Genomic DNA, 216,377 nt, shown 5'->3' with positions numbered 1-216,377 from the left:
TTCGGCAACTATGAATCGGAAGCCAAGCGCCTGATCGCCGAAGGTCTGGCGCTGCCCGCCTACGAGATGGTGCTCAAGGCCGGCCACACGTTCAACATGCTTGACGCTCGCGGCGCCATTTCGGTGACCGAGCGTGCGGCCTACATCGGCCGAATCCGCAACCTGTCGCGGGCTGTGGCGCAGGCGTATCACGAATCACGCGAGGCACTCGGATTCCCGATGCTCGCCCGCAGTCAGAGCTTCGCCGGGGGGGGCGCATGATGTCGAACCACGCCCATCTGCTGGTCGAACTGGTTACTGAAGAACTGCCGCCGAAGGCGCTGCCGCGTCTGGGCGAGGCTTTTTCCAACGGCATCGTCGCGGGCTTGCGTGCGCGTGGTCTGGCGCCGGACGACGGTGATGTCCGCGGGTTTGCCGCGCCACGCCGCTTGGCAGTGCTGGTGCGCGACGTGAGTAGCGAAGCTGCCGCGCAGGAAGTCACCGAAAAGATCATGCCGGTACAGGTCGCGCTGGATGCCGACGGCAAGCCGACGCAGGCGCTGCTCAAGAAGCTCGCCGCACGCGGCATCGGTGAGGAGGCCATTGCTGGCTTTGAACGCCGCATGGATGGCAAGGCCGAGGCGCTGTTCTATACCCGCACCGAAGCAGGTGCTGCGCTTGACGCGGTGCTGGCCGAGATTGTCGGCGAGGCCGTGCGCGCGCTGCCGATTCCGAAGCTCATGCGCTGGGGCGCGTCCGAAGTGCAGTTTGTCCGTCCGGTGCATCGCCTACTGATGCTGCACGGCGAGCGTGTTGTGCCGGGTAGTGTGCTTGGGCTGGATTCCGGGCGCACGACCATGGGCCATCGTTTCATGAGTCGCGGTGCGATCGATATCGCCAATGCCGAAGCATGGGAACCGACGCTACTGGCCGAAGGCAAGGTCGTGCCGCACTTTGGCGAGCGGCGTGCCGAGATTGAGCGGCAGTTGCAGGACGCGGCCGAGCGCGAGAAGGCCTCGCTGGGCGAATACGCTGACCTGCTCGACGAGGTGAGCGCGCTGGTCGAGCATCCGAGCGTATATGTCGGCGAATTCGAGGCCGAATTCCTCGCCGTGCCGCAGGAATGCCTGATCCTGACGATGCGCGCGAACCAGAAGTATTTCCCGCTGTTCGACCGCAATGGCAAGTTGCTCAACCGTTTCCTGATCGTGTCGAACATGCGCGTGGCCGACCCGGCCAACATCGTTGCCGGCAATCAGCGTGTGGTTCGCCCGCGCCTGGCCGATGCGCGTTTCTTCCTCGATCAGGATCGCCGCAACACGCTGGAAAGTCGTCTGCCGCGCCTTGGTCCGGTGGTGTATCACAACAAGCTTGGTAGCCAGCTCGAGCGCGTTGCGCGTCTCGAGCGTCTGGCCGGCCGCATCGCGGCGCGCCTGAATGCCGATGCTGACGCCGCTTCACGCGCAGCGCGGCTCGCCAAGGCGGATCTGGTCACCGACATGGTCGGCGAGTTTCCCGAATTGCAGGGCTTCATGGGCCGTTACTACGCGCTCGCCGATGGCGAGACGCAAGTTGTCGCTGACGCCATTGCTGCGCACTACCAGCCGCGTTTTGCGGGTGACGCGCTGCCCACCGGCAACATCGCCTGCGCGGTGTCGCTGGCCGACAAGCTCGATTCGCTGGTGGGTTTCTTCGGCATCGGGCAAGTGCCGACCGGCGACCGTGACCCCTACGGACTGCGTCGTGCTTCGCTCGGTGTGCTGCGGATCGTCATGGAGTCGCCGTTGCCGCTCGATCTGGCTGATCTGATCGGCGAAGCAGCCGCCGGCTTTACGCCGGGTCTGCTGAGTGAAGAAGGTTTCCGCGACACGCTGCTGGACTTCATGTTCGAGCGACTGCGTAATCAGTTGCGCGACGCGGGCCACACGGCCGATGCCGTGGACGCGGTACTGGCCTTGCGCCCGACACGTGTGGATCGCGTGCCGGCCAAGCTCGACGCGGTGCGCGAATTTCTCGCACTGCCCGAGGCCGAAGCACTGGCCGCAGCCAACAAGCGCATCGTCAACATCCTGAAGAAGAGCGGTGCGGCGGCCGTCGAGCCCGATGTCGCGCTGCTGCAGGATGAGGCCGAGAAGGTGCTGTTTCACGCCGTCGTCGATATCGCGCCGCTGGTGCGCTCACACGTCGACAATGAAAACTACACTGAGGCCTTGCGTGCCTTGGCCGGCCTGCGTGGCGCAGTTGATAGCTTCTTCGACAACGTCATGGTCAATGCCGAAGAGCCGCTGACGCGTCAGAACCGCCTTGCGCTGCTCGGCACGCTGGCCGGGCTGATGAATCGCGTTGCCGACCTGTCACGCCTGTCGGCGCAGTAAACGAGGCCACGGATGAAGCTCATCATTCTCGATCGCGACGGCGTCATCAACCATGACTCCGACCTGTTCATCAAATCGCCTGACGAATGGAAGCCGATTCCGGGTTCGCTGGAATCGATTGCCCGGCTCAACCAGTACGGGTGGCGTGTGGTGGTGGCCTCAAATCAGTCCGGCGTGGGGCGTGGCCTGTTTGGCATGGATACGCTCAATGCCATCCACGACAAGATGGTCAAGAGCCTTGCTCAGTTCGGTGGCCGGCTGGACGCGATCTTTTTCTGTCCGCATGCGGCCGACTCGACCTGCAAGTGCCGCAAGCCAAAGCCGGGTATGTACCGTGACATCGGCGAGCGTTTCAATTTTGATCTGGCAGCGGTACCGGTGGTCGGAGATAGTCTGCGCGACCTTGAGGCCGCGGCCGCGGTCGGCGCCGTCCCCTATCTGGTGCTGACCGGCAAGGGCGGCCGTACGCTGGATGAGGGCGGTCTGCCTGCCGGTACGCGAATCTTTCCCGACCTTGCAGCGGTAGCGGCAGAACTGGTGGCCGAAAAATGAACGCGCTGCGCTCCTTCATCTTTGCACTCGGCCTGGTCGTGACGATTCCGCCCTATGCCCTTTTCTCGTTCCTGACCTTTCCGTTCCGGCCGATCACGCGGTATCGCATCATCAGTTCGTGGACGCTGATCGGCCTGTGGATGGCGCGACATTTTCTCGGCATCCGTTACCGGGTCCTGGGGCTGGAAAACCTGCCGGCCGAGCCCGTGGTGATTCTTTCCAAGCATCAGTCGGCTTGGGAAACGTTGGCATTCCAGAAGATCTTTCCACCGATCAGTTTCGTGCTCAAGCGCGAGTTGCTGCGTATTCCCTTCTTTGGCTGGGGGCTGGCGCAGATGCCGTTCGTCGCCATTGACCGTGCGGCGGGCAAGGATGCGCTCGCGCAAGTGGTGGAGCGGGGCGGTGCACGAATGCGCGACGGCTTCTGTGTGGTGGTATTCCCTGAGGGTACGCGCGTGCCGCTGGGGCGCTCGGCGCGCTACAAGATCGGCGGTGCCTGGCTGGCCACGCACGTTGGCTCCAAGGTCGTGCCGGTGGCACACAACGCGGGCGAGTTCTGGCCGAAGAATGCGCTGGTCAAGCGCCCCGGCGAGATTACGGTAAGCATCGGGCCAGCCATCGAAGCCCAGGGGCGCACGCCGGACCAAGTCAATGCTGAGGCCGAGGCGTGGATCGAATCTGAAATGCGGCGGCTGTTTCCGCATCACTACATCGACGTGTCCGCCGGAAAGTAGCGGCATTCCCCAGAAACGAAAACGCCAGCCCTCGGGCTGGCGTTTTTGCTTGGCATCGCGTCTGAGCTTTTCAGCTCCGAGCGCGTCTCTCAGGCGGCGGCTTTCTTGGCAGCAGCCGGCGCTTTGCTTGCGGTGCCAACGGCCTTGACCGTGGCATCGGTGGCTGCGCTGAGATTGGCTTCGGCCAGCTCGGTAACCTGCTTGGCAACCTTGTTGACGCTGTCGTAGGCACTGTTGGCGGCGGCCATGGCGGACTTCATCGCAGCAAAAGCTACATCGGAACCAGCCGGAGCAGATTCGGCGGCCTTGTCGATGATGCCGGTAAAGGCCTTGTTGACTTCGCCAACCTGACTCTCGAACAGCTTGGTCAGTTGTTCCTGATTGCTGCTGGCGAGCTCATACACGCTACGGTTGTAGGACACGGCTTTCTCAAGCATCGGCTTGCCCAGCGAGGCCTGCAGGGTGAGTAGCTCCTGCGGATCCTTGACGCCCATCAGGCTGCGGGTGCTGGCAATGCTGTCCTCGATCATGGCGCGGGCAGTGCTCAGGTTGAGAGCCGCGAGCTTCTCGGCGTTGGCGAACGCGCTGTTCGCGATGCTCACGAAGGCTTCAAGATTGGCCTTGTTGGCTGCGGCGATTTGTTCCGGAGTCGCAAACATGGAGTTCTCCTTGACTTGATTGAATTGGGTGCTGCGGTGCAGCATGGTTCCCAGTATAAGGGCCCCGAACCCGATGTCAAGAGAAAAATATTGCGGTGCACAAATTGTTGGCGCGAACCCGGTGTCTGGTTATTAAAGTGTTGATAATTCTGATTAAAGACTAGCCTTCAGGGCGTCGTGGCGAGCTCGGGTATGTGCGCTGGAAGAGTTGCTGCTGCTTGTGCACAGGCGAGACGCGGGCGTCTCGGATCCCCTTGCTGTCCGCGTCAGCGATGTTTGAAGTCGGGCGTGCGCTTGTCGAGAAAGGCCGACATGCCTTCCTTCTGGTCGTCGAGGCCGAAGGCGGCGTGGAAGCTGCGTCGTTCGAAAAGCAGGCCTTCGTTGAGTGGAGTCTCGAAGGCTCGATTGACGGATTCCTTGATCATCATCAGCGTCGGCATCGAATACCCGGAGAGTGTGTCGGCGATTGCGAAGGCCTCGTCGAGTACGCGATCGTCGGCTACCAGCCGTGATACCAGCCCGGCCCGCTCGGCCTCTGCCGCGTCCATGAAGCGCGCTGTCAGACACAGATCCATGGCCTTTGCCTTGCCGACCGCCCGCGGCAGTCGTTGCGTTCCCCCCGCGCCGGGCGGGATGCCGAGGCGCACCTCGGGTTGTCCGAACCTGGCGGATTCTCCGGCCACGATGATGTCGCACATCATCGCAATCTCGCAGCCTCCACCAAGCGCATAACCACGGACGGCGGCAATGACGGGCTTGCGGAAGGTCTTGAGGCGTTCCCAGTTGCGGGTGATGTAGTCGCCGCGGTAGGCGTCCATCCACGAAAAACCGGCCATTGCCGCGATGTCTGCGCCAGCAGCGAAGGCCTTTTCGGAACCGCTGAGGATGACTGTCGAGATGCCGTCGTCGGCTTCGAACTGTTCGAGGGCGAGGCTGAGTTCGTCGACGAGGGTGTCGTTGAGCGCGTTGAGGGCTTCGGGGCGATTCAGTTCAACGAGGCCGGTACGGCCTCGCTGCTCAACGCGAATGCAGGTCCAGACCACTGACGTGGAGTCAGGGCGTGCCGGCAGCCTTGGGCTGAATGGTCATTCGGATGCGTGACTCGTCCTGCTTGCTGCCTTTCGGCGGCAGGCGAAATGCCGTGTAGTTCTCGGTGAGTGCGTCGTATTCGATGACGTCGCCGGTGAGGATGTCCTGGCCGGCCTGAATGCGGGCGCGCCCGAACAGTTTGGCCGTCTCGTTGCGACTGTCGTACTCGATACGCTCGGCTTGGCCGTCGATGAACTCTTGCGAGGCTTCGCGCTTCTGACGGAAGGTCGCGAGCTTGGCGGCGGTGCCAGTGGCTACACCAGTCTGAAACCCGTCGGCACCCTGCATCACCACCAGCTTGTTGCCGCGCATGACCAGGGTTCCCTGAGTCAGTACGACATTGCCTTCAAAAGTATGGGTGCGGCTGCGCTCATCGACTGCGACCTTGTCCGCCTCAATGTTGATGGGGCGTTCCCGGTCGGCGCGTTCGGCCAAGGCGCTGAACGACGATGCCGTGAGTACGCAACAGAAAATCAGCGGAAGGAATGGCTTTGTCATGGTCTAGTCCGTCTTGAGCTGGGCATTTGGAAGCGCGTTGCGCCAACGAGATCCAGGGTGCCGGCGAGGTTGTCGGCACGCATGCCATCGCCGTAAGCGGTGATGTTACCGTTTTTGAGCACCACGGGTGAGTCGGTTGAGGCCTTCTGTGCATCAGGCCACACCGAGAGCGTTTCACTTTCGATGATGAGGTCGGCGCTGTCGGGCGTCTTGCGTCGCACGACAACGTCGCCGCGCAGTTCCACAACGCTGCCGTCCGGACCACTTTCGCCGCGAGCGGCCATTGCGGAAGTTTCACCTCGCTCGCTGTGGTAGCGCAGATGAGGGCGCTCCATGTCCGTGATGTCGGAGGCGGGGTAGTGGGTGAGCCGGTCTGCATCAAGCTGGTATGACAGCGTGCCGTCAGTGTCAAAGCGGGCGACCCGGACGTTTTCGCCAATGAAGTCGGGGTGCGTGCGGTCGAGCTGCTGAGCAACTTCAGGCGTGCGCGTCACGCGCTCAAGCCAGATTGTGCCGGCAGCCAGCAAGGCCAGTGCGATAACGGGATAGATGCGGTCAGTGTTCATCTTGGGGCGTCAGCGCAGGTAGGCATTGAGCATGGCGTCGAGCTTGCCCTGCGCCTGCAGCAGCAGATCGCAGACCTCGCGAACCGCGCCATGGCCGGCTCGCCTGGTGCCGACGAAATGCACATGCTGCTTGACGAAGTCATGTCCGTCCAGCGGCGTGGCGGAAAATCCGCAAAAGCGCAGGAGCGGCAGGTCGACGACGTCGTCGCCCATATACCCAGCCTGCGAAGGGGAGAGTCCGCGTTCGTCGAGCAGCTTCTGCATGCACTCGCGTTTGTCGCCGACCGCCATGTGCAGCGTGGTGATGCCGAGGTTGGCGGCGCGCAGTTCAAGCGCACGCGAGGATCTGCCGCTGATGATCGCGACTGCGATGCCGGCGTCCATCAGCATGCGCAAACCGTGTCCGTCGAGGCTGGAGAAGGTCTTGATCTCGTCCCCGCCAGGGGTGAAGTAGAGGCTTCCGTCAGTCATGACGCCGTCAACGTCGAAGCCCATCAGGCGCACTCCGGCGGCGTTTTTCAGAGTGCCCATCAGATCACCCTCGCTCGCATGAGGTCATGCGTGTTCAGCGCACCGGCAAGCCGCGCATTCTCGTCAGCAACCAATAACTGGCTGATCCGTAGCCGCTCCATGGTCTCGGCTGCTTCGACCGCTAAGGCCTCGGGCCGGATGCAATGCGGGTTGCGGGTCATGACTTCGCCGATCGACGCGCTGCGGATGTCTGCACCGCGCTCGAGTGTGCGGCGCAGATCGCCGTCGGTGAAGATGCCGGCGATCTGCCCGGACGGGGCGATGACCGCCGTCATGCCGAGTCCGCCGCGGGTCATTGCCAGCAGAGCGTCCAGTACAGGGGCTTCGGGCGATACCTGCGGTACGTCAACGCTAAGGCGCATGACGTCGCGGACGTGCGTCAGCAAGCGGCGACCGAGCGAGCCCCCGGGGTGGGCGCTGGCGAAATCGGTGGCGCTGAAGCCGCGCGCGTCCAGCAAGGCAACAGCCAGTGCGTCACCCAGCGCGAGCGCGGCGGTGGTGCTGGCGGTTGGTGCGAGGTTGAGCGGGCAGGCTTCCTCCGCAACCGCGGCGTCGAGATGCACGTCAGCCTCGCGCGCCAGCGGGGAGTCGGCAGCGCCGGTGATGGCCAGGAGACTGGCGCCGCGCCGCTTGACCTGCGGAACAATGGTCAGGATTTCTTCGCTGCTGCCCGAGTTCGAGAGCGCGATGACGACGTCGTCGGGGGTGATCATGCCCAGATCGCCGTGGGCGGCCTCGGCGGCATGGACAAAGTAAGCAGGGGTTCCAGTGCTGGCGAGCGTCGCGGCGAGTTTGCGCCCGATATGACCGGATTTGCCGATGCCCGTAACGATCACGCGCCCGTTGCGCGAGAGGATCAACTCGACTGCACGCTCGAAGTCGCCATCAATGCGATCTATCAGCGCCGCGACAGCTTCCGCTTCGATGCGCAGTACGCGCTTTGCCATGTCGCTTGCGCTGCTCATTTTTCGGCTTCCGATTTGTCGGGTTTGCGGGCGCATGAGTATATCAGACGACTGCTACAGATTAGCCGTGATAGCCGTTCGTGGCTTGGTTCGAGAGCGGTTTGAAGGCGCGCTGCTTGTTGTGCCGATGAGACGGTTTGGGCGCCCGTGTGTGATAGATTCGCAGCCCGTGCCTAACCTCCAGGGCCAGTCCCTTGACCCGCATTCACGAATCTCCTCTCGTCGAGCTTCAGGACGTCCGCTTTGCCTATGGCGAGCGCGAAATCCTGAAGGGCGTCAACTTGTCCGTTCCGCGGGGCAAGGTGATTGCGATCATGGGTGGAAGCGGTTGCGGCAAGACCACACTGTTGCGCTTGATCGGCGGTCAGTTGCGCGCCAGCTCAGGAGTCGTGACGGTCGATGGTGAAGACCTCGGACGAGTGGGGCGCGAGCGCATGTACGAATTGCGTCGGCGCATGGGCATGCTGTTCCAGTTCGGTGCCTTGTTCACGGACATGTCAGTGTTCGAGAACGTGGCTTTTCCGTTGCGGGAGCACACCGATCTGCCGGATGAGCTCGTCGAACTGCTGGTGATGATGAAGCTCAATGCCGTCGGCCTGCGCGGGGCTGCAAAGCTGTCGCCCGCAGAGCTGTCGGGCGGCATGGCGCGGCGCGTGGCTCTGGCCCGGGCGATTGCGCTGGATCCGATGCTGATCATGTATGACGAGCCGTTTGCGGGCCTGGACCCGATCTCGCTCGGCATCATCGGTCAGCTTATTCGCAAGCTCAATGACGCGCTGGGTGCCAGCACCGTGATGGTTACGCACGACGTGCATGAATCGCTGACGATTGTGGATTACGTCTATTTCGTGTCCGACGGAAAAATTGTCGCGGAGGGCGCTCCGGACGAAATTCGTAACTCGAAGGATCCTTTCGTGCATCAGTTCGTGCACGCCGAGGCCGATGGCCCGGTGCCTTTCCATATGGCCGCTCCGCCTATCCGTGAGGCCCTGCTGGGCGGGAGGGCTGCATGAGCGGCCCGGTCGCAATGGTGCGGCGGATCGGAAATCTGGTTATCGAGGGCGTATGGCGCGTGGGGTTCGCAGCGCGCTTCTTCATGCTGGTGCTGTTGTATTCAGGGCAGTCCTTGCGCAGAGTGCACCTGACCATCCGCGAGGTCTATTTCAGCGGTGTGCTGTCGTTGTTGATCATCGTTGTGTCGGGCCTCTTCGTCGGGCTGGTGCTCGGGTTGCAGGGTTACGAGACGCTGCAGCGTTTCGGTTCCGGCGATGCGGTTGGCGTGCTTGTGGCGCTTTCTCTGACGCGTGAGCTTGGGCCTGTCATGGCCGCTTTGTTGTTTGCCAGCCGTGCTGGTTCGGCCGTGACGGCTGAAGTCGGGCTGATGAAGACCACCGAGCAACTCAAGGCCATGGACATGATGGCCGTCAACCCGATTGCACGCGTCGTGGCACCGCGGTTCTGGGGTGGGGTGATTGCAATGCCGATACTGGCGGCGATCTTCACCTCGATGGGAATTTTGGGAGGCTGGTTGATCGGTGTCGTAGTGATCGGCGTGGATTCCGGCGCATTCTGGTCGCAGATGCAGAGTTCGGTGGATTTTCGCTACGACATCCTCAACGGCATGATCAAGAGTTTCGTGTTCGGCATTGCAGTCTCGCTGATTGCGGTGTTTGAGGGATTTGATTGCCAGCCGACGGCAGAGGGTATTTCGCGTGCGATCACACGCACCGTCGTCAGCTCGGCGCTGGCTATTCTTGCAATCGACTTTGTACTGACTTCATTCATGTTCCGGGGAACCTCATGAGCCGCACCACGCTTGACCTCTGGGTCGGGATCTTCGTTGTCATCGGTATCGGTGCGCTGTTTTTTCTCGCGCTGCGCGTCGGTAATGTGTCGAGTGTGAATCTCGCCGATGCCTATACCGTTCAGGCCGAATTCGACAACATTGGCGGGCTCAAGGTGCGCGCGCCGATCAAGAGCGCGGGCGTCGTTGTCGGGCGGGTGGATGCGATCCGCTTTGACATCAATACCTATCGGGCCGTAGTCGAAATGAACATTGCACCGGAATTCGAGTTTCCGCGCGATACGATTGCCTCGATCCTGACGTCGGGTCTGCTGGGCGAGCAATACGTCGGGCTCGATGCCGGCGGCGATGTCGAGAACCTTGTAGACGGTGACAAACTGCAGATCACGCAGTCTGCCATCGTGCTGGAGAAGCTGATCGGGCAGTTTCTGTTCGATCGGGCAGGCGCTGCGAAGGAATAACAGGCTGCTCACCGGGTGCCCGCGTCGGGTGGTGTGGCGGGTCTGAACACAAATGAAGAACGACAGAGAAACCATCATGGCCAAACAATCCTTTACCCGCGCCTTCGTGCTGCTGCTGGCATTCGCGATGCTCGTGATGACCGGGTGTGCGTCGAATCCGCGCAACCCCGACGATCCCCTTGAGGGCTACAACCGGGCGATGTTCAGCTTCAACGAAGGCGTAGACAAAGCCGTCGTAAAGCCGCTCGCCCAGGGCTACGAGAAGGCGGTGCCGCAGCTCGTCCGTACCGGCATCGGCAACGTTTTCAGCAACCTCGGCGACGTATGGGTCGGCATCAACAACCTGCTGCAAGGCAAGGCTGGTGACGGCATGTCCGACCTCATGCGATTTGCGGTCAACTCCACTTTCGGCATTCTCGGCATCTTTGATGTCGCGAGCGAGATGGGGCTGCCCAAACACAATGAGGATCTGGGACAGACTCTGGCCGTCTGGGGTGTTGGCGAAGGGGCCTACTTCGTGGTTCCGTTCCTCGGGCCGAGAACGGTGCGTGACGCTGTAGTGCTGCCGGTCGACATGCGCGGCAACGGGCTGGTGCAGCTTGACCACGTACCGACGCGCAACACGGTTCTCGCGACGCGCGTGGTGCACACGCGCTCGACGTTCCTCAAGACCGACCGTACGTTGGAGGATCAACTCGACAAGTACGCCTTCGTGCGCGACGCCTATCTGCAGGCCCGCCGTTACCAGGTGCATGACGGCAATCCGCCGATCGAGTACGAGAACTTCGACGTCAAGGAAAAGTCTTCAATTACGCCGTTTTATGAGACCTACCCGGATGCGCTGGCGTTGGCTGCTGTCGGCCGGATGGAATTTGTCGATCATTCCGCGGTCGACCGCCATTCGGAAGTCGCGATCACGAGGTGAGCGTCATGAAGAACCTGATTTTGGCTGTATGCCTGTCAGCCGCATCGGCGCTGACCGTAGCTGCGCCCCCCGCGGACAAGCCGGACGAACTCGTCAAGGCCTTGACCGAAGACGTGCTGGAGATTCTGCGGGGTGATGACAAGCTCAAGAAGGGCGACGCCAGCAGGGCAGTGGAGAGCATCGAGAAGCTCGTGTTGCCGCATTTCGATCTGCGCCGCATGACCATGCTCGCCGTGGGCCGCGACTGGCGCAACGCAAGTGCCGCTCAGCAGCAGCGCCTGGTTGATTCCTTTTATGAAATGCTGGTGCGTACCTATTCGAACGCGCTGACCGAGTATCGCAACCAAACCGTGAGCTTTCGTCCGCTGCGGATGAATCCGGGCGATCGCACGGTGCGTGTGCAGACCGAAGTGCATCAGCCGGGCGGGCAGCCGATTCCGGTTGATTACATGCTGGAGCAGGATGGCAAGGTCTGGAAAGTGTTTGACGTGGTGGTTGCCGGCGTCAGTCTGGTCACGAACTATCGTGGCACGTTCGCCCAGGAGATCCGGGCAGGCGGTATCGACGGCCTGATTCGTGCGCTCGAGACGCGCGGAAGCGAGATCGCAAAGGCCGCGGAAGGCAAGTCCTGATGAGTGACACGCAGCCGCGCGTGCTCAAGCCGGCGGGCGCGCTCACTATGGATACTGCTGCGGAGCACGTCGCCGAGGGGCGCTCCATGGCAACGGACGGCGACCTGGTCGTTGACCTGTCCGAGGTCAGCGCATTTGATTCGGCCGCGCTGGCGCTGCTGCTTGACTGGATGCGCACGTGCTCCGCTCAGGGGGGCAAGGTGAGCTTTCAGTCGATTCCCCAAGGGCTTGTCAGTCTTGCTCAGGTGTATGGCGTCGACGACCTGTTGTCGCCGGACGAGGTTGCCGGGAACGCCTGATGTCGGTTTCAGCACTCAGCATCGAGGAGGTCACCAAGCAGTACGGTGACCTCCATGCACTTTCCGGCGTCAGTCTCGAAGTCGCCCAAGGCGAGTTCTTCGGCCTGCTCGGCCCCAATGGCGCTGGCAAGACCACACTGATTTCGGCCTTGGCCGGTTTGGTGCGGCCCACCTCGGGTCGGCTTTCGGTGATGGGGCACGACGTGGTGCGCGATTATCGCAATGCGCGCATGCAGCTTGGCGTGGTGCCTCAGGAGCTGGTGTTCGACCCGTTCTTCTCGGTGCGCGAGCTATTGCGTATCCAGTCGGGCTATTTCGGCATTGCCGGCAACGACGACTGGATTGACGAGATCCTCGAAAAGCTCGATTTGTTGCCAAAGGCCGAGGCCAACATGCGCTCGCTGTCGGGCGGCATGAAGCGACGTGTGCTGGTGGCGCAGGCCTTGGTGCATCGGCCGCCGGTGATCGTGCTTGACGAGCCTACTGCCGGCGTCGACGTGGAGTTGCGGCACGGATTGTGGCAGTTCATCCGCAAGCTCAACCGCGACGGCCACACCATTGTGCTGACTACCCATTACCTGGAAGAGGCCGAAGCCTTGTGCGGACGTATCGCCATGCTCAAGGCCGGGCGGGTGGTCGCACTCGACCGCACCCGCGCGCTGCTCGAACGGTTTGCCACGCACAGCCTGAGCGTGCGTATGCGCAATCCGGCTGTGGGGGTGTCGCTGGGCGGAGTGGCGGCGGAGGATGGTTGGGTGCGTTTCGGTTTCGATACCTATGCCGATGTTGAGCCACTGCTCGCGCGCATGCGTCAATACGACGCGGGGGTCGAGGAGTTGCGTCTCGGCGAGCCCGATCTGGAAGACGTCTTCGTGGAGGTGATGAGCCGTGCCTGAGTTTGCGCCGCTTCCCCGCACCTCTCGCTGGATCGGCTTTCGCACGCTGTTCTACAAGGAAGTGCTGCGCTTCTGGAAAGTGGCTTTCCAGACCGTGGCTGCGCCGGTGCTGTCCGCTGTGATGTTCCTGCTGATCTTCTCGCACGTGCTTGACCGCCACGTCACGGTATACGGCGATATCGGCTACACCACCTTTCTGGTGCCCGGCCTGGTCATGATGTCGCTGCTGCAGAACGCGTTCGCGAATACCTCATCGTCACTGATCCAGAGCAAGATCACCGGCAACATCGTGTTCGTGTTGTTGCCGCCGATTTCATACCTTGAGTTCTATTGCGCCTATGTCGGCGCAGCGACGCTGCGCGGCGTGTTTGTCGGCGCCGGGGTGTGGGCGGCATCGTTGCCGTTTGTTGATCTGCCGATCACGCATCCGCTGTGGGTCCTGTCGTTCGCGCTGGCCGGCGGCGCGATCCTCGGTTCATTTGGCGTGATTGCCGGCATCGTTGCCGAGAAATTCGATCAGCTGGCAGCATTTCAAAACTTTCTGATCATGCCGCTGACGATGCTTTCCGGCGTATTCTATTCAATCCATTCGCTGCCCCCCCTTTGGCAGGACGTCTCGCACGCGAATCCGTTTTTCTTCATGATTGACGGATTCCGCTACGGATTTTTCGGTCAGTCCGACGTCTCCCCGTGGTTGAGTCTTGCCGTCGTCGGAACCTGCCTGGGTGGGCTGGCCATACTGACTCTCGCGCTGCTGGCGCGAGGCTACAAACTGCGCAACTGAGTGCAATAGAGGAAAGCTGAAGATGTTTCAGGCATCAGAAATCGAGCGTTTGATCGCCGAAGGGCTGGACTGTGAGTTCATTGAAGTGAAGGGGGACGACGGCGTGCATTTCAGCGCCATCGTGGTCAGCCCGATGTTCGAGGGCTCGTCCCTGCCCGATCAGCACCGCATGGTCAAAGGCACGCTCGGCGATCGCCTCGACACCGGCGAGATTCACGCACTGGGTCTGAAGACCTATACGCCCGCGCGCTGGGCCACGGTGCGTTCGTCACTCGGGTACTGAGATTCGATGGACAAACTTCGGATACAGGGCGGGGTCCGGCTCAGCGGTGAAATCGCGATTTCGGGAGCCAAGAACGCGGCCTTGCCGATTCTGTGCGCGGCCCTGCTGACGCGAGAGCCGCTGGTATTGCACAACGTTCCGCAGCTCAACGATATCGACACCTTGTTGCGGCTGCTGGGCAGCATGGGCGTGAAGTCGTCGCGCGAGGCGGACACGGTAACGCTGGATGCTTCCCAGATCACCGAACCAGTTGCGCCTTACGAGATGGTCAAGACCATGCGTGCGTCCATTCTGGTGCTTGGACCGTTGGTGGCTCGCTGTGGCGAGGCGCGCGTGTCTCTGCCCGGAGGGTGCGCCATTGGCGCTCGGCCGGTTGATCAGCACATTCGTGGTCTGCAGGCTATGGGCGCCGAGGTCACGGTCGAGCACGGCTACGTACATGCCGTGGCTGCACGCCTGAAAGGGGTGCGCCTCGTGACCGACATGGTCACCGTCACCGGCACTGCCAACCTCATGATGGCGGCCACGCTGGCCGACGGTGAGACGGTCATCGAGAACGCCGCGCGAGAGCCCGAGATCGTTGATCTGGCGAATTGCCTGACCGCAATGGGGGCGCGTATTCGTGGTGCCGGCACCGACGTCATCCACGTGCAAGGTGTCCAGCGTCTGCAAGGCGCAACGCACCGTGTGATGCCTGACCGCATCGAGACGGGCACTTACCTCTGCGCGATCGCTGCAAGCGGTGGGGAAGGGCGGCTGACGCGCACATCCTCCGCTTATCTGGATGCGGTGGTGGACAAGCTGACCGAGGCCGGCTGCACCATCACGACCGAAGCCGACGCGATTCGCCTGCGCGCGCCGCGTCGCCTGAAGTCGGTGGGTTTGCGCACTGCGCCGTTCCCGGCGTTCCCGACCGACATGCAGGCGCAGTTCATGGCGATCAACACGATTGCCGAGGGCTCGGCAGTGATTCGCGAGACCATTTTCGAAAACCGTTTCATGCACGCGGTGGAACTGCAGCGTCTGGGTGCCGACATCGCCATCGACGGCAATACTGCCGTCGTGCGTGGCGTGCCCAAGCTTGAAGGTGCGACCGTCATGGCTACCGACCTGCGCGCTTCAGCCAGCCTGGTCATTGCCGGCCTGGTGGCCGAGGACGAGACGACGATCGAGCGCATCTATCACCTCGATCGCGGCTACGAGCGCCTTGAGGAAAAGCTCGCGGCGCTCGGCGCGAAGGCGTGCCGCGTCAGTTGATCAGGCGGTTTCCGCAGCAGGCTGCGAGACCACCTCGATGACTTCGAGATGCACCTCATGGCCCTCGACGGTCGGCCAGTCAATGATCTGACCCGTCGACAACCCCAGCAGCGCGCTGCCGGCCGGCGTGAATACCGATATGCCGGCGTCCCCGTGGCTGCGGTCACCCGGCCATACCAGCGTCAATTCGCGTTGGCGGCCAGAAGGTTGTTCGCGGATTCGGAAGCGACTGTTCATGGTCACCACATCCGCCGGCATTTCGGCCGGTTCGCGAATTTCGGCCCGATCAAGCTCCGCGCGCAGACCGTCCAGGTCCGCGCGGTTGCGCGCGGCAGGCGTGGCGAGCAGGCCCTCCAGTCGGTCGAGGTCGTGCGAGGAAACGATGATTTCGGGCTTCATGTCCAGACTTCCGTGAATCAGAGTCAAAAAAAGGAAATGGCTGATTCGCGCCCGGGCGCGGCTCAGCCATTTGACTGCAGGCTAACACTTCGCCTGACGGGTTACAATCCTGCCCTTGACGACCGACCGAGGCTTCATCCGTGTCCAGCATCACCATCGCTCTGTCCAAAGGGCGGATCTTCGAAGAAACCCTGCCGTTGCTTGCAGCCGCGGGTATCGTGCCGACCGACAATCCGGAAACTTCACGCAAGCTCATCATCGGCACGACTCGGGCCGAGGTGCGGCTGCTTATCGTGCGCGCCACCGATGCGCCGACCTACGTTCAACACGGTGCGGCTGATCTGGGCATCGTCGGCAAGGACGTGCTGCTGGAGCATGGCGGGGAAGGGCTCTATCAGCCGCTGGACCTTGAGATCGCGCGTTGCCGCTTGAGCGTTGCTACACGCGACGGCTTTGACTATGCAAGCGCGTCGCGTCCCGGCGGTCGGATCCGCGTTGCGACCAAGTACATCGAGAGTGCCAAGGCGCACTTCGCCGAGAAGGGCGTGCACGTCGACCTGATCAAGCTATATGGCTCGATGGAGTTGGCGCCGCTGGTCGGGCTGGCCGACGCCATCGTCGACCTCGTATCCACCGGCGGCACCTTGCGTGCCAATGGGCTGGCCGAGGTCGAACATATCCGTGACATCAGCTCGCGTCTGGTGGTGAATCAGGCCTCGCTGAAGCTCAAACATGATCTTATCCAGCCGATGTTGGAAGCCTTCTCCGGTGCTATCGGCAAGAGGGACGCCGCATGACCATCCGCCGCATGGATGCCCGTGAGCCGGGCTTTCTCGCCGATCTTGACGCCTTGCTGGCTTTCGAAGGCGGCGCCGACGCGCGCATCAACGACGCAGTCAGCGAGATCCTGTCCGCTGTGCGCAGCACGGGTGACGCCGCGGTCATCGAGTACACGCGCCGCTTCGACCGGCTTGACGTGTCGGGCATGGCGCAGCTTGAACTGCCGCATGCGGAGTTGAAGGCCGCGCTTGACGGCCTGCCGGCCGAACAGCGTGAAGCCTTGCGTGAGGCGGCTGATCGTGTGCGCCGCTATCACGAACGTCAGACTGCCGAATCGTGGAATTACACCGAGGAAGACGGAACGCGGCTGGGCCAGAAGGTGACGCCGCTTGATCGTGTCGGGCTGTATGTGCCGGGCGGGCGCGCGTCCTATCCGAGCTCCGTACTGATGAATGCGATTCCGGCCAAGGTCGCCGGCGTCAAGGAACTCATCATGGTGGTGCCGACGCCGGGCGGTGAAAAGAACCCGCTGGTGCTCGCTGCTGCGGCAATTACCGGCGTTGACCGCGTGTTCACGATCGGCGGCGCCCAGGCCGTGGCTGCGCTGGCCTACGGCACACAGACCCTGCCGCAGGTCGACAAGATCGTCGGTCCCGGCAACGCCTATGTGGCTGAAGCCAAGCGGCGTGTATTCGGTACGGTCGGCATCGACATGGTGGCCGGGCCGTCCGAGGTGCTGATCATTTCCGACGGCAGCGGCAACCCGGACTGGGTGGCAATGGACCTGTTTGCGCAGGCCGAGCACGACGAACTGGCGCAATCCATCCTGTTGTGCACCGATGCGGATTTTATCGAAGCGGTCGCTGCCAGCATCGAGCGCCTGCTGCCAACCATGCCGCGGCGCGAGACCATCGCGACCTCGCTGAAGAACCGCGGTGCGCTGATCCATGTCGATTCGCTGGAGCAGGCCTGCGCGATCGCCAACCGTATCGCGCCGGAGCACCTTGAGCTGTCGCTGGAGAACGCCGCCGAGTGGGTGGATCACATCCGCCATGCCGGTGCGATCTTCGTGGGCCACTGGTCGGTGGAAGCGCTGGGCGACTACTGCGCTGGCCCCAACCACGTGCTGCCGACCATGCGGAGCGCACGCTTTTCGTCGCCGCTGGGCGTGTATGACTTCCAGAAGCGCACCAGCATCATCGAGATTTCGGAAGCGGGCGCGCAGAAGTTGGGCCGGGTGGCTTCCATTCTTGCGCACGGTGAGGGGCTGCAGGCTCACGCTCGTTCGGCCGAAATGCGCTTGAAGTAAGCGTACGCAAGCAAGCAAAAGGGGCGCCTGTCAGGCGCCCCTTTTGCTTTTCAGTGCAGACGCCTCAGGTGGCCAGGATTTCCTTCAGCGCCGATGTCAGTGCTGCGCACTGCTGGTCCGTGCCGATGGTGATGCGCAGGTACTGTTCGATGCGCGGTTTTGTGAAGTGCCGAACCAGGATGGCGCGTTCGCGCAAAGCTTTCGCCAGCTGTGCAGCGTCGTGTTCCGGATGGCGGGCGAACACGAAGTTGGTGGCGGACGGGATGATCTCGAAGCCCAGCGCTTCCATGTCCTTTGCGAGCCGTTCGCGGCTGGCAACCACCTTGTCGCAGGTGTCGACGAAATACGCTTCATCTTCGACCGAGGCAATTGCGCCGGCCAGCGCGAGCCGGTCAAGCGGGTAGGAGTTGAAGCAGTTCTTGACCCGCTCCAGAGCCTCGATCAGATCGACGTGCCCAATGGCGTAGCCGACCCGCAGGCCGGCCAATGCGCGCGATTTCGAGAAGGTCTGTACAACCAGCAGATTGGAGAAGCGATCGACCAGTGTCACCGCGCTCTCGCCGCCGAAATCGACATAGGCTTCGTCCACGACCACCACGCACTGCGGGTTGGCTGCGACGATGCGCTCGACTTCGGGCAGGGCCAGGTAGCGGCCCGTAGGGGCATTCGGGTTGGCGAAAATGATCGCGCCGGCGCGTGCCTTCTCGCGCGGCAGGTAGTCATCCGGTCGGATGCGGTAGTTGTCGTCGAGCGCGATCGTTTCGTAATCGATGCCGTACAGGCCGCAGTAAACGGGGTAGAAACTGTAGGTGATGTCCGGCATCCAAAGCGCACGCTCATGCTTGAGGAGCCCCTGGAATGCATGAGCCAATACCTCGTCGGAACCGTTGCCGACGAAAATCTGTTCGGGCCTTACGCCGAAACGCTTTGCCAGCGCTTCGCACAGGCCGTGGCCGCGCGGGTCCGGATACAGGCGCAGGGCGTCGTCGGCGGCCGCGCGGATGGCGTCCACAGCCTTTGGCGACGGGCCGTAGGGGCTTTCGTTGGTGTTGAGCTTGATCAGGTTGTCGACGCGCGGTTGCTCGCCGGGGACGTAGGGGTCGAGTCCGTGAACGACGGGGCTCCAGTAGCGGCTCATCGTGCTTCCAATTGTGCGTGGTGCGGCGGTTTTGGCATGTTGCGGATGCTGCGACGGCTTGCTGCCGGACAGCGTCGCGATGGTATCATGGCGCGTCCATGGCCCTGCCATGGCGACCCATTCACTACCCCGAACGGACACACATGCGGCAGGCAGAAGTCACCCGCGATACGCTCGAAACCCGCATCACCGTCAAAATCGATCTGGACGGTAGCGGCAAGGGCCAATTTGCGACCGGCGTTCCTTTTCTCGATCACATGCTCGATCAGATCGCGCGTCACGGCGCGATCGACCTCGACGTGCGCGCCGAGGGCGATACGTATATCGACGACCACCACACGGTCGAAGATGTCGGCATCACGCTGGGCCAGGCTTTTGCCAAGGTGCTTGGCGACAAGAAGGGCATTCGTCGTTACGGTCATTCCTATGTGCCGCTCGATGAGGCGCTGTCGCGCGTGGTCGTTGATTTCTCGGGCCGTCCGGGGCTGCACTATTTCGTCGATTACACCCGCGCCCGCATCGGCAACTTCGACGTGGATCTGGCGCGCGAGTTCTTTCAGGGCTTCGTCAACCACGCCGCCGTCACGCTGCACATCGACAATCTGCGCGGTGACAACGCTCACCATCAGTGCGAGACCATCTTCAAAGCCTTCGGCCGTGCCTTGCGCATGGCCGCAGAGCGCGACGAGCGCACGGCCGGCAGCGTGCCTTCGACCAAGGGTGCGCTCTGACCGCACCCGTTTATCCCGTTTCGAGCAGCGAGTGACATAGTGATGACGGATATCGCCATCATCGATTACGGCATGGGCAATCTGCGTTCGGTGGCGAAGGCCGTAGAACATGTCGCGCCCGGCGAGCGCATTGTCGTGACCTCCGATCCGCGCGAAATCGCGGCGGCTTCCCGCGTGATTTTCCCCGGCCAAGGCGCCATGCCCGACTGCATGCGTGAGCTGGAGGGGCGCGGAGCGCGTGAGGCCGTCATTGCGGCTGCGGCCAACAAGCCCTTTCTTGGTATTTGCATCGGCGAGCAGATGCTGTTCGAGCGCAGCGAGGAGGGTGATGTGCCGGGCTTGGCCATCCTGCCCGGCGAGGTCGTGCGCTTTCCCGAAGCGGCGAGCATGAAGACGGCCGACGGCGGTCACCTCAAGGTGCCCCACATGGGCTGGAACGAAGTCATGCAGCTCGATCCGGCGCATCCGCTGTGGGCGGATATCGACGATGGCGAGCGTTTTTATTTCGTGCACAGCTATTACGTCGCCCCGAGCGATCCCGCCGTGCGGGCTGCGGAAACCACCTACGGTCTGCGGTTTACCAGCGCGGTGGGGCGGGATAATATTTTTGCAGTTCAGTTCCACCCTGAGAAGAGCGCGCAAGCCGGTCTGCAACTGCTCTCAAACTTCGTCCGCTGGAATCCCTGAGCGCGGACGCCACCGAATCACCTTTTCGAATCAAGATTCCAAATGCTGCTGATCCCCGCCATCGACCTCAAGGACGGCCACTGTGTGCGCCTCAAGCAGGGAGAAATGGACGACGCTACCGTGTTCTCCGAAGATCCGGCCGCCATGGCGCGCCACTGGGTTGATCTTGGAGCGCGACGTCTGCACCTTGTCGACCTGAACGGTGCCTTTGCCGGCAAGCCGAAGAACGAAGCGGCCATCCGGGCCATCGTCGAGGAGGTCGGCGACGATCTTCCGGTGCAGCTCGGTGGCGGCATCCGTGATCTGGATACCATCGAGGCTTACCTCGACAGCGGTATCCGCTACGTCATCATCGGCACGGCTGCGGTCAAGAACCCGGGTTTCCTGCACGACGCCTGCACGGCCTTTCCGGGCCATGTGATCGTCGGGCTGGACGCCAAGGATGGCAAGGTCGCCACCGATGGCTGGTCCAAGATCACCGGCCACGACGTCGTTGATCTGGCCAAGAAGTACGAGGACTACGGTGTCGAGGGTGTGATCTACACCGACATCGGCCGCGACGGCATGCTTTCGGGCGTCAATATCGAGGCGACCGTGCGGCTTGCGCAGGCGCTGCGCATCCCGGTTATCGCCAGTGGCGGCATTACGGACCTGTCCGATATCGACCGTCTGTGTGCGGTGGAGGACGAGGGGGTAATGGGCGCCATCACCGGCCGCGCGATCTACGAAGGCACGCTGGATTTTGCTGTTGCGCAGGCGCGCGCCGACGAGCTCAACGGCACGGACGCCTGATGCTCGCCAAACGCATCATCCCCTGCCTCGACGTCAATGCCGGTCGAGTCGTCAAAGGTGTGAATTTCCTTGAGTTGCGTGACGCCGGTGATCCGATCGAGATCGCACGTCGCTACGACGAGCAGGGTGCGGACGAGCTGACCTTCCTCGACATCACAGCCAGTTCCGATGCGCGCGACATCATCCTGCACGTGGTCGAAGAGGTCGCCAACCAGGTCTTCATCCCGCTCACGGTCGGAGGTGGCGTGCGCTGTGTCGATGACGTGCGTCGCCTGCTCAACGCAGGCGCCGACAAGGTCAGCATGAACACGGCGGCCGTGAATAATCCGCAACTCGTTGCAGATGCCTCGGGCAAGGTTGGCAGCCAGTGCATCGTCGTTGCCATTGATGCCAAGGCGGTTGCGCCGGGTGTATGGCATGTGTTTACCCACGGCGGACGAAACGATACGGGCCTGGATGCGGTCGAATGGGCCAAGAAGGTGGTTGCGCTGGGCGCGGGCGAAATCCTGCTGACCAGCATGGATCGCGACGGAACCAAGTCCGGCTTCGATCTGGAACTGACCCGCGCGGTCTCCGATGCCGTGTCGGTGCCGGTGATTGCCAGTGGTGGTGTGGGCAATCTTGATCATCTGGCCGATGGTGTATCGATCGGCCATGCCGATGCAGTGTTGGCGGCGAGCATCTTCCATTTCGGCCAGCATACGGTGCGCGAGGCCAAGGAGCTGATGCAGGCGCGTGGCATCGAGGTGAGGCTGTGAGCGAAGCGTGGCTCGACGAAGTGCAGTGGGATGAAAACGGCTTGGTGCCGGTGATCGCGCAGGAGGCGTCGTCGGGCGACGTGCTGATGTTCGCGTGGATGAACCGCGAGGCTTTGGCGCGCACGGCCGAGCTGGGCGAAGCGGTGTATTGGTCGCGTTCGCGCAACAGGCTGTGGCACAAGGGTGAGGAGTCCGGTCACACGCAGCGCGTGCTCGACATGCGTATCGACTGCGACAACGATGTGGTGCTGCTCAAGGTCGAACAGGCTGGCGGTATTGCGTGTCACACCGGTCGTCACAGCTGCTTTTTTCAGCGCCGTATGGGCGAGGGACGCTGGGAGGCGGTCGAGCCGGTGATCAAGTCACCGAAGGACATCTACAAATGATCGATCTCGAAGTCTTACGCCGAGTCTCGGCAACGCTTCAGGCACGCAAGGACGCCAGCCCCGATTCTTCCTATGTGTCCAGCCTGTACGCCAAGGGCAATGATGCGATCTGCAAGAAGGTTGCGGAAGAAGGCGCTGAGACGATCATGGCCGCCAAAGACGGTGATCGCTTGCATCTCGTGCACGAGGTCGCCGATCTGTGGTTTCATTCGTTGGTGTTGCTGACATATCACGGGCTCAGCGTGGATGACGTCGTGGCCGAGTTCCGGCGTCGCGAGGGCATCTCCGGCATCGACGAGAAGAATTCCCGCAACAAGGCATGAGGACGACAGCGTGAGTGACTGCATTTTTTGCAAGATCGTCGCGGGGCAGATCCCGGCAAAGAAGTTGTACGAGGACGAAGACTGCATCGCGTTTCACGACATCAATCCGGCTGCGCCGGTGCATTTTCTCGTGATCCCGAAACTGCACATCCCGACGATGCTCGACGTCGGGTCAGAGCACGTGGCGGTGATGGGCAAGATCATGACTGTCGCGGCGCAGCTTGCCCGCGAACAGGAATTGAACGACGGTTTCCGCACGATCATCAACGCGGGAAAGGTCGGCAGGCAGGAGGTGTATCATCTCCACGTCCATATACTTGGTGGTCCGGACGTGTTGCCGGCCATGTTGAAGCATTGAGGAGAGCGTAATGGGTTCTTTCAGCATCTGGCACTGGCTGGTCGTTCTGGTCATCGTGCTGCTGGTTTTCGGCACCAAGAAATTGCGTAACGTCGGCTCCGACCTTGGTGGCGCCGTGAAGGGCTTCAAGGACGGCATGAAGGAGTCCGAAGCGTCGGCAGACGACAGCAAGCAGAACCGCATCGCCGACGTCGATACGCTCGACGCCGAAGTCAAGGAAAAGTCCGACAAGGTCAATTCCTGAGCGTCCGCACGTGATGCATCGCGCCTTCGCGCGGTGCATTGCGCGCCCGTAGCACTTACCGGTTTCGCGGATTCCAGCCCATGTTTGACTTCGGTTTTTCCGAGATGGTCCTTGTTGCGGTCGTGGCCCTCATCGTGGTCGGGCCGCAGCGTCTTCCCAAGGTCGCGCGCACTGCCGGCCATCTGCTTGGCAGGCTGCAACGTTACGTCGCGGAAGTGAAGTCCGATGTCTCGCGTGAGATGCAGCTCGACGAGCTGAAGAAGCTGCAGCAGCAGGTCCAGGATCAGGCACGCGAACTCGAGACTACGGTGCGCAAGCAGGCCGACGGCATCGAATCGAGCGTGCGCGAAACCGCAAGCGACATCGAGCACAGCGTCGATCCGGTCGAGCCCGGGTCGCCGCCGATGAACCCGCCTTCACTTGCGCCGGTGAGCGACGCGCAGGTGCAGATCCCCGAAACCGCGCCTGTGCGCGCGGAGAATGAACCGCAACTCGAACTCGGTCTGGGTGGTGACGCCCGGACGGAGCCGAAGCGCCCGACCGAATCGGGGTCCTGAGTACCGTGGAAGAAACCTTCATCTCGCACCTGATCGAGCTGCGCGACCGTCTGTTGCGCGCCGTGATCGCCATGCTCGTCATCTTTTTGGCGATGATGCCGTGGGCCAGCGACATCTACGACATCCTCGCCTTGCCGATGATGAACACGCTGCCCGAAGGCACCAACATGATCGCCACCGGCGTGGTCACGCCGTTCTTCGTGCCGATCAAGGTGACCTTGCTGGCAGCGTTTCTGGTGGCGCTGCCCTATGTGCTGCATCAGGCCTGGGCCTTCATCGCGCCGGGGCTGTACTCGCACGAAAAGCGCGTTGGTCTGCCGCTGGTCGTCGGGACCACGCTGCTGTTCATCGCGGGCATGGCGTTTTGCTACTTCTTTGTGTTCCAGACCGTTTTCAAGTTCATCTACGAGTTCGCGCCCAAAAGCATCATGGTGGCGCCGGATATCGAGCAGTACCTGTCCTTTGTGATGACGCTCTTCATTGCCTTCGGCCTGACCTTTGAGGTGCCGGTGGCGGTGATTCTGCTGGCCAAGGTAGGTGTGGTCGACGTGCAGAAGTTGCGCGAGGCGCGCCCTTACGTGATTGTCGGCGCCTTTGTAATTGCGGCGGTCATTACTCCGCCGGACGTCATCTCGCAGTTCATGCTGGCCGTACCGATGATCACGCTCTACGAGGTCGGCATCCTGATGGTGCGGATGATGGCCAAGCCCAAGCGTGAAGAGGACAGCGACACCGACGCCGCTTACGTCGCCCCTGACGAAGCTGACCTCGATCGCGAACTCGACGGTATCGAGCAGTCCGAGCGCAAGTGAGCCTGGCCTGCTGCGCGCGGCGCTTTTAGCGGCGCGCGCTGTGCTGCGGGGTCGGCCGTCGTCCGATCTCGATGCCCAGTTCCACTTCCTTGCGTTCCCGCCAGAGATTCACGCGCACGCGCTGCCCCGGCTGCATCGCCGAAACGGTGTCCAGCACTTCGCGCGCGGTCCGGATCGGCTGGCCTTCAACCTGTATCAGCACGTCTCCCGGCAGCAGCCCGCTGCGTTCGGCTGGGCCGCCCTGCAGAATGCCGGCGATCAGTGCCCCGCCGGCCGACGGCAGGCCGAAGGAGTCAGCCAATTCGGCGCTTACCTCCTGAATCTCGACGCCGATCCAGCCACGCGTCACCTGCCCGTCGGCCACGATCTGACGGAACACGTCGAGCGCAAGCGAAGCCGGGATCGCGAAGCCGATGCCGAGTGAGCCCCCCGAGTTGGAATAGATCGCGGTGTTGATGCCGATCAGTCGGCCCTGGTTGTCGACCAGAGCGCCGCCGGAGTTGCCTGGATTGATCGCTGCGTCCGTCTGGATGTAGTTCTCGAAAGTGTTGATGCCCAGCGTAGAGCGGCCCAGACCCGAGATGATCCCCATGGTTACCGTCTGGCCGACGCCGAAGGGGTTGCCTATGGCCAGCACGGTATCGCCGACACGCAGGGTTTCGTTGGGCGCAAAGGTGATCGGCCGCAGTTCGCCGGCGCCCTGAATACGCAGTACGGCAAGGTCCGATTCCGGGTCACGCCCGACGACTTCTGCCGGAAACTTCCGTCCGTCATTCAGTGCGACCTCGATCTGATCGGCGGACTCGATGACGTGGTTGTTGGTCAGGATGAAACCGTCCGGGCTGACAATTACGCCTGACCCCAGTCCGGAGGCTTCTTCATTTGGAGACATGTCCGGCGGTGTGCCGAAGAAGCGCTGAAACAAGGGGTCGTCGAGCAGCGGATGGCGCGGTGTAGGCACGGCGCTGCGAGTGAAGACATGCACGACAGCGGGCATCGAGCGGGTTGCAGCGTCGGCATAGGAAGAGGCTGCCAACTCCGAAGTCTGCGCTTCAGGGCCGTACAGCGCTTCTCGCACGGTGACTACCGTGGCGTGTGCGGAGACGGGCGCAAGCCAGTCCGGTCGAAGCGTACTCAGCACGAACAGGGCGGCCACGGCGACGGTGACAGCCTGAGCGAAGATCAACCAGAGACGATGCATGCAGCGGGTCCGCGATGGTTGCAGGGGCGTCAGTCTATGAGGCTTGCGGCCCTCCGGTATCATCGTCGGAGGTGGATTGCTGCCGCGGAGGAAGAATGCGACTGAACGAACTGCGGGAATATGTGGATGGATTGCTCGATACGTCGAGCTTCAAGGATTATTGCCCAAACGGATTGCAAGTGGAAGGACGCGCGGAGGTGGCTTCCGTGCTGTGCGGCGTCACCGCCAGTCAGGCTTTGTTGGATGCTGCGGTGACAGGCGGCTACGACGCCGTCTTCGTGCACCACGGCTATTTCTGGCGCGGCGAGGACGGTTGCGTGACTGGCATACGCAAGCAACGTCTGGCGACACTGCTGCGCAACGACATCAGCCTTTTTGCGTATCACCTGCCGCTGGACGCCCATGCCGAGTTGGGCAACAACGCGCAGCTGGCTGCGGTTGCGGGCTGGACGCCCGGCTCTGCGCGGTTCGGAGAGCAGCGGTTGGGCTGGACCGGAACGCCGAAGGGTGAGGGCACGGCCTTTGATGTTGCGGCTGACCTTGCTGCAGCGCTCGGGCGTGAAGCGCAATTGGTTGGCGACGGCTCGCGCGAAGTACGTCGGGTCGCGTGGTGCACCGGCGCTGCGCAGGGCTATTTCGAGCAGGCCATCTCGGCAGGGGCGGATGTCTTCGTATCCGGCGAGATATCCGAGCCGACCGTGCATCTCGCGCGCGAATCTGGCGTGCCCTACATAGCCGCCGGCCATCACGCCACAGAGCGTTACGGCATCCGCGCGTTGGGTGAGTATCTGCAACGCGAACTGGGGCTCAGAGCGGACTTCGTGGATATCGACAATCCGGTGTGAGCTGGTGCCGGTCTGATGGTGCACCGCGCAAACTCGTATACGGGATTTCCACAAGGCAACAACAAGTTATACTGCGCGGTTCTTGGCATCAGTGTTCCCGACCGGGGGGCATGCGCGAGATCGGGTTGGCCCATCAGGCGAATCCCCTGGAGGGTGTCGGCACCAGACAGACATCGTCCGCCAAACATTCAAAAATTTGAATCGTCCCATCAACTGTTCGCGGCCCGGCAGAGGCCGCAACTTCGATCGAAGGGCAACCATGAAAATTCATGAGTACCAGGCAAAAGAAGTTCTGAGGAAGTTCGGTATCGTCACGCCGAAAGGCGTTCCGTGTTTCTCCGTCGATGAAGCCGTGAAAGCTGCCGAGCAGCTTGGCGGCAAGATCTGGGTCGTCAAGGCTCAGATCCACGCCGGCGGGCGCGGCAAGGGCGGTGGCGTCAAGCTCGCCAAGTCACTCGACGAAGTGCGCAGCCACGCGGATTCCATTCTCGGCATGCAGCTCGTCACGCACCAGACCGGCCCCGAAGGCCAGAAGGTTCGTCGTCTGATGGTCGAGGAAGGTGCCGACATCCAGCACGAATACTACGTTGCAGCGCTGACCGACCGCGCCTCGCAGAAGGTTGTCCTGATGGCCTCTTCCGAGGGCGGCATGGACATTGAGGAAGTGGCCGAGAAGACCCCGGAAAAGATCATCAAGGTCTTCGTTGATCCGTTGCAGGGCCTGACCGAAGCGCAAGCCGGCGAACTCGCCGACGGCATCGGCATGCCGGCGGAAGCCCGTGCCAACGCCATCGATGCGTTCAAGAAGCTGTACACCTGCTACATGGACACCGATGCTTCGCTGGCCGAGATCAACCCGCTGATCCGCGAGGGCAACGGCACGGTCAAGGCGCTCGATGCCAAGTTCGACTTCGACTCCAACGCGCTGTTCCGTCACGAAGACATCGTGGCCTACCGCGACACCGACGAGGAAGACGAGCAGGAAATCGAAGCCTCCAAGTACGACCTGGCCTACATCAGCCTCGATGGCGACATCGGCTGCATGGTGAACGGCGCCGGTCTGGCCATGGCCACCATGGACACCATCAAGCTGTTCGGCGGCGAGCCGGCCAACTTCCTGGACGTTGGCGGTGGCGCGACCACCGAGAAGGTCACGGCGGCCTTCACCATCATGCTCAAGAACCCGAAGGTCAAGGGCATCCTGGTGAACATCTTCGGCGGCATCATGCGCTGCGACACCATCGCCAATGGCGTGGTTACCGCCGCGCGCGAGGTCAAACTCAGCGTGCCGCTGGTCGTGCGCATGAAGGGCACGAACGAAGAACTCGGCAAGAAGATCCTGGCTGAATCCGGCCTGCCGATCATCACGGCCGACACCATGGCTGACGCCGCCACCCAGATCGTTGCTGCGGTCAAGTAAGGGAGACCCCGAATGTCGATTCTCATCAACAAGGACACCAAGGTCATCACTCAGGGCATGACCGGCAAGACCGGTCAGTTCCACACCGAGAAGTGCATCGAGTACGCGAACGGCAAGAATTGCTTTGTTGCCGGCGTGAACCCGAAGAAAGCCGGTGAGTCGCTGATGGATGTGCCCATTTTCGCTACCGTGGTCGACGCCAAGTCCGCCACCGGCGCTACTGCCTCGGTGATCTACGTGCCGCCGGCAGGCGCTGCGGCCGCCATCGAAGAAGCCGTCGACGCTGACCTCGATCTGGTGATCTGCATTACCGAAGGCATCCCGGTGCGCGACATGCTGCAACTGCGCAACAAGATGCGCGCCAAGGAAGCCGCCGGTGGCAAGCGTACGCTGCTGATCGGGCCGAACTGCTCTGGCGTCATCACGCCGGAAGAGCTCAAGATCGGCATCATGCCGGGCCACATCCACAAGAAGGGCCGCATCGGTGTCGTGTCGCGTTCGGGCACGCTGACCTATGAATCCGCGTCGCAGCTGTCCGACGTCGGTCTGGGCCAGTCCACCGTGGTCAACATCGGTGGTGACCCGATCAACGGTCTCAAGCACATCGACGTCATGCAGATGTTCAACGACGACCCCGAAACCGACGCCGTCATCATGATCGGCGAGATCGGTGGTCCGGACGAGGCGACTGCAGCCCGTTGGTGCAAGGACAACATGAAGAAGCCGGTGGTTGGCTTCATCGCCGGTGTTACCGCACCCGCAGGCAAGCGCATGGGCCACGCTGGCGCGCTGATCTCGGGCGGCGAAGACACCGCCGACGCCAAGCTGGCAATCATGGAAGAGTCCGGCTTCAAGATCACGCGTGATCCGTCCGTCATGGGCAAGCTGCTGAAGTCGCTGCTGTAAGCTTCAAGCGTCCAGCATCGAAAGCGCCGGCCTCGTCCGGCGCTTTTTTTGTTTACGGCCGGGTTGCCGGTCGCGACGCCGATGCGGATAGAATTCCCTCCATGAAATACTTCACGCTTTCTGCGCGAATCCGATGACCATCGTTCCGCGACTCATCCTCAGCATGGACGGCCTTGTACTGCGCGAGATGGTGCTCGATCGTGAGCGCATCAACATCGGCCGCAAGGGCACCAACGAGATCCAGATCGAGGATCTCGCCATCAGTGGTGAGCACGCCCGCATCACCACCATTCTTGGCGATTCCTTCCTTGAGGACCTCGACAGCACCAACGGAACGAACGTGAATGGCAAACCTGTCACACGCAGGGCGCTGTCGGACGGTGACGTGATTGATCTGGGCAAGTATCGTCTGAAATTCATTGCTGCCAAGATGTCGCAGGACGAAGATGCGAAGCGCTTGCGCGCCTCCGCGGTGGTTCCGCTCGGTGAGCGGGAAGCTCCGCCGAAGCCGCCTCCGGAGAAGCCGCGCAATGCCGTGGTGAAGGTGGTCAGCGGCCCGCATGCCGGGCGCGAAGTGTCGCTGTCGAAGCCGCGCACCATGCTCGGCAGCCCGGGTGGGCAAGTGGTCGCGATCGTTCGCAAGCCCGAGGGTTTCTGTCTGGTTGCCGTGGAAGGAGAGCGCCCGGCCGTCAACGGCGAGGTGATTCGCGAGGAAGGGCTCGAACTCATCGACAAGGCTGTGTTCGAGTTGTCAGGGGTACGGATGGAGTTCGAGCTTCGCGACTAGGGTTTCCCGTTCGCGAAGCGACGGGCCGGAGAGATCATGAAACTGGAGGTGCTCGGTTGCAGTGGCGGGATCGGTGGCGATGCACGCCGCACCACGTCGTTTCTGATTGACGACGATATCCTGCTCGATTGCGGCACCGGTGTTGGTGATCTGTCGCTGGATGCGCTTGCGCGTATCGATCACGTATTTCTGACTCACGCGCATTTCGACCACGTTGCCTTCCTGCCCCTGCTGGCGGATTCGGTTTCCGAACTGCGCCGTTCCCCGATTATCGTGCACGGCCTCGCAGGCACCCTGGAGGCTTTGAGAACGCACGTCTTCAACGGAACGATGTGGCCTGATTTCACTGCCTTGCCACGTCACGCTCCCGTCTTGACTCTGCGAGAGGTGGCTGTGGGGGCGTGCATCAGCATCGGCGCGCGGCGCCTGACGGCATTGCCTGCCTTCCATAGCGTGCCCGCCCTGGCCTGGTGTCTGGACAGCGGAGGCGGCAGGTTGGTGTTCAGCGGCGACACGCGGTTTGAATATGGCTTCGTCGCTGCACTCAACGCGCTGGGGCCGGTGAATCACCTGCTGGTTGAAACCGCGTTTGCCGACGAACAGCATCAGCTTGCACGTGACTCCAGTCACTTGTGTCCGCAGTCGCTGCGACGCCTGCTGGATGCGGTCGAAGGGAATCCGCAGGTACACGTTAGCCATCTCAAGCCGGGGCTCGAATCGCGCATTGCGGGGCAGATCGACGTCGGCGCCGGGCGTTTGCGGCCAAAGGTCCTGCAGCGTGGAGACGTGCTGGAGTTCTGAGTCGGGTCGGGCGAGGGATGCGGTAGAATCGCGGCTCTCCAGGGAACCGAGGAATTCACAGATGTTCCGCATCGCACCCAGCCTTCTTTCCGCCGATTTCGCGCGTCTGGGCGAAGAGGTCCGCGACGTCGTCGCATCCGGCGCCGACTGGATTCACTTCGACGTGATGGACAACCACTACGTGCCGAATCTCACCATCGGCCCGCTGGTGTGTGAGGCCATTCGTCCGCATACCACCGCGCCGATCGACGTGCATCTGATGGTTCGCCCGGTCGATCGCATCATTCCGGATTTCGCCAAGGCGGGCGCCAACGTCATCACCTTTCATCCGGAAGCGTCTGATCACGTTGACCGCAGCCTCGCACTGATCCGCGACCACGGCTGCCAGGCCGGCCTGGTCTTCAATCCGGCCACGCCGCTGCACTATCTCGACCACGTCATGGACCGCGTCGACATCGTGCTGCTGATGAGCGTGAACCCCGGCTTCGGCGGGCAGAAATTCATCCCCGGAACGCTCGCCAAACTGCGCGAAACACGAGCGCGGCTCGATGCCTACGAGCGCGAGAGCGGCCGGCGCATCCTGCTGGAAGTCGATGGCGGCGTGAAGACCGACAACATCGCCGAGATTGCCCGGGCCGGGGCCGATACCTTCGTTGCCGGATCAGCCGTGTTCGGCGCCGCATCGGCGGCCGATCCGAACCGCTACGACAGCGTGATCTCAGGGCTGCGTGCCGAACTGGCCAAGGCCTGATGAGCGGGGTGAAGTTCGCTGTCGATGCCGTGCTGTTCGATCTCGACGGCACGCTGGTCGATTCGCTGCCGGACATCGCGAATTCGGCCAATCGCATGCTGGCCGAACTCGATCGCCCGCAGCGCGACATTGCCCAGATCCGCCGTTTCGTCGGCAAGGGCATCCCCAACCTGGTGACGCGCTGCATGACCGAAGGCGCACAGGCTAATCAGGCCGAGATCGAGGCCGCAATTGCGGTGTTTCGTCGCCACTACGCCGGCCTCAACGGTCAGCACGCTGTCGTGTATCCGGCCGTGCACGACACGCTCACGCAGATGCGCGCGATGGGGCTGAAGCTCGCCTGCGTCACCAACAAGGCCGAAGCCTTCACGCTGCCGCTGCTCGACAAGCTCGATCTCACGCGCTATTTCGATGCTGTGGTGAGCGGCGATACGCTGCCGGTGAAGAAGCCCGATCCGGCCATGCTGCGGCATGCCTGTGAGCTGCTCGGCGCGCAGCACGCGCTGATGGTTGGCGACTCCGTCAACGACGCCGCCGCGGCACGCGCGGCAGGCCTGCCAGTGCTGCTCGTAACCTATGGCTATAGCGAGGGAGTGCCGGTGGACACCATTGAATGCGATGGGCTACTATCGAGCGCATCCGACGCGCTTGCCCGCATCCAGCGCGCATAGCGGCGGATTTCCGATCACATATCGATTCTTACATCGTGACTCTCAGCCAACGGGATCTTTACGGGAATGACGTGCTCCGCGCGACCGGCAACGGCAGCCGGTGGTGCTGGCGCTGGCCTGCCGGCCACTGAACTGACGCGTCTTCTGCGGGCCCGCGCCCGCCACCCCGTACCCGTACCAACGTGCTTGTGGAGTCCCCATGCTTGAGCAGGAATTCAACCGTCTCGCCACCGAGGGTTACAACCGTATCCCGGTCACGCTCGAGACCTTCGCCGACCTCGACACGCCGCTGTCGATCTACCTGAAACTGGCCAACGCGCCGCGCACCTATCTGCTCGAGTCCGTGCAGGGCGGTGAGCGTTTCGGCCGCTATTCCATCATCGGCCTGGCGGCCAATACACGCATCGAAGTGCGCGAGAACGCCGTCAAGGTGATCGACGGCGAGACCGTCGTCGAGGCCGTAGAGAGCCGCGATCCGCTGGCCTTCATCGCTGATTTCATGACTGCCATCCGGGTGCCGCCGCGCGACGGTCTGCCGCGTTTTGCGGGCGGGCTGGTGGGCTGTTTCGGCTACGACACGGTGCGCTACATCGAGCCGCGCCTGGGCCCCAGCCGCGCGCCGGATGCGCTTGGCACACCCGACATCGTGCTGCTGTTGTCCGAGGAAATCGCCATCGTCGACAATCTCTCCGGCAAGCTCACGCTGGTCGTGTATGCCGATCCGTCGGTGGAGGGGGCCTACGCCGCCGCGCAGACCCGGCTGGCGCAACTCGTCGTGCGCTTGCGTGAACCGGCCGCGATTCCGGCCGACGTGCGCGGGGAGTCTACGCCGGCGGTTTCGAGCTTTGGCGAAGAAGGCTTCAAGGATGCCGTGCGTCGCGCCAAGCAGTACATCGTCGATGGCGACATCATGCAGGTCGTGCTGTCGCAGCGCATGAGCAAGCCTTTTGCGGCCAGCCCGCTGGCGCTGTACCGCGCGATCCGCTCGCTCAATCCGTCGCCCTACATGTTCTATTTCGACTTTGGCGATTTTCACGTCGTTGGCGCATCGCCCGAGATTCTGGTGCGGCTCGACGACGAGACCGGTGATCGTCGTGTCACCGTGCGTCCCATCGCCGGCACGCGCAAGCGCGGCGTCACGCCCGAGCAGGATCTGGCGCTGGAGCGCGAGCTTCTGGCCGACCAGAAGGAACTCGCCGAGCACCTGCAGTTGCTCGACCTGGGCCGCAACGACGCGGGCCGTGTGGCCGAGATCGGCACGGTCAAGGTCACCGAGAGTTTCACCATCGAGCGCTATTCGCACGTAATGCACATCGTCTCCAACGTCGAAGGCCGTCTGCGCAAGGGTCTGGATGCCATGGCGGTGCTGCGCGCCACCTTTCCGGCTGGCACGGTGTCCGGCGCGCCCAAGGTGCGCGCGATGGAGATCATCGACGAGATGGAGCCGGTCAAGCGCGGCATCTATTCCGGCTCCGTCGGCTATCTCGGTTTTCACGGTGAGATGGACATCGCCATCGCAATCCGTACGGCAGTGGTCAAGGACGGCAACATTCACGTGCAGGCCGGTGCCGGCATCGTTGCCGATTCGGATCCTGATGCCGAATGGCAAGAAACGCAGAGCAAGGCGCGAGCCATGCTCCGGGCGGCCGAAATGGCCGAGGCGGGACTCGACACGCGGACGGACTGAGCATGGTCGAACCGGCACAGCGCAGACGCAAGGGCGCCTCCTTTGAACCGGAGGTGAACGACGATACCCACGTCTTTTACCGCAACCCGTTCAGCTATTACCCGACCGTGGTGCGCGGGGATGGCGCCTACCTGTTCGACGAGCATGGCAAGCGCTATCTCGACGCTTGTGGCGGCGCCGTGGTGTCGTCGCTCGGCCATTCCGTGCCGGAAGTGGTCGCGGCGATGAAGGCGCAGCTCGACCAGGTCGAGTTCGCCCACACCAGCCAGTTCACCAACCCTGCGCAGGAAGAGCTTGCCAAGATGCTCACCGACCGCGCGCCGGGCGGGCTGAACCACGCCTATTTCGTGTCGGGCGGCTCGGAGGCGGTCGAGTCGGCGATGAAGCTCGCGCGCGCCTATTGGGTGCAGATGGGCCGGCCCGACAAGTGGATGGTGATCGGCCGCGACCAGAGCTACCACGGCAACACGCTGGGTGCGCTGGCGGCTGGTGGCAACCGCTGGAGAAGGGCGATCTACGAGCCCATGCTGTTCAAGGCGCCGCGTGTCGCCCCGTGTTTCTGCTACCGCTGCCCGTTCGACAAGCAGCCCGAATCCTGTGGCATCGAGTGCGCCGAAGATCTCGAACGCGCCATCCTCGAAGCCGGCCCCGAGAAGGTTGCGGCCTTCATCGCCGAGCCTATCGTCGGCGCCACCGCCGGCGCGCTGGTGCCGCATCCGGACTACTTTCGCCGGGTGCGCGAGATCTGCGACAAATACGACGTGCTGTTCATCGCCGACGAGGTGATGACCGGCCTCGGGCGTTGCGGCTCGTGGTACGCCATTCGTCAGTTCGGCGTGGTGCCGGACATGTTGTGTCTGGCCAAGGGGCTGGCTGCCGGCTTTGTGCCGATCGGCGCGACACTGGTGCACGACCGCATCGTTGATACCTTCAGCAGCCGCCGCCACATCTTCCAGCACGGCCATACCTACATGGGCCACCCCCTGGCGGCTGCGGCTGGTGTTGCGGTGATCAAGTACATCGATGAGAACAAGTTGATTGAGCGCAGCCGCCGCCTTGGCGAGGAGCTGCTCGAACGCTTGCGCGAGGCGCTGGGCGAGCACCCGAACGTCGGCGACATACGCGGGCGCGGGCTGTTTGTCGGCATCGAGTTCGTCGCTGACCGGGACAGCAGAACGCCGTTCGAGCCCGAACTGGCCTTCCACCGCGTGCTGCGCGAAACCGCTTTCCGCAAGGGGCTGGTGATCTACCCGATGGGCGGCACCATCGACGGCCGGCGCGGCGACCACACGCTGATCGCGCCGCCGTTTGTCATTACCCGCGCCCAGCTCGGCCGCCTAGTCGAACTGCTGGTGCAGTCCATTGACGCCACCGTGGCGCAGCTCGTACCGAAGGTGGGCGCATGAACATGCCGGTCTCGATCACCGTCGCGCCCAACGGTGCGCGGCGCGGCAAGGTCGACCACCATGCCATTCCGCTGACGCCGGCCGAGATTGCCGCCGAGGCGCGCGCTTGCCGCGAGGCCGGGGCCGCGATTCTCCATCTGCATGTGAGGGGCGCGGACGCCCGCCACAGCCTGGATGTGGGCCTGTACCGCGAGGCCACCGCCGCCGTGCGCGAGGTCTGCGACCTGGTGATCCAGCCCACGACTGAGCGCGTCGGCGTGTTCGCGCCGGCCGACATGATGCGGGTGGGATGCGAACTCGCGCCCGAGATGATGTCGGTGAACCTCTCCGAATTGCTCGGTGAGGGTTCTGAAACGGAAAGCGCAGCCGCGCGAGACTTCCTCGACGAATTGCATGCACTCGGCACCGTTCCGCAGTACATCGTCTACAACCACGCCGAGCTGGCCACCTTGCGCGACTGGCACACGCGTGGCTGGCTGCCTCAGGCGCAGCCGTTTTTGCTACTGGTGCTGGGCCGTTACAGCGGCAGCGTCAGCCGCCCGGCCGACATCCTGGCGTACCTGCCCGAGCTGCCCGCGAGCTGGCCCTGGGGCCTGTGCGCCTTCGGCCCGCCCGAGCTGGCCTGCAATGTGCAGGCTGCGCTAGCCGGCGGGCATTGCCGTGTCGGCTTCGAGAACAACATCGTTTCCGCGCACGGCCAGCCGCTCTCGGACAACGCCGAACAAGTCGGGCGTTTGGCGGGGGTGCTCGATACCCTCGGCGTCGCCGTCGCCACGCCGGACGAAGTCCGGCGCGCTTTCGGCTGCGTCGTTTGAGCAAGTTGCATGTGCACATCGTGACCGAAGCGGAGGGCCCGCTGCCACGCCGGAGCCTGCTGGGGCATTGGGCGCGAGCCTGGGTGGAGAGTGGCGTACGCGTGACCATCGGCCCAACGGCTCAGCTTGAGGCCGACATAGGCATCATGCATGTCGATCTGACCAACGTGCCGCTCGAATGCATCCCGCTCAACCCGCAGGGCAGGCCGCTGCTCAACGAGAACGTGCGGGATATCTCCAAAAGGCGTATCAGCAACAACCTGCTCACGCCCGAGTGCGACCACGGTGGCCCCGTGATCGTCAAGACGGATGCGAACTGTTTCGGCTCCCGCGAGTTTTCCCAGCTGTCGCGCTTCGATTCACGCCGCACGCGCCGCAAGCTGGCGAAGTACCTGCCGTGGCAGTACATGCGCGAGCTGCCGAGTGGCACCTATCCTGTGCTCGACAGCCTGAGCGCGGTGCCGGCCTGGGTATGGGCGCGCGGCGATCTGGTGGTCGAGCGGTTTATGCCCGAGATTGAGGAAGGGAACTACATCCTCCGCTCGTGGCTGTTTTTCGGCGACCAGGACTACGTCGTGAAGATGCGGGGTTCCAAGCCTGTGGTGAAGGCCGGCAATGTGATGGGTCATGAGGTTCTTGCTGAAGTGCCGCAATCCTTGCGCGATCTGCGAAGCACGATGGACATGGACCTGGGCAAATTTGATTACGTCGAAGTGGATGGCCGTGCGGTGCTGATCGACGCCAACAAAACCCCGACTGTGGCCAGCAAGGCTCCGGGGCCGCGTTTGATGGCTATTGGCGATGCCTTTCGGAGCTACCTTCGGTGAGCGCGCGAAAACTCTCCCACCTGGCACCGTGCATGACGCTGTCTGCCATCTTCCCGGCGCGTACTGCGCTGTGCCTGAAGGCTGAGACAAGCACCATGCGGTGGGTGGATGGTTTTGACGATCGCCGTATCGATTCGGTGTCCGGTTCGGTCCTTTCCATCCGTGGGGCAGCGCCGGTGATCTGTCATGAGAATGCGGTTACGCCGGAAATTCGGCGGATGCAGCTTCTGGCTGGAATCGATCCGCAGGGTGACTTGCTGACGTATCGCACGGCGGATGAAGCGGTGGTTCGTGCGCGCGAGTTGGCGCTCGGGGGCTATCGCTTGGCTTACACCTATCCCCCGTCGAGGGTGATTCTGGAGCGCTGTGATCCGGTAGTGCCCGTCTCGCTGTACGACTGGCTGAACGACAAGAGCAACATCAACGCGCTCTGTCATCCGGATTGCTTGCCGCCACACGTCCATCTCACCCCCGAGCGCGCGGACGAGTTGATCGACGTGCTGCCCGGACAAAGCGTATTCGTAAAGTTGTGTCACCCAGGGGTTGGCGGGGGCGGGGCGGATGTCTTCCATTGCCCCGATGAGCCTGCGCGCCTTCGTCTTAGAGGGTGGCTAGATTCGCGCCCTGATGGCTGGAGCGGGCTGAGGGTCGAACAAGAGATTGATTTGCGCGCGTGCTGGTGCCTGAATATCGCAGTGACCTCGAGCACCGAGCATTACCTTGGCGCTGCCACGCAACTTTTTTCCGAGCCGGCCAAACAGTCCGGAAGCCTCATCGACCCGGCGAGCCAGCCTGGCAGCGAAGCTTGTGAAGTGGCTATGAACATTGCCCGAGCTGCTCGCAGACTGGGGTTTGTGGGCGTATGTGGTCTGGATGTCGGTGAAACGCAGGACGGCAAGCCTTACGTGTTCGACCTGAATTTTCGCTTGGCAGCAAGCACCGAACAGGTGATGTTCCACGGCAGCGCTACAGCGCGGATCGGGGCGCGAGTCTCGCAGTCGTGGCGTGCCATATTGCCGTCTCCGCTGGGCCCTGTGCTGCAGCGCCTGGAGGGGCTGATTGCTATCGGCTGCTTCATTCCGTTCAGAATGTATGACCGGACCGAGGCCGACGGCGATGTCAGCCGTGTCGCCGGAATCCTCTTGGGAAACGACGTCGATCAAGTTGCGGAGCAGGCGGACGCGTTGACGACGGCGATCAGCGATTTGGTCTGAAGCCGGGGATTTCAGTCGGCGTCACCAGTGAACTCGGCGACAATATCGACTGCGGCACGCTCGCTCGGGCGCGGGCTCGCAGTCAAGACTTCATCGTCCTTGACCGCCAGAAAGTGCGGTTATCGGATGAGAGCTAGGGCGGCGAATGCCAGTAAATTGAAGGAGTACGACCAGCATGTTGCTGATGATCGACAACTACGACAGCTTCACCTACAACCTCGTGCAGTACTTCGGCGAGCTCGGTGCCGATGTGCGCGTGTTTCGCAATGACGAGATTGATTTGACCGGCATTGCGCAGCTCGCACCCGATCAGCTCGTGATCTCGCCGGGGCCGTGTTCGCCGGCCGAAGCCGGCATTTCAGTGGCGGCGATTCGCGAGTTCGCGGGCAAAATTCCGTTGCTCGGCGTGTGCTTGGGGCACCAAGGCATCGGCGCGGCGTTTGGCGGGAAGATCGTGCATGCCAAGAAGCTCATGCACGGCAAGACGTCGCCGGTGCATCACAACAATGTTGGCGTATTCCGAGGCTTGCCCAACCCGCTGACCTGCACGCGCTATCACTCGCTGGCGATCGAGCGCGAGAGCCTGCCTGACTGCCTGGAGATCACGGCCTGGACCGACGACGGCGAGATCATGGGCGTGCGTCATAAGACGCTGGCGGTGGAAGGCGTGCAGTTCCACCCCGAATCGATCCTGACCGAGGGCGGTCACGGACTGCTCAAGAATTTTCTGGACGAACACGTCCCGGCCTGATTGTTTGAAGGACTGAAACCATGACGATCACCGCGCAGGAAGCCCTGCAACGCACCATCGATCACCGCGAGATCTTCTTTGACGAGATGCTGTCTCTGATGCGCCAGATCATGGCCGGGGAGATTTCCCCGGTGATGAGCGCCGCCATCCTGACCGGCCTGCGCGTCAAGAAGGAAACCATCGGCGAGATCACCGCTGCGGCCACCGTGATGCGCGAGATGTCGACCAAGGTCGTCGTGCCGCCGCCGCACGATCACTTCCTCGACGTGGTCGGCACCGGCGGAGACGGCTCGCAGACTTTCAATGTCTCGACTGCCACCATCTTCGTCGCCGCTGCAGCCGGTGCGCGTGTCGCCAAGCATGGCGGGCGCAGCGTGTCGTCCAAGTCCGGCGCGGCAGATGTGCTCGAGGCGCTGGGCGCCAATCTGGCGCTGTCGCCGGAGCAGGTCGCGGCCTGCGTGGAGGAGCTTGGCGTGGGCTTCATGTTCGCGCCAAACCACCACAGCGCGATGAAGAATGTCGCGCCGGTGCGCCGCGAAATGGGCGTGCGCACCATCTTCAATATCCTCGGTCCGCTGACCAATCCGGCCGGCGCGCCGAACACGCTGATGGGCGTGTTCCATGTTGATCTGGTCGGCATCCAGGTGCGCGTGATGCAGCGTCTGGGCGCCAATCACGTGCTGGTCGTGCATGGTCTGGACGGCATGGATGAGGTCAGCCTCGGTGCTTCCACCCGTGTCGGCGAGCTGAAGAACGGCGAGGTGACCGAGTACGAGATCCATCCCGAGGATTTCGGCCTGGCGATGGCCGGCACGCGCAACCTGCAGGTCGCTGACGCCGATGCTTCGCGAGAGATGTTGCTTGGCGCGCTGGAGAACCGCGCAGGCCCGGCGCGCGAGATCGTCGTCTTCAATGCCGGTGTCGCGCTGTACACGGCCAACCTCGTGCCCGACATCGGCGCCGGCATTGCGCGTGCACGTGAAGTGCTGGCCAGCGGCGCGGCACGTGCCAAGCTCGACGCCTTCGTGCGTTTCACCCAATCCTGCAAGGCCTCCGCATGAGCGACATCCTCGAACGCATCCTGTCAGTCAAACGCGAGGAGGTCGCCCACGGCAAAACCAGCATCTCCTTGGCGCAGCAGCGCAGTCTGGCCGAGGTCGCAGCATCGGTACGCGGATTCGTGGCGGCGATGCGCGCGAAGCTTGCCGCAGGCGATTCGGCAGTGATCGCCGAGATCAAGAAGGCCAGCCCCTCCAAGGGCGTGATCCGCGCCAATTTCCGCCCGGCCGAAATCGCCGCGTCCTACGAAGCGGCCGGCGCCGCATGCCTGTCGGTACTGACCGACCGCGACTTCTTCCAGGGGGCGCCGGAGTATCTGCAGGCGGCTCGCGCGGCTTGCGCCTTGCCGGTGTTGCGCAAGGATTTTCTCGTCGACGTGTGGCAGGTGTACGAGGCACGCGCGATGGGCGCGGACGCCATCCTGCTCATCGCGGCCGCGCTGAGCCTGGCCGAAATGCAGGAGTTCGAAGGCGTTGCGCACGAGCTGGGCATGGGCGTGCTGGTTGAAGTGCACAACGCTGCGGAACTCGAACAGGCCTTGCAGCTGTCTACTCCCCTCATGGGCATCAACAACCGCAACCTGCGCACCTTCGACGTGAGTCTCGCCACTACCCTCGATCTGCTTGACCGCATCCCGGACGACCGCATCGTCGTTACCGAATCCGGCATTCTTGCGCCGGCTGACGTGGCACACATGCGTTCACATGATGTGCATGCCTTTCTCGTGGGCGAAGCCTTCATGCGCGCGCCCGATCCCGGCGCGGCGCTGCGTGGGCTATTCGGCCGGGGAGAATGACGGCGGAAGAGAACACCAAGAGTACTGGTGGCCTGCGACGCATTCTTCTGGCGACGCTTGCCACCGTAGTCGTTCTGCCTCTGCTGTTTTCAAGCTGGCTGCTGGCGACAGAAGCCGGAGCGCGCTTGGCGTTCGATGCGGCGCGACGCTTGAGTGGCGTCAGCGTGGTCGCCGAGGGCGTGTCCGGGCGGCTTCTCGGGCCGCTGACGGTCGATTCGCTCTACGTCTCAACCACTGATCTGCGTATCGAGGCTGCTTCGCTCGAGCTCGACTGGCGTCTGCTGAGCTTGCTCGGCGGCCGTCTGCACGTCGACCAGCTCAAGCTCGACACCCTTCGCGTCGCAACGCGGCCGTCTGCTGACGAGCCCGCCAGCCCACCGCAGATGCCACAGATTTCTCTGCCCTTTGTCGTCGATGCCGAAGTGACGGTGGGGCGTGTTCTGATCGAAAGCTGGGGTGAGGACGGCAGCGCACCGCTGGCCTTTTCCGACATCAGCGCGAGGCTTTCCGGAGACGATGGCGTTCAAAGGGTCGACGCGCTGCAGCTGACTTCGCCGTGGGGCGAGGCCACGCTGCGCGGCAGCCTCGACACCGGCGTGTTTCCGCATGGCGTAACGGCCGACGGCACCGCGCGGGCCGTGCTCGACGGCCGTGAATTCATCCTGTCGTATGGCGTGACGGGCGACCTCGAACGGCTCGAGTTGCGTGCGGATGCTGCGGGTGAAAGCCTTGCCGGTGACCTTCAAGCGCAGATCGCCCCGTTTGAGGCCTTGCCCCTGCTCGGCACTCGTCTGGCCTTGCAGGGGTTCGACCCGGCGGCCTTCGTGCCGGGCGCGCCGTCGGCAATGCTGGCCATCGACGCCTTGCTGGCGAACGTCGCCGACGGGGTGCTGGAAGGCGAACTCGCGTTGCGCAACGAGCAGCCGATGCGGGTGGACGAAGGCGGTCTGCCGTTCGAATCGCTGAGCACACGGGTGCGCGCGTCGTTGCAACAAGTCTCCTTGAGCAATGTGGACGTGGGCTTGGTTGGCAGCGGTCGCCTGTCGGGTGAGGCCGAGCTTCGTTCGCCCGCCGAACTGCAACCGCTGTCCGGCTCCGCCACCCTGGTCGCATCGGACATCAACCCTGCGCGCCTGCACAGCCTGGCGCCGCAAGGTGACGTGGGCGCGGATGTGCAGGTGGCCTTCACCGACCCGGATCGCCTACAACTGAAGTTCAAGTTTGCTGAAAGCCGCCTGTTTGATATAGCGCTGGGCGGGGAAGGCCACCTGCGCGTCGAGGGCACGCGGGTGCCCGAAGCCGATCTGCGTCTGACGCTTGGCGCCAGCAAGTTGAGCGCGGTGGGAGCATGGGGCGCGCCGGGCGATGCGCTGGACGTGAAGCTGGTGGCCCGCCGGCTTGACCGCCTTGGTCTGGGGCTGGCCGGCAACGTGAATCTCGACGCAAACCTGAGTGGGACCCTCGAGGCGCCGGCCGGGCGATTTGACCTGCGCGGTGACGCGCTGCGGCTGCCGGCTGACGTCAGCATCGCGCGCATTTCTGCCTCGGGCGCTGCCGAAGCGGGCATCGACGGGCCGGTCGAACTGAACATTGATGTTGCCGGCGTGGGCGGTGGCGAAGACGCGCGTTGGGTGGAACGCCTGCGCGCATCCATCCGCGGTACCCGGCTCGCGCATGTGCTCGATGTGGACGCGACCACCCCCGAGGGCGATCGATTGCAACTTGGTCTTGAGGGAGGTCAGCCTGACAGCCAGACAATGGCCTGGACGGGCCGCTTGCAAAGTCTGCAACTCGAAGGCCGTCTGCCGTTGCGGCTCGAAGCGCCCGCCGCCCTGAGCCTGTCGCCCGAGCGCGTCGAGCTTGCACCAGCGCGCTTGCAGGCCGGCGAGGAAGGCCGCGTGGTGCTCGACGAAACCGTGTGGTCGCCTGAGCTCACCCGGCTGGTCGGACACCTCACCGGGCTGGCGGTGATCGAGCCGGGACGGCGCGGTGCACGGGGGCCGGGGCCGCTCACGCTCGGCGCGGAATGGGAGATCGAATTGACGGATCAGGCCGACGGCCGCTTGCGTGTGTTCCGCGAATCCGGCGACATCTCGGTCCCCGGCGAGCTGAGTGCGCGTATTGGTCTCGAGCACCTGGAGGCCGTGGTTGTGGCGTCGGGCGAGCGTTTGGCGGCCTCGCTGGATGCGCGTGGCACCCAGATCGGCACCGTCAGCGGCTCCGCTACCGCGCTGCTGGCGCGCAACGAGGCGGGCGCCTGGGGTTTGGCGCGCGATGCCGATTTGCTCGGTTCAGTGCGCTTCGACATGCCGTCGATCGCCTGGCTGTCGCGTCTCATGCAGGAGGAAACGGTGCTGGACGGCGCCTTGCGCGCCGAGTTCTCGGTCACGGGCACGCCGGCCGAGCCGGTGGCCACCGGACGCATCACCGGCGAAGGGCTGTCGATGGTGCTGGTCGAGCACGGCGTGCAGCTGTCCGGTGGCGAGCTGCTGGCCGAATTCGATCGCAACCGTCTGTATCTGCGCAAACTGGATTTTGTTTCGCCGAATCGCGTGCGTCCTGCTGATCGACGTGTTCCGTTTGAAGAGCTGACGCGGGAGCCGGGCCGCCTGACCTCGTCCGGCGAAATCGCCCTGGAAACGGGTGAAGGGCAGTTCAGCTTCGAGGCCGATCGGCTGCCCATCCTGCAGCGCAACGACCGCTGGTTGATCATGTCCGGTTCCGGCTCGGCCACCAGCACCTGGACGTCCCTCGATATCCAGGCGGATTTCCGGGCGGATGCCGGCTACATCGAGTTCGCTGAATCGCCCCCGCCGAGCCTGTCGGATGATGTGGTGATTCTCGGGACCGAGGAGAAGGCCGATGGTGAGGGCATGCAACTCAGCGCCGATGTGCGGGTGTCCCTGGGCGACGCGCTGTATCTGTCGGCGCTCGGGCTGGATACCCGGCTCGCCGGAGATCTGCAGTTGCAGTTGCGGCCCGGCGAGGCCCTGTCGGCGACCGGCAGCATCGCTACCGTCGGCGGCGTCTATCGCGGCTATGGTCAGAGCCTGACGATCGAGCGTGGTGTGATCAACTTCCAGGGAGCGCTCGACAATCCGGGCCTGAACGTTGTCGCGCTGCGCAAGGGCCTGGCGGTGGAGGCGGGGGTGGCCGTTACCGGCAGCGCGCGGCGCCCGCAGGTGCGGCTGGTGTCCCAGCCCGATGTGCCGGACGCCGAGAAGCTTTCATGGATCGTGCTGGGGCGTGCGCCGAGCGCGGGCGGTGGTGCCGATCTGGGCCTGTTGCTGCCTGCCGCACAAGCCCTGCTGGGCGGCCCCGGAGGCGGCATGACGGAGCAACTGTCGCGCAGCTTGGGCTTTGACGAGCTCGGCATTGGCCAGTCGGCCGCGGGTGTCGGACGGGTACAGACCAGCCGCGTGGTAGGTAGCGGCACCACCGTGACCGGCGAGGGTGAGCTGACCGGCCAGGTGCTGACGCTGGGCAAGCGTCTTGGGGATGACCTGAGCGTATCCTTCGAGCAGAGTCTGAGCGGGGCCGAGAGCCTGGTGCTGTTGACCTACCAGCTGACGCGGCGCGTGTCGGTTGTCGCGCGCGGCGGCAGCGACAATGCGGCCGATATCTATTACACAATCAGTTTCCGCTGAACCGCGGGGGAACAGGGAGAGCGCAATGACGAATGAAGCAGCAGGCGGTCGCACGGAAACCGCCATTCTGGGCGGCGGTTGTTTCTGGTGCACCGAAGCGGTGTTCAACGAGGTCGAGGGCGTGCTGAAGGTCGAGCCCGGCTACTGTGGCGGCGAGATCGACCACCCGACCTACAAACAGATCTGCGGCGGCGACACCGGCCATGCCGAGGTTGTGCGCGTCAGCTTCGATCCTGATGTCATTTCATTTCGTGACCTGCTCGAGATCTTCTTTGCCACGCACGATCCCACCACGACGGACCGTCAGGGCAATGACTTCGGCACGCAATACCGTTCGGCAATCTTCCCGGCCAGCGAGGAACAGCTGCATGACGCGGCGGCCTTGATGGCGGATCTGGAGGATGCCTTTCCTGCGCCCATCGTGACCAAGATCGAGCTGCCTGCACCGTTCTGGCCGGCCGAGGATTATCACTTCAGCTTCTATGCCAACAACCCCGGCCAGCCTTACTGCCAAGCGGTAGTAGCCCCCAAACTGGCCAAATTCCGCGCCAAGTTCGCCGCCCGCCGCAAGAAGTAGGCGGTTCTTAAACCGTGGCTTGAACCAGCTCGAGAATCGCGCTGCCGTAGGCTTCCAGCTTGCGGTCGCCGATGCCGGAAATGGCGCCCAGTTCGGTCAGCGAGGCCGGCCGCGCAATGGCAATCTCGCGCAGCGTGGCGTCCTGGAAGATGACGTAGGCCGGCACGTTGCGCTCACGCGCGGTTTCCATGCGCCAGGCGCGCAACTGATCGAACAGGGTTTGCGGCACGCCGTCCGGGATGTCGAGCACGCGGCGGCGATTGCTACGTGCGCGTTTCTTCTCGGGCGGAATGCGTAGCTCAAAGCCGGCCTCACCGCGCAGCAGCGGGCGTGCTTCGTCGGTCAGGATCAGCGCGTTGTGGCGGTCGTGGTCCACCGCCAGCAGGCCGCGCGCCACGAGTTGGCGAAACAGCGTGCGCCAGCTCTTCTCGTCCATTTCGGCGCCGATGCCGAAAGTGCTCACCTCGTGGTGCTGCCATTCGCCGACCTTGTCGGTGCGCTCGCCGCGCAGCACGTCGATCATGTGGCCGGCACCAAAGCGCTGGCCGGTGCGGTAGACGCAGGACAAAGCCTTGCGCGCCGACTCGGTGGCGTCCCAGGTGCGCGGAGGAGACAGGCAGTTGTCGCAGTTGCCGCATGGGCCGGAACCTTCGCCGAAGTGCGACAGCAAGTGCTGACGCCGGCAAGCAACGGTTTCGACCAACCCCACCAGCGCGTCCAGCCGCGCACGGGCGCGGCGCTTGAAATCTTCGGCACCCTCGGATTCGTCGATCATGCGGCGCTGCTGCACGACGTCTTGCGCGCCCCAGGCCATCCATACTTCAGCCGGCAGGCCGTCGCGGCCGGCGCGACCGGTTTCCTGGTAATAGCCCTCGATCGAGCGCGGCAGGTCAAGGTGCGCGACGAAGCGCACGTCCGGTTTGTCCACGCCCATGCCGAAGGCAATGGTGGCGACCATTACGATGCCGTCTTCGCGCAGGAAGCGGGTCTGGTTGGCCGAGCGGATGTCGTTGCCCAGGCCGGCGTGATACGGCAGGGCGTTGATGCCCTGTTCGACCAGCCAGGCAGCCGTTTCTTCGACCTTGCGACGAGACAGGCAATACACGATGCCCGATTCACCCAGATGGTCGCTGCGGATGAAGGCGAGCAGCTGGTTGCGCGGGTTGTCCTTGTCGTCGATGCGGTAACGGATGTTCGGCCGGTCGAAGCTGGAGACGAAGCGGCGCGCCGACTCGAGCCGCAGGCGCGCGACGATTTCCTCACGTGTTTCGGGGTCGGCGGTGGCCGTAAGCGCCACGCGCGGCACGCCCGGGAAGCGCTCGTGCAACACCGACAGCTGCAGGTATTCAGGGCGGAAGTCATGCCCCCATTGCGACACGCAATGCGCTTCGTCAATGGCGAACAGCGCGATGCGGCCCTCGGCATGCATGCGCTCGAAGGTGCCGAGCATGCGGCCCGTGAGCAGGCGTTCGGGCGCGACGTAGAGCAGGTCGAGCTCGCCAGCCAGCAACTGGCGGCCGACGGCGTTCATCTCGTCCAGCGTTTGGCTGGAGTTGAGATAGGCGGCTGCCACGCCGGCTTCGCGCAGCGCGCTGACCTGGTCCTGCATCAGCGCGATCAGCGGCGAAACGACGATGGCCGTGCCCGGGCGGACCAGTGCCGGAATCTGGTAGCACAACGACTTGCCGCCACCGGTCGGCATCAGGACGAGCGCGTCACCGCCTTCCGACAGATGCTCGATGATGGCCTGCTGCGGCCCTCGAAAGGCCGTGTAGCCGAAGACGTGTTCAAGGATGTGGAGCGGGGAGGGGGATAAGCTGCTTGCCATGATGGCAGGCATTTTACGCGCATCGTGAGATTGCACCGCTACGCTTGTTTGCAGTTCTTGACGCTCGGAAGCGCATGGCCGATAGTGATACGCAAGTAGTTGCCATTTACCCAAGAGTCATCAGATGGATTCCAAGCGAACAACCGACACGACCAACCTGTATTCCGCCTACCCGCACCTCTCGAGAATCGACGAGATGTGGGGGACTGCACAGTGCAGAAAGCTGCTGCTCGAATTGCTCAGCGATTCGCGCGACGGTGCCCGCAAGGGCTTCGAGCCGGAGCATGCCTCGACGATCTTCCGCTTGCTCAACGAGCACGACGAGAAGTTCGATCACCTCGACAACCCGGACACCATCACCTGGTGGCAGGACAACCCGGGCGGGAAGGCTGGCCCGCGCTGAAGCGGGATTACACCAAGTGGAAATTCAGGGTCGCGTCAGGCGGCCCTGATCTTTTTCAGCAGGGCGGTGGTCGAGCGTTCGTGTTCGAACGGGATCGAATGCACCGTGCCTCCCCAGCCGATGACCTCTGGCGCCCCGACGATGTCGGCCGGCGCCCAGTCGCCACCTTTGACCAGCACCTCCGGGCGTGCTTCCAGAATGCGCTGGATCGGGGTGTCCTCGTCGAACCAGGTCACCAGGTCGACACATTCAAGGGCTGCCATCAAGGCCATGCGGTCTTCGAGGGTGTTGATCGGGCGGTCCTCACCCTTGCCGAGGCGGCGCACTGAGGCGTCGGTGTTCAGCGCCACGACCAGTGCGGCGCCGAGGGCGCGCGCGCGCGCCAGGTAGGTGACGTGCCCACGATGCAGGATGTCGAAGCAGCCATTGGTAAAGACCAGCGGGCGGGGCAGCCTCGCGCTGTGGCGGACGAGATCAGCGGGCGCGCAGAGCTTGCGTTCGAAGTCGGGGGCGGTGGGCATGGGTTTCGCAGTGCAATGGGCAGATCGGCAGTGTAGCGCCTGCACCGGGCGTGACGGAACTGCCTAGTGAACGCCGCCTTTGCTGCTGGCCCGCCATTCCTGCAGTGCCACAACTGCGTCATCGAGCGAACCGACAATCCGGATGCCGGGAAGCGCGGGCGGTTTGGTGGCGAGTGCCGCACCGCCGGCCCACAGCGCGATGCTTGACGGCAGCTGCTGACGCAGCAGTTTGAGGCCCTCTACCGCTTGGCGCAGCGGAAAGGCACTGCTGAACGACAGCGCAACGATGTCGAAACGCCCCTCGATGGCGGCCTTGCTGATGTCCGACAGCGGGGTCTGCGTACCCAGCGATACACAACTGGCACCTTCCGGTACGAGCATGGCCTCCACCATCAGGATGCCCAGCCCGTGCTGTTCGTCAGGAAAAGTCGTCAGCAGCACGCGCGGAAGTGATGCGGCGTCTGGCAAGGAGCTGATCGCGTTGCGCAGCAGGTTCTTCACCTGCTCCGAGTACAGGTGCTCCTCGGGCACATCCACTTCACCTCGCATCCAGGCCTGGCCGATGGCGACATTGAGCGTGCTGACGGTTTCGGCGACGAAGCGCTGCAAGCCTTGCTTGAGCAGCATCTGCTGCATCGTTGCGCGTAGTTCCTGATTGCGGTGCAGCCTCACGAGCTGGAGGAAAGCCGCTTCGTCAACGGTTGTGGTGGGGCCCTCGGTCCGACGTGAGCCTTGGTCGAGTTGCGCCAGCAGTTCGTCGGTAGACGCCCGGATCAGAGCGGCCGGACGGCGGCCCTGGTCGAGCAGACGACGGATGATGCGCAGCTTCTCCACATCTTCGCTGCTATAGAGCCGGTTGCCGTGCTCGTCACGAGTAGGGGTCGGGAAACTGTACCGGCGTTCCCACACGCGCAGGGTGTCCTTTGCGAGACCTGTATCGCGTTCCACTGCGGCGATGTTGATCAGTACTGGTTTGGGCGCTTCTTTTTCCATTTTGTCCTGGACAAACGCTTGACTTGAGACATCGACGGCTCTACCTTAGGGCTGCGTACCACTTTTGTCTAGGACAAAAAATGAACACCGCCAAATCTCTGAATCGCTTCTCGATGCTGCTGGTCGCCGCACTGGTGCTTGCTGCCAGCGCTTTCTGGTGGGAGGGCGAGGTGCGGGCAGAGGCTCGATCTGTCCAGCACAACACGTCTCCTTCTCAGAGTGTACAGGACAGAAAACGCAGCATGGATCTCGATACCAAGATCTTCCTGCACCGCAACGCACTCATCGTTACGGCTGCGCCCCCGCTGCATTTCGCCTGATCGGCACCCAACAATAGGTCTCTCGCCATGAACGCACCTGATCGCGCCTTTCTCCCCGACGTCCAGGCCAGCCCCGACCACCGTGCGCTGGCTATTCAGCGGGTGGGAGTGCGTGGATTGCGCTACCCGCTGCGGGTGCGTTCGGCTGCAGGCGTTGCGGTTCATACGGTGGCAACGCTGGAGATGACGGTCGGCCTCGCGGCGGACGTCAAGGGGACTCACATGTCGCGTTTTGTCGAGATTCTCGAAAGCGAACGGGGCGAACTGACGCTCGCAGCGTTGCGCCGCATCATGCGCGACATGCTGACGCGGCTGGAAGCCAAGACCGGTCGGATGGAACTGCGTTTTCCGTATTTCATCGAGAAGCTGGCGCCGGTTTCGGGCGTGGCGAGTCTGATCGACGTCGATGTCGTCTGGGTCGCCGAAGTGAATGAGGACGGCGCCATGCGTGTGACGCAACAAGTCGCTGCACCGGTGACCAGCCTGTGCCCATGCTCGAAGAAAATTTCCGACTATGGAGCTCACAACCAGCGTTCGCGCATCACCATCACGGCTGTGCTGAGCGATGACGTCAGCATCGAAGAGCTGGTGCGCGTGGCCGAGGAAGAGGCCTCCTGCGAGGTCTTCGGGCTGCTCAAGCGTCCGGACGAGAAATGGGTGACGGAACGCGCCTACGACAACCCCAAGTTTGTCGAAGACCTGGTGCGTGACATCGCGCTGCGCATGTCGGGAGACGCGCGCGTCGAATACTGGACGGTCGAATCCGAGAACTTTGAATCCATCCACAACCATTCTGCGTATGCGCTGATTGAAGGGCGTAACGGCTGACCGCCGCCCGTAACGGAGAAATACGAATGGACATGGGTGAGATCGGTCGGGTCGGCGGTGGCAACAAGCGAGTGGCGGTGGTGGGTTCGGGCATTGCCGGGCTAGCGTCCGCCTGGCTGCTGTCGCGTAGGGCGCAGGTCACGCTGTTCGAGGCCGGGAGCTACTTCGGTGGCCACACCAACACCGTGGATGTCGAGGTCGAAGGTCAGCGCTTTGGCGTGGATACCGGCTTCCTCGTATTCAACGAGCGCACGTACCCGAATCTGTGCGCGCTGTTCGCGCTGCTTGATGTGCCGGTGGCGCGCTCGGAAATGTCCTTCAGTGTGAGCATGTCTGCGCCGGACCTGGAGTGGGCTGGAGCCGACCTCGGCACGGTGTTTGCGCAGCGGCGCAATCTGTTGCGTCCGGCCATGTGGCGCATGCTCGCTGACATCATGCGCTTCAACCGTGCCGCAACGGCGATGGCCGCCGGAGGTTCGGCGCCCGACATGTCGCTGGGCGAGTATCTGGACGCTTCACGCTACAGCCAGGTGTTCCGCGACTGGTATCTGCTGCCGATGGCGGCGGCGATCTGGTCTTGTCCGACGCAGGCCATGCTGGCCTATCCCTTGGCCACCTTCGTGCGCTTCTGCCACAACCATGGCCTGGTGCAGGTGCTGGACCGCCCACAGTGGATGACGGTGCGCGGCGGCGCACGCGAATACGTGCAGCGCATGCTGCTGGCGATTGCCGACGCCCGGCTGAATGCGCCGGTCGATCGCGTGACACGCGATGAAGCCGGCGTGTGGGTGCGTTCGAACGGCGCGCAGGAGCGCTTCGACGAGATCGTGTTTGCCTGCCATACCGATCAGACGCTGGCCATTCTCGGTGACGGCGCCACCGCCGACGAACGGCGGCTGCTGGGCGCCGTGCGCTACCAGCGCAATCGCGCCGTGCTGCACACCGATGCGACGCTGCTGCCGCGCCGGCGCGGCGTGTGGTCGGCCTGGAACTACCTTTCCGGTGACGGCGAGCAGGGTGGTCGATCGGTCTCGGTCAGCTACCTGCTCAATCAGCTGCAGCCCTTGCCGTGCAGCACGCCGGTGGTCGTGTCACTGAATCCTTTCGATGAGCCGCGCGACGAACTCCGCCTGGCCGAGTTCGACTACGCGCATCCGATATTCGATCACGCCGCGGTGGCCGCGCAGGCGGCCTTGCCTGCCATTCAGGGTGTCAACCGCAGCTGGTTTGCCGGCGCCTGGACCGGCTATGGCTTTCATGAAGACGGGCTCAAGTCCGCCCTGCAAGTGGCCGAGGCCCTGGGTGTACGCACGCCGTGGGCGGGCGCGGCGATTCAGCCGGCGGTTGCGGCATGAGCGCCGTGTTCGACCCGACCGTGAGTTTCGGCGTTGTCATGCACGAGCGCACGATCCCGGCGCACAACCGCTTTGCCTATCGCATGGCGTGGCTGCGACTGCCGCTGTCGCGCCTGGCTGAATGTGATCGCCCGTTGTTGGGGATCGATCGCCGCGCGGTGTTTTCGCTGCGCTCGGCCGATCACGGCCCGCGCGACGGCTCGCCCTTGCTGCCCTGGGTGCGCGAACTGCTGGTACGTGAGGGGCTGTCGCAGTGCACCGGCGGCGAGGTGGTGTTGCAGACCATGCCGCGGCTGTTCGGTTACGTCTTCAACCCGGTCAGTTTCTTTCATTGCCACGACGAGCGGGGACAGCTTCGTGCGGTGCTGGCGGAGGTCAGCAACACCTTCGGCGAGCGCCACAACTACCTCGTTCACCATCCCGACCTGCGCCCGATCGAATCGGGGGATTGCCTGCGCGCCCAGAAGGTATTCCACGTCTCTCCGTTCTTCGACGTCGAGGGCGAGTACCGCTTCAGCTTTGGCGCGCGCGCGGACCTGCGCTACGTGACCATCGACTACTGGCTTGACGATGACCTCAGGTTGGCTACCCGCATTGCCGGTCACGGTGTGCCGCTGACAGCGGCCGTCATGCGCAAGTGGCTGCTGCAATTCCCATTTATGACCTTCGGTGTGATCGCCCGCATTCACTGGCAGGCGCTTCGGCTGTGGTGGAAGCGCGTGCCGTTCTTTCGCAAGCCGGCGCTTCCACTCGAGGAAACGACTCGATGACCTCCAATGAACACATCATCGGCGCCGGCACCAGCGCGGCGCCTGCCGACATTCCATCCTCGACCCGCCTCGCGCTCGATTTGCTCGAGGGCTTGCAGGGTGGCGCGCTGGCTGTGGAGTTGCCGGACGGGCATCAGCGGCGCGTGGGGCACGGCGGGTTGGTAGCCCACTGGCGCGTGCGCGATCACGCCGTCTTCGAGGCGGTGCTGGCGCGCGGCGACATCGGGTTGGCCGAAGCCTGGATGGACGGGCAGTGGGATACCGATGAGCTGTCGGCGATGCTGACGCTGCTCTCGTCCAACCGCGCCGTGCTGGGGCGCGCCGTGTATGGCCGCGCCGTGCGGCTGATGGCGGCACGTATGTGGCACTTGCTGCGGGCCAACACCCGCAGTGGCTCGCGCCGCAATATCGAGGCGCATTACGACCTCGGCAACGAGTTCTACAGCTTGTGGCTGGACGAGACCATGACCTATTCGGCCGCGGTCTTCGAGTCCGACGACGAGCCGCTGGCGGACGCACAGCGCCGCAAATATCGCCGCATTCTTGACCGGCTCGGGGCGCGGCCGGGGCAGACCATTCTGGAGATCGGCTGCGGTTGGGGCGGATTCGCCGAGGTGGCGGCGAGCGAGTACGGATGCCACGTGCATGGACTGACGCTGTCGCCGGCGCAACTCGCGTTTGCACGTCAGCGCGCCGAGCAGGGTGCATTTGCGGATCGCGCGCGCTTCGAACTGTGCGACTACCGCGACGTAGCCGGGCAGTTCGACCACATCGTATCGATCGAGATGATCGAGGCCGTCGGCGAGCGCTACTGGCCGGTGTACTTCTCGCGCATTGCCGAGCTGCTCAAGCCAGGTGGACGCTGTGTGATTCAGGCCATCACCATCGCCGACGAGCTGTTTGCGCGTTACCGGCGCGGCACGGATTTCATTCAGCGCTACATCTTTCCGGGCGGCATGTTGCCGTCACCTGCCATGGTCGGGCGACACGCCGCGGCGGCCGGCCTCACGGCCTGTGGTGACTTTGCCTTCGGCCGGGACTACGCGCGCACGCTGGCGCACTGGCACCAGGCCTTCAACGCCCGTGACGGCGAAGTGAAGGCGCAAGGCTTTCCGGAGCGCTTCATGCGTATGTGGCGCTTCTATCTCTCGTACTGCGAGGCTGGTTTCAACTCGGGGGATATCGATGTTCATCACTACGAATTCCTGCGTGTCTGATCGCATGCTCGGTCTGGTCCGCGCGCTGCTCCTGTTGTGTGCGTGCGTGCCGCTGGTGGTCACTGCTTCTGGCAAGTGGACGACGCCGGCTGTGCTACCCGGCGCTGCCGAGCGCTGGGAGGTGCTCGGGGAGGCGCGCATGCGCTGGCTCGGCTTGCGCATCTATGACGCCGCGCTGTGGGTGCCGGCAGGCGCTGGCTGGTCGCCGGATGCGGCGTTTGCGCTCGAGATCCGCTACGGACGTTCGATCAAGTCGCAACGCCTGGTGGACGTCAGCCTGGAAGAAATGCAGCGGCTGGATGTTGCGGACGAAGCTCTCGTGCGGTCCTGGCGCGGCTTGCTCGAAGCGGCCTTTCCGGATGTGGAGCGCGACGACGCCATCATCGGCTTGCGTATGGCTGACGGCAGCGTGCGCTTCTTTCACCGCGGGGAGCTGACGGTGGAAATTGACGATCCACGCTTCGCCAAGGCCTTCTTTGCGATCTGGCTGGACGAGCGAACCCGTGAGCCGGACATGCGACAAAGCCTGCTTGGCCTGGCCGATGAGCGCTGAGCAGGCGTTCACCTTGGAGCGGGGGCATTCCCCGCGCCGGCTTGCCGCTTACGGCGCACTCGGACTGCCACTGGCCTTTGCGGCTTTGCCGATCTACGTGCACGCCCCGCAGCTCTACGCCGGTGAGGTCGGACTTTCGCTGGCTACCGTGGGTGCGGTGCTGTTGCTGGCGCGTGCCTTCGATGCGGTAACGGATCCTCTGATCGGTGCGCTCAGCGACCGCCATGCCCATCGACGCTTGATGATCCTGTTGGCCTTGCCGCTGCTGGCGCTGGGCATGGTGGCTTTGCTCGCCCCGCCACAGGGGGCCGGAGCCGGCTGGCTGGCTGCGTCGGTGATCGCGGTGACGCTGGGCTTCTCGCTGGCCACCATCAATTACAACGCCTGGGGCGCCGAAGCCGCTGAAGTGCCGGCCGACCGCACGCGCCTGGTGGCTGCGCGCGAAGCCTGCGCCCTGATCGGTGTGGTGCTGGCGGCAGCGCTGCCCACGGTGTTGGCACAGGACAGCGCGACCGGTCTGATGCGCTTGTTGTGGGTGTTCGTGCCCGTGCTGGTGATCTGTGCGGCGCTGACTCTCTTGGCCGCGCCACGTCCGTATGCCGTCTCCAATCACGATGGCGCAATGCTGCGGGACTTGCTGGCCGCGTTGCGGCACCGCCCGTTTGCGGCGCTGTTGGGCGTTTTCGCCGTCAGCGGCATTGCGGCGGCAATTCCGGCGTCGACGGTGTTGTTCTTCGTCGCCGACGTACTTGACGCCGAGCGCTGGTCGGGTGCCTTTCTGGTGCTGTATTTCCTCGCCGGCGCAGCGGGTTTGCCGCTGTGGGTGCGGATCGCCGGACGCATCGGAAAGCTGCAGGCATGGCTGGCGGCGATGTTGCTGTCGGTCGTGGTGTTTGGCTGGGCGGCGTCGCTAGGCAGTGGCGATCTGCTCGCCTATGGGCTGATCTGCATGCTGTCAGGCTTCGCGCTGGGTGCCGATCTGGCCCTGCCGCCGGCGATGTTGGCCGATCTGCTCGCACGCGATTTCGGACGGGGACCGGCGCGGGCCGGCGCGTGGTTCGGATGGTGGAACTTCGTCACCAAGGCAAACCTGGCGATCGCTGCCGGGATTTCGCTGCCCTTGCTTGGGGGGCTGGGTTACGCGCCTGGCGTCGGCGAGGGCGAGGGCGATTCACTGTTCGCTTTGGCGCTGGTGTACGCCGGTTTGCCGTGCATTGCCAAGCTGGCTGCGGCGGCATTGCTTTGGCGGCTCAGACATGAACTCGATTTTGAAGGACGACTGCGATGAAAAAGATTCTGTGCATGCTGGCCGGCGTGGTGGGCCTGACCGGTTGTGGATCGGTGGACGTGCAGCGTTATGCCGGTGAGCAGCCGACGCTGGACCTGCGCGAGTACTTCAACGGCACGCTCGACGCTCATGGCGTCTTCCAGGATCGCTCCGGCGAAGTGGTCAAGCGCTTCCACGTGCTGATCGAGGCGAGCTGGGAGGGTGATGTCGGCACGCTCGACGAGTACTTCACCTATTCGGACGGAACGACCCAGCGTCGCGTCTGGACGGTCACACGCCACTCAGCGAGCCGCTATACCGGCACGGCAGGCGACGTCATCGGCGAAGCCTTGGGCGAGGCGGCGGGCAATGCGCTGCGTTGGCGCTATGTGCTGGAACTGCCGGTAGGCGACAAGGTGTACAAGGTTGATTTTGATGACTGGATGTTCCTGATGGATGAGCGGGTGATGCTCAACCGCTCGGCGATGAGCAAGTTCGGCGTGCGTCTGGGCGAGGTCACGCTGACGTTCTACAAGCGGGACTCGTGATGTCGCTGAATCGTCCGATTCGGGACTGGACAGGACGCCGGGTGTGGATTGTCGGCGCATCGAGCGGCATCGGCGCGGCGCTCGCTGAGGAGCTTGCTGCGCGCGGTGCGCTGCTGGCGCTGTCGGCCCGCAAGCGAGCGACGCTTTACGAGGTTTCACAGCGCTGTGGCGGGGCGCTGGTCGTCCCGATGGATGTGACTTGCAGTGCCGACCATGCGCGCGCCGAGGCCGATGTGGTGGACGCCTTGGGCGGCATCGATCTGGCGATTTTCAACGCCGGCACCTATCAGCCGATGCGGGCATGGGAGCTGGATGTAGCTGCCATCCGTCTGACGGTGGAAACCAATCTGATCGGGGTCATGGAAGGCGTATCCGCCGTCACTGGTCGCATGCTTGAACGGGGCGAAGGAGCAATCGCCATTGTGGGCAGCGTGGCCGGCTATGGTGGTTTGCCCAAGGCTGCCGCATATGGCCCCACCAAGGCCGCGCTGATCAACTTCGCTGAAGTGCTGTACCTTGATCTGGCGCCGCGCGGTGTGGATGTATTTGTAGTCAACCCCGGCTTCGTCGAAACGCCGCTGACGGCCGCCAACGATTTCCACATGCCGGCGCTGATCCCGGCCGCCGAGGCAGCACGCAGAATCGTCGCAGGTTTTGCGAGCGGCGCTTTCGAGATCCATTTTCCGCGCAGGTTCACGCTGGTGCTGAAGCTGCTGTCGTTGTTGCCGCGCCGGCTCTACTTCCCTCTCATGCGCAAGATCACCGGCCTATGAATGACGTGCTTGATCGTCTCGTGGACTTCTACGAGAACCTGCAGCCCGACACGCTGCGGGAGGCCAGCCAGCTGTACGCCGAAGATGCCCGCTTCAAGGACCCTTTCAACGACGTGGTCGGTCACGTGGCCATCGTGCGCATTTTCGAGCACATGTTCGCCAACCTCGACTCCCCGCGCTTCGTGGTCACAGACCGGATCGCCAGCGGCCACCGGGCCGCACTTGAGTGGACCTTTTCCTTCGTGATGTCTGGGCGCCATCTCGAAGTGCGCGGCGCGAGCGTATTGCTTTTCGGAAATGACGGAAGGGTAAGTGTGCATCGCGACTATTGGGACCCTGCCGAAGAGCTCTACGCAAAGCTGCCGGCGGTCGGCGTGGTGTTCAGATGGCTGCGGCGTCGCATGTCTGCAACGTCCTCTTGACGGTCTCAGAATCCGCTCTGGTGGCCGTTTGCAAGGCTTTGGGGCGAGGTGCACGACTTTTGATCTGGATCATGGACGAGGCCGGAAGAATCGCCTTGCCGCGCCGAAAGTGCTTGTGGCACACTCCGCCACGGCATACGGAAAAGCGCGCCACTACAAGATTTCGAACGAAACATGGTGCGCAGCCAGTCCATCGCGTCAGGAAGTCGGGGAACGACCTGGAAAGACGGAAAGTGGGTTAGGGGTCGTGCCTCGGTAGTACTTCTTCGTGGTCCATCGCTGAAATGGCGAGGCCCACGCGCAGCGGAATAGCGTTTTCCGTGCAATGCGTTGATGTCTACACGGGGGAATTGGGGCATGAGTCTTTTCGGTCGCCTTGCAGCGTCGGGCCTTATGCTTGTAGCGGCGCACTCTGCGTTCGCTCAGGCGAAATACAATCTTCAGGAACCGGTCTCATCGGTTGCTACGCAGATCTACGATCTGCACACCCTGATGTTGGTCATCTGTCTGGTGATCTTCGTCCTGGTGTTTGGCGTGATGTTCTATTCGATCTTCGCGCACCGTAAGTCCAAAGGCGCCGTCGCGGCGCATTTTCACGAGAACACTACGGTCGAAGTGCTGTGGACCATCATCCCGGTGTTCATCCTCGTCGGCATGGCCTGGCCGGCGACCAAAACCATCATCGACATGCGTGACGCTTCTGCGGCTGACATCACGATCAAGGCGACCGGTTACCAGTGGAAGTGGGGCTACGACTACGTAGTCGGCGAAGGCGAAGGCGTGAGCTTCGTGTCTACCATGAGCACGCCGCGCGGCCAGATCGAGAACCGTGACTCCAAGGGCGACAACTATCTGCTAGAAGTCGATAACCCGGTTGTCGTCCCAGTCGGCAAGAAGGTCCGTGTGCTGCTTACGGCCAACGACGTGATTCATGCATGGTGGGTGCCGGCTCTGGGCGTCAAGCAGGATGCGATCCCCGGCTTCATTCGTGACGCATGGTTCCGCGCTGACAAGGAAGGTGTGTATCGGGGCGTCTGTGCAGAATTGTGCGGACGTGATCACGCCTTCATGCCTATCGAGGTGCATGTCGTGTCCGAGCAGGCCTACACCGAATGGGTTGCCTCCCAGACACCAGTCGAAGTGGCCGCAAGCGACTCCGCCGTTGCTGAGGTGGTTGCCGAGCAAGCGGATGTTGCGCAGGCGGCGCCTGCGGCAGCAGAGCCTCCCGCGGCTGTCGCTGCCGCCCCGGCGGCGGACGGCAGTCAGTTGTACGCAGCCAATTGCGCAGCCTGCCACCAGCCTAACGGTACGGGCCTTCCGCCGGCCTTCCCGGCCCTGGCTGGCTCTGCTGTGGTCGTGGGGGACGCCGCCGGCGTGATCGAGGTGCTCCTGAAAGGGCGCCCCGGTACCGCGATGGCATCCTTCGCCCGTCTCCCGGACGCGGAGATCGCGGCGATTGCGACCCACGTGCGTAGCAGCTGGGGTAACAACGCAGAAGCCGTTTCGGCTGATGCGGTTGCCGCAGCGCGATAAGGCTTACTAGCTCAGCATCGGGCGCAGGCGTCGCACAGTGACGACGCGTCCGAATCCAGAATTCGACAGCTCAATCTCCGCCGGACAGAGTCCGGTGGGGGCAAGAGAAGGAGGCAGCATGGCGGCGGTTACCCCAGAGCACGCGGACGATCATCATCACGATCATCACGGCCCGACCGGGCTGATGCGGTGGATCACGACCACCAACCACAAAGACATCGGCACGATGTACCTGATCTTCAGCTTTGTCATGTTCCTCGCGGGGGGCGTGATGGCGCTGACGATCCGGGCCGAGTTGTTTCAGCCCGGCTTGCAGGTCGTGCAGCCGGAGTTCTTCAACCAGCTCACGACGCTGCACGGCCTGGTAATGGTGTTCGGCGCGATCATGCCGGCTTTCGTAGGCTTCGCGAACTGGCAGATTCCGCTGATGATCGGCGCCAGCGACATGGCCTTCGCGCGGATGAACAACTGGAGCTTCTGGCTGCTGCCGCCGGCGGCGCTGCTGCTGATTGGATCGTTCTTTGTGCCGGGCGGCGCCACCGCCGCGGGCTGGACGCTGTATCCGCCGCTGTCGATCCAGATGGGCATGGGCATGGACATGGCGATCTTCGCGGTCCACATCATGGGCATCAGCTCGATCATGGGTGCGATCAACATCATCGTCACCATACTGAACATGCGCGCTCCGGGCATGACCATGATGAAGCTGCCGCTGTTCTGCTGGACCTGGCTGATCACGGCCTATCTGCTGATCGCGGTGATGCCGGTGTTGGCGGGGGCCGTGACCATGCTGCTGACCGACCGCCATTTTGGGACCAGCTTCTTTAGCGCCGTTGGCGGCGGAGATCCGGTGCTGTACCAGCACATCTTCTGGTTCTTCGGGCACCCCGAGGTGTACATCATGATCCTGCCGGCCTTCGGCATTGTGAGCATGATTATTCCGACCTTCGCCCGCAAACCGCTGTTCGGCTATGCGTCGATGGTCTACGCCACGTCCTCGATCGCCATCCTGTCGTTCATGGTGTGGGCCCACCACATGTTCACCACGGGCATGCCGACGGTAGGTCAGTTGTATTTCATGTACGCGACCATGCTCATTGCGGTGCCGACTGGTGTGAAGGTCTTCAACTGGATCGCGACGATGTGGCGCGGCTCGATGACGTTCGAGACGCCAATGCTTTGGTCGGTCGGCTTCATCTTCGTATTCACGATGGGTGGCTTCACTGGCCTCATCTGCGCAATTGCCCCGGTGGACATCCAGATCCACGATACCTACTACATCGTGGCGCACTTCCACTATGTGCTGGTCGCAGGCAGCCTGTTCGCGTTGTTCGCCGGTGCTTATTACTGGTTGCCGAAGTGGACTGGCCGCATGCCTGACGAGCGTATCGGCAGGGTGCATTTCTGGGCCTCGCTGATCTTCTTCAACATCACCTTCTTCCCGATGCACTTTCTGGGTCTGGCTGGCATGCCGCGCCGGGTGCCGGACTATGCGCTGCAGTTCGCCGACTTCAATATGTTGGCGTCCATTGGTGCCTTCGGGTTCGGCCTCAGCCAGCTGATCTTCCTGTGGGTGGTCATCAAGGCGGCAAGCGGTGGTGGTGAGAAAGCCGGTGCCAAGTCCTGGGACAGCGCCGAGGGCCTGGAGTGGACTGTTCCCTCGCCGGCTCCGCATCACACGTTCGAGGAACCGCCGGTCGTCAAGTGATGCACGTAGAGCCCCCGTGCGGCGCGGTCGCATGGGGGACGTAAACGGACGTTTGGCAGGATGTGCATATGAGTGACGATAGAAGGGCGAAGAATCTCCGGTTGGGTCTGCTGCTGGCAGCGGTTGCGGTGTTCTTCTTTCTGTATGCGCTGTTCAAGTTCAGGTTGGCGTGATGGGTGAGCGCACTCGTGAGAATCGAAGCATGCTGCGGCGTTTGTTGCTCGCCACGGTAGTGATGTTCGGTTTCGGATTCCTGCTCGTTCCGTTCTACGAGAAGATCTGCGAGGTCACCGGCATCAACAATTTGCTGCAGGCGAACAGTGCGCCGACAAATACCCAGGTGGATCGCTCGCGGTTGGTGACCATTGAATTCGATGCCAATACCCATCAGGACCTGCCGTGGCGTTTCCAGCCGCAGCAAAACGTGCTGAAGGTGCATCCAGGCGAATTGGTTACCGTGGCGTATGAGGTTTCCAATACGCGCGACCACGCTGTTACCGGGCAGGCGGTGCCAAGCTACGGCCCGCAACTGGCGGCGCGTTATTTCATGAAGATGGACTGCTTCTGTTTCACTCAACAGACCCTGCAAGGTGGTGAGTCGCGCACGATGCCGGTGGCTTTTCTGATTGATCCGGAGCTTCCTGACGACGTGAATACCATTGTTCTGTCCTACACCTTCTTCGGCGTTGCCGGCCGTGCGGCCCAGGCGCCGGCAGCGGCAGTGGGCGGAGGCTGATGAATGTGGGCCTGGAGCAGCGATGAATGAGGAGCGAGCAGGGTTCTGGGCGACGATCCGGGCCGTGTTGTGGTCGTTCATCGGTATCCGCAGACGCAGTGCGTATCAGAGCGATGCCCGCTCGCTCGACCCGCGGGCAGTAGTGGTCGCCGGCGTAATCGCGGGCGTGATTTTCGTGCTCACCATCTTGATGGTAGTGAGACTGGTGCTTCCGGACTAACGGGAGCGTGGAGAGAGTGGTGACGGGGGAATCGGTCCGATCACCAGCATGCAGCAAGGCTTCGTCAGAAAGCACAAACACAAGTTGCCAGCAGTTCGCACATCGGGCCTGCGGCATCAAAAATGGGGGTAGTCGATGAGTCACGCACTGGAAAAGTACTTCGTTCCCGAGCCGTCGAAGTTTCCGATCTACGGTTCGATTGCCTTGCTGCTCTTCGGTACGGGCGCTGTCAGTTGGCTAAACAATATCAGTGCCGGTCCGATGCTGTTGCTGCTCGGGTTGGCGATTCTGATCTACATGCTGTTCGGCTGGTTCGGCACGGTCGTGCGCGAGTCGCAGTCGGGCAAATACAGCAAGCAGGTGGATCGCTCGTTCCGCTGGTCGATGGGATGGTTCATCTTCTCCGAGGTGATGTTTTTCGCGGCTTTCTTCGGCGCCTTGTTCTATGCAAGAGTGCTGAGCGTGCCATGGCTGGGTAGTGGCGAGACTGAGGCGCAGATCTGGCAGGGTTTCGAGGCGGCATGGCCGACCGATGGCCCCAATCCGCAAGCGGAAGGCTTCACTCCGATGGGAGCCTGGGGCATCCCGGCGATGAACACGCTGATTCTGCTCACCTCCGGCGTGACCCTGACGTGGGCTCACCATGGCCTGCTCAAGAACAAGCGCAGTCAGCTCAAGACGGGTTTGTTGCTGACCATCCTGCTTGGCGCGATCTTCATGGGTTTTCAAGTCTATGAGTATGTACACGCTCATGCCGACCTGAACCTGCGCATGTCGAGCGGTATCTACGGCTCTACTTTTTACCTGCTGACCGGCTTCCACGGGCTGCATGTGACCATTGGCGCGATCATGCTGCTGGTGATGTATTTCCGCTCATCCGCTGGGCATTTCACTCCTGACAACCATTTTGCTTTCGAGGCCGCCGCCTGGTATTGGCACTTCGTCGACGTAGTGTGGTTGGGCCTGTTTGTGGTGGTGTACTGGCTATAAACGGGTAGTGATCAGCCCTGATGCGAATCCCCCCATGAGCATCAGGAAGAGGATCAGGGAAAGGCTCACGCGCAGTGCCAGGGCTTTGACGGTGCGGGTGCCTTTCCCTTTGTCCTGCATGAGAAAGTACAGAGCAGAACCGAGACTGGCCACGATCAGCACCAGGAACAGAATGACGATGAATTTCATGCGTGAGTCCTTGCAGGGTCGGGATGCGTTTCGGTCTTGGGAGATATTTTCCCCGATTGTCGCGCGAAGCGGAGTCGTTTTGGGGTTGGAAGCCGCGGCCTGATGCGTTTTCTTGAGCGGATTCACGCGGTTCCACTGATCGCAGGCATCGTGGTTGCCGTAATTGGGGTTCAGTTGGGCAACTGGCAATTGCGCCGTGCAGACGAAAAGCACGAAACCGGTGCGCGTATCGCCCAGTTTGCGCAGTCTCAGGCAGACCCCCTGTCAAGCGTCGCTGAGGCTTCTCCGCCCGAATGGTCCCATGTCTCGTTGCAGGGCGAATGGGTACCCCAGGCGGTGATGTATCACGACAATCGTGTGCATGAACGGCGCCCCGGCTATCACGTGCTGATGCCTCTGCATTTGCAGGACGGCTCTGCGGTGCTGGTAAACCGCGGTTGGGTTCCTGCGGGACTCGATCGAGCGGTGTTGCCTGAGGTTCAGACGCCCATCGGTCGCGTGGCCTTGACCGGCAGGGTAGTGGTGCCGGAACACGAGCCGTTTTCGCTCGGCAGCGATCCGCGGGACGGGGCGAGGTGGCAGTTTGTCGATCCCTCCGCGTACGGCGAGTGGTCAGGCATCGCAGTTGCTCCATGGGTCGTGCAGCAGACATCACCAGGGGACGACGGGTTGCTGCGCGACTGGCCCGTGCCGGCGCTCGGCGAGGACACGCACCGCGGTTACGCGCTGCAGTGGTACTCGCTCGCGGCCTTGGCGATTGCCCTCACCGGATTTTATGTATTCAGGAGTTTCCGCAAGCATGCAGCGTAGCGCCAAGCTGACCCTCACCGCACTGATTGTCGTGTGCACCCTGCCGGTGGTTGCCTCCTATGTGACCTACTATTTCTGGCAGCCCGATGACACTGTCAACTATGGCGAATTGCTCGAGCCACTGCCGTTGCCGGAGGCGCGCGCCAGCGGAGTCGGCGGAGATGATGTCGATCTCGCGTCGCTGCGGGGGCGATGGACGCTGGTGTATGCGGGCGCTGCGGCCTGTAATGACGAATGCCGTCAGTCGCTTTACACCATGCGCCAGAGCTGGCTCGCGCAAGGCGAGGAAATGCGTCGCGTCGATCGCCTGTGGCTGCTCACTGATGCAGCCGACCCGTCCCCTGGGGCTCTGCAGAATCAGCGTGGCTTGAAGGTGGCGCGGTCGGTCGGCGCCTGGGACGAGCATTTGCCGGGTAGCGAGCAGGGCAGGCATATTTACCTCGTCGATCCGCTCGGCAACGTGATGATGCGCTTTCCCGCTGAGCCGGACGCGAAGCTTGTGATGAAGGATCTGAAACGTCTGCTGAAGTATTCGCGCCTGTGACCATGAACCTCTACCGCAAGCTGATCCTGTTTACGCTGATCCTCACTTCGATCGTGGTGGTCTTCGGCGCTTATGTGCGCCTGGCAGACGCCGGTCTGGGGTGTCCCGACTGGCCTGGTTGTTATGGCCAGCTCACGCCGACACGCGCGTCCGAGCAGATCATCGAGGCGCATTCCGCCAATCCGCACGGGCCGGTCAGCATGCCCAAGGCCTGGAAGGAGATGATCCACCGTTACATCGCCTCGGTCGTGGGCTTGCTCATCATTGCGATTGCGGCCCTGGCGTGGCGCAAGCGCAGGGATCCAGGGGCGGCTCCTGGTATTTCGACGGCCTTGATCGCGATCGTCGTGTTCCAGGGAATGCTCGGTATGTGGACGGTGACTTTGTTGCTGAAACCGGCAATCGTTACGGCGCACCTGATTGGAGGCATGACGACACTCGGCGTATTGGCCTGGCTGTGTGCCCGCGCCTACGCCTTGCCTGCCGCTCCGGTGAGCGGAAGGCTGCGTGGCTTCGCGCGGGTCTCTTTTGTCTTGCTGGCGCTGCAGATCGTGCTCGGCGGATGGGTCAGCACCAATTACGCTGCTCTCGCATGCACAGACTTTCCGACCTGCCACGGCAGCTTCTGGCCCGTGGCCGACTACTCCAATGCCTTCCACGTCATCCGTGAATTGGGCATGACGGCCCAGGGTGAGCTGCTCTCACACGAAGCGCTGACGGCCATTCACTGGATGCATCGCATCGGTGCATTGGTTGCGGGAGGGGCGCTGATCGGACTTGGTTTGGCGTTGCGGCAGGGGGGCGCGATGGCGCGCATGGGCAATTTGCTGATCGCTGCTGTCGCGCTGCAGATCGTGCTCGGGGTTGCCAACGTTTTGCTCAGCCTACCTTTGCTCCTGGCGGCCGCGCACAATGCAGGGGCCGCGCTGCTGGTGGTCATAATGGTTTGCATCAATTACCGCGTCGGTCAGAACGCGGCCGTACTCGAACAAGGGAGATATCAAGATGAGCGTGCGCGACATGAGAGCTCTTTCGCTTGACCGCGTGGCCGCCGGCCGGCGGCTGCGAGCCTTCTATGTGCTGACCAAGCCGCGCGTGAACACGCTTATCGTGTTTTGCGCAATCATCGGCATGTTCCTGGCCATCCCCTCGGGCTTGCCGGACCCTGCAGTCGTGCTCGCGGCTACAGTGGGGATTGCCTGCGTGGCTGGCGCCGCCGCGGCCATGAACTGTCTGCTTGAAGCCGGTATCGATTCCCGCATGACCCGCACCCGGGCGCGACCGAGTTCCACCGGTGAGCTTTCATCGGGTGAAACGCTGGCCTTCGGATCCGTGCTTGGGGGCGTGGGCTTGCTGATCCTGTATCAATGGGCTAACCCGCTGACAATGTGGCTGACCCTCGCGACCTTCGTAGGCTATGCCGTCATCTACACAGTCATGCTCAAGCCGCGTACCCCGCAGAACATCGTGATCGGCGGGGCGTCCGGCGCGATGCCTCCGGTTCTGGGGTGGGCCGCAGCGACCGGTGAAGTCACCGCCGATGCGCTGATCCTGTTCCTGATCATCTTTGCGTGGACCCCGCCGCACTTCTGGGCACTCGCGCTGTACCGGACAGAAGACTATGCCCGTGCCGGTTTGCCAATGTTGCCGGTGACGCACGGCCCCGAGTACACCCGTTTGTCGGTGCTGCTCTACACGATGATTCTGTTCGGCGTCACGCTGTTGCCGTTTGCCACGCGCATGAGCGGCTGGATTTACCTGCTGTCTGCCGTGGCACTCGGTGGCGTGTTCATCGGCTATGCCTGGAAGCTCTACCGCAGCTACAGCGACACTCTCGCGCGCAAGACCTTCCGCTTTTCCATCCTCTACCTGTTCTTGCTGTTCGCAGCATTGCTGGTGGATCACTACGTGCGTTTCTGATGTCCCCCATCCAGCATTTTTCCCGCCTTGCCGTCTTCACGCTTGTTGCCTTTCTGCTCGTCGCCTGTGGCGGCGAGCAGAAGGCCCAGTTCCGAAACACTGACATCACCGGAGCGGACTACGCGACGGGTTTCGAGCTGACGGATCACACCGGTCAACGCAGGACGCTCGAAGACTTCGCCGGCAAAGTCGTCACCGTGTTCTTTGGCTTCACCCAATGCCCCGATGTCTGCCCGAGCTCGTTGGCGACCATGAGCGATGTCATGAAATCGCTCGGCACCGACGCTGAGCGCGTTCAGGTGCTGTTCATTACGGTTGACCCTGCGCGTGACACACAGGAGTTGTTGGCGCAGTACGTGCCGGCGTTTGATCCGCGCTTTATCGGGCTGTTCGGCACGCTTGAAGAAACGGCTGAAGTTGCAAAGAATTTCCGCGTTTTCTATGCCAAGAGCGGTGATACCAGCGGATCAAACTACAGCGTCGATCACTCTGCAGGTACCTTCGTGTTCGACCCGCAGGGACGCCTGCGCCTGTACGTCCGGCACGCCGAAAGCGCTGACAGCATTGCTGCCGACTTGCGTCTGCTGTTGAGCGGAAATTGAACGCAGCAAAAAAGAAACCCCGGCCATGAAGACCGGGGTTTTGAATTGGTGGAGCCGGGGGGAATTGAACCCCCGTCCGCAAGCCCTCTACAGACAGATCTACATACTTAGCCAACCTATTTGCTTTTAACCCCTGACTTAGCCGATTGGCAGGCCGGAAAGGGGCGAGTCACCTTACTTTTAGCTACAGAACCAAGTAACCCGACTCTGCTCGCGATTCTCTGTAAATGACACTGCAATGGCTTAGCTTGCGCTAAGACCATCCGGCCCAGAGACCCGCCGGTGCAGCGCTAACCGGGATTAAGCGGCTAGAGCGAAACGCTCGTCGTTGGCGTTTGTTTGTTTCCAGATGGATTTACGAGGTTTTCTGGCCCTCGGTATGCACTGCGCTGCTTCGCGACCCACGTCGAAGCCAAGTCGGCCCCAGGAGTCTTTCCGTCAGATGGGGTCTGCCGGAGGTGTTTCAAGTGCGGATGCTATCACGTACTGGCGTTTGGAGGCCGATCAGGCTGGTGAGTTCCCCCGGACAGTGAATGATCTCGTCGGCTCCCCACGATTCTATTGGTTGGTCGACGCCAAGATACCCATACGAAACGGCAACTGTACGCATGCCACAAGCTTTGCCTGCCACCACGTCGCGCAGGTCGTCCCCGACATAGACGCAATTTTGCGGCGCTAGCCCGGATCGCTCACAGGCGAGCAGCAAGGGGTCCGGTGCCGGCTTGGGGCGGGCGGCCGTGTCGCCGCTGATGACGCAGCAGGCGCGATGTTGCAGCGCCAGGGCGGCAATCAGGGGTTCGCTAAAACGGCTGCGCTTGTTGGTGACGATGCCCCATGGAATTCCGGCACCTTCAAGCTCGTTCAGCACCTCGTCCATGCCTGCGAACAAGCGAGTGCCGACACACAGCGCGGCGGCGTAGTGCTCCAGGAACTGCTCGGAGAGGGCCTGAAAACGATGGTCGTCTGGCGTAACGTCGAAGGCAGCCTTCAGCATGCCGCGCGCGCCCGACGAGACGTGAGGGCGAAGTGTTGTCAGCGGTAGCGGGGCATGTCCGTGATCGGCCAGGACGAGATTGATGGCGCGAGCGAGATCCGGTGCAGTGTCGGCCAGTGTCCCATCAAGGTCGAAGAAGACGCCCTCAATCATTGCGGCGGGTATGCACGAGGTAGTTCACGTCAGTATCCGGACCCAGTGAGTACACCTGCGTGAGGGGGTTGTAGCTCATGCCAAGCAATGTCATGACATCAAGGCCGGCATGGCGACAATCGCGAGCAAGCTCCGAGGGCTTGATGAACTTGGAGTATTCGTGAGTGCCCTTGGGCAGCAGCTTGAGAACGTACTCGGCGCCGATGATGGCGAAAAGGTAGGACTTTGGATTGCGGTTCAGCGTTGAAAAGAAGACGTGACCGCCGGGCCTGACGAGGCGGGCGCAGGCTTCGATGATGCTGGCCGGGTCGGGCACATGTTCAAGCATTTCCATGCAGGTAACGACATCGAATGATGCCGGCTGGCGGTCAGCCAGATCTTCTGCGCTGATCAACTCGTAAGCGACGCATTGCCCGCTTTCGAAGAGATGCAGTTTGGCGACGCCCAGGGCCTTCTCCGAAAGGTCGATGCCGGTAACGTCAGCGCCGAGCGCTGCCATGCTCTCGGACAGAATGCCTCCGCCGCACCCCACATCGAGCACCGTCTTTCCGGAAAGTGCGGCACCAGCGTCGATCCAGTTCAGCCGTAGCGGGTTGATCTCATGGAGTGGCCGGAACTCGGAACCCGGATCCCACCAGCGGTGGGCCAATTCACTGAATTTTTGCAGCTCTGCAGGATCGGCATTCACACTCATCGGGTGTCTCTCTGTAGCTCGGATTGAGTCTGGGTGTCAAAAAAAAGCCCTGCCGAAGCAGGGCTTTGCACGGCTTGCCGTGTGACAGCAAACGGCTTACTTGGTGCCGATGACTTCCACTTCGACGCGACGGTCGGGCTGCAGGCACGAGATCAGTGCGCTGCGCTCGGTGACGCCGTTGCACTTGGTGCCGGTGACCGGCTGGCTCTCGCCTTTGCCTTCGGTATAGACACGCTTGGCGTCAACACCCTTGGACACCAGATAGTTCTTCACCGACATGGCGCGACGCTCGGACAGGCGCTTGTTGTAGTTGTCCGAACCGATGCGGTCGGTATGGCCGACAGCAAGAATCACTTCCAGGTTCAGCGACTTGGCCTTGGTGGCGAGTTCGTCAAGAGCGGTGCGGCCAGCCGGGCGCAGGTTGGCGCTGTCGAAATCAAACAGGGCGTCAGCGGACAGCTTGATCTTGTCGGCGGTGGCCGTGGTCGTCACGGACGAGGCGGCGACGTACGGGGACTTGCACATCTCGGCGGGGACGATGTCCTTGTCGCATACGCAACCGGCCGGGAAGTTGCCGGCGAAAGCGGTCTGGGCCGCAGCGGGGCTCCAGAAGCCGGTGCGCCAGCACAGGCCGGCGCCGCTGGTGGCGACTGCCTTGCGGCTGTCGATAACGTAGGGGATGACGCCAGCGTTGTCAGTGGTGTAGGAAATTACGGTGTCTTTCGACTGCGAGAGCGCCGGGGCTGCAGCCAGGCCGAGTGCGGCGATCGCAGCCAGCCCAAGCAATTTACTTTTGAGTTGAATGCTCATTTTTATGTCGTCCGTATTAGAGAGGGTTATCAAACAAATCAGCAATCGCCAATCTCCGAGCGATCGTGCAGCGCGGTTACGATTTTAGTCTACTTTGCCACAGCCGCGCTGTTGCGATCAATTCCCTGTTGTTGGGGTGCAGCACTAGTGTTCCTTTTTCAACACGCGCTTCACCATCTACCCACACGTGGGAAACGTGTTCCCTGCCAGCAGCATACACAAGGTGCGAGACCGGGTCATAACACGGCAGGGTTTCAGGGGTGCCCAGATGAATCGCGCACATATCGGCGCGTTTCCCGGGCTCAAGCGAGCCGATGCAATCGCCTTGCCCAATCGCCGTCGCTCCATTAATTGTTGCCATTCGCAGTGCGGTATGAGCGGGGATTGCAGTTGCATCACCGGTCGCGACTTTGGCGAGTAATGCGGCTTGACGCATTTCTGCAAACATGTCGAGACGGTTGTTGCTCGCGGCTCCATCGGAGCCAAGGGCAACGGTAACGCCGGCCTTCATCATTTCTGTAATGGGTGCAATGCCGCTCGCCAGTTTCATGTTTGATGTCGGGCAATGCACAACAGAGCACGCATTACGTGCAAGCAATTCGATATCGCTTCGATCCAGATGAACAGCGTGTACTCCGAGGAAATTGTTTCCAGGTATGCCGAGCCCAGCTAGTCGCGTTAATGGACGCATTCCGTGACGAGCCAGCGATTCTTCTACTTCCTGCCGCGTTTCGTGGATATGGATGTGTACGCCGCAATCAAGCTCGGCGGCGAGACTGGCAGCGCGTGCCAGCGTCTCGTCGGAGGCGGTGTAAGGGGCATGCGGGGCAATATTGAAGCGCAGGCGAGGGTGACGCTGCCAACGGTCTCGAGCCGCCAGCCCCTTGCGAAAGTACTCGTCGGCATTCGCGGCGTAAGGCGTCGGGAAATCAATTACCGTGACGCCAATCACTGCCCGCATTCCGGCTTGATCGAATGCTTCAGCCGCTGCGTCGGGGTGGAAATACATGTCGTTACAGGTGGTTATGCCGCCAGAGAGCATTTCGGCCGCTGCCAACAGTGTGCCGTCGCGCACAAAAGCCTCGCTCACGTGTTTGCTTTCGGCGGGCCAGATCGCCTCTTGCAGCCAGCGCATCAGCGGCAAGTCGTCAGCGATGCCTCGCATCAATGACATCGCGGCATGGGTGTGGGCGTTGATCAGCCCGGGAATGAGGGCGTGGTCCGGCAAGTCGACGTTCTGCTTCGCGGTGTATCGAGCCCGCGCCTGGTCTTGCCCGACGATGGCGATGATGCGCCCGGCGGTGATGACCACCGAGTGATGTTCCAGCACGGAATCCGCATCATCCACGGGGATGATCCAGCGGGCACTGACGATGAGGTCGGCCGATTCAGGCTGCATGTAGGGTCTCCGTGTCCGCCGGGTGAGCTGTCGTGGGGCGCAATGATACCTGTCGGCCTTGACGCGTGCGTGTAGGCGGTCTTCGGCGGGAGGGTGGCGTGGTAATATGGCGCGTTATTCTGAACCGCGGCCGACGCCGCCTGGACCCGAGCCGAGATGACCACGTTCGCCAAAGAAACCCTGCCGATCAGTCTCGAAGACGAGATGCGTCATTCGTACCTCGATTACGCCATGAGCGTGATCGTGGGGCGTGCCCTGCCGGATGCGCGCGATGGACTCAAGCCGGTGCATCGGCGCGTCCTGTTCGCGATGCACGAGTTGTCGAACGACTGGAACAAGCCTTACAAGAAATCGGCGCGTATCGTCGGCGACGTGATCGGCAAGTACCACCCGCACGGCGATTCGGCTGTATACGACACCATCGTGCGCATGGCGCAGAACTTCTCGCTGCGCTACATGCTGGTCGACGGTCAGGGCAACTTCGGTTCGGTCGACGGCGACAACGCTGCGGCGATGCGTTACACCGAGATCCGCATGGCGCGGATCGGCCACGAACTGTTGGCCGACATCGACAAGGAAACCGTCGACTTCGGCCCGAACTATGACGGTTCCGAGCAGGAGCCGCTGATCCTGCCGTCGCGCATTCCCAACCTGCTGATCAACGGCTCGTCCGGTATCGCGGTCGGCATGGCGACCAACATCCCGCCGCACAACCTGACCGAAGTCGTGGATGCCTGCCTGCACCTGCTGGCCAATCCGGACGCTTCCATCGATGATCTGATCCAGATCGTGCAGGCGCCGGACTTCCCGACCGCCGCACTGATCTATGGCCTGTCCGGTGTGCACGACGGCTATCGCACCGGCCGCGGCCGCGTCGTGATGCGTGCGCGCACTCACTTCGAGGATCTCGAGAAGGGCAACCGTCAGGCGATCATCGTCGACGAGCTGCCGTACCAGGTTAACAAGCGCACCCTGCTTGAGCGCATTGCGGAGCTGGTCAACGAGAAGAAGATCGAGGGCATCAGCGAGATCCGCGACGAGTCGGACAAGTCCGGCATGCGCGTGGTCGTCGAGCTCAAGCGTGGCGAGATGCCTGAGGTGGTGCTGAACAATCTGTTCAAGCAGACCCAGCTGCAAGACACCTTCGGCATGAACATGGTGGCGCTGGTCGACGGCAAGCCGCGCACGCTGAACCTGCACGAGATGATCGACTGCTTCCTGTCGCATCGCCGTGAGGTTGTTACGCGTCGCACCATTTTTGAGCTGCGCAAGGCACGCGAGCGCGGCCATACGCTGGAAGGTCTGGCGGTGGCGTTGTCGAACGTGGATGAAGTCATTGCTCTGATCAAGGCTGCACCGGCACCGGCTGATGCCAAGCGCGAGCTGCTGGCGCGCGTCTGGCGCAGCCCGCTTGTCGAGGAAATGCTCGCGCGCGCCGCGGCTGAACATTACCGCCCGGATGGGCTGGCGCCGGAGTTCGGCTTGTCTGAGCAGGGCTACCGCCTGTCCGACGTGCAGGCCCAGGCCATTCTGGAATTGCGCCTGCAGCGCTTGACCGGGCTGGAGCAGGACAAGATCGTTGGTGAGTATCGTGAGGTCATGGAGCTGATCGCTGATCTGCTCGACATCCTTGCCCGACCCGAGCGCATCTCGAGCATCATCGGCGAGGAGCTCGCCGTCGTGAAGAATCAGTACGGCGACCCGCGTCGCTCCGAGATCGTCATGAGCACCTCGGACATCAGCATCGAGGATCTCATCGCGCCGGAAGACATGGTTGTGACCTTGTCGCACGGCGGTTACATCAAGCGTCAGCCGCTGGCCGACTATCGTTCCCAGCGTCGTGGTGGCCGCGGCAAGCAAGCCACCGGCATGAAGGACGACGATTTCATCGATCGCCTGTTCGTCGCCAACACGCACGATTACATGTTGTGCTTCTCGAACCGCGGCCGTGTCTATTGGCTGAAGGTGTATGAGGTGCCGGAGGGTGCTCGCAATGCGCGCGGCAAGCCCATCGTCAACCTCTTCCCGCTGCTCGAAGGCGAGAAGATCACCGCCGTGCTGCCGGTGCAGACCTTTGACGACGATCACTTTGTGTTCATGGCCACGGCCCAGGGTACGGTCAAGAAAACTGCGCTCACCGCGTTCTCGAACCCGCGCAAGGCCGGCATCATCGCGGTCGGTCTGGACGATGGCGACCACCTGGTTGGCGTGGCCATCACCAGTGGCGAGTGCGACGTGATGCTGTTCTCCGACGCCGGCAAGGCCGTGCGTTTCCCGGAGCGCGACGTACGCCCGATGGGGCGCGAGGCGCGCGGTGTGCGCGGCATGAACATCGAGGACAGCCAGCGCGTGATCGCGATGCTGGTGGCCAGCGACGAATCTCAGTGCGTTCTGACCGCCACCGAAAACGGCTACGGCAAGCGCACGCCGGTGGGTGAATACACGCGTCACGGCCGCGGTACGAAGGGCATGATCGCAATCCAGACTTCCGAGCGTAACGGCAAGCTCGTGGGCGCCTGCCTGGTGCACACCACCGATGAGGTCATGCTTATTTCCAACGGCGGTGTGCTGATCCGCACGCGCGTTGCGGACATTCGTGAGTTGGGCCGCGCGACTCAAGGCGTGACACTGATCAACCTTGATGAAGGCACCTATCTGGCTGGCATCGAGCAGGTCATCGAGTCCGATCCGGAAGATTTGCTGGACGAGGGCGACGATGCAGCCGATGAGGCTGCGGAATGATGCTTCCGAGGTGATCGGCATGAGCCGGGTCTACAACTTCAGCGCCGGTCCTGCGGCGCTGCCGGAAGAAGTGCTGCGTCAGGCGGCCGATGAAATGCTCGACTGGCACGGTGCCGGCTGTGGCGTGATGGAAATGAGCCATCGCGGCAAGCATTTTTCGGCCATCGCCGAACGTGCCGAGGCCGATCTGCGCAGCCTGCTCGACGTGCCGGCCAACTATCGCGTGCTGTTTTTGCAGGGCGGCGGCACCCAGCAGTTCTCGCAAGTGCCGATGAACCTGCTGGGCGGTGGCTCGGCCGACTACATCGTCACCGGGTCGTGGTCGCAGAAGGCTTTCGAGACGGCGCAAGCGCTTGCTCCATTTGTTGCCGGCAAGGTGCGCTGCGCAGGCTCCACCGAGACGACTGGTTTCAAGGGTGTGCCACGTGGGGACGAGCTTTCGCTCGACCCGTCTGCCGCCTACCTGCATCTGTGTACCAACGAAACCATTCACGGTGTCGAGTATCTCGAAGCGGCACAGCTGCCAGCGAGCGCCGCGCCGCTGGTGGGCGATGTTTCATCGCATATCCTGTCGCGCCCATTGGATGTCGGCCGCTTCGGCATGATCTACGCCGGCGCACAGAAGAACATCGGTCCGTCCGGGCTGGTGGTCGCCATCGTGCGTGACGACCTGCTCGATCGCGCCTGGGCCGGTACCCCCGGCGTCATGCGCTACGACACGATGGCCGAGCACGATTCCATGCTCAACACGCCGCCGACCTACGCCATCTACATTGCCGGTCTGGTGTTCCAGTGGCTGCAGCGGCAGGGCGGCCTGGCCGCCATCGAGGTAGTGAACGTCGCCAAGGCCAGGCTGCTGTATGACTTCATCGACGCTTCTGGCCTGTACCGCAACGAAATCGATCCGGCCTGCCGTTCGCGCATGAACGTCCCCTTCCTGCTCGCCGACACGCGGCTGGAGAGTGATTTTCTCGCCGGCGCCGAAGCGGCGGGGCTCTCGCAGTTGAAAGGACACAAATCGGTCGGCGGCCTGCGTGCGTCGATCTATAACGCCATGCCCCTTGCTGGTGTCGAGGCCCTCGTCGCGTACATGCGCGAGTTCGAGCGCACGCGGGGATGACCGGAGTTCCGCATGAGTGACGAACTGCACCAACTCAGAAACGACATCGACCGCCTCGATCGCGAGATTCTCGAACGCCTGTCAGAGCGCGCGCGCAATGCTCAGCGCATCGGCGAGGTCAAGCAGGGCAATCTTTACCGCCCCGAGCGCGAGGCGCAGGTTCTGCGCCGCGTTGCCGACGAGAACCCCGGCCCGCTGCCAGATCAGGCCGTGCAGCGCGTGTTCCGCGAAATCATGTCGGCCTGTCTGGCGCTGGAGCAGCCGCTGCGTGTGGTCTATCTCGGCCCGGCCGGTACCTTCTCCGAGAGTGCGGCGCGCAAGCATTTCGGCGCCGCGCCGATGTTCCAGCCGCAGGTCAGCATCGAAGAATCCTTCCGCATGGTCGAGGCCGGCAATGCCGACTATTGCGTGGTGCCGGTCGAGAATTCGACCGAAGGGGTGGTCGGCGGCACGCTAGATCTGCTGCTCGCCAGCCGCCTCAAGGTGTGCGGTGAGATCAGCCTGCGCATTCACCAGCATCTGATGAGCCAGTCGGCCGAGCTGGAGGCGGTGAAGAAGGTCTATTCGCATTCGCAGTCACTGGCACAGTGCCACGAATGGCTCAACCGCAACCTGCCGCGCGCCGAGCGCGTGCCGGTCACCAGCAACGCCGAGGCCGCGCGCCTGGCGGCGGCGGAAGAGGGTGTGGCTGCCATCGCCGGCGAGGCGGCGGCCGAGCTGTATGGTCTTGGCGTGCTGGGTGCCAACATTGAGGACGATCCGCGCAACACCACGCGTTTCCTCGTGCTGGGGTTGCATGACGCCGGCCTGTCCGGCCGTGACAAAACCTCACTGGTGTGTTCCGCGCCCAACCGCCCTGGTGCCGTGCATCAACTGCTCGAGCCGCTGGCGCGCCACGGCGTGAGCATGACCAAGCTGCAGTCCCGCCCGGCACGCAATGGCATGTGGGAATACATGTTCTACATCGACATCGAGGGGCATCAGGCTGACGCTGCCGTTGCGGCCGCGCTGGTCGAGCTAGAGGCGCGGGCTTCCTTTGTGAAGGTGCTCGGGTCCTACCCCGTAGCCGCGATCTGAGGCGCTTTGCATGAACGACAGTCTCAATCTTTCCGCCGTTGCCGAGCGCGCTCCGGCGCACATTCGAGCGATTTCGCCCTATCAGCCGGGTAAGCCGATTGCCGAGCTTGCGCGCGAGATGGGGCTGGCTGAGAGCGATATCGTCAAGCTCGCGTCCAACGAGAACCCGCTCGGCATGAGCGAGGCTGCGCAAGACGCTGCGGCGGCTGCGCTGCAAGACATCGCGCGCTATCCGGACGGCAATGGCTTCGAACTCAAGGCCGCGCTTTCGGCGAAGCTTGGTGTGGGCATCGAGCAGATTGTGCTCGGCAACGGCTCCAACGACATCCTCGAACTCGCTGCGCGTGCGCTTCTGTCGCCTGGCGCGTCGGCCGTGTATTCGCAATATGCGTTCGCGGTATATCCGCTTGCGACCAACGCCACTGGCGCGCATGGCATCGAAGTGGTCGCGCGCGATCATGGCCACGATCTGGACGCGATGGCGGCGGCAATTACGCCGGATACGCGCATTGTCTTTGTCGCCAACCCCAACAACCCGACCGGCACCTTCCTGTCCGGCAACGCCGTCGAAGCCTTCCTGCGCCGCGTGCCGCCCGACGTGCTGGTGGTGCTCGACGAGGCCTACACCGAATATCTCGAGCCGCAGCAGCGCTACGACAGCATCGCTTGGGTCGCGCGCTTTCCGAATCTGCTGGTGTCTCGCACGTTTTCCAAAGCCTATGGCCTTGCCGGACTGCGCGTCGGGTACGGCGTTGGCCAGCCGGCCGTGGTTGATTTGCTCAATCGCGTGCGGCAACCGTTCAACGTATCAAGCGTTGCCTTGGCTGCAGCCGCGGCCGCGCTGGGCGACGAGGAATTTCTCGCCCGCAGCGCCGAACTGAACCGCGCGGGCATGCGCCAGTTCACCGATGCCTTCGCCGGCCTGGGGCTGGAATGGATTCCGTCGGCCGGTAACTTCGTGGCGGTCCGCGTGGGGGATGCCGCGGCGATCAACCGCTCGCTGCTGCGACAGGGCGTGATCGTGCGCCCGGTCGCCGGCTACGGCATGCCGGAGTGGTTGCGTATCTCGATCGGACTGCTCGCTGAGAACACGCGTTGCATCGAGGCGCTGCGTACGGCGCTGGCTGAAACCCGGAGTGGAAACTGATGGCGGTGGTCAACAAGCTGGTGATTTGCGGAGTCGGCCTGATTGGCGCTTCTTTTGCCATGGCGCTGCGCAAGGCCGGCATGGTCAGGCGGGTTGTCGGAATCGGGCGCACGCGTGCGCCGCTGGAGCGCGCGGTCGCTCTGGGCGTGATCGACGAAGCCGCTACTGATTGGGCGGACGCGCTGAATGGTGCCGACTTTGTTCTGCTGGCCGCGCCAGTCGGGCAGATGGACGCCGTCATGGGCGCAATGGCGCCGCATCTGGCCGAAAACACGGTTGTCACCGATGCCGGCAGCACCAAGCGCGACGTCATCGAGGCGATTTACCGCAATCTGGGCGAGCGGCTCGCCAATGTTGTGCCGGCGCACCCCATTGCCGGCGCGGAGAGAAGCGGTGTCGACGCGGCTTTCGAGACGCTTTACACGGACAAGAAGGTGGTGTTGACGCCGTTGCCCGAGAACGAGCCCTCCGCCGTGCTGCGCGTGCGCGAAGTGTGGGAAGCCTGCGGCGCGGTTGTGCACGAAGTGCCGCCGCACGATCACGATCGCATCTTTGCCGCGGTCAGCCACCTGCCGCATCTGCTGGCTTTCGGGCTGGTGCACGACCTGGCCGAACGTGCCAATGCCGAGCAGCTGTTTCACTTCGCGGCCAGCGGCTTTCGCGACTTCACCCGCATTGCCGGCAGCAGTCCCGAGATGTGGCGCGACATCTGTATCGCCAACCGGCAACCGCTGCTGGCTGAGCTGGACCAGTATCTGGCCGAACTGGCCTACCTGCGTGCATTGCTGCTGTCGGCCGACAGCGAACGACTGGAACAGCACTTTGCCGCCGCACGTGATGCCCGCAATGCCTGGGCGCATGGCCACAGCGCTGATCCGAACACGCCGGAGTGACGATGGAGTTTCTCGATCTGCCGCCCTTGCTTGAAGCCCGCGGCACGGTTCGCCTGCCGGGCTCGAAGAGCATTTCCAACCGCTCCTTGCTGCTTGCTGCGCTGGCCGAGGGTGAAACCGAGATCCGCGATCTGCTCTCATCCGACGACGTCGATCGCATGCTCGAAGCGCTCACGGCGCTCGGCGTGAAGTGGTCGCGCAACGACGACGGCAGCTATCGCGTGCGTGGCGTCGGCGGTGCGTTTCCGGTCAAGTCCGGCGACCTGTTCCTGGGCAATGCCGGCACCGCCTTCCGTCCGCTTACCGCTGCGTTGGCCTTGTCGGGCGGCGAGTACCGTCTCTCGGGTGTGCCGCGCATGCATGAGCGGCCCATCGGCGATCTGGTGGACGGTCTGCGTGAGATCGGCGCCGATATCGACTACCTGGGCAACGAGGGCTTTCCGCCTCTGGCGATCCACCCCGGGGCGATTCAGGCGGGCGGCGTTGTACGGGTGCGTGGTGACGTCTCCAGCCAGTTTCTGACTGCGTTGTTGATGGCGCTGCCGGTGACCGGCAAGCAAACCACTATCGAGGTCGTCGGCGAACTGATTTCCAAGCCCTACATCGAGATCACGCTCGCATTGATGGCACGGTTCGGCGTTGAGGTGACCCGCGAGGGCTGGCAGCGATTCGTCGTGCCGGAAAATGCTCGCTACGTCACGCCGGGCGTGCTGTTTGTCGAGGGTGACGCCTCGGCAGCATCGTATTTCCTGGCCGCCGGCGCGATTGGCGGTGGCCCGGTGCGTGTCGAAGGCGTCGGCCCCGGGAGTATCCAGGGCGACGTGCGCTTTGCCGAAGCGCTCGAGGCCCTTGGCGCGCGCATTTCATACGGTGATAACTGGATCGAAGCCAGCGCGCCCGAAAGCGGTGTACTGCGAGCGTTTGATCTTGACCTGAACCACATCCCTGACGCGGCCATGACGCTGGCCGTGGCTGCCTTGTTTGCGGACGGGCCTTGCCGTTTGCGCAACATCGCGAGTTGGCGAGTCAAGGAAACCGACCGTATCGCAGCGATGGCGACCGAGCTGCAGAAGGTCGGTGCGGTGGTGGAGGAGGGGGGAGACTACCTCCGCGTGACGCCACCCGCGCGCCTCCAGCCGGCAGCCATCGATACCTACGACGACCATCGCATGGCGATGTGCTTTTCGCTTGTGAGTCTTGGCGATTGCCGTGTGCGCATCAACGACCCGAAGTGTGTGAACAAGACTTTTCCCGGCTACTTCGACGCGTTTGGCGAAATCGTTCAACCGGTGCCCGTGCTGGCCATCGACGGGCCGTCGGCTTCGGGCAAGGGAACGGTTGCGGCGCGCGTGGCTGCCGCACTGGGCTGGAATTATCTTGACAGCGGTTCGCTGTACCGTCTGGTTGCACTGGCGGCGCTGCGCGCGAAAGTGGCTTTCGACGACGAAACCGCGCTGGCGCCCATCGCGCGCGAGCTGCCGGTGCGATACGACGAGGGGCGCATTTTGCTCGACGGTGATGATGTGACCGACCGCATTCGCGAGGAAGATTGTTCGGTTGGGGCATCCCGCGTTGCTGTGCTGCCGGCCGTGCGCACGGCCTTGCTTGATCGCCAGCGTGATTTTCGCCATGGGCCGGGTCTGGTGGCCGAAGGGCGTGATATCGGTTCGGTGGTGTTTCCGGATGCGGCAAGCAAGTTCTTCCTCACCGCGTCGGCCGCTTCGAGGGCGCAGAGACGTTATAAGCAGTTGATCGAAAAAGGTTCCGCGGCTATACTCCACGACCTTCAGAACGATCTTGAGGAGCGCGACCGCCGCGATGCGGCTCGAAGCGTTGCTCCGCTAAGACAGCTTCCCGATGCGGTGCTTGTCGATACGACCGACATGGCGATCGACGAAGCCGTTTCATTTGTTCTGGAACACATGCACGGGGCTACCCCGCGCAAGGCTGACTGAACACCGCCCGGTGTCCGGTTTTTTTGCAAACTGACAGGCGTCGCGGCCGTTTCCGCGATATTTGGAACCTCAACCTTTATGACTACTGCCACCCCCGTCTCCAGTTCCATGGAGAGTTTTGCCGACCTGTTCGAAGAAAGCCTTGCCCGCCAGGAAATGCGCGCTGGCGAGGTGATCACTGCCGAAGTGGTCAACATCGATCACAACTTCGTGGTCGTCAACGCCGGACTCAAGTCCGAAAGCTATGTTGCCATCGAAGAGTTCCGCGACGATCGCGGTGAACTCGAAGTCAGCATCGGCGACTTCGTCCACGTCGCAATCGACGCTCTGGAAGACGGCTACGGCGAAACCCGCCTGTCGCGCGAGAAGGCCAAGCGCATTGCCGCCTGGAACGATCTGGAAAAGGCACTGAACGAAGGCTCGCTGGTGAAGGGCGTCGTCTCGGGTCGCGTCAAGGGCGGCCTGACCGTCATGACCAACAGCATCCGCGCGTTCCTGCCGGGTTCGCTGGTCGACATGCGTCCGGTCAAGGACACCACGCCGTACGAAGGCAAAGAATTCGAATTCAAGGTCATCAAGCTCGACCGCAAGCGCAACAACGTTGTTGTTTCGCGCCGTGCCGTGCTCGAAGAGACCATGGGTGAAGAGCGCCAGAAGCTGCTCGAGAACCTGCAGGAAGGCTCGGTCGTCAAGGGTATCGTCAAGAACATCACCGACTACGGTGCGTTCGTCGACCTCGGCGGAATCGATGGCCTGCTGCACATCACCGACCTGGCCTGGCGTCGCGTGCGTCACCCGTCGGAAGTGCTCAACGTTGGCGACGAAATCGAAGCCAAGGTCCTCAAGTTCGACCAGGAGCGTCAGCGTGTTTCGCTCGGCCTCAAGCAGCTCGGCGACGACCCCTGGGTCGGCATCGCCCGCCGCTACCCGCAGAGCACCCGCCTGTTCGGCAAGGTCACCAACATCACCGACTACGGCGCGTTCGTCGAAGTCGAGCAGGGTATCGAAGGTCTGGTCCACGTGTCCGAAATGGACTGGACCAACAAGAACATCCACCCGACCAAGGTTGTCCAGCTGGGCGACGAAGTCGAAGTGATGATTCTGGAAATCGACGAAGACCGTCGCCGCATCTCGCTGGGCATGAAGCAGTGCATGTCCAACCCGTGGGACGATTTCGCCCTGAATCACAAGAAAGGCGACAAGGTTCGTGGCCAGATCAAGTCGATCACCGACTTTGGTGTGTTCATCGGCCTGGATGGCGGCATCGACGGTCTGGTGCATCTGTCCGACCTGTCGTGGAGCGAGTCCGGTGAAGACGCCGTGCGCCGCTTCAAGAAGGGTGACGAAGTCGAAGCCCTGGTGCTGGCCATTGATGTCGAGCGTGAGCGTATCTCGCTGGGCGTGAAGCAGATGGAAGGTGACCCCTTCACCAACTTCATCGCCACCCACGAGAAGAACACGCTCGCAACCGGTACCGTCAAGACTGTCGACGCCCGTGGTGCAGTGATCCAGCTCAACGAAGAAGTCGAGGGCTATCTGCGCGCTTCCGAGGCAGCTGCTCACCGTATCGACGATCTGACGACCGTGCTGAAGGAAGGCGATCAGGTCGAGGCGCTGATCATCAACGTGGATCGCAAGACCCGTTCGATCAACCTCTCGATCCGTGCCAAAGACCAGGTTGAAACCAGCGACGCGATGACCAAGCTGTCGGCCGACGCAGTGAGTGGCACCACCAATCTTGGTGCGCTGCTCAAGGCCAAGCTGAACGAGCAGAAGCAATAATCCCCCGCTCGTCATGACCAAATCGGAACTGATTGCGCGGCTTGCGGCTCGTTTTCCGCAGCTGGTCGTGAAGGACGCCGATTACGCGGTCAAGATGGTTCTCGATGCGATGACCGACGCCCTGTCGCGTGGTGATCGTATCGAGATCCGCGGTTTTGGCAGCTTCGCGTTGAACTATCGGCCGCCCCGTGTCGGTCGCAATCCCAAGTCAGGTGATCGTGTGCAGGTGCCTGAAAAGCATGTGCCGCACTTCAAGGCCGGCAAGGAATTGCGCGAGCGGGTTGATATCGTGGCCTGAGCATGCAAGCATCGGCACCTGCCGGTGATTCCCCGAAAGGGCGGCGTAGGCCGCCTTTTTTTTGACCTCGAAGGAAGATATTCCATGCGCATCCTGATGTGGGCCGTCCGACTGCTGTTGTTCTTTCTCTTGTTCGGGTTTGCCGTCAAGAATGATCAGCTTGTCGATCTGCGCTTCTTCTTCGGCAGCGAGTGGAGCTTGCCGCTGGTTTTCGTGATTCTTGCCGCGTTTGCAGCAGGTGCAGTGCTGGGCGTGACCGCGACCTTCGCTTCGCTGCTCGGCAAACAGCGTGAGATCAGCCGTCTGCGTCGCGAGAACGCGCGGCTTGAGCGCGAACGCAAGGCGGACTGAACAACATGGAAATTGAATTCTGGTGGCTGCTGGCGCTGCCGCTTTTCTTCGCGCTGGGCTGGATGGCGGCGCGTATCGACATCCGCCAGGTCGTGCGCGAATCGCGTGCACTGCCGCGCTCCTATCTGAATGGTCTCAATTTCCTCATCAACGAGCAGCAGGACAAGGCAGTCGACGCCTTCATCGAGGCCGTGCGTATCGATCCCGATACCATTGAACTGCATTTCGCTCTGGGTGCGTTGTTCCGCCGTCGTGGTGAAACCGAACGTGCCATCCGCATGCACCAGAGTCTGGTGGATCGCGAAGATCTTAAAGAAGAGCGGCGTCTGGATGCGTTGGTGGCCCTCGCCGAGGACTACTTGCGCGCAGGGCTGCTCGATCGTGCCGAGACGATCTATCTGCGTCTGCGTGGCACCCGACACAACGAGATTGCGACTCACAACCTGCTCGATATCTATCAGCAGGAGAAAGAGTGGTTGAAGGCGGTGGACATCGCGCGCAGCCTCAGTGGTCATGAAGGTGTGCAGTGGCGCAAGGAAATTGCCAACTTCTACTGCGAACTTGCCGACAACGCATTGGCCAGTTCGCAACATGAGGAGGCGCGCGGTTTTATCGACGAAGCTCTCGAGATGAATCGGCGTTGTGTGCGCGCCAGCATCCTTCTGGGTGATCTGTTGCTGGCCGAAGGGCGGCTGGAAGAGGCCGTGGAAGCCTGGAAGCGGGTCGAGAATCAGGATCCTGTCTATCTGTCGCTGGTCGCAGAGCGCGTCATGGGCGTTTTCGGTCGTCTCGATCGTCTGGATCAGGGGCACACCTTGCTGCGTGCCTGGCTCGACCGCAATCCCACGTTGGATCTGATGGACCAGGTGTTCAAATGGGAAATCGAACGCAAGGGCCCGAAGGCGGCATACGAGCTGGTGCGTGAGCAACTCAAGCACAATCCCACCGTACTGGGGCTGGAGAAGTTGCTGGAGGCTGCTGTGCAGCAAGTCGATGCCGCGCAGCGGGACGATGTCGAGCTGGTAAAGCAGCTGATTCACGGCCATACGCGGCGAGTCGCGCGCTACCGTTGCGACAGCTGCGGCTTCAAGTCACGTCGTTTCCAGTGGCGCTGCCCGGCCTGCGGTGGCTGGGAGACCTATCCCCCGCGCCGTACCGAGGAATTCGATCTGGCGCCCTGAGGCATTTGAATAGAACCGGCGGTGGCTTCAGGCACGACCGCTGCGCATCTACACTTACCGCCATCGCAGAACATCCAGCAAGGCTGACATGGACTACAAGACGCTCGAAGATTACGTCGGACAAACGCCGTTGGTGCGCCTCAAACGCATTACGGCCGGACGCAACAACGTCATTCTTGCCAAGCTCGAGGGCAACAATCCGGCCGGTTCGGTGAAGGATCGGCCGGCGCTGTCGATGATCGTACGCGCCGAGGCGCGCGGTGATATCAAACCGGGCGATACCTTGATCGAGGCCACCAGTGGCAACACCGGCATTGCGCTGGCCATGGCGGCGGCAATGCGGGGCTACGGCATGATCCTGGTGATGCCCGAGAACCAGAGTGTCGAGCGACGCCAGACCATGCGTGCCTTCGGTGCCGAACTGGTGCTGACAGGTAAGGAAGGCGGCATGGAGATGGCGCGTGACGTGGCGGAGCGCATGCGTGATGAGGGGCGCGGCATCATCCTCGACCAGTTCGCAAACCCGGACAATCCGGTGGCTCACTATGAGGGCACAGCTCCTGAAATCTGGGAGCAGACTGCGGGCCGCATCACCCACTTCATCAGTAGCATGGGCACCACCGGCACGATCATGGGGTGCTCGCGCTTCTTCAAGGAACAGAATCCGGCCATCCAGATCATTGGATGCCAGCCGGAAGACGGCGCGCAGATTCCGGGCATCCGCAAGTGGCCGGACGCCTATCTGCCGCGTATCTACGACAAGCGCAGCGTGGATAGCCTTGAGTACGTGGGGCAGGCCGAAGCAGAGGAAATGACCCGTCGCCTCGCGCGTGAGGAGGGCATCTTCGCGGGAATTTCGTCGGGCGGCGCGATGCATGTCGCCTTGCGTCTCGCCGCGCAGGTCGAGAATGCGGTAATTGTCTCGATCGTATGCGATCGAGGCGACCGTTACCTGTCCACAGGCGTGTTTCCGGGCTGACGCGATGATTGCCTGCTGGCGCGGCTTTGCGCTTGCGGTGATGTGTGTGTTCAGCATTGGGAAGGGGCATGCGGCTGCGCTCAATTTCAGTGTCGGCGCGATCGAGCATCCAGCCTTCGGTCTGCAGAGCCTTGCGTTCAGGGTCGCGGACGATGGGGCCAGCGCGGACCTGCGCATCGAACGCTTGCGCATAGCAGGTGAGGATTGGCGTGATTTGCGCCTGCACTGCCCGGAATTCCTGCTTTCCCTCCCCGATTTGCGCTGCAAAGGCGGGCGGGTAGAAGGCGCGGGCCTCGATGAAGTCGTCACGGTTGATTTCGACTTCGACCTGATTTCGAGAGACGGCGAACTACGCCTGCGAACGGCGGCTGGAGAGTCGCTGGCGGTTCTTCTTCACGATGGGGAGCTGTCTGCGCGACTTGCCCACGTCGGGTTGCAACGGCTCGTGCCATGGGTTCCGGCGCTTGCCGGCTACGCGCCGAGTGGATTCTTCGACGGGCATGTCCAGCTCGCAGCGGATTCGACAGTCAGTGTCTCGGGAGTCTTGTCGGACGGGGCATTCGCCAGTGGCGATGGCTTGCAAGCCGCGGAAGGCTTGAGGCTGGAAGTTGATGTGAGCGTGCAGCCGCGTCGCGGTGGCCATGATTTTTCGGGTCGTTTGCAATGGACGGCCGGTGAGAGCTACGTCCACCCCGTATATGTCAAAGCGCCGGCCGGGCTTATTGTTGCGGGCTCGCTGCGCAACGATACGCTTGAGCTGAAGCGCTTTGCGCTGGATATCGATGGCGCAGAAGCTGTTGAGGCGCGGGCGACGATCTTGCTGCCCGACGGCACGCCGCAGGACTTTGCGCTCGCCATTGCGTCGGCAGATCTTGGTGTCTTAGGGCCGCGCTTCATCGCACCGCTGGTGGCACCGCAACGGGCCGAGTCGCTTCGATTTGCAGGCAAGCTCAGCGCGGGGGTCGTGTTCGAGCAGGGCGTCCTGCGTTCTGTGGATGCGGCGCTTGATCAGGTGCGCTTCGAAGACATCGACAGCGCGCTTTCGCTTGGCCCATTGTCCGGGCTCCTGCCGTGGCGTGCAGACGAGGCGACGCGAACCAGACTGCGGTTCGAAGGAGGCCGCTGGCAGGCGCTGGAGCTTGGCGGCTTTGATCTGGATGCCGAATTGCGCGGCGCGTCTCTGGCCATTGAGCAGCTTGCAGTGCCGGTGCTCGATGGTCGTGTCGTGCTCAACGGTCTGGCCCTGCACCGAGGCGAGGGTGGGTGGTCCGGCAGTGGCGCAGCCGTTGTCGAACCGATCTCCATGCCTTTGCTGACGAAAGCGATCGGGCTGCCCGAGATGGCCGGAGTACTGTCCGCATCATTGCCCGGGTTGCGGGTGTCTCCGGGGGAATTGGCGCTTGATGGAGCGCTGATCATCTCGGTGTTCGATGGCTATCTGCGGATGACCGAACTGATGGCCATTGAGCCTTTCGGGGTCTCTTCCCGTCTGTACGGCAATCTGGAGGGGCGCCACATCGATCTGGCGCAACTCACGCAGACCTTTTCGTTCGGCGGTATGACGGGCTTTGTGGATGTCGATATTGCGGGGCTGGAACTGGCCGACTGGCGCCCCGTGCGGTTTGATGCGCGGGTTGCGAGCAGCCCGGGGAGATATCGCAAGCGCATCAGCCAGCGTGCCGTCGAGAACCTCGGAGCGCTGGCCGGGCCAGGTGCGGGTCTTGCGCTGCAGCGCAGCTTCCTGCGCTTTCTGGATGACTTCGGTTACCGCGAAATCGGTCTCAGCTGCCGCCTCGACGGTGGCGTGTGCATCATGGGTGGTATCGATGGAGGCGCCGCTGGCAGCTTCGATATCGTGCGTGGTGGCGGAATCCCGGCGCTCAATATCATCGGCTACAATCGTCGCGTGAATTGGGACGAGCTGGTCGGTCGCGTGCAGCGTGTGATCGAGTCCAATACGGCGCCTGTCATACGCTGAACCTCCAAGGGGAATACACGTGATCGGATTGAACCGATGCCTGTTCGCCGGTGTGCTGATGATGGCGCTCGCCGGCTGCGTCACCATCAACATCTATTTCCCGGCGGCTGCTGCTGAAAAGGCGGCTGACCGCATCATCGACGAGGTCTGGCAGCTGCAGAGCTCGACGACCACGCCCATGCCGACCAACGGAGGCACGCAATGACTTTTCCATCCATGCTTCGTGCGCTGTGCGTGCTGCTGTTTGCCGCATGCGCGTCGCTTGCCGTTGCCCAGGGAAACCTCGAAATCAATACGCCGGCGATCAGCGCTTTGCAGAAGTCGATGCAGCAGCGGCACGGCGATCTGGCGCCCCTCTATGCATCAGGAGCTATCGGGCTGGCGAAGGACGGTAGTGTTGCCCTGCGTGACGCCTCCAGCGTGCCGCTGGCCCAGCGCAGCCGCGTTACGACATTGATTGCCGCCGAGAATGCGGACCGCAGTGCGCTCTATCGCGAGATCGCGCGCGCCAATGGGCATCCCGAGTGGGAGGCCGATATCCGCAATACCTTCGCCCAGCGCTGGATCGACCGCGCCCAGTCCGGCTGGTGGGTCGAAGGGGCGAGCGGCTGGAAACGCAAGTGACTCCCGTTCTCGTATTCGATATCGAGACCATTCCCGATGTCGCCGGAATCCGCGATCTGCATGATTTGCCAGCGGATCTGGCGGATGCGGAAGTTGCCGAGTTCGCCTTTCAGCAGCGTCGCGTCGCGACCGGTTCGGATTTCCTGCCGCACCACTTGCAGCGCGTCGTGGCCATTTCTTGCGTGCTGCGTGACGCACAGAACTTCCGCGTGTTCTCCCTCGCCGAGCCCGAGAGTGGCGAGGGGCAGATCATCCAGCGCTTCTTCGACGGCATCGAGCGCTACACGCCGCAGATCGTGTCCTGGAACGGTGGTGGTTTTGACCTGCCGGTGCTGCACTACCGTGGCCTGATTCATGGTGCGTCTGCGCCGCGCTACTGGGATCAGGGCGAGGGCGATTACCACGACTCGCGCGAGTTCAAGTGGAACAACTACATCAGCCGCTATCACGCGCGTCACACCGATCTGATGGATCTGCTGGCGATGTATCAGCCGCGCGCCACGGTGCGGCTGGACGAAATGGCCAAGCTGATGGGCTTTCCCGGCAAGCTCGGCATGGATGGTTCGGCCGTGTGGCAGGCGTGGCTGGACGGCAAGCAGGATGAAATTCGCGACTATTGCGAAACTGACGTCGTGAATACCTACCTGGTCTTTCTCGGTTTCCAGCGCATGCGTGGTGAGCGCGACGCAGCGGCGCATGCAGCGGAGCTGGCTTTTGTGCGCGAATCACTCGAAAAGATCGACGCACCGCATTGGAAGGCCTTTCTCGAGGCTTGGCCGAGCAAATAATTTTGACAAGCCTGAACGGGCCGCTATAATTCGCCGCTCTTAGCAGGCGCGTAGCTCAGTTGGTTAGAGCACCACCTTGACATGGTGGGGGTCGTTGGTTCGAATCCAATCGCGCCTACCAACACCCAGGAGCCATGTCGATGTCCCGAACTACCACTACCGCCTCTGTGCAGTATTAGGTTGGGCTCAGCATCGTTCCAGAGAAAGAAGTGCGGCTCGACCGCACTTTTTTTTCGTCCGCAGTTTTGTTGCACAAGTCATTGATCGCGAGGCCCCGGAAATGCCCAACATCACGCTTCCTGACGGTTCTGTCCGCAGCTTCGATCAGCCGGTGACGGTGGGCGAGGTCGCAGCCTCGATTGGTGCCGGTCTGGCCAAGGCCGCGCTCGCGGGCAAGGTCGATGGTCGCGAAGTCGATCTGTCGCACCGCATCGAGCGGGATGCCAGCCTTGCCATTCTCACGTCGAAGAATGCAGAAGGGCTGGAGGTCATCCGCCATTCGACGGCGCACCTGCTGGCGCACGCAGTCAAGCAGTTGTTCCCGGATGCGCAGGTCACCATCGGGCCGGTCATCGACAACGGCTTCTATTACGACTTCTCGTACAAGCGCCCGTTCACCCCCGAGGATCTGGAGAAGATCGAGCAGCGCATGGCGGAACTGGCCAAGGCCGAACTTCCGGTCTCGCGCGAGGTGTGGCAGCGCGACAAGGCGGTCGAGTTCTTCAAGGGCGAAGGTGAGCTTTACAAGGCAGAGATCATCGCTTCGATCCCCGCGGATCAGGATGTCTCGCTGTACCGCCAGGCCGACTTCATTGATCTGTGCCGTGGCCCGCACGTGCCGGATACCGGCAAGCTCAAGGTCTTCAAGCTGACCAAGGTGGCCGGCGCCTACTGGCGTGGCGACTCGAAGAACGAGATGCTGCAGCGCATCTACGGCACGGCCTGGGCCAGCAAGGAAGATCTGGCCAATTACCTGCACATGCTCGAAGAGGCCGAGAAGCGCGACCACCGCAAACTGGGTCGTCAGCTCGATCTCTTCCACATCCAGGAAGAAGCGCCGGGCATGGTGTTCTGGCACCCCAAGGGCTGGACGCTTTGGCAGCAGGTTGAACAATACCTGCGCCGCACCATCAGCGCCGAGGGCTATCAGGAAGTGAAGACGCCGCAAGTCGTCGACCGCAGCCTGTGGGAGAAGTCCGGTCACTGGGGCATGTACTCCGACCTGATGTTCACGACGCAGTCCGAAAAGCGCGACTACGCGATCAAGCCGATGAACTGCCCGTGCCACGTCGAGATTTTCAACCAGGGCCTGAAGAGCTACCGCGACCTGCCGCTGCGCATGGCCGAGTTCGGCTCCTGCCATCGCAATGAGCCGTCGGGTTCGCTGCACGGCATCATGCGTGTGCGTAATTTCGTGCAGGACGATGCCCACATCTTTTGTACCGACGAACAGGTGCAGGGCGAGGCGGCGGAGTTTATCTGCCTGCTGCAAAAGGTCTATGCCGATTTCGGCTTCACCGATGTCGAGGTCAAGTTGTCGACCCGCCCGGATAAGCGTGTCGGCACCGACGAGCAGTGGGATCAGGCTGAGGCCGCGCTGGCTGCGGCTCTGGATGCTCAGGATCTGGCCTACGAACTGCAGCCCGGCGAGGGTGCCTTTTACGGCCCGAAGATCGAGTTCTCGCTGAAGGATTGTCTGGGGCGGGTGTGGCAGTGCGGCACCTTGCAACTCGATTTCAATCTGCCGGTGCGTCTTGGTGCCGAGTATGTTTCCGACGACAACACCAAGAAGCACCCGGTGATGCTGCATCGCGCCATCCTCGGATCGCTGGAGCGCTTCATCGGCATCCTGATCGAGCACCACGCCGGGGCGATGCCGCTTTGGCTGGCGCCGGTGCAGGCTGTCGTGCTGAACATTTCAGATGGGCAGGCCGAATACGCCACGGACGTCACAAAACGCCTGCGCGCCGCGGGTTTCCGGGTCGAGGCGGATTTGCGTAACGAAAAGATAAACTATAAAATCCGCGAGCACAGCGCACTCAAGCTGCCTTATCAACTCGTTGTAGGCGAGAAGGAGAAGGGCGAAGGGCTTGTTGCAGTGCGTGCGCGAGGTGGCCTCGATCTTGGTCAGATGTCCCTGGATTCGTTGATCGAACGCTGGCAACGCGAAATTGAAGCGAAAGCCGGCACGGCCTGATATTGCTATTTTGGAGAACTGAACCATCGCTCAAGACAAGAAACAGCGCGTTAATAACGAAATCAACGCGCCTGAGGTCCGGCTGGTATCGGATGACGGAGAACAGCTCGGTATCGTTTCGCTTGAGGCGGCCCTGAATGTGGCCGAGGAAGCAGGCCTTGATCTGGTTGAGATTGCGCCCATGGCCGATCCCCCGGTGTGCAAGGTCATGGACTTCGGCAAGTTCAAGTACCAGGAGCAAAAGAAGGCTCACGAGGCACGCCTGAAGCAGAAGCAGGTGCAGATCAAGGAAGTGAAGATTCGTCCCGGTACGGATGAAAACGACTACCAGATCAAACTGCGGAACCTCAAGCGCTTCCTCGACGAAGGCGATAAATGCAAGGTCACCCTGCGTTTTCGTGGTCGTGAAATGGCTCACCAGGAAATCGGCATGCGTCAGCTTGAGCGCATCCGTACCGATCTCGATGAGCTCGGTGTGGTCGAGCAGATGCCCAAGATGGAAGGGCGTCAGATGATTATGGTGATCGCGCCCAAGAAGCACTGATCGCAGCAGTATTTCGCTGACCGTGTTTGCACGGTCGGGAAATTGTCCTCAAAAGGACGAAAAGAAGTGGTGTCGGGTCACAAATGCATCGAAGTACGGTGCTACCCGACGGCATCCAAAAACAGGAGTGTTGTAATGCCCAAGATGAAAACCAAGAGCGGAGCCGCCAAACGGTTCAAGGTCCGCTCGAGCGGTGGGATCAAGCGGTCCCAGGCGTTCAAGCGCCACATCCTTACCAAGAAAACCACGAAGAGCAAGCGCCAGCTGCGCGGCATGACGGAAGTCCATGACTCCGATGCCAAGCTGATCCGTGCAATGCTTCCGTACGCTTGATAGGAGACCGCCATGCCCCGAGTTAAACGTGGTGTAACCGCCCGCGCCCGTCACAAGAAGGTCCTTGCCCTTGCCAAGGGCTACCGTGGCCGCCGCAAGAACGTATACCGCATCGCCAAACAGGCGGTGATGAAGGCCGGTCAGTATGCTTACCGTGACCGTCGTCAGCGCAAGCGTCAGTTCCGTGTTCTGTGGATTGCCCGTATCAACGCCGCTGCGCGTGAGCTGGGCCTGACGTACAGCACCTTCATGCACGGCCTGAAGAAAGCCGAAGTGGAAGTGGACCGCAAGGTACTGGCCGACCTGGCTGTGTTCGACAGGGCTGCGTTTGCAGCACTTGCCGATCAAGCCCGGGCCAAACTCGCCGCCTGATCCAGCGCGGCGCAAAAAAAGGAGGCCTGGCCTCCTTTTTTTTTCTGTACGGACAGTTACCCAAATGGACAATCTGGATTCTCTCGTCGCCGCAGCGGTTGCCGAGTTCGAAGGCGTTAGTGACCCCAATCAGCTCGAACAGGCCAAGGCCCGCTATCTGGGCAAGACCGGCTCGCTGACCGAGCGTCTCAAGGCGCTGGGCAAGTTGCCGCCGGAAGAGCGACGCGTTGCCGGTGCCGAGATCAATCGCGCCAAGCAGGCCGTTGAAGGGGCGCTCGAGGCGCGACGCGATGCCTTGCGCGCGGCACGTCTCGAAACCCAGCTTGCAGCCGAAGCGCTGGACGTGACGCTGCCGGGACGCGGCGCGGGTCTGGGTGGTCTGCATCCGGTCACCCGCACGCAGGAGCGTGTCGAGCAACTCTTCGGTTCGATCGGGTTCGTCGTCGCTGATGGCCCCGAGATCGAGAGCGACTGGCACAACTTCACTGCGCTGAACACGCCCGACAATCATCCGGCGCGTTCGATGCACGACACCTTCTACATCGAAGGGCGTGATGACGTGCTGCTACGCACGCACACCAGCCCGGTGCAGATTCGCGCCATGCTGGCGCATGTCGAGCGCTATGCCGCCGCCGAGGCCATGCCCGACTTGCGTGTGATCGCGCCGGGCCGCGTGTACCGCGTTGATTCCGACGCCACGCATTCGCCGATGTTCCATCAGTTGGAGGGGCTGTGGGTGGGTGAAAACGTCAGCTTTGCCGACCTCAAGGGCATCATCGCCGACTTCCTGCGGAGCTTCTTCGAAACCGACGATCTGCAGGTGCGTTTCCGTCCGTCCTTTTTCCCGTTCACCGAACCCAGCGCCGAGATCGACGTCGCTTTCATGAGCGGTGCGCTGGAAGGGCGCTGGTTGGAGATCGCCGGGTGCGGCATGGTGCATCCGAACGTGCTGGGCTTCGGCGGCATTGATGCCGAACGCTACACCGGGTTCGCCTTCGGCATGGGCCTGGATCGCCTGACCATGCTGCGTTATGGCGTGAACGATCTGCGCTTGTTCTTCGACAACGATCTGCGCTTCCTGAGCCAGTTCCGTTAATTACTGCAGCGGATACCCCCATGCAATTTTCCGAACACTGGTTGCGCGCGCTCGTTGATCCGCAGCTCGATACCGCGGCGCTGGGCCATCTGCTGACGATGGCTGGCCTTGAGGTCGAAGAGTGCGATCCGGTCGCGGCCGAATTCAGCGGCGTCGTCGTCGCCCAGATTGTCGCGGCTGAGAAGCACCCGGACGCTGACAAGCTCAAGGTCTGCAAGGTCGACGATGGCTCCGGCCAGCTGCTGCAGATCGTTTGCGGTGCGCCGAATGCGGCGGTCGGCATGAAGGCACCTTTGGCGCGCGTTGGCGCGAAGCTGCCGGGCTTTGACATCAAGGCGGCCAAGCTGCGCGGCTTGGAGTCGTTCGGCATGCTCTGCTCGGCGCGCGAGTTGGGAGTTTCGGACGCCAGCGAGGGCCTGCTGGCCTTGCCGAGCGATGCTGCCGTTGGCGCGGATATCCGAGAGTTGCTCGCGCTCGACGACCGCATGGTCACGATCAAGCTCACCCCCAATCGTGCCGATTGCCTGAGTTTGGCGGGTGTGGCACGCGAGGTCGCCTCGCTGACTGGCGCAGCGCTGTCCCTGCCGCTCATCGAAACCGTTGCAGCGACGATCGACGATACGCGCGACATCGTGTTGGACGCGCCGCAAGCCTGCCCGCGCTATTGCGGCCGCATTGTGCGCGGGGTGAATGCGCGCGCCGCTACGCCGGGGTGGATGGTGCAGCGCCTGGAGCGTTGTGGCGTCCGCTCGATCAGCGTGCTGGTCGATATCACCAACTACGTCATGCTGGAACTCGGCCAGCCGCTGCACGCTTTCGATGACGCCAAGCTGTCCGGCGCCATTCACGTGCGTATGCCGCGCGCCGGCGAACAGCTGTTGCTGCTCAATGAACAGACGGTCACGCCCGATGCCGACACCTTGCTGATTGCCGACGAAGCGCGCCCGCTCGCGCTGGCCGGCATCATGGGTGGTGAAGAGAGCGGTATCACCCTCGAAACCACCGACCTGTTCCTCGAAAGCGCTTTCTTTGCGCCTGAGGCCATTGCCGGCCGCGCGCGCCAGTACAACTTCAGTTCGGATGCTTCGCATCGCTTTGAACGCGGCGTGGACTTCGAGCTGCCGCGTCGCGCCATCGAGCGCGCTACGCAGTTGATCCTCGATTTGTGCGGCGGTCAGGCCGGCCCGGTGCTGGAAGCGGTCTCCGAGGCACATTTGCCGCAGCGCCAGCCGGTCAGCATGCGTCTGGCACGGGCGCGCCGCGTGCTGGGGCTCGAGCTAGATGACGTGGCAATGATCGCGCTGCTGGAACGTGCTCACTTGTCCGTGCAGCGCGACGGCGACGTTCTGACTGTTGTGCCTCCGAGTTTTCGTTTCGATATCCAGATTGAAGCCGATCTGATTGAAGAGATCGTGCGCCTGCACGGCTACGACAATATCCCTGCCAAGGTTGCGGTGGGCCCCATGTCGATGTTGGTGCAGCCTGAAGCGCAACGCACCGGCTGGTCGTTGCGCCGGCTGCTGGCCGCGCGCGACTTCCAGGAGGTCATCAACTACGCCTTCATCGAAGAGCGCTGGGAGCGTGAGCTTTGCGGCAACACTGCGCCCATGCGGCTGGCCAATCCGATTGCCAGCCAGATGAGCGTGATGCGCACCAGCCTGATTCCGGGCCTGATTGCGACCCTGGCCGACAACCTCAAGCGCCAGCAAGCGCGTGTGCGCGTGTTCGAACTGGGGCGCTGCTTTCTGTCCGATGCGGACGGCGGGCCGGTTGCGGGATATCACCAACCCCTGCGTATCGCTGCTCTGGCCGCTGGTCCGGCGCTCTCCGAGCAATGGGGCGTGGCCACGCGTCGTGTGGATTTCTTCGACCTCAAAAGTGACGTCGAAGCGCTACTCGCGCCGCGTCGCGCCGAGTTTGTGCCGACAACTCATCCGGCCCTGCATCCGGGGCGCTCGGCCGAAGTGCGAATTGATGGGGTGCCTGTCGGCGTAATTGGAGAACTCCACCCGCAGTGGGCCGAATCCTACGATCTTGGCGCCGCCCCAATCGTGTTCGAGCTCGATCTGGGCGCCGCCCTTGTTACTGAGGTGCCGGCCTATCAGGAACTGTCACGCTTCCCGGGCGTGTCGCGAGATATCGCGCTGGCGGTCGACCAGAGCGTGCCGGTGGCGGATCTGCTGGCAGCGATGAAACGCGTTGCGCCGCCCATCGTGTGCTCTGTGGAGCTCTTTGACGTCTACTCCGGGAAGGGAGTGGACGAAGGCAAAAGGAGTCTTGCATTCAGGGTTTTGATGCAAGATACTCAACGAACACTTGAAGATACGGAAGTCGAGTCGGCCATCTCCGCCCTTGTTGGCGAGGCGGACGCTTCCTTTAGCGCCCGACTGCGCGGATGAGGATAATGAGCGCGACATTGACCAAGGCCGAACTGGCCGAACTGCTCTTTGAACGTGTAGGTCTCAACAAGCGTGAGGCCAAGGACATGGTCGAAGGCTTCTTCGAGGAAATCCGTCAGGCGCTGGAGCGCGGCGAGCCGGTCAAGCTGTCCGGTTTCGGCAACTTCCAGTTGCGCGACAAGCCTCAACGCCCCGGGCGCAACCCCAAGACCGGCGAGGAAATTCCGATTTCCGCGCGCCGCGTCGTGACTTTCCATGCCAGCCAGAAGCTCAAGGCGGCCGTGGAGCAGTTGGACAATGCACAACAGCCATCCTGACGACGATCAGGAGCCGCTGCCGCCGATTCCGGCGAAGCGCTACTTCACGATCGGCGAGGTCAGCGACCTGTGCCGGGTGAAGCCGCACGTGCTGCGTTACTGGGAGCAGGAGTTCACACAGCTCAAGCCGGTCAAGCGGCGTGGCAATCGACGTTATTACCAGCACCATGAAGTCCTGCTGATCCGGCGCATCCGTGAATTGCTGTACCGCGAAGGCTTCACGATTTCCGGCGCGCGCAACCGCCTCGGCGAGAGCGCCATCCACGAGCAGGAAGAGGCCACGGAAGCCGTCCATCTGCGCGCAAGCATCAAAGAGATTCGAGCCGAAATCGAGGATTTGCTGCACTTCCTGAAAGGCTGAAATCTCACTGGAAAAGCGCTCGGCGGCTGCTATAATGCGCAGCTTGTGTCGGGGCGTAGCGCAGCCTGGTAGCGCACTTGCATGGGGTGCAAGGGGTCGCGAGTTCGAATCCCGCCGCCCCGACCAATTGAATGAAGAAAAATGCCGATCCACATTGGTTCGGCATTTTTTTGCCCTGCGATTCCAGCTGGGGCGGTACTAGGCTTGGTTCGGATCCGTTACAGTTGATCCCATTCGCCCAGAGACAAAGAGCCGCAGTCGAATGTCGCTTCCCCGTGTTACCGCGCTGCTGCCGGCCTATCAGGCGGCCGAGTTCATCCAGCCCACGCTGGATTCCCTGAGTGCACAAGGCTGCCCCGGGCTTTCCGTTGTCATTTCTGTCGATGCGTGTGACGACGATACCGCCCGCATCTGCATGGAGCACGCGGCAATCGACCCGAGATTCCGTATCTGCCGTCAGGACACGCGGCTCGGCTACGTCGGCAACTGCAATTTCCTGCTCGGTCAGGCCCAATCCGAGTATGTCCTTTTTGCATTCCATGACGACGTGCTGGATCCGCACTATGTCGAGAAGCTGGTGGGCTTGCTTGATCGCACGCCCCATGCAGTGATGGCCTTCTCGGACATGTCGCTCACCTATGTCGATGGACGCAACGAGGTATTGCATTTCGACGCGCTCGAAGGGGTAGAGGATGCGATGGCACGTGGCGCGCTGATGTTTGCGCAGGTGCCGTTGTGGTGGCTGCCCAACCGTGGCGTGTTTCGCCGAACGGCCGCCGAGCGGATCGGTGGGCTGAGGACGCACGGAGCCGGCGAGTTTTCGGCCGACTGGCCGTGGTTGTCCCACATGAGTCTGCTCGGCAGCTTCGTGCGTTGCCCGGAGGTGCTGTGCTTCAAGTACTACCAGGTGGGCAGCCTCTCGCGCAGCTGGGAGTTCTCGAAGCGGCAGCAATACGAGGTCGGGCTGTCGGGCCTGCGAGAGATTCGGCGTTGCGGATTTCCTCTCGCCGCAAAGGCGCGACTAGCCTGGCCAGTGTTTCGCAGGCTCGCGCGCATGCGTCGCAAGATGCTCAAGCGCTCGATCTCCCGGTTGCTGGGGCATGACCGGGGGCGCGATGTCCCGCACTGAAGCCAGCTGGTTCGGCGGGCGCGTGCGAGTTTTGGCGTGGCCGCCGCATGTTGATGATCGTGGTTCGCTGCATGCGTTTGATTTTTCGGGGCTGCCGTTCGTACCTGCACGGGTCTTTACCGTTTCGGGCGCTGCGGCCGGCACGGCGCGTGGGGGTCACGGCCACCGCGGTGGTGAGCAGTTGCTGGCATGCATCGCGGGACGTATTGACGTACTGATGCGTCACGCGGGCGAGGAGGCGACTGTCCGACTCGTGCCCGACGGAGGCTTGCTGTTGGTTGGCCCGCAGGTGTGGTGCCGTCAGACCTATGTCGACGAGGGCGCGGTATTGCTCGTGCTCGCAAGCGAGCCGTACTCGCCCGATTCCTACTTCACCGGCTGGAACTGACGGATGAACATGCGTATTGCGGTACTTGGCGCCGGAATCATGGGGAGCTCGCTGGCCTTGCAGTTGGCACGAAGAGGGGTCTCGGTGACGCTTTTCGATGCGGCCAGCATGCCGTTCTGCGGCGCCAGTCGCTGGAATGAAGGGAAGATCCACCTGGGCTTTCTGTACAGCGCGGATCCCTCTCTGGCGACAGCCCGCCACGTGCTGGAAGGCAGTCTGATGTTCAGGCCGACCGTCGAGAACCTGCTGGAGTGCGCGCTTGACGAGGTCATGACGCGCGATGACGACTTGTTCGTCTGTCATCGAGATTCGCTGGTCGGGCTGGCTGCGATGCAAGCCTATTTTGCGCGAGTGGCCGATTTGGTCGCGGCGCACCCCGCTGCCGGTCGTTATCTGATCGATGTCTCCGATTGCCGAGTGCGCCGACTGAGCACCGCGGAAGTCGCGCGCGTCAGCCAATCGCCGGAGATCGTTGGCGGATTTTCCATACCTGAACGATCGGTTGCGACCACACGGATTGCCGATCGCTATGTCGATGCCTTGCGCGCTGAGCCGGCGATCGAGTGGCGAATGGATACGCATATCGTTGGCGCCCGGCCGGTGGGCGCTGCAGAAGACGCGAAATGGCAGCTTGTCACCGCGGCCGGGGAGCACGACGGACCGTACGACTACGTGATCAACGCGCTCTGGAACGGGCGTCTGGCGGTCGATCAGGAGGCCGGTCTGCCTCCTCCTCCGATCTGGTCCAACCGCTATCGACTTGCGTTGTTCGTGCGCACGGCGCGCGCGCTGCCTATGCCGAGCGTGCTCATTGCGACCGGGGCGTTTGGTGACGTCAAGAACTACAACGGCCGGGATTTTTACCTGTCGTGGTATCCCGATGGGCTGTTGCTGGACAGCGCCGAAGTGTCGCCGCCACAACCGGCTCTGCCCGACGAAGCGGGAAAGGATGCATTCGCGCAACGCGTCATGGCTACGCTCGAGACCTACCTGCCGGCGGTGGCCGAGGTGCGAGAAGCCGCCGAGAGCGTGCGTGTGGAAGGAGGCTGGGTGTATGCGGCCGGACGGGGAGCGCTGTCTGATCCGCGCTCGACCTTGCATCGACGCGACGAGTTCGGAGTATCGCGTCGCGGCCGCTACCTGTCGGTGGATACCGGAAAGTACGCGACCGCCCCCTGGATGGCCTTGAAGCTGGCCGACAGCCTGCTGGCCGGTTGAGCCGGCTGCACCGCTTCGCGCTTTAGCAGGAACACGCTAAAGTCCGTGCCTTGAGCGCATTCGCACACCCGGTGTGTGCGGCGGGATGGATCGGATGAGGGGGAGGGGAGTGTGTTGCGTGTAGCCGTATTCGGGAGTTTCTATCGCGGTTATCACGTGTTGCACGAACTGCTCTCCGGCGATCTGGCCGATCGGGTGGAGGTGGTCGGGGTCGCCACGGATGACCCGGATCAGGCATTCGTGAGCCCGGGCAAGCGCGTCTGGCAATATCCTCATGCTGCAGCCGAGCGCAAGATGGTCGCCCGGCTGGCCGAGGAGCACGGCATCGCGGCGTGGACCGGACGGGTCAAGACGCCGGATTTCCATCGTGTCTTCGAGCAGCAATGGCGCCCGGACGTGGTCGTGATGGCGACTTTCGGCCAGAAGATCGACGCTCGTCTGTATGAATACCCGCGCCTTGGTTTCCTCAATCTCCACCCTTGCAAGGACGACGGCTGGCCGTCGCACTATGTCGGGGGCAACCCGTTCCAGCGCTTGCTGGACGATCAGTCCGAGTATTGCGTGATCGCGCTGCACCAGGTCGACGACGGTTTCGACACGGGCAAGCTGGTGGCATTGTCCGAACGTATCGCGCTGCCGCCGGGCGTCGGCGTGGTTGACCTGCACAAGTTGACGGCTCCGGCTGCCGCGCGACTCGCGGTGCGCGAGATTGCGCGCCTGCTCACTGTTTCATGATCGCCCTGGGCCGTCTCTTGCGCCCCGGCCGTGTCTTGCTCGGGCTGGCGCTGGTGGTGTGCGGATGCTCGGCGTCGGCGGCGGAGCCCAGTCCGACGCTTGAGCGCGTGCGCGATCAGGGCTACGTCACGATCGGTGTGAAGACCGATTTCCCACCGTTCGGCATGCTCGACAGTTCGGGCCGCCCGATGGGCTTCGAGGTCGACCTGGCACATCGCCTGGCCCAGGCGTTGGGAGTGGAAGGGCGGGTCGTCGGGGTGACGACCGAGAACCGTTTTCAGCGGCTCGAGCAGGGCGCGGTGGACGTAATCGTCGCGACGGCGGCGGACACTGCGGAACGACGCCAGTTGGCGACCGTGATCGAACCCAACTATTACGGCGGCGGAGTCGGGGTGTTCCTGCGGCCGGGCGTGTTCTTTGATGACTGGTCGGCCATGCGCGGAGTCGAGTTGTGCGCATTGCAGGGCAGCTACTTCAACAAGCCGATCACACAGCGTCATCTGGTCAAGTTGCAGATGTACCGCAGCGTGCGCGATGCCCAGTTGGCCCTGCGCGACGGACGATGCACCGGCTTTCTGTACACCGATGCGGCGATCCAGCAGTATCTGAAGGATCCGGATTGGACTGGCTACACGGCGCCGCTGCCGTCCACGCTTATCATCCCGTGGGCGATCAGTATTGCGCGCTCCGAGGCGGGCAGCGAGTTCGAGCGGGCCGTCGGCGACGTGGTTGCCGGCTGGCATCGGAATGGCACTTTGGTCGAGCTCGAAGCCACCTGGGACATCCAGCCGAATCGCTTTCTGCAGGATGCCAGGCGTATGTGGACTGAGCGCAAGGCGGATGGCAGCTTCGTGTGCGAACGTACGCCGGAGGGGCAGTGGCCGGCGACCTGTCGCAACGCGGCCTTCGTGACTTCGGCCGATGTCGGCGGCTTGCAGGGCATCGGCTTGTGGGTGCGCGAAACGCTGGGGCTCGACTTCTCTTTCGTGTATGACCCGTTCGATCGCGAGCGCTATGTGCGCGGCATCTTCTGGACACTGCTGCTGTGCGCCACGACCATCGTCGGCAGTCTGGCGTTTGCGTTTGCCGGAGCCGCTGTGATTGCCGCGCGCGTTCCGCTGCTCAGTGCGCTGATCCGCGCGCTGGGCAATTTCGGCCGCATGACGCCGGTGTTGCTGCAGATGTATCTGGTGTTCTTCTGGCTCGGCAGCGTGGTGTGGAACACGGCGGGAATCAGCCTGCCGCCGGTACTCGTCGCCATCGTCTGCCTGGCGCTGTATCACGGGTCCATCATCGCCTTTGCCTTCATTGACGCAGCCGATCACATCCACGAGATCCATCCCGAGTTCCGCTTCACGCCGGCATTCTTTCCCGAGCTGCTGGCCGAGGCCTCGGTGGGGGTGCGCAACACGCTGACCAATCTGGTCAAGGCCACCTCGATCGCGTCGGCCATTGCGGTGCCGGAACTGTTGTCGGCAACCGTCGCCATCGTCGCCGATCGCGGCAACGTGTTCCTGATGATGAATGCCTTGTTGCTGGTGTTCTACTGCATGACCGCCTTCTGGATTTACGTGTTCGAGCGCTTCGAGCGCCGCTTGCGTGCGCGGGGGGCGGCATGATCGGCGACGTGTTCGAGGTGTTGTGGACGTGGACGCCGTTCCTGCTGGAAGGCTTCTACTGGAACGTCGTGATCGCCTTGCTGGCAACCCTGATCGGCACCACCATCGGAGGGTTGCTGGCGCTCCTGCAGTTGTCGAGCTCGCGCACGCTGACCAGCGGCGTTGCCGTGGTCGTTTCCTTCTTCCGCAACGTGCCCAGCCTGGTGTTTCTGTTCTATGTGGCGACGCTGATTCCGAATCAACTCATGCTCGGCGACACGATGATCAACGTGCCCGACTGGCTCAAGGCGTCGCTCGCGCTGTCGGCCTCACCGATCGGATTTACCGCGCTCAACCTGCATACGTCGATTCTGCATTGGCGTGACGGGCGCAAGCGCTCGGCAATTCTGTTCATCCCGAACTGGCTCGGTGGCTTCCTGATTACCCTGCTGGCTTCAAGTACTGCGTCCCTGGTCGGGGTCAGCGAACTGGTCGGCCAGTGCAATACCGTGATTGCTGCCACAGGCACGACCTACCTGTTCCCGATTTATGTGTACGCGCTATGTATCTTCTTCGTGTTCTGCTATCCAGTCAGTCTCGCGCTGGGCTGGTTCCGGCAGGTGATGGTCAAGCGCTATTCGTGAAATTTGGATGATGGAGTGATTCCGCGGTGATCCGGCGAAGCCCCAAGGTCGAGAAGTATTTCCTGTTGAGCGTGCGCGACGAGTTGCTCGCGCTGCTGATGTTCTGTCGATATCAGTGGTATGTCGTGCTCTCCGTCGTAGCGGTGATTGCGTTGGCGATCTATGTAATTTCGCCGGTGCCGCCGTCCAAGTTGCGCGTGGCTTCGGGGCAACCCAACTCGACGCTGGAGACCATCGCCAAGCGTTACGGCGAGTACTTCGCCGAGCACGGCGTGAAGGTCGAGTACTACACCACCCGCGGTGCGGCCGAGAACCTGCAGGCGCTGCACGCCGGAAAGGTAGACGTGGCCTTTTCGCAAGGCGGGCTGCCGATTGCGTCAGATGCAGGCATCGTCTCGCTTGGCAGCATTGGCTATCAGCCGCTGTGGTTTTTCTACACCGGGCCGGTCTTCAACGGGCCGGACTTCGTCGAGTTTCTCGAAGGCAAGCGTATTTCCGTCGGCCTCAAGGGTAGCGGTACGCGCCCCGTCGCGGATGCCTTGCTGAGCGAGCTGCCGGCTTTGTCGAGGGCGCGCGTCCGGCTCTACGAACTGCCGGCCGGCGAGAGCATTCGCAGTTTGCTCAGTGGCGAGATCGACGGCATGTTCCTGCTCGCCGGCATGGAGTCGGGCAACGCCCAGGCGCTGCTGGCGCGGCCGGATGTGCGCATCCTGAACTTTCAGACGGCCGATGCGCTGACCCGCCACATCGACTATATGGAAACCATCGTGCTGCCCAAGGGCGGGCTGGACCTCTCGCCCCCGCGCCCGGCTAACGACGTGAACATGGTGGCCACGACCACCACAGTACTGGCGCGCGACGGCCTGCATCCGGCGCTGCAGTATCTGTTCATGCGCGCGACTTCCGATTTTTTCACCGGGGATGCGGGCTATTTCAAGCGTCCGGGAGGTTTCCCGGCCTTTACCGAACGCAACATCCCGCGCAGCGAGGTGGCCGAGCGTTACCTGCAGCACGGCCCGCCCGCGCTCGAGAGCTACACCGCCTACTGGATAGCCAGTTTCTTTGACCGGGCGTGGTTCGCCATTCTGGCGTTGATCGCCGTGCTGTATCCGCTGCTGCGCATGCTTCCGCGCTACCGCAAGACCTCTTTCGACGTTGCGGCCAGCTACAAATACGGCGAGATCTTCAAGCTCACGGCCGCCATCGAACACCACACGTCGCCCGACCAACTGCCGGCCTACAGGCATGAGTACGAGCGTCTGGAGCGGGAAGTCCGCGAGCTGTGGATTCCCAAGGGATGCCATCAGGCCTACTACTTTTTGCTTGGCGCGCTGGAGATCGTCGAGGAGAAGCTGGTCTACGCCGAAACCGGCGTCGGGCCTGATTCTTCGCGTGCCGGCGCAGCCTTTCGAAAAAACGTTAGCATGTGAGCCTTCGGCGATCTCTCGTCGGAATCACGAATCAATTACCCAGGAGCATCGTCATGAACCGATTCGCGCTCGTGCTGTTTTCCGCGCTGCTTGCCGTCTCGGGCGGCGCCTTTGCGCAACAGGTGATCAAGGTCGCCGTCTCGCCCGCCTCGCCGCCCAACCTGTATGAAGAGGGCGGCAAGACCATGGGCCTCGACCTGGACATCTTCGAAGGCTATTGCAAGGCGCGCGGCTGCACGCTGCAGATCACCTCTTACGACTGGCAGGGCATGCTCGGCGCAGTGGTGAGCAAGCAGGCCGACGTTGCTTTCTCGGGTATCTCGATCACCGAGCAGCGCCAGCGCGTAATGGATTTCTCCAAGCCCTACATGGAGAACACCTGGAACCTGGTGAGCATGAAGGATCGCAACATCGAGTTCATGAATGACCTCGATCAGCTCAAGAAGTACTCGGTCGGCTACCCGCGTGGCATGGCCTACACGGACTTCATCAAGCGCGATCTGGAACCCAAGGGCGTGTACTCGCTCGACAAGGTCAAGCTTTATCCGACCTACAATGAGGTGCTGGCTGACCTGCGCAACGGCAACCTCGATCTGGCCTTCCTCGACGGCACGGTGGCTTCGGTGTATCGCAAGAGCATGCCGATCCAGGACGCCTATGTGTTCTCGGGCTTCGACCGCTTTGGCTTCGCGTTCCCGAAAGGCTCCGCGTTGCGCGCCGATTTCGACAAGTATCTGGACGAACTTGGCCAGGACGGCCTGCAGAAGATCATCGACAAGTGGATGAACTGATCCTGCACGGCGGCGCTGGCCAATGAGTTTTCTGGACATCCTTGGCCTGCTTGCGGCCGGCGCCGGATATACCGTTCTCGTTACCTTCTCGTGCATCGCCACCGGCCTCGTCGTGGGGCTTGCGGTGGCAATGCTCACGCGTCTGCATCTGGGTGCGCTCGACGTGGTCTTGTCGGTGTTCACCTATGTGTTTCGCGGCATCCCGGTGCTGGTGTTGTTGTTCATCGTGTTCTTCGGCCTGCCCGCATTGGGGCTGAGCGTGCCGCCGCTGGTTTCGATGATGTTGAGCCTCGGGCTCATCGCCGGGGCTTATCTGGCCGAAGTGTTCCGCGGCGCGCTGGAGTCGGTCGAACCCAACGAGATCGTGGCCGCCGAAGCCATGGGCATGAGCCGCTGGCAGATCCTCGTGTCGATCGAATTGCCGCAGATGCTGCGTTTTGCGGTGCCGGGCATGATCAACGAGTTCACCACCGTGCTGAAGTACTCGCCCTTCGCCTACACCGTGGGCATCCCCGAGATCATGAAGCACGCCATGGTGCTGGCCTCGACGACGCTGCGCGGGGTCGAGATCTATCTGGCCATCGGCCTGCTGTATTTCGCCATCTACAAACTGATGCTGGCCGGTGTGCGAGCGGTCGAGCGCCGCTACGCGATTCCGGGCTTTCACCGTGACTGACGCATGACGCAAACCCCTGAATCTTCCGTGCTGCTGCATGTGCGCGGCCTGATCAAGCGCTTCGACGACAAGCCGGTGCTCAATGGCGTGGACCTTGAATTGCCCGAGGGGCAGATCAAGATGGTCATGGGGCCGTCGGGCTGCGGCAAGTCCACACTGCTGCGCTGTCTGAATCGCCTCGTCGACCCCTGTGAGGGGGAGGTGCTGTTTCGCGGCGAGGACGTCACACGGCCCGACACCGATGTGCGGCTGCTGCGCCAGCGCATCGGCTTCGTGTTCCAGCATTTCGCGCTGTACCGGCATCTGTCGGCGCTCGACAACGTCACACTGGGGCTGCGCAAGCTGCGCGGCATGAGCCGCGCCGAGGCGATCGACAAGGCCATGGCAGAGCTTGCGCGCATGAACATGGCCGAGCATGTGGCCAAGTATCCGTCCCAGCTGTCCGGCGGGCAGAAGCAGCGCGTGGCGATCGCGCGCGCGCTGGCCATGGATCCGGCGGTGCTGTTTTTCGACGAGCCAACCTCGGCGCTCGACCCGCTGATGTCGCGCGAGATCGTTGGCGTCATCGACCAGCTTTGCGCCGACAACGTGACCATGTTGTGCGTGACGCACGACGTTGATCTGGCGCGCGCCATCGACGGCAACGTGGTGTTCCTCGACGAAGGCGTGGTGCGTGCCGAGGGCGTCGCCGGCGAGTTGTTCGACCAGCACGATGACCCGCGCATCCGCGCTTTCTTCTCGCGCGAGCGGCGCAGCTGATGGGCGACTGGTCCTTCTTCATCGCCGAGGTGCTCGACTACTGGCCGCAGATCCTCGACGGCCTGGGCAGCACCTTGCTGCTGGCCGCGGTGGTTACCGTCACCGGGCTGTTGTGGGGCGTGGCGGTGTTCTACTTCACGCTGAGCGAGCGGCGCCTGGTGCGCCGGCTGACCAACGCCTACATCTCGTTCTTCATCGGCACACCGCTGATCGTGCTGCTGTTCCTGATGTATTACGGTCTGCCGCAATGGGGACTGCGCATGTCGCCGTTCACCGTGGCGGTCATCGGCTTCACGATGAACGTGGCCGCCTACAATGCGCGCTATCTGATGACGGCCTACAACGGCCTCGATCAGTCGGAACTCGAAGCGGCGCGCGCCCAGGGCTTTTCGGGCTTGCAGGTGTTCCGCCTGATTACGCTGCCGCAAGCACTGCGACTGGCGATTCCGGGACTGACCAATCAGGCCATCCTCAACCTCAAGGACAGCTCGGTAGCCTTCCTGATCCAGTACACCGAGTTCTTCGCCCAGGTGCAGGAGCTGGCCACGCGCAGCTTCGAATATTTCAAGGCCTATCTTGCGGCCGGTTTTGTCTATCTGGCGATGGTGTCGGTCATCGTGCTGTTCGCGCGCTGGCTGGAACGGCGCTTCATGCTGCCCGGCGTACGCCGCTGAACGGAAACCCTGTGATGTCCATGAGCTACGAAGAACACCTCGACGAAGTAACCACCCTGATTACCGAGAAGTACGACATCAGCGACGAAGACGCGATCGCGATGGTGATGCGTGCGCAGGAGGACGATTTCTTCTGCGGGCACGACGACGATCCGTCCATATGCACGCTGGATCGCGCCCACCGCGACGCCAAAACCGTTTTCACCAAGTACGCCAAGCCCTGATCGGCTCGGGTTCATACCCGAGTCTGCGGCTGAAACAGACGCCGTACCGGCGCAGGTAGTAACGCCGCCTGCCCGCAAGATGCGGGTGAGGCGGCGTTTTGAATTGCGCGGCCGGGCGGTGGCGCTAGGGCCGCCTTCTGCCCGCAGGCTGGGCGTGTGCGACCAAAGCGCAGCGAGCTGTCACGGCAGGGCGACGTCGAAGCCGATCCACACGACCCGGCCGAGCTTGCCTTCGTCGGTGACGGCTACACCCTTCACGGCCGAGCCGAAATGGCGCTCATCCGTCAGGTTCTCGACGTGGGCGCGCACTGTCCAGCGCTTGTTAACCGCCCAATGAGCGCCCAGATCGATGCGTGTGAAACCGCCGCGCTCGACTACCGAATCGTCGGCGGCCACCGCCTCGTAGCCGCTGGAGCGGAATGCCGCAGCCCACAGCCCGAGTGAATCGAAGGGCTGGTAGTCCACCCGCAGGTTGTACTGGTGCTCGGGCACCGACGTGGTCTGGCCGTCCCAGAAGATGTTGCCGTTGACCTTGCTGCCGTCAGCGCGGATGGCTTCCAGCTCCAGCACGCGGGTGTAACCGGCACGCAGCGCCAGTCGCGGCGTGAGGCGCGCGAGCACTTCGAACTCCAGGCCGCGTTGATTGACCGTCATGCTCTCGATGGCGCCAGCATTGCGGCGCGGTACGCCGTCCTGTTCGATCTCATAGATGGCGAGGTCGGCGTGCCCGAGCGAGAAGTCCTGACGCACGCCGAATTCGACGGTGCGAGAGTCAACAATGTCATCGCCAGCGCCGCTGCCATTGAGGGCGTCGGTGCCGAAGTTGCCGTACTTGCCGATGAAGCGGTTGTAGCCGGTGGCCACCGAGGCGCGCAGGCGGGTCCGTTCCATCACGCTCCACGCCGCTCCGAGCGTGTACGAGAACAGCGAGTCGTCCTTCAGATTGTCGGCCTGGGTGACGCCGTTGAGTTTGATGTGATTGTCGAAGCGCGTGTACCGCGCACCCGCGTTCAGCGCCAGATTGCCGTCGAAGACGAAGCTGTTCTCGGACTTCAACGAGACATCGCGGAAGGTGTTGTGCCATTGCTGATCGCGCAGGTATTCGGTGCGCTTGTGTTCGATGCCGAGCTTGCCGTCGTAGCGCACACCGTCGGACAGATCGGTGCCGAGATGGTGGTCGACGAAGAAGATGTCGTTGTCGATGCTGCGGTCGCGGTTGCGTGCCGCCCATTCGGCGCGACTGTCAGTACGTAGGTAGCCGAAGCGCAAGCTGCGCTCGTCGTCGAGTGCCACGTCGAGCAGGGCACTGGCCAGGTTCTCGCGGCTGGTGATGGATTCGACCGCGCCGTTGCGGATGATGTCGGGACGGCTGGTGTCGCGGATCACCAGCAACTCGCCGCGAACGTTCTCGTTGAAGTTCCAGCCGAAGTTGCCGAGCACGTCGCGCACGCTCTGGCGCTGCAGGTTGGCCGGCTCACCGTCGTAATCCCCGTTCATCGCGCTGCCGGCAATGTAGTAGTCCCAACGCTCGTTGTGATCGCCGGCTTCCACCTGGCCTATCACCTCGCCGACGCTGCTCGCGTCAAACGACAGCATGCGGTGGGCGTCGAGCGAGCGGCCAGATTTGAGGCGGTACTCCACCACACCGCCGTCGGTGCCTTCGCCATAGCCGACGGCCTGACCGCCCTTGTGGACGTTGATGGCGTCGATGGCGATGGACGGGATGAAGGTATTCGAATAGCCGCCGCCTTCCTGGTCGGAGGTGGTGTATGCGGGCAGACCGTTGATCGATTTGGCAGCGCCCCAGTCGCCGAACGTACGGATCTTGGTGCCGCCGCCAAAGCGGTCACCGTTGCCGGGCTGGTTCATCATGCCGGTCACGCTGTAGCGCAGGGCGTCGCCCTTGTTGGCCGGACTCATGCTGCTGAGCGTCTCGCCGTCGGCAGACGACATCGAACGGCTGGCCACAAAGGCCTCGCGGCTGCGCTGCAACTGAAGCTGGGACGGATGGATGGCGTTTGCCGTGACCTCGATGGTCTGCAGTGTCGTTTCCGACGAGTCTCCGCCTGCAGCCATTGGCTGCAGGGCGTAGCTGCCGTCCTTCTGCACTGAAGCCTTCAGCCCCGTGCCGGCGAGCAAGGTGGCGAGAGCGCCCTGCACCGTGTAGCGGCCCTTGAGGCCAGGACTGGTCTGGCCGCCAGTTGCTCGTTGCGCGCCCACCAGGTAGATCCCGGCTTCAGCCGCGAAGCGCGTCAGCACTTCGCTCAAGGGGCCGGACGGGAGGTCATAGTCGCGGCTGGCCGTAGTGGAGGCGGTGGCCTGCGCCGCGGCCGTCGGGGCGTAAGCGGTCAGGACGCAGACGCCGAAGAGTGCGAGATGAGCGGCCAGCGCCAGGGGGCGGACGGCGGGCATTCGAGGCGTCGGTGAAGGCCGGGCGGGCGTCCTGAGGTGGTGGTGAGACATATGCGGATTCCTGTTGGTTGGTTCGGCAATGGCGAGGGGCCGCGCTGCCGTGGCCGACCGGATGCAGGCAGATCCGTGCGCAGGCTCCTCTCACCCTGTAGAACCATCGAACGACCAGAACCCGGAACCACTTTTTGAATATTTCGTGCGCGCGTCCGTCTTCGCGCTGGCGATCTAGTTGCGGGGCGCGGCTTCGATGCTGGTCCACCACGGCAGGGGGTGCTCGACGCGGATCGGTAGCGCAGCGGCCAGCATGTGCAATGCGCGATCGGTATCGCGGACCGGAAAGGTGCCGAAGACGCGCAAGTCGGCGATCTCCTCGGCAACGCCGAGGTGGCCCTTGCGGTAGCGCGAAAGCTCGCGAATGACATCGCGCAGCGGCAGGTTGTCGACGGTCAGGGTATTGCGCGTCCAGCTCTCGCGGGCCAGCGGGGCAGCGTCTGGCGGGGTGATGCGGTGTGCGGTGAAGCGCAGCTTCTGGCCACGCTGCACGACGAGAACGTCACCGCTTGCGGCGGTGCGGACTTCGACGGCGCCGTCATGAACCGTCAGGTGCACTTCGTCCCCGTCTTCACGAACGTTGAAGCGCGTGCCGAGTGCGCGCAGTTGCCCCATGGCCGTGTCGACGAAGAAGGCGCGCCCGAGGTCCTTTGCGGTATCCACCAGAATCTCTCCGGTGATCAGCCGGACCCGTCGCTCGACGCCGTTGAACGCGACATCAATGGCGCTCGCGGTGTTGAGCCACACGCGGGTGCCGTCACTCAGCGTCAAACTGCGCTGCTCGCCGACGCCGGTGCGGTAATCGGCACGCCAGGCGACGAGGCCTGGCAACGGAGCGTGTTGCCAGCCCAGCGCGCCAAGCACGCCACTGCTGGCGATTGCCGCGAGGCCGAAGAACGCTCTGCGGCGCGAACGCAGGCGTTCTTCGGCGGCATGCAGTGCGTCGACGGTGTGTTGCGGCCGGGGCGTGCTGCGAAGCGGTTCGAAACCGCGGCCGATATCCTGCACATACCGCCACGCGCGCCGGTGTTCTTCGGCCGCGTCCAGCCAGCGTTCCCATTCTGTGCGCAGCCGCACGCCGGCCCTGCCATCGCGCAGGCGGGCGTACCAGAGTGCCGCCTGTTGCAGCACGGCGTGGGAGGGTTGGCCTGCAGCGGCGCGGCTGATGCGCTCACTCACGCGTCGGGCTCGCAGCACAGTTCGAGCGCCGTCTGGCGTGCGCGCAGGCTCAGGCAGGCGGTCATGGCCTGGGCAACATACTTGCGCACCATGCGCCCGGATATGCCCAGCTCGGCGCCTACGCGGTCGTCGCTCAAGTCGCAGATGACGGCCAGCGTAAAGGCGCTGGCGGCCTTGGGGGAGAGGGCGTGCAGCATCTCACTGAGTTCCTGCAGAGCCTGCAACACGATGGCCTGCCGCTCTGCAGAGGGGTAGTGACTGGCGGGCGCGGCGGCCAGGGTTTCGAGCCACGCGCGCTCGATCTCCTGTCGTCTCCACTGATTGATGCACAGGTTCTGCGCGGTCGTGCGCAGATAGGCGCGCGCTTCGGCGATGGTGTGGAAACAGTGCTGGCTTCGGCTCGTGATCAGCCGCAGGAAGGTGTCCTGCGCGAGGTCGGCGGCTTGGTGAGCGCAGCCCAGGCGTCTGCGCAACCAGCTCAGCAGCCAGCCGTGATGGCCGACGTAAAGGCTTTCGACTTGCTGCACGTGAGTGAACTCGGTGCTGGCCACGATGTAGGTCCCGTACGTGAGTGGTGGCGGCCGACACTGACCGAATAAAAATGAGAATGGTTATTATTCTATGTTCACCGCCGGTGATGTGCAATGCTTCGGTTGATGAGAGACGCGCGTTGGCTAAAAAAAACGCAGGGCGGAGCCGAGAGCGCAGCCGCGGGTCAGCTGGTGAAGCCGCCCAGTCGGGCGAGCTGCCGATCATGCAGCCGGCTGAACAACAGCTGCGCCAAGATCGCACCGCTGAGCGCGAGGAACATGTCCCATTGCGCGTCCCACACGTCGCCCTGGGCGCCTAGAAACTCCACGGCGCCGTCGGCCCACAGCACTGCGGCCTGCCATTCGATGAGTTCATAGCCGGCGCTGATGCCCAGGCAACTAAGCGTGACGAGTGCGAACAGCCATTTGCCGGCACGCAATGGCGAGGTACGCAACAGCAGTTCGCGCGCCACGATGGCGGGCGTGGCGCCCTGAAAGAAGTGTCCGATGCGGTCGTAGGGATTGCGCGCGAGATCAAGCCATTCCTGCAGCGTAAAGCCGAGCGGCACGCGGGCGTAGGTGTAGGCGCCGCCCAGGATCAAGACCAGAGCGAACAGCGTGATCATCGAATAGGTGAGGGTGGTCAGCGGGAAGCGGCGCGCGCTGACCACGAGCAAAGGAATCGCAATGAACACCGGCATGACCTCGGCCAGCCAGACCTCGCGCTCGTAGGGCGCAATGCCCGACCAGATCAGCGTGACCGATACCAGCACCAGCATGCCGAGTGGCAATTTGTAGGACCGCATGGTCGGAATTCCTCCAGCGCATCAATGCGCTGATTCTATGGCGGAGGGGGCCGCAGAAACATTCCGAGCGGGCGAGTTGCAATTGGATGCGATTGCGCCCGACCGTTTTATGCAATATCGACCAAAATTACGACTGGATTTCTCGAAAGAGTGCAGTCAATGACACCGCAGCAAACTCCACGCAAGAGCCGTCGTCGCACCGTGCAAGGTGCCCAGACGCGCGAGGCCATTCTGGATGGTGCCGCTCAGGTGCTGGCTACGCTCGGCCTGGCGGGATTCTCGATACCGCAGGTGGCTTCGACTGTCGGTATCGCGCCGGGCAATCTCACCTACTACTTCCCGACGCGCGAGGATCTCGTGCGGGCCTTGTCTGATCGCTTGCTCGATCAGTACGCGAAGCGCTTTGAAGAGATGTGTTCCGAGTTGGCCCTGCGCGAAGACGTCGGCCTGAACGAAGTGGTCGACTGGCTGCTCGACGACGCGGTCGCGCACGATACCGTGCATATGTTCCCTGAACTGTGGGCCATGGCGAACCAGCACGCCTTTGTGGCCGAGAGTCTCGACCATATCTACGACGGCGCGATGCGTACGCTGGTACAGGCGCTTGGCGTGTCGCCCGACAACGTCGCTGCAGATGAACTCAAGGCCTGCGCCTACCTGCTGTGCTGCGTGTCGGAAGGCAGCACGGCCTTGTTCGGGCGTGGGGGTGTCGGGGATCCGCGCTTTGTGGCGATCAAACGGCAGGCAAAGCGCGTCATGGTGGCGGCTCTGCAAGAGGCAATGCACAAGGCGGAGCCGGCCGCTGCGAATTAGGCGAAGAGTCGTGGACAAGAAAAAAGCCAACCCGTCGGTTGGCTTTTTTCTTGTTGTGGTGCCGCTTGTCGGATTCGAACTGACGACCTACCGCTTACAAGGCGGTTGCTCTACCAACTGAGCTAAAGCGGCGCGGGCCGGATTATAGCTCGTGTTCAGGCGATGGCTACCGGGATGCCTGCGATCTTTGCAGCCCATTCCTTCGGGCCGGTCTCGTGCACGCTGGTGCCTTGTGAATCAACGGCCACCGTGACCGGCATGTCGACCACGTCAAATTCGTAAATGGCTTCCATGCCCAGATCCTCGAAGCCAACGACTTTCGCGGTTTTGATGGCCTTGGATACGAGATAGGCCGCACCGCCGACGGCCATCAGGTAGGCCGAGCGATTGTCGCGGATGGCCTCGATGGCGGTGGGGCCGCGTTCGGCCTTGCCGACCATGGCGATCAGCCCGGTCTGCTCCAGCATCATGCGCGTGAACTTGTCCATGCGCGTGGCGGTGGTGGGGCCGGCAGGGCCGACGGCTTCCTCGCGCACCGGGTCGACCGGGCCGACGTAATAGATGATGCGATTGGTGAAATCGACCGGCAGCTTTTCGCCCTTGGCGAGCATGTCGGCGATGCGCTTATGCGCGGCATCCCGCCCGGTGAGCATCTTGCCGTTGAGCAGCAGCACCTGGCCGGGCTTCCACGAGGCGACTTCTTCCTTCGTCAGCGTATCCAGATTCACGCGCGTGGCGACTTTGGTGTCGGCCTGCCAGGTGACGGCCGGCCAGTCTTCGAGCTTCGGCGTTGCGAGGTGTGCGGGGCCGGAGCCGTCGAGGTGGAAATGCACGTGGCGGGTGGCCGCACAGTTCGGGATCATCGCCACCGGCAGGCTGGCGGCGTGGGTGGGGTAGTCGAGGACCTTCACGTCGAGCACGGTGGTGAGGCCACCCAGACCCTGCGCGCCGATGCCCAGCGCATTGACCTTGTCGATCAGTTCCAGACGCAGCTCTTCGACACGCGACAGCTCGGCACCGGAAGCCGCCTTGTCGCGCAGTTCGTGGATGTCACAGGGCGCCATCAGCGATTCCTTGGCGAGCAGCATGGCCTTCTCGGGCGTGCCGCCGATGCCGATGCCGAGGATGCCCGGCGGGCACCAGCCTGCGCCCATGGTCGGTAGCGTCTTGAGCACCCAGTCGACGATCGAGTCGGACGGATTGAGCATGGCGAGCTTGGACTTGTTCTCGGAGCCGCCGCCCTTGGCCGCACAGATCACTTCCAGATGATCGCCCGGCACCATCTCGACGTGCACCACGGCCGGCGTGTTGTCCTTCGAGTTGCGGCGCGCGCCGGCAGGGTCAAGCAACACCGACGCGCGCAGTTTGTTGTCGGGATGGTTATAGGCGCGGCGCACACCCTCGTCGATCATCTCCTGCACGCTCAGCGTGGCGTCCCAGCGCAAATTCATGCCGATCTTGAGGAAGACCACGGCAATCCCGGTGTCCTGGCAGATCGGGCGATGGCCTTCGGCGCACATGCGCGAGTTGGTCAGGATTTGCGCGATGGCGTCTTTTGCTGCGGGGCTCTCTTCGCGCTCCCAGGCTTTGCCGAGTGCCTGGATATAGTCGAGCGGGTGGTAGTAGCTGATGTACTGGAAGGCGTCTGCGATGGACTGAATCAGGTCGTCCTGGCGGATGACGGTCATTGCGCTTCTCCGGGGCAGTAGGGCTTGCTGTCGTGTACGCGAGCCGCGATGGTAAATGAGAGCAAGCCTCTGGGCAGGTCGGGATTCTACCAGCGCTCGCAGGCGGGGTATGATTGAAACCGGTTGTGCTGCAGCGCGGTGCCCAGTAAGTCTTGTGTAAGACCAATGACTTTTAATGGAGCAACCGCTGGCCGACCGGAAACCGCGCCGACAGAAGCCCGCGGTACAGGCACAGAACAGAAAATGAGGAGACGACAACATGTCGAGCGAACAGCAAGCCCGGATCTATCAACCGTCCCCCGAAGCGGTCGGGCGCGCGACGGTATCGGGCATGGATGCCTACCGCGCGCTGTGCGCCGAGGCGGAGCGTGACTACGAGGGCTTCTGGGCCCGCCACGCGCGCGAGCTGATCGATTGGAAGACGCCCTTTACGCAGGTGCTCGACGAGAGCGACGCGCCGTTCTTCAAATGGTTTGCCGATGGCAAGCTGAATGTTTCGTACAACTGTCTGGATCGCAACGTCGAGGCTGGCAACGGCGACAAGCTCGCGATCATCTTCGAGGCCGATGACGGCACGGTGTCGCGCATCACCTACGCTGAACTGCTCAAGCGCGTGTGCCGCTTCGCCAACGCGCTGCGTGGCATGGGCGTGAAGAAGGGTGATCGCGTCATCATCTATCTGCCGATGTCGGTCGAGGGCATCATCGCGATGCAAGCCTGCGCCCGCATCGGCGCCACGCATTCGGTGGTCTTCGGCGGGTTTTCGGCGAACGCGCTGCGCGACCGCATTGAGGACGCCGGCGCGGTGGCGCTGATTACCTCGGATGGCCAATTCCGCGGTGGCAAGACGCTGCCGCTCAAGGCCATTGCTGACGAGGCGCTTGATGCGCCGGCTGCAAAATCGGTCAAGAACGTCATCGTGCTCAAGCGCACGGGCATGGAAGTGACCATGGTCGAAGGGCGCGACCGCTGGATGCACGAGGTTGTCGAAGACCAGTCCGACATCTGCGAGCCGGAATGGGTCGAGGCCGAGCACCCGCTGTTCATCCTGTACACCTCCGGTTCCACCGGCAAGCCCAAGGGGGTGCAGCATTCGTCGGGCGGCTATCTGCTGCAAGCCACGATGTCGATGAAGTACACCTTCGATATCAAGCCGGATGACGTCTTTTGGTGTACCGCTGACATCGGCTGGGTTACCGGTCATACCTACGTGTGCTACGGCCCGCCGTCCTGCGGCGCGACGCAGATCGTGTTCGAGGGTGTGCCGACCTATCCGGATGCGGGCCGCTTCTGGCGCATGGTGCAGGATCACAAGGCGACCATTTTCTACACCGCCCCGACGGCGATTCGTTCGCTGATCAAGGCGGCTGAAAACAACCCCGACATCTATCCGACCAAATACGATCTGTCCTCGTTGCGCATCCTCGGCACGGTGGGTGAGCCGATCAACCCGGCGGCCTGGGAGTGGTACTACGAGAACGTTGGTGGCAGCCGCTGCCCGATCGTAGATACCTTCTGGCAGACCGAAACCGGTGCCCACATGATCACGCCGCTGCCGGGCGCTACGCCAATGGTGCCGGGCTCGTGCACCTTGCCGTTCCCCGGCATCCAGGCTGCGGTGGTGGACGAAACCGGCACCGAGGTGGCCAACGGCAACGGTGGCATCCTGGTCGTAAAAAGGCCGTGGCCGTCGATGATCCGTACGATCTGGGGCGACCCCGATCGCTTCCGCAAGACCTATTTCCCGGATGACTTCAAAGGCAAGCTGTATCTCGCCGGCGACGGCGCCATCCGCGACAAGGACACCGGCTACTTCACGATCACCGGCCGTATCGACGACGTGCTCAACGTCTCCGGTCATCGCATGGGCACGATGGAAATCGAATCGGCGCTGGTAGCCAACGATCAGGTTGCAGAGGCCGCCGTGGTCAGCAGGCCGGACGATGTGACGGGCGAAGCCATCGTGGCCTTCGTGGTGCTCAAGGGGCCGCGTCCGAGCGGCGATGAAGCCAAGGCCATGGTCAAGATGCTGCAGACCTGGGTTGGCCAGGAGATCGGCCCCATCGCGCGCCCCAAGGACATCCGCTTTGGTGACAACCTGCCCAAGACGCGTTCGGGCAAGATCATGCGGCGCTTGCTCAGACAGCTTGCGAAGGGCGAGGAAATCACGCAGGATACGAGCACGCTCGAGAATCCTGCGATTCTGGATCAGCTCAAGACAGCGATCTGAAATTGCTCACAGGTTTACAGGAGGAGGCTGGGCACAAGGGCGCGAGATGAAGGAGGCGGCGTCTGAACAACAAGGTTTCCGGTGCAACGGAGTGCCAATGCGACCTCGGTCACGTAGGCATCGACGGGAGGGCAGCGGAAACCCTGTTCGGTTCGACGGCGGACTACCGACACGTAGTCGCCTGCCCAGGTAGGGGGGAAAGCGCGCGAAAGCGCGCTTTTTTTTTGCCGCCACGCCGCCCCAAGGCAAAACAGCCCTCCCAATACAGCGAATCAGCGCTAGCGGACGAGCAAGGGTGCATTTTTTCTCGGACAGGCCTGCAGGCCATTGCAGCCGGATGCGACAATTCCGGACAGTGCGGAGGATGGAGTGCCGGGTACCGTGATGCGCATCAGCAACCAGTCGGACACCGTTTTGGGTGTAGGCGTTGTGCCGCGCGGTGAGCATTCCCGTGGGCACGGAGAGGGCGCATGAGCACCCGCGGCCGCTATGTGTGCGGCGTGGCAGCGTTGGCGGTGCTGATCTTTGGCTCCGTGGCGCTGGCAGGCTGGGTGTTCTGGGCGGTGGCCTCGGAAGAGGCTAGGGCTGCCTGGCTGAGCGCTTGGCGCGGACACGTGGCGCCAGTGCTTGCGGCGCTGGTGCTGACTTTTGTGGCGGCTGCCACCGCCCTGCGTTCGCTGCTGCACGCTTATTTCCAGCGCGCACGCCTGATCGGCGAGCAGATCGGGACCATGAATGAGGCCAATCCGGGTCTGCGGCTGGACGAATCGGTGCCGGAGGAGTTTCGCGCCATCGTGCGCAGCGTCAATACCCTGGCCGATTGCCGCGATGCCTTGCGTCGGGGCGTTGCCGAACGTGTTGATTGCGCGCGTAAGTCCCTTGAAGTCGAGCGCAACCGCCTTGCCGCGCTGATGGGAGAGCTCACTCAAAGCGTGGTGGTGTGCAACCGGGACGGCCGCATCCTGCTCTACAACGCGCTCGCGCGGCAGCAGTTTCGGGCGTTGTCGCACGCGCCGGAGGTGGCTGATGGCGTCGAACTGATCGGTCTGGGGCGCTCGATCTATGCCGTTGTCGACCGCGGCGTGGTCGGCCATGCGCTGGATGTAATGGACCGTCAGCGTCGTCGTGGGATCGCGCACCCCGCGGCAAGCTTCATTTGTGCCAGGGGCCGTAGTCTGCTGCGCGTGCGCATGTCACCGGTGCCGCAGAGCGATGGTCAGCAGGACGATGCGGCGGGCGGTTTCATCCTGCTGTTTGACGACATCACCGACGATTTCGAGCTGGAACGTCGCCGCGACCGGCTCTTGCAAGGGGTGACCGACGACCAGCGTGCCGGGTTGGCGCGCATCTCGGCGGCGCTGGCCGAGCTTGAGCGCACTGCGGATCAGCCAGCCATGCAGCCGCAGCTAAAGGCCATAGGCACGGCTCTGGCCGAGCTTACCCGCCGTGTTGATGTTGCCAGTCGCGACTTTGCCGAAACAGCGCGCGGCCGATGGCCGATGGAAGACATGCGCGCCAGTGATTTGCTCGAAGCGGCCAGGACGCGCATCGAGGCGCATTGCCCGGTAACGGTGGATGTTTCTGCGGGCGACGACGACTGGCTGCGCGTCGACAGTTTTTCGCTGTTGCAAGTGCTGGTTTTTCTGGCAACGCGCCTTTTCGACACCTTTGATCTGCGCGCTCTGGAATTGTGCGCAGGACGCGAAGCGCAGGGGTTGTGCCTCGATCTGGCGTGGCGCGGACATGCCGCGAGTACCGAGACCTTGATGTCGTGGGAGCTGGATCCGATTCAGAGCGACGGCCACGACAGTCCGCTGAGCGTGCGCGACGTGCTGCAACGTCATGCTGCGGAAATGTCGGTACAGCGGGACAAGGCCGGCCAGCGCTCGATGCTTCGGCTGGTCTTGCCGATGTGCACGCCAGCCGCGGAGCCGGCCAGCCCAGGTGCGCAGATTGAGAGCCGGCCCGAGTATTACGACTTTGATCTGTTCAACTCGCCGGACCAGGCCCAGGCGCACGACGATCAGTTGCTCAGCGTGTTGAGCTACACCGCCTTTGATACCGAAACCACCGGCCTCGACCCGTCCGGCGGCGACGAGATCATCCAGATTGGCGCGACCCGCATCGTCAACGGCAAGTTGCTGCGCGGCGAGTCCTTTGAGCAGTTGATCGACCCGAAACGCCCGGTGTGTGCCGAATCGGTCGCGATTCACGGAATTCATCCCGAGATGCTGCTTGGCCAGCCCGAGATCGGTGCCGTTCTGCCAGCTTTTCGCGCTTTTGCCGCCGACACCGTGCTGGTGGCGCACAACGCCGCTTTCGATTTGCGTTTCCTGCAGATGAAGCAGGACGCCACCGGCGTGGTGTTCGACCTGCCGGTGCTCGACACCTTGCTGCTGTCGGCGCTGCTGCATCCGAACCAGGAATCGCATCGCCTGGAGGCGATTGCCGAGCGCCTGGGGGTGACTGTGGTGGGGCGTCACACTGCGCTGGGCGACGCGCTGGTGACCGCCGAGGTGTTCATTCGCATGCTGCCGCTGCTCGCCGAGCGCGGCATCCGCACCTTGGGCCAGGCGCGTAGCGCGAGCGAGCAGACCCACTACGCGAGGCTCAAGTACTGATGGACGGAGAGGCAAAAGCCTTTGGGCGGCGCCTGGTGCGCAACTACGTACTGTATGCGCTGACATTTGCTGCGCTGCTCGGCGCGCTCGCCCTCGGTGAGCAGATGGGCATGTCGCAGGGCGCGATCGGGCTGGTTTTCCTGTGCGCCACGGTCGGCATGTATGCCGGCATTGGCGTGGCCAGCCGCACCTCCGATCTCAACGAGTATTACGTGGCCGGCCGCCGCGTGCCGCCGGTGTTCAACGGCATGGCCACCGCGGCCGACTGGATGAGTGCTGCATCCTTCATCGGCCTGGCGGGCACGCTGTACTTCTCGGGCTTCGAGGGGCTGGCCTTCGTTACGGGCTGGACCGGTGGTTTCGTGCTGGTGGCGTTGTTGCTGGCGCCGTATCTGCGGCGTTTCGGTCAATACACCATTCCGGATTTTCTCGGCGCGCGTTACGAGGGCAATGCGGTACGCGTTGTCGCGGTGATTGCAGCCGTGCTGGCAAGCTTCGTCTACCTGGTGGCGCAGATCTACGGCGTGGGCCTGGTCACCAGCCGCTTTGTCAGCGTGGAGTTCGAGATCGGCTTGTTCATCGGTCTGGCCGGCATTCTCGTGTGTTCCTTCCTTGGTGGAATGCGCGCCGTGACCTGGACGCAGGTCGCGCAGTATCTGGTGCTGATCGTGGCCTACCTGGTGCCGGTCATCATGCTGTCGTACAAAGCCACCGGCGTGCCGGTGCCGCAGGTCATGTACGGCACGGTGATGCAGCAACTGTCCGAGCGTGAAGGTGAGCTGATCTGGGACTGGCGCGAGGCCGAAGCGCGCGAACAGTACCGCTTGCGCGCAGAGGATTACCGCATCCGCATTGCCGGTCTGCCGGCCTCGCTGGAGCACGAGCGCAGCGCGCGCATTGCCGAACTCAACTCCTTGCTGGCGAGCGATGCGCCCGCGCGCGAGATCGTGCAGCTTGAACGCACGCTGCGCGACATTCCGCTTACACCGGAAGACGCGCGTGAACACTGGGGCGACGAACGCACCGAAGCCTTGCGCCGTGCCGCTGTGCCTGCGCGCTTTGCCGAAGCGCATCCCGGCGTGCTACCCGAGGTTTCCGCGGTGTCGCGCAACAACTTCATCGCGCTGGTGTTCGTCCTGATGATGGGTACGGCCGCGCTGCCACACATCCTCTCGCGCTACTACACCACGGCGGGCGTTACGCAGACGCGCACCTCGGTGTTCTGGACCTTGTTCTTCATTCTGCTGCTGTATCTGGCGGCACCGGCCTATGCGGTGTTCGCGCGCTGGGAAGTGTACAGCAATCTGGTCGGCACCGAGATCGCCGCCTTGCCGGCCTGGGTGGCCTCATGGGGCAAGGTCGGCTTGGTCAGTTTCGAGGACATCAACGCTGACGGCATCCTGCAGCTGGCCGAACTGAGCCTGAACACCGACGCCATCGTGCTGGCGACGCCGGAGATCGCCGGTCTGCCCTACGTTGTGGCGGGTCTTGTGGCGGCCGGAGGGCTGGCTGCTGCGCTGTCTACCGCGGACGGCCTGCTGCTGACCATCTCCAACGCCTTGTCGCATGACTTCTACTACAAGGTGCTCAACCCCAAGGCGCCGCCGCATCGGCGGTTGCTGATGTCAAAGTCGGCCCTGCTTGTGGTGGCGGTGGCGGCCGCTTGGGTGGCGTCGCTGCGGCCGGACAACATCCTGTTCATGGTCGGGCTGGCCTTCTCGCTGGCAGCGTCCGCGTTCTTTCCCGCGTTGGTGCTCGGGATTTTCTGGAAGCGCGCAAACCGGGCAGGGGCCATTGCCGGCATGGTCAGCGGATTGCTGCTGACGATGTACTACGTTGCGCGCACGCATTCGTTCTTTGGCGGCAGCCTTGCCGATGCATGGCTGGGCATCAATCCGGTGTCGGCCGGTGCCTTTGGTGTGCCACTTGGGTTTGTGATGACCGTTGTGGTCAGCCTGCTGACAGCAGCGCCGTCGCGCGAGTCCGCGCGCATGGTCGATTTCGTGCGCTCGCCCGAGGAACGTCCCGGCGAAACCGCGCGCAGCGAAACATGAGTGCTACAGGGGTTTCGCTGCGCGCGAGTTCTGCTAGAATGCGCGGCTTCCGCGGAGAGGTGGATGAGTGGTTTAAGTCGCACGCCTGGAAAGCGTGTTTGGGATAATATCCCAACGCGGGTTCGAATCCCGCCCTCTCCGCCACGTCATTCCTGCACTGCCCCACCTGATGCAGCGCCACCCCACCAAAAGCCGCGTACAATCGCGGCTTTCTGGTATCTGGAACCCCGCTAAAGCCCACACAACACGACCCATCAACGCGCTGGAGCACGGCGTGTGTGTGGGTAGATTTGTGGGTATCGCGGAACGCTGGGGGTGGGAATGCCTACAAATCGCCTCAATGATGCGCAGTGCCGTGCCGCGAAGGCTGGCGAGAAGCCGGTGAAGTTGTTCGACGGCGGCGGGCTGCATCTGTATGTGACGCCGGCGGGGTCGAAGTTGTGGCGTATCGCTTATCGGCTGGATGGGGCTCCGCAGACGATGAGCCCGGGCGCCTACCCGGCGGTGTCGTTGTCGGCTGCGCGTGAGGCTCTGTCTGATCTGAAGGCGAAGCTGCGGGCTGGTGAAGACCCTCGCACGCCACGGCATCGCAAGGCCGGTGGTATGACGCTGCGCGCGGGTGCGGAGGGCTACATAGCCTCGCGTCTGGATGCGTCGCCGGCGTACCTGCGCAACATGGCCAGGGGGTTTGAACGCCACATTTTCCCGCGCCTGGGCGATCGGGCTTTGAGCTCGATCAGCCGGCAGGATCTGCTCGACGTGCTGTTGCAGATGGATGAGGCGGGGCGTCACAGCTATGTGCGCAAGTTGCGCATGTGGGTGAGTCACGTGTTCGATTGGGCGTCTGAGCGTGGCGGGTGCGACAACAACCCTGCGGCGCAGATCCGGCCGGAGAAGGCTTTCACGCGGGTGGCGGTGGAGCACTTTGCGGCGGTGGAGTTGCGCGAGGTGCCGGCGCTGCTGCAGCGGCTGGAAATCGAGGGCGAATTGACCAGCGCGCTGGCCTGCCGCATGTTGGCTTACACCTGGGTGCGCACCACTGAGTTGAGGTTTCAGGAGTGGTCTGAGATTGATTGGGACGCTGGCCAGTGGCTCATACCCGGGCGCAAGATGAAGGGTGGCCGCCGCGATCACCTGGTGCCGCTGCCTCGCCAGGCGCTGGCGCTGCTGCGCCTGATGCACGAGCGCCGGCGCAGCGACCGGTACGTGTGGGAGGGGGATAGAACGCCCGCGCGCCCCATCAGCGAGAATGCCATCATCGCGCTGCTGCACCGCATTGGGTACAAGGGCCGGATGACCGGCCACGGCTGGCGCACGGTGGGCAGCACCTGGGCGAACGAGGGCGGTTACACGCCGGATGCCATCGAGCGACAGCTCGCTCACGTGCCCAAGGACGAAACCCGGGCGGCCTATAACCGCGCCAAGTACCTGCCCGAGCGCAAGCGCATGCTGCAGGCTTGGGCTGATTGGCTGGACGCCTGCCGCAAGCCTAGCTGAGCGCTGCGGCCGGGATGTTGATTCCGGCAGCGTGCAGCGTCGAGAGCCGCCACCCGCGCTTGCGCACGGACAGATCAATGTCGGGCTTCGGCAGCTTGCCGACGGCCATGTAGCGCCGGACGGTTTCGGTGTCGACATCGAGCAGGCGGGGCATGTCGCGGCGCCACACAATGCGGTCTTCTTCTGTTGTGCTCATCGCTGATTTTCCTTGTCCGGCATGGGTGTTACGTTTGCGGCCGGCACCCACTTGAGGCGCGTGCGGCCGTTGCTGACGATGATTGCCCCCGCCCCTGGCCCAAAGGTGCAGCGCTCAGCGACAGCCATGTGCTCGACGCCTTTGATCATCTTGCGGTCACCGACTTGCGGACGCGGCTTTGCTGGGGTGCTGACGATGTGGATGCGCATGGCTTAGCCCTCCGCCGGTTCCGGCAGCGGCGTGCCGTCGTTGTCTTGGTGCTGCGAGACGGCGGCGCAGGGCTTGCCGCATTTGGGGCAGTAGTTGATACCGTTTTCAAAGGGCGTGCCTTCGGTGAATGACCAGGCGGCTCCGCATTCGCCTTGCCATATCTGCGCGAACTCATTGTCGTCAAACCGCCAGAGGCACCACGCGGGATTTGCCTTCGGGGTGTAGCTGATGATCGGTTGGCCGCTGTCTGCCGATGCTTTGAGCAGTGACGGGTGGTCCGATGCGTAGGCAAAACACATGATGTTGCCGTTGTGGGCGAACACGATGTGCAGGGTTTGGGTGGCGGGGTCGAGGTGCGGCATTACATGCCCTCCCGCTTGAGGCGCTCGGTGCGCGGGCACCCCTCGGGCCGCTCGGTGGTGTAGGCGCACGGGATGTCGGCGTCGTTGCCGTTGCAGATTGGGCAGGGGCCGAGTGTTCGCGGCTTCTCGACCTGCACCCACCGATAGACCGGGTGCCCGCAGTTGGAGAGGAGCGCCCCGGCGTGCGGCCTGCCGTCCGGTACTCTGGCTCGGACGCGGATAAACTCGACGCCCCTGACGGTCTTGCGGTCGCCTTCTCGCGGCTGCTTACGCGGGGGCGTACTGCTGATCGTGATCCTCATGACACCTCCTGCGTGTCTGGTGAGATGGCGGCATCGACGATCCGCCGGGTGTCACCCTGAACGCCCGCTTTCGCATAGATAATCCAGCCCCATCGGTTCGGGTGGAGCCTCTTGTCGAAGTCGTCGAGTGGCTGCGAGTACAGTTCCAGCTTGTCGAGGCGGATTGTGTCGGGGTTAGCCACCAGCGCTTCGCGTAGGGTGGTGAGTTCGTCGCTCAGCCGGATGATCTCGTCCTGCTGGATACGGAAGTCTTGAAGCCACTTTGCCTTTTCGGCTTCCAGCGCCCGGATGTTGGCGATCAGTTCGAGGATGGTGGCGGGGTTGGCACGGGCAATAAATCTGGCGTCTGCCTCCAGCGCAGTCTTTGCAACTCGGTTAATGTTGTGCTTGTCTCCGTCGCGGTACTCCACGACGTTGAAACCGAAGTTCTCCAGCGTCCGAACATGAAACGGGCCTGGCGTTGCTTCCTTCGCTCCCGCTTCCAGCGCTGCGATCTTCTCGGTGATGTCAGTCATGTCTTGCTCCCTTCGCCCAGCGCGGCGTCGATGCGCGCGAGTAGGGCGGTCATTTGGTCGGCGTGCTCGAAGTCGTCGGGGTCTAGCTGGTGCGTTGTCGGGTCGGTGTTGCACTCGACGAAGCTCTGGCGCTCGGCGGCGATGAAAGCGCGGGCTTGGGTGAGGGCGTCGCGCATGCGCTCGGCCATCTGCATGACCGCATCGGAGACGCCACGCTGCACGTCGGCGCTGTGGCCGGCGATCATCGATAGCTGCTGCGCGCGGTCGAGCTCGGCCTTGAGGCGGTTGATGCGGGATCGTTTGCGGGCTGAGCTCATGTTTTCTTCCCCGCTTCAATCTCGGCAATCTCGCGCTTCAGCGATTGGGCGACGAGGCTGATTTCAAACCCCGTTCCGATGGCATCGTGCAGAGCCTTCTCGGCCGTACGCCGCATCACGCGCAGCGTGTATCGGTGCGGGTGTTCGTTATCCACGTCGCAGTCGATCTTGCGTACTTCGGCCATGACTTCGACAAACCTGTCGGCCAGGCTTTGTTGATTGGTGATCACGCTGCCTCCTTCAATGCGAATTCACCCGGCTGGATGCGCACGAAGTGGCGGCCGGCGATCTGGCGCACCTTCTCGCGCCACCACGGGTTCGGGGTGGGTCGGTTGCCTTCGATGCAGGCGTAGAGTTGCTGCAGCGTGGCGCGGCCGTCGCAGGCGCGCAGGGCTGCGGCTACGACGTCGCGCCAGCAGTGGGCGGTGCTGGTGTTGCCGACCATGAGGCTGCGCAGGTCGGGGTGCATGCCGCGCAGGGCGTCGAGCTCGTGGTAGAGGAAGAAGCCGGACAGCACGGTGCGCCGGGCCTTGGTGAAGTTGCACCACATGACGGGCTTGGACATCCCGGCGAACAGGTTGCGCGGCAGCAGCTCTTGCTCGATGGAGAAGCGACGGCTGATGTCGACAACCTTGCTGGCCGTCTGCAGGTAGTACACGGGCAGCAGGAAGCCGATGCGGCCGCCGTAGTCGAGCAGGTCGTGGCAGCGCTCGAGGAATGCGTCGATCAGGTCGGCGTCGTAGGGCGGGTTGCCGATGACGACGGTGGGGCGCTGCGGGATCTCGGCGCGCAGGAAGTCGTCGCAGATCACGGGGCGGCCGCTGTTGCGCGCTGCGGCTTGGGCCTGCACCGGGTCAATCTCGACGCCGAAGGCTTGCACGCCGTCGGGGATGGCCAGCAGGAAGCGGCCGTCTCCGCATGCCGGGTCAGCCACCACGTCTGCCGGGCCGAGGTTGCCGAAGTGCCGGCGCACCAGAAGCTCGGCCGCCCAGGTGGGGGTGAAGTATTGGTTGAGGGTGGCGCGGGTCATGCGGCCACCTCTCGCAAATGCCGGCGCGCGCGGCATTCCTTGAGCTTCGCCTTATAGCTGGCCTTTGCGGCCTTCTTCGTGATGCACCAGTCGCCGGCCAGTTCAATGCCGCCGTATGGGTCGGGGCGCACCATGCGGTACTGCGTGGGTTCGCTGTAGCTGTACTCCCACTTCGGAAGGGATCGGCCGCAGATGAATTCACCGAATGAGTAGCCCACGTCGGCTGCGAGAAATTCTCCGTACAGTCCGCGCTTTCGCGGCGGCTCCGGCTGAGGAAGGTGGTCGATGGCGTACTGCAGCCCGGCATCCGTGGTGCTGAATACTTCGTCGCCGGAGTTGAGGAAGCGCGGGGATTTCTGACGCGCCATCAGTCCTGCAGCAACAAGCGCCTCCAGATCGGGTTGGTCGTGATGACCAGCACCGGCCACGAAGTGATTGCGGTACGACTCGCGGCGATCCGGGCGAAGGCCAAGTGTGTGATGGAGTACGGCGAGTTGGCTGGGTGTGATATTCACGCTGCAATCCTCCTTACCGCCAGATGCGGCGCATTGAGTTTGAGGAAGCCCACGGCCATGAGCGGATCGACGCTGTTGCCGACCATGCGGACCTGGGCGGATTTTGGGTTCATGCCCGTCACCGCGCCTTGTTGATGATTCGGCGCCCGCCGGGGATGTCCTGCACGGTGCGGGCGGTGCCGTTCGGCAGGGCCTGCTGGCCGGGGGTGGGCTGTTCCGGCGCCGGCAGGAAGGTGCTGGCCGGCGTGGTGCCGGTGGCGCGGGCGTAGTCGACTTCGACCTTGGCGGTGTTGATGATGGTCTGCGCGACTTCGCTCACGGCCTTGGCGCGGTCGAGCTCCATGGGGTTGGTGGGGTCGCGCAGGGCGGCAAGAGTGTCGAACAGGTGCCCGCGCAGGGTGTCGATGGTGTTGGCGTTGCTCATGGCTGGTTGCTCCCTTCGAGGGTGTTGATGCGCCGCGTGAGTGCGGCCTTGAGGTACAGGACCTGGTTGAGTTCGGGCGGCAGGCGGTGGCGGGTGTTGCGCGCCATGAGTTCGCGCCGGGTGATGAGCTCAAGGTTGTTGATGTCGGTGTTGGTCTTGTCGCCGTCGCGGAAGACCAAGGCGTGGCCACGCGGCACGGTGCCGCCGTGCAGGCGCCAGACGAGGTGATGCACCGGCACGAAGTCGCGGCGCGAGCATCCGGTGTCGGCGATCTTGCGTTCGAGGTAGCCGTCTTTGGTGGTGCGGTAGGCGCCGACAGGCTTCCAGTTGTGGGGCATCTTGCCGGGCTTGAATTGGGTGGCCGGCGATAGCTGCAGGCCCTTCATTCCCTTGTTCCACGTGTCGTGGCCGGGCTTGAAACAGCCGGCCGTGCTGCCGCGCCCTTCGGCCCAGCGCTTGCGCGTGACGGCTGCAATCTCTTCGGGCGTGCGGCGCAGGCCTAGCTTGGCGGCGCGGTTGTATACGCCGGGGAGGCTGCGGCCGATCTGCTCGGAAATCTCGGCCACGGTGTGGTGGGGCCACAGGCGCAGCAGGGCGGCGTCTTCTTCGGCGGACCAGAGGCGGGGGGTCAGCATGTGCGGATGCCCTCGTCGAGGCGATGCCCTTCCGTCCGGCTGCAGCAGGCGGGGTATTGCAGCCCGGACCAGATGCTGCATGAGATGGATTTGTGAACGCTGTTGCACTCGGGGCACATCCAGCGCCCGCGCGATAGGCCGGCCCGGTAGGTGTAACGGTCGTTGAACACCTTGGCGATGGCGGCGCGCTCTGCCTTGTCGCGGTCGGCGGCACGCTGCTCGGCGGCGGATTTGAGGATGCTGCGGAGGTAGGTCAGCATGCTTTCCACCATGCAATCGAGAAGTTGCTTTCCACGCGGTAGTGCAGCTGCCGGTGCCGTTCGGCCAGGGCTTTTAGGCGGTAGGGGATGGCGGCCACCGGCACGCCGATTTCGCTGGCGAGGTCGCTGGGGGTCTTGGGGTCGCCGAGTTTGAGGATGCGGACGATTTCGGCCTCGATCTGGTCGTGCGTGAGGGTGTCGTCTTCGGGCTCTTCGTCTTCGCGGTGGCGGGCGCTGGCTCGGCCGGTGACGGCGCGGGCGGCGGGCTTGGCGTGGGCGGGCTGGATGCCGGCGGTGATGAGGGCGAGGGTCATGCGCTCACCTGCTTGAACTCGACGACCCATACCAAGGGGTTTGCGGCCCATGATCCGGGGCCGTTGATGGATTCCCACAGGTCGCGGAAAGGCCCGACGGCGGCGCGCTTATAGATGTCGGCGCGTCTCTCGGCGTCGGCGCCGTAGAGCCACATTTGTCGAACCTCGCTCGGGGTGATGCCTTCGGCTTTCGCATCCGCCCCGCTGATGTCCTGCAGCCGCTCAACGCGGACGCTGACGATTTCGAGCAGGATGCGAGAGGCCCAGCGGGGCATGAACATGCCGGGGCGCAGCTTTCCCATCCCGGCAGGCTTGGGTGCATCGGCTTCGTAGTGAGTGAAGCTCTCGACATTCATCAGGTCACGTGGCGGGATGTCGTCTGCGCCGGCAACGGTCCTCCATGCCTCGCGCACCCACAGGCGGTCGCCGGGCTGGCCGTAGGGGCACGGGATGATGTCCATCTCGAACGTGCCGGGGAACTCTTTGTTCTCGTGGCGGATGAAGACTCCGAATCGTCCGCGCTTGGGGTGCGGGCTTTTGATCAGGCCATAGACCATGCCGGCTTCATTCGATGTGCCGAACTCCCAGCCGGCTTGAAGCTGCGGCTTCATGACTCGCCGCGTCTGCGTCTTGGTGTTGGCCATTACCGAGCGCACCATTTCGCCCTTGAACAGGATTCCGCGCTCTTTCATTCTCCGCACCCCCGACCAATGGCGCCCGCGTCCTGCGGCGCCGTGAATTCACGCCAATGCACCCATCCTTGTTCCGGGCAGTGAAAACCCCATTCGCGGTAGCGGGGGCCGGTGATGAAGAGCGTCCAGCACGGGCCTTTGTGGAGCTCGATGCGGTGGGCGAGCTTGCCGGTGAGGCGCAGGCGGACGTTGCCGGCGTGCAGCACCTGGTGGCGCTGGATGCCGCCGGCGGCGATGGTGTGCTCGGTGTATTCACCGGCGAGCAGTACGGAGCAGTTGGCCCAGGGGTGGTCGTGCAGGGCGCGGTCGTCGTCCGACCGGCAGAAGTGGTGCAGGTAGATGTTGAACCAGCGGTTGCGCGGGATGAGCCACCAGCGGCGCAGGTAGGGGTGCAGGGCGCCGCCGATGATGAAGTCGGGGCGGCGGCTGGCTGCGTGGGCGATGAGGCGGGTTGCGAGGGTGCGGAACATGGTCAAACCCTCCAGCCCAGCAGCAGACCGGTGCCACCGCCGGCGAACTCGATGCGTAACGCAGCGGGGTGGTCTGGTGTGCCGGCGTGTGCAACGCGCACGCCAGGCAGTCGCGAGAGTTTTGCAACGTTGCGGGGGTCGTAGGGGTGCCCGAGCACCAGGCATGGATGGCGCGGATCTTCCGGGGTATTCCCAGCGCCCGAGCATTCGGGGCAATTGACTGCGGTGATGTCTGAGGTGGCGGTAATCGTCTGCCCGCCGCCGTCGCAGTTTTTGCAGTGATAGGTGTGCTGCCCGTGGTCAAACTCGCCCTTGCCGTCGCAATCTCCGCATGCGGACAGGACTGCGCGACCCGTTCCGGCGCAGACGTGGCAGAGCTCCACAGCCGGGACGGTGGTCGCATCGAGCAAGGGCACGTATCCACCAAGTTCGGGGTATCTCCCGAGTATCTCGGTGAAGGCGATGGTTGCCTCGCGAACGCTCTGTGTTCCGTCGTCCGGCAAGCGCACAAGCGCGTGACCGTTGCAAGCAACTATGTGCCCGCTTTCGCGCGTCAAATATGCCGCGTCGTGCCGTGCTCCGGGCGTGTCGCGGAACGGCAGAAGGATGGTGTAGTCGGTGCTCATGCTGGTTCCTTCTTGAGTTCGGCTTCGATGTCGCGCACCCAGCTTTCGGCATCTTCGGCAGTGGTGCGCAGGCGGTCTGCGCGCTCGATGGCGGTGGTGGTGTAGCAGCGTTCGAGCAGGTCGGCGTTGCGCTGCAGGTGGCGCACGAGTGCGCGCAGGTTGTGCAGGGCTTCGCGGGGGTAGATGGGGCGGTGGGTGATGCTCATGCGGGGGCTACCTCGGCGAGCTTTACCTCTTCAAACTCGACGATTACGAATCGGCCTTCTGAAGCGCAGCCGTCTTCCTTGATCTTGTAGCTAGCCGGGGAGTGGTCGCTGATGCCGGCAATGACTCCGGTCACGCGCCCGCCCGTAACATGCGACCCCACGGGGAAGGGCGGCTGCACGTTCCAGAGTTCGACCCATATGCGTTGCTCTTTGCGGAGCAGTTCATCGACTGCGCTCCAGCAGCCGTCAAGTTCTTCCGCCTGTATGAGCGTGAAGTCGTAGCCGCGGGCGTTCTCAAGTGCGCCTGCAAGCTGGTGTCCGTCGATGCCGGGCCGATAGACTGCAGCGATGTCATCAGGAGAAACGCCTACGCTCTCTGCAATTTCTTTCACTGCGGCGGCGATGAGACTGGCGTTTGCGGTGGGGCGGGGCGGTGTGTTCATTTGCCATTCCTTTACGTTGTGCTGCGCTCGGCAGGGCGTTACACGGTTGCCGCCGGTGGCGGCAGGCGTCTAAGGCCTGGTGGGTGGCCCGAGGCGGCTAACCGCCTCGGGGTGCTGCGCCGCGCTTTCTCGGCTGTCTGCGTGCGCCCGCCGCTACCGGGCCTGTTCGAGCCCGGTGTCCGCGCCGCCGGATACCGGCGCGGTAAAGGTCGCTCGTCTAAACACGTCACACGCTGCCGGCGTTATTGATTCCCCGCTGGGCCGGCGATGGGTGTCTGTGGGGGTGGTTAAATCGGCAATCTGCGGACGGCGCGGGCACGCAACCGGTTGTAGCGGTGGTTGTAGTACTGGTGGCCGTCGCCGAAGTGCTGGCACCACGCGAAGTCGGCGCCGGAAGCGTGCTGCGCGTCGGACCAATACCAGCCCTCCTCAAACGCATCCTTGTGGTGCGCGAACAGCAATGCCTGCTCGAACCGGTTGGGCAGCGTGCCGCCTTGCTCAGCAGCCCAGGCGGCGGCCTCTTCGTGCGTGAGTTCGTCGGCATCGCCGGGCAGCAGGAACAGGCGGTAGGGCGCCTGACCGGTGATGTGGATGTCGGCGATGTGGGTTTCGCCGGGCGCGGCTTGGGGTTCGGTGGTCATGGTGTTGCTCCTAGCGGTGGTTGGTGGGCTGCGTGTGGGTGCGGCGGATGCTGATGTCGGCGCGCCACTCGATCAGGCGGTTGATGCAGTGGAGGGCGCACAGCAGCACGGCGGCGGCGTAGAGGCCGAACGCGATGCCTGCGAGGAAGGCGGCGATTGACGCGGGCGGGGGCGGTAGGTGCCCGGCCCACGCGGTGGCGGTCATGGCGGCAAGCGCGAGCAGTAAGGCGGCGTCGGTAAGGCTGATGGCGGGCTTCATTGGCCGGACCCTTTGATGGCCTGGGCATCGCCGGCTACGGCCTCGTGCGCCGGGGCTGCCTCAGGCAGCGCGGCGATCTTGCGCAGGGCGCGGCGGTAGGTGTCGCGCTGGGCGCAGGCGGTGCCGATGGCGGTGGGGTTGTCGTTGCTTGCGGCGTCGATGCCGGCGCACATGACCATGTCGACCAGCCCTTGCGGGTCGCTGCCGGGGTGGGTGGCCATGGCGGTGTCGAGCATCTGCTCAAGCTTGGCCACCATGTCGGGCGACACGGCGGCGGTGATGTAGGTGCGGTTGTCGCCTTCGGGCGCTTTCACCAGGGGCTTGGGTATCCAGCTCATGCGCGGGATTCCTGCTCGGCGGGCTTGGTGGGGCGCGTCATGCGGCGGGCGGGGTGGCACACCCATGTGTCGCCCATCTTGAGCAGCGCCAGGCGCAGCTTCTCGCGCTGGCCGATGAGGATGTCGGGCGTGCAGTTGTCGTTGGGGGTGATGACGCGCTCCACGTGCTGCGTGGCCTCACGCGGCCCGAAGGTGGTGGGCAGCTTGCCGGCGGGGGCGCTGGTGGTGTGGGGCATGGCTTCGCGCGGCGCGGGCGGCACGAGACTGAGCACGCCGGTGCGGGCGGCGCTGCGAAGGATGCGGAGCTGCGAGAGGGTGCGTTGCATGGTTATGCCTCCTGTGCGAGGTTGCAGAGTTCGGAGATGCGGTGCGCCCACTCACCACGGGGGTGTGAGAAGGGGCTGCCGATTGCGTCGGCGGCGTTGGTGTAGGCGCTGGCTTGCAGGAACGGCTCTTCGTCGCGGTTGATGGAGCCGTCTTCGTCCCGCGCGGCGTTGCTCAGATCCCGCGGGGTGGGCGGCTTGAACCAGATGCCGCGCTCGTAGCGGTCGAAGTGCAGCTTGAGCAGGCCGACGTACTCGGCCATGAAGGCGTCGTAGTCGGCGTGGTCGATGGCGTTGATGCTCATGAGGGTGATGAGCAGGCTCTGCGAGCGGACAACATCGCGGCTGTTCTGCGCAACGCTGAGGCGCATGACGGTGCGGTGCCAAAGCAGGAGGTCGGCCAGGGCGGTGTCGTTGATTTGGCGGGTGCTCATTTGCCACCCCACTCACCGGTGCCAGCCTCGCGGCAGGGCATGAGCGCGCCCACGGTGGTGCCTGAGCGGAAGATGGCGACCTTGTTGGGGTCGCTCGGGTGCGGGGCAATGGCTACGCCGGGCAGCGTGTCGCGCAGCAGGCGCAGGTAGCGGGTGCCGAAGAAGGCATCGCCTACCTTGGTGGTTTGATACCAGGCGACGTTTGTGCCGGCGCAGTCGGGGCATTGCTCGCCGTCGGGGTGGGTGGCATCGACCCCGAGCGTGCCGAAGCCGTCGCATACCGGGCAAGTGCCATCGTCACCGTCTTCCCCGATGCCGTGGCAGTTGTTGCACTCCACGGCTCGGCCGGTGCCGCGGCAGACGACGCAGGGCTGGCTGGCGAGGTCTAGCGATTCAACAGGCGTCCAGATGCGGCCCTTGATGTCCAGCCAGAGGCTGAGCTTGTCGATGGCCTGCTTTTGCTTGCCGCGGGCGGGTAGCGCCGGCAATGCCTGGTCGGCGTCTACCACGCGAATCATGATGTGGCGGTTGGTGGCATACACGTACTCGCCACTGCGAAACGGCAGGGAGAAGTGCGGGTCTTCGAGCATGGCGGGTACGCAGTAGCGCGCCAGCAAGGTGGTGAGCTCGGTGTTGCGGCCCATGGCTTTGGCGAGTGCGCTCATGCGGCACCGCCGTCGGCCAGGCTGCAGGCCAGTTGAAACAGATAGGTTGCCCCGCGAATCTCGGCGTAGCGCTCGGCGGCGAACGGCCCTTGGGTGCGGCGCATCTTCTCGGCGTGGATGGCGATTTCGGCGAGGGGGTGGATGCTCATGACACCACCTGCTGCGAGGCCAGTTCGATAAGGCTGCCGACGGTGGTGCAGCCGAACAGGGCGTGGTCTTCGAGGTTGATGTCGAGCGCGCACTCGATGGCCATGCCGATTTCGAGGCGGTCGAGGCTGTCGAAGCCGAGGTCTTCGTCAAGCAGGCTTGCGTGCGTGAATGTGACGCCGGGGCGCACATAGCCGGCCAGCACTTTGCGCACAGCGGCTTCGGGGGTGGGGTGGGTGGTGGTCATTGCACTGTGCCTTTGGTGAGGTTGCAGGCGCGCTGCACGAGGCGGTGGAGCGCCTCGGGGTTGCTGCGTGCGCCGACGAAGACCAGGCGCCGCCCGACGCGGCGATAGAGGTTGTGGCTGACGCTGCCGCCGTTGGCACGGTCGAACACGACGCAGCCGTGCTGGCTGGCGAGGGCTTTGGTTTGCAGCAGATCGACGGGTTGTGCGTGCGGCATATCGGCCTCCGTTTGTTGGAGTGATTAAACACCGCGTTTAATCCAAAGTCAAACACCGTGTTTACTTGAGGCCGAAAAAAAACCGCCGGATGGCGGTCTGCGGGTGAGGGCGGGACGTTATAAGCGCTCGCACTCGAAGAAGTCACGCTCCTTCCAGTGCTCGGCCTTCTCGCGTTCGCGCCGCACGTTATCGGGGTGGCTGAACTCGCGGGCCCAGTGTTCGGCGGTGGCGCGGTTCTTGGCGATCTCCTTGCACCTGGCAGAGGCTTTTTTGGTGTCGTCTGTGTCGGCGATGGAGCCTCCACGGGCAAGGGCTGGGTTAGGCGGGGCTAGGTCTGGTGCGTTGCGGGCTGCCCGCTCTCTGGCAGCGGCGGCTGCTTGCGGGTCGGCGCGGCCGGCGGCGGGGTGAGCGTTAATGGTGGCGGCGTCCATGGCGCAGGGGGTGTCGCTGTAAATCGTTTTGCCGTCGACGGTGCAGCGATACACCTGGGCGTGTGCGACGGTGGCGAGCAGGGCGGCCAGCGCGGCGGCTATGAGGTGGCGCGTGAGCATGGCGGTTCCTTACGTGCAGCGCTTAGGGGCGGCGGAAGGGCAGGATGATGGCAGTTCGCGTCAACTGCCGGTGTTGCTCCGGCGTTTGTCAGGCGGGGCGGCGTAGAGCGCGGCTGCTTCTTTAAGTGCTTCGTCGAGCTTGGCAAGTGTCCATGCCCGGCCAGATTCGGAAAGATCACCAAACCTTTGGGAATAGTAGGGGGGTATCGCGCTGTCATGCAAGGCGGTGGCGGCCTTGCCTGTGTCATAGGTCGCGGTGTTGTCGTTGGCACGCAACACGTATTCATTGGTGGATGACGGCGTGATGAGCATGGGGCCTTCAGCGTGGCGAACCCATGTGGCGTTGATGCCGAAGCGGCGCTGTAAGTCGAGTATCCCTGAGTCAGACGGCCCGGTGGGGCGCTTGGCCCAGTTCGTAATCGTTTGGGGCGCCTCGTTAATGACACGCGCGAGGTCGGACGGGCTGTCGTCTTTGAGCAGCCGAAGGTCGCGCATGGCTTGGTAGATGCGGGCCAGCGCAGGATGTGGTGATGCGTTTGCCTTCACGGCTGTGATTGTCGCGGCGTTAAACAAGGTGTTGTTCAACGTGGCGTTTGCTTTTGCATTAAACATGGTGTGTAATTGATGCGTGAATGCACAAGAGACCACCGACATCATCGAGCGCGCTGGAGGCGATACGGCCTTCGCGCAGCTGCTCGGGCTGCCGAAAACCGTAGGCGTGCAGCGCCGCGTCAATAACTGGAAGCGCCGCGGAATGCCTGCGCGCATTCAGGTTGAGCACTACGAAACGCTGCAGCGGCTGAAGCTGCCCGGCACAGATCCGCCGGAGCCCGCATGAAAGACCGCCCCCCATTCCACGCGCCGCCATCGAGGTGTGACATGCCCGAGTGTTTTGCGAATGTTCAAGCGCTGGTGCAGCCCGCCATACGAGACGGCGCTTCGATGCGCCGCTGGCTGGCGGCGTCACTGTTTTGTGTGCGTGGGGCTGGTGATGGCCGCCGCGCCCGCCGAGAGGTCGGCAAGCATTTGCTGCGCGAGCGGGGAGATGCCCGGAACCTGCGCGCCTTCGTGCAGCGCCTGAGAGAGCTTCGCGATGTTCGCGTTGCTCGCGGCGGCGAGTGAAAGCATGAGCTGGCGCAACGTCTGATGCACAGCGTTGAGGACTTCGGTGTCGGCTTGGTCGAGTTTCATGGCGGGAGCCTGTGGCAATGATGAATTTAGTTACTGGTGCGACGCCTGATGAGAGCCCCCGTGAGTTTCCGAGGGTGGCGCGCGCGGATGCGGTGCATGGCCGCGTGGATCTACGCAAGCTGTATGAGTCGATTACGCGCGTCGTGATGATTCCAGCTTGGCGATATCGAGCAGCTCGTCGAAGAGCGATTGAGCGGCAGCGCGTGCGGCTGGCGAGACAAGGCCGAGCGTTGCCCACTCGGCTTGAGTGTGGGCAATCAAGGCCTCCAGTTGCTGAGCGAATGCGCCGGGGTTGGGGTGCGTCATGACCAGGGCGGTGAGTGCCGCCTGGTTGGCGAACGATTGGGCAATGGCTTGTTCTGCGGCTTCCATGGCGCGCTCCTGTGGTGATGATGATCGTGTGGACGCCTGATTCTAGCCGCATGGGGTGCGCCTCCTTCTTTGCCTGCTTTGGCTCAGCCGAGGTGCGCGGGCTGTGTGGCAGCGCAATCGGCAAGGTTGGCCAGCGCGAGCCGCGCGTCGGGGGTGATGCTGCCGTTGGTGCTGGCTGCGGCCAGGGCATCACGCAGCACGGCGCGATCGGCACGTGTGGCTACCGCCATGGACAGCATGAGGTGGCGCAGTACCTGCTGCATGGTGCCGAGCGCTTCGGCGCGTTCGTTGGTCATTTGGTCATGCTCCTGTGTGGTGCGTGTATTTCAACCCGTTGCCGGTCGGCGACGAGTGCCGTTTGCTGAGGTACATGCTATGAGCCGCACCCGTTCTGGTTCAGGTTTGAACCAGCCCACCTGCCTCCCCACCGCTCAGGCTGAGCAGGCGGCGCCTTTGAAGGTGGAGTACGCGCCGGTGATTGAGGCGACGCATCGGGCAATGAAGCGCTATGCGTCACCCGGCACGAAGTGCGGGATGTCGGAAGTGGCCGCGCTGCTGGGCGTGAATGAGCAGGTGCTGCGGAACCAGTTCGGGCCGTCGGACTATGACCATGCGCCCACCCTCTACCGTTTCCTTCAGGTGCTGGATGTGATGCAACCCCGCGAGGCGGTGGCTGCCATTGCTGACCTGGCGGATTGCGTGACCCTGCCGCGCAGCACCCGCGCCACCCGGCGGCAGGTGCCGCATGACTTGGCCGGGGCGCTTGAGAAGTTGCCGCCTGCTGCTGACGCGGCGGTCTCCGCTGGAGTCCGTCGCTTGCGTGCAGGTGAGCGGCTTTCGTCTGATGAGCGGGCGGCGGTGCGTGACGCGCTGCTTGATGTTGGCGCGCTCGTCTCCCACTTGATCAACCGACTGCGCCTGCCTTGACCATGCCCCCTGTTTTCCCCGCCCCCCTTTCTGGTTGGAGTGATCGCCTCGCGCGCGTTGAGGCATTTCACTTTGCTGTCCTTGCCACGATCGACTGCCCTTCATCTCCGGTCGGGGGCCCCTATGGTCGATATCTGCACAAGGGGGCGGAGAGGCTCGAAATCGGGGTAGGTAGCGGGGCGGGAACACACTGAAATGGCGATCAACTACGACGACGTTTGCTGCCAACTTCAGAGAGCCGGCCTGATCATCGACTCGCTGGTGGTCGGAAAGATCACGCGGTGCAAGGTCGAGGGCGACAACGAGAAGCGGGGCTGGTATTCGCTGCACGAGGTGACGCTGCCGGGTGGCGATGATGTGATCGTTGGCAGCTACGGCATCTGGTACGGCGACAACAAGAACGCGCAGAAGATCGAGCTGCGCAGCCACGCGCTGACCGCCGAGCAGAAGGAAGCCTTCAGGGCCCGCCTGGCCGATGACCGCAAGCGTGCCGAAGGCATCCGCCGGCAGGTGGCCCGCACTGCGTCGGAGAAAGCCGAGCGCAAGTGGTGCGATCTGCTGCTCGATGGCGAACACGACTACCTGCAGCGCAAGGGCAATGCCGCCCACGGCGTGCGCTTCGCGCCGGCTGGCACCACCATCGACTATGAATTCGACGGCAAGGTGAGCGAGCTCGATGTGTCGCACGCCATGGCCGTGCCGATGTGCGACGGGGCGGGGCAGGTGTGGGGCATCCAGTGGATCTTGTCTCGCGCGCACCAGGCTGACCGCATCAAGCGCAGCGGCCGCGACAAGGACTACTGGCCGCAGGGCATGGAGAAGAGCGGCAAGTACCACTGGATCGGTGGTGTGCCTGATCACTGCGTGCTCATCGGCGAAGGCTACGCCACCTGCGCTACGCCGCACGAGGCAACGTCGCTGCCGGCTGCGGTCGCCTTCGATGCCGGCAACCTGCAGCCCGTCGGGCAGGCGCTGCGCAAGAAGTACAAGCGCGTGCGCCCGGTGTATCTGGCCGACGACGACGCCTTCGCCACCTGCCCGGACAAAGACTGCGCCACCCGCTTCGTTGTGACCGAACACCCCGAGCATTGCCCGGAGTGCGGCATCCTGCACAAGCGCGTCAATACCGGTGTCGACAAAGCCCGCGCCGCGGCGCTGGCCACCGACGGCATCGTCATCATCCCGCGCTTTGCCGACGAGGCCGCCCGGCGCGATGCCTGGCTCACCAGCGCCAAGAAGCTCACCGACTTCAACGACCTGCACGCCCTCGAAGGCCTGGGCGTCGTGCGCGCACAGATCGAGGACGCGCTCGAAGAGGCCGGCCTGCGGCCCACTGCCTCGGCACCGGCCCGCCGCGCGGCGGAACCAAACAAAGGGGGCGGGGGAAATCAAGGCCGAGTGCCCGTCGACATTCAGCCGGTGCACACCCTCAACGAGCTGCTCGAGCGCTTCGTCATCATCTACGGCGAGGGCGACGTCGTGTTCGACCGCGAGCTGCACAAGCTCGTCAAGCTCAAGGACGTGCAAAACCTCACCCTCTCGCGCGAAGTCTATGCACGCTGGAGCGAGTCACCCGGCCGTGCCTTCGCCATGCTCGAAAACGTCGGATTCGACCCTGCCGGCACCGACGCCATGGTCACCTGCAACGTCTATCGCGGCTGGCCCACGGTGCCGAAGGAAGGCTCATGCGAGCTGCTGCTCGAAACCCTGTGGCACGTATGCAGCGCCGAGCAGAACGCCGAAGAGGTCTATCAGTGGATCCTCAAGTGGCTGGCCTACCCCATCCAGCACCCCGGCGCAAAGATGCAGTCCGCCGTCGTCGTGCATGGCAAGCAGGGCACCGGCAAGAGCATGTTCTTCAAGGCCATCAGCCGCATCTACGGCGAGTACGGCCTCACCATCAACCAGAGCGCGGTCGAGAACCCCCGCAACGTCTGGCTGGCCTCGCGCCTGTTCGTGCTGGCTGAAGAGGTCATCGCCCGCAAAGAACTGCACCACGTCAAGAACGCGCTCAAGGATCTGATCACTGGCGACACCGTGTATGTCGACCCCAAGTTCGTCAATCCGTACCCCGAGCGCAACCACGTCAATCTGGTGTTCCTCAGCAACGAGACCATGCCCGTCGTGCTCGAAGACGACGACCGCCGCCACCTCGTCATCTGGACGCCCGACAAGCAAGAGAAGTCGTTCTACGCCGCCGTCGACGCCGAGATTGAAAGCGGCGGGCTTGCCGCGCTGCACTACCACCTGGCCACGTTGCCGCTGGGCGACTTCGGCCCGCACACCGAGCCACCCATGACCAGCAGCAAGGCCGACCTCATCGACCTGTCGCTCGACAGCACCACCCGCTTCTGGCTCGCGCTGGTGCGCGGTGAAATCGAGAACATCCGCAACCGCACCATCGCCCTCACCAAAGACCTCTACCAGCTCTACAAAGTCTGGTGCAACGAGAACGGCGTACACCCCGCGCCACTGCCCAGGCTCATGAGCACGCTCGAAAAGAAACACGGCGCCATCCTGCGCCGCAAACGATGGATCGACGGGGTGAATGAAGTCGGCCCGCACGGCATGTGCCTCATCCCTGGGCTTATCTCCAGCACCGGCTCACTCGTGCCGCCCGAATGCCCCGCGGACGAAGACGAGAAAAGCTGGGTCACAAAGCACGTCGTCGCCTTCCGCAACTGCGTCAAAGACTACCGGAGCCCCTCAAGTGCATAACGCGACCCATTCTGTGCGGCTTGTGCGGCTTGCTGTGCGGTATCCCGTGCGGCTTCAAACCCGCGCCATTTCTGGGCTGTGCGGTATGTGCGGATTAAATGCGCCTGCGCACACACGAGCAACAACACACCACCACCGCGCGCACGTTTCCTCACATGCGCGAAAAACATACCGCACATGCCGCACATACCGCACAGCCCACTATCTGCGCGGCTTTTCGGGCCACCCCATACCGCACACCAAGCCGCACACAAGCCGCACACCCTTTTATTTATCTGTTTCCTTGAAAAATGGAGAAGTAGTGGAAGACAAGAGCAGGGGGGTAGAGCGCTGCAGTGAGCAGAACGTGGCCCGGTTCAATGAGCGGCTGCGGGCTGAAGCGCCAGAAGCCTTTGCCCTGGCAAAAGCCCTGCATCAAGCCGGCATGCTCAACGGCCTCAACGGTGCCTGCATCGGTCCGGTGGGCAGCCTGCCGGATACCGGCGCCGTGCCCGTCCTCTCGGTCGAGGCTGAGAAGCGCATTGCCGACCACCACTGGCAAAGCAAGAGAGGTGGCAAGTGAGCCCCGCCGACATCCGCGAACTCGGCCACCGCGCCCGCGTGCAAGCCCGGCGCGATGCCATCGCGGCACTGCCCCAGCAAGTGCGTCGGGTGGCCGAGCAAATGGACGACGCCCGCCACCGCTACGAAACCCTGCGCCGCAAGCTGCGCAGCGAGATGAAGCGCCGCGGCCTGCCACCGCTGCCGCGCATCGGGGGTGAATCGTGAAACCAGCCACCCGCGCCCTGCACGAGGCGCTGATCCGCTGCGCCAAGGGAATGATCAACGCTTGGGAAACCTGGCTGAAGCAACAGGAGAAACAGCAATGAGTACGAACACCGGAAAGATGCACAGCCTCGAAGTGACCCGCGACGGCAAAAAGACCGACCTGTCGCCCGTCTGCAATTTCGTGTTCGGCAGTGGGGCGGCTGATCCCTTGCACCTAGCCGAGAGTGCGCGCCGGTTCCGCGTGGTGCATTTCAGCACGCCGTCCGGCGCACCGTTGGTGTCTGCTGCGATTGAGCAGTTCACGCAGAGAATGTCCTTGCTCGGGGTTTCCTTGCGTGATGCATCAAATGCACTGCAAGCGTTCAGTGAGCGGTATCGAGCGCTCTGGAACCCGCGCACCACCTACCGCCCGTGGGGCACCAAGCAGGCGCAGCGGCTTGCCCGCAACCGCCGCAGCCGGGGTAGAGCGTGATGGATACGGAATTCATGAGCAGCGAAATGCAGGTCGGTCCCGCCACTGATTACAGGCGCCGGGCCAGAAAAGCGATGGTCGACAAGCGCACCGTGCGGGTTTCGACCGATGCCGGCGAGGTACATCCGCTGCATTACAAGGTGTCGCGCCGAGGTGTCATTAAGTTGATGCACCCGATCCAGCCCGGCCCGGTCTCTTTCGAGTGGGTGTATGTCGGCAGGATCGGCCGAAGCCGCTACCGCAGCTGGACCACCCGTGACGCGCAGCGCCTTGCACGTGCAAGGCTCGTTCGGAGAACCCGATGACATCCCATCTACCGCGCGTTGCGTTAGTGCATTCGACCCGCTGCGCAGATGCGGCGGCTCTGGCTGACGATGAGGTTGGAGGTGCTGTGGTCGTTGTTTCGATCCGAGCAGCAATGAAAAATCTCAGAAGAATTCAATGCCGCCCGTGCTGCTTTGACGAGCTCGAAGCAGCTCTAAATGAAGAACCCCGCGCCGAGCAAGGCATTGTGAAACAGCAGTAAAACCACCCCGGCCCGCAGGCCGACCCCGCCCGGCATCGCTTCACGCCCGGCCACGTCGCCTAACACGCCACCCGGAGGAAACGGAATGCACACACGTGACCGACACCTCCACACCCGAAACGCTGAGCTTCAAGGAATTCGCGGAACTGCGCGGCGTGCGGCCCAGCTACGTCACCGCCTTGCGCAAGGCCGGCCGGCTGGTGCTGACGGAAAACGGCAAGCGCGTGCGCGTGGCCGAATCCATCGAGCGCATTGCGGCCACGCGCGACCCTGCGCGCGCGGATGTGGTAGAGCGCCACGCCGCCGCCCGCGCTGCCGAGCCGAAGCCGCCGCCCCCGGACGACGAAGCCGAAGAGCCGGAAGAGGCTGACGAGGGCACGCTCAGCTATCAGGAGGCTCGCGCCCGCAAAGAGCACTACCTCGCCAAGTCCGCGCAGCGCGATTACGAAATCAGCATGGGCAAGCTGATCCCGATCGCGGACGCGGCTGCTGACGTTGCCAACGTCTTGACCATCCTGCGCGTCACGCTGGAGCCGCTGTCCGACACTCTCCCTCCAGTGGTTGTCGGCGAGACGGACGAATCACGCGTGCGCACCCTCATAGCCGAGGAAATCGAACGGGCGCTGGCTGACGCGGCGCGGGCCTTTTCGCGCTACACCAAGGCGGAGGCCGAATGAACCCCGCGCTGGCCCTTGCCGCCCAGCGCGCCATCGAGCCGCGCAAGGCCCTCACCGTGTCCGAGTGGGCGGATGCTCACCGCTACCTGTCGACCAAGCAAAGCCCCAAGCCCGGACGCTGGCGCACCGACAACAACCCGGTGCTGCGCGAGCCAATGGACTGCTTTTCGGTGCGTAGCCCGGTGCAAGAAGTGGTCGCGATGTTCCCCATTCAGAGCGGCAAAAGTGAGTTCGAGACCAACGTTGTCGGTTACACGATGCACCACGCCCCGTGCCCGATCATGGTTTGCCTGCCGGGCGAAGTGTCGATGAACAAGTGGATCAACCAGAAACTGAACCCGCTCATCGAAGAAACCGACGTAGTGCGCGCCGCGCTCACCAGCAACGCCAGCCGCAACGCGGCCAACCAAAAAGAATTCAAGGATTTCGCGGGCGGACAACTCTACATCGAACACGCTGGGACGCCGGCGCGCCTCAAATCCACCACCGCCCGAATCGTGCTGGTGGATGAGCTCACCGAGTTTTCCAACAACTTCAAGGGTGGCGACGACTCGCTGAAGATGCTCGAAGGGCGCACCAGCGCATTCCCGTCGCGCTACAAGCGCGGCTATGTCAGCACGCCCGGCGTCAAGGGCGCCTGTCGAATCTCAGAGATGTGGGAGAAGTCCGACCAGCGCCTGTACCACGTCGAGTGCCCGCACTGCCACGAGCTGCAGCCGCTGGAATGGGAAGGGTTGGTCTGGACGGCCGGCGCCACTGCCGAGACCGTGCAGCACGCCTGGTATGTGTGCCGTGATTGCGGCGCCATGATCGAAGAGCACCACAAAACCGCCATGCTGCGCGACGCCAAGGCCGGAGGCACAGCCCGATGGGTGCCGACTTATCCGGGCCGCCGCATCCGCGGCTACCACCTCAATTGCCTCTACTATCAAATCGGCATGGGCCCGCGCTGGCTTGATATGGCGCGCATGTGGCTGGAGGCGCAGGGCGACCCTTCCGCGCTCACCACATTCACGAAAGAGCGCAAGGCCATCCCCTGGGAAGAGCGCAGCCTCAAGAGCGTGCGCGCCAACCTCATCGCCGAGCGCGCCGAAGCCATCCCGCTCATGGTCGCGCCCATGGGCGTGGTGTGGATCACCGCCGGCACCGACACGCAAGACGACCGCCTCGAGGTGCAGATTGTCGGATGGGGCCGCAACCGCCGCGCCGTCATCCTCGGCTACTACGTGCTGCAGGGCGACCCCCAGCATGAGGAAGTCTGGATCGAACTCACCGACCTCATCAACCGGGGCGTGCGGCACGAGTCCGGCATTGTGCTGCCCGTCAGCGCCACCGCCATCGACGGCCGCGGCCACCGCACCCAGGCGGTGAAGGACTACGCCCGCAAGGCCCTCATCCGCCGCCCCATGCCCATCTTCGGCGCCAAGTCCGCCAACGCCGTGCCGCTCGGCAAACCCAAGATCGAAGACACCACTTTCAAAGGCCGCACCGACACCACCGACAACGCGCTGCGCACCTGGCAGGTCGGCACCGTCGCCATCAAGCACACCCTGTATCGCCGCCTCGCGGCGGATGCCGAGCTGCAGGAACAGGCCGGCGACAAGGCGGCCGACATCACGCGCCGCAACTTCCGCTTTCCCGACGCGCTGCCCGAGGGCTACTTCGGCGGGCTCGTGTCCGAAATCTTCGACCCCGCCAAGGGCCGCTACGTGAAGCGCAAAGGCGCCATGCGCAACGAGCCGCTCGACACCCTGGTGTATGCCTGGGCCGCCACCCAACACCCCGAGCTGCAGCTCGAAAAGAAAAGCGCGGCCGATTGGGACGCCGACGAGGCCCGCATTCTCGACGCCGCCCGCGTGGTGTCCACGCCCGAAGGCAACCGCCTTGCGACGGAACCGCCCACGGCCGAGCGCGCAGCACCGGCCACGCCAGCCGCCAAACCCCAAACCACCACCCGGCCCGCCCGCCGCGTGGTCCGCAGCAACTACCTCAAGCGCCACTGACAGGAGAGAACCATGGAAATCGAAGAAGCCAAGAAACGGATTCACGACACCGAGAAAGTGATTGCGGCGGCGCTGCAGGAGCTGGTCGACGTGGTTCCTTTATCCGAGCTGTGGCTGAGCGTCGACACTGTTTCGGAAGAAACGGTTGTAAGCAGCAAGGTCGTTATCGTTGCCGTTCGCCTTCACCCCGAGTTCTGAGGAGCAACACATGGACATCACCAACGGCATCATGGAAGACCTCGGCGCAGCAATGGGCTACGAGGCCACCACCCGGCTCATCGCAGTGTTCGGCGACGCCTCTCTGTACGTGCCGCAGCAGATCGACGCCCAGCACCCCATCGCCCGCGTGGTCGGCATCAACGCCGCGCTGCGCCTGGTAGCCGACTTCGGCGGCGAGACGCTCGACCTGCCCGCCAACGAGCAATACGACCGCCTCACCCGCGTGCGCACCGTCGCCCGCCTGCTGCGCAAAGGCGTCACCACCCGCGACATCGGCCAGCTTGTGGGCGTGAGCACCAAGCAGGTGGGCCGCTACCGCGCCGAAGCCGAGGAAATCGGCATACTGCCGATGGTGCTGGACAAGAAGGAGGGTTGATCATGAATCAATGGGGCGTAGTCAGAAAGGTCGCCGGCGTCGAGGTCATTGTTGATGTTGAGGCCCCGGAATTCGAGCCCATCACGCCACAGTCTCCAATCATCAGCGTGGTGCACCTCGGGCAAGATGAGGGCGTCGATACCGTGCCTATCTTGGCCGAGTTGAGACGCCGATTCGTAGGCGCGCCTTATTCGGATTGGCTAGCCTACGGAGATTCCGATACCAGCGAACCGGAACGTATCCCCATCAACCCGACAACCGGGCAGCCGTACTTTTCAACCAAACACTCCCGCGACTGGTCCGGCGTCTGGATAGCTGGGCCCCGCCACACGATTGATCCGAGCGACTTGTTCGCCAATCTTCCGTTCCGCGTGTCATTCGCCGTATGGGTCGCATCTCGGCGCCGCGCCTTTATCAACTGGATGAATCGAGTGTTCGGGAATAAGGAGGGTTGATCTGTGGATGCAAACCTTGAAACCGCGCTGCACTTCGCCCTTGAGGCGGGCGACCTTGATTCGCTGTGTGCGCTGGCCCGGCAGGAACAGCGCCGGGCCGACTTTATGCTTACGCTGCTTGTGAGCGTTCTCGATCAGGTCGGATCCGTAACCGTTCCCCCTCGAACCGACGTTGGCGCCATTCCGCCCGATGCCGTTTCGGTTGAGGCGACTGAGGAGGGCATCGTCGTGAAGTCCTCGAAGAAGTTCGAGGCGGACAGGTTTCCTGCTGAGAGCCTTCTGCGCCATCTGCTTAATAGCCATTTCAGCGTGCATCCAGACGGATCGCTGCATTGGGGCTGGATAGAGAGCACGCCCATGCGTGAAATTGAAAGTGTCGAGTTTGAAACCGCGCTCAAGCGATTTATCTTGGACCCGCCCCGCTACACGCCTTGGCCAAGGGGGATTAAACCGTGAGCCACGCCCACCCCCACCGCGCCGAAATCCTGCTCGCGCTGCGCGCGCGAGACCCCGGCTGCCCCATGAGCGACGAAGACCTGCTGCGCGCCTCGGGCAACCAGGAAGCCTCGCCTCAGTGCTTTACGATTCGCAGCGGATACCTCCGCTCCCGCGTCTGGGAAGAGGGGCCTATGCGGCTGCCCAGCGATCCCGGAAACGCTGACGAGGTACGTCGCATCCTGCGTGCGCGAGACCCCGGCTGCCCCATGAGCGAAGAGGATCTGTTGCGCGCCACGGAAGGCACACTCTGGCGTGCTTCGCGCGAGTTCGGGCTGGCGTTCCGCGATGTGTGGCGCGCCACCGGATTTGAAGAGCTGATGCTGCGCATGATGGGCGCGCCCCGCTGGGTCTGGATCGCCCTGACGGTGCTTTTCGTAGTGGTGATCTTCACCGCACCTCGCTCCGGCCAGTAGCGCTCGGACATCCGCCCACAGGCGCGGCCGCGTCCGCGTCTTCACCCTGTGAGCTGTTCCCTTGTGAGCAGCGCACATGTCCGTCACCCAGGCCGATCTAGACGCCCTTAATGCCGCCATCGCCCAGGGCGAAAGCCTTGTCCGCAAGGCCAACGGCGAGACGGTGCAATACCGCGATGTGGATCAACTGATCCGCGCGCGCAACGACGTTGCCGCGCAGCTTGCCGCCCAATCGACCACCCGCCGCCCGCGCATCACGCGGCTGTATCACGCCGGGCGGGGCTTTCGATGAGTCGCAAGCGCAGCCGCAACAAAGCCACCGCAACCAGCAAGGCGCCCGCCGCCGTATCCACCGCGCCCGGCTTGGCCGTGGCCAAATACGACGGGGCAGGGCACGGCCGGCGCATGCGCGGGTGGAATCCGCCGCGCAGCGGCCCCAACCGCAGCATGGCCGGAATGGAGACTTTGCGCGCCCGCGTGCGCGACACCATCCGCAATGACTGGGCCGGTGCCGCCGGTGAGCGGGTGTGGACCACCAATCTCGTTGGCACCGGCATTGTGCCGCGCCCCAAAACCCGCGATCCCGAGCGCAAGGCGCTGTATCAAAGCCTGTGGGAAGCCTTTGTGGAAACCAGCGATGCCGACGGCGTGCTGGATTTCTACGGCCAGACCACGCTGGTGACGCGTGCCTATATCTCGGGCGGCGAGTGCTTTGCGCGCCAGCGCCCGCGCCGCGCGGACGACGGCCTGACCGTGCCACTGCAGATTCAGGTGCTTGAGTCCGAGATGCTCCCGCACCTCGATTCCGACGCCTGGCCCGACCTGCCGCGGGGACACCGCATCCGCCAGGGCATCGAGCTCAACCGCATCGGGCGCCGCACGGCGTACTGGTTCCACCGCGAACACCCCGGCGAACGTTCGGCCGGTTATGGCGCCAGTGATCTGGTGCGTGTGCCGTCCGATGAAGTCATGCACATCTATGAGCCGCGTCGCCCCGGCGCCTTGCGCGGCGTGAGCGACTTCGCCACCGTGCTGGCCCGCCTGCGCGGCATCCTCAACATGGATGACGCGGTGCTTGAACGCCAGGCGCTGGCCAACCTGTTCGCGGTGTTCTTCACGCGTGACGCCATCGAGAAGTCCGACATCAATCCTCTCACCGGCCAGCCCGTGGAGTATGACGACGACGGCACGCCCATTGCCGGCCTGGAGCCGGGCAGTGGTGTGGAGCTGCCGCCGGGCATGGATGTGAAGTTTTCCGAGCCCCCCGACGCGGGCGCCAACTACGGCGACTTCATGCGCAACGCCAACCAAGGCACCGCGTCGGGCTTCGGTGTGCCGTATGAGTTGCTCACCGGCGACCTGCGCGACGTATCCGACCGCGCTCTGCGCGTGATCCTCAACGAGTTTCACCGCCACTGCGAGCAGCGGCAGTGGCAAATCCTCATCCCCCAATGGTGCAAACGCGTGCGCAACGCGTGGGCGCGCGCCTGCGTGCTTGCCGGCCACATCGGCCCCGGCGACTTTGCCGAAGCCTGCGCCGTCACCTGGTCGCCGCAAGCCTGGGCCTACCTGCACCCGGTGCAAGACGTGGACGCCCGCATCAAGGAAATCGACGCCGGCATCCGCAGCCGCTCCAACATCGTCGCCGACCGTGGCGACGATGTGGAAGAGACCGACGCCGAGCGCGCCGAAGACGCTGCGCGCGAAGAGCGCCTCGGCTTGGGACATCCGCCCACAGGCACCACGCAATAGCGGCGCGGAGACTGCGCCCAACTACTACGGAGAACGCCCCGTGAAACGTACTGCCTGCATTGCACTTGCCGAAGGTGGTGGCTTTGCCACCCTGACCCTGCGCGGGTTGATCGGTGTGAACTGGACGGCCACGGCTGATGAAGTCTCGTGGTTCCTCAAGCAGCACCCGAACGTCGAGACCATCAAGGTCTTCATGAACTCGATTGGCGGCATCGCGCACGAGGGCTTGAGCATTCACAACATGCTGCGCGCCCACCCGGCACGCATCGAAGGCATTGTGGAAGGGGTTGCCGGCAGCGCCTGCAGCGTCATCGCCATGGCCTGCGATCACCTCGCCATGTACGCCAACGCGCTGATGCTGGTGCATGGCACCAAGGTTGTGGACGCCGATGACTGGAGCGTGGAGATCGACACGCCGGAGGCGCAAGCCGCCCGCCGCGCATTTGACGAATCCCTGGTCGAGACCTACTCAGCCCGCACCGGCAAGAGCGCCGACGAGATCCGCGAGTTGATCGCCACCGACACCTGGATGACGGCCCGCGAAGCGGTCGCAGCCGGCTTTGCTGACGAAGTGATCGAGCTGCGGCAGCCGGAAGAAGTTGAGAGCGACGAGGCCGTGACGGCCACCAGCCTGTATGCGGTGCTGGCCAAGTCGGCCGACATCCCGGCGGAAGTGCTTGCACGTGCCGAAGCTGAGTCTGCGCCGCCTGCCCCCACCCCCGAACCCGCAACCTCCGAAGGAGGTGATCCATCGCCCGAGCCGGCCATTGCCGACCCGGCGCCCGAACCCGAGCCCGAGGCCACCTTTGCCGCGCAGGTCAATGCGCTGGCTGTGGCCTCCGGGCTGGGTGATCACGTGGGTGCGTGGCTGCTCGATGGCGATCTGACCAACGTGGCCCAGGCCCGCGCCGCCATTGCCGAGGCCCGCGAAGTGCGCGACCTCTGCACCTTCGCCGGCAAGCCCGAAGCGGCCGTGCAGTTCATCCGCAAGCGCGTTTCGATGGCCGAAGCCCGCGCACAACTCATCAACACGGTGGCCGACGAGAGCGATACGCGCGTCATCGACCACCACCCGAGCACCAGCAAGCCGCCCCGTTCCGCTGCGCCGGCGGCTGTATCGACCGCACGCATCTGGGCGCAGCGTCGCAACCCCTCTCAATAACCCTGGAGAGCAGCAATGACCATCCTGCAAGAATCCATCCGGGCCGGCGAGTTCCTCCTTTCCGAGGCTAACGGCTCAATCTCGCGCGAGCGCATCACCGTCAATGCTGGTGCTGGCAAGTTGGTTGCCGGCACCCTGATGGCGCAGCGCGCTTCCGCCAACAGTGGCACCCCGACTGCCGTCGGTGGCAACACCGGCAACGGCACCATGGGCACCGTCACGGTGGGTAATGCCGCCATCACCGGCACCTACACCGTCACCATCACCGAAGAGGCCGCCAACGGCGGCAGCTTCGTCGTCACCGACCCGCACGGCAACGAAGTGGCCGAGGGCGCAGTGGCGGTGGCCTTCAGCGCCGGGGGCCTCGCCTTCACGCTGGCCGACGGCTCGACGGACTTTGACGTTGGCGACGCCTTCACCATCGCCGTCGTCGCCGGTAACGGCGAGTGGGTCGGCTATGACGACGACGGCACCGACGACGGCCGCCGCACTGCCAAGGGCATTCTGTACAGCACGGTGGACGCCACGCTGGCTGACGCCCCGGCGGTCATCATCGCCCGCCATGCCGAGGTGCAGGGCGAACTGCTCACCGGGCTGGACGCGGCCGGCACTGCCGACCTTGCCACCCTCGACATCATCGTCCGCTGATCGCGGCGCAACCCCTCAGACTTCAGGAGAACTGCAATGCCGGCACTGGACATTTTCGAGGACGACGCTTTCGCCCTCACTTCGCTCACCAACGCCATCAACGAGTCGCCCCACACACCGAAAATGCTCGGTGACGCCGGTATCTTCGAAGAAGAAGGTATCAATACCACCAAGTTCTCGATCGAGAAGGAAGGCTCCACCCTTTCGCTGGTTCCGGCCGGCGTGCGTGGTGAGCCGGCCAAGCCGGTTGCGGGAAACAAGCGTGTGATGGTCGAGTTCAGCACGATCCACCTCCCGCAGCGCGCCTCCATCCTTGCCGACGAGGTGCAGGGCGTTCGCGCTTTCGGCGAAGAGACGGAAGTTGAAGCCGTCATGGCTGTGGTGCAAAAGCGGCTGAACAAGATGCGTCGTGACCTCGATGCCACGGTTGAGCACCTGCGCATCGGCGCCATCAAAGGCAAGATTCTGGACGCCGATGGAATCACCGAACTGCTCGACGTCTATGCCCGCTTCGGCCTCACGCAGATCAGCGTGGCGATGGCGCTGGGTTCCGACGGCACCAACGTCCGCGGCAAGATCACGTCGGCTATTCGCAAGTCTGAGGACGAGATGGGCGACCAGGCGGTGGGTGGCTACGTGGGTTACTGCGGCGACGCCTTCTTCGATGCGTTCGTGGGCCACGCCAAGGTGGAAAAAGCGTGGGAGCGCTACCTGGACGGCCAGCAACTGCGATCCGACGTGCGCCGTGGCATGGACTTCGGCGATGTAACGTGGATCAACTACCGCGGCAAGGTCGGCGCCAACAAGTTCGTTGGCGACGATGATGCCTATCTGGTCCCTGTTGGCGTGCCGGATCTGTGCCTCACCAAGTACGCCCCGGCGGACTACATGGAAACGGTGAACACCAACGGTTTGCCGTACTACGCCAAGCAGGAGCCGAAGCCCATGAACAAGGGCATCGACCTCGAAGCGCAGTCGAACCCGATCTGCCTGCTGACCCGCCCGACCGCCGTCATCAAGCTCACCCGCAGCTGATGGCCTCCCGTGCTGCAGCCGCCCAGGCTCGCGGCACCCTACGCCTCCTCGCGCACTTCGGCGAGGGGGCGTTATTGCGTGTTGATCGTGTGACGGTGGTCATCAGCCGCGCCGTTGAGCTGTATGGCGATGGCGGGGTAGTGGAGCGCGTGGTTACCACGGCCAGCTTTCTGCCGTCGGCGCAGCCTCGGGCGCGTGATGCGCTGGTGCTGGACGACGGTGGCGAGCAATTCACGCTCGACGTACCGTTGGAGCGTGCGGACAAGTACCTGCTCGATTGGGTGCTGGTGCCGGCATGAAGATCACCCCCACCGGTTTCGACCAGCTGAAGAAATCCGCCACGGCCATGCGGGCTGTACCGGAGGCTGTGGAGCGTGCGCAGTTCCGCGCGCTCAACACCGTGGCCGAACGCGTGATGGTGCTGGCGCGCCGCGACATCGGCGCTGAGATGAACCTCACGGCCAGCTACATCCGGCAGCAGATGAAGCTGCTCAAGGCGGCCCGCGGGAAGATGTTTGCAGTGATCAAGGTGCGCCGTCGGCACGTAACGCTTGCTCGCTACGGCGCGCGGCAGCTCACCCGCAGCGCACCGCGGGCGCGTGGCGATGCACTGCGCGGTATTGGTGCCAGGCGCAAGCAGGGCGGTGTATCTGTGGCGGTGAAGCGGGGCGGCCGCAAAACCCTTTCCGGCGGCTTTCTGTTGCCGCTTCGTGCGGGAAAGGTTGAAGGTGGCAACGGCATGGGCTTGTTCATTCGCGAAGGGGGCAGCGCCGGCCTGGCCGCAGAGAACGCCGGCGGGCAGGTGGGCGAGCAGCGCGGCCCGCTCTTCTCCAGCCGCCGCAAGGCCACGAAAGACGGCGACATCCGCCACCTGTACGGCCCCAGCCCGTACCAGATGTTCACGCGCTGGAAGGAAGAGAAGGTGCCCGACATCAACAAGATGCTGGCCGAGGCCTTCCGCTCTCAGCTCCGATACGAACTCAAGGGAAGCCGCAAATGAGCGAGCCCATCAGCCGCGCCGATGCCATTGCCGAGGCCATTCGAGCCCGCCTTGCTGTGATCACGCAAGACAACGGCTACCACACCGATTGCGGCGCAAACGTGTTTCGTGGGCGCCGCGCCGTGCGTGCAGACCAGGTGCCCGCTCTGGTGCTGGTGGAAGAAGAGGACGACATCGCCGACCAGCGCGGCACGAGCCTCTTCGCCCGCTTGCCCTTCACCGTGCATGCAGTGGCCGAGGTCACGCCCGATACCGAATCGAGCACGGCGCATGCTCTGGTGGTGGATCTGAAACGCTGCCTGTTTGACCCTGAATGGGTGCGATCGCTCACCGATGCGAAGCTGATCGACTCGCGCTTTGGCGTGGGCTACACGGGCCGCGTGATCAACCCGCGCGACGAAGGCGGCAACGTCATCGAGGTGATGGTGCGCCTGCGTGTCTGGTACGCCGAAGACCTCACGAGCCCCTGATCAAACCGTGATGCCGGGCGGACATCCGCCCACAGGCGCTGCTGTCTCCACCCGCCGAGCATGAGGGCTGCACATCCCAGCCCCGCGCCCGGCGCGACTTCGGAGACATCACGATGGCTATCACCCAAACGACCGACCAGTACCAGATCCCGCGCGGCGAAGTTTTCTTCGACCCGGAAGACACCAACGGCCAACGCACCGGCGAGCGCCCCTTCGGCAACTGCCCCGGCTTCACCGTGAACGTCGAGAGCGAGAAGGCCGAGCACTACAGCTCGCGCCGCGGCCTGCGTGAGAAAGACGCCTCTGTGACCATTCAGGTCAACCGCACCGGCAACCTCACCTGCGACAACATGGTGGGCGACAACGTTGCGCTGTTCCTGGCTGGCTCGGAAGAGGAAGTCGTGCAGTCCGCCGACCCGGTGGCCGATGAAGAAATCGACGGTGTGATTGCAGGCCGCTTCTACCAGCTCGGCCAGAGCACGATGAATCCGGGCGGCGCCCGCAACGTTTCGTCCGTGGTGGTGGAAGACGACACCACGCCCACTGCGGTGGTGTTTGACCTGACCGACGACTACGAGCTGGACGCCGCCTCGGGCCGCATCCGCATCGTGCCGGGCGGCGCCATCACCGACGGCACCAATCTGCGCGTTTCCTACAGCAAGACCTCCACGACCTGGCGCCGCATCAAGACGGGTGCCGAGTCGGAACTGCGCGGCGCGCTGCGCGTGATTGCCGACAACGCCTCGGGCGAAGACCGCGACTGGTACATGCCCAGCGTCACGCTCACGCCGTCGGGCGAAATTCCGGTGATCGCCGACAGCACCGACTTTGCCAGCATGGGTTTCTCGGTCGAGATTCTCAAGCCGGCAAACGGCGAAGCCATCTACGTCGACGGCCGACCGGTCACCTGATCCCGGCGAAAGACCAAAGCGCCTCCGGCTTCGGGGGCGCTTGAGCCTTTCGCTGGAAGCGTGCCCGCATGGCCCTCATCGACTCCTCTGATGTCGAACTGCGCATTGCCGCCTCCACCAGCGGCCAGCAGCAGGTCGCCACTCTTGCCGCCGAGCTCGACGAGCTGGCGAGCAAAGGGGGCGAGGCCGCACCCCAGTTTGCCGCCCTGGCTGCCGAGCTGCGCAAGCTCGACAACCAGCAAAGCCTCATCCAGCAATTCACCCTGCTCAAGAAGGAAACCGGCGAAGCCGGCAAGGCACTGCAGACCGCGCAGGAGCGCGCGCAGAAGCTCGGCCGCGAAATGGCGGCCACCGAGGCCCCTTCGCGCAAGCTGACCAACGAGTTCAACCGCGCCCGTAAGGAAGTGAAGGACTCGGCCACGGCGCTGGAACAGAAGCGCCTGGCGCTGCAGAACGTGCGCGGCGCCATGACTACGGCGGGCGTGGGCACCACCGATCTGGCGCAGAAGCAAGCCGCTCTGCGCACGGCGCTCGAATCAGCCAGCACCCGCGCACGGGAAATGGCCACGCGCATGACCAGCGCCGGCCGCGAGACGGGCGCAGCTGGCAAGGAAATCGACAAGGCCGGCAAAGCCTCTGACACCACCGGCAAGAAGGTGGAGCGCATGGGCAAGCAGGCCGAGCGCACCGGCGGCATGTTCAGCAGCCTGCGCGCCCGCGTGCTGGCCGTGGCCACCACCATCGTCACGTATTTCGGCGTGCGGATGTTCAATGAAGCCACGGCCAGCGCGGCGGACTTTGAAGAGCAGATGGACAAGGTGGCCGCCGTAACGCGGGCATCTGCCGAAGAAATGGTGATGCTCCGCGCTGAAGCGGATCGCGCCGGCACCGAAACCCGTTACACCGCAACCGAAGCCGCCGTGGCGCTGGAGAACCTGGCGCGCGCCGGCTTCAACGCAAGCGAATCGGTGGCCACGCTGCCGGCAGTGCTGGCGCTGGCCCAGGCCAACAGCATTGAACTGGCCGAGGCATCGAGTCTGGTGACGCGTGCCGTGCGCGGCTTCGGGCTGGAGGTTACGCAATCCGGCCGTGTGGCCGACGTGCTGACCGAAGCCGCTGCCCGTGCCAACACCACCGTCACCGGCCTGGGCACGGCGCTGGCGTTTGCCGCGCCGACAGCGCAGTCGCTCGGCCTCTCGCTGGAAGACACCGCCGCCATCATCGGCAAGTTCGCCGACGCCGGCATCGACGCCAGCCGCGCCGGCACGGCACTGAACGCAATCCTCTCGCAGTTCAGCGACCCGGCCAGTACCTTCCGTAACGAGCTGGCCGCCGCGGGCATTACCACCGGCGACTTCAACCTGGCGTTGCGGCAGCTGGCAGAGGCCGGCCCGCGCGGCGCCAAAGCCATTGTTGCCGTTGGCCGCGAAGCCGGACCCGCCTTGCGCGCTTTGCTGAACCAGGGCGTTGCAAGCCTGGACGACCTGAGCGGTGCACTTGATAAAGCCGAAGGCTCAGCGGCGCGTGCCGCCGCAACGATGGACGGAAACCTGCGGGGCGCATGGCGCGGCTGGCTCTCGGCGTGGGACGCCGGCCGCCGGGCGCTGCTCGACCCCTTGCTGGAGCCGCTGACCGATCAGATTCGCGGCTTCTCGGACCGCATGCGAGAGCTGGTCGCGTCGGGCGCCATTACGCGCTTTGGAGAATCGGTGGCCAGTGCATTCGGTGCCGCTTCCAAGTGGGTGGCTGAATTCATCGAGAAGGCCGACTTCAGCGGCATCAAGAAATCGCTGGAGGATTTCACGGGCAGCAGTGGCACCGCGTTGGGTGACCTCGGGGCTCGTGTGACGCGCGTGGGCGATCAGCTCTCGCTCGTCGTAAATATCTTCAAAGCCGGCGGCGCCATCATCGTCGCCGCCCTGTTCAAGGTTGCCGAGGTCGGCGCCATCATGTCCGGGGCTTTTGCCGGGTATGCCAGCACGATATCTGGCGCGCTTTCTCGGATGATCCCGCTCGATACCATTTCGAGCCAGCTGCGCTCGGTCAGTGACGAGGTGAAGCTTCAATCCGAGGCGCTGTGGGGGATGGCCGACGAGTATGGAAAGCGCTCCAAAGCAGCCTTTGATGTTGCGGCAGACGCATCTATCGCCTCGGGTGCTGCCTGGGAACGGTTGGGGGCGTCCGTCGAGAAAACGACGGAGGCCACAAAATCTTCGAACGAAGCCACCGTTGACCTTATCGCGCAATCTGACGCAGCTCGCGCCCGCCTCGAAGCGTTGGGCGAAGGCTTCGAGTACGTCGACGGCGTTGTCCAGAAGGCCACCGAATCCACCAAGGCCAACACCGACGCCGCCAAGAGCAACGCCACCGCGCTGGACGAAGCCACCGCCAAGGCGGAACAGGTGGCCGCCGCCTACCAGCGGCTCGGCGTCGAGAGCACCGAGGCGCTAAAGCAAGTCGCCGCCAATGCCAAACGTGACTTCCTGACCATCCGCGACAGCGGCACGGCCAGCGCCAGAGATATTCAATCGGCATTCACCGCATACGCAGAGAAAGCGGTTGATGCCAACAACGGTGTCGCGTCAGCCGCGTTGAAGGCAGAGGCCGGGCAAAACGGCCTGAAGTTGGCGGCCGACGCTGCAGGCCGCGTCACCGTCACCAGCATGCGTGAGGCGGCCGCCGCCACCGCTGCGCTGCGCGGCGAGGCCGAAGACGCCGCCAACGCGGTAGCCATGATCGGGCAGTCCGCCGATGACGCGGCCGCTTCTATTGATGGCGTGACCAGCAGCATTCAGGGCGCCCGCACGGCTGAATCGGGCGGCAGCTCTGGCGGCGGTGCCGGGTGGGATTTCTCGGACCTGGTGCAAGAGGCGGAGCGGGCAGGGGGCGATGAGCTGCGTGAGCGGGTGCTCGATCTGATCAACACGAATTCTGCGCGCGTGAATCGGAGCCGCGCGCGCGGTGTGCGTGGGTCTATCTACTCGGAAGAGGCAGTACGGTCTGAAATTTCTCGCTTGATTTCCGTCTATGCGGCCGCCGCAGCCACGCCGGCCGATGCGCCGCAGTCTGCCCGCACGGCAACTCAGGCGCCAACGGTGCATCGGGTTGATCTGAACATCAACGGGCGCAGCACGCAGCTCAACTTCGCCGACGCCGACAGCGCTACGCGCCTCGTGCGCGAGCTTGAGGCGCTGCAAAGGACGGCGGCCTGATGGACGTGCATCTGCTCGAATCCGTCGAACTGGACGCCGGCCTGCTCTGGACCGACGAGTTCAACTGGCGCCCGGTGGAATCGGTGTCTGAGCGATCGGTTACCGGCCAGCTCGTCGTTGATGTGGCTGAGCGTATCGATGGCCGCCCGATCACGCTCGAAGCCACCGAAGACCACGGCTGGATCACCCGCGCCACGCTGCTGGCGCTTTACGGCTTGGCCGAGGCGCAGGGCGCTGTCTTCACGTTCGAGCACGCAGACGGTCGCAGCTTTCCCGTGATGTTCGCGCCTGGTGGCGAGCCCATCAGCGCCCGGCCCGTCGCCCGACCCGAACTCCCCCTTGCCGACTGGCCTTATGTGGTCACGCTGCGGCTCATCGAGGTTACCGCCCCATGACCATCACCCCCGCTGATATCCAGCTACTTGAATCCGAGCGCATGCGCGACACGCCTGACGGCGGCGGGCGCATGACGCAGAACGCCATCACCAGCGGCGTGGTGGGCAATATCTATCCCAAGGTGTCGCGAGTCGATGCGGTGTATGGCCGCGTGAACTTGCGCAAGATCTTCCTTGCGGTGCGCACTGCCACGCTGGAGATGTACGGCGGTGCGCACGCGATCATCACCGACCCGCCCGACAACCCGCTTATTTCCTGCGTGCTGTTCTCGACGGGCAGTGCATTTGACACCCGCACCCAGGCGCGCAACCGCATCGAGTCGTATGTGGTGGCGGGGCCGCTCGCGCAGATGCGCGTGTATGGCACGCAGCTCGTTGGTCAGTCTGCCGTGCTTGCCTATATGCGCGAGGAAGACCCGCTGCCGGAAGTGGGTGATGCGTTCGTGCTTTCGATCGAGGGTGGCGGGCAGGCGGCCGCGCAGCAGTTTGTGCGCATCACTGATATTGACCACAACGTCAGCACCTTCACTGACACGCAAGGCGAGTTCCGCCGCCGAGTGGTCACGCTCAAGATTTCCACCCGCCTGCAGCAAACGTTCCAAGGGACCGAGCCGTCCCGTTATTCGGAAGATCTGAGCGTCACCAAGCTGCGCATCACCACCGTGGCCGATGCCTCGAACTATTATGGCATTGCCCCGCTGGCTGAGCCGGTCGAGGCCGCCGACCTGGATGTTCGCCTGAGCAGCGTATTCGCCGCGTTGGTGCCGAGCACGCAGCGAGAGACGGCGATCAGCATGGCCAGCGCTCCGGGTGCTTCTATCGTTGAGGCGACGGGTGGTGAAGTGCTGTTCGACACCATTCCCGTTACCGGCGACCAAGACGACCTGCGGCGTTGGCCCCGGGCTGTTGTGCCTGGTTCTGTTCGCCTCGCTTCGTCGGCCGACAATGGTGCTGGCGTTCTGGCTCAGGTGGCCTCGCTTGGTTTTACCGGCCAGCTTCAATATGAGTCGGGGTTGCACGCGATTTCCCGCGGGAATTGGGACGGCAGCGATCCGACTCGCGGCAATGCCTGGGCGGTGCCGGCGGTTTTCATGTCTGCCACTGCGCACACCAAGGCGGTGCCCGTAACGCTGGCCACGCGCGGCACCGTATACGCCGAGACCGTGAGCCCCGCCCCAGCCCCTGGCACTTTGCTTGTGGAGTTCCGCGCGTTGGGGCGGTGGTACACCCTGCGCGACAACGGCTCTGGCGAGCTGGTTGCCGCCAACCCCAATGAGGGCACGGGCTCGGTGGATTACGTCACAGGCGCGGTTGTGGTCACCTTGGGCGCACTACCCGATCTGGATAGCGCGGTGCTTTTCACCTGGGGCAGTGCGGTGCATTACACCGTGCGGGCTGGGGCTACGTCCGACGCGGCCACTGCGCTGGTGCTGGAGTGCTCTCTGGCGAATTCCCCGGTGGTTCCGGGTAGTGTGACGCTTACCTACAACGTAGGCGGCGCGCCGCGTAGCGTGACTGATTCTGGCGCTGCCGGGCAACTGACCGGCACCGGCGTGACCGGCACCATTGACTACGCCACGGGGCAAGTGGTGCTGCGCTTCACCACGCCGCCTGACCGCGCAGCCACCATTCTGTGCGACTACACGTGGCGTGATGGCGCCGACCTGTATAGCGGTACCGCCGCAACGGTGGTTGCCGGCAGTTTCACTGTGTCTGGCTCAGGCCCGTGGCGCAACGGTGGCACCTTCTCTGCGGATCTGACCGACACCGCGGTGGATGGTGATTGCTACATCACCAGTGGCGGCCAAGTGCGTATTCGCGGCCGCCGCGTCGCCCCGCAAAACGCCACGGTGGATCGGCTCGCCTGGCAAGACCAAGCCGTTGGCAGCTTCAATGCCACCACCGGCGTTGTCACGCTCACCAGCATCAGCGCCGAACAGACAACGTACAACGATGCCAGCGCGCCAGACACCTGGATTCGCAAGCCGGTCACGCTCACTATCGCCGCCGTCAGTGATATCCGCGTGGAGCGCGACACTGCATCTTTCGACCCGCTGGACGTTGAGGCGGAAGAGGTGGATGCGGCTGGCCTCGGGCTCACGCTGGATCTGACCGCCACCACTCGCGACTCCATCGTGCCGGGGTCGCTCATCGTCAACATTACGGGCGCTCAGTACATTGACCGCGCCGGCACCCTGGTGGCCAATGTATCCCCATCCACCGGCCTCGGCACCCTTGCCGGCACCATTGACTACACCACCGGCCGCGCCACGCTCAACTGGTGGGCCGACAACGTAGCGGTTGGCATCAACGTGCGTGCGTGCCTTACCAGTTACGGCACATTCACTGCCACCGAAGCGCACTTTCGTACTGCTGGCAGCCCATTGCGGCCTGCCAGCACCTTTGTGCAAGTCACCGCCGCTGATGGCGACCCGCTCACCGGCGTAGCCGACCAATCGGGCGCCATCACCGGCGCCCACATGCGGGGTCAGGTCTCGCAAGAAACCGGCGTAGTGGCCGTGGAATTTGGCCAGATGGTAGGCGGCGCCTGGGTGCAGCGTGCCGTCTTCCCCGGCACGCTGCGCTACAACTGCGTGGTGCTCACCAACCTGCCGCTTGATGCCGCCATTCTCGGGCTCGACCCCGTGCGGCTGCCGTCTGATGGGCGCGTGCCGATCTTCCGCCCGACCGACGTTGCGGTGTTGCACAACACCCAGCGCACGGCGCTCACCAACCCGGTTGAGGCGGGCGAAACCTACAGCGCCGGGCGCACTGATCTGGCAGTGCTGCATCTGGAAGACGATGACGGCACCAAGATTGCCGCCGACCGCTACCTGGTGGATCTGGACGCCGGCACCGTCACCATGGCCGCCGATTGGAGTGGGGCAGGTGTCGCTCAGCCGCTGGTGGCCGTGCATCGAGTGGAAGACATGCTGCTGGTGTCTGACGTGCAGATCAACGGGCAGGTCAGCTTCGCAGCGCAGGTGTCTCGCGACTACCCCACGGATGGAACTTACCTCTCCAGCGCCCTGTTGTTTGGCGACCTGCAAGCTTTGGTCACCAGCCTGTTTGACCAGCAGACCTGGACCAACGTTTGGTCAGACGCGCGTATCGGAAGCGATGCAGCCGGCCAGTACAACGACATCGACAACCCGGTGGAAGTGATCAACGAATCGGCCGTGACCGAGCGTTGGCGCATCACCTTCACCAGCCCCACTGCATTCCAGGTGTTTGGCGAAAACCTTGGCCAGATCGCCAGCGGCAACACCGGCGCTGACCTTGCCCCAATCAACCCCGTTACCGGCGACCCGTACTTCGTGCTGCGTGCAGATGGTTGGGGTGGCGGCTGGGCCACCGGCAACACATTGCGATTCAACACCGTGGGTGCCAATGGCCCGCTTTGGGTCGCCCGCACCATCCTCGCCGGCGCCACGCTCGAGGGCGACAAGTTCGACCTCGAAGGCCGCGGCGACGTTGATTAACTCAGGAGACTTCACCCATGCCCGCCCCCGCAACCTATGAATACTCCGCGGCCGTTTTGGTGGCTGCCCACTCCGCGATGCGCGATGTGATCGACGCCGAGAACGTGGCGGAATCGGGTGTGGCCGTACTGAATATTTACAGTGCCGCCGACGTGCTGGGCGCCAGCATCCCGCTGGACGACCCTTGTGGCACGGTGAATGGAACGACTGGGCAATTCACCTTCGCGGCCACCAATCGCGAGGAAGAGGCCCCGGCGACCATCACCCCCGCGTATGGCGAATTCTGCGACGCCGCCGGCGTTCCACACTTGCGTTTGCCGGCCGAGATTGGCAACGAGCCGGTAGCGGGCAAGATCGTCCTCAACGCCACGATCGTAGCCGGTGGTCCGGTCGAGCTGGTCGCTGCGGTGGTGGGCTGAGATGTCAATTCTCTGGACGCCTGAGCAGATCACCACTGCGCTTTGGTTGGATGCGGAGGATGGCGGCAGCTTTACGCTGACGGCGGGGGCGGTCGATGAGTGGCGCGATAAAAGCGGGAATGGCCGTCACGCTTCCCCGGCAACAGCGAATAAGCCGGCGCGGGTTTCTGCTCGTCTGAATGGATTGCATGGTGTTCACCTCGACGCCGCGAGCGTGACCAGGGCTTTGATTACCCCGTCTTTCGAAAACCCGTCCGGTGCTGATGGTGTTTCGGTGTTTATGGTGATCGAGCGAACGGGTTCACCGGTCGCCTTCAGTTCCCCGCTGGTCAAAGGGGCTACCAACGCGCAGTGGTCGGCGATTTTTGCTTCGCCCGCAAACAATTCAATCAGCTACCTGCGCAACGACACGGGCGGCGGCAATACGGCCGTTAGTGGTGTTGGCGCGATTCCCTCCGCCCCCTGGCAATATGGCGGCACGCTCTCGAATGCCGCCATTCGGCAGTACGGCAACGGCACCGTTTTGTCCGGTTCTGCCGGCTCTGGTACGCGCTCATTTGGGGCCGCGTCGGCCTTAACCATTGGCGGCTCTCCGGATTCTTCTTATGCGGCGAACCGATTCGAGGGCTATCTGCATGAAGTGATCGTGCTGCACGACGATGCAGACGATGAAACGCGGCAGATTATCGAGGGTTATCTCGCCCACAAATGGGGGCTCGCTGCAAATCTGCCAGCGCTGCACCCTTACAAATCATCCGCACCTGCAGTAATCGGGGTTTCGGGTGTCGTGTTGGACGACGCTGGCGAACCTGCGCAGCGCACCGTGCGCGTGTACCTGCGCAGCACTGGCGCGCTGCTCGAAGAAGTGCAGAGCGACCCGACCACTGGAGAATACAGCGCAGTCACCACGGCGGCTGATGAGGTGCTGGTGGTGGTGCTCGATGATGCTGCCGGTGACCTCCACAACGACCTGATCATGCGGGTGTTGCCCGAATGAGCTACACCCGCCCGCCCTTCAATGCGGCAGATGCCACGTGGCAGGGCGCCAGCCCCTACACACGGCCGTCGGCGGATGCGGCGGACGCTACATGGCAGCTGGCAGGCGCGTCCACCGTCGAGGCGTTGGTTTCCGTGCCGTCGCCGCTTGGCGTGCCGGGCGGGCTGGTGGGCGTGGTGTCGCCGGAGGCGGTGGGATGCGTGGCTGCGGTGCCGTCACCGCTCGGCGAGCCCGCGGCTCGGGGTGTTCATGTTGGGCAGGTGGTTGCCTTGGTGCCGGGGCCGCTTGGCATTCCGTCCGCCCGCGGCTTTGCGGTGCCGGTGGTGTTGGCCGCGATACCCAGCCCGCTGGGCGTGCCGGTGCTCGACGCCATCGTGCACCGCTACGAGCTGGCCGGCGTTGTGCGCAACCAGGGCGTGCCGGTGGATCGCCGGGTGCGCGCTTACTTACGCAGCACGGGTGCGCTCGCGGGGCAGGTGGATACCACAGCCAGCGCCTTTAGGCTGGAAGTGGGTTTTGAGTCGGCCGAGTTCTACCTGGTGCCGATTGATCTTGATTCCGAAGCCGACGACTACGCGCCGCCGTGCGCCAACCGCGTGGTGTCAGAGCTGGTGCGCGACGAGGTGGCGGCATGACGGCGCAGCTCGGGCGCAGCATCACGCTCAACTACGGCCCGCAGCCCGCCCAGGCGCAGGCTGGCCGGGCGCTAGTGCTCGATGCAGCCGCTGCAGGCACCGCTCGGCGCGTGGCGAAGCGGCTCTCCGCACCGTGGGTGCGCACCGCTCCCAGCATCAGTCCGATCCGCGCTGTAACCCCCGGCACCGCCCGCCGCGACGTATCCACCCGCGCCCCCTGGCTGCTTGCCACTGCCCAGCGCAGCGCAACGCGCAGCGTATGGCGCGTGAGCGCGCAAGCCGACCGGTCAGCCCGCTCGCCGTGGGGGGGGGGGCAGCCGCTGCCCCCGCGCGGCTTGGGCCTGGCGTGGGGGGTGAGTGCCCCCGCCGACCAGGCCGGCGTTATGCCGTGGGGCAGTTACGCAGCCCGCCCGGCGGTGCAGGCGGACCCCGGTTGGGGACACACGCAGCCGGCTGACCGATCCGCGATCGCGCCGTGGGGCGTGGCTGACCCGATTGACTTGGCGCTGCGTGCGCCACACCCCGCCGCGCTGCCGGCCAGCGGGCTGTACGTGATTCCCTGGGCGCGCTTCGCCCGCGCACTCAACCCCGGCTGGGGCGTGGTCACGCCGCCCAATGAGCCGCCCACCAATGAGGACGGCAGCGTCGTGGTGCCGATCCAGAGGAGCTACATCGTGGTGAACAACGTCACCCTCGTGCGCGTGGACAACGCGCTGGCCATTCACGCGCTGTCGCTGCAGCCCCGCATTGACGCCGGCTCATGGGGCTGGGGCTGGTCGGCCACCGTGCAGGGCGTGTATCTGCCCGACCTGCGCCCGAGCGGCCCCGGCGCCCCGGTGGAGCTGGAAGCGCAGATCAACGGCGTGGTGTGGCGCCTGCTCGTCGAGCGCATCACGCGCGACCGCAGCTTCCCGATGGACCGCCTCAACCTCACCGGCCGCGGCATCGCCGCCGAGCTGGCCGAGCCGGCCGCGCCGGTGCTCAGCCGCGACAACACCGGCGGGGCGGCCACCGCCCAACAACTTGCCGAGGCCGCGCTCACCATCAACGGTGTGCCGATTGGCTGGACGCTGGATTGGCAGATTGCTGACTGGCTGGTGCCGGCCGGCGCGTGGGTGCATACCGGCACGGCCATGGAAGCCGTGGTGCGCATTGCGCAGGCCGCCGGCGGCTACGTGCAGGCCGACCCGCTCACCAAAACGCTGCACGTGCTGCCGCGCTACCCCGTGTTGCCGTGGGAATTCGCCGCGGCCACGCCCGATTTCATCCTGCCGGCGGAAGCCACTACCCGCGTGAGCACCGAGTACGTCGAGAAGCCCGCCTACAACGCCGTGTATGTGAGCGGCGGGGCGATTGGCGGCGTGCTCGGGCAGGTCAAGCGCACCGGCAGCGCTGGCGACATGGTGGCGGAAATGATTGTCGACCCGCTCATCACCCACGCCGACGCCGCCCGCGGTCGCGGTGAGGCCGTGCTGGGCGACACCGGCGAGCAGCAAATCATGCTGGTGGAAACCCCCATCTTTGACGAGATCGGGCTCTACCCGGTGGGCAGCCTGGTCGAGTGGGTCGAGGGCGAAGACCCGCTGCGCGGGCTGGTGCGCGGCGTGAGCGTGCCCACGCAGGGCGCCCGCGTGCGCCAGGTGCTGGAGCTTGAATGCCATGAGTAACGTATTCCACGCCTTCCGCTCACTGCTGCCGCGCACCCCGCGCCTCGTCGGCACCGTTGTTGCCGTGAATGGCAGCGAGTGCCGCATCGAGCTGGACGACGGCGCGCTGCACACCGCCCTTGGCACCGCCGCCGTAGATGACCGCGTGTATTTCCGGCCCGACGGCGCCATCGAGGGCGACGCGCCCGATCTGACCGTGACGGTGATCGAGATATGAGCGCGCCTTTCCGCCCCCTGGGCCTGATCCAGATCGCCCGCCGCGTGGCTGCGTGGTGGCGCAACACACACCCACCGACGAGGACGCCGAAATGCCCGAAATGACGCCCGAAGACCGCCGGCGCCTGACCGATATTGTGGACGCTCAAATCTCCGCCCGGCTTGCCGACCACGAAACCCGCCAGAAGGCCAGCATGGACGAGGGTTTCGAGCGCGTTTGCTCGCTGGTGCGCAGCGGCTTCCCAGGCGGCGACCCCGCTGAACACCGCAAGGCGCATGAGCAGATGATCGAGGCGCATCGCGAGCGCATCGAGTTCTATCGCGAACTGCGCAAGCAGCTCGCCAGCAAGGCAGTGCTCGGGGTGTTGGGCGTGATCATGATGGCGCTTTGGTATCTCGCCAGCCACAAGATCCGGAGCGGCGGGTGATGAGCGCGCGCACCCCCAGCCTGAGCGCCAACCTGCGCGCCTTCCTCGACACCATTGCGGTTGCTGAGGGCACGGCCGCCATCGGTGATGACGGATACGACGTGATCGTCGGCAGCACGCCTGCGCGCCCGATCCGGTTCCGCAGCTACGCGCAGCACCCGAACGTGATCGTGGGCTTCCGCTACCAGTCGGGCAGCACCGGAGAATCCACCGCTGCCGGGCGCTATCAGATCCTGCACCGCTTTGCCGAGCACTACATGCGCCAGCTCGGCCTGGCTGACTTCGGCCCCATGGCGCAGGACGCCATCGCGTTGCAGCTCATCCGCGAATGCAAGGCGCTGGAAGACATTGAAGCCGGCCGGCTTGACGACGCCCTTGCCAAGTGCCGCACCCGCTGGGCCAGCCTGCCCGGCGCCGGCTACGGCCAGCACGAGCAAAGCCTTGCCAAGCTGCACACCGCCTACACCCAGGCAGGCGGGGCGCTGGCATAGATCAACGGGCGGCACACCAAACCGGGGCGTTAGGGACAGCGCTACCGGGCCGCCCACCACACAGGAGCAAGCCATGCGACACACCTTCCTGATCGCCGCCCTCTGCGCTGTGACGCTGGTCGGCTGCAACACCTTCACCGGCGCCGACGCCGGCCTTCGCGTTACCGACCTGCGCGCCGGCGGCATGGTATCCGCCGTCACCGGCGACGCCGGCGGGGTGGCCGTGCATCAGTGGGGCAAAGATGCCGCATACGCCGACGTGCTCATCGTGCAGCGCAGCGATCGCGGCACGGTCGTGGTGCGATCGGGGGCGTTCAAGGCGGCGGAAGTCGAGGCGCTGCTGCCGTCGGTGGAGGAGTAGGGCATGCAGCCGTCGCCCAACTGCATCGCCTACATCCGCGGCATCAAGTACCAGCTCGCGCATGACTACACCGTGCAGACGCCCATCGTCGGCGCCACGATCATTCACGACTACTTCGTGCTGCGAGCCGATGGACTGCTGACCGTCCGCAAAGGCTACGCATGGGACGGCCCGAGCGGCCCGACGTTCGACACCGCATCGAGCATGCGCCCATCGCTGGTGCACGACGTGTTCTGCCAGGCGATGCGCCTCGGGCTGCTCGATGTGAAATATCAGCGTGCAGTGCATGAACTGTTGCACACACACTGCGTTGAAGACGGCATGTGGAAGTGGCGCGCCAACCTATGGCGGCGCGCCGTCATTGCTGCCGATGGCGGCAACCCCGACCAAGGGCCAGACCGACAGATTCACTACGCCCCCGCGCTTGTGCACCGCGCCCGATGATCGATCAGATGGACGTGTAGAAATGAAAAGCCGGGGCGCATGGCCCCGGCTCGGTGCTACTTGGCGCGTGTTACTTGCGCTTGGGTTTCGGGTAGGTTTCTTTCACCGATTCCCGTTTGTTGCGCTCAGCTTGAGCCTTGGTGATGATCTCACCGGTAACTGCGCTGCGGTACAGAGTGCGCGTATCAGTGGCTTTTGCCATGATCGAGTTCCTTATAAGAGAGAACTTCGGTTGCGCAAGCGCTGTAGCCTCCGTACCATCAACTTTCCAGAGAAGAGGGTTGTGGAGGGCCGCAACTCTTTCCAGGCCCCGGGCGCCTCGTGCGCCCGGACCGCTTGCGTGAGCGCATTCTAGCCCCTTGAATGATTGTTTTGCAAAGTTTGCACTATCTGAAAAATCAAAGACTTGCTGTCATACGCAGTAGGTCATATGTGCTTCACATACCGTATGTAGTTGGCTTTACCAGTCCCACCGCTCAAACCCATCCGGGCCGACCAGCAGCTTCAGCGGCTGCACGTCCCATTCCTGCAGCACCCCCGCGCCGTTGTGCTCCTCTAAACCGCGCACCATCAGGCCGCCGACTCCGCCCATCACCTGCACCTCCGCCCGGTATAGCCGCATGATTCGATCGGGCTGCATCGTCCCGAACGGCTGCAGCTTCATGTCCATCCCCGACGAGTGCAGATCCCCCGCAACCCTCGGCAAATCATCCACCTTCCGCCCGCCCCGCCGCAGGGGTCGCACCCGCACAAACATCGCCGCTCCTTGGTAACTGTATAAAACAACAGTTATCCTTGCATGCGCGTCACTTCGTGGCAACATTTGCCCGATTTGCGGGGCGCCTTATGTGGGTAGATTTGTCGGTACATCTGACTTTCGAGGTCAATATGTCCCGGATTTAAAGGGTGTGTGTAGTACGCCCTCTCCGCCACGGATACAGAAGCGCGCCTGAGGCGCGTTTTTTTTTGCCGGCAGGCACTTCGCAGCTGCAAAGACTCCCCCCTTTTTCGACTCTGCGTGGCAATGCCGCGCATACGCTTGTGTGCGACGTCGAGCATCTGTCGAACACGGCGCACACTGGTGCCACGAAGGTACGTGTCGGCGGACGTGGCTGATCAAGGGCAGACTGTGCGTTGCTGCTGCAGGAAGTCTCCTTCCACTTCCGGCTGTCGGTGTGGTGCGCCGAAGCACGCACCAGGCGGATCTGCGACAATTTTCTGCGATCATGCGTGACCGGTAGCGCAGTTCGCGTTGAACGCCTGTTGCGGGCGCTTCGCCGATCCGTAGCATCAATGCTGGCAGCAAGACAGGGGAAGGGCCGCGCAGGCCATTCCGGACACGTGTTTGCAACAGCACGGGGGAGCATGGCTTGAGCGAGCAGCGCAGCAGAGCCGGCCGTGAGGCCGCGCGTATCGTCGCCGGGTATGCGGGTTTCAGCCTGCTCTGGCTCTTCGTGTCTGATCGGCTGATCGAGGGGCTTGCCGGCTCAGACGAGGCATTGCTGTCGCTGCTGCATTCCTGGAAGGGCGCCATCTATCTGTTGGTGGTGTCGGTCGTGCTGTACGTCATCATCCGCCGCATGCTCGAACGCCAGAGCACTTCCGAATCCGCGCTCGGCGCGCTCAACGTCGATCTCGAGAGCCGCGTCACTGAGCGAACCGCTCAGCTCGAGGCGGCCAATCGCGAACTCGAAGCGTTTTCCTACTCCGTCTCGCATGACCTCAAGGCGCCGCTGCGCGGGGTCGACGGCTACAGTCAGATCCTGCTGCTTGATTACTCCGACCGCGTCGACGATGAAGGCCGTTTGCTGCTCGGCAACATCCGCAATGGCGTGGCGCAGATGCACGCGCTGATCGAGGACATGCTGGCCTATTCGCGCATCGAGCGGCGCGCGCTGGAAGTCCGCGAAATCCCGCTTGATGGCATCGCCGCACAGTTGATCGAGCAGCGTGACGGTGACCCCGGAGTGCATTCGGTGATCATCTCGTGCGCCCTGGAAGGGGTGGTCGCGCGAGTCGACCGCGACGGTTTTGCGCTGGCGCTGCGCAACCTGCTTGAGAACGCGCTGAAGTTCAGTCGCGGCCAGGACGATCCACGCATCGACATTGGTGCCGAGGATCGCGGCGACCGCGTGCTGCTCTTCGTTCGTGACAATGGCATTGGATTCGACATGCAGTACCATGACCGCATATTTGACGTCTTCCAGCGCTTGCACCGCGCCGAGGATTATCCGGGTACCGGCGTCGGTCTGGCGCTGGTCAAGAAGGCGGTGAATCGCATGGGCGGCCGGGTATGGGCCGAAAGCGCGCCGGGTGAGGGCGCGACTTTTTTCATGGAGCTCCCGAAGTGACGACTGAATCGTTGCCACAGCCCATCCTGCTGGTCGAGGATAATCCGGTGGATCTCGACCTGACCCAGCGCGCCTTTGCACGCCGGCGTTTCGGCAATCCGGTGCAGGTCGCGCGAGACGGTGAAGAGGCGCTGGAATATATCGATCGCTGGGAAGCCGGTGATCCGCTGCCAGCCGTGATCCTGCTCGACATCAAACTGCCCAAGGTCAACGGGCTGGAAGTGCTGCGGCGGATCAAGTCGCACGAGCGTTTCCGCCTGATTCCCGTCGTCATGCTGACCTCATCGGGCGAGAGCGTCGATCTGCGCACCGCGTATGAGCTGGGCGCCAACTCCTACATCGTCAAGCCTGTGGATTTCGGCAAGTTTATGGAAGTCGCCGAGCAGATTGAACTGTTCTGGTGCGTACTCAACAAGGCACCGAGGTAGCCTGGTCATGCGCGTCCTCTACGTCGAGGATTCCCACAGTGACGCAGATCTGGCGCAGCGGATGTTCTCGCGCCACGCACCCGATGTATCCCTCAGCATTGCACCGACCCTGGCGCTCGCACGTCAGCGCATGGCAACCGATCCGCCTTTCGACGCGGTGCTGCTTGATCTTGATCTGCCCGACGGCATCGGTATCGATTTTCTCGCCGAGATCCGGGAGCGCGCCGATTCACCCGCCATCATCGTCCTGACCGGCTCCGGCGAGCAGGATGCGGCACTTGCCGCACTCAAGGCCGGCGCTGACGACTACGTCACCAAGCGGGACGACTACCTTGTCGATCTCCCCGCCGCGCTGCAGGCGGCCGTTGCGCGTCATCGCGAACACGCGGTGCGCCGCAGCCGTCGCATGCGCGTGCTGTACGCCGAACCCAATGCTTTCGATGTCGATCTGGCGCGTCGCCATTTCGCACGCCACGCCCCGCATATCCGGATTGAAACGGTTGCTGTCGCAGATGACGTTCTGTCGGCCGTCGCCTCACCTGACAAGTCCTATGACGCGGTCGTTCTCGACTATCGCTTGCCGGGCATCGACGGGCTGGAACTGGTTCGCATCCTGCGTGGGCAGCATTGCATGGAGCTGCCCATCGTCCTCATCACCGGCCATGGCAGCGGTGAAATCGCGGCCAAGGCCCTGCGCATGGGGGTGGATGACTACCTGCCCAAGCGGGATGGTTACCTTTACGAACTGATCGCAACGCTGGAAAAACTTCAAACCCAGGTCGAACTGCGCCGCGAGCGGGCCGAACTGGTGGCCAGCGAGCAGCGCTTCCGCAATCTGTTCGAGCACACCCCGGCGGTTGCCGTGCAGGTGTTCAACCGTGATTGCCGCCTGTTGTTCTGGAACCAGGCGAGTGAAGACCTTTACGGCTACAGCGCAGACGAGGTGATCGGACGCGACATCGCGGATCTGATCGTGCCGGAGGGCGAGCAGGAGCATTTCCGGTCAGCGGTGCGCGGCTGGGCCGACAAGGGCGAGCCGGTGCCGGCGGCGGAGCTGCGCCTGCGCACCCGCGACGGGCGCATGCTGCATGTCTTCTCCAGCCTGGTAATGCAGACCGGTGCGAGCGGTGAGAAGGAGGTGTATTGCATCGATATCGACGTCAGCGAGCGCGCGATCAAGCGCTTGCTGCAGCAGGCGCGCGGCAAGGTGCTCGACCGTATCGCGGCAGACGACGGACTTGAGGTCGTGCTGGGTTCCATCGTGCAGGAGGTCGAATTGCTGCTTGGCTTCACCAGCCGCGCCGATGTGCTGTTCATCGACGACGATGGCAGCGTGCTGGCCGATGTACGCCGCGAGGGCATGCAGCCGCTGGAACAATCACTGGCGGAGCGTTGTGCGGCCGCGGCCCGGGCGGCAAGTTTTGTGCTGCAGGATGACGAGCTCGGGCGTGAACAGATGTTTGGTGCGTCGCTGCGTGACGAGGCAGGCAAGATCATCGGCGCGTTGATCGTGCGTGGTCCTGCCGAAGGCGGCAACGAAGCCGATCGTGCTGACGTCCTCACCGAGTTCGCCAGTCTTGCCAGTCTGGCCGTGCAGAAACGCCGCATCGCCGATGCAGTGCGGCAGCGCGAGGCCTCACTTGAAATGGCGGCGCGGGCCACGCTGGAATTGCTGCGGGAAGACGATCTGGACCGGGCTCTGGAGTGTGTGCTGGAGCGCGTCGGGCGCCACATCGGCGGGGATTCGACCTATATCTTTCAGATCCACCCGCATCCCGAGACGGGTCGGCCGGCGGCCAGCATCCGCTGTCGCTGGGAAGCGGAAACGGTCATGCATCCCGTATCCGATGCTGATGTCACCAATGTCAGCGTCGAGGACATGCACCTTGAGCGCTGGCTCGAGCAACTGCAGCAGGGCGAGATTGTTGCCTGCGATATCGAGCAGCTGCCGGACGACGAAAAGCTCTTTTTCGAGGGCAAGTTCATCGCCAGCATCATGGTGCTCCCGTTGTTCTGCCGGGGTGCGCTGTGGGGCTGCATCGGCATCGAGACCGAACAGCACACCAAGAGCTGGAGCGCATCCGAGCAAAGCGTGCTGCGCATCCTTGCGGCCGGGGTTTCGGCTGCGCTCGAACGCAAGGTCGCGCTCGACAGCCTGCGCCGGGCAGCGGCCGTGTTTGAGAGTACGCGCGACGGCGTGGTCATCACCGACCTCGAAGGCAGCATCGTGGCGGTCAACCGCGCGTATTCGGCCATTACCGGCTACGACGAGGCTGAAGTGCTGGGCCGCAACACTTCGATCGTGCGGTCCGACCGGCATCCGTCGGGGTTCTATGCGGCCATGTGGGGAGCGCTGCAGGAGCATGGTTATTGGCAGGGGGAGGTCTGGAATCGTCGCAAGAGCGGCGAGACCTCGCCACACTGGGTGAGCCTGAGCACCGTGTCGGACGAGCATGGCCGCCCGGTCCAGTACGTTGGCGTGATGACCGACATCAGCCAGCTCAAGCACTCCGAGGCGGAGTTGCAGCGTCTGGCCCACTACGATCCGCTGACGGCCTTGCCTAACCGTGTGCTGGTCAATCTGCGGCTCGAGCACGCCATCGAGCACGCGCGCCGCAAGGGCCACGGCATTGCCGTACTGTTCATCGACCTGGATCGCTTCAAGGACGTCAACGACAGCTTCGGCCATCCCGTTGGCGACGAACTGCTGGTCATGATCGCTGCGAGGCTGCGTGCCCGCGTGCGCGGGGAAGACACTCTGGCGCGGGTCGGTGGCGACGAATTCCTGATGGTCATGGAGTCGATCAGCGCGCCCGAGGAGGCGGCCTTCGTGGCCCGCGCGTTGATCCGCCTGCTGGAGGATCCTTTCCTGTTGTCGGGCGGGCAGGAGGTTTATGTCGGGTTGAGCGTCGGCATCAGTTGTTTCCCGCAGGACGGCGAGAACACCACAGAGCTCATCCAGCACGCCGACGCCGCGCTCTACAGCGCCAAGGCAGAAGGCCGCAGCACCTACCGTTTCTTCACGGCGGAGCTCAGCGCCGCAGCACAGCAGCGCGTGGAACTGGAAACCCGCATGCGTCGCGCGCTCGATCGCGATGAGTTCACCTTGCACTACCAGCCACAGATCGATCTTGCCAGCGACCGCATCGTCGGATGCGAAGCCTTGCTGCGCTGGAACGATCCCGAACGCGGGCTGATTCCGCCGGCCGAATTCATTCCGGTGGCCGAAGAGAACGGCCTGATCGTGCCGCTCGGCGAGTGGGTGCTGCGCCACGCCTGCGAACAGGCGCGGCGTTGGGACGCCCTGGGCCTGCCGCCGCTGACGATGGCGGTCAATCTGTCCGGCCGCCAACTGTGGCAGACCGATCTGCCGGCGCGCATCGCCGCGATCATCCGCGAGTCGGGGTTGCCGGCGCATCGTCTGGAACTCGAACTGACCGAGAGCACGATCATGGGGCACGAAGTTCTCGCGGGCGAGCGGCTGCGCGCCTTGAAGGAGCTTGGCGTCACTCTGGCCATCGACGACTTCGGTACCGGATATTCGTCGCTGGCCTATCTCAAGCGTTTCCCGATCGATGTGCTCAAGATCGACCGGGAGTTCGTGCGTGACCTCCCGCACGATCCGGGCGATATGGAAATCGCAGCCGCGATCGTCGCGATGGCGCGCACGCTGCGCATGCGAGTGGTTGCCGAAGGGGTTGAAACGGGTGATCAGCTCGCCTTCCTGCGCACTCACGCCTGCGATTTGTGCCAAGGTTATTACTTCAGTCCGCCCGTCGAGGCAGACGTCTTCGCCGCACTGCTCTATGCCGACACTGCTGGTAGCTGAACGCCGTCTGCCACGTCTCTTTGTTGCCTTCCTGCTGTTTGTCGCGTGTGTCGTGCCGGCGCAGGCCGACCGCGCTGCGCCTGAGCCTGCGAGCGGCGTCGGTGTCGTTTCGCAGGCGCGCTCAACCCATGCCATGGTCGTCACCGCCAACGCGCACGCCACACGTGCGGCCGCGGCCGTGCTGCACGAGGGCGGCAGCGCGATCGACGCGGCGATTGCCGCCGCCATGGTGCTCAACGTAGTCGAGCCTCAATCGGCCGGCATTGGCGGCGGGGCATTCATGCTGCACTTCGATATGGCCCGGCGCGCGCTGGTTGCTTGGGACGGCCGTGAGACGGCGCCTGCGGCAGCCGACGCCGCCTTGTTCCTGCGTGACGGCAAAGCTATGCCCTTCTTCGAGGCCGTGGTGGGCGGCCGCGCAGTCGGTGCGCCGGGGCTGCTGCGCATGCTCGAAGCGGCGCACCGTGAAGGCGGGCGGTTGCCCTGGCCTCGATTGTTCGACGCTGCCATCACTCTCGCCGAGCAGGGCTTTGCCGTATCGCCGCGCCTGCATGCCTTGCTCGACGGCGACCGCTTTCTGCGTGCAGACCCGGCTGCCCGCGCGCTGTTCTATCTGCCGGATGGCGCCGCCGTACCGGTTGGGACAGCACTGCGCAATCCTGCGCTGGCGGCCGTGCTGAGGCGCGTGGCGGCAGAGGGCGCCGACGTGCTGTATCGGGGTGAACTTGCGCGTGACATCGTTGCCGCGGTGCGCCGTGAGCCTTCGCCGGGCGTGCTCACGGAGGCCGACTTGGCAACGTGGCAGCCGGTGCGGCGCACGGCCTTGTGTGGGGCGTATCGGGCCTACCGCGTGTGCGGCATGCCTCCGCCCAGTGCTGGCGGGGGCGCGGTGCTGGCACTGCTTGGGGCGCTGGAGCGTTTCGAGTTGTCCGCGCTCGATCCCGATTCAGCCTTCGTGACGCATCTGTTCGCCGAGGCCGGTCGTCTCGCCTATGCGGACCGCAATGCCTGGTACGGCGATCCGGCATCGATGATGGTGACCACCGAGGCGCTGCTCGACACCAGTTATCTGCGCCGCCGTGCCGACGGCATTGCGCTGTCGGACAGCATGGGCCGCGCCGAGGCCGGGCAGCCTGACCAGGTCCCGGCGCCGACGCCCCAGGCTCCGGAACGGCCCGCAACAACGCACATTTCCATAGTCGATGGCGAGGGCAACGCGGTGGCGCTGACCGCGTCGATCGAGAACGCCTTCGGCTCGCGCCGCATGGTGCACGGCATTCTGCTCAACAATCAGCTCACCGACTTCGCGTTTCAGCCCGAACGCGCCAATGGAGTGCCGCATCCCAATCGCGTTGTGCCGGGGCGTCGCCCGGTCAGTTCAATGGCGCCGACCATGGTGTTTGATGCGTCGGGGCGATTGCATGCGGTGCTGGGCTCGCCGGGCGGCAGCCGCATCATCAACTATGTGGCGTCAGCGCTGGTGGGGCTGATCGATTTCCACATGGCGCCCGACATGCTGCTGAGCCGCCCGCACGCTGGCAGCCGCAACGGGCCGACGGAAGTCGAGGACACGCCGGCCGGACGCGCGCTGGGCGAACGGCTGCGTGCCTTTGGTCATGCGCCGGAGGCCAGCCCGATGACCAGTGGACTCGCGATCATCGTGCGCGACGCAGATGGCTGGCTGGGTGCTGCCGATCCGCGCCGCGAGGGCCTTGCGATGGGCGTCAGCCGCGCACGGCCGGATTGAGCGAATAGGTGCCGGTGATCGACGCCTCGGCCAGCACGTGAGCGGCGATTGCAGCGCGCACGTCGGCGCCGGTGAAGCTGCCTTCGACCGCGCAACGCGGCACGTCCAGCGCGTACAGCGTGAACACGTAGCGGTGCACGATCTCGTCGTTCCACGGCGGGCAGGGGCCGTCATAGCCGTGGTACTGGCCGCCCATGTCCGCGTCGCCGGCAAACCAGTTGGTGTAGTCGTTGACGCCCTGGCGCGTGCCGTTGGGGCCGGCCGGGCCGCTCTTGCCGCCGGGCGTGACTTCGGACGAGAAGCTGCCGGCGGCGATCTCGCGCGCCTCGGCGGGCAGGTCGACCAGCAGCCAGTGGAAGAAATCCACGCGCGGCAGGCTTGCCGGTACCGTGCGGCCTTCCTGGTTCACGTCATCGCCGCGGCTGGGTACGTCCGGGTCGTGGCAGATCAGCGCGAAGGATTGCGTGCCGGCTGGTACGTCGCTCCACGCAAGATGTGGGTTGCGGTTGGCGCTGAGGCGAACGTGGCCTTCGGTAGCCGGGATGCAGAAAGCAAATTCGCCGGCAATGGCTGCGCCATCGGTGATGCTTTGGCTGGTCAGTTTCATGTTCTCTCCTTGTGACGGTCACATGCCCGAGTAGATCGGGCCTTCGCCGCCCTGGGGCGGCACCCATTCGATGTTCTGCGTCGGATCCTTGATGTCGCAGGTCTTGCAGTGCACGCAGTTCTGCGCGTTGATCTGCAGGCGCGGGCCGGCTTCCTCCTCGACGATTTCATACACGCTGGCCGGGCAATAGCGTTGTTCCGGCGCAGCGTAGCGTGCGAGGTTGAGTTCCACCGGCACAGTCTCGTCGTGCAGGCGCAGGTGGCAGGGCTGGTCCTCGGCGTGGTTGGTGTTCGAGAGGAACACCGAGGACAGCAGATCGAAGCTCACCTCGCCGTCTGGTGCCGGATAGTCGATGCTCGGACAGCCCGCGGCTTCGCGCAGCGCCGTGTGATCTGCGCGGTTGGCCAGCGTCCACGGGGCGCGCCCGCGCAGCACGAGCTGGTCGATGCCGAAGGCCAGCGCGCCGGTAATCAGGCCGTGCTTCATCAGCGGCTTGAAGTTGCGGGTGCGATGCAGTTCGGCGTGCAGCGGGCTGGCGCGGAAGGCTTGCGCGTAGGCGGCCAGTTCGTCGCCACTGCGCTCGGCGCCGACCGCATCGAAGGCCGCGTTGGCCGCCAGCATGCCGGACTCGATCGCAGCGTGAATGCCCTTGATGCGCGCGGCGTTGAGGTAGCCCGCGTCGTCGCCGATCAGCGCCCCGCCGGGAAACGTTGTCTTGGGCAGTGACTGCAGGCCGCCCGCCGCGATGGCCCGTGCGCCGTAGGCGATGCGCTTGCCGCCCTCGAAGAGCGGCCGCAACGCCGGGTGGGTCTTGAAACGCTGGAATTCGTGGAAGGGCGAGAGCCACGGATTGGCGTAGTCCAGCCCGACCACGAAGCCGGTCGCTACCAGGCCGCCGTCGAGGTGGTAGAGGAAGCCGCCGCCGTAGGTGTCGTTGGCCAGCGGCCAGCCGGCGGTGTGCGTTACGCGGCCGGGCCGACGCTGCTCCGGCCGGACCTCCCACAACTCCTTCAGCCCGATGCCGTAGGTTTGCGGATCGGCTCCGTCGCGTAGCCCGAAACGGGCTTCCAGCCGCTTGCCCAGATGTCCGCGACAGCCTTCGGCGAACAGCGTGTAGCGGGCCAGCAGTTCCATGCCGGGCGCGAAGCCCGGGCCCGGTGTTCCGTCGCGCGTGCGCCCCACGTCGCCGGTGACGACGCCGCGCACTACACCATCGTCGATCACCAGATCGGCGGCAGCGAAGCCGGGATAGATCTCGACGCCCAGCGCCTCGGCTTCATTCGCCAGCCATTTGACGAGGTGCCCCAGGCGCACGATGACATTGCCCTCGTTGCGAAAACACTGCGGCAGCAGCGCGTTCGGGACGCGTCTTGCGGTGTGCTCAGAGAGGAACAGGAATTCGTCTTCGGTGGCGGGCGTGAGCTTTGGCGCGCGTTCGCGCCAGCCCGGCAGCAGCGCATCGAGGCCGCGGGGATCCATTACCGCCCCGGAGAGCGTGTGGGCGCCTGGTTCGGGCGCTTTCTCGAGCACGCACACCGACAATGCGCGCCCGGCTTCTGCGCCACGCTGGGCCAAGCGGATTGCTGCGGCCAGCCCGGCCGGGCCGGCGCCAACGATCAGCACGTCGAATTCCATGCGTTCGCGTTCCATTGCCTCGTCCATGCTTGTCTGCCCCCGCAGTGTAATGCGCGTTCTGGTGGGTGTACAGCGTGCATCCCGCGGCGTAGCTTCGCGTCTGAAACCGGAAGGGAACGCATGCCAGAACACGCAGAGCCGATGTGGAAGCCCGGGCCGGAGCGCATCGCCGCCAGCGCCATGACGCGTTTTGCCGCTGAAGCCGCGGGCCGCCACGGCGTGATGCTGCGCGACTACGCCGAGTTGCATCGCTGGTCGGTCGCGCAGCGTGAGGACTTCTGGGCCGATGTGTGGGACTTCTGCGAAGTCGTCGGCGAGCGGGGCGAACGCATTTGTGACGCCGCGGATGCCATGCCCGGCGCGCGCTGGTTTCCGCAGGCGCGGCTCAACTTCGCGGAGAACCTGCTGCGTCGGCGGGACGGCACGGACGCCATTGTCTTCCGCGGCGAAGATCGCGTTGAGCGGCGGCTGAGCTTTGGCGAAGTGCACGAGCAAGTGGCGTGCTGCGCGGCGGCATTGCGAGCGGCTGGTGTCGGGCCGGGCGACCGCGTTGCGGCGTGGATGCCGAACATGCCCGAGACGGTGGTGCTGATGCTGGCTACGGCCAGCATTGGTGCCGTGTTCACGTCGGCTTCACCGGATTTCGGTGTGCAGGGTGTACTGGACCGTTTCGGCCAGACGGCCCCGAAGCTGCTGGTTGCGGCCGATGGCTACTTCTACAACCGCAAGCATATCGACACACTGGCGCGGCTGGCCGAGGTGGCGCAGGCCTTGCCGTCGGTCGAGCGTGTCGTGGTCGTCCCTTACGCCGGGCCGGCCGTGGCCCTGGGTGGCATCCGCGCGGCGCAATCCTGGCACGATTTCCTCGCGCCTCACGTGGAGGTGCACGACATCGCTTACGTGCGGCTGCCTTTCGATCATCCGCTCTACATCGTGTACTCGTCCGGCACGACCGGCGTACCCAAGTGCATCGTGCATGGCGCCGGCGGCGTGCTGCTGCAGCATCTGAAAGAACAGCGCCTGCACTGCGACCTGCGCGTTGGCGACCGCTTGTTCTATTTCACGACCTGCGGCTGGATGATGTGGAACTGGTTGGTCAGCGGACTGGCTTCGGGCGCGACGCTGCTGCTCTACGACGGCGCGCCCACGCTTGATGAGGGTGCCTTGCTGTTCGATTACGCCGAGGCGGAGCGCATGACGCACTTCGGCACTTCGGCAAGGTTTCTCGACGCCATCGCCAAGGCCGGATTGAAGCCGCGCCATACGCACGACCTGGGCGCACTGCGCATGCTGTTATCGACGGGTAGTCCGTTGGTGGCCGAGGGCTTCGACTACGTCTATCGCGACATCAAGTCGGAGTTGTGCCTGGCTTCGATCTCGGGCGGTACGGATATCGTGTCGTGCTTCGTATTGGGCAACCCGAACCTGCCGGTGTGGCGTGGCGAGATCCAGTGCGCCGGGCTGGGAATGGCGGTGGAGGTGTTTGATGCGGCGGGACGGCCGGTGACCGGCGAGAAGGGCGAACTGGTGTGCACGCGGCCGTTTCCGGCGATGCCGGTCGGGTTCTGGAACGATGCCGACGGCAGCCGCTATCGTCAGGCCTATTTCGAGCGCTTCCCCGGTGTGTGGTGTCACGGCGACTGGTGCGAACGCACGGTGCACGATGGTTTCGTCATCCACGGTCGGTCGGACGCGACGCTGAACCCCGGCGGAGTGCGTATCGGCACCGCCGAGATCTATCGCCAGGTTGAGAAACTCGACGAAGTGCTCGAATCGCTGGCGATCGGTCAGGACTGGCCGCCGGACAAGCCGACTGACCAGCGCGTAGTCCTGTTCCTGCGGCTGCGCGACGGGCTGGCACTCGACGACGCACTGATCGCGCGTATCCGCGAAGTCATCCGTGCGAACACCACGCCGCGCCATGTGCCCGCACGCATCGTGCAGGTGGCGGCGCTGCCGCGTACCCGCAGCGGCAAGCTGGTCGAGCTGGCGGTGCGCAAGCTCGTGCATGGCGAAGCCGTTGATAACCTCGAAGCGCTGGCCAACCCGGAAGCGCTTGCGCAGTTCCACGACCGTCCCGAGCTGAGGAGCTGACATGAACGCAGCCGGATTCCGCATGCGCCGGGCGCACTCCGCCCTGCTGGTGGTGGACGTGCAGCAGCGTCTTGCGCCGGCGATTGAGGACGGACGCGCGGTGGTAGCGCACTGTGTGTGGCTGATGCAGCTGGCCGAGCGGCTTGGCGTGCCGACGGTGGTGACCGAGCATTGCCCGGACAAGATCGGCGGCAGTGTCGAGGCGATTCTTGAGGCTTCAGCGAACGTGCAGGTGGTGGTCAAACGTCTGTTCTCGGCTGTGGCCGATGGCTGTCTCGTCGGATCGGCCGTGCATCAGCGCGATGACGTGATCGTTTGCGGTACCGAGGCGCACGTGTGTGTGCAGCAGACCGCGCTGGATCTCGCGCAGTCCGGCAAAAGAGTCTTTCTGGTTGCAGATGCGGTAGGCTCGCGTCGGTCGTTTGATCGGGAGGTGGCCATCGAGCGCATGCGCGCCCACGGCATCGACGTGGTCACGCGCGAAATGGTGGCTTTCGAGTGGCTGGAGAGTGGCGACGACCCGCTGTTCGGCGAGATCAACCGGGAGTTTCTGCGGTAGCTCGTGATGAGCGCAGCGAATTGCGACTGCCGTACGGCGTTCTGCGGACTCAGCGGAAACGCAGCCGCCGCAAGTGCAACATGCGCGCCAGCACCGCAATGGCGTAGCCCATCAGCAGATGCTTCAGGGTGTGGCCGCTGAGCATGCCACCTAGCAGCGTGAAGATTTCGTGATCGAAGCGGTCACACAACATGCCGAGTGCGAAGGCGACATACGCCGTCCAGTAGTCGCTGCGGCGGTTGTACTGCGAAGGCATGCGCATCAGCAACGGCGGCAGGGCGAAGGCGAAGGCGTAGAGCACGAAGTAGGGCCGCAGATCGCCGGCGCTGGCGAGGGCGCCGGTGTACCACCACAGCACGCTGGCCGGCCCGACGGCAATCCATGGCAGCAGTGCCAGCGCAGCAGACTTGCGCATCCAGCTGCGCTCGGCGATCAGCCAGGCAATGAGGCTGGTGAAAGCCAGGGCAATGGGCAAGCGGTCGAGCAGCAGACGGTCGTCGTTCGGCGCGAGGTGGTACCAGATCGAACCGCAGCCGATGGTGATCAGGGCAATGAAGAACAGCGTGGCGAAGGCACGCTCGAACGCTGAACCGAAGCAGGCTTGCGCGTCGCGGGCCTGCACCTGGAGCAGGCCGATCAACGCCGGGACCAGGATCGCCAGGTTGCTGACGACATCGGCAAAATTGGTGACGCCGAGCAGGGCGCGCGAATCGGCAAACGCGTGATAGGCAGGATCCTGTGCAAGCGGCGCGCTTAGGCGGTCTACGATGAGGATCGCTGCGAGATAGAGCGGCAGCAGCAACCACGGGGCGAGGCGTGCAAGCAAGGGCGTTGGCACGTGCGGCGATACTCCTTCGTCATGGCCTTGCAAGGTAGCAGTCGAACGGCTGGAGGGATAGCGCGCGGGCAGGTCTTGAGCGTGCATTCTTTCTCAGCCTCAGGCACATCGGTTATGATTCTGCTTTCCCGCAGCTCTGTTCCCATGACCAAATACGTATTCGTTACCGGTGGTGTCGTGTCCTCGCTTGGCAAGGGCATTTCCGCCGCTTCGCTCGGCGCGATCCTTGAGTCGCGCGGCATCCGCGTCACCCATCTCAAGCTCGACCCTTACATCAACGTCGATCCGGGCACCATGAGCCCGTTTCAGCACGGCGAGGTCTTCGTGACCGAAGACGGTGCCGAGACCGACCTTGATCTGGGTCACTACGAGCGCTTCACCAGCGCCAAGATGAGCAAGCGCAACAACTTCACGACCGGCCAGATCTACGAATCGGTGATCAAGAAGGAACGCCGCGGCGAGTATCTGGGCAAGACGGTGCAGGTCATCCCGCACATCACCGACGAGATCAAGCAGTACGTCAAGCGCGGCGCCGAGGGCGCCGACGTGGCTATCGTCGAGGTGGGCGGTACGGTCGGTGACATCGAGTCGCTGCCGTTTCTCGAAGCCATCCGCCAGATGGGTTTCGAGGAAGGGCGTAACCGCACCTGCTTCATCCACCTCACGCTGTTGCCCTACATCCCGACCGCGGGCGAGCTCAAGACCAAGCCGACGCAGCATTCGGTGAAGGAGCTGCGCGAGATCGGCATTCAGCCCGACATCCTGCTGTGCCGGGCGGATCGTTCGATCCCCGTCGACGAGCGGCGCAAGATCGCACTGTTCTGCAACGTCATGCCGGAAGCCGTCATCGAGTGTCTCGATGCCGACTCGATCTACAAGATCCCGAGCATGCTGCACGGCCAGATGCTCGACCAGATCGTGTGCCACAAGCTCGACATCCTGGCGCGTTCGGCCGATCTGTCCGTGTGGGAAAAGCTCGTTCATGCACTCGAAAACCCGAAGCAGAGCGTCGACATCGCCTTTGTCGGCAAGTACGTCGATCTGACCGAGTCCTACAAGTCGCTGATCGAGGCGCTCAACCACGCTGGCATGCACACCGAATCGAAAGTGAAAATTCACTACATCGACTCGGAAGACATCGAACGTCAGGGTTGCGGCGTGCTCAAGGACATGGATGCCATCCTCGTGCCGGGCGGCTTCGGCAAGCGCGGCACCGAAGGCAAGATCGCGGCGATCCGTTATGCGCGCGAGAACAAGGTGCCGTATCTGGGCATCTGTCTCGGCATGCAGCTGGCGGTCGTTGAGTTCGCCCGCAACGTGGCAGGCCTGGAAGGTGCGCACTCGACCGAGTTCGACGCCGCGTCGCCGGCTCCGGTGATCGGTCTGATCACCGAATGGGAAGATCGCAGCGGCAAGCGCGAGAAGCGCAGCGAGGATTCCGATCTGGGCGGCACCATGCGTCTGGGCGGTCAGCTCTGCCATCTTGCCGACGGCTCGCTGGCACGCGAGGTTTACGGTGCGCCCGAGATCATCGAGCGCCACCGTCACCGCTATGAGGTCAACAACACGCTGCTGCCGCAGCTCGAAGCCAAGGGTTTGCGCGTGGCCGGTCGTGCCGGCGGAACGGAACTGTGCGAAATGGTCGAACTGCCGGATCACCCGTGGTTCGTCGGTTGCCAGTTCCACCCGGAGTTCACGTCCAACCCGCGAACCGGACACCCGTTGTTCACGGCCTATCTGAAGGCCGCAATCGCCGCGAAAGCAGGCAAGGCAGGCAAGTGATGAAACTGTGCGGATTCGAGGTCGGTATCGACCGGCCGTTGTTCCTGATTTCCGGCCCGTGCGTGATCGAGTCGCGCCAGATGGCGCTCGAAACCGCCGCCGCGCTCAAGGAAATCACCGACGAGCTGGGTATTCCCTTCATCTACAAGTCGTCCTACGACAAGGCCAACCGCAGCTCGGGCAGCTCGTTCCGCGGCCTGGGCATGCAGCAGGGGCTGGATATCCTGGTCGAGGTGCGCGAGACGCTGGGAATTCCGGTGTTGACCGACGTACATACCGTTGAAGAGGTGCCGGCCGTGGCCGCAGCCGTCGACGTGCTGCAGACGCCGGCTTTCCTGTGCCGCCAGACCGATTTCATCCGCGCGGTTGCTACCTGCGGCAAGCCGGTGAACATCAAGAAGGGCCAGTTCCTCGCGCCGGGCGACATGAAGAACGTTGTGGACAAGGCGCGTGAAGCCAGCGGCGGTGCCGACAACATCATGGTGTGCGAGCGTGGCGTGTCCTTTGGCTACAACAACCTCGTGACCGACATGCGCGGCCTGGCGATCATGCGCGAGACCGGTTGCCCGGTGGTGTTCGACGCGACGCATTCAGTGCAATTGCCGGGCGGGCAGGGCACCAGTTCGGGTGGCCAGCGCGAGTTCGTGCCGGTGCTGGCACGTGCGGCGGTTGCGGTCGGTGTCGCCGGGCTGTTCATGGAATCGCATCCGAACCCGGAAAAAGCTCTGTCCGATGGCCCCAATGCGTGGCCGATGGGGCAAATGAAGGCGCTGCTGTCGCAGCTCGTCGAGATCGATGCGCTGGTCAAGAAGCATGGCTTTGTTGATGCGGTCGGCGCCTGAGGCCTGACACGCGGGCGTCACGCCTGGCTGCGATCATCGCGCCGCGACGCCCAACCCAAGAATCGAAACTGTCTGAGGAAAACTGAATGAGTGCAATCATCGACGTCATCGCCCGCGAGATCCTCGATTCGCGCGGCAATCCCACGGTCGAAGCCGACGTGCTGCTCGAATCGGGCGTGATGGGCCGTGCAGCCGTGCCGTCCGGCGCGTCCACCGGTTCGCGCGAGGCCATCGAACTGCGTGACGGCGACGCCGCGCGCTATCTCGGCAAGGGCGTGCTGCGCGCTGTCGAGAACGTGAACACCGAAATTTCCGAAGCGCTGATCGGACTCGACGCCGAAGAGCAGACCTTCATCGACCGCACCCTGATCGAACTCGACGGCACCGACAACAAGTCGCGCCTGGGCGCCAACGCCACGCTGGCCGTGTCGATGGCCGTGGCCAAGGCTGCCGCTGAGGAAGCCGGTCTGCCGCTGTTCCGCTACTTCGGCGGTTCGGGCCCGATGTCCATGCCGGTGCCGATGATGAACGTCATCAACGGTGGCGAACACGCCAACAACAGCCTGGACATCCAGGAATGCATGATCATGCCGGTGAGCATGGGCAGCTTCCGCGAGGCCCTGCGTTGCGGCGCCGAGATCTTCCATCACCTCAAGAAGATCACCGACAAGAAGGGCTACCCGACCACGGTCGGTGATGAAGGCGGTTTCGCCCCCAACGTGTCGGGCACCGAGGAAGCGCTGAACCTGATCCAGGAAGCCATCGTGGCCGCTGGCTACGAGCCGGGCAAGGACGTGTTGCTGGCGCTGGACTGCGCCGCCTCCGAGTTCTACAAGGACGGCAAGTACGTGCTGGCCGGCGAAGGCAAGACGCTCGACGCTGCCGGCTTCACCGACTATCTGGAAGACCTGTGCAATCGTTTCCCGATCGTGTCGATCGAGGACGGCATGGCCGAGAACGACTGGGCCGGCTGGAAAACGCTGACCGAGCGTCTGGGCAAGAACGTGCAGCTCGTGGGTGACGACCTGTTCGTGACCAACACCGCCATCCTGTCGCAGGGCATCGAGCAGGGCATCGCCAACTCGATCCTGATCAAGATCAACCAGATCGGCACGTTGACCGAAACCTTCGCCGCGGTCGAAATGGCCAAGCGCGCGGGCTATACCGCCGTGATCTCGCATCGCTCGGGGGAAACCGAAGACTCGACCATTGCGGACATCGCCGTGGGCCTGTCGGCCATGCAGATCAAGACCGGTTCGCTGAGCCGTTCGGATCGCATCTCGAAGTACAACCAGCTGCTGCGCATCGAGGAAGATCTCGGTGATCTGGTCGAGTACCCGGGTCGCAATGCCTTCTACAACCTGCGTTTGCGCTAACCGGATCCGCCGTCTGAAAACGGCGGTTTGACACGACACGGCCGGCATCCTGTGATGCCGGCCTTTGCACAGGCGGACTTCCCGACGATGCGCTGGCCGCTGATTCTTCTTGCTGCACTGGCTGTGGCGCTGCAGTACCCGTTGTGGGTCGGCAAGGGCGGCTGGTTTCGCGCCTGGGAGGTCGACGCCCGGCTTGCCGAGCAGCGCGAGGTCAATCGCAAGCTGGAGCAGCGCAATGCTGCGCTGGCGGCGGAAGTGGAAGACCTGAAGTCGGGTAACGAGGCCATCGAGGAGCGCGCGCGCTTCGATCTCGGGCTGACCCGCAAGGAAGAAATCTTCGTGCAGGTGCCGGCGCCGCGCTGAGGGTACGTCGGTTCAGGCCTCAAGCCGGAATGTGACCGGCCCTTCATTCACCAGTGATACCGACATGTCGGCGCCGAAGCGGCCAGTGGCGACATCTCCGTGGCGTGTTTGCGCGAACTCCACGAGCTGATCGAACAGCGCCTGTGCGCGTGCCGGTTCGGCTGCGCTGGAAAAACTCGGTCGGCTGCCTTTGCGAGTGTCGGCTGCGAGCGTGAATTGCGGCACCAGCAGCAAGCTGCCGCCGCTGTCCTGCAGCGAACGGTTCATGCGGCCGTTTTCGTCCGAAAAAATGCGGTAGCTGATCAGACGTTCGATCAGGCGTTCGGCGTTGGCGGATGAATCGTCGCGTTCAACGCCGATCAGCGCGAGCAGGCCGTGGCCGATGCGGCCGACCACCTGGCCAGCCACCGTTACCTCAGCGCGCGAGACGCGCTGGACCAGCCCGATCACGCCGGGGCGGCGACGCAAGTATGCGCCTGTTCGCTGCCCGGTAGTTCGAGCACAGCGGCCGACTTGCCGGCCTGCAGAATGCGTTGGCCATCACTCCAGATCCGCCCGGGCTTGACTTCGGCCAGCGAGAACACGCCGCTGCCGTGACGCAGGCGCACGTGATCGGCCAGGAACTCGACGACAAAACGGTCACCGCTGTCGCACACGAATCCGCGTGTCTCGGCCTTGCCGCTGGTCCATGCCGTGCCGGCAACCAGGGCGCCAGCTGCGAGAACCAGCGTGATTACGGATGCACGCAGGCGGGAAGGGGAAAGTTTCATCTGGCGTTCCGGGGGTTCAGTCGATCAGTTCAATGGTGCCGCTGACGGTAACCGTGATTTCGCTCTGTCCACCCTGCAGCGGCGCCGAGGAATCTTCGGCCTTCATGGCGCTGGCGCGCATCATCGGATAGATGGGCATCGAGCCGCCGTGCTGCACCGACAGGTGGCGGATGCGGTAGTGCTTGCCGAGCGCGTTGGCGAGCACTTCGGCGCGCGCCTCGAAAGCGCGGATGGCGTCGACGGCAGCCACGTTGGCGGCTTTGGCGCGTGTATCCGGCGCCGGCTGCATGTTCACGTTGGAGATCATCAGGTTCTTCTGCAGCTCGGCGATCAGCGAGGAAAGCGCGGAGATGTCACGGCTCTCCAACTCGATGCTCGAGCGCATGCGCCAGCCCTCAACACGCTGACCGTCCTTTGAGTGCATGGGGTAAGTGTGGCTGCCCGCCGTCGACGTCATCACCGAAGTGAAGGGACGCGCGGTCTGGAGTGCGTCGGCGATTGCGCGATTGACCTTCGATGCCAGCGCCGAGGCGTCCGTATCCTGGGCTTCGAAGAACAGCTGGGCGCGGCCAAGATCGTTTTCGGCCTTGCTGCCGGCTTCGGCCGACAGGTCGATGGTCGTGGGTTCCGGCGGCTTGGCGAAGACCGGTGCGGAGAGTGCGATAAGAGCCGCAGCAAACAGCGAGGAAATGACGTTACGGTTCATTGGTAACTCCGCATAAGGTCTGAATGGAGCCGGAGTGTAGCGCGCGTTTCGCGCACGGCAAGAACCCGGCTGTAATGCGATGTAAGCCCTGTTACAAAGCGGGCTTACATCGATTGCGCCGTATCACCGATTCGCTTGAGCCCTTCGGAATAGAGCCGCACGTTTTCGACGTAGTGGTCGGCATTGTGTTCGATGCGCGCGAGTTCCTCGTCGGTGACTTCGCGGATGATGCGGCCCGGCGATCCGACGACCAGAGAGCGGTCCGGAATCACCTTGCCCTCGGGGATCAGCGCGTTGGCGCCGATGATGCAGCCTTTGCCGATCACCGCATTGTTGAGGATCACCGCGTTGATGCCGATCAGCGTGGAATCGCCGATCGTACAGCCATGCAGCATCACCTTGTGGCCCAGCGAGACGCGCCGGCCGATCGTCAGCGGCACACCGAAGTCGCAGTGCAGGATCGAGCCGTCCTGAATGTTCGTGTCGTCGCCGATGGTGATGATGTCGTTGTCGCTGCGTACCACCACGTTGTACCAGAAGCTCACGTTGCGGCCCGCTCGGACTCGACCGATGACGGTGGCGTTGTCTGCCATCCAGCAGCCTTCGCCGAATTGGGGCGCCTTGTCGTCGAGTGCGTAGATGGACATTGCCTTACTCCCTGTCGTACCCCGCGCGTCGTGTCGCAGGTCAATTTTTGTGCAGGGCGCAATGATAACAAGCGCACCGTCCCTTGTGGCGCGGGGACTTCGTGCCGGTGGTAGCATTGGAACCCTTTTCCCGCAGCAGTCAGACATGCTCAGCTACCGTCACGCCTTTCACGCCGGCAATCACGCCGACGTGCTCAAACACTTCGTGTTGATCGAGGTGTTGCGCTATTTTTCGCGCAAGGACAAGCCTTGGTGGTACATCGACACGCATGCCGGCGCGGGTTGCTATGCGCTGACCGGTGAGCATGCCGAGAAGACGGGCGAACATCGACTGGGCATCGGACGCCTGGCGGAGCGCGATGACGTGCCGGAGGCATTCGCGCCCTTTCTTGCTGCGGTGCGGCAGTTCAATCCGCATGGCAGCCTCAATTTCTATCCCGGCTCGCCGGCGCTGGCCATGACGGAACTGCGTGATCAGGACCGCATGCGCCTGTTCGAGCTGCATCCGACCGATGCCGAATTGCTGGCGCAGACCTTTGCGCGCGACGGCGATCGCGTGGTCGTGCGCAAGGCCGACGGCCTGGCTTGCCTGCGCGGCCTGCTGCCGCCGCCGACGCGGCGCGCGGTGGTGCTGGTCGACCCGTCCTACGAGGTCAAGCAGGACTACAAGCAGGTAGTGCAGGTGCTCGGCGACGCGATGCGGCGCTTCGCGGAAGGCACCTATCTCCTGTGGTATCCGCTGTTGGCGCGCCCCGAAGCACGGGCGCTGCCCGACGCGCTGCGCAGTCTCGGCGCCGAGAGCTGGCTGGATGTGCGCATGGCGGTGCGCTCGCCCGGCAAGGCCGGGCTTGGCGGCATGTTCGGCAGTGGCATGTTCATCATCAATCCGCCGTGGGTTCTGCCGGAGTTGCTGGAGGGCAGCATGCCCTGGCTGGTGAAGGCGCTCGCCGAGGACGAGGGTGCCGGCTTTGACGTGGAGCATCACATTCCGTGAGCGATGACAGCCTGATGCAGTTGCGCGACGTGCTGCGCACCTTCGCTGCCGAACGCGACTGGCAGCAGTTCCACACGCCCAAGAATCTGGCCATGGCCATGAGCGGCGAAGTCGGCGAGTTGCTGGAGCATTTTCAGTGGCTGACCCCCGAGCAATCGGCCGCGCTCAGTGCGCAGCAGCGCGAGGAGGTCGCGCTCGAAATGGCCGATGTGCTGATGTATCTGGTGCGGCTGGCCGACGTGCTCGACGTCGATCTGGCCCAGGCGGCCGCGCGCAAGCTGGCGATCAACGCCGAACGTTATCCGGTCGAGCGTGCCCGGGGCACGGCCACCAAGTACAACCGCCTCTGAATCCACTCGCTGCGTTTTCATTGCCGAATTATTTCTGCAACAATGCGGCCTTTCGCAAACGGGCAGACCACGCGTGGAACTCAAGCACATCGACGAGCTGGAAAAGGCGACGAAGAAAGGCCGTGTAGAGCTTTTCCGGATCGGCATCGCGATGCTGTTCATGGTCGGCGTAATGCTCTTCGCGATGATGCGCGGCGACGTCGGCAGCAGCATGTTCGTGGTCGTGGCGGCCATGATCGGCGGCTACATGGCGATGAACATCGGCGCCAACGATGTAGCCAACAACGTCGGTCCGGCGGTTGGTTCCAAGGCGCTGACGCTGGGCGGGGCGCTGGCCATTGCGGCCATTTTCGAGGCTGGGGGAGCGATCATTGCCGGTGGTGAAGTGGTCGGTACCATCCGCAACGGCATCATCGACCCGAGCCAGATCGCCAACGCCGACACCTTTCTGTGGGTCATGATGGCCGCGCTGCTGGCCGCCGCCATCTGGCTCAACATCGCCACCGTGCTCGGTGCGCCGGTATCGACCACACATTCCATCGTCGGTGCAGTGCTGGGCGCCGGCATCGCCTCCAGTGGCATGGATATCGCCAACTGGAATACGGTCGCGCAGATCGTCGCCAGCTGGGTCGTTTCGCCGCTGATGGGCGGCTTCATTGCGGCCGGCTTTCTGTATCTGGTCAAGCGCTCGATCACCTACAAATCCGACCTCGTGACGGCGGCCCGCAACATGGTGCCGTGGCTGATCGCGGCAATGGCCTTTGCCTTCGGTTCCTATCTGATGGAGAAGGGCTTCTCCAAACTCATCAAGGTCAGCTTCACGACCTCGCTGCTTATTGGCGCCGTTCTCGCCGTGCTGGTGTTCTTCCTCGTGCGCGCACGTGTCACGGCACGCATGGCCGACATCGACAACTCCAAGGACGGCGTAAATCGGCTGTTCACGGTGCCGCTGATCTGTGCGGCGGCGCTGCTGTCGTTCGCGCATGGCTCCAACGACGTCGCCAACGCCGTGGGGCCGCTCGCCGCGATTGTCGAAGTCGTGTCCACTGGTGCATCAGAGATCGCAACCAGCGCGCCGATTCCGCTGTGGGTCATGGTGGTCGGCGGCATCGGCCTGTCGATCGGCCTGTGGCTGTTCGGGCCCAAGGTGATCCGCACCGTCGGGTCGGAAATTACCGAACTCGACCAGATGCGGGCCTACTGCATCGCCATGGCGGCGACCATCACCGTCATCATCGCCAGCCAACTCGGCATCCCGGTATCGACCACGCACATTGCGGTGGGTGGCGTGTTTGGCGTCGGCTTCCTGCGCGAGTACCTCAAGAGCAACTACGCGCGCATGGTCGACGAGATCAAGCAGCACCACCCGGAAGGAGATCAGGAAGCCATCGAAGCCTTTTTGCGCCGCTTCGATGTCGCTTCGATCGAGGAGAAGGGCGCGATGCTGCGCGAGCTGAAAAAGGCGCAGAAGAAGCGCGTCGATCCGGCCAACTTCTCGAAAACCGAGCGCAAGGGTCTGCGCAAGGTCTACCGCCACGAGTTGGTCAAGCGTTCGCAGATCGTGCGCATCGTCTCGGCCTGGGTCATCACGGTGCCGGCGTCCGGTCTGATGGCCGCAATCCTGTTCTTCACGATCCGCGGTATGCTGCTCTGAGGCCCGCTCCGCGGGCGCTTGCCCGTGGATGCCAGGATGTTCTTCGAAACCGTTTCCCTGCTTGTGCTGTGTCTGGTCGCCTGGTTCTGGCTGGACAGCGTGAAGGTGCGTGAGCTTGGCATCGCGGCAGCGCGCCGGGCCTGCGAACGCGACGGCTTGCAGTTGCTCGACGACACGGTTTCGGTCAGCTCGCTGCGCCCGGTGCGCAATGAAAATGGCCACATCACGCTGCGCCGTGTGTATGACTTCGAGTATTCCGGTTCGGGTGATGACCGCCAGCGCGGCAGCGTCGTATTGCTGGGACGTGACGTCGTGTTGGTCGACGTCGGCGCACAGAAACGTACGCTGCACGTCGTCATCAACTGAGCTCAGCGCAGCGCGTGCAGGAACTCGTTGCGGTACTGGTCCGAAGTCTCGAATTCCCCGCTGAAGGCTTGCGTGATGACGCGTTCGTCACCGCGCCGGTCTTCGCCCATCAGCAGGCATAACTGTTCCGCTTCTATGATGCAGGCCGCGCCGCGTGCGTGGCCGTGGCGCATCAGCGCGTCGGCGATGTCGCGTGTGAGCCATTCCTGATACGTGAAGCGGTGCCCAAGGGCGTCGACCATGCGGGCGATGCGGCCGAAGCCGTGTAGTCGTCTGCCTGGCAGGTAGGCCACGTGCGCGACGCCGCGAAACGGCACAAGGTGATGCGGACATACGCCGTGCACCGAGATGCCGCGAATCACCACCATGTCGCGTCGCGCGTCCTCGAAGCCGTCACCCAGCGCCGCGGCCGGATCCAGTTCGTAGCCGCCAAGCAGCCGCTTTTGCCATAGCTCGCGCACGCGTGTGGCGGTGCGGCCGGTGTGTGCGCCGTCGGCGGCAACGCCGCAGGCTTCGAGCAGGGCGATGACGGCTTGTTCGAAGGCTTGCGGATTGAACTGACCGTGGCGAGGAATGCCCGGCTCGGCGTGGGTATGCGGTGGGTGATCGTGGTTGCAGTCGTGGCTCATTAGTGTCTCGTCCTGATTGCTGTCGCCTGCATTATGGCAGCGCCCACAAGGGCGGCTCGTCCATCAGCGCGATCTGCTCGCGCAACTCCAGCACGCGATCCTGCCAGTAGCGCTGCGTGCCGAACCACGAGAAGGCCGCCGGAAAGGCCGGGTCGCTCCAGCGCCGGGCGATCCAGCCCGAGTAGTGCAGCAGACGCAGCGTGCGCAGGGCTTCGACCAGGTGCAGCTCGCGCGGCGAGAAATCATGGAAATCCTCGTAGCCGGCCAGTACGTCAGCCAGTTGTACGCTCATCTCCTCGCGTGAGCCGGACAGCAGCATCCACAGATCCTGCACCGCCGGCCCCATGCGGCTGTCGTCGAAATCGACGAACTGCGGGCCCGGCGGGTCGGCGTATTCGTTCCACAGCACGTTGCCGACGTGGCAGTCGCCGTGCAGACGCAGGCTGGTGTAGTCGCCGGCGCGATCGAAGCAGCGACGCACACCGTCGAGCGCCATGGCGCTGGTTGATTCCCAGGCTTCGCGCAGATCGGGCGGGATGAAGTCGCTGGCGAGCAACCAGTCGCGCGGTTCGGTGCCGAAGGTGGAGATGTCGATACTCGGCCGATGCGCGAACGGCGTGATCGCGCCAATGGCGTGAATGCGACCGAGAAAACGCCCCATCCATTCTCGCGTGTCGGGGTCGCCCAGCTCCGGCGCGCGCCCGCCGACACGCTCGAACAGCGCGAAGCGCAGATCCTGGAAGTGGTGCAGCGTCTGCCCGTTGATGACCAGCGGCGGGATGATCGGCAGTTCGCGTTCGGACAGCTCCGTGCTGAAGGCGTGCTCCTCGAGGATGGCCTCGTCGCTCCAGCGCCCCGGGCGATAGAACTTCACCACGCGCATCGGCCCGTCCTCGATGCCGATCTGGTAGACGCGGTTCTCGAAGCTGTTGAGCGCCAGCAGGCGGCCGTCCGGCGCGAGGCCGACGGACTCCAGAGCAGTCAGCATGTGATCTGGCGTGAGCTCGGAGAAGGGGGCGGCTTGGTCGGTCAAGGGGAGGCTCGGTGGCTACGGTCATTCATTGTGGCAGGTCGGGAGGCGTACAAAAACCGCGTGCCTGCAGTGGCCTTGCGAAAACCTCTGTTTGCCCACGCCGGCTACGACCGGCACAATCGCGCCTTTTCGCAGGAAAGCGCATGAGTACGCCCGCCGAACACGCCATTCCGCCCGATCAGCTTGCAGCGCTGGCTCCGCGCGATGTGCAGTTGCGCGCCGCGCGCATGGCACAGGACGCCTTTGCGCAGGTATTCCGCCTGAGCGTCGAGGGTAATGAGCAGGCAGCCGGCGAGGGTGTGTCGGCGCTGATTGAGGCGCTGTCGAACTGGGCCAAGGCCAGCGACGCGGACGACGCGCGCCCGCTGCGCCTGGCCATGCTCGTGACCGGGCTCGACCAATGGGGCGTGGCCTACAGCCGCGCCTTCGGCCTGCAGGCCATCCCCGCACTGTCGGCGCTGCTAGGCGGACTGCGTACGGGGCTTGATGCCGAGGCCGACGCGCGCTTCGGCCGCCAGTTCGCAGCCATCGACGCGGGCGAGGGCAACGTCATCGACTTCAAGATCGACCTGCGCCGCAGCGTGCATCTGGCCTTGTGGCACGCCATGATTGCCTGCGAGGAACAGGACGAGGCCGAAGTCATCGCGCAGGCGCTGGGCGGCATGCTGTTGGGGCTGACAACGTCAATGCCGACGCTGGGCTGGCGACTGGTGGCCGATGCGCTGTCGAACATCCAGATCCAGTGTCTCGCCAACAGTCTTGCCACCAACGGCCTGGCACGCGAGACCAATGAAGCGCTGTTCGCAGCGCTGGCTCGCGAGCTGCCGGAGACGACGCGCGATCTGGTCTTTGCGCATTCGGCCGAGGCCGTGCGCACCTGGCTGCAGTCGGGCCGCGGCAACATCCACTAGGAACCACGATGGCACTCAAAGCCACGATCTACAAAGCTGAACTGACCATCTCCGACATGGACCGCGGCTATTACGCTACCCATGCGCTGGCGCTGGCGCGTCATCCATCCGAAACCGAAGATCGCATGATGGTGCGTCTGGTGGCCTTCGCGCTGTTCGCCGAAGAGCGGCTGGAATTCGGCAAGGGCCTGTGGGTGGACGACGAGCCGGACCTGTGGCTGCGCGACCTGACCGGCGCCGTGCTGCGCTGGATCGACATCGGTCAGCCCGACGAGAAGTGGGTGCGCAAGGCCTGCGGCCGCGCCGACGCCGTTGTGCTGCTCAGCTACGGTCGGGCCGCCGACGTCTGGTGGAGCGGCATTGCCAGCAAGCTGGGGCGGCAGGACAAGCTGACGGTCATCAACCTCGAACCCGAGGTCGCGCCGGCGCTGGTCGCCATGTGTGAGCGCGGCATGCGCTTGCAGTGCACGATCCAGGACGGAGAGCTGTGGATCACCAATGGCGAGCACACCGTGCACATCGTGCCGCAGACGCTGATGGCCCCGCGCAGCTAGAATGGCCGGGTTGCCGGCGCATGCCGCCGGTGTAGTGGAGTCCCCCTGGTGGAGATCGCAAGCCAGTTGTTGTTGATCGGGCTGCTCATTGTCGTGAGCGCCTGGCTGTCCATATCCGAGATTGCTCTGGCGGCCTCGCGCAAGATCCGCCTGCGCCTGCTGGCCCAGCAGGGCAGCACCGCCGCCGAGGATGTACTGCGGCTTCAGGAGAACCCCGGCCATTTCTTCACCGTCGTGCAGATCGGGCTCAATGCGGTCGCGATTCTGGGCGGCATTCTCGGCGAGTCGGTGCTGTCTCCGGCCTTCGCCGGCCTGATCGGCGTGGTCTACACCGGCGAGTACCTGGCTGCCATCAGTTCGGTCACCGCCTTCGTGCTGGTCACGTCGGCTTTCGTGCTGTTCGCCGACCTGATTCCGAAACGCCTGGCGATGAACGCGCCCGAGCGTGTGGCGGTGATCGTGGTCGCGCCGATGCGCTTCATGGTCAGGTTGTTCATGCCTGCGGTGTGGCTGTTCGACGGCTTTGCCAACTGGCTGTTCAAGCTGCTGGGGCTGCCCAGCGTGCGCCCCGAAGACATCACGTCTGAAGAGATTGTCGCCATGGCCGACGCCGGTGCGCAGGCCGGCGCGCTGCTGCGTCAGGAGCACCAGCTCATCGCCAACGTCTTCGAACTCGACGAGCGCACCGTCACCTCGGCCATGACGTCGCGCGACAGCGTGGTGTTCTTCCGGCTCGACGAGAACGAGGAGAACATCCGTGAAAAGCTCGTGCAGTCGCCGCACGGCAAGTTTCCGGTGTGCGAAAGCGGCATCGACAGCGTGGTCGGCTACGTCGAATCCAAGGAGCTGTTCGCGCGTGTGCTGGCCGGCAAGAAGCTCTCTCTGATCGCCGACCCGCAGATGCACGAGGCGCTGGTGCTGCCCGATACGCTGACGTTGTTCGAGGCGCTCGAACGCTTCCGTGCTGCGCGCGAAGATTTTGCACTGATCGTCAATGAGTACGCGCTGATCGTCGGCCTGCTGACCTTGCAGGACGTCATGAACACGGTGATGGGCGAGCTGGGCAGCAATGTCGTCGAAGACCTGATCGTGCGGCGCGACGAGGCCTCGTGGCTGATCGACGGCGTGACCCCGGTCGAAGACGTGATGGACGCGCTGGGCATCGATTCCTTCGGGGACGCCGAGAACTACGAGACCATCGCCGGCTTCATGATGTACCGCCTGCGCAAGGTCCCGAAGCGCACCGACAAGGTCGAGTTCGCGGGCTTTCGTTTCGAGGTCGTCGACATCGACAACTACCGCATCGACCAGCTGCTGGTCACGCGTATCACCGACGCGTCTCTTACCCGGAGCTGAGGCGCCGCCATACGAGACAGCGGTTGTTGGCTGGCATGGCGCGGTCTTCGACCAGCGTCAGGCCTAGGCCTTGTGCGAGCGCATCGACGGCCTCGAAATCACGGATCGCGCGGTGCTGCACCGCCGCCTGCAACGAGGCCTCGAAGGCGGCATTGCTGGCGCTGGTGTGACGCCCTTCGTAGCGGAACGGGCCGTAGATCGCGAGCACCGCATCCGCTGCAAGCACCCCCGCGAGATTGGCGAAGAAGGCCTCGACCTCCGGCCAGCTCATGATGTGCAGCGTGTTGGCCGAGAACACCGCATCAAAGTGCTGTTCTGGCCACGCGCCGGTGACATCCAGCGTCAGCGTTTCCGGCGTGTTGGGCAGGCGTGCGCTGGCCAGCCAGGCGCGAATGCCGGGCAGGTTCTCGGCGCGGTCTGAGGTCTGCCACACCAGATGCGGCAGATGCGCCGCGAAATGCACGGCGTGCTGGCCGGTGCCGCTGCCCACTTCGAGCACGCGCTCACGGTCGGCGAAGTGCTCGCGCAGCGCGTCGAGAATGGGTTCCTTGTTGCGTTCGCAGGCGGTGGAGAAGGGGCGTTCGGTCATTGCGTTCTCAGTAGATGAAGCGTTCGCGTAGATCGGCCAGATTCAGCTCGTCGACAATGGCCTCGGCGCGCTCGCGGGCGTTGCCGCGCGGCTTACCGGTGGCGCGGGCGACGATCAGCTCGTTCTTCATCGAGTGTTCCCAGCCAACCAACTCGGTCACCGACAGCGAATAGCCGTGCGCTTCGAGCAGCAGGCAGCGCAGCACATTGGTGATCTGGCTGCCGAATTCACGGGTGTGGATCGGGTGGCGCCAGATCTCGGACAGCGGCGTGCGACCGAAGCTCTCGTTCTTGTGCTGCCGCATCACCGACGCCACTTCGGCCTGACAGCATGGCACTACAACGATGAAGCGCGCCTGCTTGGCCAGCGCAAAGCGGATGGCGTCGTCGGTGGCGGTGTTGCAGGCGTGCAGGGCGGTGACGATGTCGATCTGCGCGGGCAACTCGGGCGAGGTGATGGACTGCTCGACGGTGAGGTCGAGGAAGGACATGCGCTCGAAGCCCAGACGCTCGGCCAGCTCGCGTGAGCTGGCGACGAGTTCGGGGCGGCTCTCGATGCCGTAGATGTGGCCGGCCTCACGCGACTTCAGGAACAGGTCGTAGAGGATGAATCCCAGATACGACTTGCCGGCGCCGTGGTCCACCAGCGACAGATCGCCCTGCGCCTCGAACACCTCGTTCATCAGCGGCTCGATGAACTGGTAGAGGTGATAGACCTGCTTGAGCTTGCGCCGCGAATCCTGGTTGAGCTTGCCGTCGCGGGTCAGGATGTGCAGCTGCTGCAGCAGTTCGACGGACTGGCCGGGGCGCACTTCAGGCGGCAGTGCGGGCGGAGCCGTCGGGCTGGAGGGGCGCTTCGGCTTGCTCACTGGCCATCCTTCGCCGGGCCGACGTTGAGCGCGTCCCAACCCGCCTGGCCAAGCTTTTCCATGGTTTCGATGTTGCGTTCGAAGATCGAGTCGGGGTCGTCCGGGTAGTGCGCCAGCGCGCCGGCGATGCTGTCTTCGCGCAGCAGGTGCAGCGTGGGGTAGGGCGCGCGGTTGGTGAAGTTGCCCAGGTCATCCGGTTCGGTGTCGGCGAACTGGAATTGCGGGTGGAAACTCGCGACCTGCAGCACGCCTTCGAGCTCGTGCTCTTCGACGGCTTCTTCGGCGATGCCGACGATGTCATTGAAGGTCTCGAAGTCCTCGAACATGGTCGGGTGGATCAGCAGCGTGGTGTCCACTTCCTTCGGATCGGCCGCGGCGAGAAAGTCGATTTCCTCGTCGAGCTGTTCCAGAAAGGCGTCGAGGTGACGTGCGTCGCTGACGACAAAGCGCACACGCTGGGCGACATAGACGGATTTGGCGAAAGGGCAGAGGTTCAGGCCGATGACGGCCTGTTCCAGCCAGTGGCGCATTGCGGCAATAACCGCGTCGGGGTTCGGTGAGTTCATGCGCGCATTTTAAGCTGCGTTGCAGCGATTCGCGGTCGGCGCTGCGATCAGGGATAATCCAGCCTTTACAGAAAAAGCGGTTTCCGATGCCGATCCAGTGGTTTCCCGGTCACATGACCTCGGCGCGCAAGAAGGCTTCCGAGACGATGGCACGCACCGACGTGGTCATCGAGGTTGTCGATGCGCGCATTCCCGAGGCGAGCTGCAACCCGATGATCGGCGAGCTGCGCCGCTTCCGTCAGCGCCCGTGCCTGAAGATCCTGAACAAGGCCGATCTGGCCGATCCAGTGGCGACCAAGGCCTGGCTGGCCTATTTCAACGCGCAGCCGGGTGTCAGCGCCGTGGCGCTGTCGTGCAAGAACCCGAGCGACGTCGCGCGTGTGCCGGCGATGTGCCAGAAGCTCGCACCGCACCGCAGCGACGGCACGCGCTTGCTGCGCATCATGATCATGGGCATCCCCAACGTCGGCAAATCCACGCTGATGAACGCGCTGCTCAAACGCAAGGTGGCCAAGGTCGGCGACGAGCCGGCGGTGACCAAGTCGCAGCAGACGCTGGACTTCGGCGATCACATGACGCTGACCGACACGCCGGGCATGATGTGGCCGAAGATCGACTACGACTCTGACGGCTTCATGCTCGCCGCCTGCCATGCGATTGGCCGCAACGCGGTGATCGACGAAGAGGTTGCCGAATTCCTCGCCGGCGTACTGCTGGCGCGCTATCCGCAGAGTCTGGCCGAGCGCTACAAGCTCGACCCGGCCAAGGTCGATGCCTGGGGTGTGGTCGAGGAAGTCGGGCGACGTCGCGGCTGTCTGGTCAAAGGCGGCGGCATGGACGTCGAGAAGGCCGCGCAGATCCTGCTCAATGACTTTCGGGCCGGGCCGCTCGGGCGTATCAGCCTGGAAACGCCGGAATCGCGCGCCGCGATGGTGGCCCTGGCGCTCAGCACCAAGGCCGAGAGTACGGCGGCAGACGAGCAGCCTTGAGTCCTTCGGCACTGCCGTTCAAAGCGCCCAGCACCAAAAAAAACGCCAGCCCTAGGGCTGGCGTTTTTGCTACGTAGCGACGCGGATCAGCGATAGCCGGCGCGGTCGTAGATCTTCTGGGCTTCCGGCACGTTCTTGGCCAGTTCGGACACCGGCATGTTGTCGGCCTTGAAGCTGCCGAGCTTGTCGAGCGCGGCGTTGTCGACCTTCACGCCGGGCACCGTCGGCCACTCGTTGTTGCCGTTGGCGAAGTAGCGCTGGGCATCATCCGAAGCGAGGTACTCGAGGAACTTGCCGGCCGCTTCCTTGTTCGGCGCGTGCTTGAGCACACCGGCGCCGGAGACGTTCACGTGCGTGCCCCAGCTGTTCTGGTTCGGCCACACGAACTTGACCGACTCGACCACTTTTTGATCTTCAGCCTTCGGCGAATTCATCAGACGCGCAAAGTAGTAGCTGTTGGCAATCGCCACACCGCACTCGCCGGCCGCGACGGCACGGATCTGGTCGGTGTCACCGCCTTTCGGGGCGCGGGCGAAGTTGGCAACGATGCCCTTGGCCCACTCTTCGGTCTTCTCGGCACCGATGTGATGGATCAGCGCTGCGCCGAGCGACAGGTTGTACGGGTGAGCGCCGGTACGCGTGCACACCTTGCCCTTGAGCTTCGGGTCGGCCAGCGACTCGTAGGTCTGCACGTCTTCAGCCTTGACCAGCTCCGGGTTGTAAACGATGACGCGGGCGCGGGTCGAGAAGGCGATCCAGGTGTCGGTGCGGAAGTGAGCCGGCACGCGGTCGTTCAGCTCGTCGGACGAGAACTTCTGGAACAGGCCCATGCTGTCGGCGTTGCCCAGGCGGGAAGCGTCGACGGTGATGAAGATGTCGGCCGGGCTGTTGGCGCCTTCGTTCTTGATGCGCTCGATCAGCTCGTCTTCCTTGGCTTCGATACGGTTGATCTTGATGCCGGTCTGACGCGTGAACTCGCCGTACAGGGCCTCGTCCGTCTGATAGTGGCGCGCGGAGTAGATGTTCAGCTCCTTGTCGGCCGCCATGGAAGTGGCGGGGATGCCGATTGCGGCGAGGAGCGTTACCAGAAGAGCACGTTTTTTCATCGTCTTTGGCCTTGTTGAGGGTTGGATCAGGTGCGCGAATGGTAACGAGAAGAATTCCTAATTGCAATCCGAGAATGCTTACGTTAATGTTAGTGCGAATCATTCGCAACAAGGCAGACATCATGAACGCACTTCTGGTTGGCGCAGACCGTCTCGGCAACATTCCGACGGTGCTGGATCGTTTCGGCATCCGTATCGCCCAGCATGTAAGCGGGCGCGACAGCAGTCATCAACGGCGCAGTGCGCCGCTGCCCTCGGGCATCGAGATCGTCATCCTGTTCACAGACTTTCTCGGCCACAACGTCATGAAGCGCTTCCGCGAGCTGGGCAGTCGCGAAGGCGTGATGGTGGTGTGTTGCCGGCGCTCGGTGTGTGCGCTGGAGCAGGCGCTCGGGCGCAGCATCCCGCAGTCGCGCTGTGACACCTGCAGCGCGAGCTGCAAGAGCAGCAAGTAGGCCGCTCAGCGCTCGGCTTGCGCAGTCGGCGGTGCGCCGAGTTGGCTGCGTAGCCAGGCCAGGGCCAGCAGGCACAGCCCCAGCCCCATGAACGACGCTACACGCAGCAGGCCATCGAGCCCGGCCAGGTCGATCAGGAAGATCTTCAGGATCACGATGGCCAGCAGGGCGAAGCCGCCCTGCAGCATGCGTCGCGATGCGCGCAAGGTGCCGGCGACGATACCGCCGGCGGCCATCAACAGCCAGACGGCCGAGTAGGTGTAGATCTCGCCGTTGCCGGTGGCGCGCGACAGCGATAGCTCGCCCTGCCACAGATGGCGGATTTCCATGCTCACGAACAGCACGCTGCCCAGGCCAACCAGCCACAGCGCGCAGCTGCGCTCGCCTGCGGTGCCCAGGCGCGCGACCAGCCAGGCCAGGACCAGCGGCGCGCCATAGGCCAGCAACAGCAGGTTGAGAAGCGGGCGCGTCGACACCTCGTCTGAACCGAACAGCGGGTTCAGCACGCTGACGACCATCAGATAACTTGCCAGTGACAGTGCGAGCAGCAGCTGCGAGGCGATGCGGTAGAGCGGCGCGAGTTGCTCGGCAAAGCGCTCGCGGTGGCGGTAGCTCAGGCCCAGCGCAGCGAACAGGGAGACGTGGATGGCCGCTTCGGTCAGCGTGTAGCGCGCGGCCAGCACGTTGCCGTCGTACAGCCAGTAGCGCAATTCCACGCCCAGGGTCAGCACCAGCAGGTGGATGGTCGCGGCCGACAGCCATTCGCGCAGCCGATGTTCCGCGCCGGCGAGGCGCGCAGCAATGAAGCAGCACAGCGTTGCTCCGCCGTAGGTCCACAGTGTCCAGTGCACATCGGTCGCGTAGCTCGCGACCCACGGGTTGAGCGTGAGCCGCAGCACCACCACGGTCAGCACACCCTTGACCGCCCAGTGCAGCAGATCGATACGGTAGCGGCGCATCAAATACACCAGGCTGATCAGTTGCGCGGCGATGGCCAGCGTAAGGCCGGCTTCTTCCAGCACCATGGCGGCGGCCAGCGAGTAGGCGGCGTGACTGGCCAGCGCCAGCCACGGCACGAGCACCTCGTTGTATGGCCGGCGTGCCCACAGCCCCGCCAGAATTGCCGTAACGGCACCCAGCGACAGTGCCGCGATTCCCCATTGCAGGTCGTCAGCCAGTGGCCCGCTACCCACGTAGGCCAGAGCCAGCCACAACACCGGCGACAACGCGGCCAGCGAGGCCCAGGCGTGGGCGCTGCCGCTCAGACGCAGCATCGCCGCACCGACAAGTAGATACACCAGCGCCATCCACGCGCTGAAACGCTGCAGTGCCGGCACAGCTTCGGGCGGGAAGCTGAGGGTCAGCCGCAGATCGTGCAGCGGCATGTTCATGTGCATGCCGAGCACAGCTGCGAAGACAATCAGCACGCTGCCCCAGGGGAGCAGACGCAGCGAAGGCTGACGTCGCGCCGACAGCGCCAGCACGGCCACGAGTGGTGCCCATTGCCATGCCTGCAAGCCGTCGGTGCCGGATTTCCATACCGACAGGCCCCAGGCCAGCGAGACGGCAATCAGCCCGATCTGCAGGGCGTCGGGGCGGATTGACGACGTTTCGCCGTCCTCCGCGGCGCGCGTCTGCATCAGCCAGTCGCGGCCCGGCACGGCTGCCAGCAGATAGGCCGCAATCGCGAGGTAGATGCCGCGAAAGTCATCCGCGCCGGTCGTGAGCATGGACAGCATCCACCAGGCCATCAGGCCCGCCAGCACACCCCACCACAACCACAGCCGCCACACATAGCGCAGCAGCAGCAGGCCGCCGAAGCCGACGATCAGCGCGTAGATCATGGCCGCCACGATGTTGCCACTGCCGGTGGACACCAGCAGCGGCACGCAGAAGCTACCGATCAGCCCCAGCGCGGCGAGCATCGGACCCTGACGCAGGGACAGCAGCATGGTGCCGACCGAGACCAGCGCCAGCAGGCCGAAGGCCACACCCGGCGGTATGAGCGTGTACAGATGCAATGCGGCCAGCACGGCGCCGAACAGCGTGATGGTCGCGCCGCCGGCCAACGCTGCGAACGCCGGGTGCGGGCCGCCGCGTCGCAACAGCCATTCGGCCAGGCCATGCAGGCCCAGGCCGGTAGCGACGCCCAGTGCGACGCGGGCTGCCGGCCCGAGCAAACCGTGCTCGATGCTGTAGCGGACCATGAAGATGCCGCCCAGCGCCACGCAGGCTCCGCCCAGCCAGATCATCCAGTTGATTTGCGCCATGGCGCGGCCGGGCTTCGGTTCTGCGCGGTCGGGAGCAGGCGGTGCAGCGCTGAGGGGCGCTTCTCCGAACAGGCGCTCGATGGGCAGGTCCAGCGATTCTTCGGTGGTGTGTGCGACGGGGGGCGCGGGGCTTGCGAGAGTGGCCTCAACTGGCGCGGGCTTGAGTTGCTGGCGCAGTTCGTCGAGTTGAACCTCGAGCTTGCGCACCCGCAGGTAGGCCCGGATGCCGAGAACGGAGCCCACGGTGAACAACAGCCACATCAACCACATCGCGGGTCCTCCGACAGATGCCGCCCGGCGGGCGGTGCGCGTCATGCAGCGGCGATGATACGGCCAAGCGCGCACCTCATGCGAATGTCGTGTCGGGCAGGGGCTGCATATTTGCTGTGCCGTGAGCGCACGATTTATTCGGGCGCCGGCGCGATGAAAGCCATGGAATACGACCGGCTGACCCAGCTGCCGTGCTGGATGTTTGCGGCCGGCTCGCGGCTGCCCGGGAACATCGATTGCTGCCGCACTCCACGTTCACCACGACGTTCTTTCGGGACGGCAAAGACAAGGAGGCGGCAATGACGAAGGTATCGAGCCAGAACGGCGAGCATGAGGGCGCGACGCTGCATGATCAGGAGTTCGAACGCCCTGCGGGCGGGGAAACGCACCAGCAGGCTGGCGGCGAAGTCCCGCCCTTGACGACGCAGCAGGGCGTCCGCGTTTCGGATGACCAGAACACCTTGCGGGTCGGCGCGCGCGGCCCGGCCCTGATGGAAGATTTTCACTTCCGCGAGAAATTATTTCATTTCGACCACGAGCGCATTCCCGAGCGCGTGGTGCATGCGCGCGGCTACGGGGCGCATGGCTACTTCGAGAACTACGAGTCGCTTGCCGACCTGACGCGGGCCGATCTGTTCCAGCGACCCGGCGAGAAGACGCCGCTGTTCGTGCGCTTCTCGACGGTGGCCGGCAACAAGGGGTCGGTCGACCTGCCGCGCGACGTGCGCGGCTTCGCGGTGAAGCTGTACACCAAGGAGGGCAACTGGGATCTGGTCGGCAACAACATCCCGGTGTTCTTCATCCAGGACGCAATCAAGTTTCCGGACGTCATCCACGCCGCCAAACAGGAGCCCGATCGCGACTTTCCCCAGGCGCAGACGGCGCACGACAACTTCTGGGATTTCATCTCGCTGACGCCCGAATCGATGAACATGGTCATGTGGATCATGTCGGACCGCACGATTCCGCGCTCCTTCCGCTTCATGGAAGGTTTTGGCGTGCACACCTTCCGGCTGGTCAACGCCGAGGGCAAGTCGCACTTCGTGAAGTTTCACTGGAAGCCCAAACTCGGCATGCAGTCGGTGGTGTGGAACGAGGCGCTGAAGATCAATGGCGCCGACCCGGACTTTCACCGGCGCGATCTGTGGAACACCATCCAGGCAGGGGATTTCCCGGAATGGGAACTCGGTCTGCAGGTGTTCGACGAGGAGTTCGCAGCCAGTTTCGATTTCGACATCCTCGATCCGACCAAGATCATCCCGGAAGAAATACTGCCGGTGCGGCGGGTGGGGCGCATGGTGCTCGACCGCGTGGTCGACAACTTCTTCGCCGAAACCGAACAGGTGGCGTTCTGCACGCAGAACATCGTGCCCGGCATCGATTTCTCCGACGACCCCTTGCTGCAGGGCCGCAATTTCTCCTACCTCGATACGCAACTCAAGCGCCTGGGCGGCCCGAACTTCACGCACCTGCCCATCAACGCCCCGAAGTGCCCGTTCCACCACTTCCAGCAGGACGGCCACATGGCCTTCCACAACCCGGTCGGGCGTGCGAACTACGAACCCAATTCGTGGGGCGGAGAGCAAGGTGGGCCGCGCGAGACGCCCGACGGTTTCCGCAGCTACCCGCAGCCGGTGCAGGGCGACAAGGTGCGCGAGCGGCCGGACACCTTTGCCGACCACTACAGCCAGGCGCGGCAGTTCTACATCAGTCAGACCGAGGTGGAACAGCAGCATATTGCCGCCGCGCTGACCTTTGAACTCAGCAAGGTCAAGACGCCGGTAATCCGCGAACGCATGGTTGCGCATTTGCTCAACATCGACGACGCGCTGGCCGAGAAGGTGGCTCAGGGCTTGCGTCTCGACACCATGCCGGCGCCGGCGGAAGCGGCGCGTGAGACGCGTCGCGATCTGCCCGAGTCGCCTGCGCTGAGCATCCTGAAGAACGGTCCGCATGCGTTCATGGGGCGCAAGCTTGGCGTGCTGGTGACCGACGGATCGGACGCCACGGTGCTCGCAGAGCTGCGTAAGGCGGTGCACGCTGCCGGGGCGATGATGGAAATCGTGGCGCCGCACGTCGGTGGCATCACGGCCTCGGACGGCAGCTTCATCCACGCCGACGAGCAGCTCGATGGCGGCCCTTCGGTGTTGTTCGACGCTGTAGCGGTGCTGCCCTCGGAGGAGGGCGTGAGCGAGCTGATGGCCAAGCCCCCGGCGCGCGACTTTGTTTCCGATGCATTTGCCCACTACAAATTCATCGCCTGGGTCGCGCCCGCCGGCAAGTTGTTCGACAAGGCCGGATTGCCGCCGCAGCTCGATGAGGGCTGTTTCGCGCTGGACGGCGACGCAACGGCCGCGCAGTTCATCGAGGCCTGCGGCGAGCTGCGTTTCTGGAATCGGCAAGGCGCCTGAGGCAGGCTGGGCGGGATGCGTCCCGCCCAGCGCCGCCGTGCTTCAAGCGCCGGGGTCGATCAGCGCGAGACCGCTCTCGGGATCGCGCACACGGCGCAGATAGCCCGGCGACTCGACCATCACCACCTCCAGCGTAGGGCGTACCAGCGCTTCGAGCAGATGGCCGCCGACGACGCTGCCGTCGCACCTTCCCAGCACGATGTGCAGATGGGCCGAGGGTTCGCCGTCTTTCAGCGCCATGTCGCCGACCAGCGACAGCACCTCGACCTGTTCCTCGACCGGGATCTCTTCGTACTGGCGGGTTTCCCAGTTGAAATAGCCCAGCGTGGCGCGCTCCAGCGCACCGATGGCGGTGATGCGGCTCGCCGTCAATTCATGCTCGCGCGCGAAGCGTTCAAGCGTTGCCACCACCTCGTCACCACGCTCGAAAATCAGTGCATAGGTACGTTCAGCGGCATCGTTGATGAGTTTGGCTTTCATGGCGTTCTCCTGTTCATTCGGCTGCGATGCAATTTGATTTGTGGCGGTTGCATTGCAATGTTCTGGCCGCCCTCGGGCGTTACCGGCTCAACAGCACCACGCCGACCATCACCAGCGCCAGCACGCCACCGGCAGAAAGCCCGCCGACCACCCGAGACGGTGCTGTGCCCTGAGGCGGCACGGCCAGGGCACCGGGTTCAGCGCGCTTGGTCGCAGCCGTGCTGTCGCGCCCGCCTGCGAAATGCAGGGCGTCGGCGGCACTGTGCGCGGAGCCATGCCCGCCCAGCAGCAGGGCGCCACGCCACATCAGGGCCCCGACCAGCTCGCCGACGGCCGCCGCGGCGGTGGCCCACGCGAGTTGCTCGGTGGTGAACAGTTGCCACAGGTGCAGTGCGACCGGCAGCAGCAGCCCGATGGCCAGCACGCCACCACCGAAAATCCACCCGACCTTGCCCGTGACCAAAGGCGACATCAGCTTTGCTCGCGCCGCGCTCGCGCTCCAGGCGAGCAGGAACAGCCAGGCCACGCCGACGGCGAAGAAGGCCACCATTTCGAAGGCTGCGTCCCACGGCGAGCCGCCGAAGGCGAGTCCCCACAGACACAAGGCTGCGGCGCCCGCGGTCATCGAGAAGCCGGCGAAGCTGCCGGCCAACAGGCCGGGGGAATGCGCCCACAGCGGTGTGCTGGTGGCCGACAGCAAGGGCGCGGTGTAGGTCACCAGCATCAAGCCGAAGGCAGCGGCCAGAAGTTGCACCACGAGTTCGACCCAGCGCGGTGGCGTCGACACCAGGGCGAGGTCGGTAGCCAGCTGCAGCGCAACGCTGAGCAGCGTGAACGCCGCGAAGCCCATAAGCAGATAACTGCCGAAGGACATTGGTGAGGTGCGGCGGAAGATGCGCAGCATGTTGAGGAAGCGGCGCGGCGTCATCAGGTCTGCGATCAACAGCACCGCGCCGGCGCCGGTGGCGACGAGCGCGCCGTAGCGGGCAGGGCGCGTCACCGCCGCGGCGCTTTCCATGTCGGGGGCGATCATCAACACCAGCGCGGCCAGAATCTGTAAGGCGCCAGCCAGACCGGAGAGCCAGATATATACCGCCACCATCCACTTCCAGTGGCTGGCCTTCAGGGCCGGCAAGCCGTAATAGCCGGGCGGGGCCGGCGGCAGGTCGCGCCGGCCGTGCTGGTGCTGCATGCGCTGCTCAGGCATATGCCAGCACTCCCAGAGCGGCCAGGGCAACCGTCGAGGCGGTCGCCAGCCCGACCAGCATGCCGGCCGCGATGCGCGGGGCAGCGCGCACCGGCGCGGCCGGCAGGTTGTAGGTTTCGGGCGGCGAGGTGAGCAGGAAGAAGGCGTTGAGGCCGCCCAGATCTTCAGGGCGCGTGCCGGTGGCCGGGTTCGGCGCTGCGTCGTCACCCGATGGCGCGCCGTAGAGATAGGCTTGCGGCAGGCCCAGTTCGCGCAGATGTTCGACGCGATCTTTGGCCTTTTCGTGCAGGGCGCCGAGTTCGCCGAACACAATGGATTCGGTCGGACAGGCCTTGGAGCAGGCCGGCTCCATGCCGGACTTGAGCCGGTCGTAGCACATCGTGCATTTGTGGGCCTTGCCGTCCTCCTTGTCGAGCGCGACCACGCCAAACGGGCAGGCCGGCACGCAATAGCCGCAGCCGTTGCAGATGTCGGGCTGCACCACCACCGTGTCGAACTCGCTGCGGAACAGCGAGCCGGTCGGACAGGCCTCGGCGCAGGGGGCGTTGGCGCAGTGCTTGCACACGTCGCTCATCATCAGCCAGCGGTTCTGGAAATACGGCATTTCCGGCTCGCCGGTGGCGTCATGCGGCTCCTCCGTGCCGACCTGCTCGATGAACATCACGTGGCGCCAGGTCGTTGCCGACAGCTGGCGGGTGTTGTCGTAGCTGAGGCCGGTCAGATCCTCCTGTTCGGCGGGCAGGGCGTTCCAGGTCTTGCAGGCGACTTCACAAGCCTTGCAGCCGATGCACAGCGTGGTGTCGGTGAAGAAGCCGTAGCGCCGGCCGGGACGCACGGTGACGTCGGTGCTCAGCCGCGACTCGTCGTGCAGCGGCTCGTGCATCAGCGAGTTGTCGGGCGCGGCGTGCGGGGTGGCGTGGTGAGTGTCAGGCATGAGTGGCTCCGGTGGCGTGTGCGGCTTGGGGCTGCGTGCGGCGCCCGCGGTCGATGCGGCAGGTCATGGCCTTGCCTTCGTGCATGCTGCAGTTGGGGTCCATCACGAGGCTGGTCAGCACGTTGGCGATTTCGCCGGTGGCATAGCCTTCGAAACCGAAGTGCCAGGGCATGCCGATCTCGTAGATGCGTTTGCCGTCGATCGTCAGCGGCACCAGACGCTGGGTTACCAGCGCTCTGGTTTCGATCGAGCCGCGTGCGGTTGATACCGTCACCCAGTCGCGCGTGCGTATGCCCAGCTCCGCGGCCAGCTCGACCGGAATCTCGCAGAAGCCTTCCGGCTGCAACTCGGCGAGCAGCGGGCTGCCGCGTGTCGGCGCGCCGCCGGTGTGGTGCTCGGTGAGGCGGTAGGTCGTGAGCACATGCGGGTGCTCGGGGTCGGGGCTGGGGTGGTAGGGGTTGTCTTCGCGGTCGAACGTAACCGCAGCCGGATTGGCGCGCTGCTTCGGGTAGAGCAGGTTCTCCACTGGCGATTCCATCGGCTCGTAATGCGTCGGCAAGGGCGCGTCCTTGAGGCCGGCCGGCGAAAACAGGGCGGCCTTGCCGTCGGCCATCATGACGAACGGGTGATGGCCGGCGTGCGCCTTGATGCCGCGCGGTTCCTCGTCGTGGTCCGGCGTGTGGTCGGGCTCTTTGGTCTCGTCGAAATCGACTTCGTCAAAGCCGGCCCAGGCGCCCTCATCCGGATCCCACCACACCAGCTTCTTGCGCTCGCTCCACGGCCGCCCCTGCACGTCGGCCGAGGCGCGGTTGTACATGGTGCGGCGGTTGGCCGGCCACGCGAAGGCCCAGTTCAGGTGCGTTCCCGGCCCGTCTGGCCCATCCGCCTGACGTGAGCGCGAGCGGTTGTCGTGCTCGTCGGGGAAGACGCCGCTGTAGGCCCAGCAGCCACAGGCGGTGGAGCCGTCGGCCTTGAGCTGCTTGAAGCTGCCGAGCTGCTTGCGCTCGGGCAGGGTGTAGCCGTTGATCTCGCGCAGCACGGCCTCGGCATCGGGCTCGCCGCGCTCGTCCATCTCGGGGTAATCCCAGGTCAGCGCGCGGATTGCCGCGTCCTGCGGCCGATCACTGTCGGCGTAGAGCGCCTTCAGGCGTTTGCCGAGGTGGTAGACGAACCACAGCTCCGAGCGGCTGTCGCCGGGGCCGTCGACGACGTGATCGTGCCACTGCACGAGACGGTGCTCGTTGGTGAAGGTGCCGGCCTTTTCGCCGGACAGCGAGGCCGGCATCAGGAAGACTTCGGTCTTGATGCGCTCGGGCGTGAGCCCGGCGGCTTTCACCGCCTCGCTGTCATGCCAGAAGCTGGCGCACTCGATCTCGGAGGTGTCGCGCACAACCAGCCAGTCCAGTTCGGCGAGGCCCGGCTGCACGATGTTGGCCGAGTTGCTGCCGCCGATCGCCGGGTTTTGCCCGAGCAGGAACAGGCCGCGGATCTTGCCGTCCTTCATGGCAGCCGTCATCGGCAACTGGGAGTGATCGCCGACGATGCGCGGCACCCAGTCGAAGGCCCAGCCGTTGTCGGGGCGGGCGGCTTCGCCATACCAGGCGCGCATCAGGCTCACGATGTACTTCGGGAAGTTGTTCCACCAGCCGGTGGGCGGGGTTTCCGTCTCGCAGTAGCTCTCGAAACTTTCGTGGGGTTTGCCGGCCTTGGGTTGCGGCAGATAGCCCGGCAGCATGTCGTACAGCGTCGGGATGTCGGTGCTGCCCTGGATACTGCAATGGCCGCGCAGCGCGATGATGCCGCCGCCGGGGCGCCCGGTGTTGCCGAGCAAAGCCTGCAGGATGCCCGCCGCGCGGATCATCTGCACGCCGTTGGTGTGGTGCGTCCAGGCCACCGCATAAGCGATGGCGCCGGTGCGCTCAGGGCTGGAGTTCTCGGCCAGCGTGCGCGCCACCTGCACCAGCGTTTGCGCCGGGCAGCCGGTGATGCGCTCGACCATCTCCGGCGTGTAGCGGGCGTAGTGCCGGCGCAGGATCTGGAACACGCAATTGGGGTGCTGCAGGGTTTGGTCCTGATCGGCCGGCAGGTCGAGATGTATTGCGGTTTCGCTCAAGGGTTCGGCCGTTTCCACGTGCTTCTCGGCCAGTGGCGGCTGCACCAGGCCGCTGCGGTAGCGCCAGGTGCCGTGGGTGTAGGTACGGCTTTCCGGGTGCCAGCCCGAGAACAGGCCGTCGCCGTCTTCGGCGTCGCGATACTCGTCTGTGATGATGGTCGCGAGGTTGGTGTAGTGCAGCGCGTATTCCTTGAACCACAGATCGTTTTCGAGGATGTAGTGGATCAGGCCGCCGAGGAAGGCAATGTCGCTGCCTGAGCGGATCGGCACATGCAGATTGGACAGCGCGGAAGTGCGCGTGAAGCGCGGGTCCACGTGGATGAGCTTGGCGCCCTGCGCCTTGGCCTGCATCACGAAGCGGAAGGTGATCGGGTGGTTCTCGGCCATGTTGGAACCCATGATCATCACCCAGTCCGAGTTCACCAGATCCCACTGCGCCAGCGTCGAGGCGCCGCGACCGTAGGTGGCGCCGAGGCTGGGCACCGACGAGCTGTGGCAGATGCGCGCCTGGTTCTCGATCCACACCATGCCAAGCCCGCCGCAGAACAGCTTCTTGATCAGGTAGTTCTCTTCGTTGTCGAGCGTGGCGCCGCCCAGTGAGGCCAGTGCCAGCGTGTGATTGAGCGGGTCGCCTTCCTCGTCTGTGGTGACGAAGGTTTCGTCGCGTACCTGTTTGGTCAGCGCCGCAATGCGCTCCATGGCCCATTCGAGCGGCCGCTCTTCCCATTTGTCGCTGAAGGGCGCGCGGTATTTGACGGTGCTGATGCGCAAGGGGCTGGTCATCAGGTCGAAGGTGCCTGCGCCCTTGGGGCACAGCGTGCCGCGGTTGACCGGGCTGCGCGGGTCACCCTCGATGTGGGTGAGACGCCCTTCGCGCGCATAGACCAGCTGCGCGCAGCCGACGGCACAGAACGGGCAGATGCTCGTGCCCACGCGATCGGCCTGCTCGGTGCGCGCGCGATGGCGCTCTGACCATCGGCTGCGCGCGGCATCACGTTGGGCGTCGGCGCCGAAGACCTGCCTGGGCAGTGACCAGTTGCGCCAGAAGTGGGCGAGCGTGCCGGCGATCGTTCCGGTGGGTTGCTTCGTGCTGTTGCCATCGCCGTGCACACGTTGCAGCGAGGTGACGAGCACGCTGCGATCGGCCTTGGAGTCCTTGAAGGTGATGTCCACGTGTGCGCCTTCGCGGGCCAGCTCGCGCAGCGTGGCCGGGCCAATCGGCAGCGAGGGAGTCAGCTTGCACAGCAGGCGCTGATGCTGGTCGTCGATCAACTCGAAGCGGTGTTCCTGCGCGAGTACCACGGTGCCTCGCGCACGCTGTTCGGCTTGTGTCATGACATCTCCCGGAAACCTCGCGGCCCGGACGCTGCAGCGCCGCGGTGTTGGCGGTGCATCAAGCGTCGTTCCCGCTGCCGGTTTTCGGCGTGGCGCATCAACACGGCTGGCGGTGCGCGTTCGTGGCGGCTTGGGCATGTAGCTTTTTCAGGGCATTGCCAAAGTTACCGATTCCGTTCTGCCGCATCCGGCCGCTTCATGCCGCTGTGGTTTCACCCACGCCACGGCTTGCCCGGGTCCGTCACTTGCGTCTGCTGGCGTCGTGCCCGGGTCCGCTGCCGCGGCAGCACGCCGCCGAAAGCTTCTTGTCATCTGTGCCAACTCGCCCATGCCCATGTTCCGCACCTCACCGCATCTGCCGCTTGCTATCCGCTTGCAACACGGCCGGGCACTTGTCACCGGGCTGCTTGTACTCGGTGTCGCCATTGCGCTGCTCGGTCTGGCAGCACTGACGGTGCGCTTCGACTACGCCTACGTTCCGGCCCTCGAGCGGGTGGTGAATCAGCAACGCTGGCCTGCGCCGGCCTACGACGTGTGGGGACGCAACGTCTCTCACGAGGAGGCCCGGCGGTTGATGGAGACGCAGCAAGGGCGGGCGACCCTGTCGCCGGAGAACTGGGCGGTGCGCATCGACGACGAGCTGCTGGCTCTTGGAAGGGAGGTGTTCTACGCCGAGACCTTCGGCAATGAAGTCTTCATCACCGATGTGCTGGGCACACTCGACGGGGCGATCACGCCGTGGAACGTGGCGCGTGCCGTCGTCGCCTTGCGCGGTCGCGGCACCGGCAACCTGCGCGTGCCGCTTGCGCAGGACATCACCATCGGCGAGCGCACTTATCGCAAGGGCGAATACGTGGACACCGGTTTTGATGTGCCGCGCGGCGCGTTCGCGGTGATGGGCATGAAGATGCGCTACGAGGGCGGGCACCTCATGGCCGGCATCACCTGTGCGCTGTGCCACGCGGCGGTAGACCCCGCCAGCGGAGACGTGCTCGAAGGCGTGACGAACGCCGACATCAACATGGGCCTGCTGCTGGCGATGGCGAGCAACCCGGGGGCCTACTTTGCGCGCACCGATGTCGATCTCAACGAGCATCCCGAGCTGTTCGACGACCCCGCGCGCACGGTCAGGCTGGCGGACGGGCGTGAGGCCCGGTTGCCCGACCCGCAACGCCTCAACCAGCTGGCCCGCGAGGTGTTCATCCACTGGCCGCCCGGCCATTTCGACACCATGCTGGACCTCAAGGCGAGCCCCACGCGTACCCCCGACAGCTTCACGCGCGACGACCATCCCTACGGCTGGAGCGGCTTCTCCGGCATCGGGCCGTTCCGCGGGCTGAACACGCTGGGCAACAACGTGCACGCCTTCAATACCGACCTGGTCATTGAGACGCACATGGCGCCGGTGGTGCTGGACCTCGATCCGGAGCTCTACCTCGGCATCCTGCTGCAGAACGCCTCGCGCGAGCGCTACCGCTACCCGGCCGGCTCGGAAGAGCCGGTGAGTGCGTTCTATCGCCGCGTCGACCCGCGGCCCGGCAGCCCGGGTTTTGCCCACACGCAGGCCCTGCCGACCTATCCGCGAGCGTCGGCCGTGGCGCCTCACGGCGTCATCGTCAGCCGTCATGGCTATCCGGTCTGGCACCACGTGAGCGCGCTGTCGGCGTTCCAGAACACCTTGAAGCCCCCCGTTCCGCCGCTGGAGCCTGATCCGGCACAGCTGGTGCGCGGACGCGAGGTGTTTGCTGCGGCCGGCTGTGCCGACTGCCACGCCGGCGAGGCCTTCACCAACAACCAGACGATTCCGGCAAACGAGATCGGCACCGAGCCGGAGCGGGCCGTCGCGCTCAAGGCCACGCGCCGGATCATGCGTGCGCCCTTGCTCTATCCGATGGACACGCTGGTGCCGGTGCCGGACGGCACGCCGGCGGTCGAAGTGCCGTATGAGCATCTGACTTCCGACGAGGCCATTGCGCGCTCAATGGGTCACGACGGGGAGGGCGGCTACAAGGTCAAGGGCCTGCTCGGGTTGTACTGGCACGCACCCTATCTGCATGACGGCGGCGTGGCCGTGGGGCCCGATGCCGGGGCTGATCTGGGCGTGCCGGGCACGCTGATGAAGGACATCCGGCCGAACGCTGGCAACAGCCTGAAAGCCTTGCTCGACCGCGATCTGCGTCAGCGCGTGATCGCGGCCAATCGCGCGGGGCCGACGTGGAACTTGCAGGTGCACGGTGTGGGGCACGAGTTCTGGGTCGACGCCGCGGCCGGCTTTGACGCCGCTGAGCAGCAGGCCCTGATCCACTACCTGATGCTGCTGGGCCACCACCCCGAGGCGCGCCCACCGGACGCTGCAGAGCAAGCCCGCCAGCGCTCCACGCAAGACTGATGGCGCGTGCATCGCGCTGCTGACCATCAACTCCCGAGCCGCGTGAAATTGGCGGGAGGTGAATTTGCTTGCTGACGACGGATAAGGCCCGGAGCGCATCGGGAAAGACCCCCGACGCGCAACCGGCCGCTGTTGAGAGGAGGAACCCGCATGGCGCAGATCTTCACGGCGACGGCAGACACGCGCTTGCGCGTCGTGGTGCTGCTGTTCGTGCTGATGGTCGTGGCCGCGGGCCTGTTCTACGGGGGGTATGCCGAGTCGAGCTATGCCACGCTGGTTGGTTGGGTGCGCAAACAGCCTGTCCCGTTCAGCCACCAGCATCACGTCAGCGGGCTTGGTATTGATTGCCGCTACTGCCATTCCACGGTCGAGACCAGCGAGCACGCGGGCATGCCGGCCACGCAAGTGTGCATGACTTGTCATTCGCAGGTCTGGACCGGGGCGCCGATGCTGGAGCCGATTCGGCGCAGCCTGGCGACCGGCGAGCCGATGCGCTGGCAGCGCGTTTCGAGCCTGCCCGACTACGTCTATTTCGATCATTCCATTCACATGGCGCGCGGCGTGCCGTGCGTGGCCTGTCATGGCCGGGTGGACCGCATGCCGCTGATGAAGCGAGCCAAGTCGTTTCAGATGAGCATGTGCGTCGATTGCCACCGCGATCCGGCGCCGCATCTCCGGCCGCCTGAACACATCACGCGCATGGACTGGACCACCTGGGATGGCGACCTGCAGGGCCACCGCCGGTATGGCCAGCGCATGATGAAGGCCTACGGCATCGATCCCGCCGCGCTCGACGATTGCAGCATCTGCCACCGATGAGGACGATGCGACGCATACCCTCCGACAACGCCACCATCATTCACGCTCGTCTGAGCGGGAAAACCGGGCGTGCCTTCTGGCGCAGCCTCGACGAGCTCGCGCAAAGCGCTGAGTTCCAGACCTTTCTCGAATCTGAATTCCCGTCGCTTGATGTCGCCGCGGAAGGCCTCGACCGGCGTGCGTTTCTGAAAGTGATGGGCGCCTCGCTGGCGCTTGCGGGCCTCAGCGCGTGTTCGGGCGAAGCCGACGAGCTGGCCTTGCCCTACGTTCGCACGCCGGAGTTCGTCGTGCCGGGCACGCCCAAGTACTACGCCACCGCTGTCACGCTGGCGGGGTTCGCGCAGCCGGCGATCGGCAAGACGCATGTGGGACGCCCGGTCAAACTCGAAGGCAACGCAGAGCACCCGGCCACCAGAGGCGCCACCGACCCGCTTCTGCAGGCGGCGCTGCTCGGGCTCTACGATCCCGACCGATCGAACTCGCCCCGCCGACTCGGCCGCCCTGCGAGTTGGGACGCCTTTGATGCGGCGATGGTGGCGCGCGCGCAGGAGCTGGATGCGAGCGGCGGGGCGGGATTTCGCCTGCTCACCGGCAGTGTGACTTCGCCCACGCTGGCACGGCAGATCGACGCGCTGATGCAACGCTGGCCGGCCGCCCGGTGGCACGTGCTCGAAGCGGGCAGCGACGCTCGTTCCCGGGCGGCCATGCAGCAGATCTTCGGGCGCGCCCTGCAGCCGCAGCTGATGTTCGATCGGGCGGAGGTGGTCGTCAGCCTCGACAGCGATTTTCTCGGCGCAGGGCCGCATCAGGCGGTGAACGCGCAGCGCTGGGGTGCGCGCCGTCATGCCTTCCAGCGGGGTGAGGGGGAAAGCCGCTTGTTCGTCGCCGAGCCCGTGCCTTCCGTTACCGGGGCAATGGCGGAGGACCGGCTGGTGATCGCCCCGGAGCGGGTCGCCCCGCTGGTGCAGGCGATCGCGCGCGGCGTGGGTATGGAGGCCGACGTTTCGTCCGCGCTGTCTGCAGGGGAGAGGCACTGGGTAGAGGCCGCGACAGCCGCGCTGCGCAAACACTCAGGGCGGGCGCTGGTGGTGGTCGGCGCGGGCGAGGCGCCTCAGGTGCAGGCGCTCGGCCTGCTGATCAACGAGCGGATCGGCGCCCTCGGCTCGACGCTGCAATTCACCGAGCCGCTTGCGGTGGAGCCGCCGGACGGTGATCGCTCGATGGATGCTCTGGTGGAGGCGATGCATGGCGGGCAGGTTTTCACCCTGGCAATGCTGGGCGTCAATCCGGTCTATGCGAGCCCCGCCGGGCTCGGCTTCCGCAGCGCGCTCGATAACGTGGAAATGCGCGTCCATGCCGGCCTGCATTACGACGAAACCGCAGCACTCAGCCACTGGCATCTGCCGCTGGAGCACGAACTCGAAACCTGGAGCGATGCCCGCGCGGTGGATGGATCCGTCAGCATCATCCAGCCGCTGGTGCGTCCGTTTCATTCCGTGCGTTCGCAGCACGCGATTCTCGAGAACCTTGCCGGACAACCCGGCGGGGCGGTGGATGCAGTGCGCGAAACCTGGCGCGAGAGGTGGGCCGAGCGCTTCGACGAGCACTGGCGCGACGCCCTCCTGCGCGGTTTCGTCGCGGGCAGTGCCGCGCCGCCTGTTGCCCCCGAGCTCATTACCAGCGTGGCCGGCCAAATGCCCGCGGACGAAGCGCGGGAAGGTCTTGCCCTCGTGGTCCGCCCCGACCCGACGATCTGGGACGGGCGCTTTGCCAGCAACGCATGGCTGCAGGAAACGCCGAAGCCCTTCACCAAGGTGACCTGGGGCAACGTGATCGCGATCGGACCGCAGCTGGCGCGCGCGCGCGGGATCAACAACGGCGACGAGCTGCGTCTTACCGTCGGCGAGCGCAGCACGACCGGGCCGGCGTGGATCGTGCCCGGGCAGGACGCGACGACGGTGTCGGTCACGCTCGGCTATGGGCGTGGGCCGGCCGGCGGCGCTGCCGAAGGCCTTGGCTATGACGCATATGCAGTCCTGCCCGAGACCGCATCGCGGTTCGACGGCGTCACGATAGAGAAGACCGGCAAGCAGCTGTTGGTGGCATCGACACAGCTTCACCAGGCAATGGACGGCTTCGATTTCGTGCGCACCGTCGACCCGGCCGATCTCCGCGCCGGGAAGCCCGATGGGCCACCCGGGCCCGCGGCAGCAGAGGAGCCCGGCGCACGCGCACCGACGTTCTATCCCGTGCGCGAATGGGACAGCCCGTCCTGGGGCATGTCGATAGACCTCGATACCTGCATCGGCTGCAACGCCTGCGTGGTCGCGTGTGTGGCGGAGAACAACGTGCCCATGGTCGGCAAGGAGCGGGTGGCGCGGGGGCGGGAGATGCACTGGCTGCGCGTCGATCACTACCACGAGGGGCCGCCGGAAGCGCCGAAAGTGTACTTCCAGCCGGTTCCCTGCATGCATTGCGAGCAGGCGCCCTGTGAAATGGGCTGCCCGGTCAACGCCACCGTGCACAGCTCCGACGGACTCAACCTGCAGGTCTACAACCGCTGCATCGGTACGCGTACCTGCTCGTCCTACTGCCCCTACAAGGTCCGCCGCTTCAACTGGTTCGACTACACCGGCGGCGATGCGCCGGAAGTGCGGGCAATGCGCAACCCCGACGTCAGCGTGCGTGCACGCGGCGTCATGGAGAAATGCACCTACTGCCTGCAACGCATCAGCGACGCGCGCATCACGGCCAAGAAGGAAGGGCGGGCGATTCGCGACGGCGAGGTGGTGACTGCGTGTCAGCAGGCCTGCCCGACGCGGGCCATCGTGTTCGGTGACGTCAAAGACCCCGCCACCGCGGTGAGCCGCCTGAAGGCCGGCCCGCGCGACTACAGCCTGCTGGAAGAGGCCAACACCTGGCCGCGCACCACGTATCTGGCGCGCATCGAAAAGGCTTCCTCCGGAGGCCGGGGAGGCGAGGGCGGATGAACGACATCCCCGCCGAAAAAAGAGACCGCTACGCGCAGATCACCGAAGAGATCACGAGTATCCCGCTCGACCCTCCCGGGCGCGGCGTGTGGTGGATGTTGTTCGGCTTTGCGCTGGTGCTGCTTGTGCTGTTCTTTGTTTCCGTGGCGGTGCTGTTCCGCTTCGGAGTGGGGGTGTGGGGCAACAATATTCCCGTCAATTGGGGCCTGGCGATTGCCAACTACATCTGGTTCCTGGGCATCGGCCACGCCGGAACACTGATCTCGGCGATGCTGCTGCTGGTGAACGCGCACTGGCGCAATTCGCTCAACCGCTTTGCCGAGGCGATGACGCTGTGCGCGGTGATCTGCGCCGCGCTGTACCCCATCCTGCATCTGGGCAGGCCGTGGCTTTTCTACTGGATGGCGCCGTATCCCAACACCATGGGCGTGTGGCCGCAGTTCAAGAGCCCGCTCACCTGGGATTTCTTTGCGGTGCTGACCTATCTGCTTGTGTCGGTGCTGTTCTGGTACATCGGCCTGGTGCCCGACCTTGCCGCGGTGCGCGATCGCGCAAAACGCCGCGGGGCGCGGATCTTCTACGGCATCGCCGCCCTCGGCTGGCGCGGCTCGGCGCGTCACTGGGCGCGCTGGCGCCAGTCCTACGTGCTGACTGCGGCAATTGCCGTGCCGCTCGTCGTCTCGGTGCATTCGGAGATATCGCTGCTGTTCGCCGCAGGCCCCGTTCCCGGCTGGAATTCGACAGTGTTTCCACCGTATTTCGTGATCGGTGCGGCGTTTTCCGGCTTTGCGGTGGTGGCGATGATTGCCGTAGTTCTGCGCCACGCGCTGAAGGTCGGCGATCTCGTGACCGCGCGTCATTTCGACCTGCTCGGGAAGTTTCTGCTCGCCACCGGGCTGATGACCGCCTACGGCTATTTCGCCGAAGCCTTCACGGCGCTCTACGCCGGCGGCACCCACGAAATGGGAACGCTCTTCGACCGCCTGAGCGGCCAGTACGCGTGGAGCTACTGGGGCGCGATCATCGCCAATTTCGTGCCGTTGCAACTGCTGTGGTGGAAGCGGCTGCGCTGCAACCCGGTGCTGCTGTTTGTCATCGGTCTGTCGGTTGCCGTCGGCATGTGGCTCGAGCGCTACATGCTGCTGGTGACGTCGCTTTACCGTGACTACCTGGTTTCCTCGTGGGGCGACTACCAGGCGAGTTTCTGGGAGTGGGCGCTGTTCGCCGGCATGTTCGGCGTCTTCCTGGTGCCTTTCCTGCTCTTCGTGCGTTTCCTGCCGGTGATTTCGGCTTTCGAGATCAAGGAGGCGCTGTTCACCGAGGAGAAGTCCAATGCGTGAGCCGACGCCGCGCGGGGAGGAAGTCTTCGGCATGCTCGCCGAGTTCGATGCCGTGGAAGAACTCGTCGAAAGCGTTAGAAAGGCACGCGAGCACGGCTTTCGCCGCCTCGACGCCTATACGCCTTTTCCTGTCGAAGGGCTCAACGAGGCGCTCGGTCATCGCGACGCGCGCGTGCCGTGGCTGACGCTGGCGGGGGGCATTTTCGGCGCGGTGCTCGGCTATGCCCTGCAGGTCTATACCAATCTCGACTATCCGATCGATGTCGGCGGCCGGCCGCTCGTGGCGCCGCCAGCCTTCATGCTGATCGCCTTCGAATTGATGGTGCTGTTTGCCGTGGTGTTCTCGATCGGCGGGATGCTGCTGCTGAACCATCTGCCACGGCTGCATCATCCGCTGTTCGGTATCGACGACTTCCACCTCGCCAGCAACGACAAGTTTTTCCTCGTCATCATGGCCAATGACGAGCGTTTCGACCGCGAACGCACGCGCGCCTTCCTCGCCGCGCTGGACCCCGTGCGCGTCGAGCTCGTCGCACACACGGAGAAGCCGGTATGAGCCGCCTGCCGCTTCTTGTGCTGCCCTTGGTGCTTGTTGCATGCGACGACATGGGCCATCAGCCGCGCTACGACGTCTATGAGGCGAGCGAACTGTTCGCTGACGGGAAGGCGATGCAGGCGCCACCGGAGGGGACGATCGCGCGCGACGACCCCGCCTGGCGGATGGCGCTCGAACAGCGCCCACCGATGAGCCGAACCCTGCTGGAGCGCGGCCGCGAGCGCTACGCGATCTACTGTTCCCCGTGCCACGACGCTTCCGGCCATGGCGAAGGCACGGTGCCGAGCCGGGGTTTTCCGCAGCCGCCAAGTTTGCATGTGCCGCGTTTGCGCGAGGCCACCTCGCGCTACTTCGTCGATGTCATTACCGACGGTCACGGCGTCATGTACTCCTATGCGGATCGGGTCGCGCCTGCCGACCGCTGGGCCATCGCCGCCTATGTCCGTGCTTTGCAGCTCAGCCAGAACGCAAACCTCGCCGCGCTGCCGGAGGGCGAGCGCGCAAGGTTGCTGGAGGAAGGCCAGTGAGCCGGATAAACGCCTCTCGTGTCGGCCTTGGCGGCGCGCTCTGCGTGACCGCCGCGCTGACCTTGTCGGTGTTCGTGCCCGGTGCCTTCGGCGGATGGCTGGTTGGCTTCGTCTTCTGGAGCAGCGTGCCGCTGGGGGCGCTCGCGCTCGTGACCATGATGCGCATCATTCCCGGGCGCTGGGGCGAGGCGCTGGGTGCGCCGGCGGAAGTGGCAATGCTGCTTGTGCCATTGGCCGCGGTCGCCGCGCTTCCGCTGCTGGTGGGCCTCGACACGCTGTACCCCTGGACGGCTGAGACAGAATCCGGCTTTCGCGGGGCCTATCTGGCGCGCTGGTCGTTCGTGTCGCGCACGGTGCTGTTCTTCGTTCTGGCGACCGGGCTCGCCGTGCTGCTGGTCCTGCGCCGGCTTCGGTCCATGCCGGTGGCGGTGGCAGGGCTGGTCCTGTTTGTCCTGTTCGACACCGTCATCGCTTTCGACTGGCTGATGTCGCTGGACCCGGAATTCCACTCTTCCGGCTTCGGCCTCTACCTTCTGTCCATCCAGCTCACCATCGCACT

General features: G+C 64.0%; 241 protein-coding genes, 4 tRNA genes and 1 other RNA gene (2 of these 246 running past the window's edge). 170 read left to right on the top strand and 76 right to left on the bottom strand.

The window, feature by feature from the left end; genetic code table 11:
- The 4 genes in view from glyQ to AC6H0N_RS09425 are tightly spaced (at most 12 nt apart) and all read left to right on the top strand, a layout consistent with a single transcriptional unit that may run on beyond the window.
- Positions 1 to 261, top strand: partial view of a glycine--tRNA ligase subunit alpha gene (gene glyQ, locus AC6H0N_RS09440; protein WP_497573840.1) — the final stretch only. Its footprint begins 666 nt before the window's first position; only the last 261 of its 927 coding nucleotides appear in the window; its start codon lies beyond the left edge, outside the window; the stop codon is at positions 259 to 261.
- A complete protein-coding gene (glyS, locus tag AC6H0N_RS09435; protein ID WP_497573839.1) occupies positions 258 to 2,354 on the top strand; it encodes a glycine--tRNA ligase subunit beta in 2,097 nt (698 codons plus the stop codon). The genes glyQ and glyS overlap by 4 nt, the downstream gene beginning before the upstream one ends.
- A 12-nt stretch (positions 2,355 to 2,366) precedes the next feature.
- Positions 2,367 to 2,906, top strand: a complete 540-nt coding sequence (gene gmhB / locus AC6H0N_RS09430) for a D-glycero-beta-D-manno-heptose 1,7-bisphosphate 7-phosphatase (protein WP_497573838.1) — start codon at positions 2,367 to 2,369, stop codon at positions 2,904 to 2,906.
- On the top strand, positions 2,903 to 3,640 hold the full coding sequence (locus AC6H0N_RS09425; protein ID WP_497573837.1) for a lysophospholipid acyltransferase family protein: 738 nt from the start codon (positions 2,903 to 2,905) through the stop codon (positions 3,638 to 3,640). Before gmhB ends, AC6H0N_RS09425 begins: the two co-directional genes overlap by 4 nt.
- Before the next feature lie 89 nt (positions 3,641 to 3,729).
- Here AC6H0N_RS09425 and AC6H0N_RS09420 read toward each other — a convergent pair whose 3' ends face one another.
- The 6 genes from AC6H0N_RS09420 to AC6H0N_RS09395 all read right to left on the bottom strand — a co-directional run bounded on the left by AC6H0N_RS09420 (position 3,730) and on the right by AC6H0N_RS09395 (position 7,948).
- Positions 3,730 to 4,299 carry a phasin family protein gene (locus AC6H0N_RS09420; RefSeq protein ID WP_497573836.1) on the bottom strand — a complete coding sequence of 190 codons (570 nt, stop codon included), beginning with the start codon at positions 4,297 to 4,299 and terminating at the stop codon, positions 3,730 to 3,732.
- A gap of 266 nt (positions 4,300 to 4,565) precedes the next feature.
- Positions 4,566 to 5,342 (bottom strand): enoyl-CoA hydratase, encoded by a 777-nt coding sequence (locus AC6H0N_RS09415; RefSeq protein WP_497573835.1) that lies wholly within the window; start codon positions 5,340 to 5,342, stop codon positions 4,566 to 4,568.
- A 10-nt stretch (positions 5,343 to 5,352) separates the two neighbouring features.
- Complete coding sequence (gene lptA / locus AC6H0N_RS09410) at positions 5,353 to 5,886, bottom strand: lipopolysaccharide transport periplasmic protein LptA (RefSeq protein ID WP_497573834.1); 534 nt, start codon at positions 5,884 to 5,886, stop codon at positions 5,353 to 5,355.
- Positions 5,883 to 6,452: an LPS export ABC transporter periplasmic protein LptC gene (lptC, locus tag AC6H0N_RS09405; protein ID WP_497573833.1), complete on the bottom strand. Its 570-nt coding sequence runs from the start codon at positions 6,450 to 6,452 to the stop codon at positions 5,883 to 5,885. Before lptC ends, lptA begins: the two co-directional genes overlap by 4 nt.
- A 9-nt stretch (positions 6,453 to 6,461) precedes the next feature.
- Complete coding sequence (locus AC6H0N_RS09400) at positions 6,462 to 6,983, bottom strand: KdsC family phosphatase (protein WP_497573832.1); 522 nt, start codon at positions 6,981 to 6,983, stop codon at positions 6,462 to 6,464.
- On the bottom strand, positions 6,983 to 7,948 hold the full coding sequence (locus AC6H0N_RS09395; RefSeq protein WP_497573831.1) for a KpsF/GutQ family sugar-phosphate isomerase: 966 nt from the start codon (positions 7,946 to 7,948) through the stop codon (positions 6,983 to 6,985). The genes AC6H0N_RS09400 and AC6H0N_RS09395 overlap by 1 nt, the downstream gene beginning before the upstream one ends.
- A 194-nt stretch (positions 7,949 to 8,142) precedes the next feature.
- Between AC6H0N_RS09395 and AC6H0N_RS09390 the strand changes: the two genes are divergently transcribed.
- From AC6H0N_RS09390 to murA, 10 genes are read left to right on the top strand one after another with little or no spacing between them, the layout of a single operon-like run.
- Positions 8,143 to 8,961 (top strand): ABC transporter ATP-binding protein, encoded by an 819-nt coding sequence (locus AC6H0N_RS09390; RefSeq protein ID WP_497573830.1) that lies wholly within the window; start codon positions 8,143 to 8,145, stop codon positions 8,959 to 8,961.
- Positions 8,958 to 9,752 (top strand): lipid asymmetry maintenance ABC transporter permease subunit MlaE, encoded by a 795-nt coding sequence (gene mlaE, locus AC6H0N_RS09385; protein ID WP_497573829.1) that lies wholly within the window; start codon positions 8,958 to 8,960, stop codon positions 9,750 to 9,752. The genes AC6H0N_RS09390 and mlaE overlap by 4 nt, the downstream gene beginning before the upstream one ends.
- On the top strand, positions 9,749 to 10,213 hold the full coding sequence (gene mlaD / locus AC6H0N_RS09380) for an outer membrane lipid asymmetry maintenance protein MlaD (RefSeq protein WP_497573828.1): 465 nt from the start codon (positions 9,749 to 9,751) through the stop codon (positions 10,211 to 10,213). Before mlaE ends, mlaD begins: the two co-directional genes overlap by 4 nt.
- Before the next feature lie 52 nt (positions 10,214 to 10,265).
- Complete coding sequence (locus tag AC6H0N_RS09375) at positions 10,266 to 11,138, top strand: MlaA family lipoprotein (RefSeq protein ID WP_497573827.1); 873 nt, start codon at positions 10,266 to 10,268, stop codon at positions 11,136 to 11,138.
- Positions 11,139 to 11,143: 5 nt separating this feature from the next.
- Positions 11,144 to 11,770, top strand: coding sequence for an MlaC/ttg2D family ABC transporter substrate-binding protein (locus AC6H0N_RS09370; RefSeq protein ID WP_497573826.1), 627 nt, complete (start codon positions 11,144 to 11,146; stop codon positions 11,768 to 11,770).
- On the top strand, positions 11,770 to 12,069 hold the full coding sequence (locus AC6H0N_RS09365) for an STAS domain-containing protein (RefSeq protein ID WP_497573825.1): 300 nt from the start codon (positions 11,770 to 11,772) through the stop codon (positions 12,067 to 12,069). Before AC6H0N_RS09370 ends, AC6H0N_RS09365 begins: the two co-directional genes overlap by 1 nt.
- Entirely contained in the window at positions 12,069 to 12,965 is an 897-nt protein-coding gene (locus AC6H0N_RS09360) for an ABC transporter ATP-binding protein (RefSeq protein ID WP_497573824.1), read from the top strand. Before AC6H0N_RS09365 ends, AC6H0N_RS09360 begins: the two co-directional genes overlap by 1 nt.
- On the top strand, positions 12,958 to 13,749 hold the full coding sequence (locus AC6H0N_RS09355; RefSeq protein ID WP_497573823.1) for an ABC transporter permease: 792 nt from the start codon (positions 12,958 to 12,960) through the stop codon (positions 13,747 to 13,749). Before AC6H0N_RS09360 ends, AC6H0N_RS09355 begins: the two co-directional genes overlap by 8 nt.
- A gap of 22 nt (positions 13,750 to 13,771) precedes the next feature.
- Positions 13,772 to 14,032, top strand: coding sequence for a BolA family protein (locus tag AC6H0N_RS09350; RefSeq protein ID WP_497573822.1), 261 nt, complete (start codon positions 13,772 to 13,774; stop codon positions 14,030 to 14,032).
- A gap of 6 nt (positions 14,033 to 14,038) precedes the next feature.
- The gene (murA, locus tag AC6H0N_RS09345; RefSeq protein ID WP_497573821.1) at positions 14,039 to 15,289 is read left to right on the top strand and encodes a UDP-N-acetylglucosamine 1-carboxyvinyltransferase; all 1,251 of its coding nucleotides are present in this window, start codon (positions 14,039 to 14,041) and stop codon (positions 15,287 to 15,289) included.
- On the opposite strand, the gene rnk is transcribed toward murA, so the two are convergent.
- Positions 15,290 to 15,688: a nucleoside diphosphate kinase regulator gene (gene rnk / locus AC6H0N_RS09340; RefSeq protein WP_497573820.1), complete on the bottom strand. Its 399-nt coding sequence runs from the start codon at positions 15,686 to 15,688 to the stop codon at positions 15,290 to 15,292.
- Positions 15,689 to 15,828: 140 nt separating this feature from the next.
- On the opposite strand from rnk, the gene hisG reads away from it, so the two are divergent.
- Both hisG and hisD read left to right on the top strand, forming a co-directional pair.
- The gene (gene hisG / locus AC6H0N_RS09335; RefSeq protein WP_497573819.1) at positions 15,829 to 16,485 is read left to right on the top strand and encodes an ATP phosphoribosyltransferase; all 657 of its coding nucleotides are present in this window, start codon (positions 15,829 to 15,831) and stop codon (positions 16,483 to 16,485) included.
- Positions 16,482 to 17,777 carry a histidinol dehydrogenase gene (gene hisD / locus AC6H0N_RS09330; protein ID WP_497573818.1) on the top strand — a complete coding sequence of 432 codons (1,296 nt, stop codon included), beginning with the start codon at positions 16,482 to 16,484 and terminating at the stop codon, positions 17,775 to 17,777. The genes hisG and hisD overlap by 4 nt, the downstream gene beginning before the upstream one ends.
- Before the next feature lie 64 nt (positions 17,778 to 17,841).
- On the opposite strand, the gene hisC (AC6H0N_RS09325) is transcribed toward hisD, so the two are convergent.
- Positions 17,842 to 18,915 (bottom strand): histidinol-phosphate transaminase, encoded by a 1,074-nt coding sequence (hisC, locus tag AC6H0N_RS09325; protein ID WP_497573817.1) that lies wholly within the window; start codon positions 18,913 to 18,915, stop codon positions 17,842 to 17,844.
- A 143-nt stretch (positions 18,916 to 19,058) separates the two neighbouring features.
- On the opposite strand from hisC (AC6H0N_RS09325), the gene hisB reads away from it, so the two are divergent.
- The 10 genes from hisB (at position 19,059) to tatC (ending at position 24,563) form a co-directional block, all read left to right on the top strand.
- Entirely contained in the window at positions 19,059 to 19,646 is a 588-nt protein-coding gene (hisB, locus tag AC6H0N_RS09320) for an imidazoleglycerol-phosphate dehydratase HisB (RefSeq protein WP_497573816.1), read from the top strand.
- A gap of 42 nt (positions 19,647 to 19,688) precedes the next feature.
- Positions 19,689 to 20,333 (top strand): imidazole glycerol phosphate synthase subunit HisH, encoded by a 645-nt coding sequence (hisH, locus tag AC6H0N_RS09315; RefSeq protein ID WP_497573815.1) that lies wholly within the window; start codon positions 19,689 to 19,691, stop codon positions 20,331 to 20,333.
- 42 nt (positions 20,334 to 20,375) lie between these two features.
- Positions 20,376 to 21,125, top strand: coding sequence for a 1-(5-phosphoribosyl)-5-[(5-phosphoribosylamino)methylideneamino]imidazole-4-carboxamide isomerase (gene hisA / locus AC6H0N_RS09310; RefSeq protein WP_497573814.1), 750 nt, complete (start codon positions 20,376 to 20,378; stop codon positions 21,123 to 21,125).
- The gene (gene hisF / locus AC6H0N_RS09305) at positions 21,125 to 21,883 is read left to right on the top strand and encodes an imidazole glycerol phosphate synthase subunit HisF (RefSeq protein ID WP_497573813.1); all 759 of its coding nucleotides are present in this window, start codon (positions 21,125 to 21,127) and stop codon (positions 21,881 to 21,883) included. Before hisA ends, hisF begins: the two co-directional genes overlap by 1 nt.
- A complete protein-coding gene (hisI, locus tag AC6H0N_RS09300) occupies positions 21,880 to 22,269 on the top strand; it encodes a phosphoribosyl-AMP cyclohydrolase (RefSeq protein WP_497573812.1) in 390 nt (129 codons plus the stop codon). Before hisF ends, hisI begins: the two co-directional genes overlap by 4 nt.
- Complete coding sequence (locus AC6H0N_RS09295) at positions 22,266 to 22,592, top strand: phosphoribosyl-ATP diphosphatase (RefSeq protein ID WP_497573811.1); 327 nt, start codon at positions 22,266 to 22,268, stop codon at positions 22,590 to 22,592. The genes hisI and AC6H0N_RS09295 overlap by 4 nt, the downstream gene beginning before the upstream one ends.
- Before the next feature lie 10 nt (positions 22,593 to 22,602).
- A complete protein-coding gene (locus tag AC6H0N_RS09290; protein ID WP_497573810.1) occupies positions 22,603 to 22,950 on the top strand; it encodes a histidine triad nucleotide-binding protein in 348 nt (115 codons plus the stop codon).
- Between the two features lie 10 nt (positions 22,951 to 22,960).
- Positions 22,961 to 23,194: a Sec-independent protein translocase subunit TatA gene (gene tatA, locus AC6H0N_RS09285; protein ID WP_497573809.1), complete on the top strand. Its 234-nt coding sequence runs from the start codon at positions 22,961 to 22,963 to the stop codon at positions 23,192 to 23,194.
- 80 nt (positions 23,195 to 23,274) lie between these two features.
- Positions 23,275 to 23,751, top strand: coding sequence for a Sec-independent protein translocase protein TatB (tatB, locus tag AC6H0N_RS09280; protein ID WP_497573808.1), 477 nt, complete (start codon positions 23,275 to 23,277; stop codon positions 23,749 to 23,751).
- Entirely contained in the window at positions 23,748 to 24,563 is an 816-nt protein-coding gene (gene tatC, locus AC6H0N_RS09275; RefSeq protein ID WP_497573988.1) for a twin-arginine translocase subunit TatC, read from the top strand. The genes tatB and tatC overlap by 4 nt, the downstream gene beginning before the upstream one ends.
- A 25-nt stretch (positions 24,564 to 24,588) precedes the next feature.
- Here the strand turns inward: tatC and AC6H0N_RS09270 are convergent, their stop codons facing one another.
- Complete coding sequence (locus AC6H0N_RS09270; protein WP_497573807.1) at positions 24,589 to 25,764, bottom strand: Do family serine endopeptidase; 1,176 nt, start codon at positions 25,762 to 25,764, stop codon at positions 24,589 to 24,591.
- 95 nt (positions 25,765 to 25,859) lie between these two features.
- Here AC6H0N_RS09270 and AC6H0N_RS09265 point away from each other — a divergent pair, with 95 nt between their 5' ends.
- The 17 genes from AC6H0N_RS09265 (at position 25,860) to msrA (ending at position 44,724) form a co-directional block, all read left to right on the top strand.
- Positions 25,860 to 26,609: a Nif3-like dinuclear metal center hexameric protein gene (locus AC6H0N_RS09265; protein WP_497573806.1), complete on the top strand. Its 750-nt coding sequence runs from the start codon at positions 25,860 to 25,862 to the stop codon at positions 26,607 to 26,609.
- Between the two features lie 259 nt (positions 26,610 to 26,868).
- Positions 26,869 to 28,029 (top strand): ADP-forming succinate--CoA ligase subunit beta, encoded by a 1,161-nt coding sequence (sucC, locus tag AC6H0N_RS09260; RefSeq protein WP_497573805.1) that lies wholly within the window; start codon positions 26,869 to 26,871, stop codon positions 28,027 to 28,029.
- A gap of 12 nt (positions 28,030 to 28,041) precedes the next feature.
- The gene (gene sucD / locus AC6H0N_RS09255; protein WP_497573804.1) at positions 28,042 to 28,935 is read left to right on the top strand and encodes a succinate--CoA ligase subunit alpha; all 894 of its coding nucleotides are present in this window, start codon (positions 28,042 to 28,044) and stop codon (positions 28,933 to 28,935) included.
- Between the two features lie 133 nt (positions 28,936 to 29,068).
- Positions 29,069 to 29,722: an FHA domain-containing protein gene (locus AC6H0N_RS09250; protein WP_497573803.1), complete on the top strand. Its 654-nt coding sequence runs from the start codon at positions 29,069 to 29,071 to the stop codon at positions 29,720 to 29,722.
- 36 nt (positions 29,723 to 29,758) lie between these two features.
- Positions 29,759 to 30,523, top strand: a complete 765-nt coding sequence (locus AC6H0N_RS09245) for an MBL fold metallo-hydrolase (protein WP_497573802.1) — start codon at positions 29,759 to 29,761, stop codon at positions 30,521 to 30,523.
- 61 nt (positions 30,524 to 30,584) lie between these two features.
- Positions 30,585 to 31,274: a ribulose-phosphate 3-epimerase gene (gene rpe / locus AC6H0N_RS09240; protein WP_497573801.1), complete on the top strand. Its 690-nt coding sequence runs from the start codon at positions 30,585 to 30,587 to the stop codon at positions 31,272 to 31,274.
- Positions 31,274 to 31,945 (top strand): phosphoglycolate phosphatase, encoded by a 672-nt coding sequence (locus AC6H0N_RS09235; RefSeq protein ID WP_497573800.1) that lies wholly within the window; start codon positions 31,274 to 31,276, stop codon positions 31,943 to 31,945. The genes rpe and AC6H0N_RS09235 overlap by 1 nt, the downstream gene beginning before the upstream one ends.
- 199 nt (positions 31,946 to 32,144) lie before the next feature.
- Positions 32,145 to 33,632: an anthranilate synthase component I gene (gene trpE, locus AC6H0N_RS09230; RefSeq protein ID WP_497573799.1), complete on the top strand. Its 1,488-nt coding sequence runs from the start codon at positions 32,145 to 32,147 to the stop codon at positions 33,630 to 33,632.
- A 2-nt stretch (positions 33,633 to 33,634) separates the two neighbouring features.
- On the top strand, positions 33,635 to 35,038 hold the full coding sequence (locus tag AC6H0N_RS09225; protein ID WP_497573798.1) for an aspartate aminotransferase family protein: 1,404 nt from the start codon (positions 33,635 to 33,637) through the stop codon (positions 35,036 to 35,038).
- Complete coding sequence (locus AC6H0N_RS09220; RefSeq protein ID WP_497573797.1) at positions 35,035 to 35,853, top strand: beta-keto acid cleavage family enzyme; 819 nt, start codon at positions 35,035 to 35,037, stop codon at positions 35,851 to 35,853. The genes AC6H0N_RS09225 and AC6H0N_RS09220 overlap by 4 nt, the downstream gene beginning before the upstream one ends.
- A complete protein-coding gene (locus AC6H0N_RS09215; RefSeq protein ID WP_497573796.1) occupies positions 35,850 to 36,680 on the top strand; it encodes a hypothetical protein in 831 nt (276 codons plus the stop codon). Before AC6H0N_RS09220 ends, AC6H0N_RS09215 begins: the two co-directional genes overlap by 4 nt.
- Before the next feature lie 32 nt (positions 36,681 to 36,712).
- The gene (locus AC6H0N_RS09210) at positions 36,713 to 37,894 is read left to right on the top strand and encodes a hypothetical protein (RefSeq protein WP_497573795.1); all 1,182 of its coding nucleotides are present in this window, start codon (positions 36,713 to 36,715) and stop codon (positions 37,892 to 37,894) included.
- 175 nt (positions 37,895 to 38,069) lie between these two features.
- A complete protein-coding gene (locus tag AC6H0N_RS09205; RefSeq protein ID WP_497573794.1) occupies positions 38,070 to 38,645 on the top strand; it encodes an aminodeoxychorismate/anthranilate synthase component II in 576 nt (191 codons plus the stop codon).
- Positions 38,646 to 38,665: 20 nt separating this feature from the next.
- The gene (gene trpD, locus AC6H0N_RS09200; RefSeq protein WP_497573793.1) at positions 38,666 to 39,706 is read left to right on the top strand and encodes an anthranilate phosphoribosyltransferase; all 1,041 of its coding nucleotides are present in this window, start codon (positions 38,666 to 38,668) and stop codon (positions 39,704 to 39,706) included.
- On the top strand, positions 39,703 to 40,500 hold the full coding sequence (trpC, locus tag AC6H0N_RS09195) for an indole-3-glycerol phosphate synthase TrpC (protein WP_497573792.1): 798 nt from the start codon (positions 39,703 to 39,705) through the stop codon (positions 40,498 to 40,500). Before trpD ends, trpC begins: the two co-directional genes overlap by 4 nt.
- Positions 40,497 to 44,147 carry a translocation/assembly module TamB domain-containing protein gene (locus AC6H0N_RS09190; RefSeq protein WP_497573791.1) on the top strand — a complete coding sequence of 1,217 codons (3,651 nt, stop codon included), beginning with the start codon at positions 40,497 to 40,499 and terminating at the stop codon, positions 44,145 to 44,147. Before trpC ends, AC6H0N_RS09190 begins: the two co-directional genes overlap by 4 nt.
- A gap of 25 nt (positions 44,148 to 44,172) precedes the next feature.
- A complete protein-coding gene (gene msrA, locus AC6H0N_RS09185) occupies positions 44,173 to 44,724 on the top strand; it encodes a peptide-methionine (S)-S-oxide reductase MsrA (RefSeq protein ID WP_497573790.1) in 552 nt (183 codons plus the stop codon).
- Between the two features lie 7 nt (positions 44,725 to 44,731).
- Here the strand turns inward: msrA and recQ are convergent, their stop codons facing one another.
- Positions 44,732 to 46,564, bottom strand: coding sequence for a DNA helicase RecQ (recQ, locus tag AC6H0N_RS09180; protein ID WP_497573789.1), 1,833 nt, complete (start codon positions 46,562 to 46,564; stop codon positions 44,732 to 44,734).
- Positions 46,565 to 46,676: 112 nt separating this feature from the next.
- Here recQ and AC6H0N_RS09175 point away from each other — a divergent pair, with 112 nt between their 5' ends.
- Positions 46,677 to 46,955 carry a hypothetical protein gene (locus tag AC6H0N_RS09175; RefSeq protein ID WP_497573788.1) on the top strand — a complete coding sequence of 93 codons (279 nt, stop codon included), beginning with the start codon at positions 46,677 to 46,679 and terminating at the stop codon, positions 46,953 to 46,955.
- 35 nt (positions 46,956 to 46,990) lie between these two features.
- On the opposite strand, the gene rfaE2 is transcribed toward AC6H0N_RS09175, so the two are convergent.
- Both rfaE2 and AC6H0N_RS09165 read right to left on the bottom strand, forming a co-directional pair.
- The gene (gene rfaE2 / locus AC6H0N_RS09170) at positions 46,991 to 47,476 is read right to left on the bottom strand and encodes a D-glycero-beta-D-manno-heptose 1-phosphate adenylyltransferase (RefSeq protein WP_497573787.1); all 486 of its coding nucleotides are present in this window, start codon (positions 47,474 to 47,476) and stop codon (positions 46,991 to 46,993) included.
- Between the two features lie 63 nt (positions 47,477 to 47,539).
- Positions 47,540 to 48,469 (bottom strand): MerR family transcriptional regulator, encoded by a 930-nt coding sequence (locus AC6H0N_RS09165; protein ID WP_497573786.1) that lies wholly within the window; start codon positions 48,467 to 48,469, stop codon positions 47,540 to 47,542.
- A gap of 80 nt (positions 48,470 to 48,549) precedes the next feature.
- On the opposite strand from AC6H0N_RS09165, the gene AC6H0N_RS09160 reads away from it, so the two are divergent.
- From AC6H0N_RS09160 to AC6H0N_RS09085, 16 genes are all read left to right on the top strand, one after another.
- Complete coding sequence (locus AC6H0N_RS09160; protein ID WP_497573785.1) at positions 48,550 to 48,789, top strand: hypothetical protein; 240 nt, start codon at positions 48,550 to 48,552, stop codon at positions 48,787 to 48,789.
- A gap of 27 nt (positions 48,790 to 48,816) precedes the next feature.
- Positions 48,817 to 49,617, top strand: coding sequence for a GTP cyclohydrolase FolE2 (gene folE2, locus AC6H0N_RS09155; protein WP_497573784.1), 801 nt, complete (start codon positions 48,817 to 48,819; stop codon positions 49,615 to 49,617).
- 26 nt (positions 49,618 to 49,643) lie between these two features.
- Positions 49,644 to 50,972: an NAD(P)/FAD-dependent oxidoreductase gene (locus AC6H0N_RS09150; protein ID WP_497573783.1), complete on the top strand. Its 1,329-nt coding sequence runs from the start codon at positions 49,644 to 49,646 to the stop codon at positions 50,970 to 50,972.
- A complete protein-coding gene (locus AC6H0N_RS09145; protein WP_497573782.1) occupies positions 50,969 to 51,742 on the top strand; it encodes a DUF1365 domain-containing protein in 774 nt (257 codons plus the stop codon). The genes AC6H0N_RS09150 and AC6H0N_RS09145 overlap by 4 nt, the downstream gene beginning before the upstream one ends.
- Positions 51,739 to 52,959 (top strand): class I SAM-dependent methyltransferase, encoded by a 1,221-nt coding sequence (locus AC6H0N_RS09140; RefSeq protein ID WP_497573781.1) that lies wholly within the window; start codon positions 51,739 to 51,741, stop codon positions 52,957 to 52,959. The genes AC6H0N_RS09145 and AC6H0N_RS09140 overlap by 4 nt, the downstream gene beginning before the upstream one ends.
- Positions 52,952 to 53,512, top strand: a complete 561-nt coding sequence (locus AC6H0N_RS09135) for a chalcone isomerase family protein (RefSeq protein WP_497573780.1) — start codon at positions 52,952 to 52,954, stop codon at positions 53,510 to 53,512. The genes AC6H0N_RS09140 and AC6H0N_RS09135 overlap by 8 nt, the downstream gene beginning before the upstream one ends.
- Positions 53,502 to 54,800 carry an MFS transporter gene (locus AC6H0N_RS09130; RefSeq protein WP_497573779.1) on the top strand — a complete coding sequence of 433 codons (1,299 nt, stop codon included), beginning with the start codon at positions 53,502 to 53,504 and terminating at the stop codon, positions 54,798 to 54,800. Before AC6H0N_RS09135 ends, AC6H0N_RS09130 begins: the two co-directional genes overlap by 11 nt.
- A complete protein-coding gene (locus AC6H0N_RS09125) occupies positions 54,797 to 55,327 on the top strand; it encodes a DUF3833 domain-containing protein (RefSeq protein WP_497573778.1) in 531 nt (176 codons plus the stop codon). Before AC6H0N_RS09130 ends, AC6H0N_RS09125 begins: the two co-directional genes overlap by 4 nt.
- Positions 55,327 to 56,100 (top strand): SDR family NAD(P)-dependent oxidoreductase, encoded by a 774-nt coding sequence (locus tag AC6H0N_RS09120; RefSeq protein ID WP_497573777.1) that lies wholly within the window; start codon positions 55,327 to 55,329, stop codon positions 56,098 to 56,100. Before AC6H0N_RS09125 ends, AC6H0N_RS09120 begins: the two co-directional genes overlap by 1 nt.
- Entirely contained in the window at positions 56,097 to 56,522 is a 426-nt protein-coding gene (locus AC6H0N_RS09115) for a nuclear transport factor 2 family protein (RefSeq protein WP_497573776.1), read from the top strand. The genes AC6H0N_RS09120 and AC6H0N_RS09115 overlap by 4 nt, the downstream gene beginning before the upstream one ends.
- A 333-nt stretch (positions 56,523 to 56,855) precedes the next feature.
- On the top strand, positions 56,856 to 58,055 hold the full coding sequence (gene coxB / locus AC6H0N_RS09110) for a cytochrome c oxidase subunit II (protein WP_497573775.1): 1,200 nt from the start codon (positions 56,856 to 56,858) through the stop codon (positions 58,053 to 58,055).
- 118 nt (positions 58,056 to 58,173) lie between these two features.
- Positions 58,174 to 59,763: a cytochrome c oxidase subunit I gene (ctaD, locus tag AC6H0N_RS09105; protein ID WP_497573774.1), complete on the top strand. Its 1,590-nt coding sequence runs from the start codon at positions 58,174 to 58,176 to the stop codon at positions 59,761 to 59,763.
- A 68-nt stretch (positions 59,764 to 59,831) separates the two neighbouring features.
- Positions 59,832 to 59,936 carry a cytochrome oxidase small assembly protein gene (locus AC6H0N_RS09100; protein WP_497573773.1) on the top strand — a complete coding sequence of 35 codons (105 nt, stop codon included), beginning with the start codon at positions 59,832 to 59,834 and terminating at the stop codon, positions 59,934 to 59,936.
- Entirely contained in the window at positions 59,936 to 60,499 is a 564-nt protein-coding gene (locus AC6H0N_RS09095; RefSeq protein WP_497573987.1) for a cytochrome c oxidase assembly protein, read from the top strand. The genes AC6H0N_RS09100 and AC6H0N_RS09095 overlap by 1 nt, the downstream gene beginning before the upstream one ends.
- Before the next feature lie 22 nt (positions 60,500 to 60,521).
- The gene (locus tag AC6H0N_RS09090) at positions 60,522 to 60,719 is read left to right on the top strand and encodes a DUF2970 domain-containing protein (protein WP_497573772.1); all 198 of its coding nucleotides are present in this window, start codon (positions 60,522 to 60,524) and stop codon (positions 60,717 to 60,719) included.
- 135 nt (positions 60,720 to 60,854) lie between these two features.
- A complete protein-coding gene (locus AC6H0N_RS09085; RefSeq protein WP_497573771.1) occupies positions 60,855 to 61,709 on the top strand; it encodes a cytochrome c oxidase subunit 3 in 855 nt (284 codons plus the stop codon).
- Here AC6H0N_RS09085 and AC6H0N_RS09080 read toward each other — a convergent pair.
- Positions 61,704 to 61,898 (bottom strand): twin transmembrane helix small protein, encoded by a 195-nt coding sequence (locus AC6H0N_RS09080; RefSeq protein ID WP_497573770.1) that lies wholly within the window; start codon positions 61,896 to 61,898, stop codon positions 61,704 to 61,706. The two genes, AC6H0N_RS09085 and AC6H0N_RS09080, sit on opposite strands and share 6 nt — an antisense overlap.
- 102 nt (positions 61,899 to 62,000) lie before the next feature.
- Between AC6H0N_RS09080 and AC6H0N_RS09075 the strand changes: the two genes are divergently transcribed.
- From AC6H0N_RS09075 to AC6H0N_RS09055, 5 genes are read left to right on the top strand one after another with little or no spacing between them, the layout of a single operon-like run.
- Positions 62,001 to 62,708: an SURF1 family protein gene (locus tag AC6H0N_RS09075; protein WP_497573769.1), complete on the top strand. Its 708-nt coding sequence runs from the start codon at positions 62,001 to 62,003 to the stop codon at positions 62,706 to 62,708.
- Entirely contained in the window at positions 62,698 to 63,252 is a 555-nt protein-coding gene (locus tag AC6H0N_RS09070; RefSeq protein ID WP_497573768.1) for an SCO family protein, read from the top strand. Before AC6H0N_RS09075 ends, AC6H0N_RS09070 begins: the two co-directional genes overlap by 11 nt.
- 2 nt (positions 63,253 to 63,254) lie before the next feature.
- On the top strand, positions 63,255 to 64,292 hold the full coding sequence (locus AC6H0N_RS09065) for a COX15/CtaA family protein (RefSeq protein ID WP_497573767.1): 1,038 nt from the start codon (positions 63,255 to 63,257) through the stop codon (positions 64,290 to 64,292).
- Positions 64,273 to 65,172 carry a heme o synthase gene (gene cyoE, locus AC6H0N_RS09060; RefSeq protein WP_497573766.1) on the top strand — a complete coding sequence of 300 codons (900 nt, stop codon included), beginning with the start codon at positions 64,273 to 64,275 and terminating at the stop codon, positions 65,170 to 65,172. The genes AC6H0N_RS09065 and cyoE overlap by 20 nt, the downstream gene beginning before the upstream one ends.
- The gene (locus AC6H0N_RS09055; protein ID WP_497573765.1) at positions 65,172 to 65,774 is read left to right on the top strand and encodes an SCO family protein; all 603 of its coding nucleotides are present in this window, start codon (positions 65,172 to 65,174) and stop codon (positions 65,772 to 65,774) included. Before cyoE ends, AC6H0N_RS09055 begins: the two co-directional genes overlap by 1 nt.
- 46 nt (positions 65,775 to 65,820) lie before the next feature.
- On the opposite strand, the gene ssrA is transcribed toward AC6H0N_RS09055, so the two are convergent.
- The 5 genes from ssrA to AC6H0N_RS09030 form a co-directional block, all read right to left on the bottom strand.
- Positions 65,821 to 66,199, bottom strand: a transfer-messenger RNA (tmRNA) gene (gene ssrA / locus AC6H0N_RS09050).
- A 38-nt stretch (positions 66,200 to 66,237) separates the two neighbouring features.
- Positions 66,238 to 66,921 (bottom strand): phosphoglycolate phosphatase, encoded by a 684-nt coding sequence (gene gph, locus AC6H0N_RS09045; RefSeq protein WP_497573764.1) that lies wholly within the window; start codon positions 66,919 to 66,921, stop codon positions 66,238 to 66,240.
- The gene (ubiG, locus tag AC6H0N_RS09040) at positions 66,914 to 67,615 is read right to left on the bottom strand and encodes a bifunctional 2-polyprenyl-6-hydroxyphenol methylase/3-demethylubiquinol 3-O-methyltransferase UbiG (RefSeq protein ID WP_497573763.1); all 702 of its coding nucleotides are present in this window, start codon (positions 67,613 to 67,615) and stop codon (positions 66,914 to 66,916) included. Before ubiG ends, gph begins: the two co-directional genes overlap by 8 nt.
- A 96-nt stretch (positions 67,616 to 67,711) precedes the next feature.
- Positions 67,712 to 68,425 carry an OmpA family protein gene (locus AC6H0N_RS09035; protein WP_497573762.1) on the bottom strand — a complete coding sequence of 238 codons (714 nt, stop codon included), beginning with the start codon at positions 68,423 to 68,425 and terminating at the stop codon, positions 67,712 to 67,714.
- Between the two features lie 76 nt (positions 68,426 to 68,501).
- A complete protein-coding gene (locus AC6H0N_RS09030; RefSeq protein WP_497573761.1) occupies positions 68,502 to 69,824 on the bottom strand; it encodes a TRZ/ATZ family hydrolase in 1,323 nt (440 codons plus the stop codon).
- 156 nt (positions 69,825 to 69,980) lie between these two features.
- On the opposite strand from AC6H0N_RS09030, the gene gyrA reads away from it, so the two are divergent.
- The 37 genes from gyrA to AC6H0N_RS08845 all read left to right on the top strand — a co-directional run bounded on the left by gyrA (position 69,981) and on the right by AC6H0N_RS08845 (position 104,624).
- Positions 69,981 to 72,566, top strand: coding sequence for a DNA gyrase subunit A (gene gyrA, locus AC6H0N_RS09025; protein ID WP_497573760.1), 2,586 nt, complete (start codon positions 69,981 to 69,983; stop codon positions 72,564 to 72,566).
- 19 nt (positions 72,567 to 72,585) lie between these two features.
- A complete protein-coding gene (serC, locus tag AC6H0N_RS09020; RefSeq protein ID WP_497573986.1) occupies positions 72,586 to 73,686 on the top strand; it encodes a 3-phosphoserine/phosphohydroxythreonine transaminase in 1,101 nt (366 codons plus the stop codon).
- A gap of 12 nt (positions 73,687 to 73,698) precedes the next feature.
- Entirely contained in the window at positions 73,699 to 74,763 is a 1,065-nt protein-coding gene (gene pheA / locus AC6H0N_RS09015; RefSeq protein ID WP_497573759.1) for a prephenate dehydratase, read from the top strand.
- Between the two features lie 10 nt (positions 74,764 to 74,773).
- Entirely contained in the window at positions 74,774 to 75,910 is a 1,137-nt protein-coding gene (gene hisC, locus AC6H0N_RS09010) for a histidinol-phosphate transaminase (protein ID WP_497573758.1), read from the top strand.
- Positions 75,910 to 76,803: a prephenate dehydrogenase gene (locus tag AC6H0N_RS09005; RefSeq protein ID WP_497573757.1), complete on the top strand. Its 894-nt coding sequence runs from the start codon at positions 75,910 to 75,912 to the stop codon at positions 76,801 to 76,803. Before hisC (AC6H0N_RS09010) ends, AC6H0N_RS09005 begins: the two co-directional genes overlap by 1 nt.
- A gap of 2 nt (positions 76,804 to 76,805) precedes the next feature.
- Entirely contained in the window at positions 76,806 to 78,758 is a 1,953-nt protein-coding gene (locus AC6H0N_RS09000; protein ID WP_497573756.1) for a bifunctional 3-phosphoshikimate 1-carboxyvinyltransferase/cytidylate kinase, read from the top strand.
- 78 nt (positions 78,759 to 78,836) lie between these two features.
- The gene (gene rpsA / locus AC6H0N_RS08995; protein ID WP_497573755.1) at positions 78,837 to 80,540 is read left to right on the top strand and encodes a 30S ribosomal protein S1; all 1,704 of its coding nucleotides are present in this window, start codon (positions 78,837 to 78,839) and stop codon (positions 80,538 to 80,540) included.
- A gap of 13 nt (positions 80,541 to 80,553) precedes the next feature.
- Positions 80,554 to 80,838: an integration host factor subunit beta gene (locus AC6H0N_RS08990; protein ID WP_497573754.1), complete on the top strand. Its 285-nt coding sequence runs from the start codon at positions 80,554 to 80,556 to the stop codon at positions 80,836 to 80,838.
- 84 nt (positions 80,839 to 80,922) lie between these two features.
- Positions 80,923 to 81,189 carry a LapA family protein gene (locus AC6H0N_RS08985; protein WP_497573753.1) on the top strand — a complete coding sequence of 89 codons (267 nt, stop codon included), beginning with the start codon at positions 80,923 to 80,925 and terminating at the stop codon, positions 81,187 to 81,189.
- A gap of 5 nt (positions 81,190 to 81,194) precedes the next feature.
- Positions 81,195 to 82,370 carry a lipopolysaccharide assembly protein LapB gene (lapB, locus tag AC6H0N_RS08980; protein WP_497573752.1) on the top strand — a complete coding sequence of 392 codons (1,176 nt, stop codon included), beginning with the start codon at positions 81,195 to 81,197 and terminating at the stop codon, positions 82,368 to 82,370.
- Between the two features lie 88 nt (positions 82,371 to 82,458).
- A complete protein-coding gene (cysM, locus tag AC6H0N_RS08975; RefSeq protein WP_497573751.1) occupies positions 82,459 to 83,349 on the top strand; it encodes a cysteine synthase CysM in 891 nt (296 codons plus the stop codon).
- Positions 83,350 to 83,353: 4 nt separating this feature from the next.
- Positions 83,354 to 85,327 carry a translocation/assembly module TamB domain-containing protein gene (locus AC6H0N_RS08970; protein ID WP_497573750.1) on the top strand — a complete coding sequence of 658 codons (1,974 nt, stop codon included), beginning with the start codon at positions 83,354 to 83,356 and terminating at the stop codon, positions 85,325 to 85,327.
- Between the two features lie 19 nt (positions 85,328 to 85,346).
- The gene (locus AC6H0N_RS08965) at positions 85,347 to 85,532 is read left to right on the top strand and encodes a hypothetical protein (RefSeq protein ID WP_497573749.1); all 186 of its coding nucleotides are present in this window, start codon (positions 85,347 to 85,349) and stop codon (positions 85,530 to 85,532) included.
- A gap of 11 nt (positions 85,533 to 85,543) precedes the next feature.
- The gene (locus tag AC6H0N_RS08960; protein ID WP_497573748.1) at positions 85,544 to 85,951 is read left to right on the top strand and encodes a YdbL family probable chaperone protein; all 408 of its coding nucleotides are present in this window, start codon (positions 85,544 to 85,546) and stop codon (positions 85,949 to 85,951) included.
- The gene (locus AC6H0N_RS08955) at positions 85,948 to 86,739 is read left to right on the top strand and encodes a 3'-5' exonuclease (RefSeq protein WP_497573747.1); all 792 of its coding nucleotides are present in this window, start codon (positions 85,948 to 85,950) and stop codon (positions 86,737 to 86,739) included. Before AC6H0N_RS08960 ends, AC6H0N_RS08955 begins: the two co-directional genes overlap by 4 nt.
- Before the next feature lie 44 nt (positions 86,740 to 86,783).
- Positions 86,784 to 86,860 (top strand) — tRNA-Val (locus AC6H0N_RS08950).
- Positions 86,861 to 87,019: 159 nt separating this feature from the next.
- On the top strand, positions 87,020 to 88,936 hold the full coding sequence (thrS, locus tag AC6H0N_RS08945) for a threonine--tRNA ligase (RefSeq protein ID WP_497573746.1): 1,917 nt from the start codon (positions 87,020 to 87,022) through the stop codon (positions 88,934 to 88,936).
- Positions 88,937 to 88,961: 25 nt separating this feature from the next.
- On the top strand, positions 88,962 to 89,480 hold the full coding sequence (gene infC / locus AC6H0N_RS08940; RefSeq protein WP_497573985.1) for a translation initiation factor IF-3: 519 nt from the start codon (positions 88,962 to 88,964) through the stop codon (positions 89,478 to 89,480).
- A 135-nt stretch (positions 89,481 to 89,615) separates the two neighbouring features.
- On the top strand, positions 89,616 to 89,813 hold the full coding sequence (rpmI, locus tag AC6H0N_RS08935) for a 50S ribosomal protein L35 (RefSeq protein ID WP_497573745.1): 198 nt from the start codon (positions 89,616 to 89,618) through the stop codon (positions 89,811 to 89,813).
- A 12-nt stretch (positions 89,814 to 89,825) separates the two neighbouring features.
- Positions 89,826 to 90,185, top strand: coding sequence for a 50S ribosomal protein L20 (gene rplT / locus AC6H0N_RS08930; protein WP_497573744.1), 360 nt, complete (start codon positions 89,826 to 89,828; stop codon positions 90,183 to 90,185).
- Positions 90,186 to 90,249: 64 nt separating this feature from the next.
- The gene (gene pheS / locus AC6H0N_RS08925) at positions 90,250 to 91,281 is read left to right on the top strand and encodes a phenylalanine--tRNA ligase subunit alpha (protein ID WP_497573743.1); all 1,032 of its coding nucleotides are present in this window, start codon (positions 90,250 to 90,252) and stop codon (positions 91,279 to 91,281) included.
- Between the two features lie 20 nt (positions 91,282 to 91,301).
- A complete protein-coding gene (gene pheT / locus AC6H0N_RS08920; protein WP_497573742.1) occupies positions 91,302 to 93,680 on the top strand; it encodes a phenylalanine--tRNA ligase subunit beta in 2,379 nt (792 codons plus the stop codon).
- A 5-nt stretch (positions 93,681 to 93,685) separates the two neighbouring features.
- The gene (locus AC6H0N_RS08915; RefSeq protein ID WP_497573741.1) at positions 93,686 to 93,997 is read left to right on the top strand and encodes an integration host factor subunit alpha; all 312 of its coding nucleotides are present in this window, start codon (positions 93,686 to 93,688) and stop codon (positions 93,995 to 93,997) included.
- On the top strand, positions 93,978 to 94,358 hold the full coding sequence (locus AC6H0N_RS08910; RefSeq protein WP_497573740.1) for a MerR family transcriptional regulator: 381 nt from the start codon (positions 93,978 to 93,980) through the stop codon (positions 94,356 to 94,358). The genes AC6H0N_RS08915 and AC6H0N_RS08910 overlap by 20 nt, the downstream gene beginning before the upstream one ends.
- 49 nt (positions 94,359 to 94,407) lie before the next feature.
- Positions 94,408 to 94,484: transfer RNA gene (locus tag AC6H0N_RS08905), tRNA-Pro, on the top strand.
- 136 nt (positions 94,485 to 94,620) lie between these two features.
- Positions 94,621 to 95,487 (top strand): glycosyltransferase, encoded by an 867-nt coding sequence (locus AC6H0N_RS08900; protein ID WP_497573739.1) that lies wholly within the window; start codon positions 94,621 to 94,623, stop codon positions 95,485 to 95,487.
- A complete protein-coding gene (locus tag AC6H0N_RS08895; RefSeq protein WP_497573738.1) occupies positions 95,474 to 95,875 on the top strand; it encodes a sugar 3,4-ketoisomerase in 402 nt (133 codons plus the stop codon). Before AC6H0N_RS08900 ends, AC6H0N_RS08895 begins: the two co-directional genes overlap by 14 nt.
- A 3-nt stretch (positions 95,876 to 95,878) precedes the next feature.
- Positions 95,879 to 97,093, top strand: coding sequence for an FAD-dependent oxidoreductase (locus AC6H0N_RS08890; protein WP_497573737.1), 1,215 nt, complete (start codon positions 95,879 to 95,881; stop codon positions 97,091 to 97,093).
- A 111-nt stretch (positions 97,094 to 97,204) separates the two neighbouring features.
- Positions 97,205 to 97,828, top strand: a complete 624-nt coding sequence (locus tag AC6H0N_RS08885) for a formyltransferase family protein (protein WP_497573736.1) — start codon at positions 97,205 to 97,207, stop codon at positions 97,826 to 97,828.
- Positions 97,825 to 99,447, top strand: a complete 1,623-nt coding sequence (locus AC6H0N_RS08880) for a transporter substrate-binding domain-containing protein (RefSeq protein ID WP_497573735.1) — start codon at positions 97,825 to 97,827, stop codon at positions 99,445 to 99,447. The genes AC6H0N_RS08885 and AC6H0N_RS08880 overlap by 4 nt, the downstream gene beginning before the upstream one ends.
- A complete protein-coding gene (locus AC6H0N_RS08875) occupies positions 99,444 to 100,070 on the top strand; it encodes an ABC transporter permease subunit (RefSeq protein WP_497573734.1) in 627 nt (208 codons plus the stop codon). The genes AC6H0N_RS08880 and AC6H0N_RS08875 overlap by 4 nt, the downstream gene beginning before the upstream one ends.
- 26 nt (positions 100,071 to 100,096) lie before the next feature.
- Entirely contained in the window at positions 100,097 to 101,500 is a 1,404-nt protein-coding gene (locus AC6H0N_RS08870) for a TAXI family TRAP transporter solute-binding subunit (RefSeq protein WP_497573733.1), read from the top strand.
- 53 nt (positions 101,501 to 101,553) lie between these two features.
- Positions 101,554 to 102,291, top strand: a complete 738-nt coding sequence (locus AC6H0N_RS08865; protein ID WP_497573732.1) for a transporter substrate-binding domain-containing protein — start codon at positions 101,554 to 101,556, stop codon at positions 102,289 to 102,291.
- 22 nt (positions 102,292 to 102,313) lie between these two features.
- Entirely contained in the window at positions 102,314 to 102,967 is a 654-nt protein-coding gene (locus AC6H0N_RS08860) for an amino acid ABC transporter permease (RefSeq protein ID WP_497573731.1), read from the top strand.
- 3 nt (positions 102,968 to 102,970) lie between these two features.
- Entirely contained in the window at positions 102,971 to 103,726 is a 756-nt protein-coding gene (locus AC6H0N_RS08855; RefSeq protein ID WP_497573730.1) for an amino acid ABC transporter ATP-binding protein, read from the top strand.
- Entirely contained in the window at positions 103,726 to 104,400 is a 675-nt protein-coding gene (locus AC6H0N_RS08850; protein WP_497573729.1) for an amino acid ABC transporter permease, read from the top strand. Before AC6H0N_RS08855 ends, AC6H0N_RS08850 begins: the two co-directional genes overlap by 1 nt.
- 14 nt (positions 104,401 to 104,414) lie before the next feature.
- Positions 104,415 to 104,624 (top strand): hypothetical protein, encoded by a 210-nt coding sequence (locus AC6H0N_RS08845; RefSeq protein WP_497573728.1) that lies wholly within the window; start codon positions 104,415 to 104,417, stop codon positions 104,622 to 104,624.
- A gap of 180 nt (positions 104,625 to 104,804) precedes the next feature.
- Here the strand turns inward: AC6H0N_RS08845 and AC6H0N_RS08840 are convergent, their stop codons facing one another.
- The 4 genes from AC6H0N_RS08840 to AC6H0N_RS08825 all read right to left on the bottom strand — a co-directional run bounded on the left by AC6H0N_RS08840 (position 104,805) and on the right by AC6H0N_RS08825 (position 109,602).
- Positions 104,805 to 107,036, bottom strand: coding sequence for a TonB-dependent receptor (locus AC6H0N_RS08840; protein ID WP_497573727.1), 2,232 nt, complete (start codon positions 107,034 to 107,036; stop codon positions 104,805 to 104,807).
- A 225-nt stretch (positions 107,037 to 107,261) separates the two neighbouring features.
- Entirely contained in the window at positions 107,262 to 108,266 is a 1,005-nt protein-coding gene (locus AC6H0N_RS08835; protein WP_497573726.1) for a FecR family protein, read from the bottom strand.
- Positions 108,263 to 108,817 (bottom strand): sigma-70 family RNA polymerase sigma factor, encoded by a 555-nt coding sequence (locus AC6H0N_RS08830; protein WP_497573725.1) that lies wholly within the window; start codon positions 108,815 to 108,817, stop codon positions 108,263 to 108,265. The genes AC6H0N_RS08835 and AC6H0N_RS08830 overlap by 4 nt, the downstream gene beginning before the upstream one ends.
- Positions 108,818 to 108,981: 164 nt before the next feature.
- Positions 108,982 to 109,602: a DUF2238 domain-containing protein gene (locus tag AC6H0N_RS08825; protein WP_497573724.1), complete on the bottom strand. Its 621-nt coding sequence runs from the start codon at positions 109,600 to 109,602 to the stop codon at positions 108,982 to 108,984.
- A gap of 159 nt (positions 109,603 to 109,761) precedes the next feature.
- Here AC6H0N_RS08825 and AC6H0N_RS08820 point away from each other — a divergent pair, with 159 nt between their 5' ends.
- Positions 109,762 to 110,415: a TetR/AcrR family transcriptional regulator gene (locus tag AC6H0N_RS08820; protein WP_497573723.1), complete on the top strand. Its 654-nt coding sequence runs from the start codon at positions 109,762 to 109,764 to the stop codon at positions 110,413 to 110,415.
- Positions 110,416 to 110,471: 56 nt separating this feature from the next.
- Here the strand turns inward: AC6H0N_RS08820 and AC6H0N_RS08815 are convergent.
- Positions 110,472 to 110,547, bottom strand: a tRNA-Thr gene (locus AC6H0N_RS08815).
- 23 nt (positions 110,548 to 110,570) lie between these two features.
- The gene (locus AC6H0N_RS08810) at positions 110,571 to 112,103 is read right to left on the bottom strand and encodes a fumarate hydratase (RefSeq protein WP_497573722.1); all 1,533 of its coding nucleotides are present in this window, start codon (positions 112,101 to 112,103) and stop codon (positions 110,571 to 110,573) included.
- 259 nt (positions 112,104 to 112,362) lie between these two features.
- Here AC6H0N_RS08810 and acs point away from each other — a divergent pair, with 259 nt between their 5' ends.
- The 5 genes from acs (at position 112,363) to AC6H0N_RS08785 (ending at position 120,505) form a co-directional block, all read left to right on the top strand.
- Positions 112,363 to 114,333, top strand: a complete 1,971-nt coding sequence (acs, locus tag AC6H0N_RS08805; protein ID WP_497573721.1) for an acetate--CoA ligase — start codon at positions 112,363 to 112,365, stop codon at positions 114,331 to 114,333.
- A gap of 470 nt (positions 114,334 to 114,803) precedes the next feature.
- Complete coding sequence (locus AC6H0N_RS08800; protein ID WP_497573720.1) at positions 114,804 to 116,954, top strand: 3'-5' exonuclease; 2,151 nt, start codon at positions 114,804 to 114,806, stop codon at positions 116,952 to 116,954.
- The gene (locus AC6H0N_RS08795; protein ID WP_497573719.1) at positions 116,954 to 119,008 is read left to right on the top strand and encodes a sodium:solute symporter family protein; all 2,055 of its coding nucleotides are present in this window, start codon (positions 116,954 to 116,956) and stop codon (positions 119,006 to 119,008) included. The genes AC6H0N_RS08800 and AC6H0N_RS08795 overlap by 1 nt, the downstream gene beginning before the upstream one ends.
- A 53-nt stretch (positions 119,009 to 119,061) precedes the next feature.
- Positions 119,062 to 119,152 (top strand) — tRNA-Ser (locus AC6H0N_RS08790).
- A 177-nt stretch (positions 119,153 to 119,329) separates the two neighbouring features.
- Positions 119,330 to 120,505, top strand: coding sequence for a tyrosine-type recombinase/integrase (locus tag AC6H0N_RS08785; RefSeq protein ID WP_497573718.1), 1,176 nt, complete (start codon positions 119,330 to 119,332; stop codon positions 120,503 to 120,505).
- Here AC6H0N_RS08785 and AC6H0N_RS08780 read toward each other — a convergent pair.
- The 29 genes from AC6H0N_RS08780 to AC6H0N_RS08640 form a co-directional block, all read right to left on the bottom strand.
- Positions 120,498 to 120,701: a hypothetical protein gene (locus AC6H0N_RS08780; RefSeq protein ID WP_497573717.1), complete on the bottom strand. Its 204-nt coding sequence runs from the start codon at positions 120,699 to 120,701 to the stop codon at positions 120,498 to 120,500. The genes AC6H0N_RS08785 and AC6H0N_RS08780 overlap by 8 nt on opposite strands.
- Positions 120,698 to 120,910 carry a hypothetical protein gene (locus AC6H0N_RS08775; RefSeq protein WP_497573716.1) on the bottom strand — a complete coding sequence of 71 codons (213 nt, stop codon included), beginning with the start codon at positions 120,908 to 120,910 and terminating at the stop codon, positions 120,698 to 120,700. The genes AC6H0N_RS08780 and AC6H0N_RS08775 overlap by 4 nt, the downstream gene beginning before the upstream one ends.
- 3 nt (positions 120,911 to 120,913) lie before the next feature.
- A complete protein-coding gene (locus tag AC6H0N_RS08770) occupies positions 120,914 to 121,273 on the bottom strand; it encodes a hypothetical protein (RefSeq protein WP_497573715.1) in 360 nt (119 codons plus the stop codon).
- Positions 121,273 to 121,575, bottom strand: a complete 303-nt coding sequence (locus tag AC6H0N_RS08765; protein WP_497573714.1) for a hypothetical protein — start codon at positions 121,573 to 121,575, stop codon at positions 121,273 to 121,275. The genes AC6H0N_RS08770 and AC6H0N_RS08765 overlap by 1 nt, the downstream gene beginning before the upstream one ends.
- Complete coding sequence (locus tag AC6H0N_RS08760; RefSeq protein ID WP_497573713.1) at positions 121,572 to 122,090, bottom strand: hypothetical protein; 519 nt, start codon at positions 122,088 to 122,090, stop codon at positions 121,572 to 121,574. The genes AC6H0N_RS08765 and AC6H0N_RS08760 overlap by 4 nt, the downstream gene beginning before the upstream one ends.
- The gene (locus AC6H0N_RS08755) at positions 122,087 to 122,407 is read right to left on the bottom strand and encodes a hypothetical protein (RefSeq protein WP_497573712.1); all 321 of its coding nucleotides are present in this window, start codon (positions 122,405 to 122,407) and stop codon (positions 122,087 to 122,089) included. Before AC6H0N_RS08755 ends, AC6H0N_RS08760 begins: the two co-directional genes overlap by 4 nt.
- Positions 122,404 to 122,637, bottom strand: a complete 234-nt coding sequence (locus AC6H0N_RS08750; protein WP_497573711.1) for a hypothetical protein — start codon at positions 122,635 to 122,637, stop codon at positions 122,404 to 122,406. Before AC6H0N_RS08750 ends, AC6H0N_RS08755 begins: the two co-directional genes overlap by 4 nt.
- Positions 122,634 to 123,437: a DNA methyltransferase family protein gene (locus tag AC6H0N_RS08745; protein ID WP_497573710.1), complete on the bottom strand. Its 804-nt coding sequence runs from the start codon at positions 123,435 to 123,437 to the stop codon at positions 122,634 to 122,636. The genes AC6H0N_RS08750 and AC6H0N_RS08745 overlap by 4 nt, the downstream gene beginning before the upstream one ends.
- The gene (locus AC6H0N_RS08740; RefSeq protein WP_497573709.1) at positions 123,434 to 123,952 is read right to left on the bottom strand and encodes a hypothetical protein; all 519 of its coding nucleotides are present in this window, start codon (positions 123,950 to 123,952) and stop codon (positions 123,434 to 123,436) included. Before AC6H0N_RS08740 ends, AC6H0N_RS08745 begins: the two co-directional genes overlap by 4 nt.
- Positions 123,953 to 124,070: 118 nt before the next feature.
- The gene (locus AC6H0N_RS08735; RefSeq protein ID WP_497573708.1) at positions 124,071 to 124,376 is read right to left on the bottom strand and encodes a hypothetical protein; all 306 of its coding nucleotides are present in this window, start codon (positions 124,374 to 124,376) and stop codon (positions 124,071 to 124,073) included.
- Positions 124,373 to 125,011, bottom strand: coding sequence for an HNH endonuclease signature motif containing protein (locus tag AC6H0N_RS08730; protein WP_497573707.1), 639 nt, complete (start codon positions 125,009 to 125,011; stop codon positions 124,373 to 124,375). Before AC6H0N_RS08730 ends, AC6H0N_RS08735 begins: the two co-directional genes overlap by 4 nt.
- Positions 125,005 to 125,271: a hypothetical protein gene (locus AC6H0N_RS08725; RefSeq protein ID WP_497573706.1), complete on the bottom strand. Its 267-nt coding sequence runs from the start codon at positions 125,269 to 125,271 to the stop codon at positions 125,005 to 125,007. Before AC6H0N_RS08725 ends, AC6H0N_RS08730 begins: the two co-directional genes overlap by 7 nt.
- Positions 125,265 to 125,585, bottom strand: coding sequence for a hypothetical protein (locus tag AC6H0N_RS08720; RefSeq protein WP_497573705.1), 321 nt, complete (start codon positions 125,583 to 125,585; stop codon positions 125,265 to 125,267). The genes AC6H0N_RS08725 and AC6H0N_RS08720 overlap by 7 nt, the downstream gene beginning before the upstream one ends.
- Positions 125,582 to 126,277 carry a hypothetical protein gene (locus AC6H0N_RS08715; protein ID WP_497573704.1) on the bottom strand — a complete coding sequence of 232 codons (696 nt, stop codon included), beginning with the start codon at positions 126,275 to 126,277 and terminating at the stop codon, positions 125,582 to 125,584. Before AC6H0N_RS08715 ends, AC6H0N_RS08720 begins: the two co-directional genes overlap by 4 nt.
- Complete coding sequence (locus AC6H0N_RS08710) at positions 126,274 to 126,747, bottom strand: hypothetical protein (protein ID WP_497573703.1); 474 nt, start codon at positions 126,745 to 126,747, stop codon at positions 126,274 to 126,276. The genes AC6H0N_RS08715 and AC6H0N_RS08710 overlap by 4 nt, the downstream gene beginning before the upstream one ends.
- Positions 126,748 to 126,749: 2 nt before the next feature.
- Positions 126,750 to 127,373 (bottom strand): hypothetical protein, encoded by a 624-nt coding sequence (locus AC6H0N_RS08705; protein ID WP_497573702.1) that lies wholly within the window; start codon positions 127,371 to 127,373, stop codon positions 126,750 to 126,752.
- Entirely contained in the window at positions 127,370 to 127,579 is a 210-nt protein-coding gene (locus AC6H0N_RS08700) for a hypothetical protein (protein ID WP_497573701.1), read from the bottom strand. The genes AC6H0N_RS08705 and AC6H0N_RS08700 overlap by 4 nt, the downstream gene beginning before the upstream one ends.
- On the bottom strand, positions 127,576 to 128,022 hold the full coding sequence (locus AC6H0N_RS08695) for a hypothetical protein (protein ID WP_497573700.1): 447 nt from the start codon (positions 128,020 to 128,022) through the stop codon (positions 127,576 to 127,578). The genes AC6H0N_RS08700 and AC6H0N_RS08695 overlap by 4 nt, the downstream gene beginning before the upstream one ends.
- 287 nt (positions 128,023 to 128,309) lie before the next feature.
- The gene (locus AC6H0N_RS08690; protein ID WP_497573699.1) at positions 128,310 to 128,663 is read right to left on the bottom strand and encodes an Lcl C-terminal domain-containing protein; all 354 of its coding nucleotides are present in this window, start codon (positions 128,661 to 128,663) and stop codon (positions 128,310 to 128,312) included.
- A gap of 10 nt (positions 128,664 to 128,673) precedes the next feature.
- Entirely contained in the window at positions 128,674 to 128,922 is a 249-nt protein-coding gene (locus tag AC6H0N_RS08685; protein ID WP_497573698.1) for a hypothetical protein, read from the bottom strand.
- Positions 128,919 to 129,260: a hypothetical protein gene (locus AC6H0N_RS08680; RefSeq protein WP_497573697.1), complete on the bottom strand. Its 342-nt coding sequence runs from the start codon at positions 129,258 to 129,260 to the stop codon at positions 128,919 to 128,921. The genes AC6H0N_RS08685 and AC6H0N_RS08680 overlap by 4 nt, the downstream gene beginning before the upstream one ends.
- Complete coding sequence (locus tag AC6H0N_RS08675; protein WP_497573696.1) at positions 129,257 to 129,586, bottom strand: hypothetical protein; 330 nt, start codon at positions 129,584 to 129,586, stop codon at positions 129,257 to 129,259. Before AC6H0N_RS08675 ends, AC6H0N_RS08680 begins: the two co-directional genes overlap by 4 nt.
- 2 nt (positions 129,587 to 129,588) lie before the next feature.
- Positions 129,589 to 130,017 carry a hypothetical protein gene (locus AC6H0N_RS08670; protein ID WP_497573695.1) on the bottom strand — a complete coding sequence of 143 codons (429 nt, stop codon included), beginning with the start codon at positions 130,015 to 130,017 and terminating at the stop codon, positions 129,589 to 129,591.
- Positions 130,014 to 130,682 carry a hypothetical protein gene (locus AC6H0N_RS08665; RefSeq protein ID WP_497573694.1) on the bottom strand — a complete coding sequence of 223 codons (669 nt, stop codon included), beginning with the start codon at positions 130,680 to 130,682 and terminating at the stop codon, positions 130,014 to 130,016. The genes AC6H0N_RS08670 and AC6H0N_RS08665 overlap by 4 nt, the downstream gene beginning before the upstream one ends.
- Entirely contained in the window at positions 130,679 to 130,831 is a 153-nt protein-coding gene (locus tag AC6H0N_RS08660; protein ID WP_497573693.1) for a hypothetical protein, read from the bottom strand. The genes AC6H0N_RS08665 and AC6H0N_RS08660 overlap by 4 nt, the downstream gene beginning before the upstream one ends.
- Complete coding sequence (locus AC6H0N_RS08655) at positions 130,828 to 131,076, bottom strand: acyl carrier protein (RefSeq protein WP_497573692.1); 249 nt, start codon at positions 131,074 to 131,076, stop codon at positions 130,828 to 130,830. The genes AC6H0N_RS08660 and AC6H0N_RS08655 overlap by 4 nt, the downstream gene beginning before the upstream one ends.
- Positions 131,073 to 131,291, bottom strand: coding sequence for a hypothetical protein (locus AC6H0N_RS08650; RefSeq protein ID WP_497573691.1), 219 nt, complete (start codon positions 131,289 to 131,291; stop codon positions 131,073 to 131,075). Before AC6H0N_RS08650 ends, AC6H0N_RS08655 begins: the two co-directional genes overlap by 4 nt.
- A 117-nt stretch (positions 131,292 to 131,408) precedes the next feature.
- The gene (locus AC6H0N_RS08645) at positions 131,409 to 131,843 is read right to left on the bottom strand and encodes a DUF4124 domain-containing protein (protein ID WP_497573690.1); all 435 of its coding nucleotides are present in this window, start codon (positions 131,841 to 131,843) and stop codon (positions 131,409 to 131,411) included.
- A gap of 60 nt (positions 131,844 to 131,903) precedes the next feature.
- On the bottom strand, positions 131,904 to 132,428 hold the full coding sequence (locus tag AC6H0N_RS08640) for a helix-turn-helix domain-containing protein (RefSeq protein ID WP_497573689.1): 525 nt from the start codon (positions 132,426 to 132,428) through the stop codon (positions 131,904 to 131,906).
- Between the two features lie 43 nt (positions 132,429 to 132,471).
- On the opposite strand from AC6H0N_RS08640, the gene AC6H0N_RS08635 reads away from it, so the two are divergent.
- Positions 132,472 to 132,681, top strand: coding sequence for a hypothetical protein (locus AC6H0N_RS08635; RefSeq protein WP_497573688.1), 210 nt, complete (start codon positions 132,472 to 132,474; stop codon positions 132,679 to 132,681).
- A 125-nt stretch (positions 132,682 to 132,806) separates the two neighbouring features.
- Here AC6H0N_RS08635 and AC6H0N_RS08630 read toward each other — a convergent pair whose 3' ends face one another.
- The 3 genes from AC6H0N_RS08630 to AC6H0N_RS08620 all read right to left on the bottom strand — a co-directional run bounded on the left by AC6H0N_RS08630 (position 132,807) and on the right by AC6H0N_RS08620 (position 133,702).
- Positions 132,807 to 133,034: a hypothetical protein gene (locus AC6H0N_RS08630; RefSeq protein ID WP_497573687.1), complete on the bottom strand. Its 228-nt coding sequence runs from the start codon at positions 133,032 to 133,034 to the stop codon at positions 132,807 to 132,809.
- A 132-nt stretch (positions 133,035 to 133,166) separates the two neighbouring features.
- Positions 133,167 to 133,406 (bottom strand): hypothetical protein, encoded by a 240-nt coding sequence (locus AC6H0N_RS08625; protein ID WP_497573686.1) that lies wholly within the window; start codon positions 133,404 to 133,406, stop codon positions 133,167 to 133,169.
- 83 nt (positions 133,407 to 133,489) lie between these two features.
- Entirely contained in the window at positions 133,490 to 133,702 is a 213-nt protein-coding gene (locus tag AC6H0N_RS08620) for a hypothetical protein (RefSeq protein ID WP_497573685.1), read from the bottom strand.
- 79 nt (positions 133,703 to 133,781) lie between these two features.
- On the opposite strand from AC6H0N_RS08620, the gene AC6H0N_RS08615 reads away from it, so the two are divergent.
- From AC6H0N_RS08615 to AC6H0N_RS08450, 34 genes are all read left to right on the top strand, one after another.
- The gene (locus tag AC6H0N_RS08615; protein ID WP_497573684.1) at positions 133,782 to 134,333 is read left to right on the top strand and encodes a phage regulatory CII family protein; all 552 of its coding nucleotides are present in this window, start codon (positions 133,782 to 133,784) and stop codon (positions 134,331 to 134,333) included.
- A gap of 195 nt (positions 134,334 to 134,528) precedes the next feature.
- Complete coding sequence (locus tag AC6H0N_RS08610; protein WP_497573683.1) at positions 134,529 to 137,051, top strand: DUF5906 domain-containing protein; 2,523 nt, start codon at positions 134,529 to 134,531, stop codon at positions 137,049 to 137,051.
- A 301-nt stretch (positions 137,052 to 137,352) separates the two neighbouring features.
- On the top strand, positions 137,353 to 137,613 hold the full coding sequence (locus AC6H0N_RS08605) for a hypothetical protein (RefSeq protein ID WP_497573682.1): 261 nt from the start codon (positions 137,353 to 137,355) through the stop codon (positions 137,611 to 137,613).
- The gene (locus AC6H0N_RS08600) at positions 137,610 to 137,819 is read left to right on the top strand and encodes a hypothetical protein (protein WP_497573681.1); all 210 of its coding nucleotides are present in this window, start codon (positions 137,610 to 137,612) and stop codon (positions 137,817 to 137,819) included. Before AC6H0N_RS08605 ends, AC6H0N_RS08600 begins: the two co-directional genes overlap by 4 nt.
- Before the next feature lie 118 nt (positions 137,820 to 137,937).
- Positions 137,938 to 138,291 (top strand): hypothetical protein, encoded by a 354-nt coding sequence (locus tag AC6H0N_RS08595; RefSeq protein ID WP_497573680.1) that lies wholly within the window; start codon positions 137,938 to 137,940, stop codon positions 138,289 to 138,291.
- Positions 138,291 to 138,596, top strand: a complete 306-nt coding sequence (locus tag AC6H0N_RS08590; protein ID WP_497573679.1) for a hypothetical protein — start codon at positions 138,291 to 138,293, stop codon at positions 138,594 to 138,596. The genes AC6H0N_RS08595 and AC6H0N_RS08590 overlap by 1 nt, the downstream gene beginning before the upstream one ends.
- A gap of 316 nt (positions 138,597 to 138,912) precedes the next feature.
- The gene (locus tag AC6H0N_RS08585; protein WP_497573678.1) at positions 138,913 to 139,494 is read left to right on the top strand and encodes a hypothetical protein; all 582 of its coding nucleotides are present in this window, start codon (positions 138,913 to 138,915) and stop codon (positions 139,492 to 139,494) included.
- A complete protein-coding gene (locus AC6H0N_RS08580) occupies positions 139,491 to 141,497 on the top strand; it encodes a phage terminase large subunit family protein (RefSeq protein WP_497573677.1) in 2,007 nt (668 codons plus the stop codon). Before AC6H0N_RS08585 ends, AC6H0N_RS08580 begins: the two co-directional genes overlap by 4 nt.
- A 12-nt stretch (positions 141,498 to 141,509) precedes the next feature.
- Positions 141,510 to 141,695, top strand: coding sequence for a hypothetical protein (locus tag AC6H0N_RS08575; protein WP_497573676.1), 186 nt, complete (start codon positions 141,510 to 141,512; stop codon positions 141,693 to 141,695).
- A 10-nt stretch (positions 141,696 to 141,705) separates the two neighbouring features.
- The gene (locus AC6H0N_RS08570) at positions 141,706 to 142,092 is read left to right on the top strand and encodes a hypothetical protein (RefSeq protein WP_497573675.1); all 387 of its coding nucleotides are present in this window, start codon (positions 141,706 to 141,708) and stop codon (positions 142,090 to 142,092) included.
- A 2-nt stretch (positions 142,093 to 142,094) separates the two neighbouring features.
- On the top strand, positions 142,095 to 142,547 hold the full coding sequence (locus AC6H0N_RS08565; RefSeq protein WP_497573674.1) for a hypothetical protein: 453 nt from the start codon (positions 142,095 to 142,097) through the stop codon (positions 142,545 to 142,547).
- A gap of 3 nt (positions 142,548 to 142,550) precedes the next feature.
- Positions 142,551 to 143,003: a hypothetical protein gene (locus AC6H0N_RS08560; RefSeq protein ID WP_497573673.1), complete on the top strand. Its 453-nt coding sequence runs from the start codon at positions 142,551 to 142,553 to the stop codon at positions 143,001 to 143,003.
- The gene (locus tag AC6H0N_RS08555; RefSeq protein ID WP_497573672.1) at positions 143,000 to 143,458 is read left to right on the top strand and encodes a hypothetical protein; all 459 of its coding nucleotides are present in this window, start codon (positions 143,000 to 143,002) and stop codon (positions 143,456 to 143,458) included. Before AC6H0N_RS08560 ends, AC6H0N_RS08555 begins: the two co-directional genes overlap by 4 nt.
- A gap of 76 nt (positions 143,459 to 143,534) precedes the next feature.
- Positions 143,535 to 143,750: a phage head-tail joining protein gene (locus AC6H0N_RS08550; RefSeq protein WP_497573671.1), complete on the top strand. Its 216-nt coding sequence runs from the start codon at positions 143,535 to 143,537 to the stop codon at positions 143,748 to 143,750.
- The gene (locus tag AC6H0N_RS08545) at positions 143,747 to 145,210 is read left to right on the top strand and encodes a phage portal protein (RefSeq protein ID WP_497573670.1); all 1,464 of its coding nucleotides are present in this window, start codon (positions 143,747 to 143,749) and stop codon (positions 145,208 to 145,210) included. The genes AC6H0N_RS08550 and AC6H0N_RS08545 overlap by 4 nt, the downstream gene beginning before the upstream one ends.
- A gap of 40 nt (positions 145,211 to 145,250) precedes the next feature.
- Positions 145,251 to 146,372, top strand: coding sequence for a head maturation protease, ClpP-related (locus AC6H0N_RS08540; RefSeq protein ID WP_497573669.1), 1,122 nt, complete (start codon positions 145,251 to 145,253; stop codon positions 146,370 to 146,372).
- 15 nt (positions 146,373 to 146,387) lie between these two features.
- Positions 146,388 to 147,020 carry a head decoration protein gene (locus AC6H0N_RS08535; RefSeq protein WP_497573668.1) on the top strand — a complete coding sequence of 211 codons (633 nt, stop codon included), beginning with the start codon at positions 146,388 to 146,390 and terminating at the stop codon, positions 147,018 to 147,020.
- 36 nt (positions 147,021 to 147,056) lie between these two features.
- On the top strand, positions 147,057 to 148,055 hold the full coding sequence (locus AC6H0N_RS08530; protein ID WP_497573667.1) for a major capsid protein: 999 nt from the start codon (positions 147,057 to 147,059) through the stop codon (positions 148,053 to 148,055).
- Entirely contained in the window at positions 148,055 to 148,354 is a 300-nt protein-coding gene (locus AC6H0N_RS08525) for a hypothetical protein (RefSeq protein WP_497573666.1), read from the top strand. Before AC6H0N_RS08530 ends, AC6H0N_RS08525 begins: the two co-directional genes overlap by 1 nt.
- Positions 148,351 to 149,055 (top strand): phage tail protein, encoded by a 705-nt coding sequence (locus tag AC6H0N_RS08520; protein ID WP_497573665.1) that lies wholly within the window; start codon positions 148,351 to 148,353, stop codon positions 149,053 to 149,055. Before AC6H0N_RS08525 ends, AC6H0N_RS08520 begins: the two co-directional genes overlap by 4 nt.
- Positions 149,052 to 149,525 carry a hypothetical protein gene (locus tag AC6H0N_RS08515; protein WP_497573664.1) on the top strand — a complete coding sequence of 158 codons (474 nt, stop codon included), beginning with the start codon at positions 149,052 to 149,054 and terminating at the stop codon, positions 149,523 to 149,525. The genes AC6H0N_RS08520 and AC6H0N_RS08515 overlap by 4 nt, the downstream gene beginning before the upstream one ends.
- A gap of 113 nt (positions 149,526 to 149,638) precedes the next feature.
- Entirely contained in the window at positions 149,639 to 150,436 is a 798-nt protein-coding gene (locus AC6H0N_RS08510; RefSeq protein ID WP_497573663.1) for a phage tail tube protein, read from the top strand.
- 68 nt (positions 150,437 to 150,504) lie between these two features.
- Complete coding sequence (locus AC6H0N_RS08505) at positions 150,505 to 153,648, top strand: phage tail tape measure protein (protein ID WP_497573662.1); 3,144 nt, start codon at positions 150,505 to 150,507, stop codon at positions 153,646 to 153,648.
- A complete protein-coding gene (locus AC6H0N_RS08500) occupies positions 153,648 to 154,043 on the top strand; it encodes a hypothetical protein (protein ID WP_497573661.1) in 396 nt (131 codons plus the stop codon). Before AC6H0N_RS08505 ends, AC6H0N_RS08500 begins: the two co-directional genes overlap by 1 nt.
- The gene (locus AC6H0N_RS08495; RefSeq protein ID WP_497573660.1) at positions 154,040 to 157,525 is read left to right on the top strand and encodes a hypothetical protein; all 3,486 of its coding nucleotides are present in this window, start codon (positions 154,040 to 154,042) and stop codon (positions 157,523 to 157,525) included. Before AC6H0N_RS08500 ends, AC6H0N_RS08495 begins: the two co-directional genes overlap by 4 nt.
- Positions 157,526 to 157,542: 17 nt before the next feature.
- Entirely contained in the window at positions 157,543 to 157,944 is a 402-nt protein-coding gene (locus AC6H0N_RS08490; RefSeq protein ID WP_497573659.1) for a hypothetical protein, read from the top strand.
- Position 157,945: 1 nt separating this feature from the next.
- Complete coding sequence (locus AC6H0N_RS08485) at positions 157,946 to 158,941, top strand: LamG-like jellyroll fold domain-containing protein (protein ID WP_497573658.1); 996 nt, start codon at positions 157,946 to 157,948, stop codon at positions 158,939 to 158,941.
- Entirely contained in the window at positions 158,938 to 159,576 is a 639-nt protein-coding gene (locus AC6H0N_RS08480) for a hypothetical protein (protein WP_497573657.1), read from the top strand. The genes AC6H0N_RS08485 and AC6H0N_RS08480 overlap by 4 nt, the downstream gene beginning before the upstream one ends.
- The gene (locus AC6H0N_RS08475; RefSeq protein ID WP_497573656.1) at positions 159,573 to 161,243 is read left to right on the top strand and encodes a hypothetical protein; all 1,671 of its coding nucleotides are present in this window, start codon (positions 159,573 to 159,575) and stop codon (positions 161,241 to 161,243) included. The genes AC6H0N_RS08480 and AC6H0N_RS08475 overlap by 4 nt, the downstream gene beginning before the upstream one ends.
- Complete coding sequence (locus AC6H0N_RS08470; protein ID WP_497573655.1) at positions 161,236 to 161,460, top strand: hypothetical protein; 225 nt, start codon at positions 161,236 to 161,238, stop codon at positions 161,458 to 161,460. Before AC6H0N_RS08475 ends, AC6H0N_RS08470 begins: the two co-directional genes overlap by 8 nt.
- 91 nt (positions 161,461 to 161,551) lie before the next feature.
- Entirely contained in the window at positions 161,552 to 161,887 is a 336-nt protein-coding gene (locus AC6H0N_RS08465) for a hypothetical protein (protein ID WP_497573654.1), read from the top strand.
- A complete protein-coding gene (locus tag AC6H0N_RS08460; protein ID WP_497573653.1) occupies positions 161,887 to 162,378 on the top strand; it encodes a glycoside hydrolase family 24 protein in 492 nt (163 codons plus the stop codon). The genes AC6H0N_RS08465 and AC6H0N_RS08460 overlap by 1 nt, the downstream gene beginning before the upstream one ends.
- A gap of 73 nt (positions 162,379 to 162,451) precedes the next feature.
- The gene (locus AC6H0N_RS08455) at positions 162,452 to 162,739 is read left to right on the top strand and encodes a hypothetical protein (protein WP_497573652.1); all 288 of its coding nucleotides are present in this window, start codon (positions 162,452 to 162,454) and stop codon (positions 162,737 to 162,739) included.
- 3 nt (positions 162,740 to 162,742) lie between these two features.
- A complete protein-coding gene (locus AC6H0N_RS08450; RefSeq protein WP_497573651.1) occupies positions 162,743 to 163,183 on the top strand; it encodes a hypothetical protein in 441 nt (146 codons plus the stop codon).
- A 70-nt stretch (positions 163,184 to 163,253) separates the two neighbouring features.
- Here the strand turns inward: AC6H0N_RS08450 and AC6H0N_RS08445 are convergent, their stop codons facing one another.
- Positions 163,254 to 163,385 carry a hypothetical protein gene (locus AC6H0N_RS08445; protein WP_497573650.1) on the bottom strand — a complete coding sequence of 44 codons (132 nt, stop codon included), beginning with the start codon at positions 163,383 to 163,385 and terminating at the stop codon, positions 163,254 to 163,256.
- 258 nt (positions 163,386 to 163,643) lie between these two features.
- Positions 163,644 to 163,847, bottom strand: coding sequence for a hypothetical protein (locus AC6H0N_RS08440; protein WP_497573649.1), 204 nt, complete (start codon positions 163,845 to 163,847; stop codon positions 163,644 to 163,646).
- A gap of 706 nt (positions 163,848 to 164,553) precedes the next feature.
- Between AC6H0N_RS08440 and AC6H0N_RS08435 the strand changes: the two genes are divergently transcribed.
- Genes AC6H0N_RS08435 through AC6H0N_RS08420 form a run of 4 tightly spaced genes read left to right on the top strand, consistent with a single transcriptional unit; the run spans position 164,554 to position 171,538 of the window.
- A complete protein-coding gene (locus tag AC6H0N_RS08435; protein WP_497573648.1) occupies positions 164,554 to 165,534 on the top strand; it encodes a sensor histidine kinase in 981 nt (326 codons plus the stop codon).
- The gene (locus AC6H0N_RS08430) at positions 165,531 to 165,962 is read left to right on the top strand and encodes a response regulator (protein ID WP_497573647.1); all 432 of its coding nucleotides are present in this window, start codon (positions 165,531 to 165,533) and stop codon (positions 165,960 to 165,962) included. The genes AC6H0N_RS08435 and AC6H0N_RS08430 overlap by 4 nt, the downstream gene beginning before the upstream one ends.
- 7 nt (positions 165,963 to 165,969) lie before the next feature.
- Positions 165,970 to 169,791 carry an EAL domain-containing protein gene (locus AC6H0N_RS08425; protein ID WP_497573646.1) on the top strand — a complete coding sequence of 1,274 codons (3,822 nt, stop codon included), beginning with the start codon at positions 165,970 to 165,972 and terminating at the stop codon, positions 169,789 to 169,791.
- Positions 169,769 to 171,538, top strand: coding sequence for a gamma-glutamyltransferase family protein (locus tag AC6H0N_RS08420; protein ID WP_497573645.1), 1,770 nt, complete (start codon positions 169,769 to 169,771; stop codon positions 171,536 to 171,538). Before AC6H0N_RS08425 ends, AC6H0N_RS08420 begins: the two co-directional genes overlap by 23 nt.
- Here the strand turns inward: AC6H0N_RS08420 and AC6H0N_RS08415 are convergent.
- Together AC6H0N_RS08415 and AC6H0N_RS08410 are read right to left on the bottom strand one after the other, a co-directional pair.
- Positions 171,516 to 172,145, bottom strand: a complete 630-nt coding sequence (locus AC6H0N_RS08415; RefSeq protein ID WP_497573644.1) for a YbhB/YbcL family Raf kinase inhibitor-like protein — start codon at positions 172,143 to 172,145, stop codon at positions 171,516 to 171,518. The two genes, AC6H0N_RS08420 and AC6H0N_RS08415, sit on opposite strands and share 23 nt — an antisense overlap.
- An 18-nt stretch (positions 172,146 to 172,163) precedes the next feature.
- Positions 172,164 to 173,795 carry an electron transfer flavoprotein-ubiquinone oxidoreductase gene (locus AC6H0N_RS08410; RefSeq protein WP_497573984.1) on the bottom strand — a complete coding sequence of 544 codons (1,632 nt, stop codon included), beginning with the start codon at positions 173,793 to 173,795 and terminating at the stop codon, positions 172,164 to 172,166.
- A gap of 105 nt (positions 173,796 to 173,900) precedes the next feature.
- Here AC6H0N_RS08410 and AC6H0N_RS08405 point away from each other — a divergent pair, with 105 nt between their 5' ends.
- A complete protein-coding gene (locus AC6H0N_RS08405) occupies positions 173,901 to 175,874 on the top strand; it encodes an acetoacetate--CoA ligase (RefSeq protein WP_497573643.1) in 1,974 nt (657 codons plus the stop codon).
- Position 175,875: 1 nt separating this feature from the next.
- Complete coding sequence (locus AC6H0N_RS08400; RefSeq protein WP_497573642.1) at positions 175,876 to 176,433, top strand: isochorismatase family protein; 558 nt, start codon at positions 175,876 to 175,878, stop codon at positions 176,431 to 176,433.
- 49 nt (positions 176,434 to 176,482) lie between these two features.
- Here AC6H0N_RS08400 and AC6H0N_RS08395 read toward each other — a convergent pair whose 3' ends face one another.
- Positions 176,483 to 177,358, bottom strand: a complete 876-nt coding sequence (locus AC6H0N_RS08395; protein WP_497573641.1) for a hypothetical protein — start codon at positions 177,356 to 177,358, stop codon at positions 176,483 to 176,485.
- A 57-nt stretch (positions 177,359 to 177,415) separates the two neighbouring features.
- On the opposite strand from AC6H0N_RS08395, the gene pyrG reads away from it, so the two are divergent.
- From pyrG to ftsB, 4 genes are all read left to right on the top strand, one after another.
- Positions 177,416 to 179,053, top strand: a complete 1,638-nt coding sequence (gene pyrG, locus AC6H0N_RS08390; RefSeq protein WP_497573640.1) for a CTP synthase — start codon at positions 177,416 to 177,418, stop codon at positions 179,051 to 179,053.
- Complete coding sequence (kdsA, locus tag AC6H0N_RS08385; protein WP_497573639.1) at positions 179,053 to 179,895, top strand: 3-deoxy-8-phosphooctulonate synthase; 843 nt, start codon at positions 179,053 to 179,055, stop codon at positions 179,893 to 179,895. Before pyrG ends, kdsA begins: the two co-directional genes overlap by 1 nt.
- 86 nt (positions 179,896 to 179,981) lie before the next feature.
- Positions 179,982 to 181,271, top strand: coding sequence for a phosphopyruvate hydratase (eno, locus tag AC6H0N_RS08380; protein ID WP_497573638.1), 1,290 nt, complete (start codon positions 179,982 to 179,984; stop codon positions 181,269 to 181,271).
- A gap of 87 nt (positions 181,272 to 181,358) precedes the next feature.
- On the top strand, positions 181,359 to 181,634 hold the full coding sequence (gene ftsB, locus AC6H0N_RS08375) for a cell division protein FtsB (RefSeq protein WP_497573983.1): 276 nt from the start codon (positions 181,359 to 181,361) through the stop codon (positions 181,632 to 181,634).
- Between the two features lie 12 nt (positions 181,635 to 181,646).
- Here ftsB and dtd read toward each other — a convergent pair whose 3' ends face one another.
- From dtd to AC6H0N_RS08355, 4 genes are all read right to left on the bottom strand, one after another.
- Positions 181,647 to 182,102, bottom strand: a complete 456-nt coding sequence (gene dtd, locus AC6H0N_RS08370; protein WP_497573637.1) for a D-aminoacyl-tRNA deacylase — start codon at positions 182,100 to 182,102, stop codon at positions 181,647 to 181,649.
- Positions 182,081 to 182,404, bottom strand: a complete 324-nt coding sequence (locus tag AC6H0N_RS08365) for a hypothetical protein (protein ID WP_497573636.1) — start codon at positions 182,402 to 182,404, stop codon at positions 182,081 to 182,083. Before AC6H0N_RS08365 ends, dtd begins: the two co-directional genes overlap by 22 nt.
- A 16-nt stretch (positions 182,405 to 182,420) precedes the next feature.
- Positions 182,421 to 183,110, bottom strand: coding sequence for an SIMPL domain-containing protein (locus AC6H0N_RS08360; protein WP_497573635.1), 690 nt, complete (start codon positions 183,108 to 183,110; stop codon positions 182,421 to 182,423).
- 104 nt (positions 183,111 to 183,214) lie between these two features.
- Positions 183,215 to 183,757: a gamma carbonic anhydrase family protein gene (locus AC6H0N_RS08355; RefSeq protein ID WP_497573634.1), complete on the bottom strand. Its 543-nt coding sequence runs from the start codon at positions 183,755 to 183,757 to the stop codon at positions 183,215 to 183,217.
- A 145-nt stretch (positions 183,758 to 183,902) separates the two neighbouring features.
- Between AC6H0N_RS08355 and AC6H0N_RS08350 the strand changes: the two genes are divergently transcribed.
- The 4 genes from AC6H0N_RS08350 to AC6H0N_RS08335 all read left to right on the top strand — a co-directional run bounded on the left by AC6H0N_RS08350 (position 183,903) and on the right by AC6H0N_RS08335 (position 187,121).
- Positions 183,903 to 184,751, top strand: a complete 849-nt coding sequence (locus tag AC6H0N_RS08350; protein WP_497573633.1) for a 23S rRNA (adenine(2030)-N(6))-methyltransferase RlmJ — start codon at positions 183,903 to 183,905, stop codon at positions 184,749 to 184,751.
- Between the two features lie 14 nt (positions 184,752 to 184,765).
- Complete coding sequence (locus tag AC6H0N_RS08345) at positions 184,766 to 185,101, top strand: nucleotide pyrophosphohydrolase (RefSeq protein WP_497573982.1); 336 nt, start codon at positions 184,766 to 184,768, stop codon at positions 185,099 to 185,101.
- 73 nt (positions 185,102 to 185,174) lie between these two features.
- Positions 185,175 to 186,755, top strand: coding sequence for an inorganic phosphate transporter (locus AC6H0N_RS08340; protein WP_497573632.1), 1,581 nt, complete (start codon positions 185,175 to 185,177; stop codon positions 186,753 to 186,755).
- A 36-nt stretch (positions 186,756 to 186,791) separates the two neighbouring features.
- Positions 186,792 to 187,121: a DUF3301 domain-containing protein gene (locus AC6H0N_RS08335; protein ID WP_497573631.1), complete on the top strand. Its 330-nt coding sequence runs from the start codon at positions 186,792 to 186,794 to the stop codon at positions 187,119 to 187,121.
- A 2-nt stretch (positions 187,122 to 187,123) separates the two neighbouring features.
- Here the strand turns inward: AC6H0N_RS08335 and folE are convergent, their stop codons facing one another.
- Together folE and AC6H0N_RS08325 are read right to left on the bottom strand one after the other, a co-directional pair.
- A complete protein-coding gene (gene folE, locus AC6H0N_RS08330; RefSeq protein ID WP_497573630.1) occupies positions 187,124 to 187,750 on the bottom strand; it encodes a GTP cyclohydrolase I FolE in 627 nt (208 codons plus the stop codon).
- Positions 187,751 to 187,781: 31 nt separating this feature from the next.
- The gene (locus AC6H0N_RS08325; RefSeq protein ID WP_497573629.1) at positions 187,782 to 188,783 is read right to left on the bottom strand and encodes a serine/threonine protein kinase; all 1,002 of its coding nucleotides are present in this window, start codon (positions 188,781 to 188,783) and stop codon (positions 187,782 to 187,784) included.
- 143 nt (positions 188,784 to 188,926) lie between these two features.
- On the opposite strand from AC6H0N_RS08325, the gene AC6H0N_RS08320 reads away from it, so the two are divergent.
- From AC6H0N_RS08320 to paeA, 3 genes are read left to right on the top strand one after another with little or no spacing between them, the layout of a single operon-like run.
- Entirely contained in the window at positions 188,927 to 189,694 is a 768-nt protein-coding gene (locus tag AC6H0N_RS08320) for a hypothetical protein (RefSeq protein WP_497573628.1), read from the top strand.
- Between the two features lie 8 nt (positions 189,695 to 189,702).
- A complete protein-coding gene (locus tag AC6H0N_RS08315) occupies positions 189,703 to 190,248 on the top strand; it encodes a YaeQ family protein (protein WP_497573627.1) in 546 nt (181 codons plus the stop codon).
- Positions 190,249 to 190,302: 54 nt separating this feature from the next.
- The gene (paeA, locus tag AC6H0N_RS08310) at positions 190,303 to 191,604 is read left to right on the top strand and encodes a polyamine export protein PaeA (protein WP_497573981.1); all 1,302 of its coding nucleotides are present in this window, start codon (positions 190,303 to 190,305) and stop codon (positions 191,602 to 191,604) included.
- Here the strand turns inward: paeA and AC6H0N_RS08305 are convergent.
- Genes AC6H0N_RS08305 through AC6H0N_RS08295 form a run of 3 tightly spaced genes read right to left on the bottom strand, consistent with a single transcriptional unit; the run spans position 191,591 to position 193,627 of the window.
- Positions 191,591 to 192,193, bottom strand: a complete 603-nt coding sequence (locus AC6H0N_RS08305) for a DUF938 domain-containing protein (protein ID WP_497573626.1) — start codon at positions 192,191 to 192,193, stop codon at positions 191,591 to 191,593. The genes paeA and AC6H0N_RS08305 overlap by 14 nt on opposite strands.
- Before the next feature lie 7 nt (positions 192,194 to 192,200).
- Complete coding sequence (locus AC6H0N_RS08300) at positions 192,201 to 193,061, bottom strand: class I SAM-dependent methyltransferase (protein WP_497573625.1); 861 nt, start codon at positions 193,059 to 193,061, stop codon at positions 192,201 to 192,203.
- Positions 193,058 to 193,627, bottom strand: coding sequence for a DUF1415 domain-containing protein (locus tag AC6H0N_RS08295; protein WP_497573624.1), 570 nt, complete (start codon positions 193,625 to 193,627; stop codon positions 193,058 to 193,060). The genes AC6H0N_RS08300 and AC6H0N_RS08295 overlap by 4 nt, the downstream gene beginning before the upstream one ends.
- Positions 193,628 to 193,713: 86 nt before the next feature.
- Here AC6H0N_RS08295 and ylqF point away from each other — a divergent pair, with 86 nt between their 5' ends.
- A complete protein-coding gene (ylqF, locus tag AC6H0N_RS08290) occupies positions 193,714 to 194,616 on the top strand; it encodes a ribosome biogenesis GTPase YlqF (RefSeq protein WP_497573623.1) in 903 nt (300 codons plus the stop codon).
- Positions 194,617 to 194,702: 86 nt separating this feature from the next.
- Here the strand turns inward: ylqF and AC6H0N_RS08285 are convergent, their stop codons facing one another.
- The gene (locus tag AC6H0N_RS08285) at positions 194,703 to 195,722 is read right to left on the bottom strand and encodes a Fe(3+) ABC transporter substrate-binding protein (protein ID WP_497573622.1); all 1,020 of its coding nucleotides are present in this window, start codon (positions 195,720 to 195,722) and stop codon (positions 194,703 to 194,705) included.
- A 122-nt stretch (positions 195,723 to 195,844) separates the two neighbouring features.
- Here AC6H0N_RS08285 and AC6H0N_RS08280 point away from each other — a divergent pair, with 122 nt between their 5' ends.
- Positions 195,845 to 196,177, top strand: a complete 333-nt coding sequence (locus AC6H0N_RS08280; RefSeq protein WP_497573621.1) for a DUF2325 domain-containing protein — start codon at positions 195,845 to 195,847, stop codon at positions 196,175 to 196,177.
- Between the two features lie 5 nt (positions 196,178 to 196,182).
- On the opposite strand, the gene AC6H0N_RS08275 is transcribed toward AC6H0N_RS08280, so the two are convergent.
- Entirely contained in the window at positions 196,183 to 198,717 is a 2,535-nt protein-coding gene (locus tag AC6H0N_RS08275) for a DUF2339 domain-containing protein (protein ID WP_497573620.1), read from the bottom strand.
- A 299-nt stretch (positions 198,718 to 199,016) separates the two neighbouring features.
- Between AC6H0N_RS08275 and katE the strand changes: the two genes are divergently transcribed.
- On the top strand, positions 199,017 to 201,128 hold the full coding sequence (katE, locus tag AC6H0N_RS08270) for a catalase (protein WP_497573619.1): 2,112 nt from the start codon (positions 199,017 to 199,019) through the stop codon (positions 201,126 to 201,128).
- Positions 201,129 to 201,170: 42 nt separating this feature from the next.
- On the opposite strand, the gene AC6H0N_RS08265 is transcribed toward katE, so the two are convergent.
- The 4 genes from AC6H0N_RS08265 to fdh form a co-directional block, all read right to left on the bottom strand.
- Positions 201,171 to 201,608 carry a PPC domain-containing DNA-binding protein gene (locus AC6H0N_RS08265; protein ID WP_497573618.1) on the bottom strand — a complete coding sequence of 146 codons (438 nt, stop codon included), beginning with the start codon at positions 201,606 to 201,608 and terminating at the stop codon, positions 201,171 to 201,173.
- A gap of 79 nt (positions 201,609 to 201,687) precedes the next feature.
- Positions 201,688 to 202,815, bottom strand: a complete 1,128-nt coding sequence (gene nrfD / locus AC6H0N_RS08260) for an NrfD/PsrC family molybdoenzyme membrane anchor subunit (RefSeq protein WP_497573617.1) — start codon at positions 202,813 to 202,815, stop codon at positions 201,688 to 201,690.
- Positions 202,808 to 203,749, bottom strand: coding sequence for a 4Fe-4S dicluster domain-containing protein (locus AC6H0N_RS08255; protein ID WP_497573616.1), 942 nt, complete (start codon positions 203,747 to 203,749; stop codon positions 202,808 to 202,810). The genes nrfD (AC6H0N_RS08260) and AC6H0N_RS08255 overlap by 8 nt, the downstream gene beginning before the upstream one ends.
- Positions 203,742 to 207,197: a formate dehydrogenase gene (fdh, locus tag AC6H0N_RS08250; RefSeq protein WP_497573615.1), complete on the bottom strand. Its 3,456-nt coding sequence runs from the start codon at positions 207,195 to 207,197 to the stop codon at positions 203,742 to 203,744. The genes AC6H0N_RS08255 and fdh overlap by 8 nt, the downstream gene beginning before the upstream one ends.
- Before the next feature lie 334 nt (positions 207,198 to 207,531).
- Between fdh and AC6H0N_RS08245 the strand changes: the two genes are divergently transcribed.
- The 7 genes from AC6H0N_RS08245 to AC6H0N_RS08215 form a co-directional block, all read left to right on the top strand.
- Positions 207,532 to 209,586, top strand: a complete 2,055-nt coding sequence (locus AC6H0N_RS08245) for a hypothetical protein (protein ID WP_497573614.1) — start codon at positions 207,532 to 207,534, stop codon at positions 209,584 to 209,586.
- 150 nt (positions 209,587 to 209,736) lie between these two features.
- Positions 209,737 to 210,405 carry a cytochrome c3 family protein gene (locus AC6H0N_RS08240; RefSeq protein ID WP_497573613.1) on the top strand — a complete coding sequence of 223 codons (669 nt, stop codon included), beginning with the start codon at positions 209,737 to 209,739 and terminating at the stop codon, positions 210,403 to 210,405.
- Positions 210,406 to 210,410: 5 nt separating this feature from the next.
- Positions 210,411 to 213,395: a TAT-variant-translocated molybdopterin oxidoreductase gene (locus AC6H0N_RS08235; protein WP_497573612.1), complete on the top strand. Its 2,985-nt coding sequence runs from the start codon at positions 210,411 to 210,413 to the stop codon at positions 213,393 to 213,395.
- Positions 213,392 to 214,735, top strand: coding sequence for an NrfD/PsrC family molybdoenzyme membrane anchor subunit (nrfD, locus tag AC6H0N_RS08230; RefSeq protein WP_497573611.1), 1,344 nt, complete (start codon positions 213,392 to 213,394; stop codon positions 214,733 to 214,735). Before AC6H0N_RS08235 ends, nrfD (AC6H0N_RS08230) begins: the two co-directional genes overlap by 4 nt.
- Complete coding sequence (locus AC6H0N_RS08225; protein ID WP_497573610.1) at positions 214,728 to 215,291, top strand: DUF3341 domain-containing protein; 564 nt, start codon at positions 214,728 to 214,730, stop codon at positions 215,289 to 215,291. Before nrfD (AC6H0N_RS08230) ends, AC6H0N_RS08225 begins: the two co-directional genes overlap by 8 nt.
- A complete protein-coding gene (locus AC6H0N_RS08220; protein WP_497573609.1) occupies positions 215,288 to 215,818 on the top strand; it encodes a c-type cytochrome in 531 nt (176 codons plus the stop codon). The genes AC6H0N_RS08225 and AC6H0N_RS08220 overlap by 4 nt, the downstream gene beginning before the upstream one ends.
- A 44-nt stretch (positions 215,819 to 215,862) precedes the next feature.
- A protein-coding gene (locus AC6H0N_RS08215) for a hypothetical protein (RefSeq protein ID WP_497573608.1) crosses the window boundary here: on the top strand, positions 215,863 to 216,377 show its 5' portion. The gene runs 475 nt beyond the window's last position; only the first 515 of its 990 coding nucleotides appear in the window; the start codon lies at positions 215,863 to 215,865; its stop codon lies beyond the right edge, outside the window.

The sequence above is a fragment of the Pseudazoarcus sp. NS34 genome, from assembly GCF_059703725.1.
The sequence above is the reverse complement of the archived record's forward strand: the minus strand, read 5'-3'. Positions and strand labels throughout refer to the sequence as shown.

What these genes read in the sequence shown, in the direction of transcription:
- glyS (WP_497573839.1), top strand. Translation starts at nt 258, where the DNA reads ATGATGTCGAACCACGCCCATCTGCTGGTCGAACTGGTTACTGAAGAA.
- gmhB (WP_497573838.1), top strand. Translation starts at nt 2,367, where the DNA reads ATGAAGCTCATCATTCTCGATCGCGACGGCGTCATCAACCATGACTCC.
- AC6H0N_RS09425 (WP_497573837.1), top strand. Translation starts at nt 2,903, where the DNA reads ATGAACGCGCTGCGCTCCTTCATCTTTGCACTCGGCCTGGTCGTGACG.
- AC6H0N_RS09420 (WP_497573836.1), bottom strand. Translation starts at nt 4,299, where the DNA reads ATGTTTGCGACTCCGGAACAAATCGCCGCAGCCAACAAGGCCAATCTT.
- lptA (WP_497573834.1), bottom strand. Translation starts at nt 5,886, where the DNA reads ATGACAAAGCCATTCCTTCCGCTGATTTTCTGTTGCGTACTCACGGCA.
- lptC (WP_497573833.1), bottom strand. Translation starts at nt 6,452, where the DNA reads ATGAACACTGACCGCATCTATCCCGTTATCGCACTGGCCTTGCTGGCT.
- AC6H0N_RS09400 (WP_497573832.1), bottom strand. Translation starts at nt 6,983, where the DNA reads ATGGGCACTCTGAAAAACGCCGCCGGAGTGCGCCTGATGGGCTTCGAC.
- AC6H0N_RS09395 (WP_497573831.1), bottom strand. Translation starts at nt 7,948, where the DNA reads ATGAGCAGCGCAAGCGACATGGCAAAGCGCGTACTGCGCATCGAAGCG.
- mlaE (WP_497573829.1), top strand. Translation starts at nt 8,958, where the DNA reads ATGAGCGGCCCGGTCGCAATGGTGCGGCGGATCGGAAATCTGGTTATC.
- mlaD (WP_497573828.1), top strand. Translation starts at nt 9,749, where the DNA reads ATGAGCCGCACCACGCTTGACCTCTGGGTCGGGATCTTCGTTGTCATC.
- AC6H0N_RS09375 (WP_497573827.1), top strand. Translation starts at nt 10,266, where the DNA reads ATGAAGAACGACAGAGAAACCATCATGGCCAAACAATCCTTTACCCGC.
- AC6H0N_RS09370 (WP_497573826.1), top strand. Translation starts at nt 11,144, where the DNA reads ATGAAGAACCTGATTTTGGCTGTATGCCTGTCAGCCGCATCGGCGCTG.
- AC6H0N_RS09365 (WP_497573825.1), top strand. Translation starts at nt 11,770, where the DNA reads ATGAGTGACACGCAGCCGCGCGTGCTCAAGCCGGCGGGCGCGCTCACT.
- AC6H0N_RS09360 (WP_497573824.1), top strand. Translation starts at nt 12,069, where the DNA reads ATGTCGGTTTCAGCACTCAGCATCGAGGAGGTCACCAAGCAGTACGGT.
- AC6H0N_RS09350 (WP_497573822.1), top strand. Translation starts at nt 13,772, where the DNA reads ATGTTTCAGGCATCAGAAATCGAGCGTTTGATCGCCGAAGGGCTGGAC.
- murA (WP_497573821.1), top strand. Translation starts at nt 14,039, where the DNA reads ATGGACAAACTTCGGATACAGGGCGGGGTCCGGCTCAGCGGTGAAATC.
- rnk (WP_497573820.1), bottom strand. Translation starts at nt 15,688, where the DNA reads ATGAAGCCCGAAATCATCGTTTCCTCGCACGACCTCGACCGACTGGAG.
- hisD (WP_497573818.1), top strand. Translation starts at nt 16,482, where the DNA reads ATGACCATCCGCCGCATGGATGCCCGTGAGCCGGGCTTTCTCGCCGAT.
- hisC (WP_497573817.1), bottom strand. Translation starts at nt 18,915, where the DNA reads ATGAGCCGCTACTGGAGCCCCGTCGTTCACGGACTCGACCCCTACGTC.
- hisB (WP_497573816.1), top strand. Translation starts at nt 19,059, where the DNA reads ATGCGGCAGGCAGAAGTCACCCGCGATACGCTCGAAACCCGCATCACC.
- hisH (WP_497573815.1), top strand. Translation starts at nt 19,689, where the DNA reads ATGACGGATATCGCCATCATCGATTACGGCATGGGCAATCTGCGTTCG.
- hisA (WP_497573814.1), top strand. Translation starts at nt 20,376, where the DNA reads ATGCTGCTGATCCCCGCCATCGACCTCAAGGACGGCCACTGTGTGCGC.
- hisF (WP_497573813.1), top strand. Translation starts at nt 21,125, where the DNA reads ATGCTCGCCAAACGCATCATCCCCTGCCTCGACGTCAATGCCGGTCGA.
- AC6H0N_RS09295 (WP_497573811.1), top strand. Translation starts at nt 22,266, where the DNA reads ATGATCGATCTCGAAGTCTTACGCCGAGTCTCGGCAACGCTTCAGGCA.
- tatA (WP_497573809.1), top strand. Translation starts at nt 22,961, where the DNA reads ATGGGTTCTTTCAGCATCTGGCACTGGCTGGTCGTTCTGGTCATCGTG.
- tatB (WP_497573808.1), top strand. Translation starts at nt 23,275, where the DNA reads ATGTTTGACTTCGGTTTTTCCGAGATGGTCCTTGTTGCGGTCGTGGCC.
- AC6H0N_RS09270 (WP_497573807.1), bottom strand. Translation starts at nt 25,764, where the DNA reads ATGCATCGTCTCTGGTTGATCTTCGCTCAGGCTGTCACCGTCGCCGTG.
- AC6H0N_RS09265 (WP_497573806.1), top strand. Translation starts at nt 25,860, where the DNA reads ATGCGACTGAACGAACTGCGGGAATATGTGGATGGATTGCTCGATACG.
- sucC (WP_497573805.1), top strand. Translation starts at nt 26,869, where the DNA reads ATGAAAATTCATGAGTACCAGGCAAAAGAAGTTCTGAGGAAGTTCGGT.
- sucD (WP_497573804.1), top strand. Translation starts at nt 28,042, where the DNA reads ATGTCGATTCTCATCAACAAGGACACCAAGGTCATCACTCAGGGCATG.
- AC6H0N_RS09250 (WP_497573803.1), top strand. Translation starts at nt 29,069, where the DNA reads ATGACCATCGTTCCGCGACTCATCCTCAGCATGGACGGCCTTGTACTG.
- AC6H0N_RS09245 (WP_497573802.1), top strand. Translation starts at nt 29,759, where the DNA reads ATGAAACTGGAGGTGCTCGGTTGCAGTGGCGGGATCGGTGGCGATGCA.
- rpe (WP_497573801.1), top strand. Translation starts at nt 30,585, where the DNA reads ATGTTCCGCATCGCACCCAGCCTTCTTTCCGCCGATTTCGCGCGTCTG.
- AC6H0N_RS09235 (WP_497573800.1), top strand. Translation starts at nt 31,274, where the DNA reads ATGAGCGGGGTGAAGTTCGCTGTCGATGCCGTGCTGTTCGATCTCGAC.
- trpE (WP_497573799.1), top strand. Translation starts at nt 32,145, where the DNA reads ATGCTTGAGCAGGAATTCAACCGTCTCGCCACCGAGGGTTACAACCGT.
- AC6H0N_RS09225 (WP_497573798.1), top strand. Translation starts at nt 33,635, where the DNA reads ATGGTCGAACCGGCACAGCGCAGACGCAAGGGCGCCTCCTTTGAACCG.
- AC6H0N_RS09220 (WP_497573797.1), top strand. Translation starts at nt 35,035, where the DNA reads ATGAACATGCCGGTCTCGATCACCGTCGCGCCCAACGGTGCGCGGCGC.
- AC6H0N_RS09210 (WP_497573795.1), top strand. Translation starts at nt 36,713, where the DNA reads ATGACGCTGTCTGCCATCTTCCCGGCGCGTACTGCGCTGTGCCTGAAG.
- AC6H0N_RS09205 (WP_497573794.1), top strand. Translation starts at nt 38,070, where the DNA reads ATGTTGCTGATGATCGACAACTACGACAGCTTCACCTACAACCTCGTG.
- trpD (WP_497573793.1), top strand. Translation starts at nt 38,666, where the DNA reads ATGACGATCACCGCGCAGGAAGCCCTGCAACGCACCATCGATCACCGC.
- trpC (WP_497573792.1), top strand. Translation starts at nt 39,703, where the DNA reads ATGAGCGACATCCTCGAACGCATCCTGTCAGTCAAACGCGAGGAGGTC.
- AC6H0N_RS09190 (WP_497573791.1), top strand. Translation starts at nt 40,497, where the DNA reads ATGACGGCGGAAGAGAACACCAAGAGTACTGGTGGCCTGCGACGCATT.
- msrA (WP_497573790.1), top strand. Translation starts at nt 44,173, where the DNA reads ATGACGAATGAAGCAGCAGGCGGTCGCACGGAAACCGCCATTCTGGGC.
- recQ (WP_497573789.1), bottom strand. Translation starts at nt 46,564, where the DNA reads ATGCCTGCCATCATGGCAAGCAGCTTATCCCCCTCCCCGCTCCACATC.
- AC6H0N_RS09175 (WP_497573788.1), top strand. Translation starts at nt 46,677, where the DNA reads ATGGATTCCAAGCGAACAACCGACACGACCAACCTGTATTCCGCCTAC.
- rfaE2 (WP_497573787.1), bottom strand. Translation starts at nt 47,476, where the DNA reads ATGCCCACCGCCCCCGACTTCGAACGCAAGCTCTGCGCGCCCGCTGAT.
- AC6H0N_RS09165 (WP_497573786.1), bottom strand. Translation starts at nt 48,469, where the DNA reads ATGGAAAAAGAAGCGCCCAAACCAGTACTGATCAACATCGCCGCAGTG.
- AC6H0N_RS09160 (WP_497573785.1), top strand. Translation starts at nt 48,550, where the DNA reads ATGAACACCGCCAAATCTCTGAATCGCTTCTCGATGCTGCTGGTCGCC.
- folE2 (WP_497573784.1), top strand. Translation starts at nt 48,817, where the DNA reads ATGAACGCACCTGATCGCGCCTTTCTCCCCGACGTCCAGGCCAGCCCC.
- AC6H0N_RS09150 (WP_497573783.1), top strand. Translation starts at nt 49,644, where the DNA reads ATGGACATGGGTGAGATCGGTCGGGTCGGCGGTGGCAACAAGCGAGTG.
- AC6H0N_RS09145 (WP_497573782.1), top strand. Translation starts at nt 50,969, where the DNA reads ATGAGCGCCGTGTTCGACCCGACCGTGAGTTTCGGCGTTGTCATGCAC.
- AC6H0N_RS09140 (WP_497573781.1), top strand. Translation starts at nt 51,739, where the DNA reads ATGACCTCCAATGAACACATCATCGGCGCCGGCACCAGCGCGGCGCCT.
- AC6H0N_RS09130 (WP_497573779.1), top strand. Translation starts at nt 53,502, where the DNA reads ATGAGCGCTGAGCAGGCGTTCACCTTGGAGCGGGGGCATTCCCCGCGC.
- AC6H0N_RS09125 (WP_497573778.1), top strand. Translation starts at nt 54,797, where the DNA reads ATGAAAAAGATTCTGTGCATGCTGGCCGGCGTGGTGGGCCTGACCGGT.
- AC6H0N_RS09120 (WP_497573777.1), top strand. Translation starts at nt 55,327, where the DNA reads ATGTCGCTGAATCGTCCGATTCGGGACTGGACAGGACGCCGGGTGTGG.
- AC6H0N_RS09115 (WP_497573776.1), top strand. Translation starts at nt 56,097, where the DNA reads ATGAATGACGTGCTTGATCGTCTCGTGGACTTCTACGAGAACCTGCAG.
- coxB (WP_497573775.1), top strand. Translation starts at nt 56,856, where the DNA reads ATGTCTACACGGGGGAATTGGGGCATGAGTCTTTTCGGTCGCCTTGCA.
- ctaD (WP_497573774.1), top strand. Translation starts at nt 58,174, where the DNA reads ATGGCGGCGGTTACCCCAGAGCACGCGGACGATCATCATCACGATCAT.
- AC6H0N_RS09100 (WP_497573773.1), top strand. Translation starts at nt 59,832, where the DNA reads ATGAGTGACGATAGAAGGGCGAAGAATCTCCGGTTGGGTCTGCTGCTG.
- AC6H0N_RS09095 (WP_497573987.1), top strand. Translation starts at nt 59,936, where the DNA reads ATGGGTGAGCGCACTCGTGAGAATCGAAGCATGCTGCGGCGTTTGTTG.
- AC6H0N_RS09090 (WP_497573772.1), top strand. Translation starts at nt 60,522, where the DNA reads ATGAATGAGGAGCGAGCAGGGTTCTGGGCGACGATCCGGGCCGTGTTG.
- AC6H0N_RS09085 (WP_497573771.1), top strand. Translation starts at nt 60,855, where the DNA reads ATGAGTCACGCACTGGAAAAGTACTTCGTTCCCGAGCCGTCGAAGTTT.
- AC6H0N_RS09080 (WP_497573770.1), bottom strand. Translation starts at nt 61,898, where the DNA reads ATGAAATTCATCGTCATTCTGTTCCTGGTGCTGATCGTGGCCAGTCTC.
- AC6H0N_RS09075 (WP_497573769.1), top strand. Translation starts at nt 62,001, where the DNA reads ATGCGTTTTCTTGAGCGGATTCACGCGGTTCCACTGATCGCAGGCATC.
- AC6H0N_RS09070 (WP_497573768.1), top strand. Translation starts at nt 62,698, where the DNA reads ATGCAGCGTAGCGCCAAGCTGACCCTCACCGCACTGATTGTCGTGTGC.
- AC6H0N_RS09065 (WP_497573767.1), top strand. Translation starts at nt 63,255, where the DNA reads ATGAACCTCTACCGCAAGCTGATCCTGTTTACGCTGATCCTCACTTCG.
- cyoE (WP_497573766.1), top strand. Translation starts at nt 64,273, where the DNA reads ATGAGAGCTCTTTCGCTTGACCGCGTGGCCGCCGGCCGGCGGCTGCGA.
- AC6H0N_RS09055 (WP_497573765.1), top strand. Translation starts at nt 65,172, where the DNA reads ATGTCCCCCATCCAGCATTTTTCCCGCCTTGCCGTCTTCACGCTTGTT.
- gph (WP_497573764.1), bottom strand. Translation starts at nt 66,921, where the DNA reads ATGATTGAGGGCGTCTTCTTCGACCTTGATGGGACACTGGCCGACACT.
- ubiG (WP_497573763.1), bottom strand. Translation starts at nt 67,615, where the DNA reads ATGAGTGTGAATGCCGATCCTGCAGAGCTGCAAAAATTCAGTGAATTG.
- AC6H0N_RS09035 (WP_497573762.1), bottom strand. Translation starts at nt 68,425, where the DNA reads ATGAGCATTCAACTCAAAAGTAAATTGCTTGGGCTGGCTGCGATCGCC.
- AC6H0N_RS09030 (WP_497573761.1), bottom strand. Translation starts at nt 69,824, where the DNA reads ATGCAGCCTGAATCGGCCGACCTCATCGTCAGTGCCCGCTGGATCATC.
- gyrA (WP_497573760.1), top strand. Translation starts at nt 69,981, where the DNA reads ATGACCACGTTCGCCAAAGAAACCCTGCCGATCAGTCTCGAAGACGAG.
- serC (WP_497573986.1), top strand. Translation starts at nt 72,586, where the DNA reads ATGAGCCGGGTCTACAACTTCAGCGCCGGTCCTGCGGCGCTGCCGGAA.
- pheA (WP_497573759.1), top strand. Translation starts at nt 73,699, where the DNA reads ATGAGTGACGAACTGCACCAACTCAGAAACGACATCGACCGCCTCGAT.
- hisC (WP_497573758.1), top strand. Translation starts at nt 74,774, where the DNA reads ATGAACGACAGTCTCAATCTTTCCGCCGTTGCCGAGCGCGCTCCGGCG.
- AC6H0N_RS09005 (WP_497573757.1), top strand. Translation starts at nt 75,910, where the DNA reads ATGGCGGTGGTCAACAAGCTGGTGATTTGCGGAGTCGGCCTGATTGGC.
- AC6H0N_RS09000 (WP_497573756.1), top strand. Translation starts at nt 76,806, where the DNA reads ATGGAGTTTCTCGATCTGCCGCCCTTGCTTGAAGCCCGCGGCACGGTT.
- rpsA (WP_497573755.1), top strand. Translation starts at nt 78,837, where the DNA reads ATGACTACTGCCACCCCCGTCTCCAGTTCCATGGAGAGTTTTGCCGAC.
- AC6H0N_RS08990 (WP_497573754.1), top strand. Translation starts at nt 80,554, where the DNA reads ATGACCAAATCGGAACTGATTGCGCGGCTTGCGGCTCGTTTTCCGCAG.
- AC6H0N_RS08985 (WP_497573753.1), top strand. Translation starts at nt 80,923, where the DNA reads ATGCGCATCCTGATGTGGGCCGTCCGACTGCTGTTGTTCTTTCTCTTG.
- lapB (WP_497573752.1), top strand. Translation starts at nt 81,195, where the DNA reads ATGGAAATTGAATTCTGGTGGCTGCTGGCGCTGCCGCTTTTCTTCGCG.
- cysM (WP_497573751.1), top strand. Translation starts at nt 82,459, where the DNA reads ATGGACTACAAGACGCTCGAAGATTACGTCGGACAAACGCCGTTGGTG.
- AC6H0N_RS08970 (WP_497573750.1), top strand. Translation starts at nt 83,354, where the DNA reads ATGATTGCCTGCTGGCGCGGCTTTGCGCTTGCGGTGATGTGTGTGTTC.
- AC6H0N_RS08960 (WP_497573748.1), top strand. Translation starts at nt 85,544, where the DNA reads ATGCTTCGTGCGCTGTGCGTGCTGCTGTTTGCCGCATGCGCGTCGCTT.
- thrS (WP_497573746.1), top strand. Translation starts at nt 87,020, where the DNA reads ATGCCCAACATCACGCTTCCTGACGGTTCTGTCCGCAGCTTCGATCAG.
- rpmI (WP_497573745.1), top strand. Translation starts at nt 89,616, where the DNA reads ATGCCCAAGATGAAAACCAAGAGCGGAGCCGCCAAACGGTTCAAGGTC.
- rplT (WP_497573744.1), top strand. Translation starts at nt 89,826, where the DNA reads ATGCCCCGAGTTAAACGTGGTGTAACCGCCCGCGCCCGTCACAAGAAG.
- pheS (WP_497573743.1), top strand. Translation starts at nt 90,250, where the DNA reads ATGGACAATCTGGATTCTCTCGTCGCCGCAGCGGTTGCCGAGTTCGAA.
- pheT (WP_497573742.1), top strand. Translation starts at nt 91,302, where the DNA reads ATGCAATTTTCCGAACACTGGTTGCGCGCGCTCGTTGATCCGCAGCTC.
- AC6H0N_RS08915 (WP_497573741.1), top strand. Translation starts at nt 93,686, where the DNA reads ATGAGCGCGACATTGACCAAGGCCGAACTGGCCGAACTGCTCTTTGAA.
- AC6H0N_RS08910 (WP_497573740.1), top strand. Translation starts at nt 93,978, where the DNA reads ATGCACAACAGCCATCCTGACGACGATCAGGAGCCGCTGCCGCCGATT.
- AC6H0N_RS08900 (WP_497573739.1), top strand. Translation starts at nt 94,621, where the DNA reads ATGTCGCTTCCCCGTGTTACCGCGCTGCTGCCGGCCTATCAGGCGGCC.
- AC6H0N_RS08895 (WP_497573738.1), top strand. Translation starts at nt 95,474, where the DNA reads ATGTCCCGCACTGAAGCCAGCTGGTTCGGCGGGCGCGTGCGAGTTTTG.
- AC6H0N_RS08890 (WP_497573737.1), top strand. Translation starts at nt 95,879, where the DNA reads ATGAACATGCGTATTGCGGTACTTGGCGCCGGAATCATGGGGAGCTCG.
- AC6H0N_RS08880 (WP_497573735.1), top strand. Translation starts at nt 97,825, where the DNA reads ATGATCGCCCTGGGCCGTCTCTTGCGCCCCGGCCGTGTCTTGCTCGGG.
- AC6H0N_RS08875 (WP_497573734.1), top strand. Translation starts at nt 99,444, where the DNA reads ATGATCGGCGACGTGTTCGAGGTGTTGTGGACGTGGACGCCGTTCCTG.
- AC6H0N_RS08865 (WP_497573732.1), top strand. Translation starts at nt 101,554, where the DNA reads ATGAACCGATTCGCGCTCGTGCTGTTTTCCGCGCTGCTTGCCGTCTCG.
- AC6H0N_RS08860 (WP_497573731.1), top strand. Translation starts at nt 102,314, where the DNA reads ATGAGTTTTCTGGACATCCTTGGCCTGCTTGCGGCCGGCGCCGGATAT.
- AC6H0N_RS08855 (WP_497573730.1), top strand. Translation starts at nt 102,971, where the DNA reads ATGACGCAAACCCCTGAATCTTCCGTGCTGCTGCATGTGCGCGGCCTG.
- AC6H0N_RS08850 (WP_497573729.1), top strand. Translation starts at nt 103,726, where the DNA reads ATGGGCGACTGGTCCTTCTTCATCGCCGAGGTGCTCGACTACTGGCCG.
- AC6H0N_RS08845 (WP_497573728.1), top strand. Translation starts at nt 104,415, where the DNA reads ATGTCCATGAGCTACGAAGAACACCTCGACGAAGTAACCACCCTGATT.
- AC6H0N_RS08840 (WP_497573727.1), bottom strand. Translation starts at nt 107,036, where the DNA reads ATGCCCGCCGTCCGCCCCCTGGCGCTGGCCGCTCATCTCGCACTCTTC.
- AC6H0N_RS08825 (WP_497573724.1), bottom strand. Translation starts at nt 109,602, where the DNA reads ATGCGGTCCTACAAATTGCCACTCGGCATGCTGGTGCTGGTATCGGTC.
- AC6H0N_RS08820 (WP_497573723.1), top strand. Translation starts at nt 109,762, where the DNA reads ATGACACCGCAGCAAACTCCACGCAAGAGCCGTCGTCGCACCGTGCAA.
- AC6H0N_RS08810 (WP_497573722.1), bottom strand. Translation starts at nt 112,103, where the DNA reads ATGACCGTCATCCGCCAGGACGACCTGATTCAGTCCATCGCAGACGCC.
- acs (WP_497573721.1), top strand. Translation starts at nt 112,363, where the DNA reads ATGTCGAGCGAACAGCAAGCCCGGATCTATCAACCGTCCCCCGAAGCG.
- AC6H0N_RS08800 (WP_497573720.1), top strand. Translation starts at nt 114,804, where the DNA reads ATGAGCACCCGCGGCCGCTATGTGTGCGGCGTGGCAGCGTTGGCGGTG.
- AC6H0N_RS08795 (WP_497573719.1), top strand. Translation starts at nt 116,954, where the DNA reads ATGGACGGAGAGGCAAAAGCCTTTGGGCGGCGCCTGGTGCGCAACTAC.
- AC6H0N_RS08785 (WP_497573718.1), top strand. Translation starts at nt 119,330, where the DNA reads ATGCCTACAAATCGCCTCAATGATGCGCAGTGCCGTGCCGCGAAGGCT.
- AC6H0N_RS08780 (WP_497573717.1), bottom strand. Translation starts at nt 120,701, where the DNA reads ATGAGCACAACAGAAGAAGACCGCATTGTGTGGCGCCGCGACATGCCC.
- AC6H0N_RS08775 (WP_497573716.1), bottom strand. Translation starts at nt 120,910, where the DNA reads ATGCGCATCCACATCGTCAGCACCCCAGCAAAGCCGCGTCCGCAAGTC.
- AC6H0N_RS08770 (WP_497573715.1), bottom strand. Translation starts at nt 121,273, where the DNA reads ATGCCGCACCTCGACCCCGCCACCCAAACCCTGCACATCGTGTTCGCC.
- AC6H0N_RS08765 (WP_497573714.1), bottom strand. Translation starts at nt 121,575, where the DNA reads ATGAGGATCACGATCAGCAGTACGCCCCCGCGTAAGCAGCCGCGAGAA.
- AC6H0N_RS08760 (WP_497573713.1), bottom strand. Translation starts at nt 122,090, where the DNA reads ATGACTGACATCACCGAGAAGATCGCAGCGCTGGAAGCGGGAGCGAAG.
- AC6H0N_RS08755 (WP_497573712.1), bottom strand. Translation starts at nt 122,407, where the DNA reads ATGAGCTCAGCCCGCAAACGATCCCGCATCAACCGCCTCAAGGCCGAG.
- AC6H0N_RS08745 (WP_497573710.1), bottom strand. Translation starts at nt 123,437, where the DNA reads ATGACCCGCGCCACCCTCAACCAATACTTCACCCCCACCTGGGCGGCC.
- AC6H0N_RS08735 (WP_497573708.1), bottom strand. Translation starts at nt 124,376, where the DNA reads ATGAGCAACGCCAACACCATCGACACCCTGCGCGGGCACCTGTTCGAC.
- AC6H0N_RS08730 (WP_497573707.1), bottom strand. Translation starts at nt 125,011, where the DNA reads ATGCTGACCCCCCGCCTCTGGTCCGCCGAAGAAGACGCCGCCCTGCTG.
- AC6H0N_RS08725 (WP_497573706.1), bottom strand. Translation starts at nt 125,271, where the DNA reads ATGCTGACCTACCTCCGCAGCATCCTCAAATCCGCCGCCGAGCAGCGT.
- AC6H0N_RS08720 (WP_497573705.1), bottom strand. Translation starts at nt 125,585, where the DNA reads ATGACCCTCGCCCTCATCACCGCCGGCATCCAGCCCGCCCACGCCAAG.
- AC6H0N_RS08715 (WP_497573704.1), bottom strand. Translation starts at nt 126,277, where the DNA reads ATGAAAGAGCGCGGAATCCTGTTCAAGGGCGAAATGGTGCGCTCGGTA.
- AC6H0N_RS08710 (WP_497573703.1), bottom strand. Translation starts at nt 126,747, where the DNA reads ATGTTCCGCACCCTCGCAACCCGCCTCATCGCCCACGCAGCCAGCCGC.
- AC6H0N_RS08705 (WP_497573702.1), bottom strand. Translation starts at nt 127,373, where the DNA reads ATGAGCACCGACTACACCATCCTTCTGCCGTTCCGCGACACGCCCGGA.
- AC6H0N_RS08700 (WP_497573701.1), bottom strand. Translation starts at nt 127,579, where the DNA reads ATGAGCATCACCCACCGCCCCATCTACCCCCGCGAAGCCCTGCACAAC.
- AC6H0N_RS08695 (WP_497573700.1), bottom strand. Translation starts at nt 128,022, where the DNA reads ATGAACACACCGCCCCGCCCCACCGCAAACGCCAGTCTCATCGCCGCC.
- AC6H0N_RS08690 (WP_497573699.1), bottom strand. Translation starts at nt 128,663, where the DNA reads ATGACCACCGAACCCCAAGCCGCGCCCGGCGAAACCCACATCGCCGAC.
- AC6H0N_RS08685 (WP_497573698.1), bottom strand. Translation starts at nt 128,922, where the DNA reads ATGAAGCCCGCCATCAGCCTTACCGACGCCGCCTTACTGCTCGCGCTT.
- AC6H0N_RS08680 (WP_497573697.1), bottom strand. Translation starts at nt 129,260, where the DNA reads ATGAGCTGGATACCCAAGCCCCTGGTGAAAGCGCCCGAAGGCGACAAC.
- AC6H0N_RS08675 (WP_497573696.1), bottom strand. Translation starts at nt 129,586, where the DNA reads ATGCAACGCACCCTCTCGCAGCTCCGCATCCTTCGCAGCGCCGCCCGC.
- AC6H0N_RS08670 (WP_497573695.1), bottom strand. Translation starts at nt 130,017, where the DNA reads ATGAGCACCCGCCAAATCAACGACACCGCCCTGGCCGACCTCCTGCTT.
- AC6H0N_RS08665 (WP_497573694.1), bottom strand. Translation starts at nt 130,682, where the DNA reads ATGAGCGCACTCGCCAAAGCCATGGGCCGCAACACCGAGCTCACCACC.
- AC6H0N_RS08660 (WP_497573693.1), bottom strand. Translation starts at nt 130,831, where the DNA reads ATGAGCATCCACCCCCTCGCCGAAATCGCCATCCACGCCGAGAAGATG.
- AC6H0N_RS08655 (WP_497573692.1), bottom strand. Translation starts at nt 131,076, where the DNA reads ATGACCACCACCCACCCCACCCCCGAAGCCGCTGTGCGCAAAGTGCTG.
- AC6H0N_RS08650 (WP_497573691.1), bottom strand. Translation starts at nt 131,291, where the DNA reads ATGCCGCACGCACAACCCGTCGATCTGCTGCAAACCAAAGCCCTCGCC.
- AC6H0N_RS08645 (WP_497573690.1), bottom strand. Translation starts at nt 131,843, where the DNA reads ATGCTCACGCGCCACCTCATAGCCGCCGCGCTGGCCGCCCTGCTCGCC.
- AC6H0N_RS08630 (WP_497573687.1), bottom strand. Translation starts at nt 133,034, where the DNA reads ATGAAACTCGACCAAGCCGACACCGAAGTCCTCAACGCTGTGCATCAG.
- AC6H0N_RS08625 (WP_497573686.1), bottom strand. Translation starts at nt 133,406, where the DNA reads ATGGAAGCCGCAGAACAAGCCATTGCCCAATCGTTCGCCAACCAGGCG.
- AC6H0N_RS08620 (WP_497573685.1), bottom strand. Translation starts at nt 133,702, where the DNA reads ATGACCAACGAACGCGCCGAAGCGCTCGGCACCATGCAGCAGGTACTG.
- AC6H0N_RS08615 (WP_497573684.1), top strand. Translation starts at nt 133,782, where the DNA reads ATGAGCCGCACCCGTTCTGGTTCAGGTTTGAACCAGCCCACCTGCCTC.
- AC6H0N_RS08610 (WP_497573683.1), top strand. Translation starts at nt 134,529, where the DNA reads ATGGCGATCAACTACGACGACGTTTGCTGCCAACTTCAGAGAGCCGGC.
- AC6H0N_RS08595 (WP_497573680.1), top strand. Translation starts at nt 137,938, where the DNA reads ATGCACAGCCTCGAAGTGACCCGCGACGGCAAAAAGACCGACCTGTCG.
- AC6H0N_RS08590 (WP_497573679.1), top strand. Translation starts at nt 138,291, where the DNA reads ATGGATACGGAATTCATGAGCAGCGAAATGCAGGTCGGTCCCGCCACT.
- AC6H0N_RS08580 (WP_497573677.1), top strand. Translation starts at nt 139,491, where the DNA reads ATGAACCCCGCGCTGGCCCTTGCCGCCCAGCGCGCCATCGAGCCGCGC.
- AC6H0N_RS08575 (WP_497573676.1), top strand. Translation starts at nt 141,510, where the DNA reads ATGGAAATCGAAGAAGCCAAGAAACGGATTCACGACACCGAGAAAGTG.
- AC6H0N_RS08570 (WP_497573675.1), top strand. Translation starts at nt 141,706, where the DNA reads ATGGACATCACCAACGGCATCATGGAAGACCTCGGCGCAGCAATGGGC.
- AC6H0N_RS08565 (WP_497573674.1), top strand. Translation starts at nt 142,095, where the DNA reads ATGAATCAATGGGGCGTAGTCAGAAAGGTCGCCGGCGTCGAGGTCATT.
- AC6H0N_RS08550 (WP_497573671.1), top strand. Translation starts at nt 143,535, where the DNA reads ATGTCCGTCACCCAGGCCGATCTAGACGCCCTTAATGCCGCCATCGCC.
- AC6H0N_RS08545 (WP_497573670.1), top strand. Translation starts at nt 143,747, where the DNA reads ATGAGTCGCAAGCGCAGCCGCAACAAAGCCACCGCAACCAGCAAGGCG.
- AC6H0N_RS08535 (WP_497573668.1), top strand. Translation starts at nt 146,388, where the DNA reads ATGACCATCCTGCAAGAATCCATCCGGGCCGGCGAGTTCCTCCTTTCC.
- AC6H0N_RS08530 (WP_497573667.1), top strand. Translation starts at nt 147,057, where the DNA reads ATGCCGGCACTGGACATTTTCGAGGACGACGCTTTCGCCCTCACTTCG.
- AC6H0N_RS08525 (WP_497573666.1), top strand. Translation starts at nt 148,055, where the DNA reads ATGGCCTCCCGTGCTGCAGCCGCCCAGGCTCGCGGCACCCTACGCCTC.
- AC6H0N_RS08520 (WP_497573665.1), top strand. Translation starts at nt 148,351, where the DNA reads ATGAAGATCACCCCCACCGGTTTCGACCAGCTGAAGAAATCCGCCACG.
- AC6H0N_RS08515 (WP_497573664.1), top strand. Translation starts at nt 149,052, where the DNA reads ATGAGCGAGCCCATCAGCCGCGCCGATGCCATTGCCGAGGCCATTCGA.
- AC6H0N_RS08510 (WP_497573663.1), top strand. Translation starts at nt 149,639, where the DNA reads ATGGCTATCACCCAAACGACCGACCAGTACCAGATCCCGCGCGGCGAA.
- AC6H0N_RS08505 (WP_497573662.1), top strand. Translation starts at nt 150,505, where the DNA reads ATGGCCCTCATCGACTCCTCTGATGTCGAACTGCGCATTGCCGCCTCC.
- AC6H0N_RS08500 (WP_497573661.1), top strand. Translation starts at nt 153,648, where the DNA reads ATGGACGTGCATCTGCTCGAATCCGTCGAACTGGACGCCGGCCTGCTC.
- AC6H0N_RS08495 (WP_497573660.1), top strand. Translation starts at nt 154,040, where the DNA reads ATGACCATCACCCCCGCTGATATCCAGCTACTTGAATCCGAGCGCATG.
- AC6H0N_RS08490 (WP_497573659.1), top strand. Translation starts at nt 157,543, where the DNA reads ATGCCCGCCCCCGCAACCTATGAATACTCCGCGGCCGTTTTGGTGGCT.
- AC6H0N_RS08485 (WP_497573658.1), top strand. Translation starts at nt 157,946, where the DNA reads ATGTCAATTCTCTGGACGCCTGAGCAGATCACCACTGCGCTTTGGTTG.
- AC6H0N_RS08480 (WP_497573657.1), top strand. Translation starts at nt 158,938, where the DNA reads ATGAGCTACACCCGCCCGCCCTTCAATGCGGCAGATGCCACGTGGCAG.
- AC6H0N_RS08475 (WP_497573656.1), top strand. Translation starts at nt 159,573, where the DNA reads ATGACGGCGCAGCTCGGGCGCAGCATCACGCTCAACTACGGCCCGCAG.
- AC6H0N_RS08470 (WP_497573655.1), top strand. Translation starts at nt 161,236, where the DNA reads ATGAGTAACGTATTCCACGCCTTCCGCTCACTGCTGCCGCGCACCCCG.
- AC6H0N_RS08465 (WP_497573654.1), top strand. Translation starts at nt 161,552, where the DNA reads ATGCCCGAAATGACGCCCGAAGACCGCCGGCGCCTGACCGATATTGTG.
- AC6H0N_RS08460 (WP_497573653.1), top strand. Translation starts at nt 161,887, where the DNA reads ATGAGCGCGCGCACCCCCAGCCTGAGCGCCAACCTGCGCGCCTTCCTC.
- AC6H0N_RS08455 (WP_497573652.1), top strand. Translation starts at nt 162,452, where the DNA reads ATGCGACACACCTTCCTGATCGCCGCCCTCTGCGCTGTGACGCTGGTC.
- AC6H0N_RS08450 (WP_497573651.1), top strand. Translation starts at nt 162,743, where the DNA reads ATGCAGCCGTCGCCCAACTGCATCGCCTACATCCGCGGCATCAAGTAC.
- AC6H0N_RS08445 (WP_497573650.1), bottom strand. Translation starts at nt 163,385, where the DNA reads ATGGCAAAAGCCACTGATACGCGCACTCTGTACCGCAGCGCAGTTACC.
- AC6H0N_RS08440 (WP_497573649.1), bottom strand. Translation starts at nt 163,847, where the DNA reads ATGAAGCTGCAGCCGTTCGGGACGATGCAGCCCGATCGAATCATGCGG.
- AC6H0N_RS08425 (WP_497573646.1), top strand. Translation starts at nt 165,970, where the DNA reads ATGCGCGTCCTCTACGTCGAGGATTCCCACAGTGACGCAGATCTGGCG.
- AC6H0N_RS08420 (WP_497573645.1), top strand. Translation starts at nt 169,769, where the DNA reads ATGCCGACACTGCTGGTAGCTGAACGCCGTCTGCCACGTCTCTTTGTT.
- AC6H0N_RS08415 (WP_497573644.1), bottom strand. Translation starts at nt 172,145, where the DNA reads ATGAAACTGACCAGCCAAAGCATCACCGATGGCGCAGCCATTGCCGGC.
- AC6H0N_RS08410 (WP_497573984.1), bottom strand. Translation starts at nt 173,795, where the DNA reads ATGGAACGCGAACGCATGGAATTCGACGTGCTGATCGTTGGCGCCGGC.
- AC6H0N_RS08405 (WP_497573643.1), top strand. Translation starts at nt 173,901, where the DNA reads ATGCCAGAACACGCAGAGCCGATGTGGAAGCCCGGGCCGGAGCGCATC.
- AC6H0N_RS08400 (WP_497573642.1), top strand. Translation starts at nt 175,876, where the DNA reads ATGAACGCAGCCGGATTCCGCATGCGCCGGGCGCACTCCGCCCTGCTG.
- AC6H0N_RS08395 (WP_497573641.1), bottom strand. Translation starts at nt 177,358, where the DNA reads ATGCACGCTCAAGACCTGCCCGCGCGCTATCCCTCCAGCCGTTCGACT.
- pyrG (WP_497573640.1), top strand. Translation starts at nt 177,416, where the DNA reads ATGACCAAATACGTATTCGTTACCGGTGGTGTCGTGTCCTCGCTTGGC.
- kdsA (WP_497573639.1), top strand. Translation starts at nt 179,053, where the DNA reads ATGAAACTGTGCGGATTCGAGGTCGGTATCGACCGGCCGTTGTTCCTG.
- eno (WP_497573638.1), top strand. Translation starts at nt 179,982, where the DNA reads ATGAGTGCAATCATCGACGTCATCGCCCGCGAGATCCTCGATTCGCGC.
- ftsB (WP_497573983.1), top strand. Translation starts at nt 181,359, where the DNA reads ATGCGCTGGCCGCTGATTCTTCTTGCTGCACTGGCTGTGGCGCTGCAG.
- AC6H0N_RS08365 (WP_497573636.1), bottom strand. Translation starts at nt 182,404, where the DNA reads ATGAAACTTTCCCCTTCCCGCCTGCGTGCATCCGTAATCACGCTGGTT.
- AC6H0N_RS08360 (WP_497573635.1), bottom strand. Translation starts at nt 183,110, where the DNA reads ATGAACCGTAACGTCATTTCCTCGCTGTTTGCTGCGGCTCTTATCGCA.
- AC6H0N_RS08355 (WP_497573634.1), bottom strand. Translation starts at nt 183,757, where the DNA reads ATGTCCATCTACGCACTCGACGACAAGGCGCCCCAATTCGGCGAAGGC.
- AC6H0N_RS08350 (WP_497573633.1), top strand. Translation starts at nt 183,903, where the DNA reads ATGCTCAGCTACCGTCACGCCTTTCACGCCGGCAATCACGCCGACGTG.
- AC6H0N_RS08345 (WP_497573982.1), top strand. Translation starts at nt 184,766, where the DNA reads ATGCAGTTGCGCGACGTGCTGCGCACCTTCGCTGCCGAACGCGACTGG.
- AC6H0N_RS08335 (WP_497573631.1), top strand. Translation starts at nt 186,792, where the DNA reads ATGTTCTTCGAAACCGTTTCCCTGCTTGTGCTGTGTCTGGTCGCCTGG.
- folE (WP_497573630.1), bottom strand. Translation starts at nt 187,750, where the DNA reads ATGAGCCACGACTGCAACCACGATCACCCACCGCATACCCACGCCGAG.
- AC6H0N_RS08320 (WP_497573628.1), top strand. Translation starts at nt 188,927, where the DNA reads ATGAGTACGCCCGCCGAACACGCCATTCCGCCCGATCAGCTTGCAGCG.
- AC6H0N_RS08315 (WP_497573627.1), top strand. Translation starts at nt 189,703, where the DNA reads ATGGCACTCAAAGCCACGATCTACAAAGCTGAACTGACCATCTCCGAC.
- AC6H0N_RS08305 (WP_497573626.1), bottom strand. Translation starts at nt 192,193, where the DNA reads ATGACCGAACGCCCCTTCTCCACCGCCTGCGAACGCAACAAGGAACCC.
- AC6H0N_RS08295 (WP_497573624.1), bottom strand. Translation starts at nt 193,627, where the DNA reads ATGAACTCACCGAACCCCGACGCGGTTATTGCCGCAATGCGCCACTGG.
- ylqF (WP_497573623.1), top strand. Translation starts at nt 193,714, where the DNA reads ATGCCGATCCAGTGGTTTCCCGGTCACATGACCTCGGCGCGCAAGAAG.
- AC6H0N_RS08285 (WP_497573622.1), bottom strand. Translation starts at nt 195,722, where the DNA reads ATGAAAAAACGTGCTCTTCTGGTAACGCTCCTCGCCGCAATCGGCATC.
- AC6H0N_RS08280 (WP_497573621.1), top strand. Translation starts at nt 195,845, where the DNA reads ATGAACGCACTTCTGGTTGGCGCAGACCGTCTCGGCAACATTCCGACG.
- AC6H0N_RS08275 (WP_497573620.1), bottom strand. Translation starts at nt 198,717, where the DNA reads ATGTGGTTGATGTGGCTGTTGTTCACCGTGGGCTCCGTTCTCGGCATC.
- katE (WP_497573619.1), top strand. Translation starts at nt 199,017, where the DNA reads ATGACGAAGGTATCGAGCCAGAACGGCGAGCATGAGGGCGCGACGCTG.
- AC6H0N_RS08265 (WP_497573618.1), bottom strand. Translation starts at nt 201,608, where the DNA reads ATGAAAGCCAAACTCATCAACGATGCCGCTGAACGTACCTATGCACTG.
- nrfD (WP_497573617.1), bottom strand. Translation starts at nt 202,815, where the DNA reads ATGCCTGAGCAGCGCATGCAGCACCAGCACGGCCGGCGCGACCTGCCG.
- AC6H0N_RS08255 (WP_497573616.1), bottom strand. Translation starts at nt 203,749, where the DNA reads ATGCCTGACACTCACCACGCCACCCCGCACGCCGCGCCCGACAACTCG.
- fdh (WP_497573615.1), bottom strand. Translation starts at nt 207,197, where the DNA reads ATGACACAAGCCGAACAGCGTGCGCGAGGCACCGTGGTACTCGCGCAG.
- AC6H0N_RS08245 (WP_497573614.1), top strand. Translation starts at nt 207,532, where the DNA reads ATGTTCCGCACCTCACCGCATCTGCCGCTTGCTATCCGCTTGCAACAC.
- AC6H0N_RS08240 (WP_497573613.1), top strand. Translation starts at nt 209,737, where the DNA reads ATGGCGCAGATCTTCACGGCGACGGCAGACACGCGCTTGCGCGTCGTG.
- AC6H0N_RS08235 (WP_497573612.1), top strand. Translation starts at nt 210,411, where the DNA reads ATGCGACGCATACCCTCCGACAACGCCACCATCATTCACGCTCGTCTG.
- nrfD (WP_497573611.1), top strand. Translation starts at nt 213,392, where the DNA reads ATGAACGACATCCCCGCCGAAAAAAGAGACCGCTACGCGCAGATCACC.
- AC6H0N_RS08225 (WP_497573610.1), top strand. Translation starts at nt 214,728, where the DNA reads ATGCGTGAGCCGACGCCGCGCGGGGAGGAAGTCTTCGGCATGCTCGCC.
- AC6H0N_RS08220 (WP_497573609.1), top strand. Translation starts at nt 215,288, where the DNA reads ATGAGCCGCCTGCCGCTTCTTGTGCTGCCCTTGGTGCTTGTTGCATGC.